This is a genomic window from Acidovorax sp. Leaf191, assembly GCF_001424425.1.
Classification (GTDB): domain Bacteria; phylum Pseudomonadota; class Gammaproteobacteria; order Burkholderiales; family Burkholderiaceae_C; genus Acidovorax.
Map to the genome: position 1 here is coordinate 374,583 of NZ_LMPT01000019.1, position 227,307 is coordinate 601,889.

The 227,307-nt window shown below is 67.4% G+C and carries 192 protein-coding genes, 9 tRNA genes, 2 pseudogenes and 1 riboswitch (1 of these 204 cut by a window edge); of the genes and pseudogenes, 80 read left to right on the forward strand and 123 right to left on the reverse strand.

All coding sequences use genetic code 11. The features are described from left to right. The 7 genes from ASG27_RS15775 to ASG27_RS15805 all read left to right on the forward strand — a co-directional run. Positions 1-30 carry the 3' portion of a Csu type fimbrial protein gene (locus ASG27_RS15775; protein WP_156370887.1) on the forward strand. The gene continues 570 nt to the left of window position 1, outside the view, so 30 of the gene's 600 nt are visible here — the last part of the coding sequence; its start codon lies beyond the left edge, outside the window; its stop codon occupies positions 28-30. Next, positions 24-851, forward strand: coding sequence for a fimbrial biogenesis chaperone (locus ASG27_RS15780; protein WP_082486082.1), 828 nt, complete (start codon positions 24-26; stop codon positions 849-851). The genes ASG27_RS15775 and ASG27_RS15780 overlap by 7 nt, the downstream gene beginning before the upstream one ends. Next, positions 823-3,315, forward strand: a complete 2,493-nt coding sequence (locus ASG27_RS15785) for a fimbria/pilus outer membrane usher protein (RefSeq protein WP_082486081.1) — start codon at positions 823-825, stop codon at positions 3,313-3,315. The genes ASG27_RS15780 and ASG27_RS15785 overlap by 29 nt, the downstream gene beginning before the upstream one ends. Beyond that, positions 3,312-4,415 carry a Csu type fimbrial protein gene (locus tag ASG27_RS15790; RefSeq protein WP_235504123.1) on the forward strand — a complete coding sequence of 368 codons (1,104 nt, stop codon included), beginning with the start codon at positions 3,312-3,314 and terminating at the stop codon, positions 4,413-4,415. The genes ASG27_RS15785 and ASG27_RS15790 overlap by 4 nt, the downstream gene beginning before the upstream one ends. Positions 4,416-4,561: 146 nt before the next feature. Then, positions 4,562-5,359, forward strand: coding sequence for a lectin (locus ASG27_RS15795; RefSeq protein WP_056421305.1), 798 nt, complete (start codon positions 4,562-4,564; stop codon positions 5,357-5,359). Between the two features lie 18 nt (positions 5,360-5,377). Further along, positions 5,378-5,962: a hypothetical protein gene (locus ASG27_RS15800; RefSeq protein WP_235504122.1), complete on the forward strand. Its 585-nt coding sequence runs from the start codon at positions 5,378-5,380 to the stop codon at positions 5,960-5,962. Between the two features lie 363 nt (positions 5,963-6,325). After that, positions 6,326-7,792 (forward strand): TAXI family TRAP transporter solute-binding subunit, encoded by a 1,467-nt coding sequence (locus tag ASG27_RS15805; protein ID WP_235504121.1) that lies wholly within the window; start codon positions 6,326-6,328, stop codon positions 7,790-7,792. Between the two features lie 78 nt (positions 7,793-7,870). On the opposite strand, the gene ASG27_RS15810 is transcribed toward ASG27_RS15805, so the two are convergent. Together ASG27_RS15810 and ettA are read right to left on the reverse strand one after the other, a co-directional pair. Further along, complete coding sequence (locus tag ASG27_RS15810; RefSeq protein ID WP_056421173.1) at positions 7,871-10,468, reverse strand: DUF1631 family protein; 2,598 nt, start codon at positions 10,466-10,468, stop codon at positions 7,871-7,873. Between the two features lie 89 nt (positions 10,469-10,557). Then, entirely contained in the window at positions 10,558-12,219 is a 1,662-nt protein-coding gene (gene ettA, locus ASG27_RS15815; RefSeq protein ID WP_056421172.1) for an energy-dependent translational throttle protein EttA, read from the reverse strand. Positions 12,220-12,539: 320 nt separating this feature from the next. Between ettA and ASG27_RS15820 the strand changes: the two genes are divergently transcribed. From ASG27_RS15820 to ASG27_RS15835, 4 genes are all read left to right on the forward strand, one after another. Further along, positions 12,540-14,363, forward strand: coding sequence for a DEAD/DEAH box helicase (locus ASG27_RS15820; RefSeq protein WP_056421304.1), 1,824 nt, complete (start codon positions 12,540-12,542; stop codon positions 14,361-14,363). A 112-nt stretch (positions 14,364-14,475) separates the two neighbouring features. After that, complete coding sequence (locus tag ASG27_RS15825; protein WP_326938749.1) at positions 14,476-14,976, forward strand: nucleoside-diphosphate sugar epimerase; 501 nt, start codon at positions 14,476-14,478, stop codon at positions 14,974-14,976. A gap of 56 nt (positions 14,977-15,032) precedes the next feature. Continuing rightward, on the forward strand, positions 15,033-16,214 hold the full coding sequence (locus ASG27_RS15830; RefSeq protein WP_056421169.1) for an endonuclease/exonuclease/phosphatase family protein: 1,182 nt from the start codon (positions 15,033-15,035) through the stop codon (positions 16,212-16,214). Between the two features lie 129 nt (positions 16,215-16,343). Further along, positions 16,344-18,230, forward strand: coding sequence for a M14 family metallopeptidase (locus ASG27_RS15835; protein WP_082486079.1), 1,887 nt, complete (start codon positions 16,344-16,346; stop codon positions 18,228-18,230). A gap of 281 nt (positions 18,231-18,511) precedes the next feature. Here the strand turns inward: ASG27_RS15835 and ybaL are convergent, their stop codons facing one another. Continuing rightward, entirely contained in the window at positions 18,512-20,254 is a 1,743-nt protein-coding gene (gene ybaL / locus ASG27_RS15840) for a YbaL family putative K(+) efflux transporter (protein WP_056421168.1), read from the reverse strand. 233 nt (positions 20,255-20,487) lie between these two features. On the opposite strand from ybaL, the gene ASG27_RS15845 reads away from it, so the two are divergent. Together ASG27_RS15845 and ASG27_RS15850 are read left to right on the forward strand one after the other, a co-directional pair. Beyond that, positions 20,488-20,564, forward strand: a tRNA-Arg gene (locus ASG27_RS15845). A gap of 823 nt (positions 20,565-21,387) precedes the next feature. Further along, entirely contained in the window at positions 21,388-21,678 is a 291-nt protein-coding gene (locus ASG27_RS15850) for a hypothetical protein (RefSeq protein WP_056421167.1), read from the forward strand. An 897-nt stretch (positions 21,679-22,575) separates the two neighbouring features. On the opposite strand, the gene ASG27_RS26815 is transcribed toward ASG27_RS15850, so the two are convergent. From ASG27_RS26815 to ASG27_RS15865, 5 genes are all read right to left on the reverse strand, one after another. Then, on the reverse strand, positions 22,576-23,508 hold the full coding sequence (locus tag ASG27_RS26815) for a hypothetical protein (RefSeq protein ID WP_156370885.1): 933 nt from the start codon (positions 23,506-23,508) through the stop codon (positions 22,576-22,578). Positions 23,509-23,657: 149 nt separating this feature from the next. Continuing rightward, positions 23,658-24,116 carry a hypothetical protein gene (locus ASG27_RS15855; protein ID WP_056421166.1) on the reverse strand — a complete coding sequence of 153 codons (459 nt, stop codon included), beginning with the start codon at positions 24,114-24,116 and terminating at the stop codon, positions 23,658-23,660. A 4-nt stretch (positions 24,117-24,120) separates the two neighbouring features. Then, on the reverse strand, positions 24,121-24,342 hold the full coding sequence (locus ASG27_RS27305; RefSeq protein WP_200912473.1) for a hypothetical protein: 222 nt from the start codon (positions 24,340-24,342) through the stop codon (positions 24,121-24,123). Further along, on the reverse strand, positions 24,343-24,732 hold the full coding sequence (locus ASG27_RS27310) for a glycosyl hydrolase 108 family protein (RefSeq protein WP_200912472.1): 390 nt from the start codon (positions 24,730-24,732) through the stop codon (positions 24,343-24,345). Continuing rightward, positions 24,729-24,998 carry a holin gene (locus ASG27_RS15865; protein WP_056421165.1) on the reverse strand — a complete coding sequence of 90 codons (270 nt, stop codon included), beginning with the start codon at positions 24,996-24,998 and terminating at the stop codon, positions 24,729-24,731. The genes ASG27_RS27310 and ASG27_RS15865 overlap by 4 nt, the downstream gene beginning before the upstream one ends. Before the next feature lie 177 nt (positions 24,999-25,175). Between ASG27_RS15865 and ASG27_RS15870 the strand changes: the two genes are divergently transcribed. The 5 genes from ASG27_RS15870 (at position 25,176) to ASG27_RS15890 (ending at position 28,208) form a co-directional block, all read left to right on the forward strand. Next, complete coding sequence (locus ASG27_RS15870) at positions 25,176-25,454, forward strand: hypothetical protein (RefSeq protein WP_156370883.1); 279 nt, start codon at positions 25,176-25,178, stop codon at positions 25,452-25,454. Between the two features lie 22 nt (positions 25,455-25,476). Next, the gene (locus ASG27_RS15875; RefSeq protein WP_082486078.1) at positions 25,477-26,301 is read left to right on the forward strand and encodes a PLxRFG domain-containing protein; all 825 of its coding nucleotides are present in this window, start codon (positions 25,477-25,479) and stop codon (positions 26,299-26,301) included. Positions 26,302-26,775: 474 nt separating this feature from the next. Beyond that, the gene (locus ASG27_RS15880) at positions 26,776-27,024 is read left to right on the forward strand and encodes a hypothetical protein (RefSeq protein ID WP_156370881.1); all 249 of its coding nucleotides are present in this window, start codon (positions 26,776-26,778) and stop codon (positions 27,022-27,024) included. A 285-nt stretch (positions 27,025-27,309) separates the two neighbouring features. Then, a complete protein-coding gene (locus ASG27_RS15885) occupies positions 27,310-27,726 on the forward strand; it encodes a hypothetical protein (protein ID WP_156370879.1) in 417 nt (138 codons plus the stop codon). A gap of 65 nt (positions 27,727-27,791) precedes the next feature. Beyond that, complete coding sequence (locus ASG27_RS15890) at positions 27,792-28,208, forward strand: hypothetical protein (protein ID WP_156370877.1); 417 nt, start codon at positions 27,792-27,794, stop codon at positions 28,206-28,208. Positions 28,209-28,648: 440 nt separating this feature from the next. Here the strand turns inward: ASG27_RS15890 and ASG27_RS15895 are convergent. The 10 genes from ASG27_RS15895 to ASG27_RS15940 form a co-directional block, all read right to left on the reverse strand. Beyond that, positions 28,649-28,724 (reverse strand) — tRNA-His (locus ASG27_RS15895). Positions 28,725-28,773: 49 nt separating this feature from the next. Next, complete coding sequence (locus tag ASG27_RS15900; protein ID WP_056421155.1) at positions 28,774-30,702, reverse strand: SurA N-terminal domain-containing protein; 1,929 nt, start codon at positions 30,700-30,702, stop codon at positions 28,774-28,776. 60 nt (positions 30,703-30,762) lie between these two features. Next, a tRNA-Val gene (locus ASG27_RS15905) sits at positions 30,763-30,838 on the reverse strand. Positions 30,839-30,853: 15 nt separating this feature from the next. Then, positions 30,854-31,126, reverse strand: a complete 273-nt coding sequence (locus ASG27_RS15910) for an HU family DNA-binding protein (protein ID WP_056164954.1) — start codon at positions 31,124-31,126, stop codon at positions 30,854-30,856. Positions 31,127-31,698: 572 nt separating this feature from the next. Beyond that, entirely contained in the window at positions 31,699-32,265 is a 567-nt protein-coding gene (gene pgsA, locus ASG27_RS15915; RefSeq protein ID WP_056421153.1) for a CDP-diacylglycerol--glycerol-3-phosphate 3-phosphatidyltransferase, read from the reverse strand. Positions 32,266-32,362: 97 nt separating this feature from the next. Next, entirely contained in the window at positions 32,363-34,375 is a 2,013-nt protein-coding gene (gene uvrC / locus ASG27_RS15920) for an excinuclease ABC subunit UvrC (protein ID WP_056421151.1), read from the reverse strand. 91 nt (positions 34,376-34,466) lie between these two features. Then, on the reverse strand, positions 34,467-35,468 hold the full coding sequence (locus tag ASG27_RS15925) for a Bug family tripartite tricarboxylate transporter substrate binding protein (protein WP_056421149.1): 1,002 nt from the start codon (positions 35,466-35,468) through the stop codon (positions 34,467-34,469). 207 nt (positions 35,469-35,675) lie between these two features. Beyond that, on the reverse strand, positions 35,676-36,677 hold the full coding sequence (locus ASG27_RS15930) for a Bug family tripartite tricarboxylate transporter substrate binding protein (RefSeq protein WP_056421148.1): 1,002 nt from the start codon (positions 36,675-36,677) through the stop codon (positions 35,676-35,678). Positions 36,678-36,730: 53 nt separating this feature from the next. Next, positions 36,731-37,741, reverse strand: coding sequence for a hydroxymethylglutaryl-CoA lyase (locus tag ASG27_RS15935; RefSeq protein ID WP_056421147.1), 1,011 nt, complete (start codon positions 37,739-37,741; stop codon positions 36,731-36,733). Continuing rightward, positions 37,738-38,967 (reverse strand): CaiB/BaiF CoA transferase family protein, encoded by a 1,230-nt coding sequence (locus ASG27_RS15940; protein ID WP_056421146.1) that lies wholly within the window; start codon positions 38,965-38,967, stop codon positions 37,738-37,740. The genes ASG27_RS15935 and ASG27_RS15940 overlap by 4 nt, the downstream gene beginning before the upstream one ends. A gap of 293 nt (positions 38,968-39,260) precedes the next feature. On the opposite strand from ASG27_RS15940, the gene ASG27_RS15945 reads away from it, so the two are divergent. From ASG27_RS15945 to efp, 3 genes are all read left to right on the forward strand, one after another. Beyond that, positions 39,261-40,145, forward strand: a complete 885-nt coding sequence (locus ASG27_RS15945) for a LysR family transcriptional regulator (protein ID WP_056164942.1) — start codon at positions 39,261-39,263, stop codon at positions 40,143-40,145. A 34-nt stretch (positions 40,146-40,179) separates the two neighbouring features. Further along, entirely contained in the window at positions 40,180-41,346 is a 1,167-nt protein-coding gene (earP, locus tag ASG27_RS15950) for an elongation factor P maturation arginine rhamnosyltransferase EarP (protein ID WP_235508467.1), read from the forward strand. A gap of 162 nt (positions 41,347-41,508) precedes the next feature. Beyond that, on the forward strand, positions 41,509-42,063 hold the full coding sequence (gene efp / locus ASG27_RS15955; RefSeq protein ID WP_056421144.1) for an elongation factor P: 555 nt from the start codon (positions 41,509-41,511) through the stop codon (positions 42,061-42,063). Between the two features lie 161 nt (positions 42,064-42,224). On the opposite strand, the gene rimO is transcribed toward efp, so the two are convergent. Further along, complete coding sequence (gene rimO / locus ASG27_RS15960; protein ID WP_056421143.1) at positions 42,225-43,616, reverse strand: 30S ribosomal protein S12 methylthiotransferase RimO; 1,392 nt, start codon at positions 43,614-43,616, stop codon at positions 42,225-42,227. A gap of 179 nt (positions 43,617-43,795) precedes the next feature. Next, the gene (gene phaR, locus ASG27_RS15965) at positions 43,796-44,332 is read right to left on the reverse strand and encodes a polyhydroxyalkanoate synthesis repressor PhaR (RefSeq protein ID WP_056421142.1); all 537 of its coding nucleotides are present in this window, start codon (positions 44,330-44,332) and stop codon (positions 43,796-43,798) included. Positions 44,333-44,540: 208 nt separating this feature from the next. Here phaR and ASG27_RS15970 point away from each other — a divergent pair, with 208 nt between their 5' ends. Together ASG27_RS15970 and ASG27_RS15975 are read left to right on the forward strand one after the other, a co-directional pair. Then, positions 44,541-44,750, forward strand: a complete 210-nt coding sequence (locus ASG27_RS15970) for a hypothetical protein (RefSeq protein ID WP_200912471.1) — start codon at positions 44,541-44,543, stop codon at positions 44,748-44,750. 87 nt (positions 44,751-44,837) lie between these two features. After that, complete coding sequence (locus tag ASG27_RS15975; RefSeq protein WP_056421136.1) at positions 44,838-45,941, forward strand: mechanosensitive ion channel family protein; 1,104 nt, start codon at positions 44,838-44,840, stop codon at positions 45,939-45,941. Between the two features lie 392 nt (positions 45,942-46,333). Here ASG27_RS15975 and ASG27_RS15980 read toward each other — a convergent pair whose 3' ends face one another. The 5 genes from ASG27_RS15980 to ASG27_RS15995 form a co-directional block, all read right to left on the reverse strand. Continuing rightward, positions 46,334-46,537: a hypothetical protein gene (locus ASG27_RS15980; RefSeq protein WP_056421134.1), complete on the reverse strand. Its 204-nt coding sequence runs from the start codon at positions 46,535-46,537 to the stop codon at positions 46,334-46,336. 86 nt (positions 46,538-46,623) lie between these two features. Then, the gene (locus ASG27_RS26820; RefSeq protein ID WP_156370875.1) at positions 46,624-46,782 is read right to left on the reverse strand and encodes a hypothetical protein; all 159 of its coding nucleotides are present in this window, start codon (positions 46,780-46,782) and stop codon (positions 46,624-46,626) included. 269 nt (positions 46,783-47,051) lie between these two features. Next, positions 47,052-47,128 (reverse strand) — tRNA-Val (locus tag ASG27_RS15985). An 88-nt stretch (positions 47,129-47,216) separates the two neighbouring features. Beyond that, positions 47,217-49,433 carry a RelA/SpoT family protein gene (locus ASG27_RS15990; RefSeq protein ID WP_056421132.1) on the reverse strand — a complete coding sequence of 739 codons (2,217 nt, stop codon included), beginning with the start codon at positions 49,431-49,433 and terminating at the stop codon, positions 47,217-47,219. After that, positions 49,430-50,389, reverse strand: a complete 960-nt coding sequence (locus ASG27_RS15995) for an alpha/beta fold hydrolase (protein ID WP_056421302.1) — start codon at positions 50,387-50,389, stop codon at positions 49,430-49,432. The genes ASG27_RS15990 and ASG27_RS15995 overlap by 4 nt, the downstream gene beginning before the upstream one ends. 72 nt (positions 50,390-50,461) lie before the next feature. Between ASG27_RS15995 and ASG27_RS16000 the strand changes: the two genes are divergently transcribed. After that, a complete protein-coding gene (locus ASG27_RS16000) occupies positions 50,462-51,244 on the forward strand; it encodes a 3-hydroxybutyrate dehydrogenase (RefSeq protein WP_056421130.1) in 783 nt (260 codons plus the stop codon). A 136-nt stretch (positions 51,245-51,380) separates the two neighbouring features. On the opposite strand, the gene ASG27_RS16005 is transcribed toward ASG27_RS16000, so the two are convergent. Then, the gene (locus ASG27_RS16005) at positions 51,381-52,079 is read right to left on the reverse strand and encodes an SIMPL domain-containing protein (protein ID WP_056421129.1); all 699 of its coding nucleotides are present in this window, start codon (positions 52,077-52,079) and stop codon (positions 51,381-51,383) included. A gap of 235 nt (positions 52,080-52,314) precedes the next feature. Between ASG27_RS16005 and ompR the strand changes: the two genes are divergently transcribed. Then, a complete protein-coding gene (ompR, locus tag ASG27_RS16010; protein ID WP_010460834.1) occupies positions 52,315-53,046 on the forward strand; it encodes an osmolarity response regulator transcription factor OmpR in 732 nt (243 codons plus the stop codon). Between the two features lie 10 nt (positions 53,047-53,056). Beyond that, a complete protein-coding gene (locus tag ASG27_RS16015; protein ID WP_056421127.1) occupies positions 53,057-54,586 on the forward strand; it encodes an ATP-binding protein in 1,530 nt (509 codons plus the stop codon). A 148-nt stretch (positions 54,587-54,734) separates the two neighbouring features. Here the strand turns inward: ASG27_RS16015 and gudD are convergent, their stop codons facing one another. The 5 genes and pseudogenes from gudD to ASG27_RS26825 form a co-directional block, all read right to left on the reverse strand. Beyond that, positions 54,735-56,087, reverse strand: a complete 1,353-nt coding sequence (gene gudD / locus ASG27_RS16020; RefSeq protein ID WP_056421125.1) for a glucarate dehydratase — start codon at positions 56,085-56,087, stop codon at positions 54,735-54,737. A gap of 158 nt (positions 56,088-56,245) precedes the next feature. Beyond that, entirely contained in the window at positions 56,246-57,241 is a 996-nt protein-coding gene (locus ASG27_RS16025) for a Bug family tripartite tricarboxylate transporter substrate binding protein (protein WP_200912470.1), read from the reverse strand. Positions 57,242-57,342: 101 nt separating this feature from the next. Further along, positions 57,343-57,936, reverse strand: a 594-nt coding sequence (locus ASG27_RS27645; RefSeq protein ID WP_235508468.1) for a 5-dehydro-4-deoxyglucarate dehydratase, incomplete at its 5' end; no start/stop codon positions are given. A gap of 1 nt (position 57,937) precedes the next feature. Beyond that, a pseudogene (locus tag ASG27_RS27650) lies at positions 57,938-58,413 on the reverse strand (dihydrodipicolinate synthase family protein); the annotation flags it as partial. A 7-nt stretch (positions 58,414-58,420) separates the two neighbouring features. Then, a pseudogene (locus ASG27_RS26825) lies at positions 58,421-58,513 on the reverse strand (5-dehydro-4-deoxyglucarate dehydratase); the annotation flags it as partial. Between the two features lie 469 nt (positions 58,514-58,982). Here ASG27_RS26825 and ASG27_RS16035 point away from each other — a divergent pair. Both ASG27_RS16035 and ASG27_RS16040 read left to right on the forward strand, forming a co-directional pair. Then, positions 58,983-60,020: a LacI family DNA-binding transcriptional regulator gene (locus ASG27_RS16035; RefSeq protein ID WP_056418407.1), complete on the forward strand. Its 1,038-nt coding sequence runs from the start codon at positions 58,983-58,985 to the stop codon at positions 60,018-60,020. A gap of 51 nt (positions 60,021-60,071) precedes the next feature. Continuing rightward, positions 60,072-61,202 carry a GntR family transcriptional regulator gene (locus ASG27_RS16040; RefSeq protein WP_235504055.1) on the forward strand — a complete coding sequence of 377 codons (1,131 nt, stop codon included), beginning with the start codon at positions 60,072-60,074 and terminating at the stop codon, positions 61,200-61,202. Between the two features lie 29 nt (positions 61,203-61,231). On the opposite strand, the gene ASG27_RS16045 is transcribed toward ASG27_RS16040, so the two are convergent. Then, positions 61,232-62,590: a class-II fumarase/aspartase family protein gene (locus tag ASG27_RS16045; RefSeq protein WP_235504056.1), complete on the reverse strand. Its 1,359-nt coding sequence runs from the start codon at positions 62,588-62,590 to the stop codon at positions 61,232-61,234. Positions 62,591-62,803: 213 nt separating this feature from the next. Here ASG27_RS16045 and ASG27_RS16050 point away from each other — a divergent pair, with 213 nt between their 5' ends. Further along, positions 62,804-63,832, forward strand: coding sequence for a porin (locus ASG27_RS16050; protein WP_056418416.1), 1,029 nt, complete (start codon positions 62,804-62,806; stop codon positions 63,830-63,832). Between the two features lie 14 nt (positions 63,833-63,846). After that, positions 63,847-64,827: a Bug family tripartite tricarboxylate transporter substrate binding protein gene (locus ASG27_RS16055; protein WP_056418419.1), complete on the forward strand. Its 981-nt coding sequence runs from the start codon at positions 63,847-63,849 to the stop codon at positions 64,825-64,827. A gap of 304 nt (positions 64,828-65,131) precedes the next feature. On the opposite strand, the gene ispF is transcribed toward ASG27_RS16055, so the two are convergent. Further along, complete coding sequence (gene ispF / locus ASG27_RS16060) at positions 65,132-65,611, reverse strand: 2-C-methyl-D-erythritol 2,4-cyclodiphosphate synthase (RefSeq protein WP_056418421.1); 480 nt, start codon at positions 65,609-65,611, stop codon at positions 65,132-65,134. Positions 65,612-65,793: 182 nt separating this feature from the next. Continuing rightward, positions 65,794-66,702: an IspD/TarI family cytidylyltransferase gene (locus ASG27_RS16065; RefSeq protein ID WP_056418425.1), complete on the reverse strand. Its 909-nt coding sequence runs from the start codon at positions 66,700-66,702 to the stop codon at positions 65,794-65,796. 203 nt (positions 66,703-66,905) lie between these two features. Here ASG27_RS16065 and mfd point away from each other — a divergent pair, with 203 nt between their 5' ends. Then, on the forward strand, positions 66,906-70,385 hold the full coding sequence (mfd, locus tag ASG27_RS16070; RefSeq protein WP_056418426.1) for a transcription-repair coupling factor: 3,480 nt from the start codon (positions 66,906-66,908) through the stop codon (positions 70,383-70,385). A gap of 126 nt (positions 70,386-70,511) precedes the next feature. On the opposite strand, the gene ASG27_RS16075 is transcribed toward mfd, so the two are convergent. After that, positions 70,512-72,887 (reverse strand): putative bifunctional diguanylate cyclase/phosphodiesterase, encoded by a 2,376-nt coding sequence (locus ASG27_RS16075; RefSeq protein ID WP_082486009.1) that lies wholly within the window; start codon positions 72,885-72,887, stop codon positions 70,512-70,514. Positions 72,888-73,190: 303 nt separating this feature from the next. On the opposite strand from ASG27_RS16075, the gene ASG27_RS16080 reads away from it, so the two are divergent. The 3 genes from ASG27_RS16080 (at position 73,191) to ASG27_RS16090 (ending at position 79,922) form a co-directional block, all read left to right on the forward strand. Next, positions 73,191-74,120, forward strand: a complete 930-nt coding sequence (locus ASG27_RS16080; protein ID WP_056419106.1) for a diguanylate cyclase domain-containing protein — start codon at positions 73,191-73,193, stop codon at positions 74,118-74,120. A 4-nt stretch (positions 74,121-74,124) separates the two neighbouring features. After that, complete coding sequence (locus ASG27_RS16085) at positions 74,125-78,633, forward strand: PAS domain S-box protein (RefSeq protein ID WP_056418431.1); 4,509 nt, start codon at positions 74,125-74,127, stop codon at positions 78,631-78,633. Positions 78,634-78,938: 305 nt separating this feature from the next. Continuing rightward, on the forward strand, positions 78,939-79,922 hold the full coding sequence (locus ASG27_RS16090) for a Bug family tripartite tricarboxylate transporter substrate binding protein (protein WP_235504057.1): 984 nt from the start codon (positions 78,939-78,941) through the stop codon (positions 79,920-79,922). 140 nt (positions 79,923-80,062) lie between these two features. On the opposite strand, the gene ASG27_RS16095 is transcribed toward ASG27_RS16090, so the two are convergent. Beyond that, positions 80,063-80,932, reverse strand: a complete 870-nt coding sequence (locus ASG27_RS16095) for a LysR family transcriptional regulator (protein ID WP_056419109.1) — start codon at positions 80,930-80,932, stop codon at positions 80,063-80,065. A gap of 116 nt (positions 80,933-81,048) precedes the next feature. On the opposite strand from ASG27_RS16095, the gene ASG27_RS16100 reads away from it, so the two are divergent. After that, positions 81,049-82,086, forward strand: a complete 1,038-nt coding sequence (locus tag ASG27_RS16100) for an NAD(P)H-quinone oxidoreductase (RefSeq protein ID WP_235504058.1) — start codon at positions 81,049-81,051, stop codon at positions 82,084-82,086. Between the two features lie 27 nt (positions 82,087-82,113). Here ASG27_RS16100 and ASG27_RS16105 read toward each other — a convergent pair whose 3' ends face one another. Further along, positions 82,114-82,332 carry a hypothetical protein gene (locus tag ASG27_RS16105; protein WP_056418434.1) on the reverse strand — a complete coding sequence of 73 codons (219 nt, stop codon included), beginning with the start codon at positions 82,330-82,332 and terminating at the stop codon, positions 82,114-82,116. Positions 82,333-82,447: 115 nt separating this feature from the next. Continuing rightward, complete coding sequence (locus ASG27_RS16110; RefSeq protein ID WP_056418436.1) at positions 82,448-83,938, reverse strand: carotenoid oxygenase family protein; 1,491 nt, start codon at positions 83,936-83,938, stop codon at positions 82,448-82,450. 408 nt (positions 83,939-84,346) lie between these two features. Here ASG27_RS16110 and phnD point away from each other — a divergent pair, with 408 nt between their 5' ends. Together phnD and serB are read left to right on the forward strand one after the other, a co-directional pair. Next, positions 84,347-85,393 (forward strand): phosphate/phosphite/phosphonate ABC transporter substrate-binding protein, encoded by a 1,047-nt coding sequence (gene phnD / locus ASG27_RS16115; protein WP_056418440.1) that lies wholly within the window; start codon positions 84,347-84,349, stop codon positions 85,391-85,393. 125 nt (positions 85,394-85,518) lie between these two features. Then, positions 85,519-86,232, forward strand: coding sequence for a phosphoserine phosphatase SerB (gene serB, locus ASG27_RS16120; RefSeq protein ID WP_056418443.1), 714 nt, complete (start codon positions 85,519-85,521; stop codon positions 86,230-86,232). A gap of 141 nt (positions 86,233-86,373) precedes the next feature. Here serB and ASG27_RS27315 read toward each other — a convergent pair whose 3' ends face one another. Continuing rightward, positions 86,374-86,550, reverse strand: a complete 177-nt coding sequence (locus ASG27_RS27315; protein WP_200912439.1) for a LiaI-LiaF-like domain-containing protein — start codon at positions 86,548-86,550, stop codon at positions 86,374-86,376. A gap of 66 nt (positions 86,551-86,616) precedes the next feature. Next, positions 86,617-86,850: a DUF3820 family protein gene (locus tag ASG27_RS16130; RefSeq protein ID WP_056170603.1), complete on the reverse strand. Its 234-nt coding sequence runs from the start codon at positions 86,848-86,850 to the stop codon at positions 86,617-86,619. Between the two features lie 300 nt (positions 86,851-87,150). On the opposite strand from ASG27_RS16130, the gene ASG27_RS16135 reads away from it, so the two are divergent. Genes ASG27_RS16135 through ASG27_RS16145 form a run of 3 tightly spaced genes read left to right on the forward strand, consistent with a single transcriptional unit; the run spans position 87,151 to position 92,407 of the window. Continuing rightward, complete coding sequence (locus tag ASG27_RS16135; protein WP_056418446.1) at positions 87,151-89,367, forward strand: ATP-binding protein; 2,217 nt, start codon at positions 87,151-87,153, stop codon at positions 89,365-89,367. Further along, entirely contained in the window at positions 89,360-89,818 is a 459-nt protein-coding gene (locus ASG27_RS16140) for a response regulator (protein WP_056169456.1), read from the forward strand. Before ASG27_RS16135 ends, ASG27_RS16140 begins: the two co-directional genes overlap by 8 nt. 12 nt (positions 89,819-89,830) lie before the next feature. Further along, positions 89,831-92,407, forward strand: a complete 2,577-nt coding sequence (locus ASG27_RS16145) for a response regulator (protein WP_156370786.1) — start codon at positions 89,831-89,833, stop codon at positions 92,405-92,407. A 48-nt stretch (positions 92,408-92,455) separates the two neighbouring features. Here the strand turns inward: ASG27_RS16145 and ASG27_RS16150 are convergent, their stop codons facing one another. Both ASG27_RS16150 and ASG27_RS16155 read right to left on the reverse strand, forming a co-directional pair. Continuing rightward, positions 92,456-92,818: a translation initiation factor Sui1 gene (locus ASG27_RS16150; protein ID WP_056418447.1), complete on the reverse strand. Its 363-nt coding sequence runs from the start codon at positions 92,816-92,818 to the stop codon at positions 92,456-92,458. Continuing rightward, positions 92,815-93,282 (reverse strand): DUF2721 domain-containing protein, encoded by a 468-nt coding sequence (locus ASG27_RS16155; protein WP_056418450.1) that lies wholly within the window; start codon positions 93,280-93,282, stop codon positions 92,815-92,817. Before ASG27_RS16155 ends, ASG27_RS16150 begins: the two co-directional genes overlap by 4 nt. Before the next feature lie 183 nt (positions 93,283-93,465). Between ASG27_RS16155 and ASG27_RS16160 the strand changes: the two genes are divergently transcribed. After that, complete coding sequence (locus ASG27_RS16160) at positions 93,466-94,752, forward strand: DEAD/DEAH box helicase (RefSeq protein ID WP_056418453.1); 1,287 nt, start codon at positions 93,466-93,468, stop codon at positions 94,750-94,752. 104 nt (positions 94,753-94,856) lie between these two features. On the opposite strand, the gene ASG27_RS16165 is transcribed toward ASG27_RS16160, so the two are convergent. Then, positions 94,857-95,198, reverse strand: coding sequence for a DUF6172 family protein (locus tag ASG27_RS16165; protein ID WP_056418456.1), 342 nt, complete (start codon positions 95,196-95,198; stop codon positions 94,857-94,859). A 91-nt stretch (positions 95,199-95,289) separates the two neighbouring features. On the opposite strand from ASG27_RS16165, the gene ASG27_RS16170 reads away from it, so the two are divergent. Further along, complete coding sequence (locus ASG27_RS16170) at positions 95,290-96,573, forward strand: sensor domain-containing diguanylate cyclase (RefSeq protein ID WP_056418459.1); 1,284 nt, start codon at positions 95,290-95,292, stop codon at positions 96,571-96,573. A 51-nt stretch (positions 96,574-96,624) separates the two neighbouring features. Here the strand turns inward: ASG27_RS16170 and ASG27_RS16175 are convergent, their stop codons facing one another. Both ASG27_RS16175 and ASG27_RS16180 read right to left on the reverse strand, forming a co-directional pair. Beyond that, a complete protein-coding gene (locus ASG27_RS16175) occupies positions 96,625-96,828 on the reverse strand; it encodes a hypothetical protein (protein ID WP_056170610.1) in 204 nt (67 codons plus the stop codon). 32 nt (positions 96,829-96,860) lie between these two features. Beyond that, entirely contained in the window at positions 96,861-98,477 is a 1,617-nt protein-coding gene (locus ASG27_RS16180; RefSeq protein WP_235504059.1) for a methyl-accepting chemotaxis protein, read from the reverse strand. A gap of 319 nt (positions 98,478-98,796) precedes the next feature. Between ASG27_RS16180 and ASG27_RS16185 the strand changes: the two genes are divergently transcribed. Both ASG27_RS16185 and ASG27_RS16190 read left to right on the forward strand, forming a co-directional pair. After that, positions 98,797-100,377 (forward strand): CYTH and CHAD domain-containing protein, encoded by a 1,581-nt coding sequence (locus tag ASG27_RS16185; protein WP_056418461.1) that lies wholly within the window; start codon positions 98,797-98,799, stop codon positions 100,375-100,377. A 33-nt stretch (positions 100,378-100,410) separates the two neighbouring features. Further along, entirely contained in the window at positions 100,411-101,130 is a 720-nt protein-coding gene (locus tag ASG27_RS16190; RefSeq protein ID WP_082486013.1) for a 3'-5' exonuclease, read from the forward strand. A gap of 146 nt (positions 101,131-101,276) precedes the next feature. On the opposite strand, the gene ASG27_RS16195 is transcribed toward ASG27_RS16190, so the two are convergent. Further along, positions 101,277-103,391, reverse strand: a complete 2,115-nt coding sequence (locus tag ASG27_RS16195; RefSeq protein ID WP_056419119.1) for an NADPH-dependent 2,4-dienoyl-CoA reductase — start codon at positions 103,389-103,391, stop codon at positions 101,277-101,279. Between the two features lie 56 nt (positions 103,392-103,447). On the opposite strand from ASG27_RS16195, the gene ASG27_RS16200 reads away from it, so the two are divergent. Then, positions 103,448-104,080 carry a TetR/AcrR family transcriptional regulator gene (locus ASG27_RS16200; protein ID WP_056418464.1) on the forward strand — a complete coding sequence of 211 codons (633 nt, stop codon included), beginning with the start codon at positions 103,448-103,450 and terminating at the stop codon, positions 104,078-104,080. A gap of 33 nt (positions 104,081-104,113) precedes the next feature. On the opposite strand, the gene ASG27_RS16205 is transcribed toward ASG27_RS16200, so the two are convergent. The 3 genes from ASG27_RS16205 to ASG27_RS16215 all read right to left on the reverse strand — a co-directional run bounded on the left by ASG27_RS16205 (position 104,114) and on the right by ASG27_RS16215 (position 106,152). After that, positions 104,114-104,515 (reverse strand): hypothetical protein, encoded by a 402-nt coding sequence (locus ASG27_RS16205; RefSeq protein ID WP_056169476.1) that lies wholly within the window; start codon positions 104,513-104,515, stop codon positions 104,114-104,116. 52 nt (positions 104,516-104,567) lie between these two features. After that, positions 104,568-104,810, reverse strand: coding sequence for a SlyX family protein (locus ASG27_RS16210; protein ID WP_056418468.1), 243 nt, complete (start codon positions 104,808-104,810; stop codon positions 104,568-104,570). A gap of 142 nt (positions 104,811-104,952) precedes the next feature. Next, positions 104,953-106,152, reverse strand: a complete 1,200-nt coding sequence (locus ASG27_RS16215; protein ID WP_056418471.1) for an aminotransferase-like domain-containing protein — start codon at positions 106,150-106,152, stop codon at positions 104,953-104,955. Between the two features lie 132 nt (positions 106,153-106,284). On the opposite strand from ASG27_RS16215, the gene ASG27_RS16220 reads away from it, so the two are divergent. Beyond that, a complete protein-coding gene (locus ASG27_RS16220; protein WP_056418473.1) occupies positions 106,285-106,761 on the forward strand; it encodes an AraC family transcriptional regulator in 477 nt (158 codons plus the stop codon). Positions 106,762-106,785: 24 nt separating this feature from the next. On the opposite strand, the gene ASG27_RS16225 is transcribed toward ASG27_RS16220, so the two are convergent. Then, positions 106,786-107,772, reverse strand: coding sequence for a Bug family tripartite tricarboxylate transporter substrate binding protein (locus ASG27_RS16225; RefSeq protein ID WP_056418476.1), 987 nt, complete (start codon positions 107,770-107,772; stop codon positions 106,786-106,788). 83 nt (positions 107,773-107,855) lie between these two features. Further along, the gene (locus ASG27_RS16230; protein ID WP_056418480.1) at positions 107,856-109,355 is read right to left on the reverse strand and encodes an amidase; all 1,500 of its coding nucleotides are present in this window, start codon (positions 109,353-109,355) and stop codon (positions 107,856-107,858) included. Between the two features lie 96 nt (positions 109,356-109,451). On the opposite strand from ASG27_RS16230, the gene ASG27_RS16235 reads away from it, so the two are divergent. Further along, complete coding sequence (locus ASG27_RS16235; protein ID WP_056418483.1) at positions 109,452-110,414, forward strand: LysR family transcriptional regulator; 963 nt, start codon at positions 109,452-109,454, stop codon at positions 110,412-110,414. Next, positions 110,411-111,049 carry an endonuclease III gene (gene nth / locus ASG27_RS16240; RefSeq protein ID WP_056418487.1) on the forward strand — a complete coding sequence of 213 codons (639 nt, stop codon included), beginning with the start codon at positions 110,411-110,413 and terminating at the stop codon, positions 111,047-111,049. Before ASG27_RS16235 ends, nth begins: the two co-directional genes overlap by 4 nt. A 104-nt stretch (positions 111,050-111,153) precedes the next feature. Here the strand turns inward: nth and ASG27_RS16245 are convergent, their stop codons facing one another. The 6 genes from ASG27_RS16245 to ASG27_RS16270 all read right to left on the reverse strand — a co-directional run bounded on the left by ASG27_RS16245 (position 111,154) and on the right by ASG27_RS16270 (position 117,250). Beyond that, positions 111,154-111,903, reverse strand: coding sequence for an aspartate/glutamate racemase family protein (locus ASG27_RS16245; protein ID WP_056418490.1), 750 nt, complete (start codon positions 111,901-111,903; stop codon positions 111,154-111,156). Positions 111,904-111,939: 36 nt separating this feature from the next. Continuing rightward, positions 111,940-112,650 (reverse strand): GntR family transcriptional regulator, encoded by a 711-nt coding sequence (locus ASG27_RS16250; RefSeq protein WP_056418493.1) that lies wholly within the window; start codon positions 112,648-112,650, stop codon positions 111,940-111,942. A gap of 130 nt (positions 112,651-112,780) precedes the next feature. Beyond that, entirely contained in the window at positions 112,781-113,674 is an 894-nt protein-coding gene (locus tag ASG27_RS16255) for an ABC transporter permease (protein WP_056418496.1), read from the reverse strand. Then, positions 113,674-114,588, reverse strand: coding sequence for an ABC transporter permease (locus ASG27_RS16260; protein ID WP_056418499.1), 915 nt, complete (start codon positions 114,586-114,588; stop codon positions 113,674-113,676). The genes ASG27_RS16255 and ASG27_RS16260 overlap by 1 nt, the downstream gene beginning before the upstream one ends. A 176-nt stretch (positions 114,589-114,764) precedes the next feature. Then, entirely contained in the window at positions 114,765-116,072 is a 1,308-nt protein-coding gene (locus tag ASG27_RS16265; RefSeq protein WP_056169512.1) for an ABC transporter substrate-binding protein, read from the reverse strand. Between the two features lie 71 nt (positions 116,073-116,143). Then, positions 116,144-117,250 carry an ABC transporter ATP-binding protein gene (locus ASG27_RS16270; protein ID WP_056418501.1) on the reverse strand — a complete coding sequence of 369 codons (1,107 nt, stop codon included), beginning with the start codon at positions 117,248-117,250 and terminating at the stop codon, positions 116,144-116,146. Between the two features lie 261 nt (positions 117,251-117,511). Here ASG27_RS16270 and ASG27_RS16275 point away from each other — a divergent pair, with 261 nt between their 5' ends. Then, positions 117,512-118,645 carry a GGDEF domain-containing protein gene (locus ASG27_RS16275; RefSeq protein ID WP_235504060.1) on the forward strand — a complete coding sequence of 378 codons (1,134 nt, stop codon included), beginning with the start codon at positions 117,512-117,514 and terminating at the stop codon, positions 118,643-118,645. Between the two features lie 13 nt (positions 118,646-118,658). Here ASG27_RS16275 and cobT read toward each other — a convergent pair whose 3' ends face one another. Next, positions 118,659-119,723, reverse strand: coding sequence for a nicotinate-nucleotide--dimethylbenzimidazole phosphoribosyltransferase (cobT, locus tag ASG27_RS16280; protein ID WP_056418503.1), 1,065 nt, complete (start codon positions 119,721-119,723; stop codon positions 118,659-118,661). Here cobT and ASG27_RS16285 point away from each other — a divergent pair. Further along, a complete protein-coding gene (locus tag ASG27_RS16285) occupies positions 119,722-120,513 on the forward strand; it encodes a class I SAM-dependent methyltransferase (RefSeq protein WP_056418506.1) in 792 nt (263 codons plus the stop codon). The genes cobT and ASG27_RS16285 overlap by 2 nt on opposite strands. A gap of 14 nt (positions 120,514-120,527) precedes the next feature. Here ASG27_RS16285 and ASG27_RS16290 read toward each other — a convergent pair whose 3' ends face one another. From ASG27_RS16290 to ASG27_RS16380, 19 genes are all read right to left on the reverse strand, one after another. Then, positions 120,528-122,039, reverse strand: coding sequence for a cobyric acid synthase (locus ASG27_RS16290; protein ID WP_156371536.1), 1,512 nt, complete (start codon positions 122,037-122,039; stop codon positions 120,528-120,530). 67 nt (positions 122,040-122,106) lie between these two features. Beyond that, positions 122,107-122,511: a DUF3037 domain-containing protein gene (locus tag ASG27_RS16295; RefSeq protein WP_056418512.1), complete on the reverse strand. Its 405-nt coding sequence runs from the start codon at positions 122,509-122,511 to the stop codon at positions 122,107-122,109. Further along, a complete protein-coding gene (locus ASG27_RS16300) occupies positions 122,498-123,292 on the reverse strand; it encodes a HipA family kinase (protein ID WP_056418515.1) in 795 nt (264 codons plus the stop codon). Before ASG27_RS16300 ends, ASG27_RS16295 begins: the two co-directional genes overlap by 14 nt. 13 nt (positions 123,293-123,305) lie before the next feature. Then, a complete protein-coding gene (locus tag ASG27_RS16305; RefSeq protein WP_235504061.1) occupies positions 123,306-124,394 on the reverse strand; it encodes an aminotransferase class I/II-fold pyridoxal phosphate-dependent enzyme in 1,089 nt (362 codons plus the stop codon). Further along, complete coding sequence (gene cbiB / locus ASG27_RS16310) at positions 124,391-125,401, reverse strand: adenosylcobinamide-phosphate synthase CbiB (protein ID WP_056418518.1); 1,011 nt, start codon at positions 125,399-125,401, stop codon at positions 124,391-124,393. The genes ASG27_RS16305 and cbiB overlap by 4 nt, the downstream gene beginning before the upstream one ends. A gap of 25 nt (positions 125,402-125,426) precedes the next feature. Then, entirely contained in the window at positions 125,427-125,852 is a 426-nt protein-coding gene (locus ASG27_RS16315) for a DUF1636 family protein (RefSeq protein ID WP_235504062.1), read from the reverse strand. Between the two features lie 4 nt (positions 125,853-125,856). Beyond that, positions 125,857-126,579 (reverse strand): vWA domain-containing protein, encoded by a 723-nt coding sequence (locus ASG27_RS16320; RefSeq protein WP_056418522.1) that lies wholly within the window; start codon positions 126,577-126,579, stop codon positions 125,857-125,859. Beyond that, positions 126,558-127,661, reverse strand: coding sequence for an ATP-binding protein (locus ASG27_RS16325; protein ID WP_056418525.1), 1,104 nt, complete (start codon positions 127,659-127,661; stop codon positions 126,558-126,560). The genes ASG27_RS16320 and ASG27_RS16325 overlap by 22 nt, the downstream gene beginning before the upstream one ends. A gap of 170 nt (positions 127,662-127,831) precedes the next feature. Beyond that, positions 127,832-131,644, reverse strand: a complete 3,813-nt coding sequence (cobN, locus tag ASG27_RS16330) for a cobaltochelatase subunit CobN (RefSeq protein ID WP_056418528.1) — start codon at positions 131,642-131,644, stop codon at positions 127,832-127,834. A gap of 10 nt (positions 131,645-131,654) precedes the next feature. Continuing rightward, positions 131,655-132,719 carry a cobalamin biosynthesis protein CobW gene (gene cobW, locus ASG27_RS16335; RefSeq protein ID WP_056418530.1) on the reverse strand — a complete coding sequence of 355 codons (1,065 nt, stop codon included), beginning with the start codon at positions 132,717-132,719 and terminating at the stop codon, positions 131,655-131,657. Positions 132,720-132,762: 43 nt separating this feature from the next. Then, positions 132,763-133,623, reverse strand: a complete 861-nt coding sequence (locus ASG27_RS16340) for an ABC transporter substrate-binding protein (protein ID WP_235504063.1) — start codon at positions 133,621-133,623, stop codon at positions 132,763-132,765. Positions 133,624-133,690: 67 nt separating this feature from the next. Beyond that, positions 133,691-134,260 (reverse strand): cob(I)yrinic acid a,c-diamide adenosyltransferase, encoded by a 570-nt coding sequence (gene cobO, locus ASG27_RS16345; RefSeq protein WP_056169549.1) that lies wholly within the window; start codon positions 134,258-134,260, stop codon positions 133,691-133,693. Between the two features lie 811 nt (positions 134,261-135,071). Further along, positions 135,072-135,749 carry an energy-coupling factor ABC transporter permease gene (locus ASG27_RS16350; protein ID WP_056418533.1) on the reverse strand — a complete coding sequence of 226 codons (678 nt, stop codon included), beginning with the start codon at positions 135,747-135,749 and terminating at the stop codon, positions 135,072-135,074. A gap of 50 nt (positions 135,750-135,799) precedes the next feature. Then, positions 135,800-136,543 carry an ABC transporter ATP-binding protein gene (locus tag ASG27_RS16355; protein ID WP_056418536.1) on the reverse strand — a complete coding sequence of 248 codons (744 nt, stop codon included), beginning with the start codon at positions 136,541-136,543 and terminating at the stop codon, positions 135,800-135,802. Positions 136,544-136,569: 26 nt separating this feature from the next. Next, positions 136,570-137,583 carry a FecCD family ABC transporter permease gene (locus ASG27_RS16360; RefSeq protein ID WP_056418539.1) on the reverse strand — a complete coding sequence of 338 codons (1,014 nt, stop codon included), beginning with the start codon at positions 137,581-137,583 and terminating at the stop codon, positions 136,570-136,572. Between the two features lie 20 nt (positions 137,584-137,603). Further along, positions 137,604-138,506 (reverse strand): ABC transporter substrate-binding protein, encoded by a 903-nt coding sequence (locus ASG27_RS16365; protein ID WP_056418542.1) that lies wholly within the window; start codon positions 138,504-138,506, stop codon positions 137,604-137,606. Then, a complete protein-coding gene (locus ASG27_RS16370) occupies positions 138,503-139,123 on the reverse strand; it encodes a bifunctional adenosylcobinamide kinase/adenosylcobinamide-phosphate guanylyltransferase (protein ID WP_056418544.1) in 621 nt (206 codons plus the stop codon). The genes ASG27_RS16365 and ASG27_RS16370 overlap by 4 nt, the downstream gene beginning before the upstream one ends. After that, on the reverse strand, positions 139,120-140,499 hold the full coding sequence (locus tag ASG27_RS16375) for a cobyrinate a,c-diamide synthase (protein ID WP_056418548.1): 1,380 nt from the start codon (positions 140,497-140,499) through the stop codon (positions 139,120-139,122). The genes ASG27_RS16370 and ASG27_RS16375 overlap by 4 nt, the downstream gene beginning before the upstream one ends. Before the next feature lie 43 nt (positions 140,500-140,542). Further along, positions 140,543-142,447, reverse strand: a complete 1,905-nt coding sequence (locus ASG27_RS16380; protein ID WP_056419131.1) for a TonB-dependent receptor domain-containing protein — start codon at positions 142,445-142,447, stop codon at positions 140,543-140,545. 87 nt (positions 142,448-142,534) lie between these two features. Further along, positions 142,535-142,769: riboswitch (cobalamin riboswitch) on the reverse strand. A 36-nt stretch (positions 142,770-142,805) separates the two neighbouring features. Here ASG27_RS16380 and ASG27_RS16385 point away from each other — a divergent pair. The 3 genes from ASG27_RS16385 (at position 142,806) to ASG27_RS16395 (ending at position 144,710) form a co-directional block, all read left to right on the forward strand. Next, positions 142,806-143,030: a hypothetical protein gene (locus tag ASG27_RS16385; RefSeq protein WP_056169572.1), complete on the forward strand. Its 225-nt coding sequence runs from the start codon at positions 142,806-142,808 to the stop codon at positions 143,028-143,030. After that, a complete protein-coding gene (locus tag ASG27_RS16390; protein ID WP_056418551.1) occupies positions 143,027-143,416 on the forward strand; it encodes a cell division protein ZapA in 390 nt (129 codons plus the stop codon). Before ASG27_RS16385 ends, ASG27_RS16390 begins: the two co-directional genes overlap by 4 nt. 478 nt (positions 143,417-143,894) lie before the next feature. Continuing rightward, the gene (locus tag ASG27_RS16395) at positions 143,895-144,710 is read left to right on the forward strand and encodes a sulfite exporter TauE/SafE family protein (RefSeq protein ID WP_056169577.1); all 816 of its coding nucleotides are present in this window, start codon (positions 143,895-143,897) and stop codon (positions 144,708-144,710) included. Between the two features lie 238 nt (positions 144,711-144,948). On the opposite strand, the gene ASG27_RS16400 is transcribed toward ASG27_RS16395, so the two are convergent. The 4 genes from ASG27_RS16400 to hemN form a co-directional block, all read right to left on the reverse strand. After that, positions 144,949-147,393, reverse strand: a complete 2,445-nt coding sequence (locus ASG27_RS16400; protein WP_056418554.1) for a sensor domain-containing protein — start codon at positions 147,391-147,393, stop codon at positions 144,949-144,951. After that, the gene (locus ASG27_RS16405) at positions 147,390-148,706 is read right to left on the reverse strand and encodes an HD-GYP domain-containing protein (RefSeq protein WP_056418557.1); all 1,317 of its coding nucleotides are present in this window, start codon (positions 148,704-148,706) and stop codon (positions 147,390-147,392) included. The genes ASG27_RS16400 and ASG27_RS16405 overlap by 4 nt, the downstream gene beginning before the upstream one ends. Positions 148,707-148,918: 212 nt before the next feature. After that, complete coding sequence (locus ASG27_RS16410) at positions 148,919-149,641, reverse strand: sulfite exporter TauE/SafE family protein (protein WP_056418560.1); 723 nt, start codon at positions 149,639-149,641, stop codon at positions 148,919-148,921. A gap of 52 nt (positions 149,642-149,693) precedes the next feature. Beyond that, complete coding sequence (hemN, locus tag ASG27_RS16415; RefSeq protein WP_056418563.1) at positions 149,694-151,076, reverse strand: oxygen-independent coproporphyrinogen III oxidase; 1,383 nt, start codon at positions 151,074-151,076, stop codon at positions 149,694-149,696. Positions 151,077-151,259: 183 nt separating this feature from the next. Between hemN and fnr the strand changes: the two genes are divergently transcribed. Then, entirely contained in the window at positions 151,260-151,982 is a 723-nt protein-coding gene (gene fnr / locus ASG27_RS16420; protein WP_056418565.1) for a fumarate/nitrate reduction transcriptional regulator Fnr, read from the forward strand. A 97-nt stretch (positions 151,983-152,079) separates the two neighbouring features. Here fnr and ASG27_RS16425 read toward each other — a convergent pair whose 3' ends face one another. The 9 genes from ASG27_RS16425 to ASG27_RS16465 form a co-directional block, all read right to left on the reverse strand. Continuing rightward, positions 152,080-152,370, reverse strand: a complete 291-nt coding sequence (locus tag ASG27_RS16425) for a hypothetical protein (protein WP_056169595.1) — start codon at positions 152,368-152,370, stop codon at positions 152,080-152,082. Between the two features lie 105 nt (positions 152,371-152,475). Beyond that, positions 152,476-152,796: a FixH family protein gene (locus tag ASG27_RS16430; RefSeq protein ID WP_056418568.1), complete on the reverse strand. Its 321-nt coding sequence runs from the start codon at positions 152,794-152,796 to the stop codon at positions 152,476-152,478. Between the two features lie 40 nt (positions 152,797-152,836). After that, positions 152,837-154,285 carry a cytochrome c oxidase accessory protein CcoG gene (ccoG, locus tag ASG27_RS16435; RefSeq protein ID WP_056169601.1) on the reverse strand — a complete coding sequence of 483 codons (1,449 nt, stop codon included), beginning with the start codon at positions 154,283-154,285 and terminating at the stop codon, positions 152,837-152,839. 121 nt (positions 154,286-154,406) lie between these two features. After that, positions 154,407-155,324, reverse strand: coding sequence for a cytochrome-c oxidase, cbb3-type subunit III (gene ccoP / locus ASG27_RS16440; protein WP_056169604.1), 918 nt, complete (start codon positions 155,322-155,324; stop codon positions 154,407-154,409). Between the two features lie 24 nt (positions 155,325-155,348). Beyond that, complete coding sequence (locus tag ASG27_RS16445) at positions 155,349-155,486, reverse strand: CcoQ/FixQ family Cbb3-type cytochrome c oxidase assembly chaperone (protein WP_056169607.1); 138 nt, start codon at positions 155,484-155,486, stop codon at positions 155,349-155,351. Positions 155,487-155,513: 27 nt separating this feature from the next. Continuing rightward, positions 155,514-156,146, reverse strand: a complete 633-nt coding sequence (gene ccoO, locus ASG27_RS16450; protein WP_056169612.1) for a cytochrome-c oxidase, cbb3-type subunit II — start codon at positions 156,144-156,146, stop codon at positions 155,514-155,516. A gap of 17 nt (positions 156,147-156,163) precedes the next feature. Next, entirely contained in the window at positions 156,164-157,603 is a 1,440-nt protein-coding gene (ccoN, locus tag ASG27_RS16455; protein WP_056169613.1) for a cytochrome-c oxidase, cbb3-type subunit I, read from the reverse strand. Positions 157,604-157,667: 64 nt separating this feature from the next. Then, on the reverse strand, positions 157,668-157,805 hold the full coding sequence (gene ccoS, locus ASG27_RS16460) for a cbb3-type cytochrome oxidase assembly protein CcoS (protein WP_056169616.1): 138 nt from the start codon (positions 157,803-157,805) through the stop codon (positions 157,668-157,670). Beyond that, positions 157,805-160,225 carry a heavy metal translocating P-type ATPase gene (locus ASG27_RS16465; protein ID WP_056418571.1) on the reverse strand — a complete coding sequence of 807 codons (2,421 nt, stop codon included), beginning with the start codon at positions 160,223-160,225 and terminating at the stop codon, positions 157,805-157,807. Before ASG27_RS16465 ends, ccoS begins: the two co-directional genes overlap by 1 nt. A 107-nt stretch (positions 160,226-160,332) precedes the next feature. Here ASG27_RS16465 and ASG27_RS16470 point away from each other — a divergent pair, with 107 nt between their 5' ends. Then, complete coding sequence (locus tag ASG27_RS16470; RefSeq protein ID WP_056169621.1) at positions 160,333-160,776, forward strand: universal stress protein; 444 nt, start codon at positions 160,333-160,335, stop codon at positions 160,774-160,776. An 84-nt stretch (positions 160,777-160,860) separates the two neighbouring features. On the opposite strand, the gene ASG27_RS16475 is transcribed toward ASG27_RS16470, so the two are convergent. The 6 genes from ASG27_RS16475 to ASG27_RS16500 all read right to left on the reverse strand — a co-directional run bounded on the left by ASG27_RS16475 (position 160,861) and on the right by ASG27_RS16500 (position 166,746). Then, on the reverse strand, positions 160,861-161,610 hold the full coding sequence (locus ASG27_RS16475) for an ABC transporter ATP-binding protein (protein WP_056418573.1): 750 nt from the start codon (positions 161,608-161,610) through the stop codon (positions 160,861-160,863). Beyond that, entirely contained in the window at positions 161,607-162,368 is a 762-nt protein-coding gene (locus tag ASG27_RS16480; protein ID WP_056418576.1) for an ABC transporter ATP-binding protein, read from the reverse strand. Before ASG27_RS16480 ends, ASG27_RS16475 begins: the two co-directional genes overlap by 4 nt. Next, entirely contained in the window at positions 162,365-163,246 is an 882-nt protein-coding gene (locus tag ASG27_RS16485) for a branched-chain amino acid ABC transporter permease (RefSeq protein WP_056418579.1), read from the reverse strand. The genes ASG27_RS16480 and ASG27_RS16485 overlap by 4 nt, the downstream gene beginning before the upstream one ends. Before the next feature lie 12 nt (positions 163,247-163,258). Further along, positions 163,259-164,134, reverse strand: coding sequence for a branched-chain amino acid ABC transporter permease (locus ASG27_RS16490; protein ID WP_056418581.1), 876 nt, complete (start codon positions 164,132-164,134; stop codon positions 163,259-163,261). 104 nt (positions 164,135-164,238) lie between these two features. Further along, positions 164,239-165,459, reverse strand: coding sequence for an ABC transporter substrate-binding protein (locus tag ASG27_RS16495; protein WP_056169635.1), 1,221 nt, complete (start codon positions 165,457-165,459; stop codon positions 164,239-164,241). Positions 165,460-165,513: 54 nt separating this feature from the next. Then, positions 165,514-166,746, reverse strand: a complete 1,233-nt coding sequence (locus ASG27_RS16500) for a metal-dependent hydrolase family protein (protein WP_056418584.1) — start codon at positions 166,744-166,746, stop codon at positions 165,514-165,516. Between the two features lie 218 nt (positions 166,747-166,964). On the opposite strand from ASG27_RS16500, the gene ASG27_RS16505 reads away from it, so the two are divergent. Then, positions 166,965-167,930, forward strand: a complete 966-nt coding sequence (locus ASG27_RS16505; RefSeq protein WP_056169641.1) for a LysR substrate-binding domain-containing protein — start codon at positions 166,965-166,967, stop codon at positions 167,928-167,930. A gap of 150 nt (positions 167,931-168,080) precedes the next feature. On the opposite strand, the gene ASG27_RS16510 is transcribed toward ASG27_RS16505, so the two are convergent. From ASG27_RS16510 to ASG27_RS16540, 7 genes are all read right to left on the reverse strand, one after another. Then, positions 168,081-169,052 carry an alpha/beta hydrolase family protein gene (locus ASG27_RS16510; RefSeq protein WP_156370790.1) on the reverse strand — a complete coding sequence of 324 codons (972 nt, stop codon included), beginning with the start codon at positions 169,050-169,052 and terminating at the stop codon, positions 168,081-168,083. A gap of 202 nt (positions 169,053-169,254) precedes the next feature. Beyond that, positions 169,255-170,820 carry a malonate--CoA ligase gene (locus ASG27_RS16515; protein WP_056418587.1) on the reverse strand — a complete coding sequence of 522 codons (1,566 nt, stop codon included), beginning with the start codon at positions 170,818-170,820 and terminating at the stop codon, positions 169,255-169,257. Positions 170,821-170,953: 133 nt separating this feature from the next. After that, positions 170,954-171,775 carry an enoyl-CoA hydratase/isomerase family protein gene (locus ASG27_RS16520; protein WP_056418590.1) on the reverse strand — a complete coding sequence of 274 codons (822 nt, stop codon included), beginning with the start codon at positions 171,773-171,775 and terminating at the stop codon, positions 170,954-170,956. 242 nt (positions 171,776-172,017) lie between these two features. Continuing rightward, positions 172,018-173,031 carry a Bug family tripartite tricarboxylate transporter substrate binding protein gene (locus tag ASG27_RS16525; protein ID WP_056169651.1) on the reverse strand — a complete coding sequence of 338 codons (1,014 nt, stop codon included), beginning with the start codon at positions 173,029-173,031 and terminating at the stop codon, positions 172,018-172,020. A 172-nt stretch (positions 173,032-173,203) separates the two neighbouring features. After that, the gene (locus ASG27_RS16530; protein WP_056418592.1) at positions 173,204-174,703 is read right to left on the reverse strand and encodes a malonyl-CoA decarboxylase; all 1,500 of its coding nucleotides are present in this window, start codon (positions 174,701-174,703) and stop codon (positions 173,204-173,206) included. Continuing rightward, on the reverse strand, positions 174,703-175,371 hold the full coding sequence (locus ASG27_RS16535) for a GntR family transcriptional regulator (RefSeq protein WP_056418594.1): 669 nt from the start codon (positions 175,369-175,371) through the stop codon (positions 174,703-174,705). The genes ASG27_RS16530 and ASG27_RS16535 overlap by 1 nt, the downstream gene beginning before the upstream one ends. Before the next feature lie 311 nt (positions 175,372-175,682). Further along, positions 175,683-176,600: a LysR family transcriptional regulator gene (locus ASG27_RS16540; protein WP_056418597.1), complete on the reverse strand. Its 918-nt coding sequence runs from the start codon at positions 176,598-176,600 to the stop codon at positions 175,683-175,685. Positions 176,601-176,706: 106 nt separating this feature from the next. On the opposite strand from ASG27_RS16540, the gene ASG27_RS16545 reads away from it, so the two are divergent. Next, entirely contained in the window at positions 176,707-177,615 is a 909-nt protein-coding gene (locus ASG27_RS16545) for a DMT family transporter (protein ID WP_056418599.1), read from the forward strand. Positions 177,616-177,642: 27 nt separating this feature from the next. After that, the gene (locus ASG27_RS16550) at positions 177,643-178,071 is read left to right on the forward strand and encodes a GNAT family N-acetyltransferase (RefSeq protein ID WP_056418602.1); all 429 of its coding nucleotides are present in this window, start codon (positions 177,643-177,645) and stop codon (positions 178,069-178,071) included. A gap of 83 nt (positions 178,072-178,154) precedes the next feature. Here the strand turns inward: ASG27_RS16550 and lgt are convergent, their stop codons facing one another. Further along, positions 178,155-178,982 carry a prolipoprotein diacylglyceryl transferase gene (lgt, locus tag ASG27_RS16555; RefSeq protein ID WP_056418604.1) on the reverse strand — a complete coding sequence of 276 codons (828 nt, stop codon included), beginning with the start codon at positions 178,980-178,982 and terminating at the stop codon, positions 178,155-178,157. 185 nt (positions 178,983-179,167) lie between these two features. Here lgt and ASG27_RS16560 point away from each other — a divergent pair, with 185 nt between their 5' ends. The 6 genes from ASG27_RS16560 to ASG27_RS16585 all read left to right on the forward strand — a co-directional run bounded on the left by ASG27_RS16560 (position 179,168) and on the right by ASG27_RS16585 (position 187,147). After that, positions 179,168-179,647 carry a sigma-70 family RNA polymerase sigma factor gene (locus tag ASG27_RS16560; RefSeq protein WP_056418606.1) on the forward strand — a complete coding sequence of 160 codons (480 nt, stop codon included), beginning with the start codon at positions 179,168-179,170 and terminating at the stop codon, positions 179,645-179,647. A gap of 38 nt (positions 179,648-179,685) precedes the next feature. Further along, entirely contained in the window at positions 179,686-180,657 is a 972-nt protein-coding gene (locus tag ASG27_RS16565; protein WP_056419134.1) for a FecR domain-containing protein, read from the forward strand. Between the two features lie 184 nt (positions 180,658-180,841). Then, complete coding sequence (locus tag ASG27_RS16570; protein WP_056418609.1) at positions 180,842-183,334, forward strand: TonB-dependent siderophore receptor; 2,493 nt, start codon at positions 180,842-180,844, stop codon at positions 183,332-183,334. Between the two features lie 120 nt (positions 183,335-183,454). Further along, positions 183,455-185,668 carry a TonB-dependent receptor gene (locus tag ASG27_RS16575; protein WP_156370792.1) on the forward strand — a complete coding sequence of 738 codons (2,214 nt, stop codon included), beginning with the start codon at positions 183,455-183,457 and terminating at the stop codon, positions 185,666-185,668. A gap of 175 nt (positions 185,669-185,843) precedes the next feature. After that, complete coding sequence (gene bfr / locus ASG27_RS16580; protein WP_056418614.1) at positions 185,844-186,311, forward strand: bacterioferritin; 468 nt, start codon at positions 185,844-185,846, stop codon at positions 186,309-186,311. A gap of 356 nt (positions 186,312-186,667) precedes the next feature. Next, positions 186,668-187,147 carry a T6SS immunity protein Tdi1 domain-containing protein gene (locus tag ASG27_RS16585; RefSeq protein WP_056418617.1) on the forward strand — a complete coding sequence of 160 codons (480 nt, stop codon included), beginning with the start codon at positions 186,668-186,670 and terminating at the stop codon, positions 187,145-187,147. 90 nt (positions 187,148-187,237) lie between these two features. Here the strand turns inward: ASG27_RS16585 and ASG27_RS16590 are convergent, their stop codons facing one another. Next, the gene (locus ASG27_RS16590) at positions 187,238-187,624 is read right to left on the reverse strand and encodes a hypothetical protein (protein WP_156370794.1); all 387 of its coding nucleotides are present in this window, start codon (positions 187,622-187,624) and stop codon (positions 187,238-187,240) included. Positions 187,625-188,261: 637 nt separating this feature from the next. Between ASG27_RS16590 and ASG27_RS16595 the strand changes: the two genes are divergently transcribed. Both ASG27_RS16595 and ASG27_RS16600 read left to right on the forward strand, forming a co-directional pair. Continuing rightward, positions 188,262-189,275 carry a GlxA family transcriptional regulator gene (locus ASG27_RS16595; protein ID WP_056418622.1) on the forward strand — a complete coding sequence of 338 codons (1,014 nt, stop codon included), beginning with the start codon at positions 188,262-188,264 and terminating at the stop codon, positions 189,273-189,275. A gap of 78 nt (positions 189,276-189,353) precedes the next feature. Beyond that, positions 189,354-190,529 carry an MFS transporter gene (locus ASG27_RS16600; RefSeq protein WP_056418625.1) on the forward strand — a complete coding sequence of 392 codons (1,176 nt, stop codon included), beginning with the start codon at positions 189,354-189,356 and terminating at the stop codon, positions 190,527-190,529. Here ASG27_RS16600 and ASG27_RS16605 read toward each other — a convergent pair whose 3' ends face one another. Then, complete coding sequence (locus tag ASG27_RS16605; protein WP_056418627.1) at positions 190,530-191,495, reverse strand: LysR family transcriptional regulator; 966 nt, start codon at positions 191,493-191,495, stop codon at positions 190,530-190,532. It lies immediately after the preceding gene. Positions 191,496-191,664: 169 nt separating this feature from the next. Between ASG27_RS16605 and ilvD the strand changes: the two genes are divergently transcribed. Continuing rightward, positions 191,665-193,371 (forward strand): dihydroxy-acid dehydratase, encoded by a 1,707-nt coding sequence (ilvD, locus tag ASG27_RS16610; RefSeq protein ID WP_056418630.1) that lies wholly within the window; start codon positions 191,665-191,667, stop codon positions 193,369-193,371. A gap of 196 nt (positions 193,372-193,567) precedes the next feature. Here the strand turns inward: ilvD and ASG27_RS16615 are convergent, their stop codons facing one another. Next, positions 193,568-193,810 (reverse strand): TIGR04438 family Trp-rich protein, encoded by a 243-nt coding sequence (locus ASG27_RS16615; RefSeq protein ID WP_056418634.1) that lies wholly within the window; start codon positions 193,808-193,810, stop codon positions 193,568-193,570. 116 nt (positions 193,811-193,926) lie between these two features. On the opposite strand from ASG27_RS16615, the gene ASG27_RS16620 reads away from it, so the two are divergent. Beyond that, entirely contained in the window at positions 193,927-194,232 is a 306-nt protein-coding gene (locus ASG27_RS16620) for a c-type cytochrome (protein ID WP_056169700.1), read from the forward strand. 147 nt (positions 194,233-194,379) lie between these two features. On the opposite strand, the gene ASG27_RS16625 is transcribed toward ASG27_RS16620, so the two are convergent. Then, on the reverse strand, positions 194,380-194,862 hold the full coding sequence (locus ASG27_RS16625) for a hypothetical protein (protein WP_056169702.1): 483 nt from the start codon (positions 194,860-194,862) through the stop codon (positions 194,380-194,382). Between the two features lie 316 nt (positions 194,863-195,178). Continuing rightward, positions 195,179-197,173 carry an acetate--CoA ligase gene (gene acs / locus ASG27_RS16630; protein ID WP_056418637.1) on the reverse strand — a complete coding sequence of 665 codons (1,995 nt, stop codon included), beginning with the start codon at positions 197,171-197,173 and terminating at the stop codon, positions 195,179-195,181. A 309-nt stretch (positions 197,174-197,482) separates the two neighbouring features. Between acs and ASG27_RS16635 the strand changes: the two genes are divergently transcribed. The 8 genes from ASG27_RS16635 (at position 197,483) to ASG27_RS16670 (ending at position 206,065) form a co-directional block, all read left to right on the forward strand. Next, complete coding sequence (locus ASG27_RS16635; protein ID WP_056418639.1) at positions 197,483-198,091, forward strand: TIGR00645 family protein; 609 nt, start codon at positions 197,483-197,485, stop codon at positions 198,089-198,091. A gap of 379 nt (positions 198,092-198,470) precedes the next feature. Beyond that, a complete protein-coding gene (locus ASG27_RS16640) occupies positions 198,471-199,514 on the forward strand; it encodes a YiiG family protein (protein ID WP_056418643.1) in 1,044 nt (347 codons plus the stop codon). Positions 199,515-199,623: 109 nt separating this feature from the next. Further along, a complete protein-coding gene (locus ASG27_RS16645; RefSeq protein ID WP_056418646.1) occupies positions 199,624-200,535 on the forward strand; it encodes a dioxygenase family protein in 912 nt (303 codons plus the stop codon). A gap of 327 nt (positions 200,536-200,862) precedes the next feature. Next, a complete protein-coding gene (locus ASG27_RS16650) occupies positions 200,863-201,156 on the forward strand; it encodes a hypothetical protein (protein WP_056418648.1) in 294 nt (97 codons plus the stop codon). Positions 201,157-201,184: 28 nt separating this feature from the next. Continuing rightward, a complete protein-coding gene (locus ASG27_RS16655) occupies positions 201,185-202,861 on the forward strand; it encodes an ATP-binding protein (RefSeq protein WP_056418651.1) in 1,677 nt (558 codons plus the stop codon). 1 nt (position 202,862) lies between these two features. Beyond that, positions 202,863-203,570 (forward strand): response regulator, encoded by a 708-nt coding sequence (locus ASG27_RS16660; RefSeq protein WP_056418654.1) that lies wholly within the window; start codon positions 202,863-202,865, stop codon positions 203,568-203,570. A 308-nt stretch (positions 203,571-203,878) separates the two neighbouring features. Next, the gene (locus tag ASG27_RS16665; RefSeq protein WP_056418657.1) at positions 203,879-205,090 is read left to right on the forward strand and encodes a DNA topoisomerase IB; all 1,212 of its coding nucleotides are present in this window, start codon (positions 203,879-203,881) and stop codon (positions 205,088-205,090) included. Between the two features lie 183 nt (positions 205,091-205,273). After that, on the forward strand, positions 205,274-206,065 hold the full coding sequence (locus ASG27_RS16670) for a Crp/Fnr family transcriptional regulator (RefSeq protein ID WP_056418659.1): 792 nt from the start codon (positions 205,274-205,276) through the stop codon (positions 206,063-206,065). A 104-nt stretch (positions 206,066-206,169) separates the two neighbouring features. Here the strand turns inward: ASG27_RS16670 and fumC are convergent, their stop codons facing one another. Then, on the reverse strand, positions 206,170-207,555 hold the full coding sequence (gene fumC, locus ASG27_RS16675) for a class II fumarate hydratase (protein WP_056418662.1): 1,386 nt from the start codon (positions 207,553-207,555) through the stop codon (positions 206,170-206,172). A gap of 469 nt (positions 207,556-208,024) precedes the next feature. On the opposite strand from fumC, the gene ASG27_RS16680 reads away from it, so the two are divergent. The 4 genes from ASG27_RS16680 (at position 208,025) to murI (ending at position 213,805) form a co-directional block, all read left to right on the forward strand. Further along, positions 208,025-210,187 carry a putative bifunctional diguanylate cyclase/phosphodiesterase gene (locus ASG27_RS16680; protein WP_056418665.1) on the forward strand — a complete coding sequence of 721 codons (2,163 nt, stop codon included), beginning with the start codon at positions 208,025-208,027 and terminating at the stop codon, positions 210,185-210,187. Between the two features lie 175 nt (positions 210,188-210,362). Then, complete coding sequence (locus ASG27_RS16685; RefSeq protein WP_056419137.1) at positions 210,363-210,797, forward strand: hypothetical protein; 435 nt, start codon at positions 210,363-210,365, stop codon at positions 210,795-210,797. A gap of 240 nt (positions 210,798-211,037) precedes the next feature. After that, positions 211,038-212,603, forward strand: a complete 1,566-nt coding sequence (locus ASG27_RS16690; protein WP_056418668.1) for a fumarate hydratase — start codon at positions 211,038-211,040, stop codon at positions 212,601-212,603. A 299-nt stretch (positions 212,604-212,902) separates the two neighbouring features. Beyond that, complete coding sequence (gene murI / locus ASG27_RS16695) at positions 212,903-213,805, forward strand: glutamate racemase (RefSeq protein ID WP_056419140.1); 903 nt, start codon at positions 212,903-212,905, stop codon at positions 213,803-213,805. Positions 213,806-213,943: 138 nt separating this feature from the next. On the opposite strand, the gene ASG27_RS16700 is transcribed toward murI, so the two are convergent. The 13 genes from ASG27_RS16700 to ASG27_RS16760 form a co-directional block, all read right to left on the reverse strand. After that, positions 213,944-214,474: a M48 metallopeptidase family protein gene (locus tag ASG27_RS16700; RefSeq protein WP_056418669.1), complete on the reverse strand. Its 531-nt coding sequence runs from the start codon at positions 214,472-214,474 to the stop codon at positions 213,944-213,946. Positions 214,475-214,672: 198 nt separating this feature from the next. Further along, a complete protein-coding gene (locus ASG27_RS16705) occupies positions 214,673-215,311 on the reverse strand; it encodes a DUF6806 family protein (RefSeq protein WP_056418672.1) in 639 nt (212 codons plus the stop codon). Between the two features lie 234 nt (positions 215,312-215,545). Next, positions 215,546-215,638: transfer RNA gene (locus tag ASG27_RS16710), tRNA-Leu, on the reverse strand. 150 nt (positions 215,639-215,788) lie between these two features. Further along, positions 215,789-215,864, reverse strand: a tRNA-Gly gene (locus ASG27_RS16715). Positions 215,865-216,047: 183 nt separating this feature from the next. Further along, positions 216,048-216,121: transfer RNA gene (locus ASG27_RS16720), tRNA-Cys, on the reverse strand. A gap of 58 nt (positions 216,122-216,179) precedes the next feature. Beyond that, positions 216,180-216,255 (reverse strand) — tRNA-Gly (locus ASG27_RS16725). Positions 216,256-216,340: 85 nt separating this feature from the next. Further along, positions 216,341-218,773, reverse strand: a complete 2,433-nt coding sequence (gene lon, locus ASG27_RS16730) for an endopeptidase La (RefSeq protein ID WP_056418675.1) — start codon at positions 218,771-218,773, stop codon at positions 216,341-216,343. A 301-nt stretch (positions 218,774-219,074) separates the two neighbouring features. Then, on the reverse strand, positions 219,075-220,340 hold the full coding sequence (clpX, locus tag ASG27_RS16735) for an ATP-dependent Clp protease ATP-binding subunit ClpX (protein WP_056169758.1): 1,266 nt from the start codon (positions 220,338-220,340) through the stop codon (positions 219,075-219,077). Positions 220,341-220,441: 101 nt separating this feature from the next. Further along, on the reverse strand, positions 220,442-221,050 hold the full coding sequence (gene clpP, locus ASG27_RS16740; protein ID WP_056169761.1) for an ATP-dependent Clp endopeptidase proteolytic subunit ClpP: 609 nt from the start codon (positions 221,048-221,050) through the stop codon (positions 220,442-220,444). A gap of 132 nt (positions 221,051-221,182) precedes the next feature. Continuing rightward, a complete protein-coding gene (tig, locus tag ASG27_RS16745; protein WP_056418677.1) occupies positions 221,183-222,496 on the reverse strand; it encodes a trigger factor in 1,314 nt (437 codons plus the stop codon). Between the two features lie 75 nt (positions 222,497-222,571). Next, positions 222,572-222,658, reverse strand: a tRNA-Leu gene (locus ASG27_RS16750). Between the two features lie 94 nt (positions 222,659-222,752). Then, positions 222,753-225,935, reverse strand: coding sequence for an efflux RND transporter permease subunit (locus ASG27_RS16755; protein ID WP_056418679.1), 3,183 nt, complete (start codon positions 225,933-225,935; stop codon positions 222,753-222,755). Positions 225,936-225,946: 11 nt separating this feature from the next. Then, complete coding sequence (locus ASG27_RS16760) at positions 225,947-227,176, reverse strand: efflux RND transporter periplasmic adaptor subunit (protein WP_056418681.1); 1,230 nt, start codon at positions 227,174-227,176, stop codon at positions 225,947-225,949. Positions 227,177-227,307 lie beyond the last annotated feature (131 nt).

Here is a 227,307-nt window from a genome sequence, read left to right on the forward strand (position 1 = left end):
GACACCGTGCAGGTGACGCTGTCATGGTGAGCGCATTGACCACCGATGCCACCGTGCGCCCCTGGCGCGCCGCCGCGCGGTGGCTCTGCGCACTGGGGCTGGCCCTGGCCGCTGCGGCGCCCGTGAATGCCGCCACGCCGCTGATGATCTGGCCGGTGGACCCGATGATCACCGAGGAGCAGCAGGCCGTGGCCGTGTGGGTGGAAAACCGGGGCGTGGCCGCGGTGTCGCTGCAGGTGCGGGTCATGGACTGGAGCCAGACCGAAGGCGAGGAGTTTCTCTCGTCACAAAAAGAGGTCGTGGCTAGCCCCCCGATCAGCGTGATCCCGCCGGGCAAGCGGCAGATGGTCCGACTGATCGCGTCGCAGCCCGTGCCACCCGAACTGGAAGTGGCCTACCGCGTGCTCATCGACGAGCTGCCTGCACCCGATGACCAGTCCGGATCCCCCACACAGGATGAAACAGGCATGGGCATACGGCTCAAGGTGCGCTACGCCATCCCGCTGTTCGTGTACGGCCGCGGCGCGCAGCCATTCAGGGCCACGCACTCGCAGGCACAACGCGGCAGCAAGGGCAAGCCGCTGCCGCCGGACCTGACGTGGAACACGGTCAAGGACGGCAAGGCGCACCGCCTGGTGGTGCGCAACAAGGGCAAGGGGCACGCGCGCATCACGGCCGTGCGCTGGGGCACCCGGGCACCGCGGCCTGATGTGACCATCAATGAAGGCCTGATGGGCTATGTGCTGCCCAACAGCCTGATGCGCTGGGAACTGGAGGCGCCACCGCCCGGCGACCCGGTGCTCAAGGCCAACATCAATGGGCATGAGACCCTTGTGCCCCGTGGCGAGTAGTGAGCGCGCCTCCCTGTGGATCCGCGCAGGGCGTGCCCTGGTGGCCAGCAGCCTCGTGCCGGCGCAGATATCGGCCGGCACCTTGACGGCACCGGCCCCGCCCGCGGGCCACCCTGCTGCGGCACCGGTGCAGCATGCGCTGGCGGTGCCGCCCGCAGCGCCGTCCGCTGCACCGCCCCAGTCGCCGTGGGATGCACCTGCGACCGCGTGGCCGCCGCCTCCCGGCGCTTCGCTGCTGTACCTGGATGTGCAGATCAATGGGCAGCCCCAGGGGCAGCTGGTGGAGGTAGTGCAGAACGGGGACGATTTCGAGATCGAGGCCGAGACGCTGCGGCGCATGCACATCCACAACGCCCAGCCGCGCAACACGCGCCTGGCGGTGAACCGGCTGCCCGGTGTGTCGGTGGAATACGAGCCGCTCACCCAGCAGCTGTCGCTGACGGTGCCACCGCAGTGGCTGCCCATGCAGCGGCTGGCCGACGAGACGCCGCAGGAGTCGCCCGACAGCACCACCGGCAGCGGCTGGCTGCTGAACTACGACATCTACAGCACGCACTCGCGCAGGCACTCCCTCACGTCGCTGTGGTCGGAGCAGCGGTACTTCAGCCCCGACGGAGTGGTCTCCAACACCGGGCTGGTGCGCCTGCAGGTGCGCGACGCCACCCGCGGGTATGTGCGCTACGACACGCGCTGGACGCGCACCGACACCGGCACCGCCACCGAGGCGATCTATGGCGACATCGTCAGCGGCTCCCTGCCCTGGAGCACGTCGGTGCGCCTGGGCGGTGTGCAGTGGTCGCGCAACTTCGGGGTGCGGCCCGACCTGGTCACCTATCCCCTGCCCCAGTTTGCCGGCCAGGCCGCGGTGCCGTCGGCGGTGGACCTGTTTCTCAACGGATTCAAGGCCTTCAGCAACCGGGTGGCGCCCGGTCCCTTCACGCTCAGCGAGATGCCGCTGGTCAGCGGCGCGGGTACCGCGTCGGTGGTCACCACCGACGCGCTCGGCCGGCAGGTGTACACCACCATCCCGTTCTATGTGCACCGCGAACTGCTGCGGCCCGGGTGGACGGACTATTCGCTGTCGCTGGGCGCGCTGCGCCGCGACTACGGCGTGCGCAGCTTCTCGTATGGTCGGCCCGTTGCCACGGGCGTGTACCGCCAGGGGCTGTCGGATGTACTCACGTTGGAGGCCCAGGCCCAGGTGGGCAAGGGCCTGGGCGTGGCCGGTGTGGGGGGGCTGGCGGGGCTGGGCATGATGGGCATCGCCAACGCGTCGATCACCCGCGGCTACACATCGCGCTCGGGCAGCGGCTGGCAGTACAGCGCCGGCTGGCAGTACAACACGCAGCGTGCTGGCATTTCGCTGCAGCAAAGCGGGCGCACGGCGCGCTTCGGCGATGCCAGCACCTACGCGGACGACGGCTATCAACTGCCCAGGAGAACCCGCCAGTTGAACCTGAGCTGGACGCTGGGCCGGGGGGCGGTGTCCGCAGGCTGGCTGGACACACGCGACGCCCGCAGTGAGCGCAGCCGCATCGCGTTTGCCAGCTACAGCACGCCGCTGCGCGGCAACACCTACCTCACCGTGACGGCCGGGCGCACGCTGGAGACCGGCGAGAACCAGTTGCGCCTTCAGTTGACGTACTTTCTGGGTGACAACGCCAGCGCGCAGCTGGCGTCCGGCAAGACCCGCGGCTCGACCCAGACCTATGCCAGCTACCAACGCTCGCTCCCCACGGAAGGCGGATGGGGCTGGAACGCGTCGCACACGCTGTCGGGGGGGCCCGAGCGCTACGGCCAGGCCTCTGTGCAATACCGCAACGCCACACTCGCGGTGGAAGGCGGCGTGAGCACGAGCGCGGGCCAGACCATGCAGTGGGGAGGACTGGCCGGGTCGCTCGGGGTCATCGACGGGCACGTGTTTGCGGCCAACCGGGTGCACGACGGCTTCGCGCTGGTGTCCACGCAGGGCATGCCCGACGTGCCGATCATGTACGAGAACCAGCTGGCGGGCTACACCAACGCCCAGGGCTACCTGCTGGTGCCCAGCGTGCCCGCCTACTACCCTGGCCGTTACGCCGTGGACCCGCTGACGCTGCCGCCCGATGTGGACATCCCGGCGCTGGAGCGGCGCATGGCGGTGTCGCGCAACGCGGGCATGCTGGTGCAGCTGCCGGTGCTCAAGATGCGCACCGCCACCATCACCCTCGTCGACCAGGACGGCAAGCCCGTGCCCGCCGGCAGCGCCGTGCACCACGCGCCCGGCGGCATGCACACCGTGGTGGGCTGGGACGGCGTGGTGTACCTCACCGTGCTGCATCCCCGCAATCAGCTGACGGTGCGCACCCCCGAAGGCACCGAGTGCCGGGCTGAATTCAGCGAGGCCGACTACACCGCGGCCCGCGACCTCGTCGTGCCCTGCTCGAAGCCCGCAGCCGGTGCGCAGAAAGGAGCCCCCCGTTGACCCGACCCGACACCCTGCCGGCGCCGCCGCCCACCACCACCGAGCCGTCCATCGCCCCGATGGCCGCGCAGACGCCTCCCGGCAACCCTCGCACGCCATCTGCCAACGGAGCGTGGGTCACCCGATGCCCAGGGCATGTTCTGCGCAAGGCCTGTTCAACGCGCTGGCGCGGCCTGGGGCTGGCAGCGGTCCTGGCGATGTGCTCGCTGCAGGCCGCAGCCGTGTGCACCCCGGTGGAGAGCAGCGGCGTGCTCGGATCGCACCCGTCGCAGCGCGTGCGCACGGGCTCGCCCATCACATCCACCGCGGAGTTCCGGTTTGGTTGCGGCACCGTGGTGCTGGCCCTGCTGTCGGCCCCCACGCTGAAGGCCAAGATCACCACGCCGGTCACGGGCCTGACCCTCAAGAACACCACCAACAGTGCCATCACCGTGCCCTACGAGATCGCCCCGGTGGGCGGCGGTACCTACACGCCGGGGCTGCTGATCCTCGACCTCAACAACACCAACGTGGTGTCCTTGCTGAGCAACAACCAGGCGATCATCGGCATCAAGATCAGTACGCTCACGGGCGCCAACGTGCCCGCCGGTACCTACACCGACAACATCACCGTGAACTGGACGTACGCCAACATCTGCGAAGGCGTCGCGGTGGGCAACGCCTGCGTGGGCAACCTGCGCACGGGCAGCACGGACCGCACCATCACTGTCACGCTGGTGGTCACGAACGACTGCACCATCACGGCACCCAACGTGCAGTTCGGCTCGGCACCGCTGCCCAGCGCCTTCGGCACCGTCTCGCAGAGCATCACGCTGCTGTGCACCAAGGGCATCACCTACACGGTCGGGCTCGACATGGGTTCCTACGCCAGCGGCGCGCGGCGCCAGATGGCCAGCGGTGTCAACCGGCTGCAGTACAACATCTTCAAGCAGGACCAGTCGGTCTGGGGGCCACTGGCCGGCGCACGCGTGTCCAGCCTGGGCGTGGCCGACGGGCTCACGCCCCAGGTGATCCCGTACACCGCCACTATCTATGCCGACCAGCCCGCCGTACCGCAAGGCAGCTACAGCGACAGCGTGAAGGTGGATGTGCAGTTCTGAGGGCTGCGCCGTACAGAACTCATTACAAGGCGTTCGAACCGCAGCACAATATCCACACCCATGTCGGCCAACGCATCCGCACAACGCCCGTGCCCCCCTGCATCATGCCGGCGGTACCCACCCAGATTGCAAAGAAGGAGAACTCCATGAAAGACCCGGCTCTTCGGAAACACGCCTGGCTGCTGTGCCTGCCCTTGCTGGTGAATCCTCTGGCCGCGCAGGCCCAGGACCCACTGGTGGATCTGCGCTCCAACGGCAGCTACACCTCCTACCGCCTTCCAGACGACACCACCCAGGTGGACTTGGTGGAGCAGACGCAGGGGGCCTGCCGCTTCAACCGCACCTGGGGCTACGACCTCACCAACCGCGAGCTGTGGACCAATGGCGGCTGCGGCGGGCGGTTCAAGGTCTCGCGCAGCTACGCCTCAGGCAACAACAATGGCAGCGGCTCCAACGCCGGTGCCGCGGTGGCCGCCGTGGCAGCCATTGCGGGCATCGCCCTGCTGGCCAATCACAACCGGCACGACGACGACCGGCGCCCCGAGTACCCGGACCCTGGCTACGGCGGCCGGGGTGGCGAGATCCGTGTGGACGGGCGCCTGTGCCTGGATGTGAGGGGCGGCAAGTTCCAGCCCGGCACCACGCTGCAGGTGTATGAATGCAACGGCACCGCATCCCAGCGGTTCGCAGTGGGACGCGGTGGCGAGATCCGCGTGCGCGACCTGTGCGTGGATGTGGACCGTGGCGACCCGCGCGATGGCGCGCGGGTGGTGCTGTGGTCCTGCTCGGGCTCCCGCAGCCAGAGCTGGACGTCGCGCGGCGGCCAGATCGTGAGCAACCTCAACGGCAAGTGCCTGGACGTCGAAGACGGCCGCGTGCGCCAGGAAGCCGCTGCCATGGTGTGGTCCTGCAACCGTAGCCCCAGCCAGCGCTGGTGGTGGTAAACAAGGGAGACAAGCACCATGAAAAGCCCCCAGACCATGACCCATTCCTCCCTTCATGCGGCGCGCGCTGGTCGCGCAGGTCTCGCAATGGAGATGCGCACCGGTGCGCTCGCGATTGCGATTGCGGCACTGTGGTTGGCACTGTCCGGCACAGCGCGTGCTGCCGACACCCCTGTGTCGTCGCCCGCAGTGCCACCACGCCCCGCCGCCGCCGCGCCAGGCCATGCGCACGGCCACAAGGCGCCCGCCAAGCCCCGCGGGCAGCGGCTGCAGGCCATCTGCTCGGCCGCCGACCTGAACCATGATGGCAGCGTGTCGCTCGACGAGTTCCACCAGGACATCGTGCAGAGCTGGCACAGCCTCTCGCCCGACGCCACCGGCTACGTGCAGCTGGCAGACCTGGCCCAGGTGCCCCGCATGGGCAAAGGCCGCCTGAAGCGCCTGGCGGCCAGCGACAAGGACGGCGACGGCAGGCTGTCGTTCAAGGAAGTCGTCGAAACCCGCATGGCCTATTTCGAAGCTGCGGACAAAGACCAGAACGACGCGTTGTCGATCGAGGAATGCGTGGCCTACGAGCGCCAGCGGCGCGACGCGAAACCGTAGGCCACTGCGGCGGGCACGGCGGCCCGCCGGACAAACGTGCGACGCCCCGGGGGGTGACGGGCTGCGCGGGCCGAACCTGCCCCTGCCGGTGGACAGCGCGGGCCGCTACAGACTAATCGGCGGCTCGAATGCTGTGCGGGGTCGGGCCCGCCGGGAAAGCCGTGCGTGCAACCTGCTGATACGTTGCCACACAACAGCGCTGCCTCCATGCGCTGCGTGGCACGGATAATCGGCGGATTCCCAGCAGCGCCCTGCGGTGCTGTGCCCACCGGCACCCCATCCACATCGTCAGCAGATCAGCGGCAGGCCGCAAGGGCTTGGCCCCACATCGCGCCCACCGCCCACCGCCCATTGCGTCCACCCATGCCCCAGGCTTTTCGAAACACCTTTCTGACCTTGCGTGACCTGGTCGCCTCGGCAGGCCCGCTGGCCTTCCTGGCGGTGGGACTGTTGGTACTGGCGTACTGGTGGCTCAACCCCAACCCGCCCAAGACGGTCACCCTGGCCACCGGCCCTGCGCAAAGCGCGTACGAGGAATTCGGCAAGCGCTACCAGAAGGCGCTGGCGGCCGACGGCATCGAGGTCGTGCTGCTGCCCAGCGACGGTTCTTCGCACAACCTGCAGTTGCTGCGCGACGGCAAGGCGGACGTGGCGTTTGTGCAGGGCGGCACGGCCCAGTTGCTGCCCGACGATGCGGACCAGCTCGTGTCGCTGGGCAGCTTGTTCGTGGAACCCGTCTGGCTGTTCTACCGCACCGATGCCGCCGAGCGCGCCTACAACACCCCCCGGCTCGACAGCCTGCGCCAGTTGCGCGGCTGGCGGGTGAACGTAGGCTCGGACGGCAGTGGCGTGCCCAAGCTGATGGAGACGCTGCTGGAGGCCAACAAGGTCGAGCCGGGCACGGTGAAGATGACGCGGCTCGGGCAAACCCCCGCCACCGTGGACTTTTTGGCGGGCAGGCTGGACGCGCTGGTATTTGCCTCGGCGCCTGAATCGCTGATGGTGCAGATGCTGCTGCAGACCCCGGGCGTGCAGCTGCTCGATTTTGCGCAGCACGAGGCCTATGCCCGACGGTTTCCGTTTCTCACGCCCGTGACCCTGCCGCGTGGTGTGGTCGACCTGGCCACCAATGTGCCGACACGCGACGTGCGCCTGGTGGCATCCACCACCTCGCTGCTGGCCCGCGACGGCACGCACCCTGCGTTGCTCACGCTGTTCGCGCAGAACGCGCAGAAGCTGCACGGAGGCTCCGGCTGGTTCAACCGTGCGCGGGAGTTTCCCAACTCGCGCGCGAGCGAGCTGCCCATCGCCAAGGAAGGCGACCGCGCCATGAACGAGCCGGTCCCCATGCTGCAGCGCTATCTGCCGTTCTGGATCGCCAATCTGATCGACCGCATGTGGCTGGTGATGGGCATCTTGCTGGCCGTGATGCTGCCCCTGTCGCGCGTGGTGCCGCCGCTGTACCAGTTCCGCGTGCGGTCGCGCGTGTTCCGCTGGTACGGTCGGCTGCGCGAGATCGAGAACGACATGGAAGCCAGCCGGTCGGACCCTGCCGACCTGCTCACGGCCCTGGACGCCCTGGAGGCACAGGCCGAGAAAGTGAGCGTGCCTTTGTCCTATGCGGACGAGCTGTACGCACTGCGCAGCAACATCCACCTGATCCGCAAGAAACTGCTGCGGCTGCAGGCAGGCGGCCACCCTGCAACCTTGCCAGCATCGGGCGCGCCGGGCGAACCAAGGGAGGCAGGCGTATCGAAGGTGCAGGACGATGCGAAAGATTCCGCGGGTGCAGCATCCGCAGCGGCCGGGCCAGCACCGCAGCATCCTTGAGCCTTCGGAGCTCTGGCCACCCCGGCGCTGAGCGCGCCATCAGGGCCGGTAGTTCCCCCACCCCCGCGAGGGGGGTGCTCAGCGCCCCTTGGTGGCCGGCTTGCCGCCAGGCGACAGGGGCGCAGACTTGGACAGGGGTGCGGACCTGGACAACGGCGCCATTTTGGAGCTGGAGGGCGCGCGGGACGAGGACGACCGGCGGGGATCCCCGCCCGCGTCCGCCCCGGCGGCGTCCATGCTGCGAGCGCTGGCGGGCTTGGCGGCCGGCGCGGGGATCACCTTGAGGGAACCTTCCGCCGCCAGCTTGTCGCGCATGCGGCGTGTCATGGACTGCGTGCTGGCATCCGGCGCCGTGAACAGGAACAGCGTGCCGTGCGGGCTGGACCAGGTGAGCTGGGTGCGCACCACGCGGCCGTTGGTCACGAGTTCCACCCAGGCGCCGATCACAAAGTCGGCATACGGGTCAGGCAATGCGTCGACGGGCGCCTGTGCGCTGTCCTGCGGCGGCTCGGCCGCTTCGGGTGGCGCGGGTTCTTCCTGTCCAGCCGCGTCGACGGCAGGCGCGGCCTCGGGCACTGGTTCCGGTTCGGGCCTGGCGGCGGGGGCCGCAGGCGCCTTCTCGAACGCTTCCTGGTGCAAGCCGACCAGCCGCTGCAGCAGCGCGCTCGTCTGCACTGCCGGGTAGCCAATGGTCTTGAGGCCCTTGCGCAGCTTGGCCAAGAGGCCGGGGATGGAGTCGTTCAGGCGGTCCGGGTCTTGCCGGGTCAGGTCCGGTTGCGAGCTCCACAGCAGCACGGGCACCAGCGCCAGATAGCCACCCGGGTCGTCGTCCTCGGACTCGGCAGGCTTGAGCACCTGGGCCAGCGCCACCACGTCGGCCCACGGGCCCGCGGCGAAGTCGAGGATGTCGGCAGGCACGTTGCCCACATCGGCCAGTTTGCGGATGTCGGCGGCGATCTTTTCGGCCAGCATCTCGCGCTGCTCTGCATGCAGCAGCGCTTTCTGCTGCGCCTCCTGGTGCGCCTTGAGTTTTTTCTCCTGCGTGTCCCAGGCCGACTGCAGGGCCTTCAGGACCGTGTCGAAAGGCCCGGCGTCCTTGATGTCGGACGTGGCCAGGTGATCGACCGCGCCCTTGACCAGGCGCATGAAGCTGCTGAAGCCCGGCGCCGTCTCGGCCGTGAAAGCCAGGCTACGCTGCGTCAACTCGTCGAGCAGCCGGCGGGCCGGGTGGCTGCTTTCCGTGAAGAAGCGGCCGTCATGCAGCACCAGTTGCTTGAGCGCGGGCTCCAGCGTCTGCACCGCTTTTTGGACTGGCGGGAGCAGGCGGGCGTCCTGGGCGATGTTGAACATCATGCGCCCCACGACTTCGGTCGCCACGGCGGTGGACTGGGCGGCCCCGTCCATGGGCATGGTGGCATACACCACGGGCGCCACGCCCGGCGGCAGGCGCCAGCCGGAGAGCGGCACGGGCAGCGACCCCGGCTGGCTCATGCTGACCGCTCCGGCGGCACCGCCGCCGGCAAGGCGGCCGACCAGGCGCTCCAGCTGCGCCATGTCCTCCATCGCCTCGGCTGCTGCGCCCGCAGGATAGTAGGCGGGGCCCGTGCCGGAGGGCACGCCGGCGCCATGGTGCACCGCGTTGGCGGGCATGGCGGGCTGCATCGGCATCGCCCCTGCGGGCACTGCGGCGACAGGCATCGCACCGTAGGCGCGCGGATCGAACGGGTCGCCCCCCGCCAGCATCTGGCGCAGGATGCCCACCGTCAACAAGGCTTCTTCGGCCGCAGGGACCATGCCGCCCTGCTGGGAGTCGCCGCTCCAGCCGGTGGACGGGCCCATGGTGCTGCGCCCGTAGCCACCGCTGGACGGGTCGCCCATCGGTGCATTCATGGACTGGCCGTAGCCAGAATAACCACTGCCATACCCTGTGCCCGGACCGCCATAGCCGGTGCCGTACCCCGTCCCGGCATACCCCGGGCCGGCGCCGCCACCTGCTGCGCCCCGCCCAGCGCCTGCCGGCGTGCCGAGCACGGCGTAACCCACGGGCTGAACCCCGTGCTCGCGCAGGCTGGCGGCGGTGCGCCGGTATTCTTCGACCAAGAGCTTGCCCAGCAGATCGCGCATGTGCTGCATCCACAGCTGGCGCACCTCGGGCGACACCCCGGTGTCCCCCACGACCTGCTGCAGCGCGCGGATATAGCTTTCGGGACGCAACGGGTTGCGTTCCGGTTGAACGCTGCGCAGGCCCTGCGCAGAGCTCACCAGGGTGTTGAGCTCGGCCAGCACGGCGTCCGTGGCGTGCAGGGCCGATTGCTGCGCCTTGGACAGCTCGACCTGCGCCTGCATCTCGTTCTCATCCATGAGCGAGAGCTCGCCGAAGTCCATGCCGGTATCTTCGGCGGTGCTGCGGCCTTTGCCGATGGACGGGCCCTCGGCAAAGGTCTCCAGCAGAGCCATGGAATAGCCCTTGACCAGGGCCGCTTCGTGCTGGTTCAGCAGGCGCAGACTGTCACTGACGAGGTTGCGCTGCTGGATGTTGCGGACGCTCGACTCTTCCTCGGTCAAGGCTCCCTGGGTCACCTTGACCAGCTGTTGCATCAACGCTTCGCCCCCGCGCACGGCGTTGACGACGCAGGCACGGAACACGGTTCTCGACTGAGACGCAGGCTGGGACATGGTGGGGAAGAATCGGGCGACAGGTTTCCAGATGCAATCCTACTTGACCTGAAAGCTTATTTCAGGTCTTGGAACCAGCTCCTGATGGCTTATTTCAGTGCTTTGTAGCGCATGCGCTTGGGTTTGGCGCCTTCTTCACCCAGTCGCTTCTTCTTGTCGGCTTCGTACTCCTGGTAATTGCCGTCAAAGAACGTCCACTGGCTGTCACCTTCGGCCGCCAGGATGTGGGTGGCAATCCGGTCGAGGAACCAGCGATCGTGGCTGATTACCAACATGGTGCCGGCGAACTCGAGCAGCGCATCTTCCAGCGCCCGCAGGGTTTCCACGTCCAGGTCGTTGGACGGCTCATCGAGCATGAGCACGTTGCCGCCCGCAATCAGGGTCTTGGCCAGGTGCAGGCGTCCGCGTTCACCCCCGGACAGCATGCCCACCTTCTTTTGCTGGTCGCTGCCATTGAAGTTGAACCGGCCGCAGTAGGCGCGGCTGGCCATCTGGAACTTGCCGACGTTGAGGATGTCCAGGCCGCCCGAGACGTCTTCCCACACGGTCTTGTCGTTGGACAAATCGTCACGGTGCTGGTCCACGAAAGCCATCTTGACGGTGGACCCGATGACGACTTCGCCCGAGTCGGGCTTTTCCTTGCCAGCGATCAGCTTGAACAGCGTGGACTTGCCCGCGCCGTTAGGGCCGATGATGCCGACGATGGCACCCGCAGGGATGTTGAAGCTCAGGTTGTCGATCAGCACGCGGTCGCCGAAGGACTTGGTGACGTTCTTGAACTCGATCACCTGGCTGCCCAGGCGGTCGGCCACGGGGATGAAGATTTCGTTGGTTTCGTTGCGCTTTTGGTATTCGAAGTCGCTCAGTTCTTCAAAGCGGGCCAGACGGGCCTTGCTCTTGGCCTGGCGGGCCTTGGGGTTCTGGCGCGACCATTCCAGTTCCTTCTTCAGGGCCTTGGCGCGGGCTTCTTCACCCTTTTGCTCGGCTTCCAGGCGGGCGCCCTTCTGGGTCAGCCAGTCGGAATAATTGCCCTTGTAGGGAATGCCGGAGCCACGGTCGAGCTCCAGAATCCATTCGGCGGCGTTGTCGAGGAAGTAGCGATCGTGGGTGATGGCCACCACGGTGCCGGAGTAGCGCTGCAGGAACTGTTCGAGCCAGTCGACCGATTCGGCGTCCAAGTGGTTGGTGGGTTCGTCGAGCAGCAGCATGTCGGGCTTGGACAGCAGCAGGCGGCACAGCGCCACGCGGCGCTTTTCACCACCGGAGAGAACGCCGATGTTGGCGTCCCATGGGGGCAGGCGCAGGGCGTCGGCCGCGATTTCCAGCTGGTGCTCGGAGTCCGTACCCGCCGTGGCGATGATGGCTTCCAGCTCTGCCTGCTCGGCGGCCAGCGCATCGAAGTCGGCATTTTCTTCACCGTACGCGGTGTAGACCTCTTCGAGGCGTGCCTTGGCGGCGAACACCTTGCCCATGCCGGCTTCCACGCTTTCGCGCACGGTCTGGGTGGGGTCCAGCTGGGGCTCCTGGGGCAGGTAGCCGATGTTCAAGCCCGCCATCGGGATGGCTTCGCCCTCGATTTCCTTGTCCAGGCCCGCCATGATCTTGAGCAGCGTGGACTTGCCGGAGCCGTTGGTCCCGAGCACGCCGATCTTGGCGCCGGGGAAGAAGCTCAGGGAGATGTCTTTCAGGATTTGCCGCTTGGGCGGCACGATCTTGCCGACGCGGTTCATGGAGAAAACGTACTGCGCCATTACATGGACCTCCGCGAGCACAGCGAGTGAAGGCCGCCGACGGCAGACCGTTGTTTCGACAAAACGTATTGGGACATGGGGTGTCTAACCTGCAAAAGTGAGCAGAAATTCTGCGTGCAAACCGAGATTATCAGGCCATGCGACAATACGCTTCGTGACGGGCTCCAGTTGCCCGCTGCATCAGCACGCTGCTGGGGACGAAGGAAGCACCCAAACTTCCGGGCTCCCACTCATGAACCTCATCGGCTTGAGACTGGCTCGGCAACCTCCGGTTGCACGACAGGCCGATACCAGCGCCCCGGATGGGCGCATTCAACGACATGACATTTGACGAACTGAACCTGGCTCCTGCCATCCTGAAGGCCGTGCACGAAACGGGCTACGAAACCCCCACGCCCATTCAGGCCCAGGCCATCCCCGCCGTGCTCGCAGGCCACGACCTGCTGGCCGGCGCGCAGACCGGCACCGGCAAGACTGCTGCGTTCACCCTGCCCCTGCTGCACCGCCTCTCGCAAGGTGCTGCGCCCAAAAACAAGTTCGGCGGCAAGGGCATCCGCGCCCTGGTGCTGACGCCCACCCGCGAGCTCGCCGCCCAGGTGGAAGAGTCCGTGCGCGAATACGGCAAGTACCTCGACATCAACTCCACCGTCGTCTTCGGCGGCGTGGGCATGAACCCGCAGATCGACCGCATCAAGCGCGGCGTGGACATCCTGGTGGCCACGCCCGGCCGCCTGCTGGACCTGCAGCAACAGGGCTTCCTGGACCTGTCGACCGTGCAGGTGCTGGTGCTCGACGAAGCCGACCGCATGCTGGACATGGGATTCATCCACGACGTGAAGAAGGTGCTGGCGCTGGTGCCGCGCGACAAGCAGAGCCTGCTGTTCTCGGCCACCTTCAGCGACGAGATCCGGGACCTGGCCAATACCCTGCTCAAGAACCCCCAGAGCATCCAGGTCACCCCGAGCAACACCACGGTGCAGCGCATCACGCAGGTGATCCACCCCGTGGGCCGCGGCAAGAAAAAGCAGGTGTTGCTGCACATCATCCAGCAGCACAACTGGAGCCAGGTGCTGGTGTTCACCCGCACCAAGTTCGGCGCCAACAACGTGGCCGAGTTCCTGACCAAGAACGGCGTGAACGCCATGGCGCTGCACGGCAACAAGAGCCAGAGCGCCCGCACGCAGGCCCTGGCCGGCTTCAAGAGCGGTGACATCCGTGCCCTGGTGGCCACCGACATCGCCGCGCGCGGCATCGACATCGACGAGCTGCCGCACGTCGTGAACTACGAAATCCCGAACGTCTCGGAAGACTACGTCCACCGCATCGGCCGCACGGGCCGCGCCGGCAACAGCGGTGAAGCCGTGAGCCTGGTCTGCATGGACGAAGAAGGCTTCATGATGGACATCGAGCGCTTCACCAAGCAGCAGATTCCCGTGCAGGTCATCGAAGGCTTCGGCCCCGACGCCGGTGAAAAGGCCGAGCCCATCGCCATGGGCCGCCAGACCATCTGGGGCGGCGCAGGCAAGCCCCCGAGCCGTGACGTGATGCAGGCTGCCGCCAAGGCCGCCCGCAGCGAAATGATGGAACGCATCCGCACCAACAAGGCCGGCCAGGGTGCTGGCGGCGGTGGTGGTGGTGGCGGCGGCGATCGCGGCCCCCGCCCTGCGGGTGGCGGCAACGGCGGCGGCCGTGGTGGCCGCGCTGGCGGCGGCGCAAGTGCCGGCGCCGGCGGTGGTGGCGGCAACAACGGCCCGCGTGGCGGCCGTGCAGGTGGTGGTGGCGGTGGCGGAGCACGCGCTGGCGGCCAGGCACCTGCACGCGGCCGCTCCGGCGGTGGTGGTGGCGGCTACGGCGGTGGCGGTGCGCCCCGCTACGACGACTCGCAACCTCCCCGCCCTGACGCCCACCTGGGCACGCATTCGGGCCATAGCAACCCGGGGCATCGCGCTTCCGGCCATGGCGCGGGCGGCCAGCCCGACCCGATGCGCACCAGCGTGGACAGCATGGGCGGCGGCCGCCGTGGCGGCGGTTATCGTGGTGGCAACGGTGGAGGAGGCGGCTATGGCGGAGGCGCGGGTGGCGGTGGTGGCCGGGGCAACGGGCCTCGTGGGCCAGGCGGTCCTCGCGGATCTTTTAACCGCTGATCCATCCCGTTCAGCGGACGCGGCAGCACCGGCACCCCCTGCGGTGCATGTGCTGCATGCCCAGGGCCGGCGCGCGCCAGCACTGACCCACCCACGGCTGCACCTTCACGCCGTGGACTTTGCGGCCCTGCCCGCCCTGCCGCCCGTGGATGATGTCTACATCACGCTGGGCACCACCATCGCCGCGGCAGGCAGCCAGAGCGCCTTTCGGGCGGTCGACCACGACGCCGTGCTGGCCACGGCCCGCGCCGCGCGCGCGGCCGGCGCCACACGCTGCGGCGTGGTCACGGCCATGGGTGCCAACCCGCATTCGCGCATCTTCTACAACCGGGTCAAGGGCGAGGTCGAACGCGACCTGCAGGCCCTGGGTTTCGAGACCCTGGTGATCGCGCGCCCCTCCCTGCTCATCGGCGAGCGGACGGCCCTGCAACAGGCGCCGCGCCATGCGGAATCGTTGTCCATCACGCTGTTTCGCTGGCTCGACCCCGTCCTGCCGGCGCGCTACCGTGCCCGCCCGGGCGCGGATGTGGCCCACGCGCTGGTGCATGCCGTACAGTCACTCCCAGCCGGCCTGCATGTGCTCTCTGGCCACGCGCTGCAACCCATGGGCTGAGCCGCTCCGGCTTTGTGCGGGGTGCACGCATCCTTTGCCCCATCCCGCTCACCGCCATGCGCCCCAACGACATTCCAGTTCCTCTGGCCACCCTGATGGTGGCCACCTGCAACGTGCTGAACCTGGCCAACCCCGGGCGCATGTTCTATGACAACCAGGACCCGTATACCCAGGCCGAGTTCGACCGCAAGCTCACCTGGCTCGGAGACCGGTTTCGCACCCTCAACGCCGATGTGCTGGCAGTGCAGGAGGTCTGGGACGATGCGGCCTTGAAGGGCGCTATAGGCCGCAGCGGCCTGCGCTATGACTTCGTGGCGGTGCCCGGTGCCGAGAACAACGGGGCAGTCCATGGCGGTGGCGCCCAGGGCACGCCGCGCGTAGGCATCGCCACGCGGCTGAAGGTGGACGCCCTGCAGTCGTTCGCAGAGTTTCCGCCAGGTTTCGAGGTCGATGTGCCTGGCCTGGGCCGGCACTTGCGCTTCGAGCGCCCTCCGCTGGTCGTCACCTTGCACATGAAGCATGGACAGACGCTCAACGTGCTCACCGCCCACCTCAAGTCGAAGCGGCCCAAGTTCCTGCAGGATGCGCAAGGCCACCCGCTGGAGGACCGCAGCGACCCCAAGGTGATGGCCCTGGCTTCGCTGCGCTCGCTGATCATGCGCGGGGCCGAGGCCATGGCGCTGCGCTGCCTGGTGATCGACCTGCTGCACCGCACCAGCGTGCCCCTGGTGGTGTTGGGCGACTTCAACGACACGCCCGACAGCGTCACCACGCAACTGATCTGCGCCACCAACGAGATCGCCTACGACCGCGGCGCGCGGGACGTGGCCCTGTTCAATGCCTATGAACTGCAAGGAGACGCCGCGCTCAAGAAAGATGTCGCGTACTCGCACATCCACCAGGGCTCGCCCAGCGTGCTGGACCAGATCCTGGTCAGCGAGGAGTTCCTGCACAACGGCCGCAACAGCATCGGCGACGTGCGCCGGGTCGACTACTTCAACGACCATCTGCACGAAGGGCGTGACCGCTCCCGGTCCGACCACGGCTTTGTGCGGGCCCTGTTGCGCCTGAGGATGCAGGCAGACGCACGACAAGACACAGCGGCGGCCGGCGGCGTACCGCCCGACAGGCCGCAGGCGCACTCTCCCGTGCCCCAGGCCACCACAGCAGCATCCTCTGCCGCGGCACCCGGGCCATCCATGCCGCCTCCTCCTTTTGATCCCGTGACGAAGCCATAGGGCGGCCGGGCACGACCGAGCTGTCAACCACAGGTTTGCAACGGGATGTACGCTGACACCGGAGCGGGCAGGTGCGCAGGTAACATCGCCGTAACAAAGCCGCCCAGCGGCCCCACTGGCAAAACCACCATGACCATGCACACCTTCTTTCGGCGCACGCGCGGCGCGGAGCCCCAACCCTTCTCCGCCTGGTCGCCGCAGACGCCCTGGAAGATCTCTGCCGTTCTGGCGGCGGTGCTGCTGACGGCATGCTCCAGCACGCCGCTGCCGCCCTGGCCTTCCACACCCACAGCGCGGCCCAATGCGCCAGCCCCGCTGCCCAGCCGCGCTCAGAAAGGCACGGTGGTGCCTGCACCGCTGGGTCAGGCAACGGCGCCCCGGCCAACGCAGCCCCTCGGCCCAAGCCAGGGCGTGGTGGCGAGCCCGCTGCCGCCGCCCGCTCCGCTGGTGGTGCAGAACGACGGCCCGATGTCGCCACCTTACGGCGCGGCGGTGGCGGCCCAGTTCCCCGACCCCGCGGTGGCCTACGCTACGCCGGGGCTTGCCGCAGACCGCAGGGCTTTCACCACGAACGCAGAGCTGGCCCAGTGGCTGCAGTCGCTGGACGACCCGGCGCAGCGCGGTGCCACCCGCACCCGGTTGCTCAACCTGGGCATGTCGCAGCGCGGCGAACCCATCCTGGGCCTGCTGGCCACACGCGCCCCGGGCACGTCCCCTGCGCAGCTGGACAACAGCGGCCGCCCCACGGTCGTTCTGATCGGCCAACAGCACGGCGATGAACCCGCAGGGGCCGAAGCATTGCTCGTCATCAGCCGCGAGCTGACCCAGGGGTTGCTGGAGCCTTTGCTCGACCGCATCAACGTGGTGATTGTTCCCCGCGCCAATCCTGACGGAGCCGCGGCGGGCACACGGGTCACGGCCAACGGCGTGGACATGAACCGCGACCACCTGCTGCTGAACACCCCCGAGGCACGTGCCCTGGCCGGCGTAGTGAATGAGTACCGCCCCATCCTGGTGGTGGACGCGCACGAATACACCGTGGCGGGCCGCTATCTGCAGAAGTTCAATGCCATCCAGCGCTACGACACGCTGCTGCAGTACACCACCACGGCCAACTACCCTGAGTTCCTCACCAAGGCATCGCAGGAGTGGTACCACCAGCCCATGGTGGCCGCACTCAAGGCCCAGGGCCTGACCAGCGACTGGTACTACACCACCTCCAACAACCCCGACGACAAGCGCATCTCCATGGGGGGCACGCAACCCGACACGGGCCGCAATGTGAACGGGCTGAAGAACGCGGTGAGCCTGTTGATCGAAACGCGCGGCGTGGGCATCGGCCGCATGCACATCCAGCGCCGGGTGCATTCGCAGGTCACCGCCATCGCCAGCGCGCTGCGCAGCACGGCCGAGCGTGCCGCCAACCTGGAGCAGGTGCGTTCCTTCGTGGCGCGCGACATCAGCGCGCAGGCCTGCCGTGATCAGGTCGTGATCGAGGCTGCAGCCACCCCCACCCAGCGCGAGCTGGAGTTTCTGGACCCCGACACCGGGGCGGTGCGCCCCATCCGCGTCGAGTGGAACTCCTCGCTCACGCTGCGTCCCACCAAGACCCGCGCCCGGCCTTGCGGCTATTGGCTGTCGGCCAGCTCCACCGCCGCCGTGGAGCGCCTGAAACTGCTGGGACTGCAGGTGATGCGCGTGGCCGAACCTGGCTCTGCCCTCGCCGACACCTACCGCGAAACCTCGCGCGAGTCCGGCGACCGGCAGGATGTGATCGGCACCATCGCCGGAGGCACCGGCATCGTGCGCGTGCAGGTGACCCCGATGCGCAGCGCGATCGACGTGCCTGCCGGCAGCTTCTACATCCCGCTGAACCAGCCACGCGCCAACCTGGCGGTGGCGGCGCTGGAGCCGGACACGCAGAACAGCTACTTTGCCAACCGCGTGATCGACGACCTGGGCCAGACCGCGCGCATCATGAGCAACCCGTCGCTGGTGTTTGAAGAAACGGATTGAGGCGACAGCCGCTGCCTCAGGCTCATGCTCGGGCTCGGGCTGTGCAGATGGGCTGGGCCTCATATCGGGCTTGAGCGTGTGACCACGGGCAGTTTGGCAGGCCGCGCCCAGCGCGTTGTTGTGCCAGGGTGTCGACTCTGCACGCACCAGTGCCCCCCCAGCCTGCTGCAGCGGGCCAGTCGCAGCAGACCCACACCCAATCGCTATTTCTCCACTCAGCTATCTATTCGATAGCATAAAACAGCCACCTATCCAGCGGTAGCACGGCTTTTGGCAGATATTCAGATGCGGCTGTGCAGCGCCGCGGGGGCCGTCGCCCGGGCGCGGCGTGTCTCTGTGCGCTCCACGACGTAGCGCGACATGGCCTGGGCCAGCGCCTCGTCGGCCAGGAACACCGCACTGTCGCACTCCTGCGTGAGCCGACGGGCCTCGTCGCTGTTGTGGCTGCGTACCACGGCTTCGATGTGGGGGTTGAGCATGCGCGCCGTGCCGATGATCTGTCGCACGTTCAAGGTGTCGGGCGTGGCGATCACCAGCATCGCCGCGCGTGCAATGTGTGCCTGGATGAGCACGGCCGGGTCCACCGCATCGCCAAACACGGCCGCCACGCCGGACTCCCGCAGCGACTCCACCAGTTCGCGGTTCTGCTCCGCCACCACGTAGGGAATGTCGTTGGCCGCCAGGGCCGCCGCCACCCGGCGCCCGACCCGGCCGTAGCCCACCAGCACCACCTGCCGCGCCAGATAGCGCGAATCGGTGGTCATGGGCAACTCGGCCAGCGGGTCGTCCCGCTGCTCCAGCCGCCGCGCCAGTGCCGAGCGAGCCCGCAGCCAGTCCTGCAGCGGCGCAATCGCGCGAAAGAGCATCGGGTTCAGCGCCATCGAGATCAAGGCGCCCGCCAGCACCAGGCTGGCACCTTCGGCCGGCAACAGGCCCAGTGACGAACCCAGCGCGACCAGGATGAACGAAAACTCGCCGATCTGTGCCAGGCTGGCAGACACCGTCAGCGCCGTATTGAGCGGGTAGCGGAAGGCCAGCACCAGGGCGGCTGCCGCCAGCGTCTTGCCCAGCATGATGATGGCCACCACGGCCAACACCTGCACCGGCCGGTCCCACAGCACCGAGGGGTTGAACAGCATGCCCACGGACACGAAGAACAGCACGGCGAAAGCGTCGCGCAGCGGCAATGACTCCTCGGCGGCGCGGTGGCTGAACTCCGACTCGCGCATCACCATGCCCGCAAAGAACGCCCCCAGTGCGAACGACACGCCAAACAGCGCCGCAGAGCCGAACGCGATGCTGACCGCAGCCGCCACGACGCACAGCGTGAACAGCTCGCGCGACCCGGTGCGGGCCACCTGCCAGAGCACCCACGGAAACAGGCGGCGCCCGACCAGCAGCATCAGCGCCACAAAGCCGCCCACCTGCAACAAGGTCCATCCCAGCGTCGTCCACAGTGCCGCGCCATCAACCGCCTGGCCCTGGGCGCCGTTGCCTCCCAGAGAACCCGCCAACGGCGGCAAGAGCACCAGCACCAGCACCATGGCCAGGTCTTCGACCACCAGCCAGCCCACCGCGATGCGCCCGGTGTGGCTGTCGAGAATTCCCAAGGTCTCCAGCGCGCGCAGCAGCACCACCGTGCTCGCCACCGACAGCGCCAGGCCGAACACCAGGGCCCCGCCCCAGCTCCAGCCCCACCACACGGCCAGCGCCATGCCCAGCGCTGTGGCCACCATCATCTGCACCACCGCCCCGGGCACAGCGATACGGCGCACCGCCAGCAGGTCGCCGAAAGAGAAATGCAGGCCCACGCCGAACATCAGCAGCATCACGCCGATTTCGGCCAACTGGCTGGCCATGGCCATGTCCGCCACGAAACCGGGTGTGTAAGGCCCGATCACCACACCGGCCAGCAAGTAACCCACCAGCGCAGGCAGCTTGAGCCGCGCGGCCACGAACCCCAACGCCAGCGCCAGCCCGAGCGCCGCGGCAATGGTGCTGATGAGATTGACGCTGTGTGGCATGGGCAGAGGTGGAGTAGGAAACGGGCAGGCGCGCGGCACGAGCGCCACTCCGTTATACCCGCATCCGCCATCAACTTGCGATTACAACCCGCAAATGCCGCCCGGCGGCCAGAACATGCCCCGCCGCCGCAGGTATGATCCAGGGTTCGCGCAGCGGCATGCGGCCAGGGCAATTTCAATGCATGGCCCGCACCATGCCAGCGCTTCGGCCTTTGCGGCCGACACCCATCCATCTGCCCGTAGCTCAACCGGATAGAGCAATTGCCTTCTAAGCAATAGGTCGGGGGTTCGAGTCCCTCCGGGCAGGCCACTTTTTCTCCAATGAAACCCGGCTACGGTCTGAAGCGCCAGGGAAGTTCCAGGGAAGAATTCTCGCGGGTTGACGTCAACGCCGACTATTGACCCAGCGCGCCGCTGGATGCCACAGCCGGGCAACCATCTGCCTACGCACCTCGTCTCGAAACTGCACTGGCCCGGGCGCGCAATTTGGTCGATGCGCATGCCGTTTCCAGTTGCACCACCAGCATGCCGCGGCCACGTTCAACGGGGAACCGGTGCCGCCGTCCTGCTTCGCCACAAGGTGCTCAGCCGTCGACTGCAGATAGCGCATGAGCGGCTCGGGAACGCCAAGCGCCTCAGCAAAGCGGTCTTTGTAGGGGGGTTCCCAAACGGGCAGGCTGCAGTAGATGCAACGGCACTGTTGGGAGAAGAAAGCTCGGGTTCTGAGTGTGACCAATCTGGACATGACGACGGAATAGTTTTGAAGCTATTCCCGTTGTCAGTTGCTGATCAGGTCGGGCGACGGGGCTTGACCACTCGGCTGTACACGAGAGTTTTCCCGTGCGGCCGGGTTCGCTGGAGCCCGGACGTCGGCAATGTACTACTGAACTGGAGCGCTTGGCAACAGTCTCGTTGCACCTTCGGGCGTGATTGAGATCACAGTGGCGTTGTACCCGGCGGGCTCGCTCAGCACCGCTTCGATGAGTCCGTCGCGGACCAAGTCCTGCGCCCGGGCGACAGCGTTCGGATCGGTCGGGTGGACAGGCCGCGGCACGGATTTCAAGACCTTCCAACGACGCATCGCCCGGGGTCGTGATTGCTGTAGACGGGAAGGAAAGCCCGTTGACCGGGCAATGACCGATACCCGCCACGCGGACTCATCGGAGCACCAGCTCCTTGCATTCTTGGTGGAAGCCGTTTACGCCGAGCACCGCTCGGGCCGGCCGCCACCGGCGCGGCTCGAACTGCCACCGGCTGATTTCGAGCGGTTCCAGAGTGAGCACCGTGAGGCGCTGGCCGCGCATGTGCCAGAGGTGGGGAACGTCTATCCCGGTTCACTGGCGGGCGTGCCCGTGGAGTCGGGCGCAGACCACCCCTCCATCATCCGTGCGGACGGCAGGCGCGGGATGCTCTTGCTGCCGTAAAGTGCTCCACACGACAAAGAACAAGCCCGCTCGACGTGGGATGTTGGTGCTCGAGAACCGTGAGTTGGCCTCCAGAACAGGGGCCAGAGACTAATGGTCGGAATTGACTGCTCTTGCGCGCCTGAGACCCTGACGCGCCAGTCCTCGCGCAGACGGATTCGCACTGCAAGGCGGGAAAAATACTGACGCTCCATTCATATTGGGCAGGCGCAGAGTTGACTCACTTTTAGGAGACAACGATGCGCATTTCAACGATCACTTTGCTTGCCGCCGCTGTAACAGCGGCATCCACTGTAGCCGCGCAGGGGGCAAATCCGCCCGCTCAAATTGTGCCGGGGGTACCCCCGCCGCAGACCACAGCGCCAGAAGTCTCCACGACACCATCTCAGACCCCCACGGCGCCACCCTCCCAAACTCCTTCAGAGACACACGCCGCACCACCGGTGGCACCGCCCATGGCCACGCAAAAGCCGACGGAGGTAGGGGCTCCAAGACAAGCCGTTGGATCCGGAACCAGCAATGCTGTGGGTACCGGCACGCCTCAAGGAGTGGGATCGCAACAACCAACTACTTCACGGCCGAGCGTTATCCCCGCTCAGATTGGTACACCTCAAGTTTCGACGAGTACATCTGGTTCGGGAAGTGGACCAAGTGCCCCTACCGCGCCAGCAGCACCACCTGGGACGGCAGCTCCAATGAAACGATAGCGCCTTGCATTGCTAGACCAAGACGCTGAAGGAGCTCCCAGCACAGTCCGTTTCACAGGAGCGCCTTCTTATAGGGAACCGGCGGCTGCACCGTGTGCAATTCCATCGGCGCAGGCCGGCCGACTTCATCAGAAAGCAAAACTTAACGCCCCGCCGCGGGTTTTGAAATTGTGCGTCGAGGCGGACTTGATCAGTGCTCGATCAAGATAGCCCACTCACGGAAGCGTGCGGCCATGTGACCGTTACTCGTGCCGGTGTCACCTGTGAAAATTTCGGTGCCGATAATGGATGTGCCCAAGCCTAAGTTAGCTGCCGTAAAAAGTGGCTGACCGGCCGGTAGGCTGGCATTTACTGCGGCAACGACTGTATTGATGTTTTGAGGAGTCATGCAGAAGCCGAACCAAGTGTCGTTGTTCCAAGTTGATTGGCGGGCAAAACCTGATCCTGGCGTCGTCGTAATGTATTGTTGAGCTCCGTAATAGCTGCCCACCATAGGCATGTTCGTACCGCCTTGGCCGCCGTCGTATCCGACAAAATCTTGTATGTTGCCAGACGAGTACAGCATAACGCCCACCGTGAATGTCCTACCTGAGCTCACATCACGAAACGTGAAGTTCGCGCCGGAGGAGTTCGTTGAGCCGTCTCCAGACCATGAGCTCGGAACAGCGGCGTAGAAGCCCATGCACAACTTCGCGTTTTGACCATACTGGCCTCCCCAAGGGCGTACAAACTTGCTCTCAGAAAAGTCCAGATGAAGGTTGATCGTCTTCAGAGGTCGACCAGATACAACCGGCGACGAGTAGGTATGCAGTTGAAACCCAACGCTATTTTGGTACGCCTGCACAGCCGTTGAGCCATTCCAGGTGGAATCGACCGTGCGCTCCCAATTTGCGCTCTCGCCAACAGGGGTGGAAAGCCCCGTGAAGGAAGAGACGTTCCAGAATGGAACCTGGCTAACCGTTCCCACATCGAACGTCCTGATGGTCGCGACATCTGGGATAGGCGTGCCGTTCAATATTGAAGAAACCGAGCCAACACTAGGTTGAACGTAGAGAACTGTAGTTGCAGCATGCACATTTGCTGTTGCAAGCACAGCCACTGTCACAAAAGCTCTAAGGGTCATCGAAACTCCAGTTTGTTGACAACCACCGCGACACGGTGGGGTATTGCACTCAAGGCGCCACCCAGCCTAGCCGATGAACAACGGCTACCCAGTCTTGCTTTGTTGCGTTTGGTTATGCACAACGCCTTTGCGAATACAGATGCTTGGTATCACTTTTGGGAGGTTGACGGCCATGCGTTTCTCAGGGTGGCGACATCACCTGCGTGCCCATCAGCTTTTTCGACCATCCCTGCATACGCGGCGCGGCAGTCGTTGAATACTGCTCCGAGGGCAGTGGCGTACTCAAGGACGGCGGCGGGGGGAGCTTCAGCGAGTCGGCGGACAGCTTCGGCGGACTGGTCCCGCAGGCCGTCAGAAACACGGTGCAGGTGATCAAGTTCAGTGCGCAAAAGCGCTTCACGGGTGCGGGCAGCATTCAGGGCCTCCTGGTAGGTTTTGTTGACGGCGCGCTCGGTGGCGCGAGCTTTGGTCACGGCCTGCAGCTGGTTGTCGGCCGCTGCGAAGCGCATGTCGGCTACGTCAGCCTCCCAGCGCGCATCCTGGAAAATCCAAACGCCTGCCGCCGCGACGATTGCCGAGACCAAATGGGTGATAAGGCTGAGGTTCATGGGATCACTCCTTGCGCACGGAGTCTGCGCAGCGCGCCAGCGGCACGTTGCCCAGCCGGTTGTCGGTCCAGCCCACGATGAACATGGGCTTGCCCAAGTTCATGTAGTGGTTGCCCTGCTGGGCGTCGATGAGCTTGAGCACCATCTCGCAGGCCTTCACGCGCCCGCGCTTGCGCTCCAGCGCCTGATAGGCCGCCACGGACTGTTTGCCGATCTGTCCGGCCACCTATACCAGCGCATAGTCCTGGCCGCCGCGGCTCAGGTTATTGAGTGCCCGCTGGAGCCAGCGCGAGGCCTGGGCCTGCCCTGTATTCACCCCCGCGTCCACGAGCTTCTCGCCCACGGCCGGCGAGATGGCGATTACGCGGTCAAATCCTGGGCGGGACACGTAGTCCCGAATGTAGATGGCCTCCGCGCGCTCTTTCGGCAGCTCGCGCATTGGGCCGGTATAGCCTTCATTCCGCGCTATGGCCACCGTGATGCCGTGGTTCGTTTCGCCGCCTGGATCTGCGGGGTTGTTCACATAGCCCTTCTCCACGGCGAGGACTCCGCCCAGGATGGCCAAGATGGCGGCACCGAGGGACGGCCACAAATTGGCCTGGCCCTGGGCGCTCATTCGTCAGCTCCAAGAGTGCCAAGGTCGGTCGCACCGTCCATGCCCCGGCGCAGGCGTGCCATGCGCAGCTCATGCGCCTCGGCGTGGCGCCGGTTGGCCTCGCTCTTGTAATGCCAGTTCACGAGCGCGCCCAGCAGCGCGATGCCGATGCCCAGCAGCCCAATGGCTTGGGACGAGGCAAGCCAGCCAAGAAAGCCAACGACGGCACCGCCCCCGGTGGTGCGGCTGCCAGCTGTGGCGAGAGCGTCGATGGTTTCGGTTTTCATGGCTGGGGATGATTCCGGGCCCCGCCCGAAACCCCCAGCCCTATACCGGGCTGCCCGTTTTCCCGTGCCATCTCACGCATCTGACCGCGCAGTGCCTTCGGCGCGGTTTCGGCGACCCGCCTGGGTCGGATGGGTGCCACGGGCGCGGCCGATGCTGGTGCCGCGGGAGAGGGTGTAGTGGCGGCTGGCTCAGCCGCTGAACAGATCCGACAGGAAACCCCCGACGGCCTGCTCACCCCCACGCATGCCGGCCTGGCTGGCGCCACCGGCGTCGCCACTACCGGCCTGGGTGTGCTCGGCGGCCGCGTCGCGAACAAGTTGGGCATCGGCGACGCCGAGACCATGCTGGCTCAGGGCACGAAGGGCATGGCCAAGCAGAGCGCGGACGACGCTGCCCGTGCGGCCATGAACCCGCTAGTGCAGCAGCAGGCCGCCAAGGGATCCCGCGACGCGTGATCGAGGGCGCGATCGCGGAGGGCTGCCGTTCGTGGAGGATCTGGAGGACCTGATCGACGGCGTGGGCCAGCTCATGGGCTACAACCTGAGCTCCAAGCAGGTGATGCGCGAGTACATCGGCAAGGAGCTGGGAGAGTTCGTGGAGCAGGGCGTGTCCTGGCTGCCCGGCGCGCCGATCGACATCTCCGGCCGACTGGGTATGGGCAATCTGCTGCCCGATACCGGCCTGCTGCTGACCAAGCAGAGCCGCGAGCGGGATCTGCTCGAGGTGGTGGGGCCGGCCGGCGACCTGGTCGCACGCGGGTTCACGGGTGCGCGCAAGGCGCTGACGGGCGACGTTGGCGGCGCGGCGCTGGAGGTGTCGCCGGCCGCCGTGCGGAATGCGGTCAAGGGCATCGACATGGCCACCAGCGGAATCTACAAGGACACCAAGGGCTACAAGGTGATCGACACCACGCTGGATGAGGCAATCTACAAGGCAATCGGGTTCCAGCCGCACAGCGTGGCCCAGGTGCAGGAGTCCAACTCTTTCATGCAGCGCGGCAAGGCCTTCTACACGCAGACCAGCAGCGACATCAAGGCGCAGTGGGCGAAGGCGCTGTTCGAGAAGGACGACGCCGCGCTCGAGCGGGTGCGGGAGCGCCTGGCGGACTGGAACCGGGACAACCCGGAGCAGCCCATCGTGGTGAAGATGCCCGACGTGTGGAAGAAGGTGCGCGAGATGGCAAGGACCGCACGCAGCGGATCGCCGCCATCAGGCCGCGCCCGACAGCGCCACCGGCAACCATGCCGGGGATGGATTCACCGACGCCGACGCCGATGGTGGAGGGGTTCTGCACCGCCGTGATGGCCTTGTCCACGATGCCGTCGGCTGCCTGGAACTTACGCTGCGCTTCCTTGGTGGCGTCGGAGTGCCAGTCGTTGGCAACGTCCTTGGCCTGTTTAAAGCGCAGGCCTACCGGGCCGTCCTCGTTTTCCAAGGCCTTGCCGACTTGGCCCCCGGCCACGAGATCGGCTAAGCCAACGGCTGCCTCGGGGACGCCGATAGCGCCCTTCACGGCTGTGGCGGCTACGTCGCGAGCGTAGTCGGTGAGAGTGCGAGACGGTGGATCAACATTCCCCGCGGGGTAACGTTTCCAAGGTCCATCGCTGCCTTCGGTCGAGGGTGTGTTGTATTGGTTCCAGGGGCCGGGGTTGGTGTTTGCCATGCCCCACTGTTCCTCCTGAACACTCAGACGTGAAACCCTATGCCGGGCTTGAAGAAAAGCCCTCCCGGACTACGATGGAGTTCTCACACAACCATCACCCGGGAGGGCTTCTCATGACTATTTTGACCCCAGAGCAACGAATGATTGCGGCGCTACAAGGCGAGGTGCTCGCGCTCAGAGTTGGCGTTTCTGCTTTGCTGCTCTCCATGTCCGAAAGCCAGCGGCCAGACTTTGCCAAAAGTTTGTTCGCACTGGGGGAGCACACGAAAGCGGTTCAGCTTTCGACGCCTGTTCCTGAGCCGTTGATTGATGCGTTTGATGAGCTACTTCGCTCCATGCAATCGCAAGGCGCTCCGAGCTGATAGTCAGACTCGATTTCGCGGCCGCCAGTTGTGCGATGGGGGGCTGTTTGTAGAGAGCAGTCCGCCGCACGCTCATGAAGAGCAACGGCCTCCGAGCACACATCCACGTTCCAACGCACGCGGCGCAGCGCTTACCTTTTAGCTGCCCTTCGGGCGCGCAGTCTGATGTAGTGGGTTTCCATCCCGGCAGTCTCTCGTGCACAGGGAAAAGCGGTAAACCCTAAGCCGGGCATCGTGCGCGGAGGCTCATCCGCCCTGATAGAGTGGCACCAGGAGGAGTGAGATATGAATAAAAAATCTAGAAATGTCCTAGTTGCCGTGTCCACTGGCGCCTGCATGGCCAGCTCGGCGGTGGCATCTTCGCCAGACATGGCAGCGATCGCGTACATGCTTGGCTTTCAAGTGATCTGCTTGGTTTGGCCCTTGTTGCTGCCGACCTTCTTTCTTGGCAGCTATACGTCCAAGAGCAAACCCTACCTGATCCTGATAGGGCTGGCTTACGCAATCATGGGCTTCGTCCACCTACCATTTTCACTCTTCGGACTGGCAACGCTTGCGCTGGGATTGGAAGTGCCCTTCCTGGAGATCGTGCTTCTCTTCGGCGATCAAATAGTAGCGCTGGTGCTATCGGTGCTGGGACTTCGGCGTTACGGAAGACGCCTGGTATCCGCCTGTCTGAACCAAGGCTTCCACGTCGCCTGATCTCCCAAAAAGAGTTTCCGACTACGATTGAGGACCCAAATAGCCGCCACCTGAGAGGGCTTTTCATGACTACGTTGACACCTGAGCAGCCCCCAGCATCCCGATTCCTACGTCCTGCACTGCACATCGGTGCCATGATGCTGGCCGCCGCTGCCAACCCCCTGATCAAGCACGACACCCAGCCAGCGTTCGTTTGGCTGAGCACCTGGCTGGTCCCACTGATCGTCGCCGGCGTGGCCTTCGGTCTCTACTTCGCCGTCGCCCGCCAGCGCGCGCGGGCGCTGTGGCCGAACGCGTTCTTCGTCACCGCGTGGCTATTGCTGGCACTTCTGGTGGCGGATCCCTACATCGAGAAAGCTACACGGGGCGCTCCAGCTACGCCCCAACTAGTGGCACCAGCGCCAGCGCAGGACACCTCCACCGCACCGGCCGTACCTCATGCGAATGAGGACAGCCCTTGGAACAAGTACCAGGGCCAGTAAAGACTACACACGTTCCCAGCTTGCCGGGTTCGAAGGGTCACCACCCTTAAAGCGGAAGCCCTGCTCGACAGCGCCTACCTGGGGAGCGACTTGCGGCATAAAACCAGTCCAAGTTTTTATCCGCACCCCCCTACCGGCATTTGCCATGGCCAACCGACAGCGGGTCAAGTGCCGACAGGTAGAAGCTGACTTCAACCGCGAGTGTGCGAACAACGCCGTGGAACATGGCGTGTGCGGGGAGTGCGTGGCGACCGTGGGACCAGCCCGCGCAGGTTCGGGGTAAGTCGAGTTGCTCCGAGGCACAAAAGACCCGCCGAAGTCTGGAAGCCCGATCAGGCGACTAAAGCACCAGAACAGCAGTCAGCGATTCCCGCTTCGCCCCGGGCGTGCCCCTGAAACGAAACAAGGACCCGAAGGTCCTTGTTTTTACTAGCATTTTTTGGGGTGGCTGATGGGGCTCGAACCCACGACAACAGGAATCACAATCCTGGACTCTACCAACTGAGCTACAGCCACCGTAGATTCATATTATAGCCCGAGATTTTCACGTACCGGGCTTCCCGGCTTAATTTTCTGCAGTGACCTGCGCCGTGGTGTCTGGACGCGGTGCCTTGATCTGCACCTTGAAGCGCTGCTTGAGCAGCTCGTAGTACGCCAGGCCTTCGGCCGTGGTCCACCACTGCACATACTGCTGGCGCTCTTGCTGGGCGCGCTGCGCGTCCGGTGCCTGGCGTGGGACCACACGGTTCACCTTGACCACCGCGTAGCCTTCAGAGCCCAGGTCAACACCGGCAAAGGCTGGCAGGCCGTCCGACGGCGCGCGCAGTGCGGCGTCGATCACCTGGCGCGACTGGCCCTGCGGCTGCTCGCGCGAGATCTCCACCGCCGCAGGCAGGCCGGTGGCAGCCGCGGGGTTGGCCTTCCAGGCCGCCAGCTTGGTTTCGCCTTCCTTGCGCGCCTGCTCGGCCGCGCGCTGGGCGATGAACAGCGACTTCACGCGTGCGCGCACTTCGTCGAGTGGCAGGGCACGTGCAGGGGTGTATTCGGTGATGCGGCCTGCAGCCATCTGGCTCGTGCCGACTTCAACCGCTTCGGTGTTGCGCTTGTTCTGTACCGAGTCGGCGGAGAACAGGGCCTCCAGGAACTTGCTGTTGGCCAGCGGGCCCTGGGCGCCGGGGGTGGGCGTGCGCGTGACGCCGGTGGCCTTTTGCACCTTGAGCTTGAGCTTGTCGGCCACGGGCTGCAAGCTGTCGGCCTGCTCGTACACGCCGTTGGCAAACGACTCGGCCACCTCGGCGAACTTGGCTTGCGCCTGCTGCTGCTTGAGCTCGGCTTCCATCGAAGGACGCAGTTCCTCGAAGGTGGGCTGGCGGGGCGTCTTGATGTCGGTCAGCTGGATGATGTGGTAGCCGAAGTCCGACTCGACCACATCGCTGATCTCGCCCTTCTTGAGCGCAAAGGCTGCGTCCTCGAACGGCTTGACCATCGCATTGCGGCCGAAGAAGTTCAGGTCGCCGCCAGCGACGGCAGAGCCCTTGTCGTCCGACGATTTCTTGGCCACCTCGGCAAAGCTCGACGGCGTCTTGCGCACCTGGGCCAGCAGTTCTTCTGCGCGGGCCTTGGCCTTTTCGCGATCGGCCGCCGGGGCGTCCTTGGGTGCGTTGATGAGGATGTGGCTGGCGCGGCGCTCTTCCTTGCCCGACAGTCGCGCGAGATTTTCCTTGTAGTAGGTGCGCAGGTCGTCTTCGCTCAGGGTGATGCCGGCGCGCACGCTGTCCAGGTCGAGCACCACGTATTCCACTGCGGCCTGTTCGGTCTGCTGGAACTGCGCGGTGTGGGCCTTGTAGTAAGCCTCCAGCTCCGCATCGGTAGGTTCGGCCTTGGAGGCGAAGTCCGTCGCCTTGAAGCGCACGATCTGTACTTCGCGCCGCTCGTACAGGGGGTCCAGCGCCAGCTTGATCTGCGCGTCGGTACCGAAGGCCGAGCCCATCACGCCGCCCATGACCTGGTTGACCGACAGATCACGGCGCACGTTGGCTTCGAAGCCTTCGGGCGTGAGGCCCTGGCTTCCGACCAGCGCGCGGTAGGCTTCGGCATCGAGCGTGCCGTCCGCGCGCTTGAGGTTGGCGATGGCAGGGATCTCCTGCAGGCTGCGGGCCAGTCGCGCATCGCTGGTGACCATGTGCATGTCCTTGGCCGCCGCGGCCAGCACGCGGTCGCGCACCAGGCGCTCCAACGTGGCGTAACGGGATTGGGGCGAGTCCAGCAGCTTCGGATCGACCGTGGGAGACTGAGCGCGGATGCGGTCGGTTTCCATGCGGTGTGCATTGTCCCAGTCGGTCTGGTTGATTTTGTGGCCGTCGACGCGGGCAACCACCGGGCTCTTTTCAGAGAAGTAGTTGCTGTCGATGCCTACCAGCACAAACGATGGAATGATCAGCAAGAACAATAAGATCATGACGATCTTGGAGTGCTTGCGGATGGATTCAAACATGGTCGATCTTTCAGAAGACAAAAAACAAAAGGCGAACTTGCGTTCGCCTTTGTTCGGTGGTGGTGGGTCCTGACGGTCTCGAACCGCCGACCTACTCCGTGTAAAGGAGCCGCTCTACCAACTGAGCTAAGGACCCCGCCTAAACTGATCCTCAGTTCAAGGCATCTTTCAATGCCTTGCCAGGACGGAACTTCGGAACTTTAGCAGCTTTGATTTTAATCGTATCGCCGGTACGGGGATTGCGACCGGTGCGTGCGGCCCGCTTGCCCACTGCGAAAGTGCCGAAACCGACGAGCGAGACAGTGCCGCCCTTCTTCAGGGTCTTCTTGACGGCCTCAATCGTGGATTCCAGGGCACGCGCAGCAGCGGCCTTGGAGATGTCGGCGTTGGTAGCGATGTGCTCAATCAGTTCGGTTTTGTTCACAAGAAGCCTCTCGGGAAAGAGTTGATGGAATGTCTCGCGGATATCTGGTCTTCACACGTCCCAAAGCGCAGCCTGAATGAGACTGGTTGAAGGCAGACGGGGGAATGACTGGCATACACAGCAGTGGCTGCTGCATCAGATTAAAGCCATCGAGTTTCCGGGTGTCAATACAACACGCTGTTTTGCGGCAGCGTAGCGGTCAATTCTAGTCGTATTTCATGCTGCGACTGGGCGTGCGGACCGTTTTGTCTCATACATGCCGTATGGGCAGCATTCCGTATTGACACCCCTCCTGCAGCAAGGCACGCGGACGCAAAAGGGGCTTGAAATCCAGCGTGGAAAGGCGTTTGTGGTGCACGTGGAGCGCGTATCGGGCGCCGCAGCACCATCCAGGGCGGACGCTCGCACCACGGCAGTGCGCAGCAGACCATGCGGCCGCATGGATCACCGGCACCACCCGCCACCATGCCGCATTGACCAGCGTGGCAGCAGCCCCAAGAACCGCTGCAAGACTGAACTCACAGCAGCATCACCCGGCCAAGCAGGCGCAGGCAGAGGCAGCCGCGCCAGAACTACTTCACGCGGGCCCGGATCTCGGGCAGTGCCTTTTGCAGGTAGTACACCATCGACCACACCGTGAGCACGGCAGACGCCCAGATCAGCCAGGTGCCCCACACCCCGGTGTCGATCATGCCGAACAGCCGGGCGTCGTACAGCAGGAAGGGGATGGCCACCATCTGCACCGTGGTCTTGACCTTGCCGATCATGTGCACCGCCACGCTCTTGCTGGCGCCGATCTGCGCCATCCACTCGCGCAGGGCCGAGATGGCGATCTCGCGGCCGATGATGATCAAGGCCACGAACACATCCGCGCGCTGCAGGTGCACCAGCACCAGCAGCGACGCGCAGACCAGGAACTTGTCGGCCACGGGGTCGAGGAAGGCGCCGAAGGACGAGGTCTGGTTGAGCTTGCGCGCCAGGTAGCCGTCGAGCCAGTCGGTGGCCGCGAACACCACGAACATCACCGTGGCGATGAGGTTGCGGGTGGCAGGATCCAGCGGCGCATAGAACACCCCCACGATCAAAGGTATCGCGACAATGCGCGTCCAGGTCATCAGCGTGGGGATCGTCCAGAACATGGCGGCGATTGTGTCACGGCCCGGGGTGGCCCCACGCGCCGCGTTGCATGCACGCACCGCCTGCACGGCCAATGTGATCGTGCAGCAACGCTCCAGGTCAGCGCAGCGCCCGGTAGATCTCTTCCGCCAGCTCGCGCGAAATGCCGTCCACCGTGGCCAGGTCTTCCACGCTGGCCGACGCTACGCCGCGCACGCCGCCAAAGCGCTGCAGCAGCCGCGCACGCTTCTTGGGGCCCACGCCGGCAATCTCCTCCAGCTGCCCGCCGCCCACCCGCACCTTGGCGCGCGCTGCGCGCATGCCGGTGATGGCGAAGCGGTGGGCCTCGTCGCGGATCTGCGCCACCAGCATGAGCGCGGCCGAATCCTTGCCCAGGTAGACCTTCTCGCGGCCGTCGGCAAACACCAGCTCTTCCAGGCCGACCTTGCGGCCCTCGCCTTTCTCGACGCCGACGATGCGCGTGAGGTCAAGCCCCAGGGCCGTGAAGACCTCGCGCGCCACGCCCACCTGGCCCTTGCCCCCGTCGATCAGGACCAGGTCGGGCAGGCGCGCCACGCCCTTGGGCTTGACGGCCCCCACAGCGGCCTCGGTGTCGGGCGGCGGGGCGGCGGCAAAGTCGATGCCCCCGGCTTCGCGTGCGGCCTCCACCACCTTGCTGTAGCGGCGCGTGAGCACCTGGCGCATGGCGGCGTAGTCGTCGCCGCCGGTGATGCCTTCGATCTTGTAGCGGCGGTACTCGCTGCTTTGCATCTTGTGGTGGTGGAACACCACGCACGATGCCTGCGTGGATTCGCCCGCCGTGTGCGAGATGTCGAAGCACTCGATGGTGAGCTGATCCAGATCCTCGGGCGGCAGGTCCAGCGCTTCGGCCAGTGCACGGGTGCGGGCCTGCTGCGAGCCCTCCTCCGCCAACAGGCGGGCCAGTTGCAGGCTGGCGTTCTTTTGCGCCATGTCCAGCCAGGCGCGCCGCTGCTCGCGCGGCTGGTGCACCGCCGTCACGCGCAGGCCCGACTGCTGGGTGAGGGCTTCCATCAGCGCCTTGTCCACCGGCTCGCTCGTCACCAGCAGGGGCGGCACCGGCACGCCGATGTAGTGCTGGGCGATGAAGGCCTCCAGCACCTGCACTTCCACCGGCCGCGCCGGGGCCGCCGCCGTGCTGTCGGCGGCATCGTCCTCGGCCTCTTCGGCAAAGATGGCCGCCGCGTCTTCCACATGCACCGGGAAGTACGGCCGGTCGCCCAGGTGGCGGCCACCGCGCACCATGGCCAGGTTCACACAGGCACGGCCGCCCTGCACCCGCACCGCCAGGATGTCCACGTCCTTGTCGTCCGCAATCTCGATGGACTGCTGGTGCAGCACGCGCGACAGGGCCTGGATCTGGTTGCGCACCTCGGCGGCCTGCTCGAATTGGAGCTTGTCGGAGTGCGCCATCATGCGCTTTTCCATGGCCTGCAGCACCTCCTGCGTCTCGCCGCGCAGCAGCGCCTCCGCATGCTGCACGTCCGAGGCATAGGCTTCGGGCGAGATCAGGTCGACGCAGGGGCCCGTGCAGCGCTTGATCTGGTACAGCAGGCAGGGCCGCGTGCGGTTGGCGAACACCGTGTCCTCGCAGGTGCGCAGCCTGAAGACTTTCTGCAGCAGCTGGATGGTTTCCTTCACCGCCCAGGCGCTGGGGTACGGCCCGAAGTAGCGGTGCTTCTTGTCGACCGAGCCGCGGTAGTACGCCATGCGTGGAAACACCTGCCCCGGCGCCTCGCCGCGCGCAGCACCGCCGGCCACGCCGGTGATCTTGAGATACGGATAGCTCTTGTCGTCCCTGAACAGGATGTTGAACTTGGGGTTCAGCGTCTTGATGAGGTTGTTTTCGAGCAGCAGCGCCTCGGCCTCGGAGCGCACCACCGTGGTCTCCATGCGCGTGATCTTGCTGACCATGTGGCCGATGCGCGTGCCGCCATGGTTCTTGGTGAAGTAGCTCGACACGCGGCGCTTGAGGTGCCGGGCCTTGCCCACGTACAGCAGCGCGCCCTGGGCGTCGAAATAGCGGTAGACACCGGGCAGCGCGGGCAGCGCAGCCACCTGCGCCAACAGTTCTTCGGAATGCACATCAGACATGGCGCGTATTGTGGCCCCACATCCGATCGCTATGAAAATAATAGCTACCAGCGCTTTCCTATCCAGCGACAGCAGCCATTTTCAGCTCACATCATTCAGCTTCGATCTTCGACGTCTTGACCACACCGGCCCAGCCCGCCAGGTCGGCCTTGACCTTGTCGCCCAACTGCTGGGGGCTCTGGTAGTCGGCCGTGGCGCCCTGCTCCTGCGCCTTTTGCTTGAACGCTGCGCTCTGCACCACGGTGCGGATGTCGGCGGTGAGCTTGTCCACCAGGGGCTTGGGCACGGAGGCGGGCACGAACACCGCAAACCAGGAGGTCGCGTCCACCTTGGGGTAACCGGCTTCGGCGGTGGTGGGCACATCGGGCAGGCTGGGCAGGCGCTCCTTGCCGGTGACGGCCAGCACCCGCAGCTTGCCGCTGGCGATGTGGGGCATGAAGGGCGGCGCGGTGCCGAAGGTCAGGTCCACCTGGCCGCCCAGCAGGTCCTGCAGCGCGGGGCCGGTGCCCTTGTAGGGCACGTGGACCATCTTGATGCCGCCCTGCTGCTCCAGCATGGCACCGGTCACGTGCTGCAGCGAGCCATTGCCCGACGACGCGTAATTGAGCTTGCCGGGGTTGGCCTTGGCATAAGCCACCAGTTCGGCCAGCGTCTTCACCGGCAGGTCGTTGCGCACCACGATGATCTGCGGGGCCGAGATCACGTTGGCCACGGGCTGGAAGTCGCCCTGCTCCCACTGCTTTTGCTTGGTCAGGTGGGGCGAGATCACGTGGTAGCCCGAGTACTGCATCAAGAGCGTGTAGCCATCGGCCTCGGCGCGCTTGACGGCCGCCGCCGCAATGCTGCCGTTGCCGCCGCCCTTGTTGTCCACCACCACGGACTGGCCCAGCACCGGCGTGAGCGCCTGGGCGAGCATGCGGGCCGACAGGTCGGTGGTGCCACCGGCTGCGGTGGGCACGACCATGGTGACGGGCTTGCTGGGGTAGGCCCCCTGGGCCCAGGCAGGAGAGGATGCACCGAGCGCCAAGATGGCCAGGGTGGTGGCGCCCAGGGCGGCCCGTGCCGTGAAAGGCCTGCGAGAGAAGGTGGTCATAAAGGTTTTGTCTCCGTTGTTGTGACTGTCAAGAAATGGTGTCGCTGACGGGGGGCCCACGATCAAGCCGGCGCCTATCAACTGCAACCGTTCACGCCGGGCTTGTCGAAGCGCCGCGCAGGGCTTCGGCAAGCTCAACCCGAACGGTGGGTTCGAGTTCAAAGATGCCGACGCAACATGCGCGCGTGCCGGCCGGCGGTCGGCGTTTCAATCCACCGTGGCGCCGGTCTCCTTCACCACGCGCTGCCAGCGGACCAGATCGTCACGCACCAGCGCGCCGAGCTGTGCCGGCGTGCCCTTGAAGGGCTCGCAGCCCACGGCGGCGAGTTTGTCGACCACGTCCTTGTGGTCCAGCGCCTTGGCCACTTCGGCCTGCAGCTGCGCCACTACGGGCGCGGGTGTGCCGGCCGGGGCGAACATCGCGTACCAGGGCGCCTGGCCGAAGCCCTTCAGGGTCTCGCCGATGGTGGGCGCGTCGGGCAAGGCCGCCACGCGCTTTTCATTGACCACGCCCAGCACCTTGAGCTTGCCGGCCTTGATGAACGCGATGGCCGACGGCAGGCTTTGCACCGACAGCGGCACCTGCCCACCCACCACATCGGTCGCAGCCGCGGCCGAGCCCTTGTAGGGGATGTGCTGCAGCTGGATGCCTGCGGCCTTTTGCAGCATCTCGCCGATCAGGTGGTTGAGCGTGCCGTTGCCCGCCGACGCGATCGAATACTTGCCGGGGCTGGCCTTGGCCAGCGTGATCAGCTCGGCCACGTTCTTGGCCGGGAAGGATGGGTGTGCCACCAGCACGTAGCCGGCGGTGGCGATGGGCGCCACGGGCTCGAAGTCCTTGACCGCATCGAAGCCCGCGTTCTTGTACAGCGCGGGGCCGATGACGTGGGCGCTGTCGGCCGTCACCAGCAGGGTGTAGCCGTCGTGCTTGGCCCGCGCCAGGCCCGCGGTGGCCAGCGTGCCGCCTGCGCCGGGGCGGTTGTCCACCACCACGCTCTGGCCCATCTGCTCGGACAGGCGCTGGGCCAGCACGCGGGCGATGGCGTCGTTGGCGCCGCCGGCGGCCTGGGGCACGACCAGCGTGATGGGTTTGGATGGGAACTTGTCTTGTGCGTGCGCGCCGAGCGGCGCGCCGCACGCCATGGCGCCCACGAGCGCGCCCAGCAGCAGGGCGGCGTGTCGGCGGTGGAAGGTGTTGGTTTGGGGCATGGTTGTCTCCTGTCGTTGTATTGCGGTCTTTGCCGCGGTCAGATCAAATCAGGTCACGCTCCGCCACGCTCACGCTGCAGCGCGCGGTCGCGGATGGCATCGAAATCTGCAGGCACGGGGTGCAGGTGCAGCCGGGGGCCGGCCTTGACGATCTGGCTCGGGATGTCGTGCCCGATCAACCCTGGCAGGCGTTCCGCCGCTGCCACCAGCGCGGCCAGGTCCACGCCGGTGTCGTAGCCCATGAGGCCGAGCGCATGCACGATCTCTTCGCTGCACGCATTGCCGCTGGCGCCGGGCGCATAGGGGCAGCCGCCCAGCCCGCCCAGCGATGCGTCGAAGCGGTCCGCCCCCGCATCGATGGCGGCCAGCACATTGGCCAGCCCCATGCCGCGCGTGTTGTGAAAGTGCAGCGTGAAGTCCACGCCCGGCCAGCGCGCACGCGCCGCCGCCGTGATCTGCGCCACCTGGGTGGGAAAGGCCATGCCCGTGGTGTCGCACAGCGTGATGCCGCCCACACCCAGGTCCACGAACCGCTGCACCCAGCCGAGCACCGCAGCCTCGGGCACGTCGCCCCCCATGGGGCAGCCGAACACGCAGGACAGCGACACGTTGACCGCCACGCCCGCAGCGTGGGCCACGGCCACCACCTGGGCCAGCGCAGCGAACGACTGCTCCTGCGTCATGCGCAGGTTGGCGATGTTGTGCGTGGCACTCGCGGACATCACGAGGTTCAGTTCGTCCGTGCGCGCCTCGATGGCGCGCTCGGCCCCGCGCAGATTGGGCACCAGCGCGGTGTACACCACACCCGGGCGCCGCTCGATCTCGCGCATCACGATCTCGGCATCGCGCAGCGCAGGGATGGCGGTGGGCGACGTGAACGAGGTGACCTCGATCTTGGCCAGGCCCGTGGCCGACAGCGCGTTGACGAGCGCGATCTTGTCGTCGGTGGGCACGAAGGCCTGCTCCATCTGCAGGCCGTCGCGCGTGCCGACCTCCTGCATGTGGATACGGCGGCCATGGCCCTGCCAGACGCTGGCGCCGGTCGAACGGGTGGTGGTGGTCATTGGATCACTCCCTTGCTGCGCAGCAGCGCGATCTGCTCTGCCGTCAAACCCGCCTCGGCCAGCACCGCATCGGTGTCGTCGCCCAGGTGCGGCGCGCTCGTGCGGATGCTGCCGGGCGTGCCCGAGAGCTTGGGCACGATGCCCGGCACCTGCACGCTGTAGCCGTCGCGCGTGGGCTGCTGCAACAGCATGTCGCGGGCGCGGTAGTGAGGGTCTTCGGCGATGTCCTTGGCTGTGTAGACCTTGCCGGCCGGAACGCGGGCTGCGCCCAGCGTCTCCATGACTTGCTGCACCGAGTGCGCGGCGGTCCACGCACCGATGGCGGCATCGATCTCTGCCACGCGGGCCACGCGGCCGGCGTTGCTGCCCAGATCGGGCGCGTCGGCCAGGTCCTGCCGGCCGATGGCCGCCATCAGCCGCTTGAAGATGCTGTCGCCATTGCCGGCCACCAGCACCCAGCCGTCGGTGCAGGGGTAGGCGTTGCTGGGCGCGATGCCCGGCAGTGCGCTGCCCGCGGCCTCGCGCACCGCGCCGAACGCGCTGTACTCGGGGATCAGGCTTTCCATCACGTTGAAGACGGCCTCGTGCAGCGCCACGTCGATCACCTGGCCCTGTCCGCCGTTGACCTTGCGGTGGTACAGCGCCGTCAGCACGCCGATGGCGCCGTGCAGCGCGGCCAGCGTGTCGCCGATGGACACGCCCACGCGCACCGGCACGCGGCCCGGTTCGGCCGTCAGGTGGCGCAGGCCGCCCATGGCCTCGCCGATCACGCCGAAGCCCGGCAGGTCGCGGTAAGGGCCCGTCTGGCCGTAGCCCGAGATGCGCAGGATCACGAGGCCCGGGTTGAGCGCGTGCAGTTCATCGGGCGACATGCCCCAGCCCTCCAGCGTGCCGGGGCGGAAGTTCTCGATCAGCACGTCGGCCTCGGCGATCAGGCGGCGGGCGATATCCTGGCCCTCGGCCTGGCGCAGGTCCAGCGCCACCGAGCGCTTGTTGCGCGACTGCACCTGCCACCACACCGACGTACCCTCCTTGATGAGGCGCCAGTTGCGCAGCGGGTCGCCGCCGGGCACGCCGGGCCGCTCGGGGTCGGCCGGGGCTTCGATCTTGATGATCTCGGCGCCGAACTCGCCCAGCGTCTTGCCGCAGAAAGGGCCGGCGATCAGCTGGCCCATCTCGATCACGCGCACGCCGTGCAGGGCGGACGACGAAAAGGGTGAATCCATGGAAATAGGTGTCTCCTCAAAGGTGGGGGCGCGACGCGCCACGCCCCCCCCAAAAACCCCCACACCGTTGATGCTGAGCTTGTCGAAGCGCGGCGCAGCGCACGGCTTCGCCAAGCTCAGTCCGAACGGCGGGTGTATGGGCCAGCTCCGGGCGTGGCTCTCTGTACGTTGGCGCGAATGATGCGCACAGCCTGGCCGTCTGCAAAACGCTGATGCACGAAGCTGCCATCGCAAACCGGCATGGTGGCGCAGCACCAGCGTTACCATCGACACCCCCGCCCACCCGCCCCGCCATGAAGCTCGACCCCGTCTCCCTGCGCCTCTTCGTTGCCGTGATGGAAGAAAGCACCATCGCCGCCGCCGCCGCGCGCGAACATCTGGCCGCATCGGCCGTGAGCCGGCGCCTGGCGGACCTGGAGGGCACGCTGGGCGTGGAGCTGTTCACCCGCAGCAACAAGGGCACCGAGCCCACCGCGGCCGCCTACGCGCTGCTGAACCTGGCGCGCGGCGTGCTGAACGACCTGGACGGCATCGCCAGCCAGATGCGCGAATACGGCGCCGGCGTGCGCGGCCATGTGCGCGTGGTGGCCAACATCTCGGCCATCACGCAGTTCTTGCCTGCGCAGCTGCAGAGCTTCATGGCGCTGCACCCGCAGGTGGACGTGCGGCTGCAGGAGCAGATCAGCACGTCGATAGCCCAGTCGGTGGCCGAGAACGCGGCCGACGTGGGCATCCTGAACCAGGGCCAGTATGGCGACCGGGTGGTGCAGCTACCCTACCGCACCGATGAGCTGGTGCTGCTGGTGCCCACGGGCCATGCGCTGGCACGCCGCAAGAGTGCCCGCCTGGCCGACGCCCTGCCCTACGACTTTGTCGGCGCGCACCCCGGCAGCGCCATCAACAACCAGCTGACCCGGGCTGCGTCCGAGGCCGGCCTGCCGCTGCGGCTGCGCATGCAGGTCACCAGCTACGACGCCCTGTGCCTCATGGTGGCCGCCGGCCTGGGCGTGGGCGTGATGCCGCGCGGCAGCGCCGCCCTGTACAAGGGCACGCAGCCGATCCGCGTCGTGACACTGGACGAGCCCTGGGCGCACCGTCAGCTGGTGCTGTGCGTGCGGTCGGAAGAATCACTCTCCAGCGTGGCACGGCTGCTGGTGGACCACTTGCGCGCGGGATGAGGCGGCACCGATGATCTCGTCCCAACCCCCCACCTTGCCTGCCGATCCCGCCCTGCGCGCCCTGCAGTGGGACGTGTTTTGCCGCGTCATCGACAACTTCGGCGACATCGGCGTGTGCTGGCGCCTGGCCACGCAACTGGCAGCCCACGGCCAGCAGGTGCGCCTGTGGGTGGACGATGCCTCGGCCCTGGCGTGGATGGCGCCCGACGGGTGCCCCGGCGTGGAGGTGCGCGACTGGCATGCCCCGCCGCCCGCAGCCGCCGAGCGTGCGCCCGATGTGATGGTGGAGGCCTTCGGGTGCGAAATTGCTCCTGAATTCATAGCTTACAGCGCGCTCTCAGCAAGCGGTAGCGACCAAAAACCTGTGTGGATCAACCTTGAGTACCTTTCGGCGGAAGGCTATGTGGAGCGCAACCACCGCCTGCCGTCGCTGATCATGTCGGGCCCCGCGGCGGGGTGGACCCGCTGGTTCTTCTACCCCGGCTTCACGCCCGCCACCGGCGGCCTGCTGCGCGAAGACGACCTGATGGACCGGCACGATGCGTTCGACCGCAGCGCCTGGCGGGCGGCGCACGCAGCCGCCACGGGCTCGGCGCCTGCAGACGGGGCCGACGGGGCCGATGCCTGCTGGATCTCGCTGTTCTGCTACGAGCCCCCGGCCTTGCCGGCGCTGCTGCAGCAACTGACCCGGCGGGTCGATGCGCAGCGCGTGCAATTGCTGGTCGCCCCGGGTCGTCCAGCAGCAGCGGTGCACGCCGCGCTGGCTGCCGGCATCCAGGGTGAAAACGGGCCGCAGCGCTTGCCAGATGAGCGCGAGCAGCTATCCATTGCATACCTGCCCGCCCGCCCCCAGCCGGCCTTCGACCACATGCTCTGGGCCTGCGACCTGAACCTGGTGCGCGGCGAGGATTCGCTGGTGCGCGCCCTGTGGGCCGGACAGGCGCTGGTCTGGCACATCTACCCGCAGCACGACAACGCCCACCACGACAAGCTGCGGGCGTTCCTGGACTGGCTGGGCGCGCCGCCCTCGCTGCGGGCTTTTCATGCGGCCTGGAACGCCGTGGACGACACCGCGCTGGTCGTGCCCGACGCGGCCACCCGCGCTGAATGGACCGCCTGCGTGCGGGCCGCGCGTGCCCGGCTGCTGAGTCAGGACCACCTCGTCACGCAACTTTTGGGCTTTGTCGCCGAAAAACGGTAAAATCCAAGGCTTTGCGCAAAACAGGTGCGGCACATCGGTGCACAGCGCTTGCGCATTCCCGCCGCGGAACATGCATCGGCACGGCGCGCCTTCTGCCTTTCCCAGAGAAAGCTGAAAGCCACCGGCCCGCGCGTTGAGCGGCCCCAACCCAAGCAACTCGCTATGAAAATCGCTCAAGAAATCCGCGCCGGCAACGTGATCATGCACGGCAAGGACCCCATGGTTGTCCTGAAGACCGAATACGCCCGTGGCGGCCGCGGCGCAGCCACCGTGCGCATGAAGCTCAAGAGCTTGATCGGCAACTTCGGCACCGAAAACGTGTTCAAGGCCGACGACAAGATCGACAACGTGATCCTGGACAAGAAGGAGTGCACCTACTCCTACTTCGCCGACCCCATGTATGTCTGCATGGACACCGAATACAACCAGTACGAAGTCGAAGCCGAAAACATGGGCGACGCACTGAACTACCTGGAAGACGGCATGTCCCTCGAAGTGGTGTTCTACGACGGCAAGGCCATCTCGGTCGAACTGCCCACCAGCGTCGAGCGCGAAATCACCTGGACAGAACCCGCCGTCAAGGGCGACACGTCCGGCAAGGTGCTCAAGCCCGCCAAGATCGCCACCGGCTTTGAAGTGCCCGTGCCGCTGTTCGTGAGCCAAGGCGACAAGATCGAAATCGACACCCGCACCGGCGAATACCGCAAGCGCGTCTGAACGCCTGAAGCTGCCCGCAGCGCAGCGCAGCTTCAGCCCACAAAAAAGGCTTCCCTCGGGAAGCCTTTTTGTTTTGTGTGCGGCTTTTTCTGATCCAGCGCTTGGTGGGCAAGCGCTGGCAGCTATTTAAACCATAGCAAATCAGACAGCCCGGGCGATCGTCACACCGGCACGGCCACCAGGTCATGCCCCTGCGTGCCCACGATGCGCGCACGGGTGAACTCGCCCACCTTCAGCTGCTTGCTGATCTTCTCGGGCGGCAGCAGGTGCACCACGCCGTCGATCTCGGGCGCATCGGCATAGCTGCGGCCCCGGCCGCCCTTCTTGCCCAGCGCGGGGGCGTGGTCCACCAGCACCTGCATGGTCGCGCCCACGCGGCGCTGCAGCTTGGCGATGGAGACTTCTTCGGCCACGGCCATGAAGCGGGCGCGGCGCTCCTCGCGCACTTCCATCGGCAGCATGCCGGGCAGCTCGTTGGCGGCGGCACCGTTCACGTCGCTGTAGGCAAAGCAGCCTGCGCGGTCGATCTGCGCTTCGCGCACGAAGTCGAGCAGGTGCTGGAACTCTTCTTCGGTCTCGCCTGGAAAGCCCGCAATGAACGTGCTGCGGATCACCAGCTCGGGGCACACCTCGCGCCAGCGCTGGATGCGCTCCAGGTTGCGCTCGCCGCTGGCCGGGCGCTTCATGCGCTTGAGGACATCGGGGTGGCTGTGCTGCAGCGGTACGTCGAGGTACGGCAGCACCTTGCCCGTGGCCATGAGCGGCAGCACCTCGTCCACGCTCGGGTAGGGGTACACATAGTGCAGCCGCACCCAGGCGCCGTAGGGCTCGGCGATCTCGCCCAGCGTCTGCACCAGCTCCAGCATGCGGGTCTTGACGGGCTTGCCGTCCCAGAAACCGGTGCGGTACTTCACGTCCACGCCATAGGCCGAGGTGTCCTGGCTGATCACCAACAGCTCCTTCACGCCGCCCGCGAACAGGGCCTTGGCCTCGCTGAGCACATCGCCCACGGGGCGCGAGACGAGGTCGCCGCGCATCGACGGGATGATGCAGAACGTGCAGCGGTGGTTGCAGCCTTCGCTGATCTTCAGGTAGGCGTAGTGCTTGGGCGTGAGCTTGATGCCCGCAATGCCGAAGCCGCCCGGCACCAGGTCGATGAAAGGGTCGTGCGGCTTGGGCAGGTTCAGGTGGACGGCATCCATGACCTCCTGCGTCGCATGCGGGCCGGTCACGGCCAGCACGCTCGGGTGCATCTCGCGCACCAGGTTGCCACCGCCCTCGGACGCGCGTGCGCCCAGGCAGCCGGTGACGATCACCTTGCCGTTCTCGGCCAGGGCCTCGCCGATCGTGTCCAGGCTCTCCTTGACGGCATCGTCGATGAAGCCGCAGGTGTTGACGATGACCAGATCGGCGCCGTGGAAGGTTTTGGAGGTCTCGTAACCCTCAGCGCTCAGTTGCGTGAGGATGAGTTCGGAGTCGGTCAAAGCCTTCGGGCATCCTAGGGATACAAAGCCGACTTTGGGTGTTTTCGTGGGGGAGAGTACTTCGCTCATCCCCGTATTGTCCCAGTTCCGGCGTTGCACCGGTGGAGGTATCCCTCCATCGCAGGATTTACGCTGCCAGGGGATGCTTAAAACGGGCACGATTCAGGCCAGTGCCACCGTGGATCCGGCTCCGCCGGTCCACCGGAGGCGTCCCCCTTGGGGGAAGCCGCGCAGCGGCTCAGGGGGTCTTATCTTTTAATTCCAAACGCCCCCAGCATCTGCTCCGTCTGCTTTTGCATCTGCTCCTGCATCTGCGTCAGCATGGACTGCGACTGCTCGACGTAGTTGCCCATCATGCCCTTCATCATCGGCGACTGCAGGCTCATGAACTGGGCCCACATTTCGGGCGTCACGCTCTGCGATTGCTCGGCCAGCTTGGCCTGGATGTCGGTGAAGGCCTGCACATTCTTTTCCAGGTAGGCGCCCATGAAGCCCTGCATCGCATGGCCATAGAACCGGATGATGTTGGCCAGTACCGCCTCGGTGAACATCGGGGCGCCGCCGGCCTCTTCTTCCAGAATGATCTGCAGCAGGATGCTGCGGGTCAGGTCATCGCCCGTCTTGGCATCGCGCACCACCACCTGCTCGCGGTCCATGACGAGCTGGCGCACTTCGGCCAGGGTGATGTAGGTGGACGTGTTGGTGTCGTACAGGCGGCGGTTGGGGTATTTCTTGATCACGCGCTGGGCAGACTTGGCGGCAGCGGCGCTTTGCGAATCGGGCACGACGAACTCCTCGGGGTGGTACCCCTTGTATTGCAGTGCAGCAGATTCTAGAAGTCGAACCCCTGCAGGCGGCGCAGGATAACCCTAATGGGGCGAAAGCCGCGCCGCATGGCGCGCACGGCGTGGCGATATCGGTCTTGGCTGACATGGCCAGGCCGGGTGATTCCCGACAATGCATCCAGACCACATCACGCGGGAAAGCATCACCATGGCTGACAGCACCACAAGCAAAGTCGACAAGGCCGAGAAGGAAATCGGCAACGTCCTGGCGGACCTGGAAAACGAGACCGATTCGGAAGTCCAGAAGATCGCCCTGGAGGACATGGTGGAAGTCGACCCATCGACCGGCAAGCCGGCGGTGCACAAGGGCGTGGATGTCACCGTCACGCCACGCCCCAAGCGGCAATGGATTCGCTAGGCATGCCATCCACCGGCCTATCCATCACGCGATCACACCTTCGGGCATTGAGCACACCTGCAGCCTGCTGCCTCCGGCGCCTTTGCGATGCTTGAGTTTCCATCGCTCACTCCCTGGTCATCCACAGGGCTCATCGCCCTCGCCGCGGCCTTGGTGGCCGCTGTCGCCCACCGCATAGCCGCAGCGGTGCTGCGCCGGGTGACCACCCCGCTTCCCCTGGTGCACACCGTGGTGGTGGCGTGCATCCCTGTCATGCGCGTGTTGCTGCCCCTGATCGCACTGCAGGCGGTCTGGCAAGGCGCCAGCGACGACCTGCCGCACATCGCAGGGGTGCGGCATTTGAACGGGCTGGCGCTCATCGCGGGCACCTGCTGGCTGGCCATCACGGCGATACAGGCCTTGGCCAATGGCATTGTGGCACGCCACCCTGCGGACGTCGAAGACAACCTCACCGCCCGACGCATCGCCACCCAGGCGCGTGTGCTGGCACGCACCGCCATGACGGGTGTGGTGATGGCCGGCGTGGCGCTGATGCTGATGACATTTCCGGGCGCGCGCCAGGTGGGGGCCAGCCTGCTCGCATCGGCCGGCGTGGTGGGGATCGTGGCGGGCATCGCGGCGCGGCCTGTGTTCAGCAACATGATCGCAGGGCTGCAGATCGCGCTGGCCCAGCCCATCCGCATCGACGACGTGCTCATCATCGAAGGCGAGTGGGGCCGCGTGGAAGAAATCACGTCCACCTATGTGGTACTGCGCATCTGGGACGAGCGCCGGCTGATCATTCCGCTGCAGTGGTTCATCGAGCACCCCTTTCAAAACTGGACGCGCACGAGCTCTGAAATCCTGGGCACGGTGTTTCTGTACGCTGACTACCGCCTGCCCTTGGAGCCTTTGCGGGCCGAGCTTCAGCGCGTGCTGGCTACCGCGCCCGAATGGGACAAGCGGGTGAACGTGCTGCAGCTGACCGACGTCACCGAGCGCACCATCCAGATCCGGGTGCTGGTCTCGGCACGGTCCTCCGGGCTGGCGTTCGACCTGCGATGCAGGGTTCGCGAAGCGCTGGTCACCTTTATCCAGCGGGAGTATCCGGACTGCCTGCCGCAGGTGCGCATTCCCGAGGGGTCACCAGCCAGCTTGCACACACCATCGGCACAGGCAGGACCGTCAGCTCAGGCCCCCACAGCGGGTTGACCTTGCGTTGTCATCACTCCACCGCAGCGAGGTCGGCATGTTGGCTGGCAGAACGCCCCGCGGCCATCGCCTAACGTCAGGTTTTGAACGCTTTATCCCTACCCCAAGGAACGACGCCATGGAAACACCAGCCCCCTCCCCTGTCCCGCCATTCCCACCCGTTGACAACCCGCCACCGTGGTCCCCGGAATCGCCGCAAGGAGACCCACCCGCCCAGCCCGGAACCCCACCGGTGCAGGACCCTCCTCCGCATTTCAATTGAAGTGACTGCAACGAAAAATGCCAGCCTGACGGCTGGCATTTCTTTGGGATGGAGTGTCTATTTGACGCAGCAGGCAGTTACAGATGCAAGCGCGTCGCTGATGGGCCCATGGCGCGCGTTGCACGGTACCTCATTTGGTGTGAGCACCGCCACTGGTCAAGGCCGCATGATTGATCGCAATCACCTGGGCGATTCCCAGAATGTCCGCACGGGTGATGGCCGCGGACGGGAACAACTCCGTGGCAAGACTCTGCGCCTCCTGGATCTGCGCCGAAGCCAGCACACACGATTGGTGCAATGTGCGCGCCAGCGCGATGTTCGAATCTTGGGCCATGTGGGTTCCTCCGTGAGTTGATGAAGCAGTATGACCGGGGACGGCCCGGTCGATCAACACTGTTCCACAACTCCGTGCTCACGCACTCAGAATTGGTAGCCCATCTTGAAGTACGCCACCATCAAGACAGCCATCACCGACGCAAAGGCGGCCAGCCAGAACACGCGAATGTCGTACATGCCCATCTCGGGATCAGTGTCTACAACGTTGTGGCCAGAAGTCTGTGGGTTGGTCGAGATATTCATGATGTAACCCTTTAGTCTGTGTGAGCCTAGAAGGTAACTTCCCGCCCTTACCCGCACTGTCAGACAAAAGCCAATCGTCACGAGGAGTTACGGCCGTCACCATGAGACGGACGGACGGACGGGACGGAACAGGCTCAGAGAGCGACATGCTCGACGACGTGCCATGCGACTCGAATCCCGGAAACAAAAAAGCCGCTCTGCGAGAGCGGCTTGAATTTGTATGCCAAATTTTCAGATTATTGAAGCCTGGTCTGCTTCAAAAGAAAACTTGGTAGGCGCGATTGGACTCGAACCAACGACCCCCACCATGTCAAGGTGGTGCTCTAACCAGCTGAGCTACGCGCCTGTCGTTGTTTAGACCACGATTATAGCCATAAAAAACAGGCGTTTTGAAATGTGCAGCGAAATCATTGCAAGGCTGCTGCCATCACTCATCAACGCCGACGCGCCGAACGCACCCCCGGCACACCCGACACGATGCCCAGCACCTTGTTCAGCCGCCCCGAGTCGGCGACCTCGACCGTGAACGTCATCCAGGCCGTGCCTTTGACCGACTGGGTCTGCACGCCGATCACGTTGGTCTTCTCGCGCGCAAAGACTTCCGAGATGTCACGCAGCAGCCCCTGGCGGTCTGCGGCTTCCACGGCCACGTCGACGGGGTAGACGGCAGCCTGCGCGGCGGTTTTGGGCACGCCCCACTCCACCTCGATCACCCGCTCCACGCTGCGCGCCGCCATCTCGCGGAAGTTGCTGCAGTCCGCGCGGTGCACGCTCACGCCGTTTCCGCGGGTGACGAAGCCGCGGATGTCATCCGGCGGCGCGGGCTTGCAGCATTTGGCCAGCTGCGTCATCAATGAATCGATGCCCACCACCAGCACGCCGCCCTTGGGCGCCGATTCGTTGGTGCGGGTCTTCTTGAGCAGCAGGTAGTCGTCGGGCTGCCGCACCGGCTCGGGCGGGCGCAGCACGGTCTCTATGTTGCGCAGCGAAAACTCGTCCTTGCCCACCACTTCGAACAATGCGTCGGCGGACTTGAACCCGAGCTGCGCCGCCAGGTCGTCCAGCCTCATGGCCGTCCTGCCTTCGCGCTGCAGCAGCTTCTCGACCGCTTCCCGGCCGCGGCCGATGGTTTCATGCGTGGCCTGCGCGTTGAACCAGGCGCGCACCTTGGCCTTGGCGCGGTGGCTGGTCAGGTAGCCCAGATCGGCGTTGAGCCAGTCGCGCGACGGGCGGCCTTCCTTGACGGTGGCAATTTCGACCGTCTGCCCGTTTTGCAGCGGGGTGTTGAGTGGCACCATGGCGCCATCCACACGAGCGCCACGGCAGCGATGCCCCACGCTGGTGTGCACGGCATAGGCAAAGTCCACGGGGGTCGCGCCCTGCTGCAGTTCCACCACGGCCGCGTCGGGGGTCAGCACGTAGATGCGGTCTTCGAAGAGGCCGCTGTTGGACTCGGTGGTGCCCGACAGGTCCCGCTCCCAGGCCAGCAACTGGCGCAGCACGGCGATCTTGGCGTCGTACTCGCCTGTGGCGGACACGCCCGCATAGCCCTTGCTGCCGGCCTCCTTGTAGGCCCAGTGGGCCGCCACGCCGTGCTCGGCATGGTCGTGCATGGCCTGCGTGCGGATCTGGATTTCGATGGGCTTGCCGTTGTCGTCGCGCACGATGGTGTGCAGCGACTGGTAGCCGTTGGGCTTGGGTTTGGCGATGTAGTCGTCGAACTCCTCGACGATGGGCTTGAATTGCTGGTGCACCCAGCTGAGGGCCGCGTAGCAGTCCTTGACCGTGGGCACGACCACGCGCAGCGCGCGGATGTCCAGCACCTGGTCGAAGTTGAGCGACTTGCCGCGCATCTTCTTGACGATGCTGTAGATGTGCTTGGGGCGGCCCTGCACGCTGGCGCTGATGCTGTGCGCGCGCAGGTCGGCCTCGACGCGCGAGCGCAACTGCACCATGTAGACCTCGCGCTCGCCGCGTTTCTCGTCGAGCAGGCGGGCGACTTCCTTGTAGGTGTCCGGCTCCAGAAACCGGAACGACAGGTCTTCCAGCTCCCACTTGATCTGCCAGATGCCCAGGCGGTTGGCCAGCGGCGCAAACACCTGCAGCGACTCACGCGCCAGGCTGGGCGGAACGGGCCGCTTGCTGGCGGCATGAAAGCGCAGCGTCTGCAGGCGCGAGGCCAGGCGCAGCATGACCACCCGCAGGTCGCGCGAGAAGGCCAGCAGCATCTTGCGCACGTTCTCGGTCTGCAACGCCTGGCCATCCACACGGTCCCCGGCGCGGGCCTGCTGCTGCACCCGCATGAGCTTGGTGGTCTCTACCGCCAGCGCGGCGAAGTTCTCGCCAAACGCCTTGGAGATCACGTCGTGCGGCTTGGCCAGGTGAATGCAGGCATGCACCAGATAGCTGGCCGCCTGCATGGCTTCGGAGCCGCCGATGCCTTTGAGGATGGCCGCCACGGCGTCAGCATGGGCCAGCGTGTTCTCCCCCGAATCGAGGGTTTCGCCCGCCATCAACGGCTCGGCAAAGGCCCGTGCGCGCACCAGCGCATTCACCTGCTCCGGCAGTGTGTGCGCCGTGGCCGCGATGAGCTGAGGAACGGCGTCTGGCTGGGGGGATGCGGTCGCAGCAGCGGATAGGTTGGTTTTCATTCCGCCGTCGCACCTTCTGCTGCCAGCAAGAAACCCGTGACGGCGGCGACCTGGTCAGCCGCCACCAGCGTGGGCGCATGCCCCACGCCTTCGAACTCCACCACATGCGCACGGGGACCGCGCTGCGTCATGGCCTGCGCCGTATCGCGGGACAGCAGATCGGACTGGGCTCCACGCAACAGCAGCGTGCGCGCCGTGATGTGGTCGTACAGGTGCCAGAGCGCCGCTTCGCCCGCAGCCGCCGAGTCTTGCGTCAATGTCTTGAAAGGCACGGCGATCTGGGGGTCGTAATGCAGCGTCACGCCACCGTCCGGCAGGGGCCGCACCATCGCCCGCGACAGCTCAAGCCACTGGGCCTCGGTGTGCGGCCCGAAGCTCGTGGAGATCGCCCACATCGCCTGGGCCGCCTGCTCCACCGATTCAAAGCGGGCCATCTGCCCCAGGTACTGCCCGATGCGCTGCAGCGCCTGCCACTGAATGACGGGCCCGACATCGTTGAGCACCATGCGGCGCACTGGCACCGGCAAGGGCAGGCCCGGCTGGCCCGCAATGCCCATGCCGATGAGCCCCCCCATGCTGGTGCCCACCCAATCCAGGGTGCTGATGGGTGCCTGCTGGTGCAGTCGCGCCACCAGCGACAGCATGTCGGCGGCGTATTGGGGAATCTGATAGCCCATGGGGTCTGCCAGCCAGTCGCTGCGGCCCCGGCCCACCACGTCGGGGCACACCACGCGCGCATGGCGGGCGAGCTCTGCGGCCAAGGTATCGAAGTCGCGCCCCTGCCGCGAAAGACCATGCACGCAGACGATCACGTGCGGGTGCGCGGGATCGCCCGTCGCATTCCACTCCCAGTACGCCATGCGATGCTGCTGTGCAGGGGCAGGCGCTGCGCCTGCTGACACCGGTGCGGCCGCAGGGCCGGGGCACAGTACGTAGTTCAGCGTAGGTTCAATCATGGGGGGCGGAATCCGGGAGCAGCGCTTGATAATCAGCTGCGTTGCATCGTAATTCATTCGGGAGAGACTCTCATGCTGAAAGGCAAAACCGCCCTCGTCACCGGCTCCACCAGCGGTATCGGCCTGGGCATCGCCAAGGCCCTGGCCCGCCAGGGCGCCAACATCGTGCTCAACGGTTTCGGCGATGTGGACGGCCCGCGCGCCGAAGTGCTGGCCGCCGGCGAATCTGCAGGCATCCAGGTGGCCTACCACGGTGCCGACATGAGCCGCGCGGCGGACATCGAAGACATGATGAAGTACAGCGCCTCGCAGTTCGGGCGGGTGGACATCCTGGTCAACAACGCAGGCATTCAGCACGTGGCCAACGTGGAGGATTTCCCCGTGGAGCGCTGGGACGCGGTGATGGCCATCAACCTCTCCAGCGCCTTCCACACCTCGCGCCTGGCGCTGCCCGGCATGAAGAGCGCCAACTGGGGCCGCATCATCAATGTGGCTTCGGTTCACGGCCTGGTGGGTTCGGCACAGAAATCGGCCTACGTGGCCGCCAAGCACGGCATCGTCGGGCTGACGAAGGTCACCGCGCTGGAGAACGCCACGACGGGCGTCACCTGCAACGCCATCTGCCCCGGCTGGGTGCTCACCCCGCTGGTGCAAAAGCAGGTGGACGCCAAGGCGCAGGAGCACGGCCTGTCGAACGAAGACGCCAAGAAGCTGCTGCTGGGCGAAAAAGAGCCCTCGATGCAGTTCACCACCCCCGAGGAGCTGGGCGAACTGGCGGTGTTCTTCTGCTCCCCCGCCGCGAACAACGTACGTGGTGTGGCCTGGAACATGGACGGCGGCTGGGCCGCGCAGTAAACCCGGCAGGCCTGCGGGTCGGGCGCCGTGGCGCCGTCCCGGAAAAAAAGCGCCAGCCAAGATGGCCGGCGCTTTTTCCTTGTTCCATTTGGCTTCACCCCCTCGCGCCTTCAACGCCTGGTGGCGGGCCGTTCCATCAACGCATCTGCACGGAGCCGGACACGTTCACGATGACCTGGGCCTTGCCGGCTTCCACCGGTACCGCGGAATCCGAGAACGAACCCATCTTGGCCTCGGCAGCCATCATGCGGGGGCGAGGACCAGGCATCGACTCATTGCTGTTGACCGCCACTTCGCGCAGGCTGTAGTTGCTGAAACCAAAGCCCTTGGCCAGTTCTGCCGCACGCGCCTTGAACTGCTCGATGGCTTGAGTCTGGGCCTCGCCCTCGACCTTGGCACGCGCCTCGCGCGACAAGCCGAAGGCCACCTGGCTGATGGACATTGTCTGGATCTTGCCGGCAGTGGTGGTGATGCGCGAGAAGTCACGCCCTTCCAGCACCAGCTCCGCCCGGCCCTGCCAGCCATTGATCTTGCCGTCCTTGCCATAACGCGGGTACAGGCCGAACGGGCCCGTGCGCACATCCAGCTGGCCGGGCTGCGCATTGCGCTTGGCTTCGGTCAGGGCCGTGTCAAGCGCCTGCTTGAGCTGGGTCTGCACTGTGGCTGCGTCGGCTGCCTCCTTGCTGGTGGCGAGGTTGAGCACCAGCAGGTCCTGCTGCACTTCGACCGTGCCTGTGGCCGACAACTGCACCACATTGCGCGGCTCGGGTACGGGCGCAGCGGTTTGGGCAAAAGAGGCTCCAGCGCAAGCCAGCAAAGCGCTGGCAGCTATCATTTTGGTAGTTTTTTTCACGGTCTGAATGTCCTTCAAGGCAAAACACAGCCTCCATGCGGGCATGTGCGGGCTTCACCATAACCGCACGGGATGGCAGCACGTTTGAACCACGGCGCACCAGCGTGCGAAGCTGGGCAAAACTTGTAACAGTTGGTCAAACCACCCCCCAAAACCCGAACTTCGGCGTTCCAAGTGGTCAGAATCGGCTCTGTTACAAATTGGACTTGAGATCTACATGGCCACAACAACCAATCGCACCGACAAAGTTCTCGTGGTGGACGACGACGCCCGTATCCGTGATCTGCTGCGCCGCTATCTGACGCAGGAAGGCTTCGAGGTCATGGTCGCTGAAGACGGCAAGGCCCTGAACCGCCTGCTGCTGCGCGAGACGGTGGACATCATCGTGCTCGACCTGATGATGCCGGGCGAAGATGGCTTGTCGATCTGCCGCCGACTGCGCGCCGCCAATGACCGCACCCCCATCATCATGCTCACCGCCAAGGGCGAGGACGTGGACCGCATCGTCGGCCTGGAAGTGGGCGCCGACGACTACCTGGGCAAGCCTTTCAACCCCCGCGAACTCCTCGCCCGCATCCATGCCGTGCTGCGCCGCCGCCCCGCGCAGGAAGCCCCCGGTGCCCCGTCGGGCGACAACGAGGTCGTCACCTTCGGCCCATTCACCTTCGACCTGGGCACGCGCGCCCTGCAGCGCAATGGTGAAGAACTGCCGCTGACCACCGGCGAATTCGCAATGCTCAAGGCGCTGGTGCGCCACCCGCGCCAGCCGCTGTCCCGCGAAAAGCTGGCCCTGCTGGCCCGCGGCCGCGAGTTCGAGCCCTTCGACCGCAGCCTGGACGTGCAGGTTTCGCGCCTGCGCAAGCTGGTCGAGGTCGATGCGGCCGCGCCGCGCTACATCCAGACGGTGTGGGGCGTGGGCTACGTGTTCGTGCCGGACGGAACCAGCTGAGCCCCTCTTCATGCGAAAGAATGACGGCAAGCCGAGACCCCCTTTCCGGCAATCCGTGACCGCCCCGCCCGACGCCACCAGCCCCGCGCCGCTCGAAGCCCTGCGCCTTGCGCGGGAGCAGCGCGCGCGCGTGGGGCTCAACCTTTTCTGGCGCACGTTCTTCCTGCTGGCCTTGCTGCTGGTGGGCAGTATCCTGGCCTGGCTGCAGACGCTGCGGGCGCTGGAGTTCGAGCCGCGCACGCTGCACACCGCGCAGCAGATCGCATCGCTGGTCAACCTGAGCCGCGCGGCACTGGTGCACTCGGATGCGATTGCACGTGTCTCGCTGATCAAGACCATGGCGGACCAGGAAGGTGTGCGCATCCTCCCGCGTGAGCCCAAGGACAAGTTCGAGCTGCTCGAAGGCACGGCCCTGGGCAACCGCCTCACCGACGAGCTCACCCAGCGCCTGGGGCCCGACACCATCGTGGCCCAGAACGTGAACGGCGAGACCGGCCTGTGGGTGGGTTTTAACATCAACGGCGACCCCAACTGGCTGCTGATGGACCGCTCGCGGTTCAGCCCGGCTGGCGGCCGCACCTGGCTGATCTGGCTCATCACCGCGGGCGCCCTGTCGCTGGCGGGTGCTGCGGCCATCGCGCGGCTGATCAACCGGCCGCTCAAGCAGCTGTCGTACGCTGCCAACCGCGTCAAGGACGGCGACTTCGCAGCCAGCCACCTGGATGAAGAGGTGGTGACCAGCGAGATCCGCGAGGTCAACATCGGCTTCAACCGCATGGCGCAAAAGCTGGCCAAGCTGGAGCAGGACCGCGCGGTGATGCTGGCCGGCATCTCGCACGACCTGCGCACGCCCCTGGCGCGCCTGCGGCTCGAAACCGAGATGAGCGTGAACGATGAGGTCGCCCGCGAGCACATGGTGGCGGACATCGTGCAGCTCGACGCCACCATCGACAAGTTCCTGGATTACGCGCGCCCTGACCACGTCACGCTCACTCCAGTGAACCTTCATGCCGTGGTGTCGTCGTGCGTCTACGCCGTGCAGGACCACCGCGAGCTGCAGATCACGATGTCGGTCCCCGAGGACCTGAACGTGCTGGCCGACGAGGTGGAACTGGCGCGCGTGATCTCCAACCTGCTGGAAAACGCGCGGCGCTACGGCAAGGCGGAGGACACCGGCATCACCAACGTGGACATCGCCGCCAAGGGGCGCGAGAACTGGGTGCTGGTCAAGCTGCGCGACCACGGCCCGGGTGTGCCGCCCGAGCAGTTGTCCAACCTGACCAAGCCCTTCTTCCGCGGCGACTCGGCGCGCACCGCAGCGGCGGGCGCGGGCCTGGGCCTGTCCATCGTGGACAAGACCGTGCAGCGCATGGGCGGCATCTTCGCGCTGGCCAACTCCAGCACGGGCGGCCTGGTGGCGCACCTGCAGCTGCAGCGCGCCACAGGGCTGCCGGATGGCGCCGACCCCAAGCAGCGGCTGCAACGCCCGTCCGTCAAGCGCCAGTTGCCCCGGCGCCGCGCCGAAGACCGGACGGCCTGAGCCGCCCTCTTTCCCCAATGCAAAAAGCCCCGGACTTCGGGGCTTTTTGCTTTGTGCCGTTCCGCACCTGGGCTGAGGTGGCTCTTTACACCTTGCTCAATGCCCGTAGTGCGACACAACGGGGTGACGACGCACCAGCGTCTACCGTTCAACGCACCATGCACGGCGATTTGTTGTTGAACTTCCAGCCCGGAATCAGGTACTGCATGGCGATCGCATCGTCGCGCGCGCCCAGGCCGTGCTCCAGATACAGGCGGTGGGCCCGCTCGACCTCGTCCATGTCCAGCTCCACGCCCAAGCCGGGCTTTTTGGGGAGCTGGATGAAGCCGTCCTTGATCTGGAACGGCTCCTTGGTCAGGCGTTCGCCGTCCTGCCAGATCCAGTGCGTGTCGATGGCCGTCACGCGGCCGGGGGCGGCGGCGCCCACGTGGGTGAACATGGCCAACGAGACATCGAAGTGGTTGTTGGAATGCGAGCCCCAGGTCAGGCCGAAGGCCTGGCACATCTGCGCCACGCGCACCGACCCGGCCATGGTCCAGAAATGCGGGTCGGCCAGGGGGATGTCCACCGACTGCAGGGCCAGGCTGTGGGCCATCTCGCGCCAGTCGGTGGCCACCATGTTGGTGGCGGTGGGCAGGCCCGTGGCGCGGCGAAACTCGGCCATCACCTCGCGGCCCGAGAACACGCCTTCGGCGCCGCAGGGGTCCTCGGCATAGGCCATCACGCCGTGCAGGTCGCGCGTGATGCGGATGGCGTCCTTCAGCAGCCAGCCGCCATTGGGGTCCAACGTCACCCGCGCCTCCGGAAAGCGATCGTGCAGCGCGCGGATGGCCTCAACCTCTTCCTCGCCGCGCAGCACGCCACCCTTGAGCTTGAAGTCGGCAAAGCCGTAGCGCTCGTACGCGGCCTCGGCCAGGCGCACGATGCCGTCGGCCGTCATGGCCTTCTCGTTGCGCAGGCGGAACCAGTCGTTGTCGGCACCAGGCTCGGTGCGGTAGGCCAGGTCGGTCTTTTGGCGGTCCCCCACGTAGAACAGGTAGCCCAGCATCTGCACCGATTCGCGCTGCACGCCATCGCCCAACAGCGCGGCCACGGGCACGTTCAGGTGCTGGCCCAGCAGGTCCAGAAAGGCTGATTCCACGGCGGTGACCGCGTGGATGGTGATGCGCAGGTCAAACGTCTGCAACCCGCGCCCGCCTGCATCGCGGTCGGCAAACTGTGCGCGCATGGCGTTGAGCACGGCGTTGTGGTGCCCGATGGGGCGGCCCACGATCAGCGGCCGTGCATCCTCGATGGTCTGGCGAATCTTCTCGCCGCCGGGCACCTCGCCCACACCGGTGTTGCCCGCGCTGTCACGCAGGATGATCAGGTTGCGCGTGAAGAACGGGCCGTGCGCGCCGCTCAGGTTCATGAGCATGCTGTCGTGGCCCGCCACCGGCACCACGCGCAGCTCGGTGACGACGGGGGTGCTGGCGGCAGAAGGGTTGGAAGAGGTGGTCATGGTGTTCTGGAATATGGGGGGAGCGCCCCCCGGGTCTTTCGTGTCAAAGCGGCTCACAAACCTCGGCGAAGCGGTTCTGGCCAGGCGCTACGTCGCATGCAGTGCGAGGAGCACGACAAGACGGAGCAACAACGCCACAAGAGGTTTTTGAGTCGCTCTCAATCGGCAGTGATCTTGCGGGTCTCGATGACTGTCTTCCATCGCGCGAATTCGCGCGCCTGGTAAGCGGTGAAGGCTTCGGGCGTGCTGGCCACGATCTCCAGGCCCTGGTCAAGCATGCGTTTCTTCACGGCCGGGTCGTTCAGGGCGGCGATGGCTGCGTCCGAGAGCTTCTTCTTGAGCGCTGGCGGCAGGCCCTTGGGCGCGGCCATGCCTTGCCACGAGTACACCTCGGCACCGGCCACACCGGCCTCGGCCAGGGTGGGCACGTCGGGCAGCACCGGGCTGCGCTTGTCGCCGGTCACAGCGATTGCATGCAGCTTGCCGCCGCGGATGTGCTGCAGCACGGCGTTCACGTTCTGGAACGAGAACTCCACCTGACCGCCCAGCAGGTCGTTGATGGCCGGAGCGCCGCCCTTGTAGGGGATGTGCAGGCCTTCGGTGCCGCTTTGCTGCCAGAACACTTCGGCCGAGAGGTGGTCCGACGAGCCGTTGCCCGAACTCGCAAAGCTCACCTTGCCGGGGTTGGCCTTGAGCTGGGCGATCACTTCCTTCACGGTGCGCGCCTTCTGGCCAGGGGCGGCCACCAGCACGTTGGGCGCCTGCACCGGCACGGTGATGTAGTCGAAATCCTTGAGCGCGTCGTACGGCACGCTCTTGAGCAGGTGCGGCGCCACGACGAAGGCGCCCAGCGAGGACACCAGCAGCGTGTAGCCATCGGCCGGCGCGCGCTTGACCATGCCAGCGCCCAGCGTGCCCGTGGCACCGGGGCGGTTGTCCACCACGAAATTCTGGCCCAGTTTGTCGCCCATGTGCTGCGCCATGGCGCGGGCCACCATGTCGGTGGAGCCGCCGGCCGGGAACGGCACGACGATGGTCACGGGCTTTTCAGGCCAGGCTGCGGGTGTACCGGGCGCGGCCGTCTGGGCCGATGCGGCAAAAGCAAAAGCCAGGCTGAACGCGCTTGCGGTCAGCAGCAGTTTCTTGATGAACATGGTGGATGTCTCCGAAGTTGGATGATTGACGCAGCCCTCTGCGGGGCCTGGGTCGGGTCTTGCGTGGAACGGGATGGGGTCGGGCTGGGCGCGTAGTGCAATTACTGCGGGCCGAGCTTGTCGATGAGCGCCTTGAGCTCTTCCATCTCGCTGGGCTTCAGGTCCGTCAGCGGTGCGCGCACCGGCCCGCCGTCGTGGCCCACGATCTTGGCGCCCGCCTTGATGATGGAGACGCCATAGCCTTCCACCCGGTTGCGGATGGCCAGGTAGGGCATGAAGAACTCCTGGAGCAGCTTGTGCTGCGTGGCGGTGTCGTCCGCCGCCACGGCCTTGTAGAACTCCATCGCCGTCTTGGGGATGAAGTTGAASACGGCGGACGAATACACCGGCGTGCCCAGCGCCTTGTAGGCAGCCGCATAGACCTCGGCCGTGGGCAGCCCGCCCAGGTASGAGAAGCGGTCGCCCATCTTCATGAAGATCGAAGACATGGTCTCGATGTTGCCCACGCCGTCCTTGAAGCCGATCAGGTTGGGGCARCGGTCGGCCAGGATGGCCAGGGAGTTGGCCGTGAGCTTGGTGCGGTCGCGGTTGTAGACGATGACGCCGAACTTCACGCTGTTGCACACCTGGGCCACATGCTCGATCAGGCCTTCCCTACGCGCATGGCGACGTGCCCGATGACGCCGAAGTGGCAGNCGGTCGGCCAGGATGGCCAGGGAGTTGGCCGTGAGCTTGGTGCGGTCGCGGTTGTAGACGATGACGCCGAACTTCACGCTGTTGCACACCTGGGCCACATGCTCGATCAGGCCTTCCTGGCCGGCTTCGGTCAGGTAGTGGGGCAAGAGCAGGATGCCGTGGGCGCCCAGGCGCTCGGCTTCCTGGGCATGGGCGATGGCGGTGCGGGTGGGGCCRCCGGCRCCGGCAATGATCGGCACCTTGCCGCGGCAGGTGTCCACCGCGGTCTTGACCACCTGGCCGTACTCGGGGCCCGACAGCGAGAAGTACTCRCCCGTGCCGCCGGCGGCAAAGAGAGCGCTGGCGCCGTAGGGRGCCAGCCACTCCAGGCGCTCGATGTAGGTCTTGGGGCGGAATTCACCCTGCTCGTCGAAGTCGGTGATGGGGAACGACAGCAGGCCGGAGCCCATGATGGATTTGAGTTCTTGCGGGTTCATGGTCATNCTTGGGGCGGAATTCACCCTGCTCGTCGAAGTCGGTGATGGGGAACGACAGCAGGCCGGAGCCCATGATGGATTTGAGTTCTTGCGGGTTCATGGTCATCCAGTCAGATCAGATCGGTGGGTGGGAGATGGCAAAAAAACAGGCATCAGCAGCAGCGTCGTCGGCCGCGGCAGAAGTCATACAACCGCCTTGACGCGTCCGCACGTACCTGGGAGATACGCTCGATTTGCATTTTTCAAGCCAAATGTTAACGTTAACAAACTCATCCGATACTGAGGTTAACCCTTAGTCATGCGATCTCTTTGGTTATACCGCGAAGCCTCCCAAAAAATGCTTTGCTATATTTTTAATAGCTTTACACGCTTGACCATCAAGCGGTAGCAGCCATTTTTATTCAAACTCGCAGACAGTCAGGCAGCGGAAATCACCCTGGGGGACGCTTTCTGGACGCTGACCCTCACAGCGGAGGCTACGCCAGCCAATGCCACACTGAGTCGCGCCAGGCTCACCGCCGACCCCGTCCACGAGGCAATTCCACACTGCTTGTCGATAGACTCCGACCATGCAAGCCCCCTCCACTCCCGCCACAGCATCCCCCGCACCGCGCGACCGCCCTGCGGTCACGCTGCGGGAGGTGGCCGAGCGCGCGGGCGTGTCGATGATCACCGTCTCGCGCGCCATCAACACACCGCACCAGGTGTCGGAGGCGACGCGGGTGCGCGTGCAGGAGGCCGTCTCCAACATGGGCTACGTGCCCAACCTGGTGGCCGGGGGGTTGCGCTCGGCGCGCAGCCATGTGGTCACCGCGCTGGTGCCCACCCTCACCGGGCCCTTGTTCGGCGAGATGGTGCAGGCGCTGACCGATGCGCTGGAGCTGCGAGGGTTCCAGGTGATGGTGGGCCAGATCGGCTATGCACACTCGCGCGAAGACGAACTGCTGCGCGCCATCGTCGGCCGGCGCCCAGACGGCATCGTGGTCACGGGCGTCATGCATTCGCCCGAGGGGCGCCGCATGCTCATGGCATCGGGCATCCCCATTGTGGAGACCTGGGACTTCACCGACACCCCCATCGACATGCTGGTGGGCCTGCGGCACGAAGCCCTGGGTGCGGCCGTGTGCGAGCACCTGTTCGCCAAGGGCCGGCGGCGCCTGGCGCTGCTCAGCGGTGGTGACGAACGCGCCGCCCGCCGCGCCCGCGGCTTCCAGGCCGCGGCCCTGCGCCTGGGACTGCGCGAGCCGGCGGTGCGGCTGGGCAAATCCCCCACCACGCACGCCGACGGCCGTGACGGCCTGGCCGCACTGCTGGCCGATGCGCCGGACATCGACGCGGTGTTCTGCAGCTCCGACATGCTGGCACTGGGCGTGTTGACGGAGGCACGCGTGCGCGGCATTGCCGTGCCCGGGCCGCTGGCGGTGGTGGGGTTTGGCGATATCGACTTCGCGCAGACGGTGAGCCCCAGCCTGACCACCGTGCGCATCGACGGCACGCGCATGGGGCAGATGGCGGCCCAGTTGATCGCCGACCGTGCCGACGGCAAGTCCGTGGCGGAGCCGGTGGTGGACATCGGCTTTTCCATCGTGGAGCGGGAAAGCGCATAGCTGCACCCGCCCAGGCGCCACATGCAATTTGTGGTGTATTGTATTGACATCATGCGCAGCACCGCCAGCTCTCCGCCGGACCTCGACCAGTTCCTCGACCAGTTGGCCCACAAGGCCCAACCCGGCGAGCGCCTTCCCACCATCCGCGAGCTGATGAAGCGCTTTGGCGCCTCACAGATGCTGGTGCAGCGCGCTTTCCAGGGACTCAAGGACCGGGGCCTGATCGACTCGCAGGTAGGGCGTGGCACCTACTTTCGGGGCACCGGCGCACACCGTGCCGCAGCAGCGCCGGCTGACGGCGAGCGCCCCCGGACGCCTGCGGTCGGCACCGCCCTCCCCGCCGTGAAATCGGTGCTGCTGCTGCGCCGCTCCATCAGCATTGCGCGCGGCCGGGTACTGGTGGAAGGGCTGCAGCGACGCCTGGCGGCCGAAGGACACCGGGTGCTGGAGCTGTCGTACAACGACCCGGACCATGCACTCACCGTGCTCAAGGGCCTGCCGCGCTTCGATGCCTGCGTGGTGCAGTCCACCTTCAAGGCCATTCCCATCGCCCTGCTGGCCGCGCTGCGCGACAAGTGCGAGGTGCTGGCCGTTGACGGCGCAGCCCTGGTGGGTGCCGACGTCGAGGCCGTCGGCACCGAATGGGGCGAACCGCTGGCCGCCGCCATCGAACAGCTGGTGCAGCAAGGGCACCGGCGCATCGCCTATGCCACGACGGCCCACCCCTATCTGGCCACGCAACTCGGGCGGCGCCGCTTTGCCAGCCTGCAGCACACACTGCCCGGCGTGGAGCTGATCGAGATCACTCTGGACCAGCTCCCACACGAGGACTACGCCACACGGCTGGTGCAGCAGTTGCAGGCCAGCGCCGGTGGCAGCGGCGCCCTGCCCTTCACCGCGCTGGTGGCCTGGGGCATCGAGGACGGTGCCCTGTTTCAGCGCCTGCTGACCCATGCCGGCATCGCCGTGCCCGCGCAGCTGAGCGTGGTGCTGCTGGGGCGCACCGACCTGGCCAACGAGCATGCCGATTTCTTCGACGTGGTGGGCTGCAGCGTGGCCGATCAGGTGGAGGCCCTGCACGGCGCCATTACCGCGCGCTGGGCGGATGCCGGCAGGCCCTACGGCATCCACCTCACGCCTGTGGTGCGTCGCTTGGGCGCATCGGTGGCGGCTTTAGCCTGACAACCTGTTCACGAGCTGCCTGAGGTCGCTCATCGGCGAACTGGCTCCAAGCAGCCGGGTGCCACACGCGCCACCGTCTGCACCGTGAGCGCCGCCGACTCGCCCACATAGGTCTTGGCATCCAGCGCCCGCAGCAGATCGGCCGGCAGCGCACCGCCGTCAAACGGTGGCAGCGCACGGATCGCCTCCACGAAGGACACGCCCTCGGACTGCGCGCGCTGCGCTGCCGCGTAGAGCAGGCGGTGCGCTTCATGCCGGCCCATGCGCTGGGTCAGCCGCATCATCACGGCTTCGGATGCGATCAGGCCCTGCGTCAGCCCCAAATTGCGCGCCATCGCCTCTTCGTCCACGACCAGGCCGCGGGCCAGGCGCGCCAGCGTTTCCGTGACCGAGGCGGCGATGATGGCGATCTCGGGCAGCAGGGCATCCGCCACGTTGGTGGCCGATGAATCGCCCTCGTCCATGCGCACCATCGTGTCCTGCGCGGCCTGCACGCGGGTGCGCAGCATGCGTGCCAGGCTCACCAGCAGCAGCGCGGTGGAGGGGTTGCGCTTTTGCGCCATGGTGGAGCTGCCCACCTTGCCCAGGTGGAACGCCTCGGCCACCTCGCCGATCTCGGTGCGCTGCAAAAAGACGATGTCCTGCGCGATCTTCTGCGCCGTGCCAGCGAGCAAGCCCAGCGCAGCCAGGTAATCACCCGCCCGATCGAAGGACGACCGCAGCGGCAGCGGCGCTGCCAGCAGCCCCAGTTGCGCCGCCAGCCGTGCCTGGACCGCCGGCCCCAGCGGCCCAGTGGCGGCAAAGGTGCCGATGGCGCCGCCCATGCTGGCCGGGAAGGACGTGGCCAGCCGCTCGGCCAGGCGCTGGCGGCTGCGGTCGAGCTCGTCCACCCACCCCGCGAGCTTGAAGCCCAGCGTCATGGGCAGCGCATGCTGGCCATGCGTGCGCCCTGCCATGGGCGTGGCCTGGTGCGTCAGGGCCAGCGTGGCCAGCGCATCGATGGCGCCATCCAGGTGCCCCGCCAGCAGCGCGTGCGTGCGCTTCATCTGCAACGCGCTGGCGGTGTCGAAGATGTTCTGCGTGGTCGCACCCCAGTGGATGTAGCCGGCTGCCGGCTCGCCGCACAACTGCTCGAAGCGGTGCAGCACGGGGACCAGTGGGTGCTGGGCAAAAGCGATGGCCTGGGCCAGCTGCGGCAGGTCGAACAGCTCGGCATGGGCGTTCGCGGCAATCACGGGCGCCGCCTCGGACGGGATCACGCCCAGCTCGGCCTGCGCGCGGGCCAGCGCGGCCTCCACGTCCAGCCAGGCTTGCAGCGTAGCGCCATCGCTCCAAAAGGCCTTGGCCTCGGCACTGAACCAGTGGCCCGTGATAAAGGATTCGAACATTCCGACCGCCATGTGTGCTCCGTTCATACAACCTAGGGTATGTCCCTGGATTGCACTTGTATTGTATTGATTTGATTAGCAAAATCTGAATAAATTCATCATCGAATGACACCAGATACGTCTTCGATTGAGTTGCATTGTATTGCATTACAAAATATCAATACATACAATTTGCCTGTCAGCTACAAACCCCATCCCATCGGAGACAAGTCCATGACAAGGTATTCCCCGGCAGGTGCTCCCGCCTGCTCCACCCCTCTCGCGCTGTTGCTGGCCTGCGCCAGCCTTGGTGCCTGCGGTGCAGCGCAGGCGCAGTCCTCGCTCACCATCTACGGCATCGTCGACCAGGGCCTGGCCCGCGCCAACGGCGGCACCACGCCAGGCGCGCTGCTGCCCGGCCGCGGCGTGACGCCACTGGTTTGGACGCTCAAGGCCGGCAACACCTCGCGCCTGGGCTTTGCGGCGCGCGAGGACCTGGGTGGCGGCCTGTACTCGCGCTTTCAGCTGGAGCACCGCTTTGCCGCCGACACCGGCGCGCCCAGCAACCCCAATGTGTTCTGGCTGGGCCGCTCGGTGGTGGCCGTGGGCAGCAAGGATTGGGGCGAGGTGTATGCGGGCCGCGAATACTCGGCCGCCTACACCGTGGCGCTGAACGCCGACCCCACCTACTGGAGCTACGTAAGCCAGCTCGGCTCGGCCTACACCTATGCCAACTACACGCCGGTGGCCGCCACGGTGGAGGCCTCCAACATCCGCTGGGCCAACACGGTCGGCTACAAGTCGCCCACCATTGCGGGCGTGAGCGCAGAGGTTGCCGCAGCCCTGGGAGAGGGCACGCGCAGCAACGCCACCTCGGGCAACCTGCAGTACAAGAACGGCCCGGTGTGGCTGGGCGCCGCATTTGACCGGCTCGACTCCAGCACCCACTTGGCACTGGTGGCGGGCGGATACGATTTCGGCCTGGTGCAGGCCAAGGCCAGCGTCAGCCGCGCCAAGGGCGGCCTCAACGGCGATGCCACTGCCTACAGCGTCTCGGCCCTGGTGCCGCTGAGCTTTGGCCGCACCTACGTGATGTACGGCAAGCTCAACCCAGCGACGAACCTCGATTCGCAGATGATCGGCGTGGGCCTGCAGTACGACCTGAGCAAGCGCACATTGCTCTACACCAACCTGGGTACCGCCCAGCGCGACGGGCTCACACGCACCACGGCGATCGATTTCGGCGTGAAGCACACGTTCTGAACAGGAGGCATGCCATGCAACGCAGAGAACTCCTGAATCAAGCTGCCGCCATCGCAGCAGGCGCACTGGCACCCAGCCTCGCGGCCCACGCCCAGAGCGACAGCAAACCCACCTCGCTCATCGTGGGTTACTCGGCCGGCGGCAGCGCCGACCTGGTGGCGCGCGTCGTGGGCACAGAGCTGGGCAAACGCCTGTCACGCACCGTCATCGTCGAGAACGTGGCCGGCGCCAGCGGCATGCTGGCCGCTCAACGCGTGCTCAACGGGCCCACCGACGGCAGCCTGCTCTACATGGGCGGCACCGACACGGTCGTGGTGCCCATGGTCAACGCCAAGGTCAAGCTCGACTGGGAGAACGACCTGGTGCCCGTGGGCCGCATGAGCACGGTGCCCATGATCTTCGCCGTGCCCAAGGCGGCCCCCTATGCCAGCCTGGCCGACCTGGTGGCGGCACTGCGCAAGGGCGGCAAGGACAGCATCAACTTCGCCACGCCGGGCATCGGCACCATGCAGCACCTGTACGGCGCGCTCATCAACAAGCAGGCCAAGGTCGCCATGCTGCACGTGCCCTACCGCGGCGGCACGCACATCACCAACGACCTGGTGGGCGGCCAGGTCGACAGCGCCATGCTGGTGCTCTCCACCGCGATGCCATTCCTCAAGGACGGCAAGATCAAGGCCCTGTCGGTCTCCGACACCGTGCGCGTACCCCAGCTTCCCGACGTCAAGCGCATCGGTGAGGAAGACGGCTTCGCCGGTATGGCTTTGCCGCTGTGGCAGGGGTTGTTCCTCAAGGCTGGCACACCCGCCACCACCGTGGCCGCGTACGACAAGGCCCTGAAGGAGACGCTGGCCCAGCCCGAGCTGCGCCAGAAGCTGCTGGACGCAGGCATCACCGTGGCACCCATGGGTGGGTCCGAGTTCAAGGCCTTCATCAAGCCCCAGGCTGCGCTGTACCGCGACATCGTGACCAACTCCAAAATCACGATGGAGTGACGGCAGACAGCAAGGCCGCCGACTGTTTGCGCAAGGCACCGCACCCTCCTGGTGGCGCTGGCGGTGCCTCCTTCGCCATGGCGGGTGGGACGACGGGGCGGACTCAGTTGCGCACCGCGCCCGCCAGTTTTTTCACCACCGGCGCCATAGGCTCTTGTATATCGGTCACTGCGCTTGGCGCAGCCGAATGCGGTGAGAAGGCCTGGTGCCTGTCGTCGAAGCGGCACGCTGATGCTGCAGGCACAACGCCCGGTCACATTAACCGTCCAACACCGAGCGGCCGTCGGTTTTGGCGCGCAGCGCCTCAGGCTTTGTAGATCAGCGCCGCGGCCCGCGCTTCCATCGCCAGCCCCTGACCCACGGGCCCCAGGCGTTCGGCGGTCTTGGCTTTCACATTCACCTGGCCCGGCTCGATGGCCAGCGCCTTGGCAATGCACTCGCGCATGCCGGGAATGTGCGCAGCCAGGCGCGGGGCCTGGGCCACCACGGTGCTGTCCACATTGCCGATGGTGTAGCCCGCAGCGCGCACGCGGCGCGCGGCTTCCGCCAGCAGCACGGCAGAGTCTGCCCCGCGGAACTGCGCGTCGGTGTCCGGGAAATGGGTACCGATGTCACCCAGGCCCGCCGCGCCCAGAATGGCGTCGGTGATCGCATGCAGCAACACGTCGGCATCCGAATGGCCCAGCAGACCCATGGTGTGGGGGATGGTCACCCCGCCGATCACCAGCGCGCGGCCTGGCACCAGCGCATGCACGTCCCAACCTTCTCCAATCCTGAAATTCATGTGTGCCTTTTGTTAGCGACTTACCCAGCTCTTGTGGCGTCGTTGCCCCGCCGTGTCGTACGTGCGTACTGCCTGCGGCCAAGCGCGTCGCCAGAACCGCAGGGCTGAGCTGGTGAGCCGCTCCTGTTCCGCTGAGTTGATAAATCCGAGTCTCGCACCAGCGAATCCGCGGGCGATGTGCTTCAAAAAATAGTCTTGCGCCCCGTCTCGGTGGCGCCCTGCCCGCGCTCGCCGCCGAAGCGCGCCAGCGTTGTGCCGTGGCCGCGCTGGGCCAGCACGGCTTCGGCCAGTGCAAAGTCGTCGGGGTAGGTCACCTTGAAGTTCTGCGCGCCGCCAGGCACCAGGCGCGGGTGCAGGCCCATCGCCTCCATTGCGCTGGCTTCGTCGGTCACGTTCGTTCCCACCTTCGCCAGGGCATCCTGCAACGGGCCGATGCGGAACATCTGCGGCGTCTGCGCCAGCCACTTGTTGCTGCGGTCCACGGTGGAGGCCACGCGCACGCCGCCCGGGCCGTCGGTCGATGTCTTGAGCGTGTCCGCCAGCTGGTGCGCCAGCAGGCCGCCCACGCTGTCTTGCGCGCACACGTCGATGAGCCGGTCGATCTGCTCGGCCGTGACCAGGCAGCGCGCTGCATCGTGCACCAGCACCCAGTCGTCGCGCTGGGCGCCCCGCGCCTCAAGCGCTGCCAGCCCGCCCTGCACCGTGGCGGCGCGGGTGGGACCGCCGCAGTCGACGACAAAGAACGAGGGATGCGCGTGGGCCTGCAGAAAATGATCCCCAGGCGCCACGGCGACCAAGGTGCCGGCCAGGCGGCCCACACCCGCAAATGCCGCCAGCGTGTGCATGACCATCGGGTAGCCCGCCACCAGGTGGTACTGCTTGGGCAGGGGTGGCGGCGCGGCTGGCTCGCCCGCCGCGGCAGCCAGCGCGCCGAAGGCCGACACGGTGGAGCCCGCCGGCGCGGCAGGCGGTGCTGCCACCGCCCGCGACCCGCTGCCCGCGCAGGGCACCAGCGCCCAGAACCGCCCCGGCGCCACTGGAGGGGCGTGGGACGTGGCGAGCGAGGATTGCAGCAGCGGATCGATGGTCATGAGGGGGCCATTTTAGGAGGGGCGGGATGGTGCACCGTCCACTGCGTCCTGGGCGCTGCCGCAGGCGGCGGCGGGCAAGCGCGTGCGCGGGCCCGGCAGAGTTCATGCGCAGGTCCTAGAATGCTCCGTTGCCCCCGAAACAGCCCGTGCGCTTTCTGCGCCCAACGGGTGCGGCGGGCCCACCGACGACACGTACCGTCCGCATGGAACTGCCCAAACTCTCCCCCGGAAAACGCTTCACCCTGCCCCGCCCCGTGGGCAGCGCCGATTCGCTGCTGCTGGCCCGCCTGGCGGAACGTGACAAGGCCGCCGGCCGCACCACCGCCATCGTCACGGCCGACGCCACCGATGCGCAGCGCCTCATCGAGGAAATGGCGTTCTTCGCGCCCGGGCTGCGCTGCGCGCTGTTCCCGGACTGGGAGACGCTGCCCTACGACACGTTCTCGCCGCACCAGGATCTGATCAGCGAGCGGCTGGCCACCCTGTGGCGCATCAGCCAAAAGGACAAGGACACCGGCGCCGACGTGGTGCTGGTGCCCGCCACTACGGCGCTGTACCGGCTGGCGCCGCCGTCCTTCCTGGCGGGCTACACCTTCCACTTCAAGGTCAAGCAAAAGCTCGACGAGGGCAAGTTCAAGGCCCAGCTCACGCTGGCGGGCTACAGCCACGTGTCGCAGGTGGTCAGCCCCGGCGAATACGCGGTGCGCGGCGGGCTGATCGACCTGTTCCCCATGGGCTCGCTGGTGCCGTACCGGGTGGACCTGTTCGACGACGAAATCGACAGCATCCGCACGTTCGACCCCGACAGCCAGCGCAGCCTGTACCCCGTGCCCGAGGTGCGCCTGCTACCCGGCCGCGAATTCCCCATGGACGACGAGGCACGCGCCAAGTTCAGGAGCCGCTGGCGCGAGATGCTGGAGGGCGACCCGACCAAGAGCCGCATCTACAAGGACATGGGCGCGGGCGTGGCCACGGCCGGCATCGAGTACTACCTGCCGCTGTTCTTCGATGACACAGCGACGGTGTTCGACTACCTCGGGTCAGAGGCCACGGTGGTGCTGCACGGCGACCTGGAGCCGGCCTTCCAGCGCTTCTGGCAAGACACGAAAGACCGCTTTCGTCTGGTGCAGGGCGACCCCGAGCGTCCGGTGCTGCCGCCCGAGGAGCTGTTCCTCTCGGCCGACCAGTTCTACACGCGCGCCAAGGAGCATGCCCAGCTGTCCATCCGCCCTGGCGTGGAGGACATTGCCGACAACCCGCACTTCCAGAAGCTGGGCGACCTGTCGGTAGTGCGTGGTGCCGAAGACCCGCTGGCCCGCCTGCACGCCCACATCCGCAACACCCAGCACCGCGTGCTGCTGCTGGCCGAAAGCGCGGGCCGGCGTGAGAGCCTGCTCGACTTTCTGCGCGCGAGCGGGGTGAACCCGCCGGCCTTCGACTCGCTGGCCGAGTTCCAGGGAACGGCCGACGAAAAGGTGGGCATCGCCACCGCCGGCCTCACCGTGGGCTTCAGTTGGATCGAGGACGGCATCGACTTCGTCACCGAGACCGAGCTGTTTGCCGCCGGCCCCACCACGCGCCGGCGCAAGAAGCAGGAGCAGGTGAGCGACGTCGAGGCGCTGATCAAGGACCTGGCCGAGCTGAACGTCGGCGACCCCGTGGTGCACAGCGCCCACGGTATCGGCCGCTACCGCGGTCTGGTCAACATGGACGTGGGCAACAAGAACCCCGATGGCACGCCCGCCATGCAGGAGTTCTTGCACCTCGAATACGCCGACAAGGCCGTGCTCTATGTGCCCGTGAGCCAGCTGCAGCTGATCAGCCGCTACACCGGCGTGAGCGCCGACGAGGCGCCGCTGCACAAGCTCGGTAGCGGCCAGTGGGAAAAGGCCAAGCGCAAGGCCGCCGAGCAGGTGCGCGACAGCGCGGCCGAGCTGCTCAACATCTATGCCCGCCGCGCGGCGCGCGAAGGCCACGCCTTCCGCTACAGCCCGCAGGACTACGAGACCTTTGCCAACGACTTCGGCTTCGAAGAAACGGCCGATCAGAACGCTGCCATCCACGCGGTGATCCAGGACATGATCAGCCCCCGCCCCATGGACCGCCTGGTCTGCGGCGACGTGGGCTTCGGCAAGACCGAGGTGGCCCTGCGCGCGGCCTTCGTGGCCGTCACCGGCGGCAAGCAAGTGGCTTTTCTTGCGCCCACCACGCTGCTGGCCGAGCAGCACTACCAGACCCTGGTGGACCGCTTCAGCAAGTGGCCGGTGAAGGTGGCCGAGGTGTCGCGCTTTCGTTCGGGCAAGGAGATCACTGCCGCCATCAAGGGCATCGGCGACGGCACGGTGGACATCGTGGTCGGCACGCACAAGCTATTGAGCGAATCCACCAAATTCCACAACCTGGGTCTGCTCATCATCGACGAGGAACACCGTTTCGGCGTGCGCCACAAGGAGCAGATGAAGGCCCTGCGCGCCGAGGTGGACGTGCTGACGCTGACGGCCACGCCCATCCCGCGCACGCTGGGCATGGCGCTCGAAGGCCTGCGCGACCTGTCGGTCATCGCCACCGCGCCGCAGCGGCGCCTGGCGATCAAGACCTTCGTGCGCAACGAGGGCACGGGTGTGATCCGCGAGGCGGTGCTGCGCGAATTGAAGCGGGGCGGGCAGGTGTACTTCCTGCACAACGAGGTGGAGACCATCGAGAACCGCCGCCAGAAGCTCGAAGAGATACTGCCCGAGGCCCGTATCGCCGTGGCCCATGGCCAGATGCCCGAGCGCGAACTGGAGCGCGTGATGCGCGACTTCGTGGCCCAGCGCTACAACATCCTGCTGTGCTCGACCATCATCGAGACCGGCATCGACGTGCCCACGGCCAACACCATCATCATGAGCCGCGCCGACAAGTTCGGCCTGGCGCAGCTGCACCAGCTGCGCGGCCGCGTGGGCCGCAGCCACCACCAGGCGTACGCCTACCTCATGGTGCCCGACACCGAGGGCCTGACCAAGCATGCCGCGCAGCGCCTGGATGCGATCCAGCAGATGGAGGAACTGGGCAGCGGCTTCTACCTGGCCATGCACGACCTGGAGATCCGCGGCGCCGGCGAGGTGCTGGGCGAGAACCAGAGCGGCAACATGCTGGAGGTGGGATTCCAGCTGTACAACGAGATGCTCAACGAAGCCGTCAAGGCACTCAAGGCCGGCAAGGAGCCGGACCTGCTCAGCCCGCTGAGCGTCACCACCGACATCAACCTGCACGCCCCCGCCCTGCTGCCCGACGACTATTGCGGCGACGTGCACCTGCGCCTGTCGTTCTACAAGAAGCTGGCCACCGCCAAGACGCCCGACCAGATCGACGGCCTGCTCGAAGAGATCGTGGACCGCTTCGGCAAACTGCCGCCGCAGGCCCAGACCCTCATCGACGTGCACCGCCTGCGCGTGCTGAGCCAGCCCTACGGCGTGGTGAAGGTCGATGCCGCCCCGGGCGTGATCAACATCACCTTCAAACCCCAGCCGCCCATCGACCCGATGCGCATCATCGAGCTCATCCAGAAGAACAAGCACATCAAGCTGGCGGGCAACGAGAAGCTGCGCATCGAGCGTGAGTTGAAGGACCCCAAGGACCGCGCGCAGATGGTGCGGGATATCTTGCGCTCGCTGGGGAAGCCGCAGACTGCTGCTGCCTGAGACTCGAAGCGAGCCCTTGGGAATCGTTGCTGCGTCCTGTCGCAATTTGCGGCAGAGCGCGTTCGATCGTGAAGCCATGTCGAAGCACGTGCTGTACGGCGACGTCCCACGCGTTCTGGAACGCGATCACCGGCGCCACCCTTTCTCTTTCTCGATCATGGCCTCGAACTCGTGTATCGGTAGCGGGCGGCCGTACAGGTAGCCCTGGTAGCTGGTGCATCCGTAGCCCGCCAGCATGTCGCGCTGCTCCACGGTTTCCACACCTTCGGCAATGACCTGCAGCCCCAGGCCCTGGCCCAGGGCGATGACCGCCCGCACAATCGATGCATCGCTGGCGTTCAAAACGACGTCGCGCACGAACGACTGGTCGATCTTGAGTTGGTCCAGCGGCATGCGCTTGAGATAACCCAGCGACGAAAAGCCCGTGCCGAAGTCGTCCAGCGAGAAGCTGATGCCCAGGGCCTTCAGCCGCTGCATCTTGACCACGATCTCGTCCACATCCTCAGCCAGCACGCTTTCGGTCAGCTCGAGCTTCAGGCGCTGCGGGTTGGCCCCGGTGGTCTCCAGCAGGCTGCGTACCCCCTGCACATACCCCGGCTCGCGAAACTCCTTGGCGCTGACGTTCACGGCCAGTACCAGATGGCATCGGGTCGGCTCGTCCGCCCAGGCTCGCAACTGCAGGCAGGCCGTCTCCAGCACCCAGCGGCCCAACGGGTGTATGAGGCCCGTTTCTTCGGCTAAGGGAATGAATAGGTCCGGGGACACCATGCCCATTTCAGGGTGCTTCCAGCGCACCAACAGCTCGGCCCCCACCAGCCCCGTGACGAGGTCGGCCTGCGGTTGGTAGTAAGCAACGAGCTGCCCTGGAACTGCCACGCGCAGGGCGTTTTCGAACTGCACCCGCAGGTGCAGCGCATCACGCATGCTCTGGTCGAACATGGCGGCCTGAGCCTTGCCCCGCTTCTTGGCCTCCAGCATCGCCAGTTCGGCTCGTTGCAACACCTCGTCGGCGGTTGCGTCGTCGTTGCCGACGAGCGCAATGCCGATCGACGCACGGCCTTCACAAGCAACGCCACCCAGCATGAAAGGGCCGCGCAACTGCGCCAGCGCGTCGGCCGCCATCGCGCTCGCCCTGTCATGCACATGTCGAAGGTCGCTTCCCAGGTTTTCGGCCAGGACCAGAAACTCGTCCCCGCCGATCCTTGCCAGGACGGCACCGGATCGCTCCAGTTGCCGAAGGTGTTCCGCCGCGGCAATGAGCATCTGATCACCGGCCTCGTGACCCCGCGTGTTGTTGAGCACGCTGAAGTTGTCCAGGTTGACCAACAACAGCGCTCCAGCGGTGTGCCTGACGGCTGCACGCTCGATCGCCTGGTTCAGCTGATGGATCAGTTCGCCCCGATTGAACAGCCCGGTCAGCCGGTCGTGGTGAGCCAGCCGGTCCATGGCGGCTCCCAACACCAAGGTCTCGTCCAAGGCCTTGCGCCGGCGGTGGCCCGCCGCGGCACCTGCTTGCTGCGTGTGGGACTTCGCGGCATCGGCCAGTTCCACGATGGGCCGCACCAGGCGGCCTGCCACGAGCCACGAGACGAGTGCGAACAGCACTGCCACCAGGGCAGTGAAGGCCAGCATCAACTTGCGGACCTGGTACACCGGTGCATGGGCGCTGGCGGCATCCTCCCGCACCACCACGGTCCAACCCAGCCCACCGGACGGAATCGCGGTGACCACCTGCTGCGTGGCGACAAGATATTCCGGATCCAGCCGCACAGCCTCCAGCGATGCTTTGGCGGATGTGTCATGGGTATTGAACAACAGCAGCCACTCGCCGGTGCTGCTGGCAATCAACACTTCGATATGGGCCTTCTTGAGGCGTTTGTCCACCGCTTCGGCAACCACCTGGTGCACCCAGTCCCAGTGCAGATGCGCGGCAAGCACGCCGATGACCGCGCCCCGCCCGTTCTTGACAGGCGAGGCCACATCCAGAAAACGCAACGGCTCGCCATCAGGCGGAGCAGGCAGCGACCTGGCGAGCAAAACCGCATCATGGGGATCGCCAACCACCGGGCCACGCAGGCCGGCCGCGTACCACGGCCGTGCAGAGACATCCACGCCCCTGAGGATTCCGCCCGTGGCGGCGCCGACCCTACCGCGCAGGTCAGCAAGGCCTATCCACGCGTAAGCGCCTTCACGGCGCTTGAGGCCATCCATGACGTCCTGGATGGAGTCAGGATCCAGCGCATGCTGTGGCCCGACCATGGCCGCCATCAGTGACACTTCGCGCTGCCTGTTGGCGAGGTCTTCTTTCAGTTCATGGGAGATCTCGTCTGCCACGGCGTTGAGCGCGTCCCGGGCCGAGTTGCTCAGACCTTCTTCCAGATGCCACTGCATGAAAAAGGTCAGGGCCAGGCCCAGAACGATGCCCGAGCCCCCCATCACCGCCGAAAAACGCGCCCGAACACTTCGAAACGGCGAAACCCGGTTCAAAAACCTGTTGATCATGGCGCCCCTCCAGGAGAACCATTGTCAGTCGCGACGGCCAAATCGCTAAGCGTTTTGTTACACGCGCGACGTGCGCCCGAAAGACTTGACGCAAGTCAAGGAAAAATCCCGCCACCGTCCGCACACTCGCCGCCTGGCACGACCAGGCCGCGATGCGCGGAGTTCCACGTCAGGACGACGTCAGAGGCTGGCCGTAGGATGCGCGCTTTTTGGAGCCTGGATGGCGCCGCGCACAGCGCCGCAGCAGGCAGTACGCAGATTGCACTTGCCGGTGCCTACAACGAAACCCAGAATGGGCAGTGCATGAACACGAGCATCCTCATCGTTGATGACAATTCCGCCATGATCCAGGTGATGGCGGGCATGCTCAAAGGGGTTGCCCAACTGCGGTTTGCCACGCGTGGCCGCGACGCGATGGAACAGATGGCACGCAGCATTCCCGACCTGGTGCTGCTGGACGCCGAGATGCCCGGCATGAGCGGCTATGAGGTCTGCGCGGCCATGAAGGGGGATGCCCGGCTGGCGAATGTGCCCGTGATTTTCGTGACCGGCCACGGTGAGACGGAGTCCGAGGTCCGGGGCCTGGAGGCCGGTGCCGTCGACTTCATTACCAAGCCCGTGAACGCGGCCTTGCTGCTGGCGCGCGTACGCACGCAGTTGCGCATCAAGAGCCTGACCGACGAACTGCGCAACCTGGCCACGACCGACGGGTTGACCGGCGTGAGCAACCGCCGCCATTTCGATGAACTGCTGCTGCGGGAATGGCAGCGGTGCGCGCGCAGTGCCGCGCCCTTGTCGCTCCTGATGGTGGACGTGGACCATTTCAAGCGCTACAACGACCACTATGGACACCCTGCGGGTGACAGTTGCCTGAAGGCCCTTGTGAAAGTCCTGCTGTCCGCGGGCCAGCGACCCGGGGATCTGGTCGGCCGCCTGGGCGGTGAAGAGTTCGCCATCATGCTGCCCGAAACGGATGCGGCGGGTGCGCAGGAGGTGGCAGAGCGCACCGTACAGGCGGTGCGCATGCTGGGACTGCCGCACGCAGCATCCCTTCATGCAGACCATGTGACGGTCAGCGTGGGCGTGGCGACACGCTCGGCGCACGCACAGTCCCAGGCCGAGCCCGTGGATGACGAAGACCTGTGGGGGCTGGTGGGCCGCGCCGACAAAGCGCTCTACGCCGCCAAGAACGATGGGAGAGACTGCTGGCGCGCGTGGCGCCCAGGGTACTGAACCGATGGCTGCCGACCCGCGCCAGTCCAGCCAGAATGCCACCAACGTGGCGAGGATGTCGATCCTCGTGGCGTTGGTGGTGATGTGCATCACCCTGGTTGCAGCCGTGGTGGCCTACGACCAGCAGGTGCAGCAAAACCGGGAGGCCCTGGACAAGCGCTTCGACGGGCTCAAAGGCCGGGTCATGGAAGAGATCGCCGTGCGCATGCGGCAGTATGAGTACGGCCTGCGCGGCACCCGGGGGGCCGTGGCGGCGGCGGGCGACGACCTCGACCACAAGGCCTTCATGCGCTACAGCCAGAGCCGGGACTTCGCGCGCGAGTTCCCGGGGGCCCGCGGCTTCGGGTACATCCACAGGGTCGCCAGACAGGACGAGGCCGCCTTCGTGCGCAAGGTGCGGGCAGAAGACTGGATCGATTTCAGCGTGCACCAGTTCGAGCAGCATGCTGGCGATCTCTACGTCATCCAGTACATCGAACCCCTGGAACGCAACAATCCGGTGGTGGGGCTGGACATCGCTTCAGAGCCCTTGCGCCTGGCCACCGCTGTGACGGCCATGCGCTCCGGACAGGCCACGTTGAGCGGCCCCATCACGCTGCTGCAGGACGCGGGCACACCCTCCCGAGGCCTGCTGCTCATGCTGCCGGTCTACCGGTTTGGTGCCGCAACGGACACGACCGAAAGCCGTGAGCAGGCCCTGCGGGGTTGGGTGTATGCGCCGCTGCAGATGGACGAGGTACTGCGCGGGCTCGATGTGGAGTCGGGGCATTTCATGCTGCGCATCCGCGACCGCCTCGCACCCGAGGGCCAGTGGCTGTACAGCAGCCATGCCGAGATGCCGGCCGAGCCAGGCATTGGAAGGCTGACCGCCCTGCCCCTGTTCGGCCGCGAGTGGGAGGTCGACATGCGCCCCACTCCCGCATTCGTTGCATCGCTCAACCTCGCACCGCCGCAACGCGAAGCGGTCATGGTCGTGCTATTGGGCCTGGCCGCGACGGCGCTGGCCATCGCCGTGCTGCACCTGGTGCACCGCTCGCGCAGCCAGTTGCTGGAACAGGCCAGGCGCGCGGCCATCGTGCAGGGGTCCGACGATGCCATCATCGTGCAGACCTTGCAGGGCATCATCACCGACTGGAACGACGGGGCCAGACGGCTCTTCGGGTACGAGCCTGACGAGGTGCTGGGCCACACCGCGCAGGAGCTGCTGGTACCCGCAGGGCGCGAGGGCGAAGACGAGTCCATGCTGGCCATGGTGGCCAAGGGGCAGCGGGTCAAGGCGTACGAGACATCGCGGCGCCATCGAGACGGCACGCTGATCGATGTCTCGGTCTCCGCCAGCCCCATCGAGGACAGCCATGGCCGCATCGTGGGCCTGGCCAAGACCTTGCGCGACGTGCGTGAAGTGCGGGCTGCGGCACTGCGGGTCATTGAACTGAACGCCACCCTGGAAGACCAGGTGCGCGAGCGCACCAGCGACCTGGAATCCGCAAGGCACGCCCTGCAAACCGTGCTGGACGCCATGCCATCCCAGATCGGCTACTGGGGCCCGGACCAGCGCAACCGGGTGGCCAACCGGGCGTATGGCGAGTGGTTCGACATGGACCCCGCCCTGGTGCCGGGCATGCACCTGCGCGAGCTGATCGGCGAGAGCATGTACGAGATGTCTGCGCCCCACGTCCAGGCGGCGCTGCGGGGCGAGGCCCGCATGTTCGAGCAGACGCGTCGCGGCAACGAAGGCGAACGCCAGCGGCACTCTCTCGTGCACTATCTGCCGGACATTGCCGAGGGCCAGGTCAAGGGCTTCTATGCCTTCGTGCACGACGTGACGGAACTCACCGAGAGCCGCCTGCAGCTCGCCGCCGTCCAGCGGGACAATGCGGCGCTGCTGGAAACCCTCAACAAGCACACCATCGTGTCTGTCGCCGACCGCTGGGGCCGCATTGTGGATGTGAACGATGCGTTTTGCCGCATTTCCGGGTTCGAGCGGGACGAGCTCATGGGGCGCAACCACCGCATCGTCAACTCCGGTACGCACGCGGCGTCTTTCTGGGTGGACATGTGGCGCACCATCAGCGCGGGCCACAGTTGGCGGGCAGAGGTGTGCAACCGCTCGAAAAGCGGCGCTCTGTACTGGGTGGACAGCGTCGTGGCGCCGTTTCTGGATGCCCAGGGCCGGGTCGAAAAATACGTGTCCATCCGCACCGACATCACGGACCGCAAGCGCACCGAGATGCAGTTGCAAAGCACCCTCACGCTGCTGCGCACCGTCCTGGAGGCGTCCACACAGGTCGCGATTGTGGCCACCGATGCGCAGGGCGTGGTGACGGTGTTCAATCGCGGAGCCGAACTGCTGCTGGGGGAGCCAGCGCAGCAGATCATCGGACACCGCAATGCCTCGGATTTCGTCGAGAACGGCGATCAGGCCTCGGACCCAGGACCTGCGCCGATGCGGCAAGACCCCATGGACAGCATTGCTCCCGAAGTGAGAATGGCCCTGATCCACACCGCCAGCCAAGACCCCTTGCGCCAGTGGCGCCTGGCGCGGGCCGACGGAGGCAGGGTGCCGGTATCGCTGGCGGTGACGCGCATGGCCGATGCGACGGGCTCGTTCGTCGGGTATCTGGGCATCGCCCATGATGTGAGTACGCGCCTGGAGCAAGAGAAATCTCTGCGCATTGCCATGCAACAGGCCCGGGAGGCAAGCGACGCCAAGAGCCGCTTTCTGGCGAACATGAGCCACGAGATCCGCACCCCGATGAACGCGGTGATCGGACTGTCCTACCTGCTGGCACGCACCGCGCTCGACGGCGAGCAGCAACGCATGCTGCAGCAGGTGCAGGTGGCAGGCAAAGCCCTGCTGGCCGTCATCAACGACGTGCTCGATCTGTCCAAGATCGAAGCGGGCGAAGTGACGCTGGAGACGCTTGCGCTGGACATGGGCCAGGTGGTGCGCGATGTGTCCGCATTGATCGAGCCCCAGGCCCAAGCCAAGGGCATTGCCTATGTGGTGGATGGCGCAGGGCCGCCCGACATCGCGCTGGAGGGCGACAGCACACGCCTGCGCCAGGTCCTGATCAACCTGTTGAGCAATGCGGTGAAGTTCACCGACCAGGGTGAAGTGCGGCTCGAGGTGCGCTTTCAAGAACTGACTGCCGACACGGTGGAAGTCCGCTTTGTGGTGAGCGATACCGGCATCGGGATCTCCGAGGAATCCAGGCAGCGGCTGTTCGCGCCTTTTGTGCAGGCGGACACATCCACCACACGCCGGTTCGGCGGCACCGGCCTGGGCCTGTCCATCGTCAAGCAGTTGGTAGAGCTCATGGACGGGCACATCGAACTGCACAGCCAGATCGGCCAGGGCAGCCAATTCATGGTGGCGCTGCCGCTGCACCGCGCGGCAGGCAGCCAGCCCGCAACGGCACCGGACGCCCCTGTGCCTGAGGGGCAAGGACTGCGCGGCATGTCACTGCTGGTCGTGGACGACAATGAGGTGAACCAGGAGGTGGCTGCCCGCATCCTGACCAGCGAGGGTGCCCAGGTGTCTGTCGCCCGGCATGGGCAGGCGGCGCTCGACCTGCTGGCACAGCATCCGGACCGCTTCGATGCAGTGCTGATGGATGTGCACATGCCGGTGCTCGACGGCCTTGATGCCACCCGCCGGATCAGGACCTCCCTGGGCCTGCTGCAACTGCCGGTCATCGGACTGACGGCCGGAGTCTCGTCGGCCGAGCGCGAAGAGGCCCTGGTCGCGGGCATGAACGCGATTGTGGGCAAGCCGTTCGATCCGCCCATGCTGGTGAGGACCATTCGCCGCCATCTGCCGGGCCACGATGACCTGGCCGTCCAGCACGCACTGCCACCTGCCGCTGAGCCCCCCGCCGACTGGCCGCGCGTGGAGGGGGTGTCCGCGCAGCTGTCCTTTTCTCGGCTTCAAGGCTCCAGCGAGCTTCTGTGGCAAATGCTGCAACGCATTTCCGCCACGCTGGACAACCTCGCCGGGGCGCTGAACACAGCCATGCCGGAGTCCGCCACCGACGCCCGTCTGGCGGCTTCCCGGAATGCGGCCGCAGTGCTGCACGACCTCAAGGGCATGTCCGGAACGGTAGGTGCCGAGCAGATGCATGCCTTGGCCTCGCAAGCGCAAGCGTCGGCGCGCCGTGGCGACACCACAGGCATTGCTGTGCTGACGGCGCAGATGCAGGACATGGCCCGGCAGTGGGCGCTGGACCCCACGATCAGCGTGCAGCGAGATTCCACAGCTGCGCACGGCCAGGCGGCGGCGCTGTCGCCTGGCACCTGGGAGCAGATCGTGCACCTGCAGCATCTCCTGGCCACCCAGGATCTCGACGCTCTTGACTGGACGCGCAAGCTCGAACCCGTGCTCACCGCGCAACTGGGAACGGCGTCGCTGGCCAGCCTGCAACGCCACATGGCCGACCTCGATTTCGCCAGTGCCAGCGCCTTGCTGGCTCGCGTGGCGCCACCATCCGCAGCACCGGAGCGGGGGGCTTGAGCTGTCGGCCAAATGACCCACAACCGGCCGCACCGACATCACCCCTGCATGCTGATCGAGCCCTCTCGGCGGGACCGAGCGCTCAAAGCACTGTGAGCGCGCCCCTGGAAAGCGCTGAATGCTATAAAAACAGAAGCAACTGAAGCGTGAACAGGTCGGCGACCGACGCAATGCCAGCCTCTGGTGCAGGAATTGCTTGGGAAGAAAACCCGCGGCAAGCCCGCAAGCAGCAAAGGCTTACCTGCCCAGCAGCGGCTTCACCTACTTCCCTACCGCCTCTTTGGTTCATCTTCTGGGAGTTGTTCATGCAATTTCGGCGTCTCATTCCGGCCCTGGCCTGCACCTTCCTTGCGGCCCTGTGCACCACCGCACCTGCCATCGCGCAGGGCGCCTACCCCGACCGCCCGGTCAAGGTCATCGTGGCCCTGCCCGCCGGCGGCAGCGCCGACATGATCGCGCGCGTGGTCACGCAGAAGATGGCGGCCGATCTGGGCCAGCCATTCGTGGTGGACAACAAGGCCGGGGCATCCGGCCAGATCGGCACGCCGCTGGTCTCGCGCGCCGCGCCCGACGGCTACACGCTGATGGTCTCGCCCGCGTCCTTCCTCACCACCAACAAGAGCATCTTCAAGACCCTGCCCTACGACCCCGAGGCGGACTTCGTCCCCATCACCAAGTTCGTGAACCAGCCCATGGTGCTGGTGGTCAAGGACAAGCAGAAATTCCCCACCGTCGCCGCGGTGATCGCTGCGGCCAAGGCGGCGCCCGGCAAGCTCACCTACGCCTCGTCCGGCGACGGCAGCCCGCAGCACCTGGCGGGGCTGATGTTCACCACCCGCACCGGCACCGACCTGCTGCACGTGCCCTACAAGGGCGGCGCCCCGGCCATCAACGACGCCCTGGCGGGCACGGTGGACATGTTGTTTGCAGTGCTGCCCGAGGCCTTGCCGCACATCCAGTCCGGCAAGCTGCATGCACTGGGCCTGATGGCCGCGCAGCGCACCGGCACGCTGCCGCAGACCCCCACCATGGCCGAGGCGGGCGCGCCCGAGATGAACCTCTCGGCCTGGGTCGGCCTGCTGGCCCCGGCCAAAACGCCCCAGCCCGTCATCGACCGCCTGCAGCGCGCTGCGCATGCGGCCCTGGCCGACCCCGACACCCGTGCCAAGCTGGCTGCCAGCGGCATGGAAGTGGCGCCGGGCAGCAGCCAGCAGCTCAAGGACGCGATCTCGCACGAGATCAAGGTCCATGCAGATCTGGTGAAGGCGGCTGGGCTGGTGCCACAGTGAGCGATATTGCTGGTCGGTGGCACCACCGCGTAATCGTGATCGAAGGCACCGCTGCACGCCACGCGCCCACAGGCTGCCCCGCTCAGCGTCAGCGTCCGGGCCTCTGACGCAGACCACTCAGCAGCCTTCAGCCCACCATTTCAACTGCCACCGAAGGCCTCCGACAAAAACTCTGCAGTCGCCCGCACCCGGGCCGTGCGCTGCAGGTCGGGGTGCATGACCTGCCAGACCTCGTGGTCGCTGGCGCGGCGGCGCTGCGGCCATACCCGCACCAGGCCTTCGCGTTCTCCCAGGTGCACGGGCATCTCGCCCAGGCCGATGCCCGCCGCCACTGCCTTGCGCAGCAGCAGGCTGGAATTGACGGCCATGGCAATCCTGGCCTGGCGGGCCGGCACCTCCACCACCGTGGGAAACGGGCTCTGGTCCAGGTACGGGCGGTAGGCCACCAGCTGGTGGCCGCGCAGCTCGTCATCGGGCACGGGCTCGCCGAAGCGCGCCAGGTAGGCGGCGCTGGCAAACAGGCCCACCGGCCAGGCGGCGACCCGGCGCACCACCAGGTCCGGCGACTCAGGGCGGACGTTGCGAAACGCGATATCGGCCTGCCGTCGCGTCAGGCTGAGCACCTGGGTCGAAATCTCCAGGTCCACGCGGATGGTGGGCCAGCGCTGCTGCAGCCGCTCCACCGCCGGCAGCAGGAATTCGATGGCGATCGAATCGGAACTGGTGACGCGCACCAGCCCGCCGGGGTTGTCGTCCTGGCCTTCGATCTTGGTGCGCAGGTCGAGCGCCGCGCTTTCCATGCGCCGCGCTGCGGCCAAAGCGGTCTCGCCCGCGGCCGTCAGCAGGTAGCCGTCTTTGGCACGCAAGAACAGCTTGGCGCCCAACTCGGCCTCCAGCGCGTTCAGTCGCCGCCCCACGGTGGCCTGGTCGATGCCCAGGCCGCGGGCCGCGGCGCGCAACGAGGGTGCGCGGGTCAGCGCCAGAAAGATGCGGGTGTCATCCCAGTTCATGGTGGTTTTGGTGATGCAAATTTGCATCACTGTAGAGCGAAATCGCTGCATTTCAAAGGTGTCGTGGCGACTTAACCTTGAGGCATCGACATCCATCCAACGCAAGGAGCCTCCATATGCCAGCACCCACCCTGCCCCCTGCAGCAAGCCAGCCCACCATGCAGGCCATCGTGTTCGACGACTTCGGCGGGCCCGAGGTGCTGGTGGCCCGCCAGATCACAGCCCCCGAGGTGCGCCCCCACGACCTGCTAGTGCGCAACGCCGCCATCGGCGTCAACCGCGCCGACCTGTCGCACCGCAAGGGCGCCTATGGCCGCGCCTACTTCGGCGATGCGGACACCATGGGCCTGGAGATCGCCGGCACGGTGGTCGAGGTCGGGCCGCAAGTGCGCGGCTTCAGCGTGGGCGACCGGGTGATGGGCATCGTGGGCGGCGGCGCCTACGCCGAGCTCTCGCGCATCGACCACCGCATGGCGATGCACGTGCCCGCGGGCCTGGATCTGATCGCTGCGGGCGCGGTGGCCGAGGTCTTTGTGACCGCGCACGAAGCACTGTTCCACCTGGCCCGCCTGCAGCCCGGCGAGTCGGTGCTGATCCACGCCGCCGCCGGTGGCGTCGGCTCGGCGGCGGTGCAGTTGGCCCACGCAGCCGGTGCCCGCGTGTTCGCCACGGCCGGGGGCGACAAGCGCGGCGCGGTCGAAGGCTTCGGGGCGGATGTCTGCATCGACTACCGCAGCGAGGACTTCGCGGCCGTGGTTGCCGAGACAACGGGTGGCCAAGGCGTCGATGTGGTGATCGACTTCATCGGCGCGCCGTACCTGGAGCGCAACGTGCGCTCGCTGGCCGTGGGCGGGCGCCTGGTGGCCGTGGGCCTGCTGGGCGGCGCGCAAGGGGCCGCACTGCCGATGGACGCGGTGCTGTACCGCCACCTGCAGATTTTTGGCACGGTGATGAAGTCGCGCCCGCCCGAGGTCAAGCAGGCCATGGTCCAGCGCTTTGCCCAGGGGTGGCTGCCGGCGCTGGCGGACGGCAGGATCCGGCCCGTGATCGACAGCACCTACCCGCTGGCGGAGGCCGCGCAGGCGCACCGGCGCATGGAGTCGGGCCTCAGCGTGGGCAAGATCCTGTTGCTGCCGGGTGGCACCGGCCCATGACATGCACCCAGGCCTGCATTGCGCGCCCTAGCTCAGGGCCAGGCTGTCGGCATCGAAGGACGGGGGACGCAACAGGTCCTCGTCGATGCCCATCACCTTGCTGGCGCGCTCCAGCGCCTGCCACAGGGGCGCAGGCATCTGCAGGATGTCGTCGGGAGAGGCGGAACGCGCAATCCACGCGCTGATGTCCACGTGCTGCTCGGCGGTGAGCAAGTCCAGGTGCAGCATTTCGTCAATGGTCTTCATCTGTGGCCTATCGGTGGAGGGTCTTGCCGGCGAATGCCCAAGGCTACCTGACAAACCTCCACATGCGGCCAAAACCGCCCATGTCAACCGCAGGCCACGTGAGCTGCACCGGTGCTCATCCGCGTTTCCACGCCGCATGAAAGCCGAACGGCACCACCTGCGGCAGGTGCAGCGTCGCCAGGCACTGCATGCTGGCCGGGTCGATCACGCCGATCACCGTGCCCGCGTCCCCCTCGGCCAGGGTCGGCACCAGCAGCACGCCATCGTCCTCGGCGGTCGAGCCGGGGCGGTCCACGAACAGGGGCTCCAGCTGCACGGCCGCGTGGCGCTGCCAGGTGCCGGCAATGCGCCCGGCATCCAGGTCCAGCTTCACCGTGCGGTCGAACAGGGGTGCCTGGCCGTCAGGGTCGAAACCTGCGAACCACGCGTGGCGCGACCGCTGGCGCCCCCAGTACGCGCCGTGCACCGAGGGCAGCTCCACGCTGGCCCCGTCCACCAGCGTTTGCGGCTGCGCGCCGCTGTGGCCGGGTTGCAGCCGGTAGCGCTGCACGCGGTGTGTCACACCCACGGGCTCGCCGGCACGCAGGCGCGCCAGGCCCAGAGCGCTGAAGATCTCGGGGCCATCGGTGGTGCACAGGTCCAGCACCAGCGTCGCGGGTGAGCGCCCGCCGGGGCTGGGCTCCTCCCAGGCCTGCACCGCGTGGAAGCTGGCCATCGCGGGTACCGCCCAGCTGCGCACGCTGCCATCCACCAGCGAGATGGCATCGATGCGCGAGCCTGCGGCAGCGTTCCACTTGAAGTTGTCGATGAAGCCCTTGCCCGACAGCGCCAGCTGGATGGCATGGACCCGCAGGGCCGGCTGCCACACCAGCGCGTGCGTGGGCGTCATCGCAAATGCGTGCAGGTAGCCGGCCTGGCGCACGGCCCAGCGCGCAATCACCTCGCGCGTGCGGCTGCCCGCCACGATCTTGAACAGCTTGTAGGTGCACTGGGGGCCCATCTCCACACCCACGTTCCAGTAGGTGCCTTGCGCATCCGTCAAGCCATGGGCCGACATCACGTGGATCACCTCGGCGTCGTCGTACTCGATGCGCCCGGTGGTCCTGAGCGTGTCGGGGTCGAAGCTGGTCAGCAGCGGCGTCTCGGTCTGCGCCACCCACTGCGAGCCGATACGCGCCATCACCACCGCGCCGTTGTCGGTGACCACGGGGTGCCGCAGATGACGCAGCCGCTGGAAGAAGCCCCTTGGGTCCGGGGTGCCAAAGGCTGCGCGCGCCGGCTTGCGCGCGGCCAGGCTCTCGCGCAGGTCATCGGTCTGCAGATAGCGGCTGCGGTAGGTTGCACTGGCACCGCCCATGTCGCCCGGCGCGAACCGGATGCGGTGCAGCATGGCCAGCCCGTCGAACCAATGCTGGTAGCTGCCGTGCGGCAGGTCCCACAGCGCAGGGCCGTTGAGCAGCAGGCTGCCGCCCAGCAGCCAGGGCGGTATGTGCCCGCGGATTTCCACGGGGGCGTCGGTGAGTTCGCGGGCATCGGACTGCAGGCCGCGCAGGCGGGTGGCAAACCCCGCGGGCGCAGCGCGAACAGCCGTGGAGGCAGTGGTCATGGGGCGTTTCAAGCAACAGGCAGACGGCCTCCATCATGACCCAGGTCCCGCCATCGCCCCAGCCCTGTTTGGCCACTGACAACGGCCAAGGATGACCGCGCCGCGCCGCAAAGCAGTTCAAACAACCCTGTGGGCGCGTCTCCATGACGACCCGCCATGCAATCCGGCAGCGGGTGTTCATTATTTGCAGAATCAACTGCACAGGGTATTAACACCCACCATTATTGAAAGCCAAACGAAAGTCAATTGAAAGGTTTCTCAATTCCCAGGGTTCTTACCGATCTTCACCTGCAAAATCACGACAAACATATTCCATCCAATGCATTAACCTTGCACCCACCGAATACTTCCAGGCGAATCAGCCTGCAAAGCATTCCGGTTTGCAAAAATAATGACAGGAGATATTGAATGGTGAATATGAACGCTGCGCACAGCCGCCGGCAGTGGCTGGCCGCCGGCGGCCTGCTGCTGGCACAAGCCCATGGCCTGGCCGCACCGCCTGCTGCCCAGGCGCAGGGCGGCACCCGCAAATCGCCGCTGGTCTTTGCCGTGATCACGCCGCGCGGGGCCGATGCCGCGGTGGCTTCGTGGAGTTCATTCATCCAGCGGATTGCGCAGGAACTGGGGCAGCCGATCACCCTGCGCACGTGGGAATCGCCGGACTCCAGCGCCCTGGCGAGCGCATTTGCCAGCGGGGAGATCGACCTCGCCTGGGTGGGCAATTCCACCGCGCTGGCCGTGGTCGAGCGCGGAGTCGGCGAGGTCTTCGCGCAGATGGTGACCGACACCGGCAGCACCGGCTACCACGCCATCATCGTCACCCACAAGGACAGCGGCCTGAAGACTCTGGACGCTGCCCAGCAGCCCGGCAAGGGCCTGATCTTCGCCGACGGCGAAACCAAGAGCTTCTCGGGCCACCTGGTGCCGCTGTACTACGCGTTCGTCAAGCGGGGCATCAACGACCCGGCCAGCCTGTTCAGGGAAGTGCGCCGTGGCAGCCATGTCGAGAACCTCACCCTGGCGGCGCAGCGCAAGGTGGATATCGCCACGGCCAACGACGAAGAGCTGGCCATGTTCAAAGCAAAGAATCCCGCACTGGCCGGCCAGCTCAGCATCTTGTGGACATCGCCGCTGATACCGCAGTCTCCGCTGGTATGGTCCACCGCCCTCCCCCTGGACCTGCGCCGCAGGCTCCAACACATCGTCACCTCGTTCGGCAAGGACAACGCCCTGGACGGGCAGATTCTCAAACAGGTCAACAACCTCTCGGCGTTCAGAAAGTCCAGAAACTCGCAGCTGATCACCGCCGGAGACATCGACATGTTCGTGGCCTGGCAGCAGGTCAACCGCAGCAAGGACCTGTCGGACGCAGACAAGGCGCAGCGCATACGGGCCATCAGCGAGCGGGCCTCGCGGCTGGAACTGCGACTGAAGCTGCCGCCGAGCGTGTCATAGGCACATCGGGGCAACGTGCGCGTGAAGCGCAGGGGTGCGGGGGCGTGGGGGCTTGGGGGCTTGGGGGCGTGGGCGATACCATTGCGGGTTTGCGGCCACGCCCAGCACCTTCTTTCTTCCAAGCCATGACCCACGCCACCGAATTCGCCCCCGGCCTTGTTGTCCAGGGCATCGAGCCCCCGCTGTCCCTGTCGAGCTACAAGCTCATCGCCTTCGACATGGACTCCACCCTCATCAACATCGAATGCGTGGACGAGATCGCCGACGCCGCGGGCCGCAAGGCTGAAGTGGCCGCCATCACCGAAGCCGCGATGCAGGGCGTGATCACCGACTACAAGGAAAGCCTGCGCCAGCGCGTGGCCCTGCTCAAGGGCGTGACGGTGCAGCACATGGAGCAGGTGTTCACCGAGCGCCTGCGCTTCAACCCCGGCGCCAAAGAACTCATCACCGCCGCCAAGGCAGCGGGCCTGACCACGCTGCTGGTCTCCGGCGGCTTCACCTTTTTTGCCGACCGCGTGAAGGCGGGGCTCGGCATCGACTTCGCCCGCTCCAACATGCTGGAAGTGGACGCCGGCCTGCTCACCGGCCGCATGGTGGACCAGCCCTGGGGCGACATCTGCGACGGTGCCGAAAAGCGCCGCACCTTGCTGGAAGTGGCGTCGCTCATGGGCATTGCCCCATCGCAGGCCATTGCCGTGGGTGATGGCGCCAACGACCTGCCCATGATGGGCGCCGCCGGCCTGTCCGTGGCCTACCACGCCAAGCCCGCCGTGCGCGCGCAGGCCAAGGTGGCCATCAACGAGGGCGGGCTCGACCGGCTGCTGGAAGTGCTGCGCTGAGCAACGCCTGCTGAAGGCCCTGGATGGGGGTATGCGACAGCCTGCCGCGGGTGTTTGCAGGGCACCGAAAATACGCTGCAGCCAGGAGCGCCAAACCGCCCCGGTCGCGCTGACGCTGCTGCAGCCTGCCGCTGTGCGCGGCTACTTGTCCTTCTTGGTGCCGGGCGTGAAGAACAGCGCCACGCCCACCGCAATCAGCGCCACCGGCCACCACACCCGCAGCAGCTCGCGCAGGCTGATGCTGATGAGCCCCAGGTTGGTCAGCAGAAAAAACACGCCCAGCACGACCAGAACGATCGCAGCGATATTGCCCTTCATGTGCATTCCCTCGGAGTTGTTGGTGTGGTCTGAGCGCGATTATGGCGGGACTGGAACGCGCAGGGCCTACGGTGCAGGCCGACCTGCGGCGCCGGCGCGCAGCGGCGTGAGCAGATCGGACAGGCCGTTGTGGTCGATCTCGCGCATCAGCGCCAGCAACTGCCCGAGCTCACCCTTGGGAAAGCCCTCGCGCGCAAACCAGTGCAGGTAGTTGCCGGGCAGGTCGGCCAGCAGCGTGCCTTTGTACTTGCCGTAGGGCATCTGCACGGTGACCAGGCGGTGCAGCTTGTCGGGGTCAATGGCCTGCATCGCTCACCTCGTGGGGTTGTTGTGCACGTGTTGCTGCAATCGGCCTCGCGCATTCTGCGCGCCGTGCCAGGAGATATGGGTAGCTTGCCATGAGGGAAGTGAGGCGTTGGTCAGCTTTCAAGATTAACGCCCGCAGGCGAGGAATCTCGCACTTTTGTCGAGAGCGGCAAGGCGGCGCGCGCAAAGAGCTGGCCGCAACGCGTGTGATCAAATAGGCATGGGCTGGAAAATGCTACAAGAAATTCCCCGCCGGTCTATTGCAGCCGACCCTCCGCGTTCTCAGATCTCGCCATGAATACTCCTTCGGACCTCACGCTCTGTGACCAAGAGCCCATTCGCATCCCCGGCGCCATCCAGCCGCATGGCCGTATGCTGGTTCTTGACGGTGAAACGCTGACCCTGCAAGCCTGGAGCGCCAACTGGTTCGATGCAGCTGCCGATGCCCTGACTGCCATGGACCATCAGGCCCTGCATGCCACACCACCCGGCGGCGTGTCCATGCAGGTGGGCGTGCTCCACATCGATGCCCAGATGCACTCCTGCTGGGCGCATCGCAACGCCACACAGCTGATTCTGGAGTGCGAGCCCACCCCTCCACAACAGCGGCCGGAGGAGCCCATCTATGGCGTGGCTCGCGATTTCCTGCCCCGTCTTCAAGAGGCCGACACGGTCCAGGCACTGGCCCAGCTGGCCGCGAAAGAATTGCAGCGCCTGACGGGATTCGGTCGCGCCCTCGTCTACCGGTTCGACGCAGACGGCCATGGCGAGGTGCTGGGTGAGGCCGTAGCGCCGGGGTACGACAGCTATCTGGGGCTGCACTTCCCCGCGACGGACATTCCGCAGCAGGCCCGAGCCCTCTATCTGTCCAACCGGTTCCGGCTGATTCCGGACGCCAACTACCAGGCGGTCCCCCTGCTGGCCGTGCCCGGTGGGCCGACGGCACCCGACATCGATCTGTCCCAAGCGTTCCTTCGCAGCGTGTCGCCCGTGCACCTGGAGTACATGCGCAACATGGGCACCCTGGCGTCGATGTCGGTGTCCATCGTGGTCGACGGCAAGTTGTGGGGCCTGGCCTCGTGCCACGACCACGCGCCCCGGTATCTGGACTCCGGCATGCGCGCGGCCTGCTCGCTGCTCGGCCAGTTTCTGTCGATGCAGATCGATGCGAAACAGGCCACCGCAGAAGTGGCGGCACGGCTGGAGCTGCGCAAGCTGACCCTGCAGCTGGTGGCGCACCTGTCGGACAGCGACGCCAGCCTGCGCCGCATCGTGGACGAGCCGTCGCTCCTGCTGCGCCTGGCCCGTGCCACGGGTGCGGCCGTGGTGCTGGACGACCAGGCCTGGACCGCGGGCGAGACGCCGCCCACCGATGCGTTGCTGGAGCTGGCGAACTGGGTCGCGGGCATGGGCCATGAGGTCTATGAAAGTTCGCAGCTCACCGCCCACTACCCGCAGGCAGCCGAATGGCAGACCACCGCTTCAGGCGTCTTGGCCATTTCCATTTCGCAGGTGCATCGCCACGTCATCTTGTGGTTCAGGCCCGAGCTGGTTCAGACGGTGACGTGGGCGGGCGATCCGCGCAAGAGTCGCCAGCCCGATGCGACAGGGCGGATCCACCCCCGCCACAGCTTTGCAAGCTGGGTGGAGCAAATCGGCGGCCATTGCCTCCCCTGGTCCGCGGCAGAGATCGGCACGGCCGGTGAACTGCGCCAGGCGCTGATCGGGGTCGTGCTGCGCCGCGCAGAGGAGTTGGCCGCCATCGCCAGCGAGCTGGGCCGCGTGAACAAGGAGCTGGAGGCTTTTTCGTACACCGTATCGCACGACCTGCGGGCGCCCATGCGCCATATCGCTGGCTATGTGGACCTGGTGATGGAAACCGAAGGCACGGCGCTCACCGCCCGTGCGCACCGCTACATGGGCCATGTCAAGGATGCGGCGGCATTCGCCGGCCAGTTGGTGGATGCCTTGCTGGATTTTTCCCGCATGGGCCGCACGGCGCTCAAAATCAAGCGGGTGGACTGCAACAGCCTGGTGGAAGGGTTGGTGCGCGAAATCTCCCGGCACGAACGCGATCGGACCATCGAATGGCGTGTGGACCCGCACCTTCCCGTGCTGATGGCCGACCAGCTGCTGCTGCAAGTGGCGGTGCGCAACCTCATGGGCAACGCCGTCAAATACAGCCGCGACAGCAAGCCCTGCGTGGTCACGGTGCGGGCCGTTCGCAACGCCGAAGGACAGGGCCTGGAGGTGCAGGACAACGGCGTCGGCTTTCAGATGCAATATGCAGCCAAACTGTTCCAGGTATTCCAGCGCCTGCACCAGGCCGAAGAGTTCGAGGGCACGGGCATCGGGCTGGCCAACGTGAAACGCATTGTGGAGCGGCACGGGGGCCGCGTGTGGGCCCACAGCGACGTAGGACATGGCGCCACTTTTGGGTTCGAGATCCCCGAGCCCGGGCACAATGCTGCCAATTTTCAATCTGTCGGGAACGAGTCCGATCATGCTTAAGCCGATTCTTCTGGTCGAGGACGACCTGCGCGACCAGGAACTGACGCTCCTGGCCCTGGAGCGAAGCCAGCTGGCCAACGACGTCGTGGTGCTGCGCGATGGCGCCGCAGCGCTCGACTACCTGCGCCGCGAAGGCGAATATGCCGACCGCGCCGAAGGCAACCCGGCGGTGATCCTGCTCGATCTGAAGCTGCCCAAGGTCAACGGACTGGAGGTGCTGGAAGCGGTCCGCCAGAGTCCGGCACTGCGCAGTGTTCCGGTGGTGATGTTGACCTCTTCGCAGGAAGAAAGCGACCTGTTGCGCAGCTACGAACTGGGTGTCAACGCGTACGTGGTCAAGCCTGTCGAATTCAAGCAGTTCGTGTCTGCCATCGCCGATCTGGGCGTGTTTTGGGCAGTGCTCAATGAGCCGCCCCCAGGGTCCCTGCGCACCAACCGCAGGTACGAGTAGATCTTGGGCACCATGGTCCGATCGGAGCACCCGCTGAGGGTCGTGTTGCTGGAGGATTCCGCGTTCGACGCTGAACTGCTCCAGGAATTCTTGCTGGGTATCTACCCCCGCGCCCACATCGAATGGGTTCGCAATGCCCAGGGCTTTGCGGGCGCGCTGGAGCGCGGCGGTTTCGACGTCATCCTGTCCGACCACGAACTGGGCGGCTTTACCGGCACCGAGGCGCTGGACCTGGCCCGCGAGCGGATGCCGCTGGTTCCCTTCATTTTTGTATCCGGGGTGATCGGCGAGGACAACGCGGTAGAACTGCTCAAGCGCGGCGCGACCGACTATGTGAGCAAGTCGAGGTTGCCAAGGCTCGCGTCCGTATTGGGCCGCGCGCTGCGCGAGGTGGCAGAGCGGTCAGCCCGCATCGCGGCAGTGGCCGAGATGCAGACCGCCAAGGAAGAAGCCGAACGGTTGACGGTGGAGCTGGCCCAGCGCGTGCGCGAAGTGGAAACAGGGCAGGCGCGGCTGCGGGCCGCCACCGATGCTGGCGAGCTGGGCGTATGGCAACTGGACCTGGCGCGGCAAGAGCTCATGGCCTCAGGCCACTGCAAGGCCAACTTCGGCCGCGACGAATCCCTGCCGTTCACCTACGCCGAACTGCTGGACGCCGTGCATCCCGATGACCTGGCGCGCATGCAAGCCTCGGTCGCCCACACGATCGCGACCGGCGAGGACTACCGCATCGAGTACCGGATCGTGCGGCCGGATGGCCAGCTGGCGTGGGTGCGGATCATGGGCCGCCTGGAGCGTGATGCGCAGGGCCAACCCGCCTACATGGCCGGCATCTCGCAGGAGATCACCGACATCGTGCTGGCCGGCCGGCGTGCGCAGCTGATGGAGCTTCTGGAACGCGATGTCTATGGCGTCCCGCACGAGCCGCATGAAATCGCCTACCGCGCCGCCGAGGCCCTGGGCCGGGTGCTGGACGTGAGCCGTGCTGGCTACGGCTTGATCGACCGCGAGGCAGAGACGATCACCATCGACCGCGACTGGAACGCGCCGGGCATTGAGACCTTGGCAGGCACGCTTCATTTTCGGGACTTCGGCAGCTACATCGAAGACCTCAAGCGGGGCGAGACGGTGGTATTTGCCGATGCCCGCACCGACCCGCGCACGCGCGATACGGCCGATGCGCTGATCGCCATCAGTGCGCAGTCGGTCATCAACATGCCGGTGAATGAGGAAGGCGGCTTGGTGGCATTGCTGTACCTGAACCATGCCACCTTGCGGCATTGGACGGCGGACGAAATGAGCCTCATCCGCGAGGTGGCGCACAGAACCCGCCACGCGGTGGAGCGCCGGCGCGCCGAACAAAACCTGCATGCGCTGGCGAACTCGCTCGAACGCAAGGTCAAGGAGCGCACCGCTGAACTCATGCGGACCGAAGCCGCACTGCGGCAGTCCCAGAAGATGGAAGCCGTGGGCCAGCTGACCGGCGGCCTGGCGCATGATTTCAACAACCTGCTCGGTGCGATCTCGGGCAGCCTGGAGCTGCTCAAACGGCAGGCTGGCAAGGAATCTCCGTCCTTGCGCTACATCGAGATGGGCCAGACCGCGACCAAACGGGCAGCCGCGCTCACGCACCGTCTGTTGGCCTTCTCCCGCCAGCAGACGCTCGAGCCCAAGGTCGTGCAGGTCAATCAATTGATCGGCGGGTTCGAGGACCTCATTCGCCGCTCCATAGGACCGCAGGTTGCGCTGGAAGTGCTTGCCGGGACCGGCGTGTGGCCGGTGCTCGCCGACCCCGGACAGCTCGAAAATGCGCTGCTGAACCTGTGCATCAATGCCCGCGATGCCATGCCCGACGGCGGCCGCCTGGTGGTGGAGACCACCAACCGGTCCATCGATGAACGCACCGCCAGCGACGAAGGCATGCGGCCGGGCCAGTACGTGTCGATTGCCGTGACCGACGACGGTACCGGCATGCCTGCCGAAGTGATCGCCCGCGCGTTCGACCCCTTTTTCACGACGAAACCCCTTGGAATGGGGACCGGCCTGGGTCTTTCCATGGTCTACGGCTTCGCGCGCCAGTCAGGGGGGCAGGCCAGGATCCACTCGGAAGTGGGCGCAGGCACCACCGTGTGCATCTTCTTGCCGCGGCACCTGGGTGAAGACACTGTCCGCAATGAGCACACCGCGCAGGCGCCACCGCTCGGCAACACCGGGCTGGGCGAGACCATTCTGGTGGTCGACGATGAAGCCTCGGTCCGCGCGTTGATGGCGGAGGTCCTGCGTGAGATGGGCTACCGCGTGCTGGAGGCAGAGGACGGGCTTGGCGCGGTCGAGCTGCTGCAGCACGACCCCTCCGTGACGCTGCTCGTCACCGACGTGGGCTTGCCCGGCGGAATGAATGGCCGCCAGGTGGCCGATGCGGCCCGCACGACGCATCCGGCGCTCAAGGTGCTGTTCGTGACCGGGTATGCCGAAAATGCGGTGCTCAGCCACGGACACCTGCCCACCGGCATGCAGGTGCTGACCAAGCCTTTCGAGTTGCATGTGTTCGGCCAGAAGGTGCAGACGCTGGTCAAGGCTGCGTTCTAGTCGCCGCGCCCCGTCGCCCCCGCCGACCCGGCGGTCGGCGGGGCGGCCTTAACCGCCCGCGCGCTTGACCTTGTGGCCCAGCTTCTGCAGCGCGGCCATCACGCGGTCCACATGGTCGCCCTGCACTTCGATCACGCCGTCCTTCACCGTGCCGCCGCTGCCGCAGGCGGCCTTGAGCTGCTTGCCCAGCTGCTCCAGCGCGGCGTCGTCCACCAGCACACCCTTGACCAATGTCACGGCCTTGCCGCCGCGGCCCTTGGTCTCGCGCGACACGCGCACGATGCCGTCGCCCGTAGGCAGCGGCTTGTTCTGGTGGCAGACGCACTGCGCCACAGGCTGGCGGCAGCCCGGGCACATGCGCCCCGCGTCGGTGGAGTACACCAGCCCGCCCAGGTCCGCGAACGACTTCATCGCTTGTGCTCCACTTCGTTCTGCAGCATGTGAAAGTCCAGCAGGCGCGTGGCCAGCAGCGTTTCGGTCAGAAAGCACACGAGCGCGAGCAGGAATGAGGCCACCCCTGCCAGGAAGCCCGCCACCGCCAGCCGGTTGGACTGGAAGTTCGTCGTCTCGCCCAGGAACAGCAAGATGATGGTGATGCCGATCAGGAAAGCGCAGAACGTGAGCAGCCCGATGCAGCCATTGGCCAGCCGCCCGCGCAGCCGCAGGTCGGCCAGTTCCTTGTAGGCACGGGACAGGAATTCGGGCTCGGTGTTGGCGCGTGCGCGGTCTTCCACCACACGCGCCCGGTCGATGATGCGGGCCAGGCGGCCGGCCACGGCGCCGATCATCCCGGAGACGGCGGTGAGCAGGAACACCGGCGCCACCGCGAGCTGGATGCCATGGGTGATGTTGGACGGATCGAGGGTCAGGGCCATGGTTGCGAAGAAGAAATGACGAAAAAGCAGGCGGCCTGATTATCGGTGCCACCGCCCGCAGCCGGGCAGCCCCTGTGCCGCCGCCGCAACTGCGGCGACAATGGCGCCTTCCCTTCCTCCACGCGCAGCGCCCTTCGGCCCCTTCCGGATGTGCCTTGAGTGCGCCCGCCCTGCCCCCTGCCCATGCCCTTTGCTTCCCTCGGCCTGTCCCCGGCCCTCGTCCATGCCGCCACCCAGCTGGGGTTCACTGCGCCCACGCCCATCCAGGCCGAGGCCATACCGGCCATTTTGCAAGGCTCGGACGTGCTGGGCGCCGCGCAGACCGGCTCGGGCAAGACCGCCGCCTTTGCCCTGCCTCTGCTGCAGCTGCTGCCCCTGAGCGCCACCTCCGGGCCGCGCCGCGTGCGCGCCCTGGTGCTGGTGCCCACGCGCGAGCTGGCCGCGCAGGTGGGCGAGGTGCTGCGCAGCCTGGCCCAGCACCTGCAGCAGCCGCTGAAGGTGGCGATCGTGTTCGGCGGGGTGTCGATCAACCCCCAGATGCTGGGCCTGCGCGGCGGCGCCGACATCGTGGTGGCCACGCCCGGGCGCCTGCTGGACCTGGTGGAGCACAACGCGCTGCGCCTGTCCGCCGTGGCGCACCTGGTGCTGGACGAAGCCGACCGCCTGCTGGACCTGGGCTTTGCCGAAGAACTGCAACGCGTGCTGGCGCTGCTGCCCGGGCAGCGGCAGAACCTGTTTTTCTCGGCCACCTTCCCGGCCGCGGTCCAGGCGCTGGCCGATGCACTGCTCAAGAGCCCCGTGCGGGTCGAAGTACCCCACACGCCGGGCAACGAGCCTTCCATCGAGCAGCGCGCCATTGCGGTGGATGCTGCCCGCCGCACCCAGCTGCTGCGCCACCTGGTCAAGGAGCACGGCTGGTCGCGCGTGCTGGTGTTCGTGGCCACGCAGTACGCGGCCGAGCATGTGGCTGAAAAGCTCTACAAGGCCGGCATCTTCGCCTCGCCGTTCCATGGCGGGCTGAGCCAGGGCGCCCGCAACCAAGTGCTGCAGGAGTTCAAGGATGAACGCTGGCAGGTAGTGGTGACCACCGACCTGGCCGCACGCGGCATCGATATTGCGCAACTGCCCGCGGTGGTCAACTACGACCTGCCGCGCTCGGCCGTGGACTATGTGCACCGCATCGGCCGCACGGGCCGCGCGGGCGAAAGCGGCGTGGCCGTGAGCTTTGTGACGGCCGAGGCCGAGGCGCACTTCCGGCTGATCGAAAAGCGCCAGCACCTGGCCCTGCCGCTGGAGCAGATCGCAGGCTTCGAGCGCACCGAAACGGCCCCGGCGGCTGCGCCCGATGCGCAGTCACCCGCCGGCACGGGCGGCATCAAGGGCAGGCGCCCGAGCAAGAAGGACAAGCTGCGGGCCGCTGCAGCAACGGCCGCAGCCGCTGGCGCAGAACCAGAGCCCGGAAAGGGATAGACCCCGGCAGCAACAAAAAAGCGCCGGGGCATGCCTCCAGCGCTTCATGGTCTGACCTCGTCACCCAGCGACCGGGCCGCCCCGCTGTCACCGGGCCGGCTGGGTCAGGCCTCTTCGTCGTCCATCCCCTCATCGCCCTCGCCGTGAGGCTCTGCGCCTGCGGGCCGCGCCTTGCGCTGGCCGGGCTTGGCGAAGATCTCGACGTAGAACTGCGGGCCACCCTCGGCCGCCACCGCATTGATGCGCTCGGTCAGCGCGGACAGGTGCACCACCTCGGCCGCGTCCTGGGTGCTGCCGAAGCGGCAATCGAAGTCCCAGTAGTCGGCGCCTGGGGGCAGATCGCGGCGGCGTTCGCGCTTGATGTACTTGCGGATTTCGTGTTTGACGGCGTCCAGGATGCGGTCCGGATGCTTGCCTTCGGCGTGGAGTTGGAAAGTTTTTCTCATGGGTGATGGTAGCGCCCCTGACATTCACCCCATTCCCACACCAAAAAGCAGGTGCCACAATGGGGCACAACCTCCGGTGACAACCACACCCATGCACCACCCCATCGATCTGCTGCAAGCGCTTCCGGCGGCGGTACTGGTCACCCAGGACGGGGCCGTCCGTTTTGCCAATGCGGCGGGTGCGCAGCTGCTGGGGTTCGACAGCCCGGAGCTGCTGGTCGGCCGGGTGCTCGCCGAGTTCGTGCACCCGCTGGACCAGCGCCGCTCCAACCGGCGCGTGCGGCAGGTGGCGGGGGCCGAGCAGGCCCGCCGGCCCAACAAATCCTCCGAATTCCGCGTGCGCACGCAGCAGGGCCAGCTGCGCATGGTGCTGGTGAGCAGCGTCGCCATCGACTGGGAGGGCGCGCCCGCCGTGCTGATGACCGGCCTGGACATGACGCACCAGAGCGAGATCGAGGCCGAGCTGCGCGAGAGCGAGCAGAGCTATCGCCGCCTGTTCGAGAACATGCAGGACGTGTACTACCGCACCAATGCGCAGGGCGTGGTGCAGCACGTGGGCCCGGCCGTGCGGCGCGTGCTGGGCTACGAGCCGCACGAGATCGAGGGCCGCACGGCCGAGTCGTACTACCCGCAAAGCTCCGACCGCGATGCGTTCAAGGCGGCCATCCTCGCGCAGGGCGAGGTCTCGGACTTCCCCGGCCAGATGGTGCGCCGCGACGGCCAGGTGATCGACATCTCCATCAGCAGCCACGCGCTGTACGACCACGCCGGCCATTTTGCGGGTGTGGAGGGCATCTACCGCGACGTGACGCAGCGCAAGAACCTGGAGCGCGAGCTGCAGCGCCTGGCCACCACCGACATGCTGACCGGCATGGCCAACCGGCGCGCGTTCCTGGAATGCGCCGAGTCGGTGTACGCGCATTCGCTGCGCAATGGCGAGCCCATCACCCTGCTGATGCTGGACCTGGACCACTTCAAGTCCATCAACGACCGCTTCGGCCACCTGGAGGGCGACCGCGCCCTGGCGGCGTTTGCCCAGGCCGTCAAAAGCCAGCTGCGCGCGAGCGACGTCGTGGGCCGCCTGGGCGGCGAGGAATTCGGCGTGCTGTTGCCGCTCACCGCCATCGACGAGGGGCTGGAGGTGGCCACGCGCATCCTCGCCAGCATCCGGGCGCTGCAACTGAGCGACGATGCAGGCCAGCCCTACGGCATCACCGCCAGCATGGGCCTGGGGGCCTTTCGGCAGACCGACCGCAGCCTGCGCGATGCGCTCGACCGTGCGGACCAGGCGCTGTACCTGGCCAAGCACCGGGGGCGCAACCAGATCGCATCGCTGGAGCCCACCGGTCCGCAGCCAGAAACGCCGGGCCACTGACCGCCCCCCCTGCCCGCGCGGCCATCGCCGCCGGGCCACGGCGGGCCCCGGTCAGATCCGCATCCGCTCCTGCTGCAGGTTCCACAGGCAGGCCGCGATGCGCAGCAGCATCTCCATCACGTGCTCGGCGCCGCCGTGCGACAGCTCCAGGTCGTCGATGATCATGGCCAGTTGCGCGATGGCGTCTTCGGGCGTGGCCGCGCCGCCCGTGTGGGCGATCTCTGCAATGGCGATGAGGACGTCCGTCCGGTTCATGGGGATGGGCACGGGGTGGTCGGCGCGGGAGCTCACCGGGGCGCCATGGACAGCCGGGGCTGTACTGCGGTGTCCGCGCCGGCCAGGCGCAGCGGCTCGTCGCCGGCCGCCGCGGCCTGCGGGCCCAGCTGAAACTGGCGGATCACATCCAGCAGGCGCCGGGCCTGGTTCTTCATGCCGGTGGAGGCCGACGAGCTGTCGTCCACCAGCGCCGCATTCTGCTGCGTGGCCACATCGAGCTGGCGCACGGCCTCGCCGATCTGCGCGATGCCGCGCGCCTGCTCCTGGCCCGCGCCCTGGATCTCGCTGATCAGCTCCACCACCTGGTCCACATGGCGCACGGTGTTGGCCACGCGCTCGCCCGCCTGGCCGACCAGGGTGGAGCCGCGCTCCACACCCCGCACGCTGGCGGTGATGAGGCCGCGGATCTCACGCGCCGCGGTGCTGCTGCGCTGCGACAGACCCCGCACCTCGCCCGCCACCACCGCAAAGCCGCGCCCCTGCTCGCCCGCCCGGGCCGCCTCCACCGCGGCATTCAGCGCCAGCAGGTTGGTCTGGAAGGCGATGTCGTCGATGACCTTGATGATGTCGTTGATCTTGCGCGACTGGGCGTTGATCTCCTGCATGGTGGCGATGACGTCCTGCATCACGCTGCCGCCTTCGTTGGCGACCTTGCTGGCCTCTTGCGCCAAGCGCGTGGCGCGGCCTGCGTTGTCGGTGTTGTGCTGCACGGTGGCGGTCAGCTGTTCCATCGATGCGGCCGTCTCCTGCAGGCTCGATGCCTGCACCTCGGTGCGGCGGGCCAGGTCTTCGGCACCGCCCGCGATCTGCACCGCGTCGCGCGCCACGGTCTCGGTGCTGTCGCGCACCTCGGTGATCACGCGCACCAGCTGGCCGTTCATCTCGCGCAGGGCGCCCAGCAGCTCGGCGGTCTCGTCGGTGCCGCGCACCTCGATGCGCGCGCTCAGGTCGCCCCCGGCCACCGTGCGCGCCACGGCCACGGCCTGCTGCAGCGGCCGCGAGATGGACCGGGTGATGACCACCGCCATCGCCGCACCTGCCAGCAGCGCCAGCGCGGTGGCCGCCAGCATCCACACATGGATGGTCTCGCTCATGGCGCGTGCGGCGCCGAATTCATCGGCCGCCACGCGCACCTGCAGTTCCACCAGCCGCTGCACGGCGTCCTGCACCTTGGCGGCGTGGGGCCGGATCTGGTTGATGTACAGCTCGGAGCCGTCGTCGTACTTGCCGCCCACCAGCGCGGCGGCGGCGGGGATCAGCCCCTGGTCGAGGTAGGTGGCATTGGCCTGTGCGAACGCGCGGGCCAGTGCGTCTTCTTCGGCACCGAGCGGCTGGGCGGTGTAGGTCTTCCACAGCGTGCGGATGCGCTCCACGTTCGCCGTGAGCGCCGCGTGGGTGGCCTGGTTGGCAGTGCCCGGGTCCATGAGCATGTCCATCACCAGCACGCGGTTGCGCTGCGTGAGGTGGCTGATATCCGCCAGCACGCCCAGCGGCACCGTGCGGTCGCCATACAGCGCCGCGCTGCGCTCGGTCAGGCGCTTGGCGCCGCTGATGCCGCCTGCGGCCAGTGCCGATAGCAAGAGCAAAAGCACCGCGAACGCCAAGGCCAGGCGGGTGCCGATTTTCATGGTCTGGAGCATGTGAACTTTCTGGTCGACCCGGCGGAGTGGCAGCCTTGGGAAGCGGCTACCTGTGCGACATATCCGCCGGTGTTCAGATACTATTTGTTTCAAGTGACAAAATCATGACTTGGTATTCATTCGTTCCTTGATAATACATTCACGATCATTTCATTATCTTGAAATTGATTATCTGCAACAAAGCAATGCACCGTACCTGGCATCTACGTCCAAATCGCATGACTGCACAGGCAGCGGTTCCATCGCCAACGCACGGCCAGCACCGCACTCCACGATAATTCGCACTCACTGAAAATACCCGGGCACCATGGAAATCGAATTCAAGTTCTGCATTCCCCCAGCGCAATTGGCCGCCGTCACCGCCGCCGTTCGCCGCAGCCGGCACACGCCCATTCGCATGGAGGCGCGCTATTTCGACACGCCCGATGCCGCCCTGTCGTCCCGCGGCATCGCGCTGCGCCTGCGGCGGGAAGGCGACCGCTGGGTGCAGACCGTGAAGGCCCTGGGCGAGGGCCCGCTGGACCGCCACGAGCACAACGTGGAGCGCGGCGCGGCCAGCCCGGCTGGCGCACCCGCGCTGCAGCCCGACCTGCATGCGGGATCGCCGGCCGGAGACATCCTGATGCGCGCGCTGCAGGGTGCGGCCGGCCCCCTGGCAGAGACCTACGGCACCGAGATGGACCGCATCACCCGCGACATCCGCTTTGCCGGGGGCATGGCCGAGCTGGCGCTCGACACCGGCCGCGTGGTGGCCCGCCGCGGCACCCCGCAGCAGCAGGAGGCCCGCATCTGCGAGCTGGAGCTCGAACTCAAAAGCGGCCCCGTGGCCGGCCTGGCCCGGCTGGCCGACACCTGGGCACGCCAGCACGGCCTGGTGCTGAGCACCATTTCCAAGGCTGAACGCGGGGAGCGGCTGCTGGCCCCGCAGTGGGTGCGCCCGGCGGTGTCGGCCCGCCCGCTGCGCGCGGCCAGCGCCGCGCCGTTGTTTCTGGATGCGGCCCACCTGCAGCGCACCGTGCTGTCCCACTGCCTGGTGCAGATCCTGGCCAATGCCAGCGAAATCGTCGAAACCACGCTGCCCACCACCGACCTGGCCGAGCATGTCCACCAGCTGCGCATCGGCATCCGCCGCCTGCGCACCGCGCTGCGCGAGCTGGACGCCCTGGCCCCCGGGCGCTTCGCCCCGCACTGGGAGCCTGCGCTGCGGGACGTTTTTCAGCGCCTGGGCAGCCTGCGCGACCGCGAGCAAATCCTGCGCGCCATCAACGCAGAACTGCGCGATGCGGGCGCACCGGCCTCGCTGCTGATGCCGCTGGGCGACGCCCCAGGCCATGCCGCGGCGGACATTGTGCGCACGCCGGCCTTTCAGTCCGCGCTGGTCGAGCTCATGGGCTTCACCGCCGACAAGGCGGAGCCCACCGACGGCGCACAGGCCCTGCCCCCGAAGGACGTGCGCCGCACACTCCAGAAGAAGCTGCAATCGCTGCGCACCCAGGTGCTCGCCGACGGGCGCCGCATCGACACGCTGGCCGCGCCCGCGCAGCACCGCCTGCGCAAACGCTTGAAGCGCCTGCGCTACCTGGCGGAGTTTCTGGAGCCCGCCTTCGATGGCGACGAGGGCGATGCCTTTCTGCAGAGCTTGCGCCCCGCCCTGGCCGCGCTGGGCCGGCTGCACGATGAACGCGTGGCCAGCGACCTGTACACCGAGATCGCCACCCGGGACGCCCGCGCCTGGTTCGGCGTGGGCTGGCTGGCCGCCCGCCTCCCGCGCACCACCACGGCCAGCCGCAAGGCGCTGGCGCGTATTGGCGAGGTGCCGCGCCTGCACAAGCCCAAGGCCCCTAAGGTCCCGAAGGCAGCAAAGGCAGCAAAGGCGCGCAGGCCCTGACCCCGCCGCCGGGCACCGGGCACAATCCCCAGCATGACGGCCCCCACCCCACCCCGGCGCGCAGTCGCGCACGGGCAGACCCAGACCCCTTCCCCCAACACCCCCACCACCGCCGACACCGCCCCCCACGGCCGCGCGCACCCATCGCACCACCAGGCCATCCCCGGCAAGGAGCAGATCGCCCTGCTCGACGCCTTCGAGCGGCTGGGCATGGACAGCATCACGCTGGTGCGCACGCCGGAGCAGGCCGACCGCGCGCGCGACGCGCTGTGCGCCGCCACGGCCTGGGGGTTCGACACCGAATCCAAGCCCACCTTCGTGCAGGGGGAGGCGTCGGACGGCCCGCACATCGTGCAGCTGGCCACGCTGGACCACGCCTGGGTGTTTCAGTTGCAGGATGCCGGATGCCGCGCGCGCGTGGCCGAACTGCTGGCCCTGCGCGGCGTGACCAAGGCAGGCTTCGGGCTGGGGGACGACACCAAGCGCATCAAGGCCAAGCTGGGCGTGGAGCCCGCCGATGTGCTGGAGCTCAACACCGTGTTCCGCCAACGCGGCTACCGCAAGGACATGGGCGTGAAGGCCGCCGTGGCCGTGCTGTTCAACCGGCGCTTTCTCAAATCCAAGAAGGCCGCGACGTCCAACTGGGCCAACGACCGGCTGACCGAAGCGCAGGTGCTCTACGCCGCCAACGACGCCTGGGCAGCGCTGCGGGTGTTCCATGCGCTGCAGGTGCCTGCCGCACCTGCTGCGTAAGGCGCGGTCGATTCAATTGCTATAAAAACAATAGCTTCTAGCGCTTGACTATCAAGCGGTAGGGCCTTTTTTATATCAAATCCGCTGCCTGAATCGCTCGCGGCGTCACCTACTGGTGCAGCGTGGTGTGGTGTGTGCCGCGCCCATCACAACCGCGCAGCCAGCCGCGCCGCCTGGTCGATGGCGCGCTTGGCATCCAGCTCCCCCGCCTCCAGCGCGCCGCCGATCAGGTGCGGCTTGCGGCCCTGGGCCTCCAGCGCCTGCGCGAGGCTGGCCAGCGGCACCTGGCCCGCGCACAGCACCACGGTGTCGCAGGCGATCCAGGTGGGGTCCTCGCGCTTCTCGCCGTACGACACCAGCAGGCCTTCGTCGGCAATGCGCTCGTAGTTCACGCCACCCACCATCTGCACGTCCTTCATCTTGAGCACCGTGCGGTGGATCCAGCCCGTGGTCTTGCCCAGGCCGCCACCGAGCTTGCCCTTCTTGCGCTGCAGCAGCGTCACCTGGCGCGCCGGCGGCGTGGCGTGCGGCCCGGCGGGTACCAGGCCACCGCGCGCTGCGGCCGGGTCGGTGATGCCCCATTCGGCCTGCCACGCGCTCACGTCGAGCGTGGTGGATGGGTGCTCGCCGTGGGTCAGAAACTCGGCCACGTCAAAGCCGATGCCGCCCGCGCCGATGATGGCCACGCGCTCGCCCACCGGCTTGCGGTGCCGCAGCACGTCGATGTAGCTCAGCACCTTGGGGTGGTCCTGTCCGGGGATCTGCGGGTCGCGCGGCAGCACGCCCGTGGCCACCACCACCTCGTCGAAGCCGGCCAGGTCCGCCGCCTCCACCACGCGGTTCAGGTGCAACTGCACGCCGGTGTCCTCCACCCGCGCGGTCAGGTAGCGCAGCATTTCGTGGAACTCCTCCTTGCCCGGGATCACCTTGGCCATGTTGAGCTGGCCGCCGATGGCGGGCGCCGCGTCGAACAGGTGCACCTCGTGCCCCCGCTCGGCCGCCACCGTGGCCGCCGTCAGGCCCGCAGGCCCGGCGCCCACCACGGCGATGCGCTTGCGGGCCGACGGTGTGGCGATGGGGCGGTAGACCAGTTCGGTCTCGTGGCAGGCGCGCGGGTTGACCAGGCAGCTGCTGGTCTTGTTCTGGAACACATGGTCCAGGCAGGCCTGGTTGCAGGCGATGCAGGTGTTGATGCGGTCGGCCCGGCCCTGGGCGGCCTTCTTCACAAAGGCGGCGTCGGCCAGCAGCGGGCGGGCCATCGACACCATGTCGGCGCAGCCGTCGGCCAGCACGGCTTCAGCCACCTCGGGCGTGTTGATGCGGTTGGAGGTGACCAGCGGCGTGGCAATGCCTGCCGCCGCGAACTCGGCCTTCATCTTCTGCGTGACCCAGGCAAACGCCGCGCGCGGTACGCTGGTGGCAATGGTGGGCACCCGCGCCTCGTGCCAGCCGATGCCGGTGTTGACGATGTTCGCACCGCCCGTGGCCACGGCCTTGCCCAGGGTGACGATCTCGTCCCAGCTGCTGCCGCCGGGCACCAGGTCGATCATCGACAGGCGGTAGATGATGATGAAGTCCGGCCCCACGGCCTCGCGCATGCGGGCCAGAATCTCTACCGGCAGGCGCATGCGATGGCTGTAGTCGCCGCCCCAGGCGTCCTGGCGCAGGTTGGTGGTCTGCGACAGGAACTGGTTGATGAAGTAGCCCTCCGAGCCCATCACCTCCACGCCGTCGTAGCCCGCCTCGCGCGCCTTCACGGCGCAGTTGACGAACGCGCGGATCTGGCGCTCCACCCCGCGGGCCGACAGTGCGAACGGCGTGAACGGCGAAATGGGCGACTGCAGGCGCGAGGGCGCCACCGCCAGCGGGTGGTAGGCGTAGCGGCCCGTGTGCAGGATCTGCAGCGCGATCTTGCCGCCCGCCTCGTGCACGGCCCGCGTGACCACCTGGTGGCGCCGCGCCGCGCCCGACGTGGACAACGTACCCGCAAAAGGCTTGGCCCAGCCCGCGATGTTGGGCGCAAAACCGCCGGTCACGATCAGGCCCACATCGCCCTCGGCCCGCTCGCGGAAGTACGCCGCCATGCGCGACAGGTCGCGCCCGTCCTCCAGCCCCGTGTGCATGGAGCCCATGAGCACGCGGTTCTTGAGCGTGGTGAAGCCCAGATCCAGTGGCGCGAGCAGGTGCGGGTACAAGGCTGCGCCGGGCGTGGCGGCGGCGGCTGCAGGGAAGGCTGTGGGAGCGGCGGAAGAAGACTGCATGGGCACCATCGTGGACTAGAAATATTTTCTAGAACTTTATTCTAGAATTACATGCCATGGCAAGCCGCACTTCCCCCAACCCGCCCGCCCCTCCGACCGAAGCCACCGCAGACCGCCGCCAGGACATCCTGAACGCCGCCCTCGCCTGCGCGGCCGAAGGCGGCGTGGACGCCGTCACCATCGACGGCGTGCGGGCCCGCTGCGGGGCCAGCGTGGGCAGCATTTATCACCACTTCGGCAACCGCGACGGCATCGTGGCGGCGCTGTTCTTCGACATCTTTCACGACCAGTCGCGCAGCGTGCAGGCGCAGCTCGATGCCTCGCGCGGCGTGGAAGCTGGCGTGCGCGCCCTGGTCACCGGGTACCTCGACTGGGTGGTGGCGCAGCCCGAGCGGGCGCGCTTCTTGTTCCAGGCCCGGGGCGCCGTGGCGGCGGGCCCGCGCTCGCCCGACCTGGCCGAGGCGGCCCGCCGCCGCAACCAGGCGCTGGTGGCCTGGTTCGAGCCGCAGCGCCGCGCCGGTGCGGTGCTGGACTTGCCGTGCGAGCTGATGCCCTCGCTGGTGATGGGGCCGGTGCAGAGCTATTGCCGGGCCTGGCTCTCGGACCGCGCCGGGCCGGGCACGCTGCCGTCGCCCGAAACCTACCGCAGCGAGCTGGCCGCGGCAGCGTGGCGCTCGGTCAAGGCGTGACAGCGCGGCCCTCGCGGCTGTTGCGACTGCCGGTCAGCCCGCTGCGCCCGCCTTGCGGCGCCAGGCCCAATGCACAGCCCCGGCCAGCAATGCTCCCGCCGGGCCGATGATGACAAGGTTCCACAGCGGCATGAACAGCAGGCCGAGCGCGGCGGTGGAGCCCGCCGGGGCCACGAAGACGCTGTAGTGCATGTACAGGTCTGCCACCAGGCACGCGGCAGCCGCCCCCAGGGCCCACGCCGCCCAGCGGCCCCGTGCCAGCCAGGCAGAGATGGCGTACGGCGCGCACGAGAAGACCCACAGGCCGATGAGAAATGCGCTGGCACCCGCGCCCTCCTCGCCGCCCGCTGCCTTGAACACTACCGTGTAGAGGTGCAGCGCGGCGCCTGCGCCGCACAGGGCCAGGGCCGATTGGGTGAGCGTGGAGGATGGCATGGGCAGCCTTTCGACGCGGAGCGCGGTGTACGGCGGGGTGGGCCTTTTATCGTCAATAGTGCGGCGGCAGCTCGTCGCGCGGGTTGCGCGGCGCCGCGGCGCCACCGCCCTCCGGCGCTTGCTGGCGCAGCTGGATCACCTCGCGCGCCAGCCGGTCGATCAGCTCTTGCTGGCGGTAGATGGTCATGTTGAGCTGGTCCAGCAGGTCTTCGGTGAAGCTGGCCTTGATCTCCAGGCTCTCCAGCCGCTCGATGATTCGCCGCTGCTCAGGACTGGGCTCAGAGGTAGATTCCATAGGTTTCCAATACAACCGTGAACTTATTGGTGGGCACTGCCCTGCCAGCAACCGCCGCGCAAGGGCCGCCCCGCCGCGCTGGCGGTGTCCCCCTTCCCGAATTGCAAAGCAATTCGAGAGAAGGGGGAAGGCGCGAAGCGACTCAGGGGGTTGTCACTGCTTGCCCCAGGCGGGCGACGCCTTCGCGGATCTTCTCCACATCGGCGGTCGCGAACGACAGGCGCAGCGTGGCGTGGTCGGGGTTGGCGCAGAAGAACGGCGTGCCGGGCACGAAGGCCACGCCCTTTTCGATGGCGCGCTTGGCCAGCACATTGCCGTCGGCCACCTTGCCGCCCGCGCCGGTCAGGCGCGCCCACACGAACAGGCCGCCCTGGGGCTGCACGAACTCGATGGCGTCGCCCAGGTCCTTGCGCAGCGCATCGCCCATGGCCTGAGCACGCTCGGCGTACACCTTGCGCACGTTGGCCAGCGTGGCAGGCATGCGGCCGGCCTTGAGGTACTGGGCGGCCGTGGCCTGGGCGAAGGTGCTGGTGTGCGCATCGCTGAACTGCTTGCACATGGTGGCTTTGGCCAGCAGCTCGGCCGGGGCGATCATCCAGCCCACGCGCAGGCCGGGCGACAGCACCTTGCTCAAACTGCCGCAGTGCACCAGCAGCTCGCGGCTGCCGGGCACGCTGGCCGACAGGTTGAGCAGGCTGGGGGGTGGCGCGTCGCCAAAATACAGGTCGCCGTAGGGGTCGTCCTCGACGATCAGGGTGTTGTGCTTCACGGCCATCTCCAGCACGGCCTTGCGGCGCTCGGCGCTCAGCATCACGCCGCTGGGGTTGCCGAAGGTGGGGATGAGGTAGACGAACTTGGGCTTGTGCTCGGCGATCAGCTTTTCCAGCTCGTCGGTCTTCACGCCGTTGGCGTCGATGGGTGCGCTGATGAGTTCGGCGCCGTACAGGCGAAAGCACTGGATGGTGGCCAGGAAGGTCGGGCCTTCCACGATGACCTTGTCGCCGGGGCTGATGAGCGTCTTGCCCAGCAGGTCCAGCGCCTGCTGGCTGCCGGTGGTGACGATGAGGTTGTCGGCCGCGACCGCCGTGGCACCCTTGGATGCCATGAAGGCGGCCAGTTGCTCGCGCAGCGGGTTGTAGCCCTCGGTGGCGCCGTACTGCAGCGCGGCGCCGGGTTCTTCGGCCAGCGCGGCGTTGCTGGCAGCGCGGATGCCATCCACGTCGAACATCGCGCTGTCCGGGAAGCCACCCGCAAAGCTGATGATGCCGGGCTTGCCCAGCAGCTTGAAAAGCTCGCGGATGGCGGAGGTTTCTACATTGTTCAGGCGGTCGGCGAATTGCATGGCGTCAACAAGGTGGGTGGCGAAGAATCTGCCATTGTCGCCAATTGCCGAGCAGGTTTCCTGCGACGGGCAAGGTGTTTACGATGCAAGGCGCCGCGTTGTCGGCCATCACCCGACTGAAAGACCTGCCCCATGCCCCTCGAAATCCGCCAATTGCCCCGCATGCGCCTGGCCTACATGCGCCAGACCGGCCCCTACGGCCCGTCGCTCACGCACCTGTGGGACCGCTTTGGCCGGTGGTGCCAGGCCCATGGCCTGGCCGAGCCGCGCCCCAAGTACTACGGGATCAGCCTGGACAACCCCGCCTGCACCCCGCCCGAGCAGTGCCGCTACGACGCCTGCGTGCAGGTGGGCGTGGGCTTGCGCACGGGCACCGAGGCGATGGTGCAGGACTTTGCGGGCGGCGACTACGCCTGCCTGCAGTTCGTGGGCACCGGGCCCGAGATCGGCGCGGCCTGGGCGGGCATGATGGCGCCGGGGCAGATCCCCGCGGGCTGGGAGGTGGCCGCGCGGCCCGCCGTCGAGGTGTATGACGAGCACTTTGCCGTCAACCCCGCCACCGGTGCGTTTCCGTGCTGGCTGTGTCTGGCGGTGCAGCGCACGGCCTGAGCGCCCCCCGCATCGCCTTCTTGATCAATCGACGCGGATGTCCGCCCGCGCCGCCACGGCGCGCATCAGCGGCAGTTCGCGCTCGATGCGGGCGCGCAGCGCGTCGCCGTTGCCCCAGGCCGGGGTCATGCCGATGTCCACCAGCTTCTTCTTGAATTCGGCGGACGCCATGGTGTCCGCCAGGGCCTTCTCCAGCTTTTTCTGCACCGGTGCGGGCAGGCCGGCGGGCGCGACGAACGCGAACCACGAGCCCATGTCGAAGCCCGGGTAGCCGCTCTCGGCCACCGTGGGCACGTTGGGCAGCAATGCCAGGCGCTGCGGGCTCAGCACGGCGATGGGCTTGATCTTGCCGGCCTTGATGAGCGGTGTGGAGGCCACCACCGTGTCCACCGCCAGCTGCACCTGCCCGCCCATCAGCGCAGTCAGGTTGGGCGAGCTGCCGTTGAAGGGCACGTGCAGCATCGGAAAGCCCGCGGTGGCCTTGAGCATCTCGGCGCCGAAGTGCACCGACGAGCCCGTGCCGTAGGACCCGTACGAGAACTTGTCCGGCGCGGCCTTGGCCTGCGCCACGATGTCCTTGAGCGTGCTGCCCTGCACATCGTTGTGGGCCACCAGCAGCAGCCCCATGTCGGCCACCAGGCCGATGGGCGTGAAGCTGCGCACCGGGTCGTACGGCAGGTTGGTGCGGATGGCGGGGTTCATGGTGAGCGTGGTGTTGGCGCCCAGCAGCAGGGTGTAGCCGTCGGCCGGTGCCTTGGCCACCAGCGACGCAGCCACCACCGTGCCCGCGCCCGGCCTGTTTTCGACCACCATCGGCTGGCCCAGCCGCTCGCCCATCGCCGTGGCCAGCAGGCGCCCCAGGATGTCCGTGGCGCCGCCTGGCGCGAACGGGACGACCAGCTTCACGGGCCGGTCGGGATAGGTCTGCTGCGCCCAGGACACGGCGGGCGCCGCCAGCACGAAGGCGCTGGCCAGGAGACACGATACGAAGCGGGAGCGCGGCAGGGACATGGTGGGTTCTCCGGTCAAAAAAGCGGCAAGGGCAGGATGGCGGTAAGGGCGGGATGGCGAAACGATGGAAAAAATAGCGCGCATCAACCCAGCAACGGGCTCGGCACCCGGGCATGGCCGCTGGCCTGGTCGTACGCATGGCCGATCTGCAGCACGGCCGCATCGGACTGCGCCGGGCCGATGATCTGCAGCCCCGCCGGCAAGCCCCCGGACCCGAAGCCCGCAGGCGCAGCCAAGGCAGGCAGGCCGGCCATGGTGGCGGGCACCACGGCCTCCATCCAGCGGTGGTAGGTGTCCATGGTGCGCCCGCCGACCTCGTGCGGCCAGTCCAGGTCGGCATTGAACGGGAAGACTTGCGCGGCCGGCAGCACCAGAAAGTCGAACTGCTCGAACAGGCCGCGCAGCACCTGGTACCAGGCACTGCGCACACGGGCGGCGTCGTACACCTGCAGGGCCGACAGGCGCATGCCGCGCTCGATCTCCCACACCGCCTCGGCCTTGAGCAGTGCGTGCGTGGCCGGGTTGCGGTACAGGGCCGCGTTGGCCCCCGCCACGCTGAAGCTGCGCAGGTCGATCCAGGCGTTCCACAGCTGGGCCATGTCGAACGCAGGCACCACGGATTCCACCGCGCAGCCCACCGTGCGAAAGTGCGCGAGCGCCTGCTCGCAAGTGGCCAGCACGCCGGGCTCGGTGGGCAGGTGCCCGCCCAGGTCGCCCAGCCAGCCGATGCGTGCACCGCGGAAGTCGCGCTCCAGCGGCCGCCCCAGCAAGGCAATGTCCTCGTGCCGGCGGGTGAGCGGCAGCCGCGCATCGAAGCCCGCCTGCACCGACAGCAGCAGCGCCAGGTCCGGGATGTTGCGCGCCATGGGCCCGGTCACGCTGAACTGCTGGAAGAACACCTCTTCCGTCGGGCCGTGCGGCACCAGGCCGAACGAGGTGCGCAGCCCGTACACGTTGTTGAACGCCGCCGGCGTGCGCAGCGACCCCATCATGTCCGATCCGTCGGCCACCGGCAGCATGTGCAGCGCCACGGCCACCGCCGCCCCGCCGCTGCTGCCGCCCGCCGACACGCCCGGGTCGAACGCATTGCGCGTGGTGCCGTACACCGGGTTGTAGGTGTGCCCGCCCAGGCCGAACTCGGGCGAGTTGCTGCGGCCGATGAACAGTGCGCCGCCCGCGCGCATGCGCTCGAACACCACGGCGTCGGTGGTGGACACCTGCCCCGCAAAGATGGGTGAGCCGCGCGTGGTGACCATGCCGGCCGCGGGCATGATGTCCTTGGGTGCCTGCGGAAAGCCGTGCAGCGGACCCAGGCTCTCGCCGCGCGCCAGCTGCGCATCGCGCTCGGCGGCCTGCGTGCGCAGCGCGTCGCGGTCTGCCAGCGCCACGAGCGCATTGACCACGGGGTTCAGGCGGTCGACCTGGGCCAGGTAGGCGTCGAGCACCTCGGCGCACGACACATCGCGGGCGTGGATGGCGCGCGACAGGCTGGTGGCCGTGTGGCCGACGATGCCGCCCGGTGCCCTGCCCTGGGCAGGCTGCGCGGGTGTGGCCGATGTGGCTGTGCTGGAGGATTGTGTCATTTGCAAGTCAGCATAAGCAGCGCCTTGCGTTTCGACAATCGACGATTTCTGAGGTTATCGTTGCGTTTTATGCAACCCACACCCCAAGGCGGCCCCATGCTTTCGACCCGGCTTCAGGACACGGCACTGCGCTACTTTCTGGAGGTCGTGCGCAGCGGCTCGGTCAGCGAGGCCGCCACGCGCCTGAACGTGTCGCCCTCGGCCGTCAGCCGGCAGGTGGCCGCGCTCGAAGACCTGCTATCCGTGCCGCTGTTCGAGCGGCGCCCGCGCGGCATGGCGCCCAGCGCCGCCGGCGAGCTGCTGGCGGCCTACGCCCGGCGCGGCGCGCTGGAGGCGGACCGTGTGGTGTCAGACATTGCGGCGCTGCAGGGCCTGCACACCGGGCTGGTGCGCGTGTGCAGCTCGGCCGGCTTTGCCATCGAATTCCTGCCCCGGGTGATGGCGCAGTTCCGCACGCAATACCCCGGCATCCAGTTCCACCTGCGGGTGGTCAGCCCCGCGGCCGTGACCACCGCCGTGCTCAACGGCGATGCCGACATCGGCCTGACCTACAGCCGCTCGGCCGAGCGCGACATCACCGTGCAGCACCGGCAGGCATCCCCCGTCATCGCCATCATGCGCAAGGACCACACGCTCGCGCGCTTCGCGTCGGTCACGCTGGCGCAGATGCATGGCTACCCCATCGCCCTGCCCGAGCGCGACAACACCGTGCGCCAGCTGTTCGACATCGGCTGCAGCCAGCGCGGCCTGGTGTTCGAGCCCGCGCTGGTGTGCAACCACTTCGAGACCCTGATGCACTTCGTGCTGCACGGCGGGGGGCTGTCGATCTCGGGCGAGGTCACAGTGCGCGACCGCGTGCAGCGCGGCGAGCTGCACGCCGCACAGATCCGCGAGCCCGGCATGGGCGCGCGCCATACCGAACTGCAGACCCTGCACGGCCGCACCCTGCCGGCCGCCGTGCGCATGTTCCTGGAATTCCTGCGCGGCCAGCTGCGGGACAATGCAGCGGCACCACCCGTGCCTTCCAGAAAAAAGACATCCCCACCCAAGTCCAGATGAAGACCTCCGACATCGAGCCCTTCTTCGCCACCCTCAAGGCGGCGAACCCCATGCCCAACACGGAGCTGGAGTACACCACCCCGTTCGAACTGCTGGCCGCCGTGCTGCTATCGGCCCAGGCCACCGACGTGGGCGTGAACAAGGCCACGCGCAAGCTGTTTCCGGTGGCGGGCACGCCCCAGGCCATCTGGGACCTGGGGTTGGAGGGCCTGGAGGGCTACATCAAGACCATCGGCCTATACAAGAGCAAGGCCCGCCATCTGCTGCAGACCTGCCAGATCCTGGTGGAGCAGCACGGCGGCCAGGTCCCCCGCACCCGCGAAGCCCTGGAGGCCCTGCCCGGCGTGGGCCGCAAGACGGCCAACGTGGTGCTCAACGTGGCGTTCGGTCAACCGACCATGGCGGTGGACACCCACATCTTCCGCGTGAGCAACCGCACCGGCCTGGCCCCGGGCAAAAACCCGCTGGCCGTGGAGCTGCAGCTGATGAAGCGCGTGCCCGATGCATACGCCGTGGACTCGCACCACTGGCTCATCCTGCACGGCCGCTACGTGTGCCAGGCGCGCAAGCCGCACTGCTGGGAGTGCGTGGTGGCACGGTATTGCGATTTCGAGCCGAAGGTAATGGCGCCTTGAACCATAGGGCCCGCCGCTACAGATTCGATAGCTACTGGCACTTACCAGTCAAGCGGTAGAGGCCAAAAACTCTTGAAGCCCCGGCGCGCAAGCACCGAACATGGTCAAGCCGCCGCAGCCAATGCCGCCATGTCCGCCGAGACTCCGCTCCACGCGACATCGAACCCCGCCACCCGCCGCTCCGGCGGCACCGGGTGCACCCGCAGTGCCCAGGTCGCGCCCGCCACCACGCTGTCGATCACCGGTACGCCCACTTGCGGCTGCACGGCGGCGGCCATGCCGGCCAGGCCTGCACCGCCCAGGATGACGGCCTGCACACCCATCTGGCGCACCACGTCGCGGCAGGCCTGGGCCAGCAGGGCGCGGGCGGCGTCCGGGTCGGCGGCCAGTTGGGCACCCGTGGGCGCAACAGTGTGGATGCCTGCCAGCCCGTGCGCATGCCCCAGGGCCTGCGCCAGGCGCTGCAGCATGGGGCCCCAGCGCTCGCCACCGGTGACGATGGCAAAGCGGCCGTGGCGGGCGGCTTCGATGAAGGACGCTTCGGCCAGGCCGGTCACGGGCACGGGGCTGCTTTCACGCAGCGCCATCAGGCCCGGGTCGCCGAAGCAGCCGATCAGCACGGCATCGGGCGGCTGCTGCCTGCCCTGTGGCTGGGCCAGGTCATGGGCCCAGGCGTCGAGCGCGGCGTGCGCGGCCACGGCGTAGCTGGCCTCGCAGGCGATGTAGGGCGCACCGAAACGCGCCGTGGCGGTGCGCACCGCCACGTGCGAGCCCGCAGCGGCCTGCACGTGGTGCTGCAGCAGCGCGCTCACGCCGGCAGAGGTGTTGGGATTGATGACCAGCAGTTGGCGCACGGTGTGGAGAAGGTCGTGGAAGGCGGGTCCATGCGCTCAGGCCGCCCGGCCCAGCAGCAGGCCGATGAGGTCGGGCGCATCGCTGGCGGGCGGCGTGAACTCCAACTGGGACTCGATGCGTTTCAAATGGTCCAGCATCAGCCGCGCCGCCTCGCGCGCGTCGCGCAGGCGGATGGCGTCGATCAGCGCGCGGTGCTCACGGCAGCCGCAGGCGGTGGCCTCCTCGCGCTCGCGGGCATGGCTCGGGCTGTAGGTCATGAGGATGAGCGAAGTGCGCGAGACCAGTTCGCGCAGGATGCGCCCCAGCGTCTGGTGGCCCGCGGCCTGGGCGATGTGCAGGTGAAAGTCGCCCGACAGGCGGATGGCCCGGCGCATGTCGCCACCGGCGCGCGCAGCCTCTTCGTCGTCGATGCAGGTGCGCAGCGCGGCGATGTCGGCGTCGGTGGCGTTGGCGATGAAAAGCTCTACCAGGCGCGGCTCCAGCAGGCGGCGGACCTCGAACACCTCGAGCGCCTCTTGCGGTGTCGGCTGGGCGATGGACGCGCCCCGGTTGGGCGTGAGCGTGACCACCTGCTCGTTGGCCAGCCGCACCAGCAGCGGCCGCACGCGCGTGCGCGACACGCCGAAGGCCGCTGCCAGCTTGTCTTCGACCAGCTTGGTGCCGGGCGGCAGGCGGTGGTCCAGGATGGCCGACACCATGCGGTCGTACATGTCGTTGTCGCTCAGTTGGCCCGGGACGTCGGCCATGGGCGACGGAACAGGCGCCGGGACGGTCGACTGAACGGGCGATTCAGCGGGCGCGGAGGCGGGGACAGAAGCGGCAGCCTGGGCTGCGCGCCGGGGTTTCTTGGCAGTCGTGGTCATAGATGTGCCGTTTTTACCCCGAACGGCCCTTGCGCCCGCGGCCCAATGCCCACACCAGGGCGAGCGTGATGCCCATCACCACGAACGACACCACCGTGGTCAGGGTGCCCAGCGCGTAGATCGACGGCGTGGTGACCGTGCTGGTCAGGCCCTGCAGTTCCAGCGGCAGCGTGTTCACATCACCGATGGCCTGCGAGGTGCGGGCGATCTCGTCCCAGCTGAGCGTGAAGCCGAACATGCCGATGCCCACGACCGAGGGCGCGATCAGCGGCAGCACCACATGGGCAAAGCCCTGCCAGGGCGTGGCGCCCAGGTCGCGCGCGGCCTCTTCGTACGCCGGGTTGAAGCGGTTGAACACCGCGAACATGATCAGCAGGCCGAACGGCAGCGTCCAGGTCAGGTGCGCGCCCAGGGCCGAGGTGAACAGGCCGAGCGACGTGCCGTAGCCCTCGAGCGCGCTCTCCATGCCCAGCCATTCGAGCGCGGCCTTGATGCCGTTGTCGATGAGCCGGAACTCCAGGCCTATGCCCAGCGACACGATGATGGACGGCATGATCAGGCTGGCCACGACGATGAAGAACAGCGTATTGCCGCCCGCCAGCCGCTTGCGAAAGGCCAGGCCCGCCAGCACCGACAGCACCACCGTGCACAGCATCACCGCCACACCCAGGCCCAGCGAGCGCCACAGCGCCGCGCCGATATCCACCACGCCCAGGCCTTCGGCCAGCTTGTGGAACCAGTGCAGCGACACGCCGCGCATGGGAAAGGTCAGCCCGCCTTCGGGGCCCTGGAAGCTCAGGATGAAGATGACGAACATGGGCCCGTACATGAACAGCACGAACAGGCTGAACACGATGGCCAGCAGCCAGAAGCTGGCGGGGCGGGATTCGCGGATGCGGTTTGCCATCACAGTTCCTTACGGATGTCCACGAGGCGCGTGAGGCCCCAGATGATCATGAGCACCACCGCGAGCAGGATCACGGCATTGGCCGCCGCCAGTGGGAACTGCAGGTACGACGTCTGCACCTGGATGATCTTGCCGATGGAGGCGATCTGCTGGCCGCCCATCACGCCGATGGTGACGAAGTCGCCCATGACGATGGTGATCACGAAGATGGACCCGATGATGATGCCGGTGCGCGACAGCGGCACGATCACGTTCCACAGCGTCTGCCAGCCGCTGGCCCCGCTGTCGCTGGCGGCCTCGATGAGGCTGCGGTCGATGCGCATCATGCTGTTGAAGATGGGCACGATCATGAACATGGTGTACAGGTGCACGAAGGCCAGCACCACCGAGAAGTCCGAGAACAGCAGCCATTCGACGGGCTGATCGACCAGCCCCGCCCCCACCAGGGTCTGGTTCACCAGCCCATTGCGCCCCAGCAGCGGCACCCACGAGATCATGCGGATCACGTTCGACGTCCAGAACGGAATGGTGCACAGCACGAACAGCAGCGTCTGCATGCCTGACGAGCGCACATGAAAGGCCAGGAAATAGGCCACCGTGAAGCCGATCACCAGCGTGATCAGCCACACCAGAAAACTGAACTTGAGCGTGGACCAGTACGTCTTGAGCGTGACGCACAGGCCGTCTGACGCATCGCCACAGCCCGCAAAGATCGACACGTAGTTCTTGAACGTGAAGCCGGGCAGCAATTCGTACTCGTTGAAGTCCCAGAAGCTGACCATCACGATCAGCGCGAGCGGCACCAGGAAGAACAGCACGAACACCAGCGTGAACGGCGCGGCCTGCCACCAGGCGGCAATGCCGCGCCCGGGAGTGGCAGCTGCAGGCATGGTCGGAGTGTGGGTAGTGCTCATGGTGTTTTCAAATCAAATATCCATCGCATCGGGCAACGGTCGCCGAAACTGGCGCTGCCAGAGGCCAGTGCCCCCGTGCAAGGGCCGCCCCGCCGCACCGGGGGCGTCCCCCTCCCGAACCGCGCAGCGGTTCGAGAGAGGGGTGAAGGCGCGCAGCGCCTCAGGGGGTGAAACCTCTACGCCGCGACGAATTCATTCCACTTCTGAACCATATAGTTGTTCTCGTCCATCAGCGCGTTCCAGCAGGCGATGCCACCCATGCGCGACTCATAGCTGCCGCCGTCGCGCACCGCGCCGGTCTTGGCCAGCACGTCGCCATTGGGGCTCTTGATGTCCTGCGTGGCGGGCTTGCCTTCCATCCAGTAGGCCCACTCGTAGGCTTCCATCTTGGACTTGGCGGTTTCCAGCACGGCGCTGTAGTAGCCCTGGCGGTTCAGGTACGCGCCGGCCCAGCCGTCCAGGAACCAGTTGATGAACTCGTACGCGCCGTCGAGCTTGCGGCCGCTCAATGTGGCCGGCAGGCCGAAGCCGGCGGCCCAGGCGCGGTAGCCTTCCTTGAGCGGCTGGAAGTTGCAGGCGATGCCCTTGGTGCGCACGGCGGTGACGGCCGGGCTCCACATCGACTGGATCACCACCTCGCCCGATGCCATCAGGTTGACCGACTCGTTGAAGTCCTTCCACAGCGCGCGGAACTGGCCCTGCTTCTTGGCTTCGATCAGGGTCTTGATCGTGAGGTCGATCTCCTTCTTGGTCATGTTGCCCTTGTCGGGGTACTTGTAGATGCCCATGGCCTCGACCACCATGGCGGCGTCCATGATGCCGATCGAAGGAATGTTCAGGATCGCGGTCTTGCCCTTGAACTCGGGGTTCAGAAGCTCGGCCCAGGAGCTGATGGGGCGCTTGATCAAATCGGGGCGGATGCCCAGCGTGTCGGCGTTGTACACGGTGGGGATCAGCGACATGAACTGCGTGGGCGCGGTTGCGAATTTCTTAGACTTTTCGCCTTCCAGATAGATCACCTTCTTGGGCGCCGTGCCCTGGTCGCCCACGGCCTTGCCGGCCACCATGCCGGTGGTGAACAGCGTGGTGATCTTGTCGGCGTTCTTGATGCGCTTGGTGTCGATGCCCTTCAAGTTGCCCGTGGGCACGATCTTTTTCAGCGAGAAGTACTCGGTGTCGATCAGGTCGAAACTGTTGGGCGCGGTCACGGCGCGCTTGGTCACGTCGTCCGTGGTCACGGCCACGTACTGGATCTCGATGCCGGTGTCGGCCTTGAACTTCTCGGCAATCGCCTTGTCCTGGTTCACCGCCGTGCCCAGGTAGCGCAGCACGATCTTTTCCTGCGAATGGACGGCCGGGAACACGCCAGCGGCCAGGATGCCCGCCGTGCCCTTGAGCAGCGAGCGGCGCTGCATGCCGCCGGTGGTGTCGGAGGCGGCGGCAGCAACAACAGCGGGGGAATCAGCACGAGAGTCGTCGGACATGGGAAAGCTCCTTGGTTGGCGAAGTGGCAGGGGGTTGGAAACGAGAGGACGAACGATCAAACGAAAAAGGGTCAGGCCGGCACGGCCTGCGCAGTGGCCGCAGCAGCAGCAGCAGGCGCGGATACCGGCACCGTGCGGGGCGACAGCGGGTGGGCCTGCTCCGGCGTCCAGTGCAGCTGCACGCCCTGGCCCACCGCATACGGCTGGGTGGCAAAGGCGGCCTCGGACACCATCACCGAATACGCCGCCGTGGCGTTGGCCGACAGGGCCACGCCCTGCTTTTGCAGGCCCAGCAGCACATAGGTGCCCTGGTACTCCACGTCGGTCACCACGGCCTGCATGCGCTGGGCGCCCCAGGGCAGCTCGGCACTGGCAGGGGCGATCTGCAGGTGGTCGGTGCGCACGCCGACCTTGCCGTCCAGCGTATCGATCACGTTGTGGCCGCCCATGAAGCGCGCCACGAACTCGCTGGCCGGGCGGTTGTAGACCTCGTGCGGGCTGCCCACCTGCTCGATCACGCCGTGGTTCATCACCACCATGGTGTCGGCCAGGGCCATGGCCTCTTCCTGCGAATGGGTCACGTGGATGAAGGTCAGGCCCAGCTCCTTTTGCCAGCGGCGCAGCTCGGCGCGCATCTGGATGCGCAGGAAAGGGTCCAGCGCGGAAAGCGGTTCGTCCAGCAGCAGCACGCGCGGCTGGGTGATGAGCGCGCGCGCCAGCGCCACGCGCTGCTGCTGCCCGCCCGACAGCTCGGCCGGCTTGCGATCGGCCAGGTGGCCCATGGCCACGCGCTCGAGCAGGTCGCGCGCCTTGGCCTGCCGCTCGGCCCGGGCCACGCCCTTCATCTTCAAACTGAAGGCCACGTTGTCCAGCGCCGACAGGTGCGGGAACAGCGCAAAGCTCTGGAACATCATGGCCGTGCCGCGCGCCGCGGCGGGCAGGTCGGTGATGTTGCGGTTCTCCAGCAGGATGTCGCCGCTGGTGACCGACTCGTGCCCGGCGATCATGCGCAGCGTGGTGCTTTTGCCGCAGCCCGAGGGGCCCAGCAGGCAGCAATAGCTGCCGCTCGCAATGCGCAGGTTGATCGCATCCACCGCGGGTTTGCCGTGGGCATACCGCTTGGTGAGTGCGACGATTTCGATGGCGGCCGGGGCCTTGGCAGGGGCTGGGACTTGCATGCACTGACTATTGCAAGCGCCGTGCCAGTTTTGTACACAATCTTTTATTCACTTTGAGTACAAAATGCACCAGCATCGTGCGCACAGCGCACCAGTTGCACGAACCGCCGGCACCTCGCCCGCACGGTGCAGCCTTTTATTGGTGCGAAAACGTTTGCGCGGCGCGCCTTGCTGGTGAGCCGCTTGGCGCATGGCTATACTGAAACCGAGGCAGACACAAATACTTACCTTTACAAGAGGCGCCACCTCCCCCCACGCCGGATGACGCACCTCGACCCGCGCTCCATGATCGCCATGGCGGGCTTCATGTCCGCGGTCATGGCCATCGTGCTCCTGTTCATGCGGCGGCACTACCCGCCATCGATCCGTGGCGTGGGCGCCTGGGCGGTGGCCCCGCTGCTGTGGCTGGCCTCCACCGTGCTCTTCAGCGTGCGCGGTTTCGTACCCGACTGGCTGAGCCTGGTGCTCGCCAACGAACTGCTGGTGCTGGGCACCGTCACCTACTACATGGGCACGCGCAGCTTCATGGGGGCGCCCAGCACCTGGCGCGTGTGGGCCTGGGTCATGGCCGCCAGCACGCTGGTGTTCATCGTGCTCACCTACTGGGTCCCGCACTACGCGCTGCGGGTGGCCTTCTTCTCGGCCATGATGGGTTTCATCTACGCCGCGCAGCTGCGCTTCATGCTGCGCCATGGCGAGCAGACCTTTCCGGTGCGCCTGGTGGAGGCGGTGCTGGCCCTGCACATGGCCGTGCTCGCCCTGCGGCTCGTCTCCATCGCCATCGGGCATGCGGGCGCCAACCTGATGGAGCCCTCGATGTTCCAGACCTTCTACATCGGCGCCTACGTGCTGACGGTGCTCATGCTGTCCATCGGCGCGGTGCTGATGGCCACCGACCGGCTGCGCACCGAGCTGGAACACCTGGCCACGCACGACTCGCTGACCAACACGCTCAACCGCCGCGCGTTGCTGCAGCGCTGCGAGGACGAACTGGAGCGCGCCCACCGCTACGCCCAGGGCCCGTCCATCATGATGCTGGACCTGGACAACTTCAAGGCGGTGAACGACACCCACGGCCACCAGCACGGCGATGCGGTGCTGGTGCACTTTGCCGACAGCACACGGCAGGTGCTGCGCCGGCAAGACCGCCTGGGCCGCTACGGCGGGGAGGAATTCATGGTGCTGCTGCCCGGTGCCGATGCCGCAGCCGCCGCGCAGGTGGCCCAGCGCATCCACGCCGCCCTGGCCGCGGGCCACGCCCTCGACTGCCAGGTCAGCATCGGCGTGACCAGCTGGCAGGGGCCGGACGAGACGCTGGACGCGATGCTCTCGCGCGCCGATGCGGCGCTGTACCGCGCCAAGGAACAGGGGCGCAACCGCACCGTGGCGGCCTGACGCAGGCAGCCCGTCAGGCCGTCTGCGTGGCCACGCCGGCCGACTCGAAGCTCGCCATCTCACCCAGCACCGCGCAGGCCGACTGCAGCAGCGGCCAGGCCAGCGCCGCGCCCGAGCCCTCGCCCAGGCGCAGGCCCAGGTCCAGCAGCGGCTCGGCCTGCATCTGCGCCAGCATGAGGCTGTGGCCCAGTTCGCCCGAGCGGTGGGCGAACACGCAGCGCTGCAGCACATGCGGCTGCAGGCGGCTGGCCACCAGCACAGCAGCACTGGTGATGAAGCCGTCCACCACGATCACGCGGCGCTCGGCCGCCGCCTGCAGCACCGCGCCGACCAGCGTGGCCACCTCGAAGCCGCCCAGGGCCGCCAGTGCATCGAGCGCACTGGTGGCCTCGGCGTTCACATCCAGCGCCTGCTGCAGCACGGCGCGCTTGCGCTCGATGCCGGCGGCGTCGAGCCCGGTGCCCGCACCCGTCACCTCGGCCAGCGGCAGGCCGGCCAGGCGCGCCAGCAGCAGCGACGCCACCGATGTGTTGCCGATGCCCATCTCGCCCAGCAGCAGCGCATTGCCGGGCAGGTCGCGCACCACCTCTGCGCCATTCGCCAGGGCCTCGCTGCACTGCGCTGCGGTCATCGCAGGGCCCACGGACGCATCTTGCGTGCCCAGCGCCACCTTGCGCAGCAGCAGTTGCGGCTGGCCCGGCGCGGCATCACGCGCCGCGATGGGCTTGGCCACGCCGCAGTCCACCACCGTGAGGCCCAGGCCGTGCTGGCGCGCCAGCACGCTCACGGCGGCGCCACCGGCCAGGAAGTTCTCGACCATCTGCCACGTCACGTCGCTCGGAAACGCCGACACCCCCCTTGCGGCCAGCCCGTGGTCGCCCGCGCACACCAGCATCTGCGGCGCATGCAGTGCAGGCGTCTCGGTGCCCTGGATGACGCCCAGGCGCAGCGCCAGGCGCTCCAGCGCGCCCAATGAACCGAGCGGCTTGGTCTTGTAATCGATCACATGCTGCAGGCGGGCGGCCAACGCGGCATCATGCAAATCATCAACGGACGGTAGAACGAAAGGTGCAGTCATGGTGGTAGTGAACACAAAGAATGACGCTGTGCACGCTGCGGCACAGCAGGGTTACGCGAAAGAGGCCCAGGCCTACGCGCGCGGCCGGCCGGACTACCCGGCGGCGCTGTCGGACTGGCTGGCGCACACCCTGGGCCTGGGCCCGGGGCGGCAGGTGGCCGATGTGGGTGCGGGCACGGGCAAGTTCACCGCGCTGCTGGCGACCACCGGGGCGGATGTGGTGGGCGTGGAGCCGGTGGACGCGATGCGCGCCAAGATCGACGCGCGGCAGTTGCCCACGGTGCGCACGCTGGCAGGCACGGCGCAGGCCATCCCGCTGCCCGATGCCACGCTCGACGCGGTGGTCTGCGCGCAGTCGTTCCACTGGTTCGCAGGCACCGACGCGCTGGACGAGTTCCACCGCGTGCTGCGTCCCGGCGGCAAGCTCGGCCTGGTGTGGAATGTGCGCGACGAGTCCGTGGACTGGGTGGCCGAGCTGACCACCATCATCACGCCGTTCGAAGGCGATGCCCCGCGGTTCTACAAGGGCGACTGGAAGAAGCCGTTCCCCCACCCCGGCTTCAGCGCCCTGGCCGAGACGCGACTGCAGCACGAACACGTGGGCCCGCCAGAGCAGGTCATCATCGACCGCTTCATGTCGGTGAGCTTCATCGCCGCGCTGCCCGATGCCGAGCGCCAGCAGGTGCGTGCGCAGATCGACGAACTCATCGCCCGCCACCCCGCGCTGCGCGGGCAAGACACCGTGCGCTTCCCGTACACCACGCTCGCGTACCACTGCGAGGGGCTCTGAGGCGGCGCGCACCGTCATGCCGCAGCAGGCGTAGTGCCGGGCGCCGGGTGCGCGATCAACGCCGCCAGCACGCCGGGCGCAAAGCAGGCCTCGGCGGACCGCGCCAGGCCGTCGAACACACTGTCGAGCGTGGGGGCGCGCGTGCCGAACAGCGCGTGCAGCACCGCCGTGTCTTCGAACAGGCCGTGCAGGTAGACCCCCAGCACATTGCCCGCCGCATTGGTCCAGGCCAGGCCCGGCACCACCTCGCGCGCCACATCCCCCCCGGCGGCCATGGCCGGGTGCTGCGCGGTCTGCCCGTGGTGGATCTCGTAGCCTGACACCTCCACCCCTGACAAGGCACTCCATGCGCCCGCCAGCGTGCCCCAACGGGTATGCGTGAGCCGCACCGTCTTGTCGCGCGCAAAGGCGGTCACCAGCGGCAGCAGGCCCAGGCCCGGCGCGTTGCCGTCGATGCCGTCGGTGTCGATCAGCGCCTCGCCCAGCATCTGCAGGCCGCCGCACACGCCCAGCACCCGCCCGCCGCGCGCGGCATGGGTGGCGATGGCCCCGTCGAGCCCCTGTGCACGCAGCCAGGCCAGGTCCGACGCGGTGGCCTTGGAGCCGGGCAGCACCACCCAGTCCGCAGCGCCCAGCGCCGCCAGGTCGGCCGGGCTGCGCACCCACTGCAGGCGCACACCAGGCACGTTCTTGAGCGGCTGGAACTCATCCAGGTTGCTGATGCGCGGGTAGGCGATGACGGCCACGGTCGTCTGCACCGCACCCGCTGCGGTGCTGCGGTCGTCGAATACGCCGTCCTCTTCCGGCAGCCCGTGGTGCCACTGCATTGGGATGGTGGCGACCGTGGGCACGCCGGTCAGGTCCTGCAGCATCTGCGGCGCGGGCGCAAGCAGGCTGGCATCCCCGCGAAATTTGTTGAGTACAAAGCCGTGGATGAGCGCGCGCTCGTCTTCGGGCAACAGCGCCCAGGTGCCGTACAGGTGCGCAAACGCGCCGCCCCGGTCGATGTCGGTCACCAGCAGGCAGCGCGCATCGCTGTGGCGGGCCACGCGCATGTTCACGATGTCGCTGGCGTGCAGGTTGATCTCCGCGGGCGAGCCCGCGCCTTCGATCACCACCACATCGTTTTCGGCGCGCAGGGCGTCCAGCGCAGCGGCGATCTGCGGCCACACGCGTTCGCTGCGGCCGCGCCAGGGCAGCGCGGTCAGCTCGGCGCTCACCTGCCCCATCAGCACCACCTGGCTCTTGGTGTCGGCCTCGGGCTTGAGCAGCACCGGGTTCATGCGCACCTCGGGCACGGCGCGGGCAGCCAGCGCCTGGAAGTACTGCGCGCTGCCGATCTCGCCCCAGGCGCCGAAGCCACCCGCGTCGGTGCCCGTGCCGCCGAGGCCGGGCCCCACGCGTGCGTTGTTGCTCATGTTCTGCGCCTTGAAGGGCGCCACCTTCAGGCCCTGGTTGCTGTACCAGCGGCACAGGGCGGTGGTGAGCCAGCTTTTGCCGGCGCCGCTGGTGGTGCCCAGCACCATCACGCAGCGGGCCAGTGGAGGATGTGTCGAAGACTCGGTCATGAAAGATGGGGACGGCAGGACGCGTTCAGCGCGCACCCAGGGGCCGCACCATGCGGTCCATGATGTGGTCGAGCGCCGCCGCCGCATCGGTGCAGCGGCCGGTGTGCACCGGTGAGGTCTGGATGATGGCGCTGCGCCGCGCCGTCAGCCAGTGAAAGCGCGAGCGGAAGGGCAGCTGCGCAATCGGCCCGCAACCGGCCTCGCCCGCGCAGATGGCAACGATGGCCGACAGGTGGCGGCGCACGGTGTCGATGTCCACCTGCGGGTCCATGGCCAGCAGGCGCGCCTCATCGAGCGCGATCGCCGCCTGCAGGAAGCCGCTGCGATGGCACGACAGGATCACGCCGGCGTTGATGAATTCTTCGCGCTCCACACGCGGCACCACGCGCACGACGGCGTAGTCGTACAAGTCCATCTCAGCGCTGCGCATCGAAGGCTCCCTTCAACGCGTCCACCCAGGCGGCACGGCCTTCCAGGCGCGCGCAGAAATGGTCCACATAGGCCTGGCGGTGGCTGGCCGGTGCCGACAGCGGGCCCTCGGTGTGCTCGGCGCCGGCGATGGCCAGGAACTCGTCGGGCACATCGGCCAGGATGGCAGTGAGCACATCGCGCGTGAGCAATGCGGCCAGCTCGCCATCGACCTGCGCAATGGCGGTGGCGCGGTGCAGCAGCACGTGGTCGGCCATGGGTGCAAACGGCTTGGCCGGTTGCGCCACCGCGCCGTTCCACGCGTGGTGAAAGGTCAGCGATGCGCCGTGGTCGATGAGCCACGGCTTGCGGTGCCACATCAGCAGGTTGGTGTTGCGGGCGGTGCGGTCCACATTGGCCACCAGGGCGTCGAACCACACCAGGCGCGAGGCGAAGTCGTCGGTCACCTCGTCGACCGCCGGGTCGAAGTTGAGCGCACCCGACAGGTAATCGAGCCCCACGTTGAGGCCGCCGCTGGCGCGCACCAGGTCCTGGATCTCGGGGTCGGGCTCGGTCTGCGCGAGCGCCGGGTCCAGGTCGGCCAGCACGATCTCGGGCACCGGCAGTTGCAGGGCGCGCGCGATGCCGCCCGCGATAAGCTCGGCCAGCAAGGCGCGCACGCCCTGCCCTGCCCCGCGGAACTTGAGCACGTACAGGCCCAGGTCGTCGCCTTCGACCACGGCGGGCATGGAGCCGCCTTCACGCAGCGGCGTGACATAGCGGGTGACGGTGATGGTTCGCACGACGTGGCGCTCCTCAGAGATTGGGTGAATCGGGCATGGTAGCGGCGGCGCGCTGCACATCGTGGAAGGCGCGGGCCAGCGCCTGCTGCGCAGCGGGCGCGAGCACCCCCAGCCGCACGTGGCCGGGCAGGCCGAACGAGCTGCAGTCGCGCAGCTTGATGCCGTGGGCGCGCAAGCCGTGCAGGACACGCTCCGTCTGCTCCGCGTGGGCGAAAGGCCACTGCGCCACGACATAGTTGGCCAGGCTGCCGGCCACCACACGCCAGCCCAGGGCGGTGCACAGCGCCTGCTGGGCAGACTTCCACCCGCGCAGCGTGTCCAGGCTGTGCTGCAGCCATTGCTGCACGGCGGGCTGCGCCCAGGCGGCGAGCATGGCCACGCCATGCGCGCCCACGGGCCACGACGGCGCCAGGCCCTGCAGCGCGGCGATGCGCCCGGGCGTCTCGTGCGCCGGGGCTATCGCGTAAGCGGCGCGCACGCCGGTCAGGCCCAGCGCCTTGTTGGGCGTCCACAGCTGCCAGGCCGACGGGGGCGCGTGGGTGGGCTGGCCGTCCAGGCGCAGCGGCGCGTAGGCGCAGTCCAGCACCTGCAGGGCGACTGCCGTTCCGCAGCCGTGTGCGTGCCACAGGGCCAGCGCCGGGTCCACCTGGCCCAGCGGGCTCGACGGCTCGCACGCCCAGTGCAGGCCTGCAGCGGCCTGCAAGCCGCCGGCTGCGGCATGCAGCACCTGCAGGCCCCAGGCCTGCGCCGCGTGCGCGTAGTCGCCGTAGCTGTGCGCCGGCACGGCCACGCGGGTGGCACCCTGGCGCGCTGCCCAGGCCGTGGCGCGGTGAATGAATTCGCTGGCGCTGCCAGCCAGCACGATGCGGCCCGGATCCACGGCATGCAGGCCGGCCAGTTGGACACGCAGCGCCGTGTACGCAGGGTCGGGATAGCGGCTGGCATCGGCCGCCTGCACGCTGCGCAGCGCCTGCGGGCACGGGCCGCAGGCGTTGCTGTTGGTCGAAAAATCGTGCAGCGGGACGCCCCCAGCGTCCGGCCCGCCGTGCAGCGGCAAGGCGGCGACAGCGGTGTCGATCTCCATGGGCGTGACCGCGTTCATGGCCTGGCCCCGCCCATCAGCGCCATGGCCGCCAACGCCACCAGCACCTGCAGCGCTACCACCACCGGCACCAGCATCAGCACGACCTTGTCGCCCTGGCGCGCCGCGCGGCGCGTGTCCAGCGGCCCGGGGGAGCGTGCCGCGCCGTTGAGCGCATACACACCGGGCTTGGCCAGCCGCACGTTCAGCGACAGCGCCATGGCCGCCATGGGCCAGCCGCTGTTGGGCGACGGCGTCTTGCGCGCCTGCCGCACCAGCGTGCGCAGCGGCAGGCCCCCGGCTGCCAGCGCCAGCAGCAGCGCCGCGATGCGGGCAGGCACCCACGACAGCACGTCGTCCGCCCGCGCCGCCCACTTGCCGGCCCATTGCCAATACCGCCCGCCGCGCATGCCCGGGTAGCCCCACATCGCATCCGCCGTGTTGGCCATGCGGTACAGCGCGGCGCCGGGCAGCCCCAGCAGCGCAAACCAGAACAGCGGCGCCACCACCGAATCGTTGAGGTTCTCGGCCAGCGACTCGATGGCCGACTCGCGCACCTCGTCGGCCGTCAACGCGCTCACATCGCGGCTCACCAGCCGCGACAGGCGCTCGCGCCCTGCGGGCAGCGACTGGCCCAGCGCGACCTCCACCGCCAGCACCTCATCGCGCAGCATGCGCCAGGCCAGCAGGGGCTTGAGCAGCAGCCCCAGCAAGGCCATGGCCAGCAGCCCATACAGCGCCAGCGCCGCGTGCTGCGCCAGACCAGACACTATCAAAACAATAGCTGCCAGCGCACACCAGAAGAGCGCTGCTAGCCAAAAACGCTTCCAATCCGCTGCCACGGGGGCGGTGGGCGCAACCTGGTCGCCACCGTACTGCAGCGCCTTGCCCATCCACACCACAGGGTGGCAGGCCGCGGGCGGCTCCCCCAGCCACCCGTCGATGGCCAGGGCCAGCACGGGCACGCAGATCAGCACGCGCAGGGCGTCCCACTGCGTGGGAGGAAGAAGCAAGACCAAAACGTCCATGGAATGTGCGGGCGAGCAAAAAGGCTCAGGATACCGAGGGCGGCAGGCGCACCACGATGCCGCTGCGCAGGCGCTCGGGGCGTTCGTTGCGGTGGAGCATGCCGTCGGCCGCGCTGGCGTGCATCGCGCCGCAGTCCAGCACGTGGCGGGCGGTTTCCTCGTCGGGCTTCAGGTCGCCGAACACGAAGGTGTGCTTGCCGGCCGCCTGGAAGGCCACCGAGCAGGCGCGCGAGCAACTGCTCAGGCAGGCCACGCCGCGCACGCGCACCTGGGCCCAAGTGCCGGCATCGTCGCCCAGCTGAGCGGCCTGCACGGCTTCGAACAGCAGTTCGCCGTCGGCCGGCAGATCACGCGATGCACCCGCCGGGCGGCAGGTGGTGCAGACGATCACGTCGGTGGTGTGGGAAGGCGTCAAGGCAGCAGCGTCGGGCATCGGAAAAAGCTCGGTCATGGATCTAGGAAGAAAGGGGTTCAGGCAGGCGGTGCTCGGCCTGCCAGCGTGCGGCCCAGGCCGCGCAGCGGCCCACGGGGCGCAGCGGGTCGTCGAAATCCACGACCACGACGTGCGCGGCAGCGCCCGGCGCGGCGGGCTGCTCGAGCGTGCGGCCATCGGTCAGCAGCCACAGGCACGAGGGCGCGCCCGCGCCCCGCTGGCGGCGCGCCATGCGCAGCAGCCGTTCGGCCTCGGCCAGGCCTGCCACCAGGGGCGTGCCACCACCGCCGCCCAGCGGGCGCACGCGGGCCGTGCCAGCCGTGCGCGCAGCGCCGGGGGGCAGCAGCAGCTCCACCCCCTGGCCGCCAAAACACAGCAGGGCCACGTGGTCGCCGGCGCGCGCGGCCTGCTCGATCAGGCGCGCGGCATAGCCCTTGGCCCAGGCCAGGCGCCCGCCCTGGCGCATGGAGCCCGAGGTGTCGAGCGCAATCAGGTGCAAACAGGGCTGCACGGCGCTGGCAGTGCGGCGGCGCAGGTGCGCAGGCTGTAGGCGCGCGGGGCCCTTGGCCGCCAACGTGCGCAGCCAATCGACGCTGGCACCTTGTGGGTCAGCGGGCCGGGCCATGGCCTGCGGCGTGCGCAACCAGGCATTGCGGGGGGCTTGCCACCGCCAGCCTGCGCTTGCCTTGCCTGTGGCCTGGGGCGAGCGCGGGCCGGGGTGGCTCAGGCTTTTTTTGGTGGCCACGCTCCGGTGCTGCGCACGCGCGCCATGGCTTGGGGTTCGGGCGGTAGCGCGCCCCAGTCGCCCTCGGGAGCATCCTGGGCAGAGCCCGCGCCCTGCCCGCTGGCGGGCGAGGGTTTGGACGGTGACGGCGATGAAAGCGAAGGAGGCTGTGTGGCGCCCGGGGGCGGTGCCGTGCCGGCCGCGCCTGCCGGGCCTGCCGGGCCTGCCGAATTCTCACCGCGGCGGTGCGACAGCGCCAGTTCGGCCACCGCGTCCACATGCTCCACGCGCACGCTGGTTTGCTGATCCAGCGCCGCCAGGGCCCGCGCGGCGCGCAGCATCACCAGGTCGGCACGGATGCCGTCCACGCCTGCGGCCAAAGCCAGGCCCGCTGCATGCTCCACCACGGCGTCGGACCACTCCAGGCCCGCCAGCGCTGCACGCGCACGCACCACGGACGCCACCAGTGCAGCCTGTGCAGCGGCATGCCGCGCCACCACGGCAGCCGGGTCAGCCTCGAAAGCCAGCCGCGCCCGCACGATGGCCTGGCGTGTGCCGGCGTCGGCCGGGTTGCGCAGCGCCACCGACAGGCCGAAGCGGTCGAGCAGCTGCGGGCGCAGCTCGCCCTCCTCCGGGTTCATGGTGCCCACCAGCACGAAGCGCGCGGCATGCTGGCGCGACACGCCATCGCGCTCCACCGTGTTCACGCCGCTGGCGGCCACGTCGAGCAGCGAATCGACCAGCGCGTCGGGCAGCAGGTTGACCTCGTCCACATACAGCACGCCGCCGTGCGCGCGCGCCACCAGGCCGGGCGCCAGGCGTACCTGGCCATCGCGCAGCACGTCTTCGATGTTGAGCGTGCCCACCAGTTGCTCCAGGCTGGCGGCCAGGGGCAGCGTGACGAAGGGCGCATCGGGCAACAAGGCCGCCAGCGCGCGCGCCGAGGTCGACTTGGCCGTGCCCCGCGGGCCGCTGATGAGCACGCCGCCCATGCCGGGGTCGATGGCAGCCAACAGCAGCGCGCGCTGCAAGGCTTCGTGGCCGACCAGCGCGGTGAAGGGGAATGTGGTGGTTGGCACCGGGGCCAGAGAGACAGGAGTCATGTCAGTTATCCATAGCTATGTGAGCCGCCCAAGGTCCTTGAACCCGGCGCGGCCGAGGCCAGCGCCCCCGCGCAAGGGCCGCCCCGCCGCGCTGGGGGCGTCCCCCTCCCGACTCGCGCAGCGAGACGAGAGAGGGGGAAGGCGCGAAGCGACTCAGGGGGTGTTTCACTTCAGCGTCCTTCGCCCTGGGTTTCGAGGCGGTGTTCGAGCTCCAGCAGGTGCTCTTCGATGCGCTCGCGGTGCTCGCCGGGCTCGGCCCACAGGCCGCGCTGCATGGCTTCGAGCAAACGCTCGCCGATGCTGCGCAGGGCCAGCGGGTTGTGTTGTTGCAGAAAATCGCGCGTGGCGTCGTCGTGCAGGTAGGCGTCGGCCACCAGCGCGTACTGGTGGTCGCCCACCACGCCGGTGGTCGCGTCGAAGGCGAACAGGTAGTCCACCGTGGCTGCGATCTCGAAAGCGCCCTTGTAGCCATGGCGCTTCACGCCGTCGATCCACTTGGGGTTGACGGCGCGGGCACGCACCACGCGGGCGACCTCTTCGCTCAGCGTGCGGATACGCGGCGCGCCGGGCGTGCTGAAGTCGCCGTGGTACAGCGCGGCCGGCGCGCCGGCCAGGTGCTGCACGGCCGCGGCCATGCCGCCCTGGAACTGGTAGTAGTCGTCCGAGTCGAGGATGTCGTGTTCGCGGTTGTCCTGGTTGTGCAGCACCGCGTCCACCGCAGCCAGGCGCTGCTCGAAGGCGGCGCGCGCGGCCTCGCCGTGGCCGCCCTGCCCGTAGGCGAAGGCGCCCGCGCGCAGGTAGGCCTGGGCCAGGTCGTCCGACGTGCTCCAGCGGCCGGTGGCCATGATCTCTTGCAGCCCTGCACCATAACCGCCGGGGCGCGGGCCGAACACGCGCCAGGTGGCGCGGCGCTCGGCGTCGTCGGCGGCCATGCCCTGCGCCTGGGCCTCGGCGGCCTCGCGCTGCACGCGCACGCGGATAGGGTTCACGTCGTCGGGCTCATCCTCTGCAGAGATGGCGGCCACCGCGCGCACGGCGGTGTCGAACAGGTCGATCACGCCCGGGAAGGCATCGCGAAAGAAGCCCGACACGCGCAGCGTCACGTCGATGCGCGGGCGGTTGCGGATCGCCATGGGCAGCACTTCGATGTCCACCACGCGGCTGCTGCCGGGCGCCCATCGGGGCCGCACGCCCAGCAACGCAAAGGCCTGCCCGATGTCCTCGCCCCCCGTGCGCATGGTGCTGGTGCCCCAGACCGACAGGCCCACCGCGGTGGGAAAGCTGCCATGGTCCTGCAGATGCCGCTCCACCACGCGGTCGGCCGCCAGCGCGCCCATGCCATAGGCCGTGGGCGTGGGCACGGCGCGCGTGTCCACCGAGTAAAAGTTGCGCCCCGTGGGCAGCACATCGGGCCGGCCGCGCGATGGTGCGCCGCTGGGGCCGGGCGGCACGAACCTGCCCGCCAGGCCGCGCAGCAGCTGGCCCATCTCGTTGGGGCCGCAGGCATCGAGCCGGGGGGCCAGCACCGTGCGCATGCGCGCTAAAACCGCGGCGCTGTGCGGCCACTGCGCGGCGTCCATGGGCAGGCCCACGATGTGCCCGGCATCGTCCACCGCCAGGTGCTGCTGCACGCACTGCACGGCCAGCTTTTCGAGCCGCTCGCGCGTGTGGCCCACGTGGCGCCAGGGCTCGTCGCCCAGGGCCTGCAGCGCCGCGGGGCGCGGGCCGGTCCAGGGTGCTGCCCACTCGGGGTTCAGCGGGTCGAAATCGCCCAGTTCCAGGTCACGGGCCAGCGCCACCAGCAGGCTGCCCTGCCCTGGCGCCGAGCCGCCCGGAAAGCGCGCCAGCGCCACCAGCGTGTCGGTGCGCTGGCGGTCCCGCGGCGAGCGGCCCAGGATGTGCAGGCCGTCGCGGATCTGCGACTCCTTGATCTCGCACAGGTAGGCGTCGAGCCGGCCGAGCAGCGCCTCGCGCTGCGCATCGTCGGCCGGCGGGGCAAAGCCCAGTTCCTGGTGCAGGCCGTTCTTCAGCACCTGGTCGAGGATGCTCTGGCGCAGCAGCTTGGCGCGCCGCGGGTCGAGCGACAGCGCCTCGTAGTACTCGTCCATGGAGCGTTCGAGCTGCTGCAGCGGGCCGTAGGTCTCCGCGCGCGTGAGCGCGGGCATCAGGTGGTCGATGATGACGGCCTGCGTGCGGCGCTTGGCCTGGCTGCCCTCGCCCGGGTCGTTGACGATGAACGGGTACAGGTGCGGCAGCGGGCCCAGGATGGCATCGGGCCAGCACGCGGCGCCCAGCGCCACGCTCTTGCCCGGCAGCCATTCGAGGTTGCCGTGCTTGCCCACGTGCACCACCGCGTCCACCGCGAACGCGCGGCGCAGCCAGAAGTAGAAGGCCAGGTAGCCGTGCGTGGGCACCAGGTCGGCATCGTGGTACGTGGCCACCAGGTCCAGGTCGCGCCCCCGAGCGGGCTGGATGCCCACGAAGACGTTGCCCAGGCGAACACCCGGCACCATGAAGCGCCCGCTGCGCACGATGGGGTCTGCGCCGGGCGATCCCCACAGGGCGTTGACCGCGTCCTGGCTGGCCTTCGGCAGCGCGCCGAAGTCGGCCAGGTAGTCGGCCATGGCCAGGCTCTGGCCCGCGGGGCGGTCGGCGTTGGCGTCAAGGTTGTTGGTCACGCCCGCCACCAGCCGCGCGATCAGCGCATCGCCGCCCTCGGGCAGATCGCCCGTGGTGTAGCCCGCGTCGCGCAGCGCCTGCAAGATCAGCACGGTGGAGGCCGGTGTATCCAGGCCCACGCCGTTGGCCAGGCGTGCATCGTCGTTGGGGTAGTTGGCCAGGATGAGCGCCACGCGCTTGTCCACCTGCGGCTTGCTGCGCAGCACGCACCAGCGGCGCGCGAGCTCGGCCACGAAGGCGATGCGCTCGGGCTCGGGCTGGTAGCGCACCACATCGACCTCGGTGCGCTCGCAGCGCCAGGCCAGGCCCTTGAAGCTGATGGCGCGCGCGCCGATGCGCCCGTCCACCTCTGGCAGCACCACCTGCATGGCCAGGTCGCGCGGCGCCAGGCCATGCGGGTCGTCCTGCCATTGCTCCAGCGAGCAGCCGGCGGTGATGACCTGCAGCACCGGCGCATCGCCCGCCAGGGTGATGGCCTGCGCGTCGTCGTCACTGCCGTCGATGGAGGCCACGGCAAAGCTCGTGGCGTTGAGCACGATGCCCACGCCCTGCGCGGCGGCCATGGCCTGCAGCGCGGCCAGGCTCTCGGGGTTCTTGAGCGAGTCCACGCCCACGGCCAGGGTGTTGAGCCCGACGTCTGCCAGCGCCGCATGCACCGCATCGAACACCGCCGTGTTGCCCGACTGAATGTGCGCGCGGTAGAACACCAGCATCGCCACCGGCGCGTCGGGAATCCACGGCGCCTCGGCGGCCGGGGTGTAGGCCATGACCGGCGGCAGCGGCCGGGGTGGCGGCGGGCGCGGGCCGATGCCGAAGGCCGCATGGCCGATGAGCGCAAAGAACGCCAGCGCGTTGTCGCGCCCACCCTCGCGCAGGCAGCGCCAAAGCTGGTGGCAGTCCTCGGGGCTGGCGGTGCTGCGCATCAGAAGCTGCGGGTCTTCGATGTTGTCGCCCGAGAACAGGGCCAGCCACTGGCGGTGCTTGCCGGCCAGCGACATCGCTTGCTCCACCACATAGGCCCAGTCGCTGGGGCTGCCCAGGTGGTCGATGACGATCACGCGTGCATGGCGCAGCACGTCGTCCACGTACATGTCGGTGGACGCGGGCTGGCGCAACCACATCAGGTTGGCCAGGCGCACGCTGGGGAATCCATCGCCCAGGCTGGCCGCCGCATCGGACAGCAGCGACAGCGTGGTGTCGGCCGCGCTCAGGATGACGATGTCGCCGGGCGTCTGCTCCACGCGCACCAGGCCCTGGCCCCCGTCCTCGACGTAGCCACCTGGGCGTGTGGAAAGCAGATGCATGGCTTGACCTTCAGGCGGTGACGGGTTCGGACAATGCCGATTGCAGTTCGGCCTGCAGGGCCGCAGCGTCCAGGTGGTCGCCGATCACGACCAGGCGCGTAGCCTTCACATCGCCCGCGCGCCAGGCGCGGTCGAAGTGGCTGTCGAAGCGCTGGCCCACGCCCTGCACCACCAGGCGCATGGCCGCACCCGGCAGGGCCACGAAGCCCTTGATGCGGTAGATCTCGTGGCGCTGCACCAGGGCGACGAGGGCCTCCACCAGGCGGGCGCGGTCGGTCACGTCGAGCGTGACGTGCACCGATTCGAACTCGTCGTGGTCGTGGTCTTCTTCCTCGTCGTGGTGGGTCTTGCGGTCATCGATCACGTCTTCCACCGCGTGGCCCAGGCCCAGCAGCACGCTGGGGTCGATGCGGCCGTGCTGGGCGTGCACGAACTTCACACCCGGCAGGGTCTCGCCGCGCACGATGGCTTCGACGCGGGCCAGGGCGTCGGCGTCCAGCCCGTCGGTCTTGTGCAGCACCACCAGATCAGCGGTGGCCAACTGGTCCTCGAACAGTTCGTGCAGGGGCGATTCGTGGTCCAGGTTGTCGTCGGCGCGGCGCTGGGCGTCCACGGCCACCGGGTCATCGGCGAACTGGCCGGCGGCCACGGCGGGCGCATCGACCACAGTGATCACCGAGTCCACGGTGAACACGTTGCGCAGCGCGGGCCACTGGAAGGCCTGCACCAGCGGCTTGGGCAGCGCCAGGCCCGAGGTCTCGATGACCAGGTGGTCGATCTGGTCGCGGCGCGCGGCCAGTTGCTCCATCACGGGCGCGAACTCTTCCTGCACGGTGCAGCACAGGCAGCCGTTGGCTAGCTCGAACAGCTGGCCGTTCTCCACCCCGTTCTCGTCGCAGCCGATGCCGCAGCTGCGCAGCAGCTCGCCGTCGATACCGAGCTCGCCGAACTCGTTGACGATGACAGCGATGCGCTTGCCCTGCGCGTGGGTCAGCAGGTGGCGCAGCAGCGTGGTCTTGCCGCTGCCCAGAAAGCCGGTGACGATGGTGGCGGGGATCTTGTGGACTTGTTGCATGGAGGTCTCCAGTCAGAAAATGGTGGGAGTCAGGATGTGTGGATCAACGCAAGGCTTGCGGCAACCCTGAAAGGCAATCGACCAGCATGTGCGCCGCCTCGCCCAGGCGCGGGCCGGGGCGTGAGAGCAGATCCATGCGGTCGGCATCGAGCTGGCAGACCTGGTGCTGGCGCAGCGCTCTCATGCCCGACCAGCCGGGCCGCTCGGCCAGGTTCATGAGGGATGCCGCCGGGCCGATGACGAGGTCGGGCGCGCCGCGCACCACCATCTCGGCGTTGACGCGCGGGAACAGCCCCAGGTCGCCGGGCACGATGTTGACCAGGCCCAGCCGCGCGATGGTCTCGCCGATGAAGCTGGCAGCGCTGGCCGCAGTCGGCCCCACGCCCACCTCGACATACACGCTGCGCCCGCGCAGGTGGGCCGGCATGCGGCGCGCGGCAGCGTCGAGTTCGCGGTCGATGCGCGCCACCAGTTCGGCCGCACGGGCCGATTCGCCGAGCGATTGGCCCACGCTGAGCAGCATGCGCTGGAGGTCGGCATGGGTGCGCGCATCGAACACCTGCACCGGCACGCCCAGGGCCGACAGGCGATCCCCTGCCCTGCTGCGTGGACCGAGCAGCACCATGTCGGGCCGCAGGGCCACGATGCGTTCGATCTGCGCATCCTGCAGGCCGCCGACCTTGGGCAGCTTGGCGACGGTGCCGGGCCAGCTGGAGTAGCGGTCGGTCCCGACCAGCTCGGCGCAGTGGCCGAGGGCGCAGACGGTTTCGGTGAGGGAGGGGGACAGGGTGATGATGCGGTGTTGTTGCTGTTGCGCGTGCGCCATGGGTGCTGCGAGACCACTGAGCAGGCCGAGCACCGCCAGTGCCGGCACGGTGGGGTGCAGCAGGCGGGTGCGGGTCATGGGCAGGGGTATCGGCATGGGTGCGTGCACAGCGTTCGGCATCAAATCAGATTAAATCAATGCTTCATCAGTCCTCGATGCCGCGCTGGGCGGGCACGCCGGCCTTGAAGTGGTGCTTGATGAGGGTCATCTCGGTGACGGTGTCGGCCAGCTCGATCAGCTCGGCCGGGGCGTTGCGGCCGGTGAGCACGACGTGCACGTGCGACGGGCGTTCGCGCAGGCAGGTGAGGATGGATTCGAGCGGGATCCAGCCGTAGCGCAGGGGGTACATGATCTCGTCGAGCACGACCATGAAGTGCGCGCCTGCGCGGATGGTGGTTTCGGCCTTGGCCCAGCCGTCGAGCGCGAGTTGTGCGGAGTGGTCGAGGTCGCGGCTCTTCCAGCTGAAGCCGTCGCCCAGGCCTTCGATGGGGACGCCGAGTTGTTCGAACAGGCGGTGTTCGCCGAAGCGGGCGGTGGGGACCTTCATGAACTGGTAGACCTTGATGGTCTTGCCACGGCCGTGGGCGCGCAGGGCGAGGCCGAAGGCGGCTGTGCTTTTGCCTTTGCCGGTGCCGGTGTGGACAAGGATCAGGCCTCGGCGTTCGCCTTGGGGTTTGGGGGTGTCGCGGAGGATGGGGGGGGATTCGATTTGCATGGGGTCTCGTTATTGACCTGGGGCCATGGTTACTTCGGTTGCGGCTTTGAGGCGGAGGCCGGGGTGTGCGCCCGGCGGCGCAGTAACTTTCTCTTGCTTCGCCAAGAGAAAGTCACCAAAGAGAAGGCGACCCCGCTGCCCGTGTCCCCCTCGCCGATGGCGAGGGGGCAACCTGCGATGCTCGGTCCTGGGGTGCGCCGAAGAACTCCCTGCGCTGCCTCTGCGAGGCAGCTCCGGTCAAACAGCTTCGGCGAGCCAGACAACGATGCGCGTGTCCTTCGGCACGCGCTCACCCCAGGCCCTGTGCTTCTCGGCACGGTCAGAAGGGGATGGGAGCGGGCTCCACTCGGGCCATTGCTTCGCTCGGCCCCAACTGCCTCGCTACGCTTCGGCCTGAGCAGAGCGATCGTGCCCAGGCGTCGGCAGCGCGCACCGCGCGCGCACCCGACCTGAGGCGTCACTGCGAAGCAGCAGCCGTTTTGTACCCGTTCCCCACCCCTGCTGGCTGCGCCGAGAAGCGCAGGAGCTGGGGTGGGCGTGTGTGCCGCAGGACACACACGCTTCGTGATCTGACTTGCCGCAGCTGTTTGAGCGGAGTTCGAAGAACGCAGCGAGTTCTGCGGCACCACCCCAGTTCCGAGCATCGCAGGTTGCCCCCATCGCCCACCGGGCGATGGGGGACGCAGACTGGGGGTCGCCTTTTCTTTGGTGACTTTCTTTTGGCGACGCAAAAGAAAGTTACTGCGCCGCCGGGCGCACACCCCGGCCTCCGCCTTCAAACCAACCCAAGAAGCGACCATGACCACCAAACTCAAGCCGCTTGATGCAACCGACGCTCAACGAACGCAGAGCCCTCAAGACGGCGCAACAACTTGGCCCCCGCCAACACACCCAGGTCCACCAGAGGCTCCAACAACACCACCGTCATGTAAGCAGCACCAAAAGTACCAATGCTCTCCAGATTTGCAGACCCAACCCCCGCACCATAAATAGCCCAGAACGCCACCCAGGCCACGATCCCCCCCTGGTAAGCCACAGACAACTTGAACGTCTGCGCATACGTCATGTCCACATACGCCATGCTCTCCGGCACGATGCGCTTGGCAATCGCAGCAGTGGCAAACAACGGCACCAGCAACGTCGTCACATTCATCCCGTACTGCGGCAAATCCTGCTGCGCAAAAAACACGCTCTGGATCAACAACCCCGCGGCCAATCCGATGCACGCAGGCGCAGCCCCAAACAGCAACAGCAACGTAGTGCCCAAAATCAAATGCACCTCCGACACCCCCACCGGGTGGTGCGGCAGCAACTCGAAGAACGCAAACACCAACGCCGTGGTGAACACCGAGCGCAACAGCAAAGCCACCACGCCCTCCTGCTTCACCATGTCCACCGCCAGCTTGCACGCATACAGCAGCGCCGTGGCCCCCGTCGCGTAGCTCAGGAAGATCTTGGTGGTATCCACCAGCCCGGGTTCGATGTGCATGTCACGACTCCTTGGTTGAAACAAAACAAAAAAAACTAAACAAAAAATCATCAGCGCGGCAACGCCACCCACTGCCCCAGCAGCGCGTGCACCGCGATGCGGTCGTCAAACACAGCCTCCAGCGCACGGTGCGTGGCGGGCTCATCACAGCCGCCCTGGTGCGTGACGCGGCCCTTGGCCATCACCACCATCTCATCGGCCTGCAGCGCCAGCGACACCTCGTGCAGCACGCTGACCACCGTGGCGCCGCCGGCCACCAGGGCGCGCACCGTGTGCAGCCAGTCCGTCTGGTGCGGCGGGTCCAGGTTGGCCAGGGGTTCGTCCATCAGCAGCACCTGCGCCTGCACCGCCAGCGCACGCGCCAGCAGCACACGCTGGCGCTCGCCGCCCGACAGCTGCGACAAGGGGCGGTCGCGCCAGTCCCAGGCCTGCGTGGTGCGCAGCGCCTGCTCCACGGCGGCGTGGTCGGCGGGCGATGGTGGGGCCAGCCAGGGCTGGTGCGGCAGGCGGCCCAGCATGGCCACGTCGTAACTCGTGAGGTCGTCGGCCGAGCCTTCGTTCTGGCCCAGCCAGGACAGTGTTCGCGCCCGCTCGCGCGCCGGCACCTGGGTGAGCGGGCGGCCGAGCAGCGCCACCTGGCCGTCGACCTGGCCGCGCGGCAGCAGGCCCGCCAGCACCTTGAGCAGCGTGGACTTGCCCGCGCCGTTGGGCCCGACGATGCTGGTCCAGCAGCCCGCGGGCAGGTGCAGGTCGATGCCGTGCAGCACCTCGGCGCCGCCCACGCGCACGGTCATGCCGTGGGCGCTCAATGCCGCGCCCGTCACAGGCTGCCTCCGCGTGCGGTGCGCCGGTGCATCAGCCACAGCAGGTAGGTGCCGCCCAGCGCGGCGGTGAGCACGCCCACGGGCAGCTCCTGCGGTGCCAGCATCCAGCGCGCGAGGATGTCGGCGGCCAGCAGCAGCACCGCGCCCATGAGGCTGGACAACAGGATGTGCCGCTCGTGCGTCACGCGCACGATGGAGCGCACCAGGTGCGGCGCGGCCAGGCCGACGAAAGCGATCAGCCCGGTCTGCGCCACGGCCGTGCCGGTGGCCAGCGCCATCGCGGCCACCAGGCCGGCGCGCATGGGGCCGAGCGGCAGGCCCAGGCTGGCGGCGGTGGATTCGCCCAAGGTCAGGCCGTCCAGCGCGCGCGCCAGCACCCAGGCCAGCAGTGCGCACAGGGCCCAGGCGGCCAGCATCAGGGTGCAGGCGATCCAGCCGACGAAGGCCGTGCTGCCCAGGATGAAGGCCTGCATGGCCTGCAGGATGTCGGGCGAGGCCAGCTCCACCAGGTCGCGCACGGCGCCCAGCACCACGCCCACGATCACGCCGGCCAGCAGCAGCCGCAGCGTGTGCTGCACGCCCTGGGCCAGCACCAGCGTCAGCACCACGGCCCCGGCGGCCCCGACGAAGGCCATGCCGGTGATGCCGATGCGTGCGATCCACTGCGCCGCCACTGGCGACACGCCGAACATCGCCATGGCCACCGCGCCGCCCAGCGCCGCGCCCGAGGCGCTGCCCAGCAGGTACGGGTCGGCCAGCGGGTTGCGGAACAGGCCCTGCGCCACCGCGCCGGCCAGGCCCAGCAGCGCGCCGGCCAGCCAGGCGCCCAGGGTGCGCGGCAGGCGGATGTCCCACACGATCTGGCGCGCCACGGGGTCGTCGCCCATGTGCACCAGGCTCTCCAGCCCCGTGCTGCCGACGGCGGTGCCCAGCACCAGCAGCAGCGCGCTGGCCAGGCCCAACCACAGCGCGCACCACGCGGCGCGGCGGGCGCCTGCGGCAGTGGGCATGGTCGGGTGGGGGGAAAGCGTCACCGGGCCTTCTCCACAAGGCACCGGGCCATGATGCGGGCGGCCTCGGCCATGCGCGGGCCGGGGCGCACCACCACTTCGGCATCGCCGGGGCCGAACACGCACACGCGGTTTTCGCGCACGGCGCGCATCGTGGACCAGCCGGGGTACGGCACCATGGTCTGCATGCTGCTGTTGCCGATCATCAGCACGTCGGGGTTGGCGCGCACCACGTATTCGGGGTTCAGGCGCGGGAAGGGGCCGAGCGATGCGGGCACCACGTTGCGCACGCCCAGGCGCGTGAGCGATTCGCCGATGAAGGACGACTCGCTGGCCGCATACGGGCCGCGGCTCACTTCGAAGTACACCCGCAGGTTGCGCGCCTTGGGCGGCAGCGATTGGGCTGCGGCCTGCACGGCGGCGTCGATGGTGCGCCACTGCCGGTCGGAGCCTTGCGCCCGGGGCACGCCCAGCAGGTCGCTGATGGTGCCCAGCACGCGGCGCACGTCGGCATGGGTCTTGGGTTCGAGCTGCACGACGGTGATACCGAGCGCCTGCAGCCGGTCGCTGGCGCGGGAACTGACGGACATGAGCACCACGTCGGGCTTGAGGGCCACGATGGCCTCGATGCTGGGGTCCAGGCCACCGCCGACCTTGGGCAGCTTGCCGATCACCGCCTCGGGCCAGTTGGAATAGCGGTCCGTGCCCACGATGCGGTGGCATTGGTCCAGCTCGCACACGCTCTCGGTCAGCGATGGCAGCAGGCTCACGATGCGCTGGGGCGGCTGCGCCAGCGCAATCTCGCGGCCCCGGTCGTCCTGGATGCGCACCGACTGCGCACGCGCCAGCCCCGCCATCAGCAGGCCCAGCGCAATGACGATGGCAATCACCCACAGGATGCGGCGCACGGGGGTCGGCTTCATGCGGCGGGCTCCTTCAAGGTGAGGGGCAGGCCCGCCGCCATCAGCGTGACGCGGGGGCACACCTGGGCCACCTGCTGGTTGAGGGCGCCCAGCGCATCGACAAAAGCGCGCACCTCGCGGCCCATCGGGATGACGCCCAGGCCGATTTCGTTGCCCACCAGGATGACGGGGCCGGGGGATGCGGCGATTGCTCCTAAAAACATAGCTGCCTGCGCTTGCCAGTTGCGCGACAGGGCCTGTTTTTGCTCCAAATTCATGCTCTCGGCGCCCAGGGGCATCGTCCACTGGGTGAGCCACAGCGTGAGGCAGTCCACCACCAGCAGGGTGTGCGCCGTGCTGCGCTGCGCGATGGCGGACGCTACATCGAGCGGCTCCTCCACGGTCACGAGGCCCGGCACGCGCTCGGCGCGGTCGCGCTGGTGGCGTGCGATGCGTTCGCGCATCTCGTCGTCCCAGGGCTGGCCGGTGGCGATCAGCACCGCGCGGTGGTCGGCGGACTGTGCCAGCCAGTCGCGCGCCAGCAGTTCGGCGCGGCGGGACTTGCCGCTTTTTTGGCCACCCAGGATGAGCTCGGTGGTGATGGCTTGCGAAGGGTGCGGTGCGGACATGGCCGTCATGATGCCTGCGCGCCCAGCAGTTGCGCCACGGCCTCGGGGCTGGAGGGGAACCAGGGGTGGAAGTAGCTCGCGTGGATGCTGCCGTGGTGGTACAGCGCCTCGCCGGCACCTGCCGCCACGGCCTCGCCCGATCGGGCCGTGCGCGCCACCACCGGCGCAGTGCTGGCGGCGGTGGAATAGTGAAAGGTGTGCCCGCGCAGCGTGTGCCGCCCGGCGACGGTCAGGTGCTGCGGCCCCAGCGCGGCCAGGCGCTTGTGCATGGTGACGTGGCCGGGCAGCAGGCCCCACAGTGGCGCCGTGGTGCCATCGGCCAGCGTGATGGCGTCGAACAGCGCCATCATGCCGCCGCATTCGGCCCACAGCGGCTTGCCGGCCGCGACGTGCGCGCGCAGGCTGGCCTGCATGGCGGTGTTGGCGGCGATCTGCGCGGTGTGCAGCTCGGGATAGCCGCCGGGCAGCCACACCGCGTCGCAGTCGGGCACTGCGGCGTCGTGCAGCGGCGAGAAATGCACCACGCGCGCGCCCAGTTGCGCCAGCGTGTGCAGGTTGGCCTCGTAGATGAAGCAGAACGCCGCATCGCGCGCCACGGCCACCGTGCGGCCTTGCAGCAGCAGCAGCGGCACGGCAGGCGGCTGCACGGGGGACGCAAAGTCCGTCACCCACCGCTGCAGGTCGGATGCCGTCATCTGGCCCAGCGGTGTCGCGGCCAGGGCATCGGCCGCGGCGTCCAGCCGTTCCAGGCTGTCGGGCAGTTCATGCGCCGCGACCAGGCCCAGGTGGCGCTCGGGCAGCAGCGCGCCGGGCTTGCCGGTGCCCGCGGTGGCCGCCGTTGCGCCGGGCTGCACGCGCGTCACCGCGCCCATCCAGTCGGCGTCATCGCGCAGGCCCTTGCGCAGCATTTCCGCATGGCGGGCGCTGCCCACGCGGTTGGCCAGCACGCCCGCCCAGCGCAGGCCCGGCCGGTAGTGCTGCAGGCCGAACGCCAGCGCGCCGAAGGTGCCCGCCATGGCCGATGCGTCGATGACGGCCAGCACCGGCAGGCCGAAGCGTTGGGCCAGGTCGGCCGCGCTCGGGTCGCCGTCGAACAGGCCCATCACCCCTTCGATCAGGATCAGGTCGGCCTCTTGCGCCGCGGCATGCAGGCGCTGCGCGCAGTCGTGCGCGCCGTTCATCCACAGGTCCAGCTGGTGCACCGGCGCGCCACTGGCCAGGCGGTGCCAGTGGGGGTCCAGAAAGTCGGGCCCGCACTTGAAGACCCGCACCCGTCGGCCCCGGCGCGCATGCAGGCGCGCCAGGGCCGCGGTGACGGTGGTCTTGCCCTGGCCTGATGCAGGGGCGGCGATCAATATTGCCGGACAGCGTGCCGGGGTGACCATTCTTCGGGCTTCTCTCTCTGCTCTCTCTCGTTGATGTTTGGGCTTACTGCGGCGCCCACTTCACGCCTACGTACGCGGTGCGTCCGGCTGTGGCGTAGGTGCGAGCCAGCTCGTAGTGCTTGTCACCCACGTTGTCCACGCGCGCCACCAGCGTGAAGTCGCGGGCGATGCGGGTGCTGGCGTACAGGTTGACCAGCGTGTAGCCGCCCAGCACGTTGGTGTTGGCCACCGTGTCGAAGCGGCGGCCCGAGGCCTGCACCTCGGCGCCCACGGTCCAGCCCGCGAGCTGCGTGTCGGCGCCCAGCGTGCCGTGGCGCTTGGCGCGGCGGGCCAGTTGCTTGCCGGTGTCCAGGTCGCGCGGGTCCTGCAGGTCGAGCGAGCCGCGCAGCTGCACGCCGCCGAGCACACCTGCCAGGCGGTACGAGCCTGCAAAGGTCACGCCCTTGTACTCGGCGCGCGCGGTGTTCACGTAGCAGCCGAAGGGCGATGGGCACGGGCCGGGCGCGCCGAAGGAGATCAGGTCCTGCACGCGGTTGCGGTACACGGTGGCCGAGAAGCTGTTGCTGCCCTGCGCCCAGCGCAGGCCCACCTCGGCATTGCGGCTGCTTTCGGGCTTGAGCGAGCCCACGCCGTATTCGCTGAAGCGCTGGTACAGCGTGGGCGCGCGGAACGCCGTGCCCACCGACGCGGTGGCGCGCCACTGCGGCGCAAAGGTATAGCCGTAGGCCAGGCTGCCGGTGCCCTTGCCGCCGAACTCGCTGTCGGAGTCATGGCGCACATTGGCCTGCAGCGTGTGGCCGCCGGCTGTGTAGCCGTAGCCCAGGGCGATGGCGTCCTGCGAGCGCGAGCGGTCGATGGGGGCGTTCTGGAGGTTGTCTTCGCGCCGCTCCAGCGCGGCCGTGACCAGGTGTGCATCCTGGCGCCATTCGTTCTGGAACAGGTAGCCGCGCAGGTGCGTCTCGCTCAGGTACACCGAGGGCGTGGTTTCGTACTGGTCGCGCGAGTCGGTGACCTGCAGGCGCGTCTTGTATGCGGTGGTCCACTGCGCCTGCCAGGTCAGGCCCAGCGCGTGCAGCTGGTGCTGGTTGCGGTCGTCCTTGCCCAGGCCGTTGTCGTAGCCGCTGTCCAGGTCGTTGGCGAGCAGCGTGGCGTCCAGGCGGTGCGCGGCATTGATCTGCAGGCCCAGGCGCGCGTTGGCCGACGTGCTCTCGTAGCCGTCGCGGTCGGGGTTTTGCGTGGCCACCGTGCGGGCGTTGAAGCCCTTGCTTTTCTCGCGCGCAATGCCGAGCGCGTAGTCGATGGTGCCGGTGGCGCCGCTCACGCCGGCTTCAATCTTGGTGGTGCTGTGGCTGCCCACGCCGATGCCCACGTACGGCGCCACACCGTTTTCACCGCGCTTGGTGAAGATCTGGATCACGCCGCCCATGGCGTCCGAGCCGTAGACCGCGCCCGCCGGACCGCGCAGCACTTCGATGCGGTCGATCTGCGCAAGGGGAATGGCCTCCCACGCGGCGCCGCCGGTGGACTGCGAGTCGATGCGCACGCCGTCGATGTACACCGCGGTGAAGCGGGATTCCGCACCGCGCAAAAACACGCCCGTGGTCGTGCCCGGCCCGCCGTTGCGAGAGAACTCGATGCCCGGCACGCGCGCCAGCACATCGGCCAGGCCCGTGGCGCCGCTGGTCTCGATGGTGTCGCGGTCGATCACCGTCACATCGGCCACCAGGTCGGACAGCGGCTGCGGCGTGCGGGTGGCGGTCACCACCGTCTCGGTGAGCGACGGCGCGCGCAGGTTCTGCGCGATCTGCACCGGGCTGCCGGCCTCGCTGTTCGGCGCTGGCTGCACCTGGGCCTGCGCAGAACAGGCGGCCACAACGGCCATGGCGGCCAGGGCCGGCTGCAGACACAGCGGCGCTGCAATGCGCGCACGAGGGGTACGGATTTTCATGGGGATCATCGTCAACAAACAAAACCCGAGCCGGCCTCCCCGCCAGCAGATGGGTGATACGGCTGCGCTTTGCCCAAAAAAGGCGTGGGCGCAGCCACCGTGTTGGCCGGTATCCGGGCTGGCGGAACGCCCTCCAACGCCTTCCCACACGCTTGTTCAAGGCGCACAGTGGCTTGTGATGGAGAGAGAATCGGGTGATTCGTCCGCTGACCGTTGCGGGGGCAGCGCAGGCTCGGCGTGCCATGCGTGGCACGCCTCCCTGCTTCCCGTTGAACTGCGGCATGTGAACCACACCGCGAGCACCAACCTCGGGATTTTACGGCCGATTACAAACCGCCACCCTACAATCGGGGGCTCTATGGCAACACCATCGACCACCGACCAGATCGCCGAACGCGTTGAACGCCTGCTGCTGCGCCACGCGGAACTGCAGCGCACCAACGCGCTGCTGGCCGACCAGGTGGCAGCCCTCACGCAGGAGCGCGATTCGCTCAAGTCCCGCCTTTCGGCCGCGCGGGCCCGGGTGGACGCCCTGCTGGAGCGCCTGCCCGCCGCAGCCCCTGCCACGAAAGAATCCGAATGAAGCAAATCGAGGTGCAGATCCTGCAGCAAAGCTACCTGCTGACCTGCCCCGAAGGCCACGAAAGCCGCCTGCTGGACGCCGTGGAACGGGTGGACACGGCCATGACCCGCATCCGCGATGCCGGCAAGGTGCGTGCCCGCGAGCGCATCGCCGTGCTGGCAGCCCTGAACCTCGCATTCGAGATCGCCGACCGCGAAGCGGCCGACCTGGCAGCCGCCACCGCCCGGCCCGCGGTGGACACCGCCCCCGCCCAGCCAGCGGCCACTGCCGCGGCGACGACAGCGGCCTCTTCCTCGGCCCCGCTGCCCGCCGCCGACGACCAGCGGCTGCAGTCGCTGGTGCAGCAACTGGACCACGTGCTGGGCGAAGACGGCCGGCTTCTCTGAGCGGCCTGGTGCGCGCAGGCTGGCGCGCAAAGATTGGCACACAAAGATTAGTGCGCCAACGCGGCGCGCCCGCCCCGCATCCAGGCGTTGCCCAAGCGCCGCCGCACCGAAGCCATCCAGCGCACCGCGCGCGGTGCATCGCCTTACGGTCTTTACAAAACCGTCTTTCAGCGCAGGGCCCGGGCAGCGCCTACAATGGACGTGTCTGCGATGCCGCCGGGCTTTATATTTCCTTGAACCAATGCTCATTGAGCTCGGGCTTGGTACATCGTCCGGTGAGCGTGATCATCTCGCGTCAGATGAACCCAACACTTGGCTGCCCTCGCCCACCTGAACCCCCGGTTCAGGATGAGGGTTCGGTGGCAATCGCAGACACCTTATTCCCCATGCCCCTGTCACCCCGCCGCCCGGCTGCACTGCGGCGGCGACAGGGCACAGGCTTGGCGGCCGTGCCGCCCTCACGCTTTCCTTTTGCGCCATGCTGGACCCTCTTCTGATCGTTGAACTTGGTGTCCTGGGCCTGGCGACGGGCTTTCTCGCGGGCCTGCTGGGCATTGGCGGCGGCATGCTGCTGGTGCCGTTCCTGACCTACATCCTCGGCGCGCGGCAGGTGTCGCCCGATCTGGCGGTGAAGATGGCGATCGCCACCTCCATGGCGACGATCATGTTCACGTCGATCTCGAGCGTGCGCGCCCACCACAAGCGCGGCGCGGTGCGCTGGGACATCGCCCGGCGCCTCGCGCCCGGCATCGTGCTGGGGGGCTTCATCGCCAGCCTGGGCGTGTTCGCGCTGCTCAAGGGCTCGTTCCTGGCCATCTTCTTCGCGCTGTTCGTGAGCTTCTCGGCCACGCAGATGTTCCTGGACAAGAAGCCCGCCCCCACACGCCAGATGCCCGGCGGCGCGGGCCAGGTGGCCGCGGGCGGCGTGATCGGCTTCCTGTCGGGCCTGGTGGGTGCCGGCGGCGGCTTTGTGAGCGTGCCCTTCATGACCTGGTGCAACGTGCCCATCCACAACGCCGTGGCCACCAGCGCTGCGCTGGGTTTTCCGATCGCGCTGGCCAACGTGGTGGGCTACGCCATCAGCGGCCAGGCGGTGGAAGGCCTGCCCCCCGCATCGCTGGGCTACATCTGGCTGCCGGCCCTGGCCGTGATCGCCACCTGCAGCGTGCTCACGGCCCCGCTGGGCGCCAAGGCAGCGCACAACCTGCCCGTCAAGCAGCTCAAGCGCGTGTTCGCCACGCTGCTGTTCGGGCTGGCGGCGTACATGCTCTGGAAGGGGCTGGCCGCGTCCTGACCGGGGCTGGGCTGGCCGCCGGGCGGCTGCGGGCTACGGCGCAGCAAGAGCGTACCTGCGAGAGCAGCACGCTACCATATTGATAGCTGCTTGCGCTGATCCATCAAGCGGTAGCGGCATTTTTTGCATTGAATTCACCTGCGGGACCAGGCCACTGGACCCGCATGCAACGGCGCAGTGGCACAGCGCAGCGACCGCACAGGCGCCCCGCGCGCACTCTGCGCCCCCACGCCAACGCTCAGATCTGAAGTCCGTCGCGCCGGCCCTGCGCCTTGAGCGGCAACGGCTTGCCCAGCATGGCGCGAAACTCCGGCGCGGGCAGGCCCGGTGCGCACAGAAACCCCTGGTAATGGTCGCACTGCATCTGCAGCAGCACGGCCTGCTGGGTTTCGGTCTCCACCCCCTCGGCCACCACCTCGATGTGCAGCGCACGGCCCATGCTGATGATGGCGCTCACGATGGCCCGGTCGCCGTCGTCGTCGGGCAGGCCGCGCACGAAGGACTGGTCGATCTTGAGCTTGCTGATCGGCAGCTTCTTGAGGTACGCCAGGCTCGAATACCCCGTGCCGAAGTCATCGATGGCCAGGCCGATGCCCAGGCCCGCCAGCACACGCAGGCGCTGCTCCATCTCCAGCGCGTCCTGCAGCAAGATGGTTTCGGTCAGCTCCAGCTCCAGCAGCGTGGGCGGCAGCTGGTGCACGGCCAGCAGGCGCGTGATGCGGTCCACGAAGTCGGGCTGGCGGAACTCCAGCGCCGACACGTTCACCGAGATCACGATGGGCATGCCGCTGTGCATCCACTGCGCGGCCTCGCGCACAGCCTGCTCCATGACCCAGGCGCCCAGCGTCACGATGTAGCCCGACTCCTCGGCCAGCGGAATGAACTGCCCGGGCGACACCGCGCCGAATTCGGGGTCCGTCCAGCGGATCAGCGCCTCGGCCCCGGTGATGCGGCCGGTGGCCATGTTGACCTGCGGCTGGTAGTGCACGGCCATGCGGTCCTGCCCCAGCGCCTGGCGCATCGCGTGCTCCATCTGCATGCGCGACAGCAGGTTGGCGTTCATCTGCGGCTGGTAGAAGCCGTAGCTGCCCCGGCCGCGCTCCTTGACGCGGTACATGGCCGTGTCCGCCTGCTTGATGAGCTCGTCGAGCGTGGTGCCGTCCTGCGGGTACAGCGCCATGCCGATGCTGCACTGGATCGAAAAGCCCATGCCGTCGAGCATGAAGGGCTTGAGCATGTCGTCCAGGATGCGGCGGGCCACGCTCTCGGCCACCACCGCGTCGCCGCCGTGCAAGTAGATCACGAACTCGTCGCCCCCCAGCCGGCACAGCATGTCCGTCTGGCGCAGGCAGGCCTGCAGGCGCTCGGCCACCAGTTGCAACACCCGGTCGCCGAAGGGGTGGCCCAGCGAGTCGTTGATGATCTTGAAACGGTCCAGGTCCAGGAACAGGATGGCAAAGCCGGTGTCGCTCTGGCGCGCGCCCTGGATGGCCGTGTCCACCCGCTGCGACAGCAGCAGGCGGTTGGGCAGTCCGGTCAGCACGTCGCTGTAGGCCAGCTCTTCGATGCGCTTTTGCGCGGCGTGCTGCAGCGTCAAGTCGCGCATGAAGCCGATGCTCTGCACCAGCCGGCCTTCGTCGTCGCGCAGCGCCACCCACGACAGCTGCACCGCGCAGTACGCGCCGCTGTCACGGGGCAGCCACAGCTCGCCCTCCCAGAAGCCGTCGCGCGCCCAGCCCTCCAGCACCTGTTCCATGAAGGCGATATCGGTGCCGCCGCCGAACAGCGACGACGCCATGCAGCCTTCGAAAGACTTGGCCGACGGCCCGACCAGGCGCTCGCACCCCGGGTTCATGCGCAGCACGCGGTGCTGGCTGTCGGCGATGAAGATCGCGTCCAGGCTGGACTCGAACACCCGGGCCGCCAGGCGCAGGCTGGCCTGGATCTCGGTCTGGCGGGTGATGTCGCGGTACGAATACACCCGGCCCACCGGACGGCCCTGGCTGAACTGCGGCACCGAGCGCAACTCCAGCACCACGCCGCTTTTGAGCGTGAGGATGTCGGTGCTCTCCTGCATGGGCTCGCGGGCAATGGCGGCCATGCGGTCGGTGTACGCCGCGGCGTCCTGCACCTGGGCGGCCATGTGCGCGTAGACCGCGGCATCGTCGCGCTCCAGCAGCAACTCCCGCGGAATGCCCCACAGCTGCGCCAGGCGCTGGTTGAACGCACGCACCTGGCCGTGCAGATTGCACACCAGCATGCCGTCGGCGGCCGAGTCGAGCGTGGCCCGCAGCTCGGACAGCAGGGTTTCCAGCTCGCGCTCGGTGGCCGCCTGGATGCTGCGGTCCAGCATGGTCACCATGAAGATCGTGCCGCCATCGGGGCCGTTGGGCACGCGGCTCACCTGCCGGTTCACGGGCACCAGGCTGCCGTCGGCCCGCAAAAGGCTGGTGTGCGAATGGATGCCATCGGCCACCACCTGGGCGGGCTCGCCCCAGAAGGCGACGTCCTGCGGCGTGGATGCCAGGCCCAGCACGGACGTGCCCACCATCGCGGCCACCGGTGCGCCCGCCAGGCGTTCCGCGGCGGCGTTGGCGCGCAGGATCAGCAGGCTGGATTCATCCACCAGCCACACGGCTTCCTGCAAGCCGTCGAGCCAGCCGTGGGATTGCACGACCGTCACGCGCCGGCCTCTTCGGGGCCGGGGTTGACCGCTCGCTCGAAAAAGTAGCAGATGCGCTGCCGCGGCGACAGGTAGTCCAGCGCGTCGCGCGGCAACTGCGCCGGCTTGAGGCTGCGGCGGATGCCCAGCTCCGGCACGGTTTCCAGGTCCAGGATCGGCGCTTCTTCCTTGGGGATGCGCGAGTCGTGCACGATGACCTTGGGCCGCAGCGGGCGCGACGAGTTGACCGACGCGACGATGGCATACCGGTCGTTGACCAGCTGCACGATGGACCCCGGCGGGTACACGCCCATCATGCGGATGAAGGCCCCCAGCACGACAGAGTCGAACTTGGACTTGAGCTGCGCGAAGATGACCGACAGCGCCTCGTGCGGCGTGAGTGCATCCACGCCGTTGGCGGGGTTGCACATGCGGTCGTAGCGGTTGACCAGGGCCAGCACCTGGCTGGCGCGCCCGAGGTCCGGGCCCGACAGGCGCAGCGGGAACCCGCTGCCGTCGACCATTTCATGGTGCCGCGCCACGGCGGTGAGCACCGTGTCCGGAAAGCCCATGCGCATGGCGAATGCCACCGACTCCCCCACATGGGTCTCGTAGCGCGAGCGTTCCATCGGGATCATCGACGGCGTGACCTGCCGCAGGTTGGGCGGCAGCTTGAGCTTGCCCATGTCATGGATCAGCGCCGCGACGCCCAGGTCGTGCAGCTCCACGCTCTTCATGCCCAGGGCGCGGCCCAGCAGCAACGAGATGACCATGACGTTGATGGGGTGCAGGGCATTGCGCTCGCCCACGCCCTCGGACAGCAGCCGGATCACCGAGTCGCCGTTTTCCAGCAGCTCGGACACGCAGCCCGACACCAGCGCATCGCCCTTGGTGCGCGCCTGGTCCGGGTGTTCGGACACCACGCGCTCCATGGCCTGGTACTGGCGCGTGGCCTCGCCAAAGCGCTGGTCGCAGGCGGCCAGGGCGCGGTTTTGCGCCTCCAGCAATGCCCGCCTGCGCAGCGCCTCGGGGTCGGCCGCGGGGGCGCCGCCCGCCGCGTCCACCCCGGGGGCGGCGGGCGCGGGCATTTCGGGCACGCGCCAGGCCGCAGGCACCAGCTCGCGCTGGTCGGGGTCGCTCTTCTTGGGAACGTAGCGCACCTCGGTCAGGCCGAGCTCGCGCAAGGTGGCGATCTGCTCGATCGACGCCACGCGAAAACTGCTGACCGGAAACGGATGGTGCATCCAGCCCACATCGAGCTGGATGTACATGCCGACCCGCAGTTGGCTGATGTCGATGAGGATGGAAGAGTTCACTTCAAGGGCGCGAAACATGGAGACGTGAATGCCACCAATGGTTACACAGATTATCGCCCTAAGCCTGCGTGATCAATTCGTTGCTGCCGCGCAGATGCGACACCACAACACTTCATGCCGCACGCCCTGCCGCTACAGTGCAGTGATTACCCTCACGGGCTGCCGTGGCGGCCCGGCTGCCGCACCGCCCCCCCCGCGGCACCTGACCCCGCAGCACTTTTCACGACTGGCTACCGGCACCAGAGGGACGGCTTGTAGACCAGATCCATCCAGAGCGCCCAGCCGGCCACCGCGCAGAGCAGGCCGCCGGCCACCCGCGTGCCCCCATCGGCGCGCCAGGTATGGAGCCGCGCCCGGAGCCGGCCCCATGCCCAGGGGCCGGCGGCCAGCCAGAGGCCGCTGCCCACGCCAAAAAGCGCCATGGCCAGCGCCCCTTGCACCGGACCGCCACTGAGCGCGGCCACCAGCAAGGCCGAATACAGCAGCCCGCAGGGCATCAGCGCCCACAGGAAACCCGCCAGCAGCACGCCCCCCGGGGCCTGGACCAGCGGGCGCACACGCGCCCACACCGCCCGGCCCGCTTGCTCCACCCACTGCGGCTGGCGTGCCTGCACCATGAGCATCAGGCCCCAGGCCATCACCGCCACATGGGCCAGGGTCCAGGCGGGGCGCAGCGCCATGGTGTGCTGGGTCAGCCATGCCAGGCTGTCCATGGCCAGGGCCGCGAGGGCGCCTGCCAGGGCATAGCCCGCCAGCCGGCCCGCGTGAAACGCCGCCGTGCGCTGCACCACGCCACCGCGCGGCAACCACCGCACCGGCTGCGCCACGGCACCCGCCGCAGGCCCGCCCCCCTGCCCCACTAGCGCCCCACAGGGCGCCGCACACATTGCCAGGCAATGGGACCCGCCGGCAAGACCCATGAGCAGGGCGGTCGAAGCTACCGTGAGCAGCATGGTGGGCAAGCGCCTGAAGGCACCCCGTGGGCGCGGGCGGTGAGGCCGGGCATCAGATGATGCGCGAGAACCGCGCCCGGTTGCGGTCGGCCTGCAGATAGCGGTCGAACACCATCGCGATGCCGCGCACGAAGAACCAGCCCATGGCGGTCACCGCGATGCCGTCCGGGCGGATCTGTACCAGCCCCTGGTCCGCCATCTCCTCCAGGCTTTCGATCTCGGCCGCGAAGTAACGCCGAAAGTCGATGAGCCACGCCTGCTCCAGCGGCTCGAACAGCAGCTCGCCCTGGCACATCAACGCCATGATGACGGCGCGGCGCACCAGGTCGTCGCGGGTCAGCGCCAGGCCGCGCACCACGGGCAGCCGGCCCTGGTTCAAGAAGTCGTAGTACTCGTCCAGGGTCTTGGCGTTCTGGCTGTAGGTGGCACCCACCCGGCCGATGGCGGATACCCCGAGGCCAATGAGGTCGCAGTCGGGCTGGGTGCTGTAGCCCTGGAAGTTGCGGTGCAGCCGGCCCTGGCGCTTGGCCACGGCCAGCGCGTCGTCGGGCAGCGCAAAGTGGTCCATGCCCACGTACACGTAGCCCGCGGCCATGAAGGCATCAAGCGAGCGCGACAGCATCGACACCTTGGCACCGCCCATGGGCAGCTCGGCCGGGACGATGCGGCGCTGCGGCTTGAAGCGCTCGGGCAGGTGCGCGTAGGCATACAGCGCAATGCGGTCGGGCCGCAGTTGCACCACCTGGGCCAGCGTGCGGTCGAACGACTCGGGCGTCTGGCGCGGCAGGCCGTAGATGAGGTCGACATTGATCGACTCGAAGCCCAGCGCGCGCGCCGACTCCACCAGCGAGAACACCTGCTCCGCGGGCTGGATGCGGTGCACGGCCTTCTGCACCTCGGGGTCGAAGTCCTGCACGCCGAAGCTCAGCCGGTTGAAGCCCAGCTCGGCCAGCACCGCCAGGCGACTGGCGTCCACCGTGCGCGGGTCCACCTCGATCGAATACTCGCCGCCCGGCGCGAGCGTGAAGCTGCGCTTGAGCATGGCCATGAGCTCGCGCAGCCCGTCGTCGGACAGGAACGTGGGCGAGCCCCCGCCCAGGTGCAGCTGGCTCACCACCTGCCCGGTACCGCAGTGGGCGGTGTGCAGGTCGATCTCGCGGCTCAGGTAGCGCAGGTAGACATCGGCGCGGTCGTGGTGCTTGGTGATGATCTTGTTGCACGCACAGTAGTAGCACAGCGATTCGCAAAACGGAATGTGCACGTACAGGGACAGCGGCAGCGCCTTGGCCCCGGTGCCCGCGCGGCGCTGCTCCAGCGCAAGCACGTAGTCGTCCTGCCCGAAGGCCTCGACGAAGCGGTCGGCCGTAGGGTAGGAGGTATAGCGGGGCCCTGGCACATCGAAGCGGCGCAGCAGCTCGGGCGAAACAGCAGTCATTGGAAGCATCCTTGCGTACGTTGCCACTGTGCCGTAAGCTGTTCCTCACGTCCTTGATCTACGTCAAGTGATGCCACCAGCCGACCAGCGACAATTTGATGCATGTCAGTCGCCCACCCCCCGGTCCGCAGCGAAGCCTCGCCACCACGGGGTGAAACGCCCGAACCCCAACCTGCTGTACCTATGAACCCGCTCACCATGAAAGTCGCCTGCTCCAACTGCAATCTGCGGGAGCTGTGCATGCCTGTCGGCCTGAGCGATGAGCAGTTGCAGCGCATCGACGAGGTCGTGGCCACCCGCCGCAAGGTCAAGCGCGGCACCACGCTGTTCCGCAACGGCGAGACCTTCACCTCGCTGTACGCCATCCGCACCGGCTTCTTCAAGACCTGCGTGGCGACCGAAGACGGCCGCGACCAGGTCACCGGTTTCCAGATGGCCGGGGAGATCATCGGCCTCGACGGCATCGTGAACGACCAGCACACCTGCGATGCCGTGGCGCTGGAGGACGCCGAAGTCTGCGTGATGCCGTTCGACCGCATCGAAGAACTCTCGCGCGAGGTCACGGCGCTGCAGCACCACGTGCACAAGATCATGAGCCGCGAGATCGTGCGCGAGCATGGCGTGATGCTGCTGTTGGGCAGCATGCGCGCCGAAGAGCGGCTGGCCGCATTCCTGCTGAACCTGGTGCAGCGCCTGCACGCACGGGGCTTCTCGCAGTCCGAGCTGGTGCTGCGCATGACGCGCGAAGAGATCGGCAGCTACCTGGGCCTCAAGCTCGAGACCGTGAGCCGCACGTTCTCCAAGTTCGTCGAAGAAAGCATCGTCGAGGTCAAGCAGCGCCATGTGCGCATCCTCGATACCGACGCGCTCAAGCGCATCGTGAACAGCCAGCAAGCCTGCCACTGAGCACCACAGGCCAGGACTTCGGCGCCGGCCTCGAGCCGGCGCTGTCGTTTTCAAAACGCCGTTTTCACCACCCGCAGTCTCCGCACACCTCGGCACATCAGGAGCACGACGTCTTGCGGCAATCGTCAGGGCGCTCCCCCGGGGGCACGGGGCAGCGGTTCAGCTCGAACGGCGACATCGCCAACAGCGTGGTCAGCGCGCTCGATGCCATCGTGACGGCCCAGAACGCGAAGAACGCGAGGGTATAGACCCCCTCGCGCGACAGCGCGAGCGGCTGGCCGAACCAGTGCAGGTCGTGCGGGTCGACCAGGGCAAAGACCAGCATCTCCATCACGCCGGCCATCAAAAAGGCGGGCCAGGCAATCCACATCAGGCGTTGCGTCCACATACTTCGAGTCTCCTTCGCGGTGCGATTGGCACGGCCGAGCCGCAGGGCCTGCCGGTGCTCGCCGGTGTCGTTGTTGTTGTCGTGGCGGGTTCGCAGGTGGGCGCATCAGCGCGGCTGGTCCTGCACCGGCGTGGCAGCGTGGTTGCGGCCCTTGACCGCAGGCGCCAGGCTCTTGGATGGGTTTTCCAGCGTCTTGTTGATCTCGATGCCCTGGCGGTAGTAGTCCTCCGCCACCACCGGGTCGGGGCGCGAGATGGCCAGCCACAGCGTGACGAAGCCGGCCACGATCACGATGGCGGGCCCGGCGATGACCAGCCAGACGTGGCCGAACTTCCACCACGGGGCGGCGGCGGGCGCGGCGCCCGGACCTGTGGAACTGGCAGAGATGGCTGGGCCGTTGCGGCCGATGGCGGGATTCGATGGCATGTCAGTACTCCTTGCAAATCTTCTCGGGCGGTGCAGTGCCTCAGCGCGGCACCAGGAAAACGGATTTCTCGGTCACATGGGCGGCTCGGTCCACCGCCTGCACGTCGAACTGCACCGCGTGCGAGCCCGGCGCGGCCGATCCGTACGGAATCTGCAGCCGCACCGCCACCCAGCGGGATTCCGCGGCACCGATGTCCACCTCGGCCTCGGAGGCCACTTCGAGCGCGGTCAGCCCGCGGGCGGCGATGCGGTAGCGCTGCGGCCCCTCGGTCGCATTCATGATCTGCAGGCGGTAGATGTTCTCGAGCTTGCCCCCGGCCACGATGCGTGACAAGGCCGCACGGTCGCGCACCACGTCCACCTTCAGCGGTGTGCGCGTGACCAGGCTGGCCAGCATGGCAAGACACAGCGCTGCCAGGATCGCGGTGTAGATCAGCACGCGGGGGCGCAGCACCCGGCGCAGCATCTGCGACTGGCTCCACCGGTTGGCCACGCCGTTCTGCGTGGAATAGCGGATGAGCCCGCGCGGGTACTGCATCTTGTCCATCACGGTGTTGCAGGCGTCCACGCACAGCCCGCAGCCGATGCACTCGTACTGCAGCCCGTTGCGGATGTCGATGCCCACGGGGCAGACCTGCACGCACAGCGAGCAGTCGATGCAGTCGCCCAGGCCCTGGGCCTTGTAGTCGATGCCCTTCTTGCGCGGGCCGCGCTGCTCGCCCCGCTCGGGGTCGTAGCTCACCACCAGCGTGTCCTTGTCGAACATCGCGCTCTGAAAGCGCGCATAGGGGCACATGTACTTGCAGACCTGCTCGCGCATGTAGCCCGCGTTGCCGTAGGTGGCAAAGCCGTAGAACAGCACCCAGAACATCTGCCACCCGCCCGAGAAAGCCAGCAGCTCGCTGCCCAGCGTGCGGATGGGCACGAAGTAGCCCACGAAGGTAAAACCCGTCCACAGCGCCACCGACATCCACGCCAGCTGCTTGAGCGACTTCTTCACCGCCTTCTCTGCCGTCCACGGCCCCTTGTCCAGCCGCAGCCGCGCGCTGCGGTCCCCCTCGATCCTGTGCTCGATCCACATGAACATCTCGGTGTAGACCGTCTGCGGGCACGCAAAGCCGCACCACAGCCGCCCCGCCACTGCGGTGAACAGGAACAGCGACATCGCCGAGATGATGAGCAGGCCCGTGAGGTAGATGAAGTCCTGCGGGTACAGCACCAGCCCGAAGATGTAAAAGCGCCGCGCACCCAGGTCGAACAGCACCATCTGGCGCTGCCCCCACTCGAACCATGGCAGCCCGTAGAACACGAGCTGCGTGAGGAACACCATGGCCCAGCGCCAGCGCGCGAACACGCCGCTGATGGAGCGGGGGTAGATCTTCTTTTGCGCCTCGTACAGCGAGACGATCTCGCCCTGGGACGACGACGCATCGGCCGCGACCGGCGCGATGGGGATGACCTTGCGGGCAGGCCCGCTGGGTGGCTTCATGGTGTGGCTCGTGGTGCTGGCTTTTGAAACGGTGAGGCCCTGGCTGGCGGGAGGGATGCGCGGTGCGGACCGCAGGGCGGCGCTGGCTGTCGCGCCGCCCGGCGTGGTCAGGTGCCCGGGCCTACCTGGCCGCCGCCACCTGCTTGCCCGACAGGCTCCACACGTAGGCCGACAGCACGCCGATCTGCGCTTCGGTCAGCTTGTCCGCCTGCGCGGGCATCTGGTTGGTCTTGCCGTTGTTGATCATGGCGGTGATGGCGGCTTCGCCCCAGCCGTGCAGCCAGATGTCGTCGGTCAGGTTGGGCGCACCCAGGGCCTGGTTGCCCTTGCCGTCCATGCCGTGGCAGGCCGCGCAGGCACCGAACTTGGACTTGCCCAGCGATGCACGCAGCGAGTCGTGCGGGCTGCCCGACAGGCTCAGCACGTAGTGCGACAGGTTGCGCACGTCCTCGGGCGTGCCCACGGCGGCGGCCATCGGGGGCATGGTGCCGATGCGGCCCTGCGTGATGGTCTCGCGGATCTTCTCGGGCGTGCCGCCGTGCAGCCAGTCGGCATCGGCCAGGTTCGGAAAGCCCTTGCTGCCGCGTGCGTCGGAGCCGTGGCACTGGGCGCAGTTGTTCATGAACAGGCGCTCGCCGATGGCCTGGGCTTGCGGGTCCTTGGCCACGTCCTCGGGCTTCATGGATGCAAAGCGGGCGTACAGCGGGTCGAGCGCGGCCTTGGCCTTGGCCATCTCTGCGTCGTACTCGCCCTTCTGCGTCCAGTTCAACTTGCCGTTGAAGCTGCCCAGGCCCGGGTAGGCCGCCAGGTAGGCCAGGCCGAACACGATGGTGATGACGAACAGCCACACCCACCAGCGCGGCAGGGGGTTGTTCATCTCGACCAGGTCCTCGTCCCAGACGTGGCCGGTGGTGTTGTCGGCGGTGGCCACGACCTTCTTGCGGCCCGCCATCCACAGCAGGATGCCGCAGGCAACGATGCCGACCAGGGTCAGCGTGGTCACAAAGACCGACCAGAAATTGCTGGTGAAGTCACTCATGGGGTGTTCTCGTTCTGGTGAAAGTCAATCTTGTTCGAACGGCAGCTGTGCGGCCTCGTCGAACCGGGACTTGTTGCGGCCCATGTACGCCCAGACCCAGATACCGATGAAGCAAACCATCGATGCCAGGGTGGCGACGATGCGCATGGTGGTGATGTCCATGGCGGATCTCCTAAGGTTCTGTGTTGCTTACTTGAGCGCGCGGCCCATGACCTGCAGGTAGGCGATGAGGGCGTCCAGCTCGGTCTTGCCCTTGACGTCTTCGGCCGCGGCCTGGATCTGCTCGTCGGTATAGGGCACGCCCACGGTGCGCAGGGCCTTCATGCGGGGCGCCACGCCGGCGGGGTCCACAGCGTTCTTTTCCAGCCAGGGGTAGGCGGGCATGTTCGACTCGGGCACCACGTCGCGCGGGTTGTTCAGGTGGATGCGGTGCCATTCGTCGCTGTACTTGCCGCCCACGCGGTGCAGGTCGGGGCCGGTGCGCTTGCTGCCCCACTGGAAGGGGTGGTCGTACACGAACTCGCCCGCCACCGAGTAGTGGCCGTAGCGCAGCGTCTCGGCGCGGAAGGGGCGGATCATCTGCGAGTGGCAGTTGTAGCAACCCTCGCGGATGTAGATGTCGCGCCCCACCAGTTGCGTGGCGGTGTAGGGCTCCACGCCCTTGACGGCCTCGGTGGTGGACTTCTGGAAGAACAGCGGCACGATCTCCACCATGCCGCCGATGGCGATCACGAGCAGGATCAGCACGATCATCAGGAAGTTGTTGGTCTCGATCTTCTCGTGGGAGAAGCCGGTCGAAGGGTTGGTGTTGTTGTTGGACATGAATGGACTCCTTCGGCTCAGGCGTGCGCCGCAGTCACGGCAGGGATGGTCACCTTGACCGAACGGCCGGAGATGGCGGTCATCCAGACGTTCCAGGCCATCACCACCATGCCGCCCAGGTACAGCAGGCCGCCGGCTACGCGGATCACGTAGAAGGGATAGGTCGCCTTGACGCTCTCGACGAAGGTGTAGGTGAGCGTGCCGTCAGGGTTGATGGCGCGCCACATCAGGCCCTGCATCACGCCGGCGATCCACATCGCGGCGATGTACAGCACGATGCCGATGGTGGCCATCCAGAAGTGCAGCTCGATCGCCTTGATGGAGTGCATCTTGTCGCGGCCGAACAGGCGCGGCACCAGGTAGTACAGCGAGCCCATCGAGATCAGCCCCACCCAGCCCAGTGCGCCGGAGTGCACGTGGCCGATGGTCCAGTCGGTGTAGTGGGAGAGCGCGTTGACGGTCTTGATGGACATCATCGGCCCCTCGAACGTGGACATGCCGTAGAACGACAGCGACACGATCAGAAAGCGCAGGATGGGGTCGTCGCGCAGCTTGTGCCAGGCGCCCGACAGCGTCATCACGCCGTTGATCATCCCGCCCCAGCTGGGGGCCAGCAGGATCAGCGAGAACACCATGCCCACCGATTGGGTCCAGTCCGGCAGCGCGGTGTAGTGCAGGTGGTGGGGGCCGGCCCACATGTAGGTGAAGATCAGTGCCCAGAAGTGCACGATGGACAGGCGATAGCTGTACACCGGACGGCCGGCCTGCTTGGGAATGAAGTAATACATCATTCCGAGGAAGCCCGCCGTGAGGAAGAAGCCCACCGCGTTGTGCCCGTACCACCACTGCACCATCGCGTCCTGCACGCCGGCGTAGGCCGAGTAGCTCTTCATGAAGCTGACCGGAATGGCCGCGCTGTTGACCACGTGCAGCAGTGCCACGGCCAGGATGAACGCGCCGAAGAACCAGTTGGCCACGTAGATGTGCTTGACCTTGCGCACGCCGATGGTGCCGAAGAAGACGATGGCATACGACACCCACACCAGCGTGATCAGGATGTCGATGGGCCATTCGAGTTCGGCATATTCCTTGCCGGATGTGTAGCCCATCGGCAGGCTGATGGCCGCAGCCACGATGACCAGCTGCCAGCCCCAGAAGGTGAAGGCCGCCAGCGGCCCGGCGAACAGGCGGACCTGGCTCGTGCGCTGCACGACGTAGTAGCTGGTGGCGAACAGCGCGCAGCCGCCGAACGCGAAGATCACCGCGTTGGTGTGCAGCGGGCGCAGGCGCCCGTAGCTGAGCCAGGGAATGCCGAAGTTGAGCTCGGGCCAGGCCAGCTGGGCGGCGATGACCACGCCCACCAGCATGCCAACCACCCCCCAGACCACGGCCATGATCGAGAACTGCCGCACCACCGTGTCGTTGTAGTGTGCAGCCACTGTTTTTGGAGAATCCATCGGGCACCTCTTTGTATTGCGATCTGAGTTTCTTGCAGTCGGCAGCGGGGCGCATTGACACAAGTCAATCGTCCCGGAGAATCCGCTCGCCTTCTTGTTCGACGCTCTCGAACTGGCCGTGGTGCACGGCCCACCACAGCCCCGCCAGCACCATCAGCACCAGCACCACGGATAACGGGATCAGCAGGTACAGGATGTCCATCAGGCAGGCTCCAGGGGGTGGGTTGGCACGGGCGTTGCGACCGGGCCCTGCGCCAGCGGCGCGGCGTGGTCGGCCCCGCCCAGCGCCGGCAGCTCGCGCGCCAGGCGCGACGCGTTGAGCACCACCAGCAGCGAGCTCAGCGCCATGCCCAGCCCCGCCAGCCACGCGGGCATCCAGCCCGCCACGGCCAGGGGCACGCACAGCGCGTTGTAGAGCGCGGCCCACCACAGGTTCTGGCGCACCACGCGCAGGGTGCGGCGCGCCAACAGCACCGTCTGCGGCACCAGCGCCAGGCTGTCGCCCAGCACCACGAAGTCGGCGCGCGACTGCGCGAGCGGCACGGCGCGGCCAAATGCCAACGAGGCGTGGGCGCCCGCGAGCACCGGGCCGTCGTTGAGCCCGTCGCCCACCATGGCCACGTGGCGGCCCTGCGCCTGCAATGCCTGCAGCGCGGCCAGCTTGCCCTGGGGCGTGCACTCACCCCGGGCCTGCGCGATGCCGGCCTGCGCGGCCACGCGCTGCACCGCGCCACCGCGGTCACCCGACAGCAACTGCACAGCCACGCCCGCCTGCTCCAGGGCGCGCACCACCGGTGCGGCCTCGCTGCGCAGGTCCTCGGTCAGATCGAAACGTGCCAGCTCGCGCAGCGCCCCGTCCGACCCCTGCTGTGACAGCACCACCTGCAGCCCGTTGCCATCGCCCTCGCTCGCCATGCCCGCATGCAGGGCCGAGCCCAGGCGCAGGCGGCGTGCGGCCTGCCCGGCCCCCACGCGCTGCACCGTGGCGGTGAGGCCGAGGCCCGCGTCCTCCTGCAGGTCCGTCACGGCCCACTGCAGGGTGCTTGTCGGCATGCGGGCGGCGGCCGCCACCAGCGCACGCGATGCGGGGTGCACCGACTGCACCGCCAGGGCGGCGGCAAGCGCCAGCGCCTCGCCGGCCGCCATGTCGCCGGACGTACGCGTGGCCGACAGCGCCATGCCGTCGCGCGTGAGCGTGCCGGTCTTGTCGAACACGATGGTGTCAACCGCAGCCAGCGCCTCCAGCCCCTGCAGGTTGCGCACCAGCACGCCGTGGCGCGCCAGCGTGCCCGCGGCGGTGAGCATGGCGACGGGTGTGGCCAGCGACAGCGCGCAGGGGCAGGTCACGATCAGCACGGCCACGCCCACCATCAGCGCATGGCCGGGGTCGGACGGCCACCACCACGCCACCGCCAGCGCGGCAGCCAGCAGCACGGCGACGAGAAACGGCCGGGCGATGCGGTCTGCCAGCTGGGCCAGGCGCGGCTTTTGCAGCGAGGCGCTTTCCATCAGCGCGACGATCTGCGCAAAGCGCGTCTGGGCGCCGGTGCCCTGCACCAGCACTTGCACCGGCGACTGCAGGTTGTAGCTGCCCGCCGTGACCGTGCTGCCCAGCGGGCGCGCCACGGGCGTGGACTCGCCGGTGAGCAGGGCCTCGTCGGCCTGCGTGTTGCCGCGTGTGATGCGGCCATCGGCCGGAAAAGCCTCGCCCGGCAATACGCGGATGGTGTCGCCGGGCACCAGGCGGCGCGTGGCCACGCGGGTGAAATGTCCCTCTGCTCCGCGACGCTCCACGCTGTCGGGCAGCCGGTTCATCACCGCCTCCAGAGCCCCTGCGGTGCGGTCGCGCAGGCGCAGCTCCAGCCAGCGCCCGGTGAGCAAGAAGAACACGAACATGGTCAGCGAGTCGTAGTACACCTCGCGGCCGAAGAGGCCTGTGGGCTCGAACGTGCCCGCCGTGCTGACCACGAAGGTGATGGCCATGCCCAGGGCCACCGGCAGGTCCATGCTCACGCGGCGCAGGCGCACGTCGCGCAGGGCGCTGGCGAAGAAGGGCCCGCACGAGAACACCACCATGGGCAGCGTGATGACCCACGACGCCCAGCGCAGCAACTGCTCCATCTCGAGCGTCAAGTCGCCCGGCTGCGCCACGTACGCGGGCCACGCGTACATCATCACCTGCATCATGCAAAAGCCGGCCACCAGCCAGCGCCACAGCGCGCGGCGGCTCTCGCGCTGGCGCTGCTCGCGGGCCAGGGCGTCCATGGCGGGCATGGCGCGGTAGCCGGCCCGGTGCACCGCTGCCATCCACTGCGAGGGCAGCACCTGCCCGGGGTGCCAGACCACACGCGCCCGGCGGGTCGCGGCACTCACGTCGGCCTGCTGCACGCCGGGCACGGCGCGCAGGGCGTCTTCGATGGTCAGGGCACAAGCCGCGCAGTGCATGCCTTCGAGCACCACCTGCGAGTCCCAGCCGCAGGTGGAGGGGTCCTGCGGGATGCTGCCCGTCGGCGTGAGCGGCCGACCGAAGGCCGACCACTCCTGCGGGTCGTCCAGCAGCAGGGCCTGCGCGGCGGCAGGGGCATCCGCCGGCGGCAGAACCGGGGCGTCGGCTTGAAACATTGACATGGTTCAAGGCTATCGCCCTGCCCCGCACGCCACATTGACCTGGATCAAGTCGCGGAACATGATCGGTCCTAAGCTGATGGCGTCACTTCAAGGAGCACACCATGTACAAGCGTATCCTGATCCCCACAGACGGCTCGCCGCTGTCGGACAAGGCAGTCAACCACGGCCTGGCGCTGGCGGCCCTGTCGGGCGCCACGGTGGTGGCGCTGAAGGTGGTGCCGCGCTACCCGCGCAGCTACTTCGAAGGCGGCATGTCGGTGGACCTGAACGATGCCCAGCGCATCGAGGCGCAGTGGGCGGCCGAAGCCCAGGCCATGGTGGACAAGGTGAAGGCCGAGGGCGGCGCCCAGGGCGTCACGGTGAAGGCCGTGGTCGCCAAGTCCGACCTGGTGGCCGAAGCCGTGATCTCGGCCGCCAAGAAGCACAAGTGCGACCTGATCGTCATGGCGTCGCACGGCCGCAAGGGCCTCAAGCGCCTGCTGCTGGGCAGCGAGACGCAGCACGTGCTGACGCACTCGCACATCCCGGTGCTGGTGCTGCGCTAAGGCCCCGAAGTGCTGCTACCGCTTGATGGAAAAGCGCTAGCAGCTATCAAATCAGTAGCAAACGCTCCACTGGCCGACATCCGGTCAGTGGTTGCCCAGGTAGAGCTGCGCCATGCGCTGGTCCTCCAGCAGGCCCTGCGCGGGGCCGTCCAGCACGCAGCGGCCCTGGTCCAGGATGTAGCCCTGCTGGCTGATGGTGAGCGCCTGGCGCGCGCGCTGCTCCACCATCAGCACCGCCACGCCCGCTGCCGGCAGCTTCTGCACCATGTCGAACACCTTGCCGACCAGCGATGGCGCGAGCGCCGCAGTGGGCTCGTCCAGCACCATGATGCGCGGCGACGGCATCAGCGCGCGGGCGAAGGCCAGCTGCTGGCGCTCGCCGCCCGACAGGTCGCTGGCGGGTTGCGACAGGCGCTCCACCAGCGCCGGGAAGTCGGCCAGCACCTCGTCCATGCGGCGCTTGACGTGCGGCACGCGGCGCACCACCAGCAGGTTGTCGCGCACGGTGAGCGAAGGGAACACGTTGGCCACCTGCGGCACGTAGGCCAGGCCCGCGTCGAACCGGTCTTCGGCCGACAGCGTCGTGATGTCGCGGCCATCCAGATGGATGCTGCCCGTGACCCGTGGCAGCAGGCCCAGCAGCGCCTTGACCAGCGTGGACTTGCCGGCCCCGTTGGTGCCCGCGATGGTGACGATCTGCCCCGGCGCCACGGCCAAGTCGATGCCGTGGATGATGTCCACGTCCGAGTAGCCGCCGCGCAGCTGGCTGATCTGCAGCAGGTTGTTCTTGCGGGTCTCGTTGGTCTCGTTGGTTTTGTCGTTCGACTCGCTCATACCACCCCTCCCATGTAGGCTTCCTGCACGCGGGGGTCGTCCAGCACCGTGTGCGGATCGCCCTCGGCCAGGATGCGCCCGCGGTCCATCACGATCATGCGGTTGGACAGCGCCTTGAGCGCCTGCAGGTGGTGCTCGATCACGATGAACGCGATGCCCTGGCCGTGCAACTCGCGCACGCGGTCGCAGATTTCTTCGATCAGCACCGGGTTCACCCCGGCGAAGGGTTCGTCCAGCAGGATGCAGCGCGGGTCCAGCATGAGCACGCGGCCCAGCTCCACCAGCTTCTTCTGCCCGCCCGACAAGCCGCCCGCCTGCACGTCGCGCACGCGGGCCAGGTTCAAAAATTTCAGGATGCCGTCGGCCTTGGCGGCCAGTTGCTGCTCGTGCTCGCGCAGGCGGCGCGTCTGAAAGAAGGCGTTGACCAGCCGCTCTCCCTGCGGGTTGGCGGCCGCGGCCAGCAGGTTCTCGTGCACGGTGAGGCTCTTGAACTCGCGCGGGATCTGGAAGGTACGCACCAGGCCCAGGCGGGCGCGGCGGTACGGCGGCACGCGGGTGATGTCCTGCCGGTCGAAGGTGATGCGGCCGGCGTCGGCCGGCTGCTGGCCCGCGATGGCGGCGAACAAGGTGCTTTTGCCCGCGCCGTTGGTGCCGGCAATGCCCAGAATCTCGCGGTCGGCCAGTTGCAGCGAGACATCGTCCACCGCCTTGAAGCCGCCGAACAGCCGCGTCACGGCCTCTACGTTGAGGAGTGTCATTTCGAAGGCCCTCCAAAAAGGCCGTTCGGCCGGTACAGCGTCACCAGGATCAGCGCCAGGCCCACCGCGGCCAGGCGCAGGCTGGCCATGCCCACTTCGGACACGCCCGGCACCCAGTCCTTGGCAAAGCGCGAGCCTTCCAGGAACACCATCAGCAGCAGCGAGCCGAACATGGCGCCGCGCACCGAGCCCGAGCCGCCCATGACCAGCCCCATCCACACATAGAAGGTGATGAGCGGAATGAACTGCTCCGGCGTGATGAAGGTGATGAAGTGCGCGTAGAACGCGCCCGCCACGCCGGCCAGCGCCGCGCCCACCATGAACACCTGCACCTTGAACCAGGCCGGGTCCTTGCCCAGGGCCGACAGCGCCGCCTCGTCGTCGCCGATGGCTTTCAGCAGCCGGCCGAACGGGCTGCGCGTGAGCCGCACCGTGCCCCAGCACACGAGGCCCACGATCACCGCCAGCACGGTGAAGATCGCCACGTCGGACATGCCGCCGGCCAGATGGGCAAACAGCTTGGGCAGGCCCGGCAGACCCTGCACGCCGTTCGTGAGCCAGCTTTCCTGCTGGATGGTGATGCGCACGGCTTCCGAAAAACCCAGTGTCACGATGGCCAGGTAGTCGTCGCGCAGCCTGAGCGACAGCAGGCCGATGGGCAGCGCGAGCAGGCCCGACAGCACGCCCGCCGCGATGAAGCACACCACCAGCGGCACGCCCTGCAGCGACAGCAGCCCCGACGTGTAGGCGCCCACGGCGAAGAACGCCACGACGCCGAAGTTGACCAGCCGCGTAAGGCCGAACTGAAGGTTCAGCCCCAGCGCGAGCAGGCAGTAGATGAGGGCGATGATGCCGATGGCACAGAGATAAGCGATCATGGTCCGTACCCCTTAGCGCACCAGTTGCACGCGGCCCATGATGCCGGCCGGGCGCAGCAGCAGCACCAGCGCGAGCACCACGAACGACAGCACCAGCTTGTACGACGGCCCCAGCAGCGGCACCGACAGCTCTTGCACCATGCACAGCAGCAGCGCGCCCAGCACCGCACCCAGCGGGCTGCCGATGCCGCCCAGCACCATGGCGGCGAAGGCGGGGATCAGGCTCTCCCAGCCCATCTCGGGCGTGACCACGGCCTTCATGCCCAGCAGCACCCCGCCGATGGACGACAGCGCGCCCACCAGCAGCCACAGGCTCAGCATGAGCCCGCCGGCGCGGATGCCGCTGGCGCGCGCCAGGTCGGCACTGTCGGACACGGCGCGCAGCTGGCGGCCGAAGCTCGTGCGGTAGATGAGCACGAACACCACCAGCAGGCACACCGCGGCGATGGCGGCGATGAGCAGGTCGGTGGGCAGGACGCGGATGCCGCCGAAGTTCCACGCGCGCACCAGCGGCATGTCGAAGGTGCGCTGGTCGTGCCCGGCAAAGAACGAGATCAGGCTGCGCAGCAAAAACCCGAGCCCGATGGCCGCGAGCATCGACGCGACCATGGGCCGCCCCACCAGCTTGCGAAAGATCAGCTGGTACGACCCGGCCGACACCACCGCGGTGATGGCCACGCTGGCGATGGCCGCGAGCCACAGCGGCACGCCGCCCAGCATCTGTACGGCCACCGCGGCGTACGCGCCGGTCGTCAGGAAGTCGCCGGTGGCGGCATTGGGAAAGCGGTTGACGCCCATCACCAGGGTCATGGCCAGCGCGGGCAGCGCCACCACCAGGCCTTCGATCAATCCGTTGATCAAGAGGTTTGTGAAATCGATCCAGGTCATTGCGTCATCTCGTTCTTGCTCTCGTTCTTACCCTTGCGTTGCCAGAAAGCCCCCTTTGCCGCGACGACCGCAGCCGCCGGGGACGAACAGGGGGATGAGGGCCGTCACGCGGCGATGGACACCACGTCGCGGCGCACCAGCTGGCCCTTTTCGATGATGAACACACCGAAGTCGGGGGTGGCGTCGCCGAACTTGTCGAAGTCGAGCTTGCTGGACGCGCCTTCGTAGTTGACCTTCGCCTTCTTGCCCAGCTGGGCCTTGCCTTCGGCGAACGAGTACACGGCGGTGCCCGGGGCGTTGGACACCTCGCGCAGCTTGGCGTTGACCTGCTCCACCGTGGCCTTGGGGCCCGCGGCTTCCATGGCCAGGGCCAGCGAGATCACCATGTCGTACGCCATGGCGGCATAGATGTTGGTGGACGCGGCCTTGCCCGTGGCCTTGGTGAAGGCGGCATCGAACTGCGCGTACGAAGTGCTCTTTTCGTTGGAGACCGTCTCCACCGAAATGATGCCTTCGCACACTTCGGGGCCCAGGGCCTTGACCAGGTCGGGGTTGGCCGCCCAGCCGGGGATGATCCACTTGTTGTCGGCGCCGGACTGGAACCATTCGCGCAGGATGATGGTGGTGTCGGGCAGGTACGAGCCCATCACGATCACATCGGGCTTGGCCGCCAGGATCTTCTGCAGCTCGCTGCGGTAGCTGGGGCGGCTGGGCTCGTAGGTGACGTGTGCGGCCACCTTGCCGCCGCGCTTTTCCCACACCTTGGTGAAGCCTTCGACATTGCCCAGGCCCGAGGCGTTGTTGAACGCCATGGTGGCCGGGCGTTTGAAGCCGCGCTTGGCGCAGATCTCGGCAAAGGCCGCACCGAAGCGGTCGTTGGTGGCCTGAAAGCGCCACACCAGGTCCTTGGTGTCCTGCGTGGAGATGGCGGGCGCACCCGAGACGTTCATCTGGATGATGCCGGCCGCATCGGTCAGCGGCATCACCGCCAGCGTCACGCCCGAGGCCCAGGTGCCCAGCACAGCCTGCACCTTGTTCACTTCGATCAGCTTCTTGGCGGCCAGCACGGCGGCGTCGGGCTTGGTCTGGTCGTCTTCGGTGAAGAGTTCGAGCTTGCGGCCGCCCGCGCCACCGGCGGCATTGACCTCGTCCACCGCGAGGCGGATGGCCTGCTGCATGCCCGGGCCGTACGGGCTGCCCGCGCCGGTGATGGGCGTGAGCGAGCCGATGCGGAAGACCTCGCCCTGCTGGCTGAAGCCGATGGAGGGAAGGCACTGCAGGGCGGCTGCTGCGCCGCCGAGCTTGACGAAATTTCTACGTTGCATGGTGTTCTCCGGTCAGGTCAGGTCAGGTCAGGGGGGAATGTGGAGGGGTCGGGGTCACAGGGTGTTCTTGGCGAACGCGCCGTCCTTGACGATCGCGCGGATGTGCTCGCCCTGGTTCAGCAGGCAGGTGATGTCGGTGAGCGGGTTGCCATCGACCAGCAGCAGGTCGGCGATGGCGCCCGCCGTGACTTCGCCCAGCTGGCCTTGCTGGCCCAGGATCTCGGCGCCGATCAGCGTGGCCTGCTGCAGCACCGGGCCGTTGCCCAGCACGTCGGCGCGCAGGCGCAACTCGTCGGCCTGCAGGTAGTGCGTTTCGGCCAGCAGGTCGCTGCCCAGGCCCATTTTCACGCCGGCCTTGGCCAGGATCTCGATGGCCGCCTTGCCCTGGCCGCGCACCGAGTCGATTTTTGCGATGGACACGGCCGGCAGGCCGTAGCGCTCGCCCTCGTTGGCCAGGCCTTCGTAGGTGATGAGCGTGGGCACCATGAAGGCGCCCAGTTCGGCCATCAGCTCGGCCGTGGGGGCGTCGACCAGGTTGCCGTGTTCGATGGTGCGCACGCCGCAGCGCACGGCGCGGGCGATGGCGCGGGGCGTGTAGGCGTGGGCCATCACGTAGGTGTTGGCGTTGGTGGCCTCTTCGACGATGGCGCGCAGCTCGGCCTCGGAATAGCCCAGGTTGTTGATCGGGTCGTTGGGCGAGGCCACGCCGCCCGAGGCCATGACCTTGATCTGCGTGGCGCCCTTCAGGATCTCTTCACGCACCGCCAGGCGGCAGGCGTCCACGCCATCGACCACGCGGCCGATGTTGCCCAGCTTGTACGCGCACGAGCACACGTCCAGGTTGTCGTTGCGCTCGCGAAAGTCCGCATGCCCGCCGGTTTGCGACAGGGCCTTGCCCGAGGGGAAGATGCGCGGGCCCTGCACCAGGCTCGTGCGCACCGCTTCGGCCAGCGACCAGTCGCCGCCGCCCGCGTCGCGCACCGAGGTGAAGCCGCGCGCGAGCATGCCCTTCATGATGGGCAGCGAGCGCAGCATGGTGAACACGTTGGGCATCCGCGCCACGCTGCCCAGGTTGAACGAGGAGGCCACGACGTGCACGTGGCAGTCGATCAGGCCGGGCATGAGCGTCATGCCGCGCGCGTCGATGCGGTGCGTGCCCTCGGGTGCCTGCACGTCGGCACCGACGGCGGCAATGCGCCCGTCCTGCACCAGCACCGAGAGACCGTCGCGCAAGCTCAGGCCATGGACATCCAGCACGCGGCTGTTTTCTATCAACAAGGTGTTCATGAAATCGATGAAGAGGTCAAAACCGGGGGTTCTCAAATACTCATGCCCTGCAGGCCGTCTGCATGGGCGGGCCGAACATCCCAAAAATGGTGCATCGCATCACTTCCCTGAGGAGGAATCTGTCACGCTGCCGTCACGGGTTGCATTTAACGGGCCAACCGGGTGCCACTGCAACACCTAAAATCTCACCATCCCATGACCTGTACTCATACCCCCACATGCGCCGCCTGTGCCCGACCATCTCTGAGCTGAACGCCTTTCACTCCGCGGCCAAGCACCAGGCCTTCACCATGGCCGCCAAGGAGCTGTGCGTGACGCAAAGCGCCATCAGCCGCCACATCGCCGCGCTGGAGGACTACCTGGGCCAGAAGCTGTTCATTCGCAAGGCGAGCGGGCTGGAGCTGACCGATGCGGGCGCCACCTATCTCAACGCCACGCGGCCGGCGATGGCCGCGCTGGAGTCGGCGACCTCGCAGCTCATGTCGTACGGCGGCAGCGGCGGCGCGCTGAACCTGTCGGTGCCGCCCACGTTCGCGGCGCAGTGGCTCTTTCCGCGGCTGGGCCACTTCAAGCGCACGCTGCCCCAGGTGTCGCTGAACTTCGTGCGCTACCAGCACGCGCACGACTTTGCGGTGCCGTACGAGTTCGACGCGGCGATCCAGTATGGCTACGGCAACTGGCCCAGCGCCAATGCGCGCTACCTGATCGGCAAGGAGACGAGCATCGTCTGCAGCCCGCAGCTGCGCGACGCCCTGCCCCTGCGCACGCCTGCCGACCTACAGCAGGCCACGCTGCTGCAGCACATCGAGGTGCCCCTGGCATGGCATGACTGGATGGAGGCGAACCAGTGCGACACCAGCGGCAGCCGCTTCGGGCCCGGGTTCAACCTGTACTCGCTGATCATCCGCGCCGCGGTGTCGGGGTTCGGCGTGGGCATCGTGCCGACCTGCCTGGTGGAAGACGAGCTGCAGGCGGGGTCACTGGTGGAGCCGCTGGGCGAGCGTTTTCAAAGCCCGCTGGGCTACTACCTGTGCGCCCCCACCGCACGCACCAATCTGTCGGTCTACAAGCTGGTGGCCGCGTGGCTGGAGCATTGCTGCAGCCATGGGGCGGTGGAGAGCGGGGGCATTGCAGTGCCCGCCGCAGCGTGCATTTTTTGCGCCGACGAACCCAAGGCGGCGTGAGGGCACAGGGGGTTGAGAGCGACCGCGCCCGCGACAGCAGGCGCTGCGCAACCCCGCCGAAGTAGCCGTTGTGGCCCTCACGCCCGGTGGAGGTCGGTGTGAGTTCGACCGGTGCAGGTCCTCCGTGTGTCCGGTGTCCGGTGTCCGGTGTCAATCCTCACCGTTGTCCTGCGCGGGCACCGTCTTTTCCAGCTGCAGCTGAGCAGCAGGCGCCCGTGCCGAAGGCGCCGGTGCAGGAAAGCCGTTGCGGTCCAGAAAGTCAGCCACGCGCGGTTGCCACAGTTGCGGTGCGCGGGAGAAGACCAGGTGCCCATCCTCGCCGTGCGGAGGGAACTGGATGAACTCCCCCGTTCCTCCCGCTGCGCGAAAGGCGGCGAACCACTCCCGGGGGTGCGTGGCGCCCATGTAGAGATCGTTTTCCGTGTAGACCCAGAGCGAAGGGATGCGCAGCGTGGCGCCGTACCGCGCGAACATCTGCTCCAACTGCTGCGGTGCACAAGGCCTGCCGGGCTGCGTCTCCGGGTTGCCGCCGCCACCGCCTGCAAAGTTGATCACGGCCTGCACCCCGGCGGGCTGCAGGGCCCCCACCGCAATGGCGGTAGCCCCACCGTAGGACTGGCCCATCACCACCGCTTTGTCCTTGGCGGCGTCCGGCCTCTGGCGCACCACCTGCAGCACTTGCAGCGTCTGCTGCACGGCAGCGGCGTACCCGGGTGAGTAGCGTTTGCTCTGGCACGGGCCGCTGTTTTCGATGTCTTCACCGCCGCTGACGCCATAGCCCACGCGGGTGGGCACAGCCACGATGAAGCCGCGGCGTACGAAAAATGCCGATTCCTTGGACAAGCGTGCGCGGCCCAGGCCGGCGCGCTTTTCAGGCTGGGCCGATCGGCCATGGCCCAGCACCATCACGGGTGCCGGGGTCGGGTTGGCATCGTCCGACCACACGGTGACGCGGATCGGCTGCGCGATGCGCTTGCCGTAGCCATCGACCACCTCGACGGGCACGTCGATCTGCGATTCCTGCAGCCGCGCGTGCACCGGCTGTGCAGCCAGTGCCACCGTGAGCAGTGCCACTGCTGCCAGGCCAAGGGACGGGGACGGGTGTGCGCGCAGGAAGGGCATGGTGGCGGCTCGATCAAATGGTGGTGCGGTGCGCGCCACTGTAGAGCACCGTCAGCGAAACGCCGATGCAAAAAACGGCGCCGTGCGAGTCATTCGCAGCGACGCCGTTCCTTCTTCAGCACACCACGCTGCCCGCAGCGTGGTAGGCCAGGCGGCCCGGAGCAGCGGGCACCTGGCGGATCAGCCGGTCAGCCGATGCCGATCAGGCGAACAGCCCCTTGTGCTGATCGCGCAGCAAGTTCTTCTGCACCTTGCCCATGGTGTTGCGCGGCAGCTCGGTGGCGACGAAGCAGCGCTTGGGGATCTTGAAGTTGGCCAGTTGGGTCTTGAGCTTGGCCACGATGGCGTCGCCATCGAGCTGCGCGCCGGGCTTGGCAATCACCACCGCCACGCCCACCTCGCCGAAGTCCGGGTGGGGCACGCCGACCAGGGCGCTTTCGGCCACGCCGGGCATGTCGTTGATGTAGCCCTCGATCTCGGCGGGATAGACGTTGTAGCCGCCGCTGATGATCAGGTCCTTGCTGCGGCCGACGATGCTGATGTAGCCTCGTTCGTCCACCTTGCCCACGTCGCCGGTCTTGAACCACTTGCCGCCCTGTTCATCGGCGGTGAATTCCTCGGCCGTCTTCTCGGGCATGCGCCAGTAGCCCTTGAACACGTTGGGCCCCTGCACCTGAATGGCGCCGATCTCGCCCACGGGCAACGGCTGGTTGGCGTCATCCACCACGCGCAGGCCCACGCCGGGCAGCGCAAAGCCCACGGTGGCGCCGCGCCGCTCGCTCTGGCCGCCGTGGCGGGCGTCGGCCGCATACGGGTTGGAGGTGAGCATGATGGTCTCGCTCATGCCGTAGCGCTCCAGGATGGTGTGGCCGGTGCGCTGCTGCCATTCGTTGAAGGTCTCGATGAGCAGCGGCGCGGAGCCCGCGACGAACAGGCGCATGTTCTTGGCCGCCTCTTTCGTCAGGCCCGGCTCGGCCAGCAGGCGCACGTACAGCGTGGGCACGCCCATGAAGACGGTGGCGCGGCGCATGGCGGCCAGCACCGCCTTGGGGTCGAACTTGGCAAACCAGATCATCTTGCTGCCGTTGATGAGCGCACCGTGGATGGCCACGAACAGGCCGTGCACGTGGAAGATGGGCAGCGCGTGGATGAGCACGTCGCCAGACTTCCAGCCCCAGTACTCCTTGAGCACCTGCGCGTTGGACAGCAGGTTGCCGTGCGTGAGCATCGCGCCCTTGCTGCGGCCGGTGGTGCCGCTGGTGTACAGGATGGCGGCCAGGTCGTCGGCCGACCGGGTCACCGGCGTGTGCACGTCGCTGTGGTGCGCGGCGCGCTCCAGCAGGCTGCCCGTGCGGTCATCGCCCAGCGTGAACACATGGCCCGTGCCCTGGGTGAACGCGATCTTGCTGACCCAGCCGAAGTTGCCGGGCGTGCAGACCACCACGGCGGGCTCGGCGTTGCCGATGAAGTATTCGATCTCGGCGCTTTGGTAGGCGGTGTTGAGCGGCAGGAACACGTAGCCCGCGCGCAGCGTGGCGAGGTACAGCAGCATGGCCTCGACCGATTTTTCGACCTGCACAGCCACGCGGCTGCCCTCGGGCAGCTTCAGCGATGCGAGCAGGTTGGCGATGCGGGCGCTGGCGCGCTCCAGGTCGTCCCAGCTGTAGACCAGCTCGGTGCCGTCCGGCGCCGTGGTTTCCACGGCGGCGCTGGCCAGGTCGGAGGGAAAGGCGGCGCGCAGCGCGCTGAAAAGGTTGTGTTGGCTCATGGCAGTCAGGCGAGGTTGTTGGATTGAATCGGTCGAGTTGTCAAATCGTAAATTCAGGCAGTTCAGGCAGTTCAGGCAAGTCTGGTCTGGTCAGAAAAACTTGTGGGACGCATGCGGGCCGACAGTGCTGCCTTCAGAACGCGGGCGGGCGTTTTTCAAGAAAGGCGGTGATGCCCTCGCGGTGCTCGGCACTGTCGGCATAGGCATACGGTCCAGGCAGGGAATTCACTATATTTTCGATAGCTGGTGGCGCTTGTCCATCCAGCGGTAGCGGCGTTTTCAATGCCCGAAACGTCTGCTTGTTCATGCGCGCGGCGCGTGGCGCCAGGGCGGCGACGCGCACCGCACTGGCCAGGGCCTCGGTGGCTACCGCGTCATCGGCCACCACGCGGCTCAGAAAGCCGCGCGCGAGCATGTCGCTGGCGTTGAAGGTGGCGGCCTCCAGCAGCATCTGGCGTGCCGTCACATCGCCCACCGCGCCGGCCACCAGCTGCGCCTCGCGCGGGGCCATCGGAAACCCCAGCCTGGCAATCGGCGCCCCGAAACGCGCGGCCTGGCCCGCAATGCGGATGTCGCAGCAGGCGGCAATCTCCACCCCCGCCCCCATGCACGCCCCGTCGATGCGCGCCACGATGGGCACGTCGCACGCCAGCATGGCGGCCAGACCGCCCCACACATCGTTCTCGTGAAAGTCGCGCAAGGCAGCGGCATCAAAACGGAACGCGGGGTACTCGGAGATATCGCCCCCCGCACAGAACGCCCCGCCCTCCCCCGCCACGATCACGCAGCGCACGCTGTCGTCACCCCCGTCGGACCGCTGCTGGATGCCTGTGAACACCTCCCGCAAATGCCGCCACATCGCACGCGACATCGCATTCAGGCGCCCGGTGTGCCGCAGCGTGACCTGCACCACGCCGCGCTCACCCGCATCCGCTACCACCACTTCACCCGACATAGTGCCCATCCATCACTTTTTGCACGTCCGCTGAACGTCGAAACCGGAGTAGTGCCATCGCCCGTTGAAACCGGCGCGGCGCCATCGCCAGCGCCACCGTGGAACCGGCTTCGCCGAGCCACGGGTGGCGTCCCCCTTCAGGGGCTGAGGCCTGCGGCTCCAAGCCTGCCTGCGCAGGCTTGGACAGGCCGAAGAGGCTGTGCCTCTGGCACTGCCACCGAGGCGCGCAGCGCCACAGGGGGTCAATCTAGTTTCGCGCCGGAGGCCTTCACCACCGCCGCCCAGCGCTTGACCTCGCTGCTGACCATCGCCGCGAACTGCTGCTGCGACAGCCCGCCGTAGTCGGCACCGTTGTTCGCCCAGATGGTTTTCAGCTCGTCGGCCATGCCCAGTTTGCGCACCTCGTCCACGATGCGGGCCTGCAGGTCGGCGGGCGTGCCCTTGGGGGCCCACAGGCCGTACCAGGTGGTCACGGTGTAGTCGGGCAGGCCGACCTCGGCGGCGCAGGGCACGTCGGGGAAGGCGGGGTTGCGCTTGGTGCCGGACACCATCAGCGCCTTCACCCGGCCGCCCTTGATGTGGTTGGCCGAGGAACCCAGGCCGTCGAACATCATGTCCACCTGGCCGCCGATCAGGTCCTGCAGCGCAGGGCCGGCGCCGCGGTAGGGGATGTGCGTGATGAAGGTGTTGGTCTGCTGCTTGAACAGCTCGCCCGCCAGGTGGTGCGAGGTGCCCGCGCCGGCCGAGCCGTAGTTGAGCTTGGCGGGGTTGCGCTTGACGTATTCCATGAACTGCTGGAAGTTGCTCACCGGCACGTTCTTGGGGTTGACCACCAGCACCTGGGGCACGTTGGCCAGCAGGAACAGCGGGACGAAGTCTTTCTCGATGTCGTAGTCGAGCTTGGGGTACATCGACGGCGCGATGGCATGGTGCACGGCGCCCATGAAGAGCGTGTAGCCATCGGGCGCGCCCTTGGCGGCAAAGCTGGCGCCCACGGTGCCGCCTGCGCCGCCGCGGTTGTCGATCACCAGCGTCTTGCCGGTGGCTTTGGCGAACTGGGCCGCCAGCGGCCGTGCGAACGCGTCGGTGCCCCCGCCGGCCGGAAACGGCACCACCAGGTTGACGGGCTTGGTGGGCCAGGCCGATGCCTGGGCCCAGCTGCCGCCACTGGCCAGGCCCAGCCCTGCGGCGGCGGCGCCCACCAGCAGGCTGCGGCGTTGCACCGCTCGGTCGTGGAATTGCGTTGTCTGTGTCATGTCTTGTCTCCTGTCGTCGTTGTTGAAATGGAAAGCCGGCACCGCGCACGCCGTGGGTGTCGCTGCCGTCCGCAGCCTGCACTTCTACCAGAACCGTGACTTGCGGCGCGGGCCATCGGGTCGATGTGCAGGCGGTGGGCGGCAGTTGGGCCCCACGTTGTCCAGCGTGGTGTCAGCCGCGGCACAAGGTGTCGATGTCCCCCGACACCGGTACCTTGCCCTGCGCCAGCAAGCTGCGATGCTTGTCGATGCGCTTCAAGTCGTACAGGTAGTTGACCATCAACCCGTACGATTGTTTGACGCCCTTGGTGGACGGATCGCCCGCCCAGTTGAGCCGCTCCACGCGGGCGCCGTTGCCCAGGTGAAAACGTGCCACCGGGTCCACGGGCTTGCCCTCCAGCAGCTCGCGGCCCAGGTAGTGCGCGGCGCATTCGAGCAGCATCTGGCGCACGGGCGACTTGGCGTCCAGCTCCAGTGCCTTGTCGATGGCGGCCAGCAGGTGCGTGGGTTGCGGCGGCTCGAAGCCCACCGCGCGGCCCAGCTCGGCGCGGCGCTTGTCGTCCAGGCGCTCCAGCATCGCACCGGCGTGCTTGCCCAGCCAGGCGCGAAAGCCGGGGATGGGCGACAGCGTGGCAAAGGTGCGCAGGCGCGGGAACTCGGCGTTCAGCGTCTCCACCACGTGCTTGATGAGCGAGTCGCCAAAGCTCACGCCGCGCAGGCCCGTCTGGGTGTTGCTGATGGAGTAGAAGATGGCGGTGGTGGCGCGGGTGATGTCCGCAGGCGCCGCCGCTTCGTCCAGCAGCGGCGTGATGCTGGACGAGATCTTGTCCAGCAGCGCCACCTCGACAAAGATCAGCGGTTCGTCGGGCAGGCGCGGGTGGAAGAAGCCGTAGCAGCGGCGGTCGCTGTCCAGCCGGTTTTTCAAGTCAGCCCAGCTGCGGATGTCGTGCACGGCTTCGTACTTGATGAGCTTTTCGAGCAGCGAGGCGGGCGAGTCCCACGACAGGCGGCGCAACTGCAAAAACGCCACGTCGAACCAGGTGGAGAACAAATGCTCCATCTCGGCATCGAGCGCCAGCAGGCGCTTGTCGGCCTTGAGCAGCGGCAGCAGCTCGGCCCGCATGTCCACCAGGAAGCGCATGCCTTCGGGAAACACCGCAAAGCGCTGCAGCAGCCGTGTGCGCGGCGTGACCATGGCGCGGCGCAGGCTGATCTCCGCCTGGCCCTCTTCGGCGGTGCCGGCCGCGGCCTCGTAACGCTGGCGGGCCGACTTGAAGCGGGTGGCGTCGGGCGCGAACTGCTCGCACATCAGCAGCCACATGTCGCGGCGCTCTTCGGGCTCGGCCTTGGCATACCACTCGGCCACGGCCTGGGCGCGGCGCCCGCCTTCGATCTCGCTCACCTGCGGGGCGATGACCTCCTGCAGGTCGGCCAGCAGGCGGCGCAGCGCGCGCGGCGACAGGGACTCTTGCCCGCGCCGCAGCGTGGCCTGCAGCCGCTCGTGCGTGGACCGCGGCGGCGCAACCTTGGCGACCACGTCGGTCACGGTCTTGTCGATCGCGGCCTTGGATGTGGTCTTGTCGGCGGCCTTGTCAGTGGCCTTGTCGGCCGCAGGTGCTGCGGTGCGCAGGCGCGAGACGCTGCGGGCAATCCATTCAGGGGTGGTGTTCATCATGGTGTCAGCCTCGATTGCTGGTTGCGGGCTACGTCGCGCAGCGCATCGCGCTGGCGCAACAGATGGGTGCGCATGGCCTCTTCGGCGGCGTCGCAGTCGCGGGCCTTCAATGCAGCGAATACGGTCAGGTGCTCGGCCAGGCTTTGCTGCAGGCGGCCGGGCGCGTGCAGCGTCTGCAGCCGTGCCAGGCGCAGGATCTTGCGCAGGTCGCCGATCACCTGGGCCAGCCAGCGGTTGTCGGCCAGCGTGATGAAGGCCTCGTGGATGGCGTAGTTGGCTTCGTAGTAGTCGGTGATGAGGCCGTCGGCTGCGCACTGCTGCAGGCGCTGGTGCAGCGCCTCGAGCGCCGCCACGTCTGCGGCGCCGGCCTTGCGCGTGGCCTCATGGGCGGCACGGCCTTCGAGCAGCGCGATGACGGGGAACAGGTCGTCCAGGTCGCGCTCGGTGATCTGGGCCACAAAGCAGCCCCGGCGCGGCTCGTGGCGCAGCAGCCCTTCGGCCACCAGCACCTTGAGCGCCTCGCGCAGCGGGGTGCGCGAGATCTCGAGCCGCTCGCACAGCGCAGCTTCGTCCAGAAAGCTGCCGGGAGGCAACGCACCCGCAAAAATCTGCTCCCGCAGCCGCGCCGCGGCTTCGTCATGCAGGGAATTGGGGATGGGGCGCATGGTGAAAACAGCTAAATGGTGGGAGCAAGCGGTTGAACCGTGGGTTTCTACCTAGTGGCGCTGTCGGCATCTGGAAGCCATCGTTGTTTAAAAAACAGCCAACCGGATGGTTCCTTCGACAACTCGCATAATTTTCCATAATTATGAGAACGGTTGCGAAAAAACACCAGCACAGAATGCTGTGCACCGTCAAAAACCTGTTTTGGGGTGAAAACGCGACATCCGCGGCACCCATTCGCACTGCAGTGACGCCCGCCTATATCGCCGGCAGCTGACACCTTGCTCTCTTGCCAGGTGCGCACGGGTCCACGTCACACAACGTGTTCGAACCCCTGCACCAGGTGGTCGATCCACACCCGCAGCTTGGCCGGCAAGAAGCGGTTGGGTGGGTACAGCAGCCAGGCCATGCCGGCATACGCTGTCTTGTGATCCCAATCGGGCAGCACCTGCACCAGGGCGCCGCTTTGCAACGCAGCGCGCGCTGCAAAGCCCGGCAGGCTGGCAATGCCCAGGTGGTGCAGCGCGGCCTCCAGCCGCACTTCGCTGTGGTTGGCCACATAGCGCCCGCGCACGGCCACCGTGGCCGCTTCGGTGCCCCGCTCAAAGCGCCAGTGCCTGTCGCGCTCGTCTTCGCCCAGGTAGATGCACGCATGCTGTTCCAGGTCGCGCGGGTGCGCCGGGTGGCCGTGCGCCGCCAGGTACTGGGGGCTGGCGCACACGATGTGCGGCAGCGGGGCCAGGGGCCGACCCGCCAGGCCGGGGGGCGGTGTGTCGGTCACGCGCAGGGCCAGGTCGATGGGGTCTTGGAACAGATCCACCACCCGGTCGGTGATGAGCAGTTGCACATCCACCTGCGGGTACTTCTGCAGAAACGACAGCACCAGCGGGTGTACCAGTTGCCGCCCCACGGCCTTGGGCATGCTCATGCGCACCATGCCGGTGGGCTCGCCAGTGTGGGTGTCGCTCAGCGCCCACACCTCGCGGGCGGCGGCCACCATCGACTGGCAGCGGCTATAGGCTGCCGCGCCCCCGTCGGTGAGCTTGAGCTTGCGGGTGGTGCGCTCCAGCAGCCGCACGCGCAGGGCGCCCTCCAGCCGGGCCACCTGGCGGCTCACGGCCGAAGGGGTGATGCCCAGTTGCCGTGCGGCAGCCGAGAAGCTTCCGGCCTCGACCACCCGCGCGAACACGGCCATGTCGGAGAGGCTGTCGAGAGGTTGATTGATGCCCATGGCGCACAAGTGATGTTCTACAGCAGCGATTATCAATGTGCAGGCGCAAATGAATAATCGCCCGAGCGTCTTCTTTGTCTGCCCGCCTGCGTAGCCACCCTGCCCCATGACCACACTCACAGCCCCGACCCGTTCCCCTCTCGCACCCCGGCTGGCCGATGCCGCACTGCTGCTGGTCGCCGTGGTCTGGGGCACCAGCTACGGCGTGGCCAAGGGGGCCCTGGTGTTCTACCCGGTGCTGGGCTTTCTGGCGGTGCGGTTCGGGCTGACCTTTGTGCTGCTGCTGCCGGCCCTGCTGCGCGCCAGCCGCGCGGAGCAGCGGGACGCACTGGCGGCGGGGCTGCCACTGGGCGGTTTGCTGATGGGCATCTTTGTGTGCGAGACCTTTGGCTTGGCGCTCACGCAGGCCAGCAACGCGGCGTTCCTCATCAGCCTGTGCGTGGTGTTCACGCCGTTTGCCGAATGGGCTCTGCTGGGCCAGCGGCCCGCGCGGGCGATGTTTGTGTTTGCCGGGGTGTCCCTGGTGGGCGCTGCGCTGCTCAGCGGCGGCCTCAACGGCCACTGGGGCTGGGGCGACGCCCTGATGCTGGCCGCTGCCGTGCTGCGCGCCATCACCGTGTGCCAGACCAGCCGCCTTACCCGCCGCCGCAACGCACCGGTGCTGGCCTTGACGGCCGTGCAGGCCGGCGTCATTGCGCTGGGCAGCGTGGCGCTGGCCTTGGCCCTGCCCGGCGGCCTGCCACCGCTGCCTGGCGACGCAGGGTTCTGGCTCGCCTGCGTCTATCTGGTGCTGGGCTGCACGGTGTTCGCCTTCGTGGTGCAGAACTGGGCCCTGCGCCACAGCTCGCCGTCGCGCGTCGGCCTGCTGATGGGCAGCGAACCTGCGTTTGGTGCGCTGTTTGCCGTGCTGTGGCTGGGGGAGAGCCTCAGCATCGCAGGTTGGGCCGGGGGGGCGTTGATCGTGGCGGCGGCGTTGTGGACGATGCTGCGGCGCGGGGCGACTGCACCGAACTGATCACCTACCGCGCGCATACTCGCGCCGATGCTCTCCCACCTGACCTTTGCACCGCCGACCGACGACGATCTGCGCGACGGCACACTGGGCCGCCAACTGCGCCAGTACAACTATCGCTTCGTCGGCGAATACCCTGCCCAGCAGCCCGTGCGCCTGGATGCACGCGATGCGCAAGGGCGACTGGTGGGCGGCATCCGTGGCTTCGTGTTCGTGTATTGGCTGAACATCGACGTGCTGTGGGTCGCCGACGACCACCGCGGTCAAGGCCTGGGCACTCACCTGCTGGGCTGGGCAGAGGCGCAAGGGCGCACGCTCGGTGCGCACCACGCCAGGCTCGACACCTTCGAATGGCAGGCGCGGGGCTTCTACATGCAGCAGGGGTACACAGAGTTCGCCCGTATCGAGGACTACCTTCCGGGGCAGTACCTGGCCTTCATGAAAAAGCCGCTGGCCTGATGAGGGCCCAGCGGCTTCGTTTTCGAATTTGCTATTTAATTGATAGCTTCTGGCGCTTTACCATCAAGCGGTAGAGGCTATTTTTACCTTGCACCCAGCGCCACCACAGGCTGGCGCTGCGCCCACAGCCACAGCGCAATACCGCCCACGATCATCGGCACGCACAGCCACTGGCCCATGCTCATGCCCAGCGACAGCACGCCCAGGAAGGCGTCCGGCTCGCGGAAGTATTCGGCGATGAAGCGGAAGACCCCGTAGCCGAACAGGAAGGCGGCGGCCACCTGGCCTTGGCGGCGTTCCTTGCGGGCATACAGCCACAGCAGCACGAACAGCAGCAAGCCTTCCAGCAAGAACTGGTAGACCTGTGACGGGTGGCGCGGCTGCATTGATCCGCTGTGCGCGAAGACCATGCCCCAGGGCAGGTCGGGGCTGGAAAAGCGCCCCCAGAGTTCGCCGTTGATGAAATTACCCACCCGCCCGGCCGCCAGGCCCGTGGGCACGCAGGGCGCCACGAAGTCGGCGACCTGCAGCCAAGGGCGCTTGCGCGAGTGTGCGAACCAGATCATCGCCACGATGACGCCCAGCAGCCCGCCGTGAAAGGCCATGCCGCCCTGCCACACGGCAAAGATCTCCAGCGGGTGGGTGAGGTAGTAGCCCGGCTTGTAGAACAGGCAGTAGCCCACCCGGCCGCCCACCACCACGCCCGCCACCCCCAGGAAGAGGATGTCCTCGACATCCTTGCGCGTCCAGGCGCCCGGGCCGGTGATGGAGGCAAAGGGCTCGTGGCGCAGGCGCCGGATGCCCAGGAACATGAACAGGCCGAAAGCCGCCAGGTAAGTCAGCCCATACCAGTGAATGGCCAGCGGGCCGAGCTGCAGGGCGACGGGGTCGATGTGGGGGTAGGTCAGCATGGTGGCCGGTATTGTGCCCGCCCGCGCGGGGGCTCCGCGCGAATGGCAACCCCGTGGGGCGTGGGGACAGGCATAATTGATACTGATAGTAGTTCTCATTACCATCCCGCAATGCCAACGGCCCCCGTGCCGGCTGGCATTGCCGCCCTGTTTCGACCCTCCCCTGTCCCGCGCGCGCCCGTACCTTGCAGAGCCTTTACCTGGACCACCACACCTGGCTGCAGAGCCTGCTGAGAAAGCGGCTGGGCAACCGTGACGATGCCGCAGACCTGGCGCACGACACCTTCGTGCGCGTGCTGCGGTCGGACACGCCGGTGGAGGAGATCCGCGAGCCGCAGCGCTACCTGGCCACGGTGGCGCGCGGGCTGGTGGCCGACTTTTTTCGGCGCCGCTCGCTGGAGCAGGCCTACCTGGACTACCTGGCCGTGCTGCCCGAAGACATGGCGCCCTCGCCCGAGGAGCAGGCCATCATGCAGCAGACCCTGATCAACGTGGACCGCATGCTCGGCAGCCTGCCGCCCAAGGTGCGCGAGGCCTTTGTGCTGGCGCAATTCGAGGAGCTGACCTACCCCGAGATCGCCCAGCGCCTGGGCATATCGCTGCGCAGCGTGAGCAACTACCTCACGCGGGCCATGGAGCACTGCGCCCTGGTGTTGGAAGATTGAGTGCCCCCGCGACCGAAAGATCGAAGGGCGCCAGCGCCGTGAGCAGCCAGCCCACCGACACCGAGCGCCGCGCGCTGCGCGAGGCTGCCGCCTGGCACACCCGCCTGCGCGACCACACCGCGGCTGCCGCCGACGACGACCACCGTGCCTGGCAGGACTGGCACGCTGCCGACCCGGCCCACCAGCGCGCCTGGCAAAAGGTGCAGGCCGTGGGCGCGCAGCTGGGCCGCATCCCGGCGCCGCTGGCGCGGCAGGCGCTGGGCGAGCGCAGCCGGCCGCCCCGGCGCGCCGTGCTGCGCAGCCTGGCCGCGGGGGTGGGTGTGGGCTCGGCGGCGCTGCTGTCGTGGCGCACCCTGCCCTGGCAGGAATGGCAGGCCACGCACCGCACCGCCGTGGGTGAGCGGCGCGACATCACCCTGCCCGATGGCTCGCTGCTGGCGTTGGACACCGGCACGGCGGTGGGTGTGGAATTCAACGACCGCGAACGCCTGCTGCGCCTGCACACCGGGCGCATCCTGGTGGCCACGCAGCCCGATGCGCAGGGCCGCCGCTTCAGCGTGGTGACGAGCCAGGGCCGCATCGTGGCAATGGGCACGCGCTTTTCCGTGCAGTTGCAGGGCGACGGCCAGTGCCACGTGAGCGTGCAGGAGAAGGCCGTGCGTGTGCTGCCGGCAGAGGGCATGCCACGCGAGCTGCAGGCGGGCGAACAGACACGCTTCACCCCGCTGGCGGCAGAGCCCCCCGTGGCCGCCGACCCGTTCGACGCCAGCTGGCGCGACGGCGGGCTGATCGCAGTGGACATGCCGCTGGGCACACTGATCGCGGCGCTGGCCCGCTACCGCCCCGGCCACCTGGGCTGCGCGCCGGAGGTGGCGGCCCTGCGGGTGTCGGGCGCCTTCCCGGTGAACGACACCGACCGCGCGCTGGCGGCATTGGTCAGCCGGTTTCCGCTGCAGCTGCGCAGCCACACGCGCTACTGGGTGCGGGTGGAGGCGCTGGAACGGCTTTGACCGCCCGGTGCCTCACACCGGCATTGCTACAAAAATAGTAGCTACAAAGCATTACCAGTCAAGCGGCAGGCACCTTAAATGGCATTGACTGCATAACTCGCGAAATTTTTTTGACCCCGGGTTTGCAGGTTTGGCGTGCCTTGAGCGGCATACCAATGAACCCGCTGAGCGCCCAGAAGAATCCATGCCATCCGCCACCCCTGCCTGCCTGGCCCGTGCCGCGCTGCTGAGCGCTGCGCTGTGCGTGGCCGTGGCCGGCCCGGTGGCCCAGGCCCAGCCTGCCCAGGCCGCAACCGCAGACCAGGCGCCCGGCGGCGACACGGCGCGCGCATATGCCATTGCCCCCGGGCCGCTGGCCGTGGTGGTAAGCCAGTTTGCCCATGCTGCTGGGGTGGCGCTGTCGTTCGACGCGGCCCAGCTGGGGCCACAGCAATCGCCCGGGCTGCAGGGCCGGTACACGGTGGAGGCCGGCTTTGCCCGGCTGCTGGAGGACAGCGCCCTGCAGGCCGTGCGCGCATCGAGCGGCGTCTACACCCTGCGCGCCATCCCAAGAGCAGTTGCGCCCGAGGCCAGCGGCGCGCAGGTGCTGGCCCCGGTCACGGTGACGGCCACCGCGCCTACCGCCCGCACCGAGCAGTCGGGCTCGTACACCGCCAGCACCGCCACAGTCTTTGCGGGCCCGCAACCGGTGCGCGGCATAGCGCAGCCGGTCACCGTGCTCACGCGCCAGTGGCTGGACGACCGCGCCCTGCCGGACCTGCACGCGGTGATGCAGCACACCCCCGGCATCACGGTGGACTACACCGACAGCGAGCGTGTGAACTACTACGCCCGGGGTCACCAGATCGATGCGCTGCAGGTGGACGGCATGGCGCTGAGCCAGAACACCTCGGCCTCGATCTTCATCCAGCCCGACACCGCAGTGCTCGACCGGGTGGAAGTGCTGCGCGGCGCGGCGGGCCTGTTGCGCGGCGCGGGCAACCCCTCGGCCACCGTCAACATGGTGCGCAAGCGCCCTGAGCGTGGATTCGAGGCCTCTGCAGGTGTGACGCTGGGCACCTGGAGCCGCCGCCGTATCGACGCGGACATGTCCACCCCGCTCAACGATGCAGGCAGCGTGCGCGGCCGGCTGGTGGCCGTGGCCGACGGCAAGAAGTTCTTCCAGCAGGCGCGGGCCGAGGACCGCCAACTGCTCTACGGCGTGGTCGAGGCAGACCTGGCCCCAGGCACCACGCTCACGGCGAGCCTGCAGCACACCGCACTGGATGCGACCGGCGCCTGGGGCGGGCTGCCCGCAGGCATCGACGGCACGCAACTGCACCTGCCGCGCAGCACCTACCTGGGCACCGACTGGAATCGGTGGGACCGGCACAACGACCAGGCCTTCATCGAGCTGGCGCACCGCGCCGGCAACGGCTGGAGCATGCGCCTGAGCGCCGCCCACAACCGGCTGCGCTCAGACGGTTTCAAGCAAACCTCGTTCACCAGCGCGAGCAGCACCGACCCGTACCTGGTCGACGTGAGCACCTCCATCTACGGCGCAGAAGCCAGCGACCAGGGCGCCCTGGCCCTGTCGACCACCGGCCCGTTCGAGCTGCTGGGCCGCACCCACACCCTGAGCCTGGGCGCCGACACCCTGCACATCCGCACCACCGGCACCAGCGGTCACTGGGACGTAAGCCCCCTGCAGGGTGTGGACCTGCGCACCTGGAACCCCGCCACCAGCTACCCCGAGCCCTTCTACAGCCCCGGCAACGGCACGGCCTACACCGCGCCGTCGTCGCGCACAGGGCAGCAGGGCGCGTACGCCATGGCCCGCGTGTCGCTGAGCGACCCGCTCTCGGCGATCGTCGGTGCGCGCATCAGCGGGTGGCGCTACCGCGTGCCTGCCGCCCCCGCCAGCAACTACAGCGTGGCGCACGAAGTCACGCCCTACGCAGGCCTGGTCTACGACCTGGGCGACCACCTGAGCCTGTACGGCAGCTACGCCGAAACCTTCACGCCGCAGGACGCCAAGGGCGCGGACGGACGGCTGCTGGCTCCCATCCGTGGCAAGGACGTCGAGGCGGGCGTGAAGGGCGAGTTCATGGACGGCCGGCTCGCGGCGTCGCTGTCGCTGTTTCGCATCCACCAGGTGGGCCGGGCCATGGACGACCTGGGCAGCCCGCAAGGCTGCCCCAGCAACCCCGCCGGCCACTGCCAAGTGGCGGGCGGCAAAACACGCAGCCAGGGCCTGGAGCTGGAGGTGTCCGGCGAGCCACGGCCCGGCTGGCAGGTGCTGGCGGGCTACACCCACACCCGCACCCGTTACCTGCGCGATGCGGACCCCGCCAATGCCGGCCAGCCACTGCGCAGCATCGACCCGCGCCACGCGCTGCGGCTGTTCGCCAAGCACCGGCTGGACGGCGCACTGCGGGGCTGGAGCATCGGCGCCGGCGCGCGGGTGCAGAGCGATGGCTATGTGACCGCTGGCGACGTCACGTCGCGCCAGGGCGGGTATGCGGTGATCGACGCCATGCTCGGCTACCGCATCGACGCCAAGTACTCGGTGCAGGTCAACGTGAACAACGTTCTGGACAAGGTGTACTACGCCAAGTTCGCGCCCAACGCCCGCTATTTCAACAACTACTACGGCGACCCGCGCAACGTGGTGGTCTCGCTGCGCGCCAACTTCTGACATGGGGACTGTAGACCACCACCCTCCCCCTCCCCCCGCATCCGTCATCCCGGTTGCCGCTCTGGCACCTCTGACCGCGGCCGTCCCCATTCCGTTTTCTTCAACCCAACCATGACTGTCATGAACCACCCTTCACACGCCCGCCACGCCCGCCGTGCCGACTTGCACTTCGCGCCCACCCGCCTTACCCGCCTGGTCCGGCAATGCCTGGGCGCGGGCTTTGCCATCGCCGCGGTCGGCGTGGGCGCGCAGACCGCCAGCAAGACGGCCCTGGACGAAGTGGTCGTCTCCGACCAGGCCGAGGCCATCGGCGGCCTGCAAAAGACCTACTCCGGCGGCCAACTGGCGCGCGGCGGCGACCTGGGCCTGCTGGGCAAGGTGGATCTGATGAACGTGCCCTTCAGCACCACCAACTACACGTCCGAACTGATCCAGAACCAGCAGGCACAAAGCGTCTCCGACGTGGTGATGAACGATGCCTCGGTGCGCCCCATGGCGTCGCGCGGCGGCTTCGGCGACGATTTTCAGGTTCGCGGCTTCACCGTGGGCAATGGCGACCTCGCCATCAACGGCCTGTACGGCCTGGCCCCGTCCACGCGCATTCCCCTCGAAATGATCGAGCGTGTGGAAGTGCTGAAGGGCCCCGGCGCGCTGACGAGCGGCGTCGGCCCCAATGGCAGCGTCGGCGGCAGCATCAACACGGTGCTCAAACGCGCGGGCGACGCGCCGCTCACGCGCCTGACCAGCACCTACATGAGCAAGTCCAATTTTGCAGCCCACCTGGACATGGGCCGCCGCTTCGGCCAAGACAACGAATGGGGCGTGCGCCTCAACGGCCTGGTGCGCGGTGGTGAAGGCACCACCGACAACGGCAAGCAGAACCTCAACCTCGGCTCCATCGCGCTGGACTACGCGGGCGCACGCACCCGCTGGTCGCTCGACGCCACCGCCACGCGCGGAGAGACCGACAACTTCCGCAACCACATCACGCTGCCCACCGCCGGCGGCATCCCTGCCGTGCCCGACACGCGCTCGGTCTGGTACCCAGGCACCGAACTCAAGGACAACTTCAAGCTCGTGACCTCACGCCTGGAGCACGACCTCAACGACAGCACCACGGTCTACGGCAGCGTGGGCTGGTCCAAGCTGGATTACATGCAGGACTTCCCCGGCGGTTCGGGGCTGGCCGCCAACGGCAACTTCAGTGTGCGCAACGCGTGGTACGACCAGTACACCGACTCCAAGGCCGCCGATGTGGGCCTGCGCAAGCGCTTCAACACCGGCGCCGTCAAGCACACCGTGGCCATAGGCATGAACTACATGGCGCAGGAGACCGGGTATTTCTATGCCACCTCGGCCGGCACCAATCCGTCCAACCTGTACAACCCCGTTCCCGCCCCGGCCATGACGGGCGTGCGCGGCGCACCGGCCAAGAGCGTTGACAACCACCAGCACAGCTTCGCCATCGCCGACACCATGGGCTTCTTCAACGACAGCCTGCTCGTGACCGTGGGCCTGCGCCGGCAGACGATGGACTACGAAGGTTTCAACGTGGCAACGGGCGCATCGACCAGCCAGTACAAGGCCAGCAGCACCACGCCGTTGGCAGGCGTGGTGTTCAAACCCGCCAAGAACATCTCTGTCTACGCCAACTACACGGCCGGCCTCTCGCGCGGCAGCAAGGTGTCCGAGACAGCGACCCCCGCCTACGACAACGCAGGACAGACCATTCCACCCTTCAAGTCCAAGCAGATCGAAATGGGCGTGAAAGCAGACTGGGGCCGCATCACCACGCAGGCCGCGGTCTACGAAATCAAGCGACCCAGCGCCTACACCACGACGTCGGCCATCGACCCGAGCCTGAACCACTACGGCTTTGACGGCGAGCAGCGCAACCGCGGCCTGGAACTGACGGCTTATGGTGAAGTGCAGCGCGGCCTGCGCCTGATGGCCAGCGTCGCCTTCACCGACGCCAAGCTCACCCGCACGCAAGGCGGCGTCAACCAGGGCAAGAAGGTCTCGGGTGTGCCTGAGCACAACTTCAACCTGGGCCTGGACTGGGACACGCCCTGGATGCAGGGCCTGAGCCTCAATGGCCGTGTCGTCAGTTCCTCGTCCGTATACCGCAACGCCGACAACACGCTCAGCACGCCGTCCTGGACGCGGCTGGACATCGGCGCACGCTACACCACCAAGCTGTCGGGCAAGCCGCTCGTGCTGCGCGCCAATCTGGAAAACGTGAGTGAAAAGGCGTACTGGATTACCGGCATCAACGGTTACTCGACCACCGGCCTGCCGCGCACGCTGACACTGTCGGCCCAGATGGACTTCTGAGCACCCGGTTCGACCGAGAAACCCAGCTGAGGGCCGCTGCTTGACCTGGTGGAGGCAGCGGCCCAATGCGAACGCTTCTGATCCCCGGACGCATGCAAAGCGCAGGTACGGGGACATTGCATCGAATGATGCCTTCTGGCGCGATACTCCCTGCCCTGAATCCAAGGACAACAACATGCAGGGAAACCCCCAAGTCATCGACTATTTCAAGGATCTGCTGCGCGGCGAGCTGGCCGCGCGCGACCAGTACTTCGCGCATTCGCGCATCTACGAAGACCAGGGCTTCACCAAGCTCTTTACCCGTCTCGACCATGAGATGCAGGAAGAAACCCAGCACGCAGACGCCCTGCTGCGCCGCATCCTGATGCTGGGCGGCCGCCCCGACATGCGCCCCAAGGAGTTCACGCCCGGCGAGACCGTGCCCGAGATGCTGCGCAAGGACCTGGCCACCGAATACGAAGTCCGCGCCGCCCTGCAGCAGGGCATTGCACTGTGCGAAAGCGTGCGCGACTACGTGAGCCGTGACCTGCTGCTGCTGCAACTGCGGGACACGGAAGAGGACCACGCCTACTGGCTGGAAAAGCAGATTGGTCTGATCGAGAAGGTGGGCTTGCAGAACTATCTGCAATCGCAAACGGTTTGATCTGCCGCCGGGCGCATGCACCTTCCGATGATGGACACAGGGGAGCGATGACATTGATTTTTTGGGAAAGTCATCAACACCCAAACTGAGGAAGCGCCCGAGTTTCCGACATTGAAAGTTCGATTCGCGCGCCATTGCAGATGCGTTTGTGCAGATTGCTCCACTGATCTTCAGGCCCTGTTGGAGGTTCGGCGTGGGTCTTGAACAAACAGCAATGCCGACGCCGATGCGATGACTCAGATCGGCCAGCGGACACAGCAAAAACCTGTCCAAATTGGACGCCAAGGGCGATCATCTCTCCACCACCGAGCGAATACCATTCGCCCGCAAGCAGTCATTGACAGGATAGGTCTCGCATGTCGGTCGCTTGGTCTTCGCTCACATTTACTCCTCCGCTCGAGGCCCTCCAAGAACTCGCAGCGTCGTGGGGCTGGCTCCTTCGCGAGCCGTTCATGCCGGTGCTCTTTTCATCGCTCGGCGACGTGTTCATCGAGCCCGATTCCGGGGGCGTCTGGTGGTTGAACACAGGTATCGCCGAGCTGACGCAGGTAGCCGACTCCGTCAAGCATTTCGAAAGCCTTCTGAAATCGGAACTGGCGGACGAGTGGTTCCTGCCGAACTTGGTCGAGCAGCTCCACGCTGCCGGCAAGGTGCCCGGACCTGGCGAGTGCTACACGTTCGTTACCATGCCGATTTTCCGCGAAGGAAAGTACGAAGTTGACAATATCAACCCGGTCCCAGCGCGCGAACACTACGGACTTACCGGCTCAATGCACAAGCGGCTGCGCGAGCTCGTGGACGGCGCGCACGTGCAAGTCAAGGTGGCCACGTCGTGACAAGTGTGATGACCAGCCGGCCGGCAGGACGCGGCCAGAAGCCGTCTGTGGCAACCGAAAAAAACGGACACTCAACGCTTAAGCGGCAGTTTAAGCATCGCGACCTCTCCGCAAATAGTCGGCGTACTCATCTTGGACCATGAACTCGTTTGTCAATCGCGATGTGGCGCTAGACCAGCGAGTTTCGAGCGTTTTTAGGCACTCCTCAAAACTCGAAAAGGTCAGCACCTCATTTGCCTCGGACTGCTCCAGTTCTGGGTCCAACGGACCGAACTCATACACGTCCGTGTAGTCCTCTGACCCAAGATCCGCCGTCTCATAAAGATGAAGTTCGCACCCATTTGGCAAACCTCGAATCTGCACCCAGCGAATGCCGTGACAGTCTGAGCGTGAACACGCACCGAGAAACACTTCGATGGCCTTACCACGGCGAAGCGCAGCATGTGCTTCGCTGGAGGTGAGATAGCGGCGTGGCATGTCACGAGTCATAACGATTGAGTTCCGCTGACCAGGGTTGAATGCAATGCAAGATGAGATTGCATTTATAGCGCCCCTTTGGTTGAACTGATTCCATTTTGAGTGCCAACTCAGACCAGATAAGGCCTGCGGCTCGATGCGCTCTACATTACGATAGGCCACATCATGCTATCTAAAGATCGCCGCCGGACACTTTACGTGATTCTCGTCTTTGCAACCCTTGTGGGCCTCATGCTGTTATTCAGTTTTATTCCGTCCACGGAACAACGATGCAAGGCAACCTGTAGTCAAACGGGGAGTGATTCACGCATCGTTTTTAAATATCCGCCGGAGATGACCGCGGGAATGAGTGGCAGGGGACCGTCTGAATGTCAGTGCATTCGTCAAACGCCCTGACCCGCCTACGGTGGGCCGCTTACCTACTTCGTTGAGCGTCTGCTTTGACTAAACGTCACCGGCTGCTTCTGGCCGATAGCGGAAGTCTAGCCCCGTCGCACGCCTGCTAGGCGGCACTAACCGGGCGCCGCCGTCTCGCAAGGTACCTTTTTTCAGGCTCTGCCAAAGCTAAGACGAATTTGGCCAAATGTGTGGGATGGTTGTCATTGCAGTCAACAGGGCAAACACCGACACTGATTCCATGCCCCCATCCATCCGCACCGTGGCGTGCTTGATCTACCCCGACGTGATGAGCCTGGACGCGGTCGGCCCGCTGCAGGTCTTCGGCTCAGCCAATGCCGAGCGCACGGGCCACGGCCTGCCACCTGCGTATGCACTTCACGTGGTGGCCGAGGCCGCGGGGCCCGTCACCACATCGGCAGGGTTCGCGCTGGTGGCCGATGCCGGCTGGGCCACGCTGGACCCGGCGCAGCTGGACACCGTGCTGGTCGCTGGCGGCGATGGCGTCATGGCGCAATTGGGCAACACCGCGCTGCAGCAATGGCTGCGCGGCGCAGAGCCGCAGGTGCGCCGCATGGGCTCGGTGTGCTCGGGCGCGCTGCTGTTGGCGCATGCCGGGCTGCTCGATGGGCTGCATGCCACCACCCACTGGTGCCGTACCGACCTGATGCGCCGCAACTACCCTGCGGTGCAGGTGGACGATGACTGCCTGCACACCTACGATGCGGCCAGCGCGGTGTACGGCCACCTGTTCACATCGGCTGGTGTCACGGCGGGCATCGACCTGGCACTGGCGCTGGTGGAGGCCGACCTGGGCCGGCCCATGGCGCTGGCCGTGGCGCGGCGGCTGGTGATGTTCATGCGACGCCCGGGCGGACAGGCGCAGTTCAGCGCGCTGCTGGCGCCCGAGACGCGGCATGCGCCGCGGCTGGCGGCGCTGCTGGAATGGATCCCTTCACAGCTGGGCGGCGACCTGTCGCTGGATGCACTGGCCGAGCAGGCCTGCATGCCGCCGCGCACTCTGACGCGCGTGTTCCAGCGCGAGCTGGGTACCACGCCCGGGCGGTATGTGGAGCGCGTTCGCGTCGAGGCCGCCTCCAACCTGCTTTCGCAGGCCCAGGCATCGGTCTCCACCGTCGCGCGGTTGTGCGGCTTCGAGCACCCCGAGAACCTGCGCCGCAGCTTTCACAAGCACCGCGCCGTGAGCCCGCAGGCGTATGCGCAGCGCTTTGGCGCGGGGGCGCTGCTCGACTGACTCTCGCCCCACCGCGCCCTCTCTCTCACCCACCGCCCTTGCTTTGCGCCCGTACGGCGCGCCATCGAAAGTCGATCCATGCTGCTCTTGCGCAATGCGTCCGTTCGCCTGCTGTTCGCGGGCCAGGCCCTGTACTGGGGCTGCTCCATCATCGGCATCACGCTGACCTCCATCGTGGGCGCGCGGCTGGCGCCCTGGCCGGTGCTGGCCACGCTGCCGCTGGCGCTGCTGGTGCTGGGCAACCTGGTGGTGGTGCAGCCGCTGTCGCTGTTCATGCAGCGCCGGGGGCGGCGTGCGGGGCTGCAGGCCGGCGCGCTCTTTGGCGTGGCGGGCGGGCTGGTGAGCATGGTGGGCGTGCAGTGGGGCAGCTTTGCCGTGTTCTGCGCGGGCACGCTGGCCATCGGCGCGTATCAGGCCTCGTCGGGCTACTACACCTATGCGGCGCTGGAGGCGGTCGATCCCATGCAGAAAGGCCGTGCCACGGCCTGTGTGGTGGCGGGTGGCCTGTGTGCGGCGGTGTTTGCGCCGCCGCTCGCGTTGTGGTCGCGCAATGTGCTGGCCACGCCGCTGGCGGGCGCGTACCTGGCCATTGCGGTGCTGGCCGCGCTGGGCTGGGCGGTGATGGCGCTGCTGCGCGAGGGCGTGGCGCCCAAGCCGGCGGCGGGCGGCATGGCAGCCATGCGCAGTCTGCTCGTGCGGCCCGGCCTGCGGGCAGCGGTGGTGATGACGGCCATCGGCCACGGACTGATGATTCTGGTGATGAACGCCACGCCGCTGGCGATGGAGGTGTGCGGGTTTTCGGCAGCATCGGCGGCGCAGGTGATCCAGTGGCATGTGATCGGCATGTTCGCGCCTGCGCTGTTCTCGGGTGTGCTGGTGGACCGCTTCGGCAGCCGCAGCGTGGCGGCGGTGGGCGCGGCGTGCCTGGCGGCCAGCGCGGTGGTGGCGTTGTCGGGCCTCTCGTTCACCGAGTTTTTGGCCAGCTCTTTTCTGCTCGGCACGGGCTGGAATCTGATGGTGATCTCGGGCACCACCCTGCTGGCGGAGAACCACGCACCCGGGGAGCGCGGACAGGCCCAGGCGCTGATGCAGCTGGCCAACGGCATCGTGGCGGCGATGATGTCCTTTGCCTCTGGCGCGCTGCTCAGCGGCGCGGGCTGGACGGCGATCAACGCGGTGGCGCTGCCGCTGCTGGCCGTGGCGGCGGGCCTGCTGTTCGTGCGGGGGCGCGGCGCACCGGCTGCCGCGGGCTGATCAGGCCGCCATCGAACGCTCGCGCACGAAGTCGATGAAGCGCGCGAGGGCCGGGTTGTTGAGCGCGGCGGGCCACACCAGGCTGGTCTCACACACGGGCAGCAGCGGCTCGGCAGGGGATTTGGCTGCCTTAGCCCTGGCCTTGGCGGGTGCAGGCCCAAAAGCATCGGCCCCGCGGTACACCACGCCCTCGCGGCGGAACTGGGTCACGCTCTCGGGCACCCAGGCCACGCCCAGGCCGCCCCACACTAGGTTGACGATGGTCTGCATCTGGATGGCCTCTTGCGCCACCACGGGCACGCGGCCCGCCGCGTGGTACAGCGCGAAGACGGCATCGTGCAGCGAGGGGACGATGCGGCGCGGAAAGATCACCAGGGGCTCGGCCAGCACCTCGGGCAGATCCAGGCGCGGCGCCAGCGCCAGGGGGTGGCTGGCCGGTAACGCCAACACCAGCGGCTCTTCGGCCACGGCCAGGCGCGCGAGTTCGGGCGGCGCGAAGCCCGGCGAATGCAGCATCAGCCCCGCATCGAGTTCACCGCGCGAGAACAGCGCACGCTGCACATCGCCCGTGGCCTCCACCAGCTCCAGCGACACCTGCGGGCACAGCACCCGAAAGTCGCGCACCCATTCGGGCAGCCGCTCAAAGCCGATGGTGGAGACGAACGCCAGCCGCACCCGCCCCACCTCGCCCGCCGCTGCCGCACGCGCGCGCACCGGAAGCGCCTGCGCGCGCTCCAGAAAGTCGCGCACATCAGGCAGCAGCGCCTCGCCCGCCGGTGTCAGCGCCACGCGGCGGCGCGTGCGGTCGAACAGCATCACGCCCAGCGACCGCTCCATCTGCGCGATGGCCTGGGTCAGCGGCGGCTGGGTCATGTGCAGGCGGATGGACGCGCGGCCGAAGTGCAGCTCTTCGGCCACGGCCACGAACTGGCGCCAGGCGCGCACGTCGATGAGTGGTTCTTTCATGCGGTTTTGATCCAGTGATATGTTTTATATATTACTGAAGCAGTCGAAAGGGATTGGAAACGCCCGTCCAAACCTCGCATACTTGCACCCCGACAGCCAAAGACCCGCGCGCCCGTCCCTGCGGCGTCTTCCCACTACAACGATTCACTCCCCCACCAGGACCAACGCCATGGCAGACAGCAAGACCATCCCGATCCAGCCCATCAACCACCGCAGCGCCAACATCACGCAAGGCAAATCGCGCGCGCCCAACCGGTCCATGTACTACGCCATGGGCTACGAAGAGGGTGACTTCGTCAAGCCCATGGTCGGCGTAGCCAACGGCCACAGCACCATCACCCCGTGCAACAGCGGCCTGCAGAAGCTGGCCGACGCAGCCATCGCAGGCATCGAGGAAGCAGGCGGCAACGCCCAGGTGTTCGGCACGCCCACCATCTCGGACGGCATGGCCATGGGCACCGAAGGCATGAAGTACAGCCTGGTGAGCCGTGAAGTCATCAGCGATTGCATCGAGACCTGCGTGGGCGGCCAGTGGATGGACGGCGTGCTGGTGGTCGGCGGCTGCGACAAGAACATGCCCGGCGGCCTCATGGGCATGCTGCGCGCCAACGTGCCTGCCATCTACGTGTACGGCGGCACCATCCTGCCGGGCCGCTACCAGGACAAGGACCTGAACATCGTGAGCGTGTTCGAGGCCGTGGGCGAGAACGCCGCCGGCAAACTGAGCGACTTCGACCTCAAGGAGATCGAAAAGCGCGCGATCCCCGGCACCGGCTCGTGCGGCGGCATGTACACCGCGAACACCATGTCCAGCGCCTTCGAGGCCCTGGGCATCAGCCTGCCGTATTCGTCCACCATGGCCAACCCGCACGACGAGAAGATGAACTCGGCCAAGGAATCGGCCAAGGTGCTGATCGAGGCCATCAAGATGGACCTGAAGCCCCGCGACATCGTGACCAAGAAGGCCATCGAGAACGCCGTGGCCGTGATCATGGCCACCGGCGGCTCCACCAACGCCGTGCTGCACTTCCTGGCCATCGCGCACGCAGCGGGCGTGGAATGGGACATCGACGACTTCGAGCGCATCCGCAAGCAGACCCCCGTGCTGTGCGACCTCAAGCCCAGCGGCAAGTACCTGGCCGTGGACCTGCACCGCGCAGGCGGCATTCCGCAGGTCATGAAGGTGCTGCTCAATGCTGGCCTGCTGCATGGCGACTGCATCACCATCAGCGGCAAGACGATTGCCGAAGTGCTCAAGGACGTGCCCGATGTGCCGCGTGCCGACCAGGACGTGATCCGCAACATCGACAACCCCATGTACGCGCAGGGCCACCTGGCCATCCTGAAGGGCAACTTGAGCCCCGAAGGCGCTGTCGCCAAGATCACCGGCCTGAAGAACCCTGTCATCACTGGCCCGGCCCGCGTGTTCGACGACGAGCAATCGGCCCTGGAAGCCATCCTGGCCGGCAAGATCAAGGCGGGCGACGTGATGGTGCTGCGCTACCTGGGTCCCAAGGGCGGCCCCGGCATGCCCGAGATGCTGGCCCCCACGGGCGCGCTGATCGGCGCCGGCCTGGGCGAAAGCGTGGGCCTGATCACCGACGGACGGTTCTCCGGCGGCACCTGGGGCATGGTGGTCGGCCACGTGGCGCCCGAAGCGGCAGCGGGCGGCACCATTGCCTTTGTCAACGAAGGCGACAGCATCACCATCGATGCGCGCCAGTTGCTGCTGGAGCTGAACGTGCCCGAAGAAGAAATCGCCAAGCGCCGCGCCGCCTGGACGGCCCCCGCTCCGCGCTACACCCGCGGCGTGCAGGCGAAGTTTGCCTTCAATGCATCGAGCGCGAGCAAGGGTGCTGTCCTGGACGCCTATTGAGCGTTTATCGATGGATGGGCGGGTAGGCAGGCCTCGGGGCCAGCCCGCCGTGCACACCGGAAACAAAAAAACGCCCACGGCACGTTGTCATGGGCGTTTTGTTTTCTAGCGGTTGTTCGCGGCAGCCTTGCGCACTGCAACGGTAAGCAAAACTGCCCGACGGACGCGCGGCCCCGGGGCGAGACCGCAGCGCGCCTCAGCGAGGCTTGCGTGGACGAATGCCCAGGGCTTCCTTGTTCTTGTTGATCCGGTCCTGCTTGCGCTGGTCCATCTTTTCCATGGCTTTACGTTTGGTATATCCGGTGGAATCAGCCCAGGCCCACCATAGGACAGTGGCACCGAAAGGCGCCATGATCCACCACCAGGACCAGTTGGCGACAGGGCCGATTTCGAAGTATTTCAGCGCCAGCAAAATCAGTGAAAGGCCCAGCAGATACATCGCAATCTCCAGAAAATGCCATCAAAGGCTCGATTGACCGGGCACGCAGGCATGTCAACCCAAGTCACTACAATCCCATTAAAAGAACTGTAACCCAACCCACAGGAAAACCCACCATGAAGCGCACCCTGATCACACTCGCGATGACACTGTCGGTTGCGGCCCCCGCGATGGCCGACCAGGCGCTGGCCACGGCCAAGAACTGCATGGCCTGCCACGCGGTGGACAAGAAGCTGGTGGGTCCGTCGTACAAGGACGTGGCAGCCAAGTATGCAGGCCAGAAGGACGCCGTGGACAAGCTGGCCGCCAAGATCATCAAGGGCGGCGCGGGCGTATGGGGCCCGGTCCCCATGCCCGCTAATGCGCAGGTCAACGATGCCGATGCCAAGAAGCTGGCGGCCTGGGTGCTGACGCAGAAGTAACCACCACTGCCGGTTTGACGGCCATCTTGAGCCCGACGGCCTGAACCTCGTTAAAAAACAGCCGCGTCACTTGAAAAGGTGACGCGGCTGTTTTCATGGTGGTTGGCCATGTTGAGGTGGCTGGCTGCTGGCCAGCCACACTTGCGGCTACACGATGGGCGTGACCACCTGATGTGCTTGATCGCGCGTGCGCAGTTGATGCTCCAGCTGGCCCACATAGGCGGCCGTGGCGTTGTCCGACTCTTCGACGCGGGTGGCCAGGCGCTGCTCCAGGGTGTCGAGCCGCGCGAGCACGGCCGTGTGGGCCTGGCCCTGCTGGATTTCCAGGAAGTGCCGCAGTTCAGTGAAGCGCGAGGCCTCGGCCTTGTCGGCCAGTTCACGCTGGACCTGCATTTCCTTGGTGTGGCGGCGCGTCTCCAGCAGCACGGAGCCCTGCAGCGACAGCACGTAGGCCACGAAGAAGATGGCAAGCAAGGTGGTGAGGCCGAGCATCAACAGGCCCAGGGGCGCCTCGACCGTGGTCAGCCCGAGCGACACCGTGGTGGGGACGGCCAGCATCGGCCAGTTGAGGAAGGCCAGTGCGGCGATGGCCAGCACGACGAGAAACAGGACGGCAGAACGAAAGTGCATGGTGAAATCTCCGGTAGGCAGCGTGCGACCTTGCCAGAATGGGCGGGCCGGTCACGCGGTGCCGCCGTTGTAACGCATGCCAATGGGGTTGGCGCGGCCGGGCCGGCGATTTCAGATGGTGTCCTACAGGGGCAGCAGGATGTGCCGGCTGTGAAGCTCCGACATCGCACTTTTCGATCCATGGGCTGCGGCGTCGATCACCGTTGGTGGGTGATCGAGCCGGGTTTTGTGGCCACGTCACATCGCTGCGCGATATGAGTGGCCACGCACCCTGCAAGCGCTCCGCGCGGGCGCCGTTGCACGGCGCCCTTCTCGATCAGTTGGCCTTGGCCAACTGATCGAGAATTGCAGGATTCTCCAACGTACTGGTGTCCTGCGTGATGGCCTCGCCCTTGGCAATGCTGCGCAGCAGCCGGCGCATGATCTTGCCGCTGCGGGTCTTGGGCAGGTTGTCGCCGAAGCGGATGTCCTTGGGCTTGGCAATCGGGCCGATTTCCTTGGCGACCCAGGCGCGCAGTTCGTTGGCGATCTGCTTGGCCTCCTCGCCGGTGGGGCGCGAGCGCTTGAGCACCACGAAGGCGCAGATCGCCTCGCCGGTCACGTCGTCGGGGCGGCCCACCACGGCCGCTTCGGCGACCAGGTCGGTCTTGGAGACCAGGGCCGATTCGATCTCCATCGTGCCCATGCGGTGACCCGACACGTTGAGCACGTCGTCGATGCGGCCGGTGATGCGGAAGTAGCCGCGGTCCGCACTGCGCACCGCGCCGTCGCCGGCCAGGTAGTAGCCCTTGAGCTCTTCGGGGAAGTAGGCCTTCTTGAAGCGCTCGGGGTCGTTCCAGATGGTGCGGATCATGCTCGGCCAGGGCTTCTTGATGACCAGGATGCCGCCCGCGCCGTTGGCGACGTCGTTGCCGGTTTCATCCACGATGGCGGCTGCGATGCCGGGCAAGGGCAGCGTGCAGCTGCCAGGCACCAGCGGGGTTGCGCCAGGCAGTGGGGTGATGACGTGGCCGCCGGTTTCGGTCTGCCAGAAGGTATCGACGATGGGGCAGCGCTCGCCGCCCACGTTCTTGTGGTACCACATCCAGGCTTCGGGGTTGATGGGCTCGCCCACGCTGCCCAGGATGCGCAGGCTCGTCAGGTCCGAGCGCGCGGGGTGCACCGCGGCGTCGCCTTCGGCGGCCTTGATCAGCGAGCGGATGGCCGTGGGTGCGGTGTAGAAGATCGAGACCTTGTGCTTCTCGATCATCTGCCAGAAGCGGCCTGCGTTGGGGTAGGTGGGGATGCCTTCGAAGACCACCTGCGTCGCACCCGCCGCCAGCGGACCGTAGGCCACGTAGGTGTGGCCGGTGATCCAGCCGATGTCGGCCGTGCACCAGAACACATCGTCGGGGCGCAGGTCGAAGGTCCAGTCCATCGTGAGCTTGGCCCACAGCAGGTAGCCGCCCGTGGCGTGCTGCACGCCCTTGGGCTTGCCGGTGGAGCCGCTGGTGTACAGGATGAACAGCGGGTGCTCGGCACCCACGGGCACGGGAGCGCACTCGGTGCTGTGCCCGGCCAGGATCTCGTCGAAGGTCTTGTCGCGCCCGGCCACCATGTTGCAGGCGGTGGCAGTGCGCTGGTAGACGAACACGTTGCGGATGGTGTCGCAGCCGCCGGCAGCCAGGGCCTCGTCGATGATGGCCTTGAGCGGCAGTTCCTTGCCGCCGCGCATCTGGTAGTTGGCGGTGATCACGGCAACCGCGCCCGCGTCGATGATGCGCTCCTGCACGGCCTTGGCACTGAAGCCGCCGAACACCACGCTGTGCGTGGCGCCGATGCGCGCGCAGGCCTGCATGGCGACCACGCCCTCGATGGTCATGGGCATGTAGATCAGCACGCGGTCGCCCTTGGCCACGCCATGGGCCTTGAGCGCGTTGGCGAACTGGCTCACGCGGGCCAGCAGTTCCTTGTACGTGATCTTGGTGACCGTGCCGTCGTCGGCCTCGAAGACGATGGCGGTCTTGTTCTCGGTGGGCGTACCGATGTGGCGGTCCAGGCAGTTGGCGCTGGCGTTGAGTTCGCCGTCGTCGAACCATTTGAAAAACGGGGCGTTGGATGTGTCGAGCGTGCGGGTGAAGGGCTTGCTCCACTGCACGTTCTCGCGCGCCAGGCGGGCCCAGAAGCCTTCGAAGTCCCTGTCGGCCTCGGCGCACAGGGCGTCGTAGCCCGCCATGCCCGAGACGCGGGCGGCTTTGACGATGGCGTCCGACGGCGGGAACACGCGGTTCTCAACCAAAACGGATTCGATCGCGGATGTGGGCGCACTCATGGTGTTGTCTCCTGGTTTTTGATGGAATGGTCTGACAGGCACCGGCCGGCGGGAGCGGCTGTGCGCGCCCCGCGTCGCCTGCCCGGCCTGTCTTTTCTGTGAATTGGGCGGTACTGTCGGACGCCGCACTTACAAGCCACTGACTGGCACGAAGCTTACAGAAAGAGCGCCCCCTGCGCGCCGCGCCGCCATGAAAACTGCGTTGTGGCCTTCGCTGCCTGCGCCTTCGCCGCCAGCCGCTATCCCAAGGCCGGCGAGCGGTCATGCGCTTCTTCTAGAATCGCGCGACCCGATCCAACCCCACCGCCCATGTCCCTCCCCAAAAAATCCGGCACGCCGGTCGCTATGCGTCCCCTTCCTTCCTTGATCTTTGCCAGCCGCTGGCTGCAGCTGCCCCTGTACCTGGGACTGATCCTGGCGCAGGCGGTGTATGTCTTTCACTTCTGGGTGGAACTGGTGCACCTTATCGAGGCGGCGTTCGGCAACACCGCCGCGCTCAAATCGCTGGTCTCCAGCATCGGCTACAAGAGCGACTTTGAAGTCACCGCGCTCAACGAGACCATCATCATGCTGGTGGTGCTGGCGCTGATCGACGTGGTGATGATCTCCAACCTGCTGATCATGGTGATCGTGGGCGGGTACGAAACCTTCGTGTCGCGCCTGCACCTGGAGGACCACCCCGACCAGCCCGAGTGGCTCAGCCACGTGAACGCCTCGGTGCTCAAGGTCAAGCTGGCCACCGCCATCATCGGCATCAGCTCCATCCATTTGCTCAAGACCTTCATCAACGCCGCCAACTACGACGTCAAGGTGCTGATGTGGCAGACCATCATCCACGTGGTGTTCCTGCTCAGCGCACTGGCCATCGCGGCAACCGACCGGCTGATGGCGCACTCCACACCGCCGGTTCGCCACTGAACTGCTGCAGCAGGACGAGGTGCCTGCGTCTTCAACGCCTCCGGCGCGCTGGTGCGGCCCCAGGCGCTTTCCCCCGCGCCAAACTGCAACAGAACGCTTCACCTTCCCGAAGCGTCGATCTCGACCTGAGCGCCCCGGACCGAACCGCCAATGCTGCTGACACACAGCATCGGCCGGGATACCGGGGCGTTTTGTCGTCTCCGCAGCTCCTTGCCAAGCGTAGGCAACGCGCGGATTGCCGTACATCTGATTACGCATTGGCAGCGGTCGAGAGGAACTTTGAGCCTTCATCAACGCAGAATTCTGGCGCCACGCCCATGACCATTGGACGTGGGCACGAGGCACCCGCCACCCTTTTCTGCGCTTTTCCTTGAATCCCATGCACACCAAGTTCTCTGCCCAGCGTTTCCTGGGTTTAGCTCCGCTTTTGCTGATCGCCTTGATGGGATGCGGCCCCAAGCCGGACGCGGCCACAGCCGACACCCCGGCGGCCCCTTCCGCCAACCCAGCCGCTGCCAATTCGGCCACAGCCAACACCGCCGCCGAGCCCGCCCCGCCCGCTGCGGCAGACAACCTCAACGCCAAGCTGCAGACCTACATCAACTGCTACAACCGGCTGGACGAGCGCGCCCACCGCGCCATCAGCCGGTATGCCAGCTGGGTCAAGAACATGCAGGCAGGCCCCACCGGCAACGAAATGGTGGTCTACGGGCTGTACTCCATCTCCAGCGACGACGTGACCGCCTGCGCGGCCCAGTTCACGCAGGCGGCCGCCCTGTCCCCGGCCCTGCCCGCACTCGACGCCGCTGGCAAGAACTACATGGCCTCGCTCTCGGCCATGGACAAGCTCGTGGCGGACGCCTACACCTACTACGACCGCGAAAACTACAAGGACGACAAGTTCGCCAAGGGCAAGGCCATCCACGGCCCCCTGGTGGCCAGCTTCGAAAGCTTCGACCAGGCCAGCACCGTGTTCTCGAAAGCGCTGGATGCCGAAAACGACAACCTGCTGGCCGCGCAGCTCGCGCAGATCGAAAAGACCCAGGGCCGCAAGCTGCCGTACTACCAGATGGCGTTGATGAACAAGGCCAAGGGCCTGGCCGATGTGCTGGGCGACGAGACCTTCGATGCCGCCGCTGCTGCGCCGCGCCTGCAAGCCTACGAGGCCATGGCCGATGAGGCCATGGCGTTCGCCAAGCCGATCAAGGACGAGGTGCCGCACGGCTGGTCGAGCTTCGAGCGCAGCGCCGAAGAGTTCCGCAAGGCGTCCAAGGAGCGCTTTCGGCGCGTGCGCGACAAGGTGCCCTACAACGACGGCGAGCGCATGATGCTCAAGCCCGGCAGCGGCTGGATGGTGGAAGGCAGCAGCGAAAAGCTGGTCAAGGCCTACAACGACCTCGTGAACGCCAGCAACGCGCTGTAGCAGTGGCACCCGGGCCCCGGGCACCTGCGCAGGCGGGCGGCCCGGCTCCCAGATTTCTCCGCAATCGGTGGGCACAGTGCAGGCCATACCCACTTGCAGGAGAACTACCATGGCCCGATTTTCTGCCGCCATTGCGCCCACCACCACTTCGTCATCGCCGGCCGCGACAGTCGCACCACCGAGTTCAACACCCGCCAGCCGCCGTTTCGCCCTGAACGCCCTGGGCTCGCTGGGCATGGCCACCTTGCTGGGCTGCGGCGGCGGGGGCAGCGACAGCGAGTCCACCGACACCGCCGGTAGCGGTAGCGGCACGGACACTGGCACGGGAACGACCACCGATACGGGCACCGGTACGACAGGAACGGGCACCACGACCACCTGCTCGGTCGTGCCCGAAGAGACCGCCGGCCCCTACCCGGCCGATGGCTCCAACGCCAGCAACAACACCTACAACGTGCTCGCGCTCAGCGGCATCGTGCGCTCGGACATCCGCTCCTCCATCGGCTCGTCCACGCAGGTCAGCGGCGTGCCGTTCACCATCACCATCACGCTGACCAACACCAACGCCAGCTGCGCCGCGCTGTCGGGCTACGCCATCTACCTATGGCACTGCACGCAGGACGGCAACTACTCGGTCTACAGCTCCAACAACATCGCCGACAACTACCTGCGCGGCGTGCAGGCCACCGATGCCAACGGCACGGTCACCTTCACCACCATCGTGCCGGGCTGCTATGCGGGCCGCATGCCGCACATGCACCTGGAGGTCTACCGCAGCCTGTCTGCGGCCAGCAATGCCAGCAACAAGATCAAGACCACGCAACTGGCCTTCCCCACCGCGCTGCTGAGCACCATCTACAACGCCAATTCGGGCTACAGCGCCAGCGTGCGCAACCTCGCGTCCATGTCGTTCGCCACCGACAACGTGTTCAGCGACGGCACCACGCTGGAGATGACCACCATGCAGGCCAACAGCGGTGGCGGGTACTCGGCCCATATCACGATCTCTGTGGCTGCATAGGCTCCCCCTGAGTCGCCTTCGGCCCCCCGGAGGGCGACGCGCCCGATCGCCCGGCAAAGCCGTTTCAGTCCCTGACCCCCCTGAGTCGCCTTCGGCGCCTTCCCCCGGAGGGGGACGCACCCGATGGCCCGGCGAAGCCGGTTCCATGGGTGCACGTGGCTGGGGCGCGCCGGTTTCGACCAGTGTGCGGAGTGTGCGGACCGTCGCTCCTCGCCAAGCGTCGCCAGCGCCGCTGCCGCCCACAACGGCTCACCAGTTCACCAATCCATGCGGGCCGCGACGGTCTCGCTTTTTTCTTTTCTTCAACCACCTCAAGGAATCTGCACCATGCTTCTTCGTTCTCTTCACCACTGCAGCCTCGCACGCGCAGCGCTCGTGGCCGTGCTCGCCGCAATGTCCGCGACACCGGTGCTCGCGCAACCCCAGGGCCGCCAGGGTCCGCCCGCGCCGCCGCCCGAGGCGTATGCCGCCTGCCAGGGCAAGGCCGAGGGCGCCAGCGTCACGCTGACCATGCCGGACGGCAAGTCGCTCGCGGGCACATGCCGCACAATGGACGGCACCCTGGTGGCCATGCCTGCGGGCGGGCCCGGCGGTGCAGGCGGCCCGCCGCCCGCACGCTGACCTCCTTTGAAGCCGTTTCGCTGTCCCGATGCCTTCACTCACCCTGCACCGCAAAGCCTTTCTGGCCCTGGCCGCCTTGCTGGTGGCCTTGCTGCTGATCTTTGCGGGGTTTTCGCGGCTGGGGCTGCAGCGCGGGCTGGGGCCGTATGTGGCCGAGATCGAACTCGCCCGCATGGACTGGCTGGCAGAGCGCCTGCAGGCACACTACCTGCATGTGGGTGGCTGGGACACGCTGCGCAACCAGCCCGGCCTGTGGGGCCGGCTCAGCCACCCGGGCGGCGGCCAGCGCAGGGCGGGTGGTGGCGCGGCCGACGGCTTCGCCCCGCCCCCGTCCATGGGCAACGCGCCCTCCGGCACCACTTCGTCGGCCGAGAGTGCCAACCCATTTGCGGGCCCGTACGGCGGCCCTCCCCGCGCCGCCACCGGCGAGCGCAGCGGTGGCTGGCAGCCCCCACCCCAAGGCGCCGCGCCGCCGGACGGGCCACCGCCCGACCAGCGCGGCAACAGCATGGGAATGACGGGCCCGTCGGCCGACGGCCGCCCGCCCCTGCCGCCGCAGCGCCACCCCGACGACCTCTTTCCCCGCCTGGGCCTGCTGGATGCGCAGGACGGGCTGGTCGCGGGCACCGCACCACAGCCCGGCGGCGCACGCCTGGCCTTGCGGGGTGCCAACGGCGCCACCATCGGCCACCTGGTGCTGGCGCCACCCCAAGGCGTGCGCAGCGAAGCCGACCAGGCCTTTCTGGCGCAGCAACTGGGCTTTGTGGTCTGGACGGGCCTCGCGGGGCTGGTGCTGGCGCTGCTGCTCTCGGGCTGGCTGGCACGGCGGTGGCTGGCACCGGTCGATGCGCTGGCCAGCGGCGCACGCGAGATTGCACAGGGCCACCTGCACACCCGCGTGCCGGTGCACGGCCACGACGAAATGGCCCAACTGGCCCGCACCTTCAACACCATGGCCGAACAGCTCGGCAGCATCGAGGCCTCGCGCCGCCAGTGGCTGGGCGACGTGGCCCACGAGCTGCGCACGCCGCTGGCGGCCATGCGCGCAGAGATCGAGGCCGTGCAGGACGGCGTGCGCACCTTCGACGACAAGACCGCGCTGCGCCTGCACCGGCAGGTGATGCGCCTCATCCAGCTGGTGGGCGACCTGCGCGCCAGCCTGGACGCAGCGGGCACCAGCGCGCCGTCGGCCCAGGTGCCGGTGCACCCGCTCTCGCTGCTGTCCGAAGCCCTGGCCTCGATGCGCCCGCGCCTGGCGCAGGCCCGCATCGCCGTGGACACCATGGGCCTCGACGCGCTGGCCACGCAGTCGCCCGCGCCGCTGGTGCGGGGCGACGCGCAGCAACTGCACCAGGTGTTCCTGAACCTGCTGGAAAACAGCCTGCGCTACACCGATGCGGGGGGCCTGCTGCGCATCGCGGCATTCGAAGCCGAGGCCCCGGGCGGCGCACCGCTGCTGCGTATGCAACTGGACGACAGCGCGCCTGGCGTCGCCGCACACGAGCTGCCCCGCATCTTCGAGCGCCTGTACCGGGCCGACACCTCGCGCAACCGCGACCACGGCGGTTCAGGCCTGGGCCTGGCCATCTGCCGGGCCATCGTGCTGGCGCATGGCGGCACCCTGGCGGCCGAGGCGTCGCCCCTGGGCGGCCTGCGCATCACGCTGGACCTGCCCCTGCTGGACAACTCCCCATCCACCCCGTGACATGACCCACCGCATCCTCGTCGTCGAAGACGAACCCGACATCGCCGCCATCGTGGTCGACTACCTGCGCCACGCGGGCTACGCCGTCGAGCACCACGCCGACGGCCGCACGGCGCTGGCCAGCATGCTGGCGGCGCCGCCCGCGCTGACCCTGCTGGACATCATGCTGCCCGGCATGGATGGCCTGGAGGTGCTGCGCCAGGCCCGCCGCCACACACAGCACCCCATCATCATGCTGACCGCCCGCGTGGAAGAGGTGGACCGCCTCATCGGCCTGGAGCTGGGCGCCGACGACTACATCTGCAAGCCGTTCTCGCCGCGCGAGGTGGTGGCCCGCGCCAAGGCCGTGCTGCGCCGCGCCGCGGCCACGCCGCCGCCGCCGCCGGGCACCACCACCACCGTGGCGGCGCTGGTACTCGACGAGCTGCACTGGCAGGCCACGCTGCACGGCACGCCGCTGGGCCTCACGCGGCGGGAGTTTCGGCTTCTGCAGGTGCTGGCCCGCCACCGCGGGCGCATCTTCTCGCGCGCGCAGCTGCTGGACCAGGCGTACGACGACACGCTCGATGTGAACGAGCGCGCCATCGACAGCCACATCAAGAACCTGCGCAAGAAGCTCAAGGCCGCCAGCGCCGACGGCAGCGACTGGATCCGCTCGGTGTACGGGGTGGGCTTTGCGCTGGACCCGAGCGCGACTGCAGGTGAGTGACAGGGCGCGCAGCGGGACGCACAGGCCGCGGCATGCGGGCAGGAGCGCCCGCGCAGGGGCTGCTTGCGCAGACCCGCCCACACAGCACGCATCCCATCGACGCTGCCGCATCCCCGGTTGCTATCAATTAAATAGCTGGTAGCGCCCGTCCATCAAGCGGCAGGGCCATTTTTTACTCGGATGGATGGCGCCATCATCGAAGAGTCCGGCCGATGTCTCACTTTGCCGCACGCAGCGCACCTACACCGCCGCAGACCAGGCACGGGTCTGATCGGGCCACACATTGGTCCATCCTCCATACCGCCCCGATGCCCGCTACATCCTCTTCGACCCGCGCATCTGCGCCCCCCAAAACCACAACCCCCCGCCAGCCCAGGCTGCCCGGCGGCCTGGTGTACGTCACGCCCGACATGCCCGGTCTGTCGCGGGTGCCCAGCGGCGAAAAGGCGTTTCGCTACCGCCAGCCCGATGGGCAGTGGCTCAAGGATGCGGAAGAGATCGCCCGCATCCAGCGCCTGGCCATCCCGCCGGCGTACACCGACGTGTGGATTTGCCCGCGGCCCAACGGCCACCTGCAGGCCACCGGGCTCGACGCGCGCGGACGGCGCCAGTACCGCTACCACGCGCAGTGGCGCGCGCAGCGCGACGAGGGCAAGTTCGAGCACATGCAGGCCTTCGGGCGTGCCCTGCCGCGCATCCGCGCCCGTGTGGCACGCGACCTGGCCGCGCACCGCAGCGGCCAGCCGCTGTCGCGCACGCTGGTACTGGCCACACTGGTGCGCCTGCTGGACACCACCTATCTGCGCGTGGGCAACGAGGAATACGCCGCCACCAACAAATCGTACGGCCTGACCACGCTGCGCACGCGGCATGTGCAGGTCAAAGGCAGCCAGCTGACGCTGCGGTTTCGCGGCAAGAGCGGCGTGCAGCAGGAGGCCGAACTCAGCGACCCCCGTGTGGCCCGCGTGGTGCGGCACTGCCAGCAGTTGCCGGGGCAGGAGCTCTTCCAGTACGAAGATGAGGACGGCACCCCGCGCACCGTGGGCTCGGGCGACGTGAATGACTACCTGCGCGAGATCACGCACGGCGCGTCCGACACCGACGGCGATCACTTCACCGCGAAGGACTTTCGCACCTGGCACGGCACCACGCAGGCGCTGGAGCTGACGCGCCTGGCGTGCACACAGGCCGACGCCGCAGACCCCACCGACAAGAGCGTGCGCTACACCGCCAAGACCATCCTCGCCGAGGTGGCGCGCCAGCTGGGCAACACGCCCGCCGTGTGCAAGAAGTCGTACGTGCATCCCGCGGTGCTGGAGCTGGGCTCGCGCCTGGCATCCGACGCCGGGCCCGGCATGCAGGACGTGTGGGACCGCATCGGCGGCAGCGCGTCGCCACGCGGCCTGAGCGCGGCAGAGCGCCGCTTGCTGGCGTTCTTGCGCAAACCGCGCAAGACACCCAAGACGCCGAAAGCCTCCAAAGCCGGCAAGGTACAGGTGCGCGCACAAGCCAAGGCATAGGTGACACGCGGGAGGCAGGCACGCAGGCAATTTTCGTCAACAGGCCGCGGGGTGTCGCGCAGGTGCCGCGCGCCCCCTGATGCCGCAAGCCGGATCGCTAAACTGCGAAGCTGCGCTTTTCTCCACCGCCCTTCAGCCCGGCCCTGCGCACAGGCCGGCTCCGTTCATCTGCAGCCTGCCGCCATGTCCACAGACACGCTTTCCACGCCAGAGTCCGCGAATCTCCTGGCCGACCGCCACCAGCAACGCCCCTTCCTGAGCCTGCCCGAACGCGAAGCCATCAACCGCGGCCGCTGGTTCGCCGCGCTCACGCCATCGCTGCGGCACGACATCTTTCGGCTGGGCCGCGTCACACGCTACACCCACGGCCAGATGATCGTAGAGCAAGGTGACCTGGCGCAGGACTGGTTTGCGTGCGCGAGCGGCGCCATCCGGTTTCGGCGCACCACGCCGTCGGGCAAGCAGGTGACGCTGGCCTATGTGGAGCCCGGCATCTGGGTGGGCGAGGCCGAGGTGCTGCACCGCGGCCCCAACACCTACGACGCGCACGCCCATGGCCCCACCACGGTGCTGAGCGTGGCCGAGGGCGTCTTCCGCCAGTTGCTGCGCGAACATTCGGAGTTCGGCGAGGCGCTGCTCACGCTGCAGGCGCGCCGCATGCGCTACCTGTACTGGATGATGGAAGACATGGCCACCCTGCCCCTGCGCGCGCGGCTGGCCAAGCAGCTGCTGCACGTGCTGCGCCGCTTTGGCGAGCGCGCCGCCGTGCCCGGCCAGCGCGGCGCCATCGGGCTGTCGCTGGTGCAGGACGAGCTGGCGCAGCTGCTGGGCGGTTCACGCCAACGCATCAATGTGGAATTGAAGTGGATGGAGCGCGAAGGCATCATCGGCATCCACCAGCGCAGCATCGTGGTCTACCAGCAGGAGCAGCTCGAAGCACTGGCGCAGCAGGAAGCGTCGCAGCACGGTGACTGACGGTCACGGCACTGCACGAGCGCACGAATGGCGAGGACGGCGGATATCGCGCCAACAGTGTGCGGCCCCGATACCCTGGCTCTTTTCTCGACCCCGGCCTGCGATCAACGCCCGACCATGTGGCCCGGCACCACCCACTGGTCGAACTGCTCGCCCGTCACGTGGCCCGAGGCCACAGCCGCTTCGCGCAGGCTCGTGCCTTCCTTGTGCGCCTTCTTGGCAATATAGGCCGCCTTGTCGTAGCCGATGTGGGTGTTGAGAGCGGTCACCAGCATGAGCGAGCGGTCCACCAGCTCGGTGATGCGCTCGCGGTTGGGCTCGATGCCCACGGCGCACTGGTCGTTGAAGCTCACCATGCCGTCGGCCAGCAGGCGCACGCTCTGCAGGAAGTTGTGGGCCACCATGGGGCGGAAGACATTGAGCTCGAAGTTGCCCGAGGCACCGCCGAAGTTGATGGCCACGTCGTTGCCGAACACCTGGGCAGCCAGCATGGTCACCGCCTCGCTCTGCGTGGGGTTGACCTTGCCGGGCATGATGGACGAGCCGGGCTCGTTCTCGGGGATGCTCAGCTCGCCGATGCCGCTGCGCGGGCCGCTGGCCAGCCAGCGCACGTCGTTGGCGATCTTCATCATGCTGGCCGCCAGCGTCTTGAGCGCGCCGTGGGCGTGCACCAGGCCGTCCACCGAGGCCAGTGCCTCGAACTTGTTGGGTGCGGTGACGAAGGGAAGGCCCGTGAGGCGCGCCAACTCGGCTGCGGACTGCTCGGCATAGCCCTTGGGCGCGTTCAGGCCCGTGCCCACCGCGGTGCCGCCCAGGGCCAGTTCATACAGGTGGGGCAGCGCGGCGCGCACATGGCGCTCGCCATGGTCCAGTTGCGCCACGTAGCCCGAGAACTCCTGGCCCAGCGTGAGCGGGGTGGCATCCTGCAGATGGGTGCGGCCGATCTTGACGATGCCATCGAAGTCCTGCGCCTTCTTCGCCAGCGTGGCGCGCAGCTTGGCGATGGCGGGCAGCAGCTTGTGCGTGAGGGCCTCCACCGCGGCCACGTGCATGGCAGTCGGGAACACGTCGTTGCTCGACTGGCTGCGGTTCACGTCGTCGTTGGGGTGGACCAGGCGGCCTTCGCCGCGCTCGCCGCCCAGGATCTCGCTGGCGCGGTTGGCCAGCACCTCGTTGACATTCATGTTGGTCTGCGTGCCCGAGCCCGTCTGCCACACCACCAGCGGGAACTCGCCCGCGTGCTGGCCGGCGATGACCTCATCGGCCGCAGCCACGATGGCGTCGGTCTTCTTCGCATCCTGCAGGCCCAGGGCCTGGTTGACCACGGCCGAGGCACGCTTGACCTGGGCCAGCGCCTTGATGATCTCGCGCGGCTGCTGTTCGCCCGAGATGTCGAAGTTCTGCAGCGAGCGCTGCGTCTGCGCGCCCCAGAGCTTGTCGGCAGGGACCTCGATAGGGCCAAAGGTGTCGCGTTCGGTACGGGAGGTCATGGGCAGCGGTTCTCCAAGAAAAAAACAGAAAGCGGGCGGGCAGACGGCGGGGCCCCGGCGAGGCCGCGATGGGGACCGGGGGGAGGGCTTGCGTCTGACGCCCAAGAGCAGCCGGAACACCGGCGCGCCCGGCAGCATAATGCAAAAACGAACCATTCTCATTTGTTAGCCTGGATGGCCTGTGCACGAGCATGGCGCGGCCAGTGTGCGGCAAGCCCCGCCACAGCGGGCAGCCGACCGCGCCGCCACCACTGCTGGTGGGGGCATGGCCGGCGAACGGTCCCTTCAGCACCACCCAGCCCGCCAAGCCCCCACGCCAGCGCGCCTTGGCACCGGTCGATACACTTCGACGCGCGCGGACGTGCCCTGACCCCTGCATGGCGCTGCCGCTGCGTATCTGCCCTGGGCCCCTTGACGGCGCCGCGCGCCCGATGCACCCTGCCCACTCCATCACAGCTTTCTTCGCACCATGAACACGTTCATGCCCTCCAGCTACAACCTGTTCGTGGTGGCCGCCTCCTTTGCCATTGCCATGCTGGCGTCGTACGTGACGCTGGACCTGGCGCGCCGTGTGCGCACGGCACAGCGCCGCGTAGGGCTGGCCTGGTGGGCCGCAGGCTCCATCGTCATGGGCACGGGCATCTGGGCCATGCACTTCCTGGGCATGCAGGCGTTTCGGCTGCCCATCGAGATCGGCTTTGCCGGCGGCCCCACCCTGCTGTCGTGGCTGGCCGCCGTGGCCGCGTCGGCCATGGCCCTGCAGCTGGCCAGCCGCGAAACCTTTGGCCGTGTGCAACTGGCCATGGGTGCGCTGGTGATGGGCGCGGGCATCAGCGGCATGCACTACATCGGCATGGCGGCGATGGAGATGGCGCCGGGCATCGTGTGGGACCCGCTGCTGGTGGCGCTGTCGGTGCTGATCGCGGTGCTGGCATCGGCCACGGCCTTGCTGATCTTCAAGCTGCTGCGCCGCGTGCAGCCCGGGCAGCGCCTGGCGTACCAGGTGGCCGCATCGTTCGTGATGGCGGTGGCCATCTGCGGCATGCACTACACCGGCATGGCGGCGGCCAGCTTTGCCAAGGGTGCGGTGTGCCTGAGCGCGGGCCAGCTCGGCGGCCCGGGTCTTACGGCCATGGTGCTCATGGCCACGGGCATGCTGTTGGTGAGCACGCTGTTCACCTCCATCCTGGACGCGCGCCTGCAGGCCACGGCCGAGCGCCTGACGAAGTCGCTGACCGACAGCAACACCCGCCTGCAGGCCGCCAATGACGAGCTGCAAAAACGCGCTTTCGCCGATGCGCTGACCGGCCTGCCCAACCGGCTGCTGTTCGAGGACCGCTTGATCCACGCACTCCTTCGGCTGGACCGCACCAACCACCACCGCGTGGAAGACCGCCTGGCGGTGCTGTTCGTGGACCTGGACGGCTTCAAGCCCATCAACGACTCGTTCGGCCACGCGGCGGGCGACGTGATCCTGCGCAGCGCGGCGGAGCGGCTGCAGCGCCAGGCGCGCGAGTCCGATACCGTGGCCCGTGTGGGCGGCGACGAATTTTTGATCCTGCTCGAAGACGTGACCGACGTGGCCGCCTGCGTGACCATGGCCAACCGGGTGCTCGCGGCCCTGTCGGAGCCGTTCGAGGTCTCGGGCAAGAAGGTGCAGATCGCGTGCTCCATCGGCATCGTGGTGCATCCCGACCATGGCGAGCGCGGCAAGCTGGTCGCCAATGCCGACGCGGCCATGTATGCGGCCAAGCGCGCTGGCGGCGGCTGTTATGCGCTGTTCGAGCCCCACATGGGATCGGACGCGTCCGAACAGCTGGAGCTGCAGAACGACCTGCGCCAGGCCATCGACCGCGGCCAGCTGGCCCTGCACTACCAGCCCAAGATCGACGGCACGCGCGGCCAGATCAGCGGGGTGGAGGCCCTGCTGCGCTGGAACCACCCCAAACACGGCATGGTCAGCCCGCTGGTCTTCATCGCGCTGGCCGAACGCTTCGGGCTGATCGGGCGGCTGGGCAACTGGGTGATCAACGAAGCCTGCCGCCAGACCGCAGAGTGGGCCGACAGCGGCCTGCGCATGCGCGTGGCCATCAACCTGTCGGTGCACCAGCTGCGCGAGGCCGGGCTGGCCGAGCGCATCGAGCAGGCGCTGCTGCGCCACGGGCTCGATGCCTCGCAGCTGCTGTGCGAGATCACCGAATCGGTGGCCATGGAGGACATCAAGGCCACGCAGCGCACCTTCGAGGGGCTGGCGCGCATCGGCGTGTTCCTGTCCATCGACGACTTCGGCACCGGGTATTCGAGCCTGAACTACCTGCGCCAGTTGCCGGCGCAGCAGCTCAAGATCGACCGCAGCTTCGTGAACGACCTGGAAAGCAGCGAAGACGCCCGCGCCGTGGTGGCGGCGGTGGTGAGCCTGGCGCATGCCCTGGGCTTGCGCGTGGTGGCCGAGGGCGTAGAGACCAGCGGCCAGCGCGACATCCTGCTGGGCATGGGCTGCGATGAACTGCAGGGCTTCTTCTACGCCCGCCCCATGCCGGCCGACACCCTGCTGGCCTGGTCGCAAGGCGACAAGCCCGCCGGCGGTGCGGACTTCACGCCATCCGTCATCGGGTCGCTGCCGGACCTGTAGCCCGCCCTGCCCCGGGTCTGGCGGAGGCTCCGGCGAAGATGGACGACGCCCATGTCAGCGGCGCCTGACATGGCGCGGCGCGTGGGAGGCCGACGATGGACTGATGGCGGTTTTCCCGCCCCGCAGCGCGCCCTTCCCGGGCCCGCGGCGCATCACCCATCCATCGGAGCACACCATGGCCACCAGCAGCCTTCTCGGCATCGACAGCGACAACCTTCCGCCCGCGCACAGCGCGACCGGCATCGACAGCCTGGGGCCCAGCGATGCGTCCGATTCGGGCAGCGACAGCGCAGGCGCCTACAGCGCCGACTCCGACAGCGACACCGACCGATTCGGCACCGGTGAGCGCAGCAGCGTGAACCCCGACACCGAAGCCACGGCCCGCGACATCCTGCCCGACCATGTGGAATCCATGGCCACCGGCGGCCCCGGTGAAGACGACGCCGATGCCGATGACGGCATGGTCGGCGACGACGAGGGCCAGGACGTGGACACCGAGCGCGGCGGCCGCGAGGCCCAGGCCCCCTTGAGCGCGGACGACCTGCCCGGCGGCAACGACACCGATGACGCGGTCGAGGCCGACGAGGACGACGCCAACGGCACCGCCTGAAGCCCCGCCCGGCGCGGTGGCAAGGGCCACCGGCGACCACCGTGGGATCTCACCAAAGGCCGAACGCAGGCGGCGGCCTTTGGCATCGCGCAGGGCGCCTGCGGTGGGGTCTGTCAAAATACGGTCCGCCTGCCTTCGGCAGTGCGGTCTGCGGCCCAGCGCTGGTTGCCGGACGGCGCTTGCGGGGGGTGGGAGAGGGGTGCATCAGCGCCCTCCATAAAAGACTCCCCACGAACCGCCATGACCACCTCCATCCGCCAGGACGATCTCATCGAATCCGTAGCTGCCGCGCTGCAGTACATCAGCTACTACCATCCCACCGACTACATCGCCCACCTGGCCCGCGCCTACGAGCGCGAGCAAAGCCCCGCGGCCAAGGACGCGATCGCGCAGATCCTCACCAACAGCAAGATGAGCGCCACCGGCCAGCGCCCCATCTGCCAGGACACCGGCATCGTCAACGTGTTCCTGAAGGTGGGCATGGACGTGCGCTGGGAAGGCTTCACGGGCAGCCTGGACGACGCCATCAACGAAGGCGTGCGCCGCGGCTACAACCACCCCGACAACACCCTGCGCGCCAGCGTGGTGGCCGACCCGCAGTTCGACCGCAAGAACACCAAGGACAACACGCCCGCAGTGATCTTCACCGAGATCGTGCCCGGCAACACCGTGGACATCACCGTGGCGGCCAAGGGTGGCGGCTCGGAGAACAAGTCCAAGATGTACATGCTCAACCCCAGCGACAGCGTGGTGGACTGGGTGCTCAAGACCGTGCCCACCATGGGCGCCGGCTGGTGCCCGCCCGGCATGCTGGGCATCGGCATCGGCGGCACGGCGGAAAAGGCCGTGCTGATGGCCAAGGAAAGCCTGATGGACGACCTGGACATGTACGAGCTGCAAGCCAAGGCCGAAGCCGCCAAGACCGGCGGCCCCGCGCTCGACAAGGTCGAGGCGCTGCGCCTGGAGCTGTTCGAGAAAGTCAACGCGCTGGGCATTGGCGCCCAGGGCCTGGGCGGCCTGACCACCGTGCTGGACGTCAAGATCAAGATGTACCCCACGCATGCGGCCAGCAAGCCCATCGCGATGATCCCCAACTGCGCCGCCACGCGCCACGCGCACTTCGTGCTGGACGGCTCCGGCCCCGTGTACCTCACGCCCCCCAGCCTGGACCTGTGGCCCAACGTGAACTGGGCGCCCGACTACAACAAGAGCAAGAAGGTCAACCTCGACACGCTGACCAAGCAAGAAGTGGCCGGCTGGAAGCCCGGCGACACGCTGCTGCTCAGCGGCAAGATGCTCACCGGCCGCGACGCCGCGCACAAGCGCATCCAGGACATGCTGGCCAAGGGCGAGAAGCTGCCCGTGGACTTCACCAACCGCGTCATCTACTACGTGGGCCCAGTGGACCCGGTGAAGGACGAGGCCGTGGGCCCCGCCGGCCCCACCACCGCCACGCGCATGGACAAGTTCACCGACATGATGCTGGAGCAGACCGGGCTGATCGCCATGATCGGCAAGGCCGAGCGCGGCCCGGTCGCCATCGAGTCCATCAAGAACCACCAGAGCGCCTACCTCATGGCCGTGGGCGGCGCCGCCTACCTGGTCAGCAAGGCCATCAAGACCGCCAAGGTCGTGGGCTTCGAGGACCTGGGCATGGAAGCCATCTACGAGTTCGACGTGGTGGACATGCCCGTGACCGTGGCGGTGGACTCCGGCGGCACCAGCGCACACATCACCGGCCCGGCCGAGTGGCAAAAGCGCATCGCATCCGGCGAGTTCAAGGGCATCGGGGTCGCCGCCGCCTGACGCCTGACGCCTGACGCCTGACGCCTGACGCCTGGCGCGTGACGCTTGGCGCTTGGCGCTTGGCGTCGCTGTATTGCAGCGAGCCAGCACCTTGCGCAGCCCGCACGCAGCGCGCAGACCAAAAGACCGCCTTCGGGCGGTCTTTCTACTTGTGGCCGCTCCAGGCCGCCGTGCCGGCACGGGGTCGGTGCCAACCGTCTGCGCTGCCCCGTGGGCCCCGCCGGTCAATCCATGCTGCCGTGCTCGCCGGGCCTGTCTTTTCTACAATCGTGCGTTATGTCCCCCCTTTGCACCATGCCATGCCGCTGACCTCTTCTCCCATCGGTGTGTTCGACAGTGGCGTGGGCGGGCTGAGCGTGCTGCGCGCCCTGCGGGCTGCCCTGCCTCATGAAAGCTTCGTGTACCTGGCGGACAGCGCCAATGCCCCGTACGGCGAGCGCGGCGATGCCTACGTCAGCGCGCGCACGCACGCCATCACCCGGTACCTGCGCGATCAGCACCACATCAAGGCGCTGGTGGTGGCCTGCAACACCGCCACGGCGGCCGCCATCCATGAAGTGCGCAGCAGCTACCCCGACCTGCCCCTGGTGGGCCTGGAGCCGGCCATCAAGCCTGCGCTGGCTGTGACCCGGACCGGGCGCGTGGGCGTCATCGGCACCCGGGGCACGCTGACCAGCAGCAAGTTCGGCAAGCTGCTCGCGTCGCTGGACGGTCAGGCCCGGTTTGTCGTGCAGCCGTGCGACGGCCTGGCCCATGCCATCGAGCGGGGCGTGGACCTGCCCGACCCCGCCCCGGGCAGCGCAGTCGGTGCCACCGAGACCGGCGCCCTGTGCGAACGGTACATCCACGCGATGGGCGCGTTCGGCACCGCGCCGGGGCAGATCGACACCTTGGTGCTGGGCTGCACGCACTACATCTTCGTGGAGCACGAGTTGCGCACGCTGGTGGGGCCTGGCGTGCAGTTCATCGAAACCGGCGAACCCGTGGCACGGCAGACCCGGCGGCTGCTGGAGGCCGCGGGCCTGCTGCGTGCGCCGGTGCAGGCCTTGGCGGGTGCGGGGGCCTCCGGCACCGAAGACGACGCGCAGGACGCACCCGAAACACGCCTGCTGACCACCGGGCCCGTGGCCATGCTGCAGGCCGGCGCGCGCCGCTGGCTGGGTCTGCCTGCGGATTGCTGCGAGACGGTGTCGGTGCCCTGAGCCTGAGCGCCCGGCCAGGGTCCGCACAGCGACCGGACTCCAAGGCTTTTTCAGCACCTACCGCTCGATGGACGGACGCAAGCAGCTATTAAATTTATAGCAATACGCAGGGCGTCGCTTTGATGTGATACCCGTCGCTCACGCAGCAGGCTCCGCCGCGCCCCACAGCCGCTCCCCCGACTGCTCCACGTGCGTGAGGTACAGCCGCAGGTCGAACTCGTACTGGTGGTAGTTCGGCTCCATGTGCGCGCAAAGCTGGTAGAAGGCCTTGCCGTGGTCCTTCTCGCGCAGGTGGGCCAACTCGTGCACCACGATCATGCGCAGGAACTCGTCCGGCGCCTGCTTGAACATCGCCGCGATGCGGATCTCGTGCTTGGCCGCGAGCTTGTTGCCCTGCACGCGGGACACCGCCGTGTGCAGGCCCAGGGCGTGGCGCACCACGTGGATCTTGTTGTCGAACAGCACCTTGTTGATGGTGCCCGCGTTGCGCAGATAGCGCGCCTTGAGCTCCTGGGTGTAGTCGTACAGACCCTTGTCGCTGCGCACCGCATGGGGTCGCGGGTACTTGCCCAGCAGCACGGCGCCCAGCCGGCCCTGCACCAGCAGCGACCGTGCCTGCTCCTGCAGGGATTCGGGGTAGGCGCGCAGGTAGGGAAGGTCAGTGGTCATCGTAAAAAAACCTCGGGCTGTGCAGGGGCGATCAGGGGCCATCAAGTGCCATCAGGCGCCATCGCCAGAGCGGCCCGGGGACTTCGACGATTCATCGCCAGGCCGCTGCACGGCCCCACAAAGCACAATGGCGCTGCCTGTCGCAACGCCATCGTCGGGCGGCCCGCGCTGTCGTGCGACGGGTCAGCGCAGCTCAGCTCAGTGCAGATGCCGCGGACGGCGGCCACCGCCGCCGTGGCCGCTGCCGCCCGCGCCGCCACTGCCGGGGCCACGCGGTGGCTTGCCGATCTCCAGCGAATTCACGAGCGCATCGAAACGCTGGCTGAAGAGCTTGTCGATCTCGGCCACCACGCCGCCGAGCTCGGCGCCATCGAAATGGCGCTCCATCATGTTCACCACGTCCTGCACCAGCAGGTCCCGCTGCACCTGCATGATGGCGGCGGGCGTGGGGCCCACGAACAGCATCACGAAGTCGTCGCGCGACTCGGCGCCCTCGCCCTCTTCTTCCTCGTCGAAGTCGGCGTCGTAGAACGTGACCTCGATGGCCGCGCCCAGCTCGGCCAGCTCGTTGAGCGACATGCACATCTCGTCCAGCGACTGGCGAAAGTCCTCGTCACCGCGCACCGTCCAGCAGATCTGCAGCAGATGCTCCTGCGCGTCGAACTTGATGCCAGGCTCTTCCTCGTAAGCGCTGGCGGCACCATCGGCCAGCGAGCGGGCTCCGGCGTACTTCCACAGGGGCTTGAGCGCCTCCTGCAGCTGCTCGAAACTGGTATCGGCCCGCAACTGGACCTGCCCGTGGACATGGATTTCGAAGGGAGCGTTGTAACTTGACATGGGTTTAGCCTAGAAACGGCAGTGGGGTGCGCGAGCCGGTACGGCTGTCGGAATGCAGGCGAGGCACAGGCACCACGGCGCGGCGGACGGCGCCGCGCGAAGAGGCGCAACACCGCTGCAGGGCGCCATGTGCTTCACGGAGGAAGGCGATCGACACAGGCGAAATGGGCAGCCATGCGGCCTGTGGGAGGTGAGCAAGCAAGCGGTCCATTGCCATTTTCAGGTTCATCGTCGTGGTGCCCCGAGCCGGGGTCGAACCGGCACGCCCCTTTTCAGGAAAGCGGCGGATTTTAAGTCCGCAGTGTCTACCAATTTCACCATCGGGGCGCCGGTTGCCCAACGCACACCTGCGTTGCAGCGTAACCCGGGCGACGCATGCGCGCAATGCCCTGTTTCTTGGAGTTGCGGGTCTGTAGCAACATGCCAGGACCTGCACCGACCAAGAAAAAAGGGAAGCCGAAGCTTCCCTTTGGAATATGGAGCGGGAAAAGAGTCTCGAACTCTCGACCTCAACCTTGGCAAGGTTGCGCTCTACCAACTGAGCTATTCCCGCATTTGCTGTGATTCTTGACGCTTCCGTCAGTGCGAATCAGCAAGCCTCAAATTATATCGCCATTTTTCAGCACTGCAAATCTGCCTGCCAAAAAATTTTCCAATCTCTTTCTCCGACCAGCTCCTGCCTGAGGCAAGGGCCAGATCCGACCTGCACAGCGAACGCTGCAGAGCCCGGAATATCTGGAGGCGCGGTCCGGAGTCGAACCGGACTAACCGGATTTGCAATCCGGGGCATAACCGCTTTGCTACCGCGCCAGGAATTCACATTCCTCTGACAAAAAAGGGAAGCAGATGCTTCCCTTTTTGTGGAAATTGGAGCGGGAAAAGAGTCTCGAACTCTCGACCTCAACCTTGGCAAGGTTGCGCTCTACCAACTGAGCTATTCCCGCATTTACCGAAGCCTAACATTCTACAACGTTTGCTGCGATGGAGTGAATTGTAGCGCATTTTTTGGGGCTCTCCAAAAAATTTGCATCAATGTTTGAGTCCATCGCCTGCAGGTGCCGGAGCACGGGCTTTTTCGGCCGCTGCGGCGGCCACTTCGGCCACCTCTTCGTCCGTCAGCGGCTCGGGCTTGCGCTCCAGGGCCACTTCCAGCACCTTGTCGATCCAGCGCACCGGCACGATCTCAAGGCCGCTCTTCACGTTGTCTGGAATCTCCTGGAGATCCTTCACGTTCTCTTCGGGGATCAGCACGGTCTTGATACCGCCGCGCAGCGCGGCCAGCAGCTTTTCCTTGAGGCCACCGATCGCGGTCACTTCACCGCGCAGCGTGATCTCGCCGGTCATCGCCACATCGCCACGCACCGGGATGCCGGTCAGCGCAGACACGAACGCCGTGGTCATGGCAGCGCCGGCACTCGGGCCGTCCTTGGGCGTGGCTCCATCGGGCACGTGGATGTGGATGTCGCGCTTCTCGAAAATGTCGTCCTTGATGCCGAGCAGCCGGGACCGGCTGCGCACCACGGTGCGGGCGGCCTCCACCGATTCCTTCATCACATCGCCCAGCGAGCCGGTGCGGGTGATCACGCCCTTGCCGGGCATGGTGGCGGCTTCGATGGTCAGCAGATCGCCGCCCACCTCGGTCCACGCCAGGCCCACGACCTGGCCCACCTGGTTTTGCAGCTCGGCGCGGCCGTAGGTGTACTTGCGCACACCCAGGAAGTCGGGCAGGTTGTCGGCCGTCACCACCACCTGGGGCGTGAGCTTCTTGAGCTGCAGGCCCTTGACGACCTTGCGGCAGATCTTGGACAGCTCGCGTTCCAGCGACCGCACGCCCGCTTCGCGGGTGTAGTAGCGCACCATATCGCGCACGGCAGGCTCGGTGATCAGCAGCTCTTCGTCCTTCACGCCGTTGTTCTTGAGCTGCTTGGGCAGCAGGTACTTCATGGCGATGTTGGTCTTCTCGTCCTCGGTGTAACCCGACAGGCGGATCACTTCCATGCGGTCGAGCAGGGCCGGCGGAATGTTCATCGAGTTCGACGTGGCGACGAACATCACGTCGGACAGGTCGAAGTCCACCTCGACGTAGTGGTCGCCGAAGGTGTGGTTCTGCTCGGGGTCCAGCACCTCCAGCAGCGCACTCGATGGGTCGCCCCGGAAGTCCGTGCCCAGCTTGTCGATCTCGTCCAGCAGGAACAGCGGGTTGCGCGTGCCCACCTTCGACAGGCTCTGCAGCACCTTGCCCGGCAAGGCGCCGATGTAGGTGCGGCGGTGCCCGCGGATCTCGGCCTCGTCACGCATGCCGCCCAGTGCCATGCGCACGTACTTGCGGCCGGTGGCCTTGGCGATCGACTGGCCCAGCGAGGTCTTGCCCACGCCAGGAGGGCCCACCAGGCACAGGATGGGCGCCTTCACCTTGTCCACGCGCTGCTGCACTGCAAGGTACTCAAGGATGCGGTCCTTGACCTTGTCGAGGCCGTAGTGGTCTTCGTTCAGCACGTCCTCGGCGTTGAGCAGGTCGTGCTTGATCTTGGTCTTCTTGCTCCAGGGCAGGCCCGTGAGCACGTCGATGTAGTTGCGCACCACCGTGGCTTCGGCCGACATGGGCGACATGAGCTTGAGCTTCTTGAGCTCGGCATCGGCCTTCTTGCGCGCCTCTGCAGACATCTTGGCGAGCTTGATCTTCTTCTCGATCTCCTCGATGTCGGCGCCTTCGTCGCCCTCGCCCAGTTCCTTCTGGATGGCCTTGACCTGCTCGTTCAGGTAGAAGTCGCGCTGGTTCTTCTCCATCTGGCGCTTCACGCGGCCGCGGATCTTCTTGTCGACATTGAGGATGTCGACTTCGCGGTCCAGTTGCTCGAACAGGTTTTCCAGGCGCGCCTTCACGTCGGCCAGATCCAGCACCACCTGCTTGTTCTCGAGCTTGAGCGGCAGGTGGGCGGCGATCGTGTCGGCCAGGCGGCCCGGGTCGTCGATGCTGGAGATCGAGGTGAGGATCTCGGGCGGGATCTTCTTGTTCAGTTTGACGTACTGGTCGAACTGCTGCATCACCGCGCGGCGCAGGGCCTCGATCTCGCTGGGCTTGTTGGCGTCGGGCGTGGCCTCGACCGGCGTCACCGTGGCGGTGAAGTGGGTCTCGCCGTCTTCGATGGATGTGACCACCGCGCGCTGCTGGCCTTCGACCAGCACCTTGACGGTGCCGTCGGGCAGCTTGAGCATCTGCAGGATGGTGGAGACACAGCCCACATCGAACATGTCCGAGACGGAAGGCTCGTCCTTGGCGGCGGCCTTCTGGGCCACCAGCATGATGCGGCGGTCGGCCTCCATGGCCATCTCAAGCGCCTTGATGCTCTTGGGGCGGCCCACGAACAGCGGGATCACCATGTGGGGGAACACGACCACGTCACGCAGCGGCAGCAGCGGCAGGTCGAGTGGGGTGGCAGGCAGGGGGGTATGTCCGGACATGGAAATCCTCAGTTAACTCAGTGGAATATGGTCCACCAGTGGGGATTTTCAACCCCTTCTTCCGGCCGTACCGCAAGAAGGGTTGAAGGGCAGCACCAGCGGCCACCCCGTGCGGTGCATGCCTTCGATGGCGTGCACCGCGGAGACGTCAGACATGAAGGACGCCGCGCGTCATTCATCACAGCGCGTGAGCCTGGCGCGAAGCAGGCCATTGGCCGCCGCGCCAGGGCTGCCCCGCCGCGCTGGCGGGGTTCCCTGGAGGGGAACGCCGCTGCGCGACTCAGGGCGGGCGCCATGTCTTTCAGGCCTTCTTGGCCGCCTCGCGGTACACGAGCAGCGGCGGCTTGTTTTCTTCGATGGTGGACTCGTCCACCACCACCTTCTCGACGTTGCTCGTATTGGGCAGGTCGAACATCGTGCCGATCAGCGACTGCTCCAGGATCGAGCGCAGACCACGGGCACCGGTCTTGCGGGCCAGTGCCTTGCGGGCGATGGCCTTGAGCGCCGCAGGACGGATCTCCAGGTCCACGCCTTCCATGGACAAGAGCTTGCTGTACTGCTTGACCAGCGCGTTCTTGGGCTCGGTCAGGATCTCGACCAGCGCGTCCTCGCTGAGCTCGGCCAGTGCCGTCACCACGGGCATGCGGCCCACCAATTCGGGGATCAGGCCGAACTTGATCAAGTCCTCGGGCTCGATCTCGGTGAACACTTCGGTCAGCGAGCGCTGCTTCTTGCTCTTGACCGATGCGCCAAAGCCGATGCCCGATGCCTCGGTGCGGTTCTCGATGACCTTCTCCAGGCCCGCGAAAGCGCCGCCGCAAATGAACAGGATGTTGGTCGTGTCGATCTGCAGGAAGTCCTGGTTCGGGTGCTTGCGCCCGCCCTGGGGCGGCACGCTGGCCATGGTGCCTTCGATGAGCTTGAGCAGCGCCTGCTGCACGCCCTCGCCCGACACGTCGCGGGTGATGCTGGGGTTGTCCGACTTGCGCGAGATCTTGTCGATTTCGTCGATGTAGACGATGCCGCGCTGCGCGCGCTCGACTTCGTAGTTGCAGCTTTGCAGCAGCTTCTGGACGATGTTCTCCACGTCCTCGCCCACATAGCCGGCTTCGGTCAGCGTGGTGGCGTCGGCCATCACGAAAGGCACGTCCAGCATGCGCGCCAGCGTCTGGGCCAGCAGCGTCTTGCCCGAGCCCGTGGGCCCGATCAGCAGGATGTTGCTCTTGGACAGCTCCACATCGTCCTTGTGGGCCTTGTCCTTGTGGCGCAGGCGCTTGTAGTGGTTGTACACCGCCACTGCCAGCGTGCGCTTGGCCACGTCCTGGCCGATCACGTAGTTGTCCAGGTTGGTCTTGATCTCCACCGGCGTGGGCAGATCGCTGCGGCCTTCACGCGCCACGTCACCGGCCGGCAGCTCATCGCGAATGATTTCGTTGCACAGGTCAATGCACTCGTCGCAGATAAAGACGGACGGACCGGCGATCAGCTTCTTCACTTCATGCTGGCTTTTGCCGCAGAAAGAGCAGTAGAGGGTTTTTTCGCTGGAAGAGCCTTTTTTCTCGGCCATGGGGGCAATGCCTTGTTACGTACGGAAAGTTGTCGGGATGATAACCAAATAAAAAACGGCGTCTTCCCCGGGGGAAAACGCCGCCGCGCCGCCTGGGCGAATCAGGAACGCTTGTTGATCACCTGGTCGACCAGGCCGTATTCCTTGGACTCCTCGGCCGACAGGAAGTAGTCGCGCTCGGTGTCGCGCTGGATCTTTTCCAGCGGCTGGCCGGTGCGCTCGGCCAGGATCTTGTTGAGCTGCTCGCGGGTCTTCAGGATCTCGCGCGCATGGATCTCGATCTCGGTCGCCTGGCCCTGCATGCCGCCCAGGGGCTGGTGGATCATGACCTTGGAGTTGGGCAGCGCGAAACGCTTGCCCTTGGCGCCTGCGGCCAGCAGGAACGCGCCCATGCTGGCGGCCATGCCGGTGCACAGCGTCGACACGTCGGGCTTGATGAAGTTCATGGTGTCGTAGATCGCCATGCCCGCGCTCACCGAGCCACCGGGGGAGTTGATGTAGAACGACACGTCCTTGTCGGGGTTCTCGCTTTCGAGGAACAGCAGCTGCGCCACGACGAGGTTGGCGGTCTGGTCATTGACCGGGCCCACCAGGAAGATCACGCGCTCCTTGAGCAGGCGCGAGTAGATGTCGTAGGACCGTTCGCCACGGCCCGACTGCTCGATGACCATCGGGACCATGCCCAGGCCTTGTAATTCCAATGCGCTCATTTTTTCTCCAGTCAAGCAGGTACTGTACCCAGAAATGAATTGGGGCTTGTGCCCGAAAGCACAAGCCCCTGGTGTGTCGCCCACCACCGGAAACTCCGACAAGGAGACACCGGCGGGGTGTGGCACAGGCTATCAGCCTTGTTGAGCCATCAGTTCGTCGAAGGATACGGCCTTTTCCACCACCTTGGCCTTGCCCAGCACGAAATCGGTCACGTTGTTTTCGATGACAACGGCTTCGACTTCAGCCAGGCGCTGACGGTCGCCGAAGTACCAGCGCACGACGTCTTCAGGCTTCTCGTAGCTGGCGGCCAGCTCGTCGATGTGGGCCTTGAGCTGCTCGGGCTTGGCCTGCAGGTTGTTGGCACGCACCAGTTCAGCCACCACCAGGCCCAGGCGCACGCGGCGCTCGGCTTGGGGGCGGAACACGTCTTCAGGGATCTCGGCCTTGTCGGCGTCCTTGATGCCGCGCTGCTTGAGCTCGGCACGGGCGCCTTCCAGCAGGCGGGCGATTTCAGCCTGCACGCTGGCGTTGGGCAGGTCGAGCTCGGCCTTGCCGACCAGGGCGTCCATCACGGCCTGCTTGTTGCGGGCCAGCAGGCGGAACTTGACTTCGCGCTCCAGGTTCTTCTTGATGTCGGCGCGCAGGCCGTCCACGGAACCGTCGGCGATGCCCAGCGACTTGGCCAGGGCGTCGTTCACTTCGGGCAGGTGGGCGGCTTCGATCTTCTTGACGGTCACGAGGAAGTCGGCGGTCTTGCCGGCGACGTCCTTGCCGTGGTACTCAGCGGGGAAGGCCAGGGGGAAGGTCTTGCTTTCGCCAGACTTCATGCCACGCACTGCGTCTTCGAATTCCTTGAGCATCTGGCCTTCGCCGACCAGGAACTGGAAGTCTTCTGCCTTGCCGCCGTCGAAGGGTTCGCCGTCGATCTTGCCTTCGAAGTCCACGGTCACGCGGTCGCCGTCTTGCGCAGCGGCGTCGATGGCGCGCTGGGCGAAGCTGCGGCGCTGCTTGCGCAGGATGTCGATGGTCTTGTCGATGGCGGCATCGGTCACTTCGGCCGACAGCTTTTCGACTTCGGCGTCCGACAGGTCGGCGATCTGGACTTCAGGGAACACTTCGAAGATGGCATCGAACGTGACCTGGCCTTCGGGAGCGCCTTCCTTTTCGGTGATGCGGGGCTGGCCGGCCACGCGCAGGTTGGCTTCGTTGGCAGCCACGGCAAAGGCTTCACCGACCTTGTCGTTGAGCACTTCGTACTGCACCGAGTAGCCGTAGCGCTGTGCCACCACGTTCATGGGCACCTTGCCGGGACGAAAGCCATCCATCTTGACCGTGCGGGCCAGGCGCTTGAGGCGCGTGTCGACTTCGGACTGGATCAGGGTGACGGGCACGCTCAGCGTAATCTTGCGCTCGAGCTTCTCAAGGGTTTCAACAGTAACGGCCATGGCTATTCCTCTTATGGATGTGGATCGTGCTGGCTGCAGCGCAGCAGCGCCGTGTTCCGCAAAGTCTCACAGGGGTGGTGCGCGGGGGGGGACTCGAACCCCCACACCATTGCTGGCGTCAGGACCTAAACCTGGTGCGTCTACCAATTTCGCCACCCGCGCGGTTCTACAACAAACAAACAGGCGGCAACCGGAGCTGCCGCCTGTGTGAAATCGGTCAACCTTCTATTTTACCCTGATGCGGGCAGGCTGGGAATTATTGACCCCCAAGAAGATCCGGCTCGGGCCGTTTGACACGGAACCACGCAGCGTACATCGCAGGCAGCGCGAGCAGCGTGAGCACGGTGGCCACCACCAGCCCGCCCATGATGGCCACGGCCATCGGGCCCCAGAACACGCTGCGCGACAGCGGGATCATGGCCAGCACCGCGGCGGCCGCCGTCAGCACGATGGGACGCAGGCGGCGCACGGCCGACTCGACGATGGCGTCCCACGCGGGGATGCCCTTGGCGCGGTCCTGCTCGATCTGGTCGATCAGGATCACCGAGTTGCGCTGGATCATGCCCATGAGCGCGATCACGCCCAGCAGCGCCACGAAGCCGAACGGACGGTTGAGCAGCAGCAGTGCGGCCGAGACCCCCGCGATCCCCAGGAACCCGGTGATGTACACCAGGAACGCACGGCTGAAGCTGTGCAGCTGCAGCATCAGCAAGGTGAACACCAGGAACAGCATGACAGGCACTCCCGCCATGATGGAGCTGGTGCCCTTGGAGCTTTCCTCCACCGCGCCGGCCACTTCGATGCGGTAGGCGCCCTGCCCTGCAGCGTGCCATTTGTCCTCGATGGCCTTGAGTGCCGGCTGCAGCGCCGCCGTCACGGTGGCGCCCTGCAGGCCTTCGGTCACGTCGCCCTGCACGGTGATGGCGTAGTCGCGGTTCTCGCGCCACATCACGCCCGGCTCCCAGGTGAACACGGGCTTGGCGATCTGCGTGAGCGGGATCGACTTGCCCGAGGCCGTGGGCAGGTAGGCGTTGGCGATGTCGGTGATCGCGTTGCGCTCGTCCAGCGGCTGGCGCAGCACGATGTCGATCAGCTTGTCGCCCTCGCGGAACTGGCCCACCTGCGTGCCCGACAGGATGGTCTTGGAGGCCTGCGCGATGGACTGGCTCGTCACGCCCAGAGCGCGCGCCTTGGCCTGGTCGACCTCCAGGCGCAGCACCTTCACGGATTCGTTCCAGTTGTCGTTCACGCCACGCATGTCGGCATTCTGGCGCAGCACGGCCTTGACCTCGTCGGCCCGCTCGCGCAGCACCAGCGGCTCGGGGCCCACCACGCGGAACTGCACGGGGTATGGCACCGGCGGCCCGTTGGGCAGCAGCTTCACGCGGCCGCGCACTTCGGGGAACTCCTCGGCCAGCAGGGCCGGCAGCTTGACGCGCAGCGATTCGCGCAGCGCCAGGTCCTTGGGCAGCACGATGAACTGCGACACGTTGCTTTGCGGGAACACCTGGTCCAGCGGCAGGTAAAAGCGCGGCACGCCCGAGCCCACCCAGGTGCTGACCGACGTCACGCCGGCCTCGGCCATCAGGCGCTGCTCCACGCGCTTGGTGACCTCTTCATTGCCCGCGAACGACGTACCCTCGGGGAACCAGATGTCCACCAGGATCTCGGGCCGGCTCGAATCCGGGAAGAACTGCTGCTGCACCTTGCCCATGCCGACGATGCCCAGCACGAAGATCAGGATGGTGATGCCGATGGTGATCCAGCGGTGCAGCACGCACCAGTTCACCAGGCGGCGGAACGCGCGGTAGAACGGGCTGTCGAACACCTCGTGCGCGCCCTCGGCGGTGCCGTGGTGCTCCTGCGCATGCAGCACGTGCTCGGGCACCTTCAGCAGCAGCGTCCCCAGGTAGGGCACGAAGTACACCGACACGATCCAGCTCAGGACCAGCGCGATCACGGTCACGGCGAAGATGGCGAAGGTGTACTCGCCCGTCGTCGACTTGGCCAGGCCGATGGGCAGAAAGCCCGCGGCGGTGATCAGCGTGCCGGTGAGCATGGGCATGGCGGTGATCTCGTACGCGAAGGTGGCGGCGCGCACCTTGTCGTAGCCCTCTTCGAGCTTGAGCACCATCATCTCCACCGCAATGATCGCGTCGTCCACCAGCAGGCCCAGCGCGATGATGAGCGAGCCCAGCGAGATCTTGTGCAGGCCGATGCCCCAGTACCACATGGCCAGGAAGGTCACGGCCAGCACCAGCGGAATGGTGATGCCCACCACCATGCCCGGGCGCGGGTCGATGTACCAGCGCTTCCACAGCGGCTGCTTGCCCGGCCGGCGGTGAAAGCCCAGCGCGATGAAGCTCACGGCCAGCACGATGACCACGGCCTCGATCAGCACCTTCACAAACTCATTGACCGACGTGGACACCGCGGTGGGCTGGTCCTGCACATTGACCAGCTTGACCCCGGCGGGCAGCGACGCGGCGATGCGGTCGGTGGCCGTGTGCAGTGCCTTGCCCAGCGCGATGATGTCGCCACCCTTGGTCATCGACACCCCCAGCGCGATCACCTCGCGTCCCTGGTGGCGCACCTTCACGGTGGCCGGGTCCACATAGCCGCGCTTGATCTCGGCGATGTCCGACAGGCGCAGCTGCGCGCCCGAGGGGCCGCGGATGGGCATGGCGGCCAGGTCTTCCACCGCATTGAACTGGCCTTCAACCCGCACCTGCACCTGGTCCTGCGGCGTCTGGATGGCGCCCGCGCTTTCCACCGCGTTCTGCTGGCCCAGCTGCGCCAGCACCTGGTTCATGTCCAGGCCCAGCTGCGCCAGGCGCTTTTGCGAGATCTCGATGAAGAGCTTCTCGTCCTGCACGCCGAACTGCTCCACCTTGGCCACGTCGGGCACGCGCAGCAGCTGCTGGCGGGCGTCGTCGGCAAATTGCTTGAGTTCGGCGTAGCTGAAGCCTTCGGACTCCAGCGCGTAGATCACGCCGTACACATCGCCGAAGTCGTCGTTGAAGAACGGGCCCTGGATGCCCTGCGGCAGGGTGTAGCGCATGTCGCCCACCTTCTTGCGCACGCTGTACCAGACATTGGCCACGTCGCCGGGCTTGGAGGAGTCCTTGATCTGGAAAATGATCTGCGACTCGCCGGGCTTGGAATAGCTGCGGATCTTGTCCGCATACGGCACCTCTTGCAGCGTGCGCTCGATCTTGTCGGTGACCTGCTCGGCCACCTGCTGCGCCGTGGCGCCGGGCCAGTAGGTGCGCACCACCATCGCGCGGAAGGTGAACGGAGGGTCTTCGTCCTGCCCCAGCTGGAAGTAGGCCATGAAGCCCAGCAGCATCAGCACCAGCATCAGGTAGCGCGTGAGCGCGGGGTGGTCGAGCGCCCACTTGGAGAGGTTGAACCCCTCCTTCGGTTGTACTTGCGTCATGGCAGCGGCCCTTACTTGGCGTTCGCGCTGGCGGCGGGCGCCGTGGCGGGAGCCGCGGCCGGGGCCGGCACCGCGGCCGGTGCAGGGGCTGCTACGGTATTGGTAGCTGTTTGCGCCTTACTGGCGGGCGCTGCAGCCGTTTTTGGCTGGTACACCACCACTTTCTGCCCCGGCGACAGCACGTGCACGCCCGTGGCCACCACCTGCATGCCCGGGGTGAGGCCGCCGGCCACCACCGCCTCGTTGCCATCGGCCGTGGCGATCTGCACCGCCTGCGACTTGACGGTGCCGCTGGCGGCGTCGTAGACCCACACCGCCGTGGTCTGGCCCTCCTGGCGCAAGGCGCTGGTGGGCAGCTTGATGGCGGGAATGCCCACATGGCTCAGCGCCTTGGGCTTCACATACACGGTGGAGCCCAGCGGCGGCACGTCGGCGCCGTCGATGGCCACCTTGACCTGGTAGGTGCGGGTGGCAGCGTCGGCGCTGGCGGCCACTTCGCGCACGCGGCCCACCAGCTCGGCCCCGGTGGACCAACCGCGCACCGTCACCTCGGAGTCCGGAGCGATCACGCCGACCTTGTCCTCGGGCACCGCAAACACCACATCCCGCGGCCCGTCCTGCGCAATGCGCACCACCGGCGTGCCGGCGGTCACCACCTGGCCCGGCTCGGCGTCGATGCCGGTGATCACGCCCGACACATCGGCCACCAGCGTCGTGTAGGCGGCCTGGTTGCCCTGCGACGACAGTTGCGCGCGCGCCTGGTCCAGCGTGGCCTGCGCGGCCTTGAGGGTGGCATCGCGGCGCTCCAGCTCGGCACCGCTGATGAAGTTCTGGTCCTTGAGCGCCTGGTAGCGCTTGTAGTCGGCGGCGGCCAGGTCGCGCTGCGTGGTGGCCGATGCCAGTTGCGCCCGCGCGGCGTCGGTGGCCAGTTGGTAGTCCTTGGGGTCCAACTGCGCCAGCACCGCGCCCGCGCGCACCCGCTGGCCCAGCTCGGCCTGGCGCTTGACGATCTTGCCCGCCACCCGGAACCCCAGGCGCGACTCCACGCGCGCGCGCACTTCGCCCGAATACTCGAGGCTCGACTGCAGCGCCCCCACACCCACCGTCAACAGCTTGACGGAGCGCACGGGCTCCTCAGGAGGGGCCGGGCGTGAGCAAGCGGCTAGCAAGGCCGCGGTGGCCAGCACCAGCAGCGACCTGCGGGGCCATGGGGAAGACCGCTTGGCGGAGGGAGTGCGCATGGGAGATCCGTTGAAATTTATGAAAGCAGCCAGAAATTGCACGCACAGCGCAAAGCAGACAGCCCGCGCCGAAGGGCGGACGATCGATCCGCTCAGGATGTGTTTTTGTTTAATGACTGACCGGTTAGTAA

Bases quoted from the DNA above. Each gene is read 5' to 3' on its own strand.
- fnr (WP_056418565.1), top strand. From the start codon at position 151,260: ATGAACCCGCTCACCATGAAAGTCGCCTGCTCCAACTGCAATCTGCGG.
- ASG27_RS16680 (WP_056418665.1), top strand. From the start codon at position 208,025: ATGAACACGTTCATGCCCTCCAGCTACAACCTGTTCGTGGTGGCCGCC.
- ilvD (WP_056418630.1), top strand. From the start codon at position 191,665: ATGGCAGACAGCAAGACCATCCCGATCCAGCCCATCAACCACCGCAGC.
- ASG27_RS16210 (WP_056418468.1), bottom strand. From the start codon at position 104,810: ATGGAATCTACCTCTGAGCCCAGTCCTGAGCAGCGGCGAATCATCGAG.
- ASG27_RS16380 (WP_056419131.1), bottom strand. From the start codon at position 142,447: ATGAAAATCCGTACCCCTCGTGCGCGCATTGCAGCGCCGCTGTGTCTG.
- ASG27_RS16490 (WP_056418581.1), bottom strand. From the start codon at position 164,134: ATGACCTGGATCGATTTCACAAACCTCTTGATCAACGGATTGATCGAA.
- ASG27_RS16385 (WP_056169572.1), top strand. From the start codon at position 142,806: ATGGCAACACCATCGACCACCGACCAGATCGCCGAACGCGTTGAACGC.
- ASG27_RS16655 (WP_056418651.1), top strand. From the start codon at position 201,185: ATGCCTTCACTCACCCTGCACCGCAAAGCCTTTCTGGCCCTGGCCGCC.
- pgsA (WP_056421153.1), bottom strand. From the start codon at position 32,265: ATGTTCTGGACGATCCCCACGCTGATGACCTGGACGCGCATTGTCGCG.
- ASG27_RS15900 (WP_056421155.1), bottom strand. From the start codon at position 30,702: ATGTTTGAATCCATCCGCAAGCACTCCAAGATCGTCATGATCTTATTG.
- ASG27_RS16530 (WP_056418592.1), bottom strand. From the start codon at position 174,703: ATGAACACCACCCCTGAATGGATTGCCCGCAGCGTCTCGCGCCTGCGC.
- ASG27_RS15855 (WP_056421166.1), bottom strand. From the start codon at position 24,116: ATGAACCTCAGCCTTATCACCCATTTGGTCTCGGCAATCGTCGCGGCG.
- ASG27_RS16635 (WP_056418639.1), top strand. From the start codon at position 197,483: ATGTCCCTCCCCAAAAAATCCGGCACGCCGGTCGCTATGCGTCCCCTT.
- ASG27_RS16080 (WP_056419106.1), top strand. From the start codon at position 73,191: ATGAACACGAGCATCCTCATCGTTGATGACAATTCCGCCATGATCCAG.
- ASG27_RS15785 (WP_082486081.1), top strand. From the start codon at position 823: ATGAGACCCTTGTGCCCCGTGGCGAGTAGTGAGCGCGCCTCCCTGTGG.
- ASG27_RS16225 (WP_056418476.1), bottom strand. From the start codon at position 107,772: ATGTCCCTGCCGCGCTCCCGCTTCGTATCGTGTCTCCTGGCCAGCGCC.
- ccoS (WP_056169616.1), bottom strand. From the start codon at position 157,805: ATGGACATCCTGTACCTGCTGATCCCGTTATCCGTGGTGCTGGTGCTG.
- ASG27_RS16465 (WP_056418571.1), bottom strand. From the start codon at position 160,225: ATGTTTCAAGCCGACGCCCCGGTTCTGCCGCCGGCGGATGCCCCTGCC.
- ASG27_RS16405 (WP_056418557.1), bottom strand. From the start codon at position 148,706: ATGTTTCGCGCCCTTGAAGTGAACTCTTCCATCCTCATCGACATCAGC.
- ASG27_RS16015 (WP_056421127.1), top strand. From the start codon at position 53,057: ATGCGAAAGAATGACGGCAAGCCGAGACCCCCTTTCCGGCAATCCGTG.
- ASG27_RS16550 (WP_056418602.1), top strand. From the start codon at position 177,643: ATGCTCTCCCACCTGACCTTTGCACCGCCGACCGACGACGATCTGCGC.
- ASG27_RS16760 (WP_056418681.1), bottom strand. From the start codon at position 227,176: ATGCGCACTCCCTCCGCCAAGCGGTCTTCCCCATGGCCCCGCAGGTCG.
- ASG27_RS16605 (WP_056418627.1), bottom strand. From the start codon at position 191,495: ATGAAAGAACCACTCATCGACGTGCGCGCCTGGCGCCAGTTCGTGGCC.
- ASG27_RS16000 (WP_056421130.1), top strand. From the start codon at position 50,462: ATGCTGAAAGGCAAAACCGCCCTCGTCACCGGCTCCACCAGCGGTATC.
- ASG27_RS15975 (WP_056421136.1), top strand. From the start codon at position 44,838: ATGCTTGAGTTTCCATCGCTCACTCCCTGGTCATCCACAGGGCTCATC.
- ASG27_RS16340 (WP_235504063.1), bottom strand. From the start codon at position 133,623: ATGACCCGCACCCGCCTGCTGCACCCCACCGTGCCGGCACTGGCGGTG.
- ispF (WP_056418421.1), bottom strand. From the start codon at position 65,611: ATGAATTTCAGGATTGGAGAAGGTTGGGACGTGCATGCGCTGGTGCCA.
- ASG27_RS16670 (WP_056418659.1), top strand. From the start codon at position 205,274: ATGTCCACAGACACGCTTTCCACGCCAGAGTCCGCGAATCTCCTGGCC.
- ASG27_RS16515 (WP_056418587.1), bottom strand. From the start codon at position 170,820: ATGAGCCAACACAACCTTTTCAGCGCGCTGCGCGCCGCCTTTCCCTCC.
- ASG27_RS15935 (WP_056421147.1), bottom strand. From the start codon at position 37,741: ATGACCACCACCACCCGTTCGACCGGCGCCAGCGTCTGGCAGGGCCAT.
- ccoP (WP_056169604.1), bottom strand. From the start codon at position 155,324: ATGAGTGACTTCACCAGCAATTTCTGGTCGGTCTTTGTGACCACGCTG.
- ASG27_RS16260 (WP_056418499.1), bottom strand. From the start codon at position 114,588: ATGAGCACTACCCACACTCCGACCATGCCTGCAGCTGCCACTCCCGGG.
- ASG27_RS16175 (WP_056170610.1), bottom strand. From the start codon at position 96,828: ATGAACCGGACGGACGTCCTCATCGCCATTGCAGAGATCGCCCACACG.
- ASG27_RS15830 (WP_056421169.1), top strand. From the start codon at position 15,033: ATGCGCCCCAACGACATTCCAGTTCCTCTGGCCACCCTGATGGTGGCC.
- ASG27_RS16375 (WP_056418548.1), bottom strand. From the start codon at position 140,499: ATGGTCACCCCGGCACGCTGTCCGGCAATATTGATCGCCGCCCCTGCA.
- uvrC (WP_056421151.1), bottom strand. From the start codon at position 34,375: ATGTCTGATGTGCATTCCGAAGAACTGTTGGCGCAGGTGGCTGCGCTG.
- ASG27_RS16215 (WP_056418471.1), bottom strand. From the start codon at position 106,152: ATGCAATTCGCCGACCGCCTGAACAATGTAGAAACCTCCGCCATCCGC.
- ASG27_RS16255 (WP_056418496.1), bottom strand. From the start codon at position 113,674: ATGGCAAACCGCATCCGCGAATCCCGCCCCGCCAGCTTCTGGCTGCTG.
- ASG27_RS16485 (WP_056418579.1), bottom strand. From the start codon at position 163,246: ATGATCGCTTATCTCTGTGCCATCGGCATCATCGCCCTCATCTACTGC.
- murI (WP_056419140.1), top strand. From the start codon at position 212,903: ATGCCGCTGACCTCTTCTCCCATCGGTGTGTTCGACAGTGGCGTGGGC.
- ASG27_RS16575 (WP_156370792.1), top strand. From the start codon at position 183,455: ATGAACCACCCTTCACACGCCCGCCACGCCCGCCGTGCCGACTTGCAC.
- ASG27_RS16535 (WP_056418594.1), bottom strand. From the start codon at position 175,371: ATGCGCCCCATCCCCAATTCCCTGCATGACGAAGCCGCGGCGCGGCTG.
- ASG27_RS16050 (WP_056418416.1), top strand. From the start codon at position 62,804: ATGACAAGGTATTCCCCGGCAGGTGCTCCCGCCTGCTCCACCCCTCTC.
- ASG27_RS16065 (WP_056418425.1), bottom strand. From the start codon at position 66,702: ATGACCATCGATCCGCTGCTGCAATCCTCGCTCGCCACGTCCCACGCC.
- ASG27_RS16315 (WP_235504062.1), bottom strand. From the start codon at position 125,852: ATGACCGAGCTTTTTCCGATGCCCGACGCTGCTGCCTTGACGCCTTCC.
- ASG27_RS16585 (WP_056418617.1), top strand. From the start codon at position 186,668: ATGTCGGTCGCTTGGTCTTCGCTCACATTTACTCCTCCGCTCGAGGCC.
- ASG27_RS16445 (WP_056169607.1), bottom strand. From the start codon at position 155,486: ATGGACATCACCACCATGCGCATCGTCGCCACCCTGGCATCGATGGTT.
- ASG27_RS16075 (WP_082486009.1), bottom strand. From the start codon at position 72,887: ATGATCAACAGGTTTTTGAACCGGGTTTCGCCGTTTCGAAGTGTTCGG.
- ASG27_RS16230 (WP_056418480.1), bottom strand. From the start codon at position 109,355: ATGACACAATCCTCCAGCACAGCCACATCGGCCACACCCGCGCAGCCT.
- ASG27_RS16370 (WP_056418544.1), bottom strand. From the start codon at position 139,123: ATGACGGCCATGTCCGCACCGCACCCTTCGCAAGCCATCACCACCGAG.
- ASG27_RS16390 (WP_056418551.1), top strand. From the start codon at position 143,027: ATGAAGCAAATCGAGGTGCAGATCCTGCAGCAAAGCTACCTGCTGACC.
- ASG27_RS16170 (WP_056418459.1), top strand. From the start codon at position 95,290: ATGCACCACCCCATCGATCTGCTGCAAGCGCTTCCGGCGGCGGTACTG.
- ASG27_RS15780 (WP_082486082.1), top strand. From the start codon at position 24: ATGGTGAGCGCATTGACCACCGATGCCACCGTGCGCCCCTGGCGCGCC.
- ASG27_RS16200 (WP_056418464.1), top strand. From the start codon at position 103,448: ATGGCAAGCCGCACTTCCCCCAACCCGCCCGCCCCTCCGACCGAAGCC.
- ASG27_RS16095 (WP_056419109.1), bottom strand. From the start codon at position 80,932: ATGAACTGGGATGACACCCGCATCTTTCTGGCGCTGACCCGCGCACCC.
- ASG27_RS27310 (WP_200912472.1), bottom strand. From the start codon at position 24,732: ATGAGCGCCCAGGGCCAGGCCAATTTGTGGCCGTCCCTCGGTGCCGCC.
- ASG27_RS16250 (WP_056418493.1), bottom strand. From the start codon at position 112,650: ATGGCCGACGTCCCGGGCCAACTGAGCGACAACGACATGTACGACCGC.
- bfr (WP_056418614.1), top strand. From the start codon at position 185,844: ATGCAGGGAAACCCCCAAGTCATCGACTATTTCAAGGATCTGCTGCGC.
- ASG27_RS16025 (WP_200912470.1), bottom strand. From the start codon at position 57,241: ATGTTCATCAAGAAACTGCTGCTGACCGCAAGCGCGTTCAGCCTGGCT.
- ASG27_RS16355 (WP_056418536.1), bottom strand. From the start codon at position 136,543: ATGACCGTGCGCGTGGGCGGCGCCGAGGTGCTGCACGGCATCGACCTG.
- ASG27_RS16350 (WP_056418533.1), bottom strand. From the start codon at position 135,749: ATGCACATCGAACCCGGGCTGGTGGATACCACCAAGATCTTCCTGAGC.
- ASG27_RS15970 (WP_200912471.1), top strand. From the start codon at position 44,541: ATGGCTGACAGCACCACAAGCAAAGTCGACAAGGCCGAGAAGGAAATC.
- ASG27_RS16090 (WP_235504057.1), top strand. From the start codon at position 78,939: ATGCAATTTCGGCGTCTCATTCCGGCCCTGGCCTGCACCTTCCTTGCG.
- ASG27_RS16235 (WP_056418483.1), top strand. From the start codon at position 109,452: ATGCTTTCGACCCGGCTTCAGGACACGGCACTGCGCTACTTTCTGGAG.
- ASG27_RS26820 (WP_156370875.1), bottom strand. From the start codon at position 46,782: ATGAATATCTCGACCAACCCACAGACTTCTGGCCACAACGTTGTAGAC.
- ccoN (WP_056169613.1), bottom strand. From the start codon at position 157,603: ATGGATTCTCCAAAAACAGTGGCTGCACACTACAACGACACGGTGGTG.
- ASG27_RS15930 (WP_056421148.1), bottom strand. From the start codon at position 36,677: ATGCCCCAAACCAACACCTTCCACCGCCGACACGCCGCCCTGCTGCTG.
- ASG27_RS16570 (WP_056418609.1), top strand. From the start codon at position 180,842: ATGCCATCCGCCACCCCTGCCTGCCTGGCCCGTGCCGCGCTGCTGAGC.
- ASG27_RS16650 (WP_056418648.1), top strand. From the start codon at position 200,863: ATGCTTCTTCGTTCTCTTCACCACTGCAGCCTCGCACGCGCAGCGCTC.
- acs (WP_056418637.1), bottom strand. From the start codon at position 197,173: ATGAGTGCGCCCACATCCGCGATCGAATCCGTTTTGGTTGAGAACCGC.
- fumC (WP_056418662.1), bottom strand. From the start codon at position 207,555: ATGACCTCCCGTACCGAACGCGACACCTTTGGCCCTATCGAGGTCCCT.
- ompR (WP_010460834.1), top strand. From the start codon at position 52,315: ATGGCCACAACAACCAATCGCACCGACAAAGTTCTCGTGGTGGACGAC.
- ASG27_RS16640 (WP_056418643.1), top strand. From the start codon at position 198,471: ATGCACACCAAGTTCTCTGCCCAGCGTTTCCTGGGTTTAGCTCCGCTT.
- tig (WP_056418677.1), bottom strand. From the start codon at position 222,496: ATGGCCGTTACTGTTGAAACCCTTGAGAAGCTCGAGCGCAAGATTACG.
- ASG27_RS16110 (WP_056418436.1), bottom strand. From the start codon at position 83,938: ATGACCACTGCCTCCACGGCTGTTCGCGCTGCGCCCGCGGGGTTTGCC.
- ASG27_RS16155 (WP_056418450.1), bottom strand. From the start codon at position 93,282: ATGGCCCTGACCCTCGATCCGTCCAACATCACCCATGGCATCCAGCTC.
- ASG27_RS15980 (WP_056421134.1), bottom strand. From the start codon at position 46,537: ATGGCCCAAGATTCGAACATCGCGCTGGCGCGCACATTGCACCAATCG.
- mfd (WP_056418426.1), top strand. From the start codon at position 66,906: ATGGAACTGCCCAAACTCTCCCCCGGAAAACGCTTCACCCTGCCCCGC.
- cobW (WP_056418530.1), bottom strand. From the start codon at position 132,719: ATGCAACAAGTCCACAAGATCCCCGCCACCATCGTCACCGGCTTTCTG.
- ASG27_RS16595 (WP_056418622.1), top strand. From the start codon at position 188,262: ATGCCCCCATCCATCCGCACCGTGGCGTGCTTGATCTACCCCGACGTG.
- ASG27_RS16615 (WP_056418634.1), bottom strand. From the start codon at position 193,810: ATGTATCTGCTGGGCCTTTCACTGATTTTGCTGGCGCTGAAATACTTC.
- ASG27_RS15820 (WP_056421304.1), top strand. From the start codon at position 12,540: ATGACATTTGACGAACTGAACCTGGCTCCTGCCATCCTGAAGGCCGTG.
- ASG27_RS16055 (WP_056418419.1), top strand. From the start codon at position 63,847: ATGCAACGCAGAGAACTCCTGAATCAAGCTGCCGCCATCGCAGCAGGC.
- ASG27_RS16545 (WP_056418599.1), top strand. From the start codon at position 176,707: ATGACCACACTCACAGCCCCGACCCGTTCCCCTCTCGCACCCCGGCTG.
- ASG27_RS16045 (WP_235504056.1), bottom strand. From the start codon at position 62,590: ATGTTCGAATCCTTTATCACGGGCCACTGGTTCAGTGCCGAGGCCAAG.
- ASG27_RS16285 (WP_056418506.1), top strand. From the start codon at position 119,722: ATGGTGGTAGTGAACACAAAGAATGACGCTGTGCACGCTGCGGCACAG.
- ASG27_RS16500 (WP_056418584.1), bottom strand. From the start codon at position 166,746: ATGAACACCTTGTTGATAGAAAACAGCCGCGTGCTGGATGTCCATGGC.
- ASG27_RS16325 (WP_056418525.1), bottom strand. From the start codon at position 127,661: ATGACTCCTGTCTCTCTGGCCCCGGTGCCAACCACCACATTCCCCTTC.
- ASG27_RS16275 (WP_235504060.1), top strand. From the start codon at position 117,512: ATGACGCACCTCGACCCGCGCTCCATGATCGCCATGGCGGGCTTCATG.
- cobN (WP_056418528.1), bottom strand. From the start codon at position 131,644: ATGCATCTGCTTTCCACACGCCCAGGTGGCTACGTCGAGGACGGGGGC.
- lon (WP_056418675.1), bottom strand. From the start codon at position 218,773: ATGTCCGGACATACCCCCCTGCCTGCCACCCCACTCGACCTGCCGCTG.
- ASG27_RS16105 (WP_056418434.1), bottom strand. From the start codon at position 82,332: ATGAAGACCATTGACGAAATGCTGCACCTGGACTTGCTCACCGCCGAG.
- ASG27_RS15835 (WP_082486079.1), top strand. From the start codon at position 16,344: ATGACCATGCACACCTTCTTTCGGCGCACGCGCGGCGCGGAGCCCCAA.
- ASG27_RS16700 (WP_056418669.1), bottom strand. From the start codon at position 214,474: ATGACCACTGACCTTCCCTACCTGCGCGCCTACCCCGAATCCCTGCAG.
- ASG27_RS16395 (WP_056169577.1), top strand. From the start codon at position 143,895: ATGCTGGACCCTCTTCTGATCGTTGAACTTGGTGTCCTGGGCCTGGCG.
- ASG27_RS15880 (WP_156370881.1), top strand. From the start codon at position 26,776: ATGACTATTTTGACCCCAGAGCAACGAATGATTGCGGCGCTACAAGGC.
- ASG27_RS16470 (WP_056169621.1), top strand. From the start codon at position 160,333: ATGTACAAGCGTATCCTGATCCCCACAGACGGCTCGCCGCTGTCGGAC.
- ASG27_RS16135 (WP_056418446.1), top strand. From the start codon at position 87,151: ATGAATACTCCTTCGGACCTCACGCTCTGTGACCAAGAGCCCATTCGC.
- ASG27_RS16520 (WP_056418590.1), bottom strand. From the start codon at position 171,775: ATGTCGGGTGAAGTGGTGGTAGCGGATGCGGGTGAGCGCGGCGTGGTG.
- ASG27_RS15885 (WP_156370879.1), top strand. From the start codon at position 27,310: ATGAATAAAAAATCTAGAAATGTCCTAGTTGCCGTGTCCACTGGCGCC.
- ASG27_RS16480 (WP_056418576.1), bottom strand. From the start codon at position 162,368: ATGACACTCCTCAACGTAGAGGCCGTGACGCGGCTGTTCGGCGGCTTC.
- ASG27_RS16505 (WP_056169641.1), top strand. From the start codon at position 166,965: ATGCGCCGCCTGTGCCCGACCATCTCTGAGCTGAACGCCTTTCACTCC.
- ASG27_RS26815 (WP_156370885.1), bottom strand. From the start codon at position 23,508: ATGACCCTTAGAGCTTTTGTGACAGTGGCTGTGCTTGCAACAGCAAAT.
- ASG27_RS15990 (WP_056421132.1), bottom strand. From the start codon at position 49,433: ATGAAAACCAACCTATCCGCTGCTGCGACCGCATCCCCCCAGCCAGAC.
- ASG27_RS16645 (WP_056418646.1), top strand. From the start codon at position 199,624: ATGGCCCGATTTTCTGCCGCCATTGCGCCCACCACCACTTCGTCATCG.
- ASG27_RS16160 (WP_056418453.1), top strand. From the start codon at position 93,466: ATGCCCTTTGCTTCCCTCGGCCTGTCCCCGGCCCTCGTCCATGCCGCC.
- ASG27_RS16540 (WP_056418597.1), bottom strand. From the start codon at position 176,600: ATGGGCATCAATCAACCTCTCGACAGCCTCTCCGACATGGCCGTGTTC.
- gudD (WP_056421125.1), bottom strand. From the start codon at position 56,087: ATGACCACCTCTTCCAACCCTTCTGCCGCCAGCACCCCCGTCGTCACC.
- ASG27_RS16085 (WP_056418431.1), top strand. From the start codon at position 74,125: ATGGCTGCCGACCCGCGCCAGTCCAGCCAGAATGCCACCAACGTGGCG.
- clpX (WP_056169758.1), bottom strand. From the start codon at position 220,340: ATGGCCGAGAAAAAAGGCTCTTCCAGCGAAAAAACCCTCTACTGCTCT.
- ASG27_RS16660 (WP_056418654.1), top strand. From the start codon at position 202,863: ATGACCCACCGCATCCTCGTCGTCGAAGACGAACCCGACATCGCCGCC.
- ettA (WP_056421172.1), bottom strand. From the start codon at position 12,219: ATGGCGCAGTACGTTTTCTCCATGAACCGCGTCGGCAAGATCGTGCCG.
- ASG27_RS16685 (WP_056419137.1), top strand. From the start codon at position 210,363: ATGGCCACCAGCAGCCTTCTCGGCATCGACAGCGACAACCTTCCGCCC.
- ASG27_RS16430 (WP_056418568.1), bottom strand. From the start codon at position 152,796: ATGCCATCGAATCCCGCCATCGGCCGCAACGGCCCAGCCATCTCTGCC.
- clpP (WP_056169761.1), bottom strand. From the start codon at position 221,050: ATGAGCGCATTGGAATTACAAGGCCTGGGCATGGTCCCGATGGTCATC.
- ASG27_RS16360 (WP_056418539.1), bottom strand. From the start codon at position 137,583: ATGCCCACTGCCGCAGGCGCCCGCCGCGCCGCGTGGTGCGCGCTGTGG.
- ASG27_RS16005 (WP_056421129.1), bottom strand. From the start codon at position 52,079: ATGATAGCTGCCAGCGCTTTGCTGGCTTGCGCTGGAGCCTCTTTTGCC.
- lgt (WP_056418604.1), bottom strand. From the start codon at position 178,982: ATGCTGACCTACCCCCACATCGACCCCGTCGCCCTGCAGCTCGGCCCG.
- ASG27_RS16365 (WP_056418542.1), bottom strand. From the start codon at position 138,506: ATGAAGCCGACCCCCGTGCGCCGCATCCTGTGGGTGATTGCCATCGTC.
- hemN (WP_056418563.1), bottom strand. From the start codon at position 151,076: ATGACTGCTGTTTCGCCCGAGCTGCTGCGCCGCTTCGATGTGCCAGGG.
- ASG27_RS16510 (WP_156370790.1), bottom strand. From the start codon at position 169,052: ATGCCCTTCCTGCGCGCACACCCGTCCCCGTCCCTTGGCCTGGCAGCA.
- ccoO (WP_056169612.1), bottom strand. From the start codon at position 156,146: ATGTCCAACAACAACACCAACCCTTCGACCGGCTTCTCCCACGAGAAG.
- ASG27_RS16165 (WP_056418456.1), bottom strand. From the start codon at position 95,198: ATGAGAAAAACTTTCCAACTCCACGCCGAAGGCAAGCATCCGGACCGC.
- ASG27_RS16295 (WP_056418512.1), bottom strand. From the start codon at position 122,511: ATGCGCAGCGCTGAGATGGACTTGTACGACTACGCCGTCGTGCGCGTG.
- rimO (WP_056421143.1), bottom strand. From the start codon at position 43,616: ATGAGCGAAGTACTCTCCCCCACGAAAACACCCAAAGTCGGCTTTGTA.
- ASG27_RS16150 (WP_056418447.1), bottom strand. From the start codon at position 92,818: ATGAAGTCGTTCGCGGACCTGGGCGGGCTGGTGTACTCCACCGACGCG.
- phnD (WP_056418440.1), top strand. From the start codon at position 84,347: ATGGTGAATATGAACGCTGCGCACAGCCGCCGGCAGTGGCTGGCCGCC.
- ASG27_RS15995 (WP_056421302.1), bottom strand. From the start codon at position 50,389: ATGATTGAACCTACGCTGAACTACGTACTGTGCCCCGGCCCTGCGGCC.
- cobT (WP_056418503.1), bottom strand. From the start codon at position 119,723: ATGACTGCACCTTTCGTTCTACCGTCCGTTGATGATTTGCATGATGCC.
- ASG27_RS15795 (WP_056421305.1), top strand. From the start codon at position 4,562: ATGAAAGACCCGGCTCTTCGGAAACACGCCTGGCTGCTGTGCCTGCCC.
- ASG27_RS16205 (WP_056169476.1), bottom strand. From the start codon at position 104,515: ATGCCATCCTCCACGCTCACCCAATCGGCCCTGGCCCTGTGCGGCGCA.
- ASG27_RS16190 (WP_082486013.1), top strand. From the start codon at position 100,411: ATGACGGCCCCCACCCCACCCCGGCGCGCAGTCGCGCACGGGCAGACC.
- ASG27_RS16040 (WP_235504055.1), top strand. From the start codon at position 60,072: ATGCGCAGCACCGCCAGCTCTCCGCCGGACCTCGACCAGTTCCTCGAC.
- serB (WP_056418443.1), top strand. From the start codon at position 85,519: ATGACCCACGCCACCGAATTCGCCCCCGGCCTTGTTGTCCAGGGCATC.
- ASG27_RS16220 (WP_056418473.1), top strand. From the start codon at position 106,285: ATGCCCCTCGAAATCCGCCAATTGCCCCGCATGCGCCTGGCCTACATG.
- ASG27_RS15800 (WP_235504122.1), top strand. From the start codon at position 5,378: ATGAAAAGCCCCCAGACCATGACCCATTCCTCCCTTCATGCGGCGCGC.
- ASG27_RS16180 (WP_235504059.1), bottom strand. From the start codon at position 98,477: ATGAAAATCGGCACCCGCCTGGCCTTGGCGTTCGCGGTGCTTTTGCTC.
- ASG27_RS15940 (WP_056421146.1), bottom strand. From the start codon at position 38,967: ATGGATTCACCCTTTTCGTCGTCCGCCCTGCACGGCGTGCGCGTGATC.
- ASG27_RS16290 (WP_156371536.1), bottom strand. From the start codon at position 122,039: ATGGTGCTGGGCACCACCAGCGGCGCCGGCAAAAGCTGGCTCACCACC.
- ASG27_RS16425 (WP_056169595.1), bottom strand. From the start codon at position 152,370: ATGTGGACGCAACGCCTGATGTGGATTGCCTGGCCCGCCTTTTTGATG.
- ASG27_RS16140 (WP_056169456.1), top strand. From the start codon at position 89,360: ATGCTTAAGCCGATTCTTCTGGTCGAGGACGACCTGCGCGACCAGGAA.
- cobO (WP_056169549.1), bottom strand. From the start codon at position 134,260: ATGCAAATCGAATCCCCCCCCATCCTCCGCGACACCCCCAAACCCCAA.
- ASG27_RS16625 (WP_056169702.1), bottom strand. From the start codon at position 194,862: ATGCACTTTCGTTCTGCCGTCCTGTTTCTCGTCGTGCTGGCCATCGCC.
- ASG27_RS15850 (WP_056421167.1), top strand. From the start codon at position 21,388: ATGACCGATACCCGCCACGCGGACTCATCGGAGCACCAGCTCCTTGCA.
- ASG27_RS16270 (WP_056418501.1), bottom strand. From the start codon at position 117,250: ATGCAAGTCCCAGCCCCTGCCAAGGCCCCGGCCGCCATCGAAATCGTC.
- ASG27_RS16495 (WP_056169635.1), bottom strand. From the start codon at position 165,459: ATGCAACGTAGAAATTTCGTCAAGCTCGGCGGCGCAGCAGCCGCCCTG.
- ASG27_RS16100 (WP_235504058.1), top strand. From the start codon at position 81,049: ATGCCAGCACCCACCCTGCCCCCTGCAGCAAGCCAGCCCACCATGCAG.
- ASG27_RS15865 (WP_056421165.1), bottom strand. From the start codon at position 24,998: ATGAAAACCGAAACCATCGACGCTCTCGCCACAGCTGGCAGCCGCACC.
- ASG27_RS15810 (WP_056421173.1), bottom strand. From the start codon at position 10,468: ATGTCCCAGCCTGCGTCTCAGTCGAGAACCGTGTTCCGTGCCTGCGTC.
- ASG27_RS15890 (WP_156370877.1), top strand. From the start codon at position 27,792: ATGACTACGTTGACACCTGAGCAGCCCCCAGCATCCCGATTCCTACGT.
- ASG27_RS16525 (WP_056169651.1), bottom strand. From the start codon at position 173,031: ATGACACAGACAACGCAATTCCACGACCGAGCGGTGCAACGCCGCAGC.
- ASG27_RS15925 (WP_056421149.1), bottom strand. From the start codon at position 35,468: ATGACCACCTTCTCTCGCAGGCCTTTCACGGCACGGGCCGCCCTGGGC.
- ASG27_RS16305 (WP_235504061.1), bottom strand. From the start codon at position 124,394: ATGAACGCGGTCACGCCCATGGAGATCGACACCGCTGTCGCCGCCTTG.
- ASG27_RS16145 (WP_156370786.1), top strand. From the start codon at position 89,831: ATGGTCCGATCGGAGCACCCGCTGAGGGTCGTGTTGCTGGAGGATTCC.
- ASG27_RS16035 (WP_056418407.1), top strand. From the start codon at position 58,983: ATGCAAGCCCCCTCCACTCCCGCCACAGCATCCCCCGCACCGCGCGAC.
- ASG27_RS15945 (WP_056164942.1), top strand. From the start codon at position 39,261: ATGAAGCTCGACCCCGTCTCCCTGCGCCTCTTCGTTGCCGTGATGGAA.
- ybaL (WP_056421168.1), bottom strand. From the start codon at position 20,254: ATGCCACACAGCGTCAATCTCATCAGCACCATTGCCGCGGCGCTCGGG.
- ASG27_RS16195 (WP_056419119.1), bottom strand. From the start codon at position 103,391: ATGCAGTCTTCTTCCGCCGCTCCCACAGCCTTCCCTGCAGCCGCCGCC.
- ASG27_RS16600 (WP_056418625.1), top strand. From the start codon at position 189,354: ATGCTGCTCTTGCGCAATGCGTCCGTTCGCCTGCTGTTCGCGGGCCAG.
- ASG27_RS16755 (WP_056418679.1), bottom strand. From the start codon at position 225,935: ATGACGCAAGTACAACCGAAGGAGGGGTTCAACCTCTCCAAGTGGGCG.
- ASG27_RS16410 (WP_056418560.1), bottom strand. From the start codon at position 149,641: ATGCTGCTCACGGTAGCTTCGACCGCCCTGCTCATGGGTCTTGCCGGC.
- ASG27_RS16665 (WP_056418657.1), top strand. From the start codon at position 203,879: ATGCCCGCTACATCCTCTTCGACCCGCGCATCTGCGCCCCCCAAAACC.
- efp (WP_056421144.1), top strand. From the start codon at position 41,509: ATGAAAATCGCTCAAGAAATCCGCGCCGGCAACGTGATCATGCACGGC.
- ASG27_RS16265 (WP_056169512.1), bottom strand. From the start codon at position 116,072: ATGTCCGACGACTCTCGTGCTGATTCCCCCGCTGTTGTTGCTGCCGCC.
- ASG27_RS16690 (WP_056418668.1), top strand. From the start codon at position 211,038: ATGACCACCTCCATCCGCCAGGACGATCTCATCGAATCCGTAGCTGCC.
- ASG27_RS16590 (WP_156370794.1), bottom strand. From the start codon at position 187,624: ATGCCACGCCGCTATCTCACCTCCAGCGAAGCACATGCTGCGCTTCGC.
- ccoG (WP_056169601.1), bottom strand. From the start codon at position 154,285: ATGAAGCCACCCAGCGGGCCTGCCCGCAAGGTCATCCCCATCGCGCCG.
- ASG27_RS15805 (WP_235504121.1), top strand. From the start codon at position 6,326: ATGCCCCAGGCTTTTCGAAACACCTTTCTGACCTTGCGTGACCTGGTC.
- cbiB (WP_056418518.1), bottom strand. From the start codon at position 125,401: ATGGACGTTTTGGTCTTGCTTCTTCCTCCCACGCAGTGGGACGCCCTG.
- ASG27_RS27315 (WP_200912439.1), bottom strand. From the start codon at position 86,550: ATGAAGGGCAATATCGCTGCGATCGTTCTGGTCGTGCTGGGCGTGTTT.
- ASG27_RS16475 (WP_056418573.1), bottom strand. From the start codon at position 161,610: ATGAGCGAGTCGAACGACAAAACCAACGAGACCAACGAGACCCGCAAG.
- nth (WP_056418487.1), top strand. From the start codon at position 110,411: ATGAAGACCTCCGACATCGAGCCCTTCTTCGCCACCCTCAAGGCGGCG.
- ASG27_RS16185 (WP_056418461.1), top strand. From the start codon at position 98,797: ATGGAAATCGAATTCAAGTTCTGCATTCCCCCAGCGCAATTGGCCGCC.
- ASG27_RS16705 (WP_056418672.1), bottom strand. From the start codon at position 215,311: ATGTCAAGTTACAACGCTCCCTTCGAAATCCATGTCCACGGGCAGGTC.
- ASG27_RS16620 (WP_056169700.1), top strand. From the start codon at position 193,927: ATGAAGCGCACCCTGATCACACTCGCGATGACACTGTCGGTTGCGGCC.